Source organism: Gordonia sp. G4 (genome assembly GCF_057770005.1).
This window is the reverse complement of sequence record NZ_CM173442.1, coordinates 1,151,191-1,379,447: the sequence shown is the minus strand read 5'-3', so window position 1 is coordinate 1,379,447 and position 228,257 is coordinate 1,151,191. Positions and strand designations below refer to the sequence as shown.

Here is a 228,257-nt window from a genome sequence, read left to right as displayed (position 1 = left end):
ACCGATTCCGGCGGCTAGTCGAGGCGGTCGCGACAGGTATCCGCGCAGGTGAGCGGTCGAATCCGGCGTCACTGCCGCCGGAGTTCCTCGATCAGGTCATCGGCGGCGGGCCGGTTGAACGGTGAGGTGTCGGGAATACCCCGACCGACGGATCGACTTGAACCTGAACGCGGCCACAGCCGGGCGCCTCGACTTCGGGTGTCCCGATCGGCTCGTCCCGAGGACGGCGCCGCGGCCGGTGTCGCCAGACCCCAACAGAGAGGACAAGTTCGCATGACAGTCCCCACCATCACTCTCAACAACGGAATCACGATCCCGCAGTTGGGTTTCGGAGTTTTCCAGATCCCGCCGGACGACACGCGGGAGGCAACTCTCACCGCGCTCGAGGTCGGGTACCGGCACATCGACACCGCTGAGATGTACGGCAACGAGAAGGGTGTCGGCGAAGCGGTCCGGGACTCGGGGATTCCTCGCGACGACATCTTCATCACCAGCAAGCTGAACAACGGCTTCCACGACCACGACGATGCGCTGAAGGCACTCGACGGCACCCTGGCCGACCTGGGCATCGAGCAGATCGACCTCTTCCTGATCCACTGGCCACTGCCCGAGGTGGGCGACTACGTCCAGACCTGGAAGGCCCTGGAGAAGGCCTACGCCGACGGCAAGGCGCGCGCCATCGGCGTGTCGAACTTCCACCAGGCTCACCTGCAGCGTCTGTTCGACGAGGCCGACATCGTGCCCGCGGTGAACCAGATCGAGGTGCATCCGTACCTGTCGCAGAACCCGTTGCGCGCGTTCAATTCCGAGCACGGGATCGCCACCGAGGCGTGGTCGCCGATCGCGCAGGGCAAGGTGACCGACGACCCGGTCATCACCGAGATCGCCCAGGCCAAGGGCCGTTCCCCGGCGCAGGTCACCCTGCGGTGGCACATCCAGCGCGGTGACATCGTCTTCCCGAAGTCGGTCACCCGCGCACGGGTCGAGGAGAACTTCGCCCTGTTCGACTTCGAACTCTCCGACGCCGAGGTCGCCCAGATCGACCGTCTGAACAGCGACGACCGCATCGGCCCCGACCCGGACACGTTCAACTACGTACCGGAGTGACCTGACCCCCCGTCGACTGTGCACCGCTTTTCGTCGACTGTGCACTGTTTTTCATTGACTGTGCGCGAATCCGTGCGGCAACTCCCGCTCCCTGAAGTGTGAGCGGCGCCCCCTGCTCCCTGAGGTGCGAGCGGCGCCCCCCTGCTCCCTGAGGTGCGAGCGAAGCGAGCCTCGAAGGGTTCGGTGGCGTGACGTCGCCGCCCTTCGAGGCTCGTCGCTTTCGCTCCTTGCACCTCAGGGGGCGGGGAGGGTCGTCGCTTTCGCTCCTTGCACCTCAGGGGGCGGGGAGGCTCGTCGCCTTCGCTCCTCGCACCTCAGGGGGCGGGGAGGGTCGTCGCTTTCGCGCGCCTGGACCGCGGGACACGGAGGATCAGGGAAGTGCTTCGGGCCGAGCGGGTTTCGTCAGCGAGGCACGCAGCTGACTGAACCGGAACAGCGCAGGCTCACCGACGACATCGGCGTACCGATCGATGACGGCACCGACGAAGTCGTCGACCGCGCTGTCCGGCAGTCGGCTCGTCCAGTCCGATGCTCCGACCGCGAACCAGGCACGGAAATCGGCAACCGAGTCGAACTGCCAGCGCAGGTCTTTCACCGACAGATCGTCGACGACGAATCCGGCGTCGGTTGCCAGTTCCCCGAATCGGATCGATTCCACGTGAACGTACGGCGCGGTGAAACCGTCGAAGTAGCGCCGCCATTCCGGCTGCGCAGCGACCTCCATGGCCACCTCCTCGATGCTCGGTCGCTCTGTCGCACAAACCAACTGGAGTACCGCCCGGCCGCCGTCGACGAGACTCCGGACGATCCCGCGTAGCGCCGTGCCCTGCTCGTGCACCCAATGCAGTGCGTTGAACGACACCGCGATGTCGAAGTCGTCGTCGAAGGGCAGTGCCAGCACGTCGTCGACGTGGAACTGGACGCGCAGCAGATCCGGCGGGACCCGAAGCAGCGCGCGTTCGATCATCCGGCGCGAGGCGTCGACGCCCACAACCGAGCCCGACGGGAGCCGGTCGGCCAGCAGCATCGTGATGAACCCGTCGCCGCAACCGATGTCCAGCAGGCGTTCGGTTCCGGCGAGTTCCAGATCCCCGATCGATTCCTCGGCGACCATGCGCTGCAATGCGCTCACGTCCGCGTACCGCTCGCCGTCCCAATCGACCATCGCGCGCTCCTCGGTTGTCCTGACCTCCGGTCATTGTCCCCGGCGCCGGCAGTCGTCGCGTGGCTTCGGCGTTTCAGCCAGGCGAGTCCAGCCGTCCTGGCGCGCCCGGCGGCAGGCTCCGACCCTCCTCCACAGACCCAGCCTCAGGCCAGCAAGCGCCACAGGCCGATCAGCCCGACGAGGACGATCACCGCGCGAAGCGCGGGCGGCGAGAGGCGGCGTCCGTAGCGGGCACCGATGAAGCCGCCGACAAGCGATCCGACCGCGATGGCCGCGGCGGCCGACCAGTCGATCCGGTCGAACGCGACGAGCGTGTACGTGACGGCGGCGACGACGTTCACGACCAGGGCGAGGAGGTTCTTCGCCGCATTCATGCGTTGCAGATGATCGGGCACCACCACGCCGAGGATGCCCATCAGCAGGATGCCCTGAGCAGCCGTGAAGTAGCCACCGTAGACGCCCACGGCGAAGGTCCCGACGATCATCGCGGTCATCCGTACGGGACCGAGGTGTTGTGGGGTGAGGTCACCGCCGGTGGACGAGCGGCGGCCCACCCATTTCTGGATGTAGGGCTGGGCGACGACCAGGATCAGTGCGGCGACGAGCAGAACCGGGACGACCGTCTCGAACACGGTCTCCGGGAGGTGGAGCAGAAGCCAGCAGCCGACGATCGCGCCGACGAACGACGCAGGTATCTGCCAGCGGAGGCGCGGCCACTGGCCCTCGAGTTCGCGCCGATATCCCCATGTGCCGGACACCCCGCCGGCCACCAGGCCGATCGCGTTGGACATCGTCGCGGTCACGGGCGGAACGCCGAACGCGACCAGCGTCGGGAACGTGATGAGGGTCCCGCTGCCGACCAGGGCGTTGATGGCGCCCGCCCCGACGCCGGCGACGAGTACGGCGACTAGTTCCCACATGGTCACAGAGTTCGAGGGTGCCCTCCGGCGACAGCGGCGGAGTCACCGGGGGGGGGGGGTTCGACGGGGCTCAGTGCGCGGTCGCGTCCTTCTTCCGACGCGGGATGACGTGCAGGATCGCCACGATGATCGCACCGACCACCAGGCCGACGACGGCGGAGAGCACCGTGCCGGCGGTCCAGGAGAGCACGGCGCCGAAGCCGCCGTGAACCAGCTCGCCGAACCAGTGCTCGACGTCGTGGAGCCGGTCCGCCGGCCAGTGGAAACCGGCTTCGCCCACGTTCACGATCAGGATGTGGCCGCCCACCCAGAGCATGGCGGCGATACCGACGACGGTCAGCGTCGACATGATCTTGGGCATCGCGCGGACCAGACCGCGGCCGATCTTCTGCAGCGCTGTCGAGTCGCGCTGGGCCAACGACAGGCCGACGTCGTCCATCTTCACGATGATCGCGACGACGCCGTAGACGAGGGCGGTGATCAAGAAGGCCACGACCACGAGTACGGCCAGGCGCGTCCAGAAGGGTTCGGACTCCACCGAGGACAGCGAGATGACCATGATCTCCGCCGACAGGATCAGATCGGTGCGGATCGCGCCGCTGACCATCGTCTTCTCGAACTCGGGACCGGCCTGACCGGCGGTCTGTTCCTCCTCGTGGTGGCCGCCGCCGATCGCCTCCCACACCTTTTCGGCGCCTTCGAAGCACAGGAACAACCCGCCCGCGATCAGCAGGTAGGGCAGCGCGCCGGGAAGGAACTGACTCAGGATCATCGCAACCGGCAGGATGATGAGCAGCTTGTTGCGGATCGATCCGATGGCGATCTTCCGGACGATCGGGAGTTCACGGTCCGGACTGAACCCGTGGACGTAGCGCGGCGTGACCGCGGTGTCGTCGACCACCACGCCCGCCGCCTTGACGCTGGCCTTGCCGGCCGCGGCGCCGATGTCGTCGAGAGATGCGGCGGCAGCCCGGGTGAGGGTCACGATGTCATCGAGCAAGGCGACGAGACCACTGGCCACGGGAACCTCCGGTTTCGAAGTACTGAGTACTCGAACAGTATGCCGAAACGGACGCGAGCCAGAGAGTTCGGTGACCGACCGCGTCCGTTTCGCCGGGTTTCCCAGCACGCAGGGCGAGGTCCATGCCGCCTACGCGGCGGCTCAGGTTCGGCGCCACCGTCAATCTGAAGACGGGGGTTGTCAGACTTGGTAGCCTGTCGCCACGAGTTCGCCGTCCGGCTGACCCCGTAGGGGCCGGCGAACGGCGGCCGTGCGCGAGATGCGGTGAACAGTGCAGCGCGACAATCGTTTCGGGTGAAACGGACATCGACCGGCAGGGTCGGCAATATCCTGTGCACCTGTATCGCGACTGGTGACGAGGGTGACCAGAGGTGCGTCGAGCGCGCAGCCGGCCCGAACAGGATGACAACGCGGCTCAGCCGCGAAAGGTGGGGTGGACATGGTCTCGGTGACGGGTGCAGTCGGCACGGTGGTCGAATCGGCGCAGGACGCGTTCGGCGCGTTCAAGGTCCTGCGGCGGTCGGGCCTGGTGGATCCGACGCGGCCCAAGGAACTGCTGACCACGATCAAGCGCGCCAAGATCATCGGTCCGTGCGCAGCGGCGGTGGCGCACGGAGCCGACGAGTACCCCGAGGCCGGGGCGGTCGCCGACGAACACGGCGAGCTGACCTTCGGTGAACTGAACGCACACGCGAACGCACTCGCCAATTTCCTGCTGTCGTCCGGGATCAAGCCGGGGTCGGTCATCGGCGTGATCGCGCGGGATCATCGAGGTCTGCTGACCACCATGAGTGCCGCGGGCAAGGCCGGATTCCGCCTCGCGATGATGAACACCGGCTTCGGCAAGACGCAGTTCGCCGAGGTCGCCGAGCGCGAGAAGATCGTCGCGATGCTCTACGACGAGGAGTTCACCGACCTCGCCGACACCTTGCCCGTCGACACCCTGCGCATCGTCACGTGGGTCGACGGCAACCGCCCGACCGGCGACGGCGTCCGGACCCTCGACGACATCGTCGACAGCGGCGACTCGTCCACCCCGCCCGAGCCGGCGGAGTGGGGTGGGCTCGTCATCCTCACCAGCGGTACCACGGGGCTGCCCAAGGGCGCCCAGCGTTCCAAGATGTCTCCGTTCGCCAGTGCCCTTCTCCTGGACCGCATTCCGTTGCCCCAACGCAGTGCCATGGTGATCGTCTCACCGATCTTCCACTCGACCGGCTTCGCGCTCTGGGGTGTGGGGACCGCGCTGGGCAACAAGACCGTGGTGATGCGCCGGTTCGACGCCGAGAAGACGCTGGCAGCGATCTCCGAGCACAAGGCGGAGGTGTTGGTGGCGGTCCCGACCATGCTGCACCGCATGGTCGCTCTCGGACCCGAGGTCATCGGCAAATACGACGTGTCGTCGCTGAAGATCATCGTGCTTGCGGGTTCCGCACTGTCGCCGACCCTTTCGGAGGCGGTGCAGGACACCTTCGGTGACGTGCTCTACAACCTGTACGGTTCGACCGAGGTGGCGATCGCCACGGTCGCCCAGCCGAAAGAGCTGCGCCTGGCGCCGGGCACGGTGGGTCGTGCGCCGGTCACCAGCCGACTGGCGCTCTTCGACGACGACGGCAAGCGGATCTCCGGAACAAACGTGCGCGGAAGGCTCTTCGTGCGGAATGGCGCCCCGTTCGAGGGGTACACCGACGGCCGCAACAAGGAGGTCATCGACGGGTACATGTCCACCGGCGACATGGCCCGGTTCGACGAGCACGGACTCCTCCACATCGACGGCCGCGACGACGACATGATCGTCTCCGGCGGCGAGAACGTCTATCCGCTCGAGGTGGAGAACCTCCTCGGCCGACATCCCGACATCGACGACGTCGCGGTGATCGGCGTCGACGACGACGAATACGGAAAGCGGTTGCGCGCCTTCATCGTCACGGCCGAACACGCCAATCCGACGCCCGAGGACATCAAGGCGCACGTCAAGGGTCACCTGGCTCGCTACAAGGTGCCGCGCGACGTCGTCTTCGTCGACGAACTGCCACGCAACCCCACCGGCAAGCTGGTCCGCCGGCACCTGCCGACCGGGCCGCTCTGACCTACAACCGCGGGTCGACGGCCTCTGATTCCATCGCGAGGACGCCGAACACGCACTGGTGAACGCGCCACAGCGGCTCTCCGGCCACCGCTCGACGAAGGGCTTCGAGGCCCAGCGCGTACTCCCGAAGCGCCATCGACCGTTTCAGCCGGAGATTGCGGTTCTTGAGCCGAGCGAGCGTCGTCGGGTCGGTGTAGTCGGGGCCGTAGATGATCCGCAGGTACTCGCGCCCACGGACTTTGAGTCCGGGCTGTACGAGGCCCTTGGGGCCGCGCACGAGATTGGCTAGCGGCTTGACGACCATACCTTCACCGCCGTTCGCGGTCAGGTCCTCCCACCAGGTCACACCCGCCGCGCGAGAGGATTCTGCGGTGGTCTCCACGACGAGGCGGCGGGTGGGCCGGAACAGTTCCGGGTCGGCGACGGCCAGGCGGTCGGCGATGTCGAGATGCCATTGGTGATCACGGTTCTCGTACGTCGCGGCATCCCCGGCGAGGATCTGGAAAGGTGCAACCTGGATACCCAACGGGGAGGCGATCGGTTGGACGTGATGGCGATAGGAATCGACGAAGAGGCCGGCGTTGACGCCGCGCGTTCGGGTCCTGTCGAGTAGGTCGCCGACGTCAGCCCCTCGCGCGGCCGCGGCCGTCAGCACGTCGATCGTGGCCGGTATCGCGGTTGTCGCCGCGGCCCCGACCCGTGCGTATCGACTGCGAATCATCGGCTCCGCCTTCGCTGTCCACGGCAGCACCTCGGCGTCCACCAGTAGGCGGGTGGTGTCGAGCTCGGTCCACAAGCCCGCCTCGGTGACGGCGTCGGCAATCCGCGACAGCACCGCCGCCTGCCGTTCGTCGGAGAAGAACGCCCGCCCGGTGCGGGAATGGACGGAACCGGACCCGTCGCGCGCCACACTGACGACGGCGCGAGACCCCATGTGCTTCTCTTCGCAGACGACCCGACCGATCGAGTGCTTCGCGTAGTGGTCGAATGCCTCATCCGGGTGCTCCAGGAATTCGTCGCGCGACGAGCTGTCCACCGGCGACATCGTCGGCGGCAGGTAGAACAACCCGGCCGGCGGAGTCGCGAACCTGCTCATCACTTCCAGTGCGCCCGCGGCTGTCTCATCTCGTACGGAGATCCGTCCCATGTACTCGGTGGAGATGACGCGGTGCCCGAGGACATCGGTCAGCCTCAACACCTCCGGGCGGCGAGACGGCGGGACCAGGGGGCGGACGGGCTGGTAGTACGTCGCCCGCGCCGGTACCGACACGACCTCTCGCTCGGGATATCGCAGCGCGGTGAGGCTACCCCCGAAGACGCATCCCGTGTCCAGGCACATCGTGTTGTTGATCCACTCGGTCTCGGGTACCGGCGTGTGCCCGTACAAAACGGTTGCCGCACCGCGATACTCATCAGCCCACGGGTAGCGGATCGGTAGGCCGAACTCGTCGGTCTCACCGCTCGTGTCGCCGTACAGGGCGAACGCCCGCACCCGGCCGGAGGCCCGGCCGTGATACTTCTCGGCCAGGCCCGCATGGGCGACGACCAGTCTGCCGTCGTCGAACACGTAATGGGCGACGAGGCTGTCGCAGAACCGACGGACCTCGGCGACGAACGCATCGTCCTCGGTTGCCAGCTGATCCAAGGTCTCCTGCAGACCGTGGGTCGCCCTGACATCCTTCCGGCCCAGTGCGCGAACGAGTTTCGCCTCGTGGTTGCCCGATACACAGAGGGCGTTGCCACTCGCGACCATACCCATCACCAGACGGAGGGTGCCGGGAGAGTCCGGACCGCGATCGATCAGATCGCCGACGAAGACCGCTCGGCGACCATCTGGATGTGCGGCATCCACGGAGCGGCCCTCGTCGCCGACGATCGCGTAACCCAGTCGTCGGAGGAGGATCTCGAGCTCTTCGCGACAACCATGGACGTCGCCGATGACATCGAATGGACCGTGTTCGTCCCGACGGTCGTTGAGCAGGCGTGTCCGCACGACCGAGGCCGACGCGACGGCCTCGGGGGAGTCCAGGACATGGATCGTGCGGAATCCCTCGCGCTTGAGGCCGCGTAACGACCGCCGTAGCTGGTCGTGCTGACGCTTGACAACGTGCGCGCCGAAGTCGCGGTCCGACCGAGAAGCATTGCGCTCCAGCGCCAGTGCGACCGGAAGATCGAGGACGATCGCCACCGGGAGCACATCGTGATCCTTCGCCAGTGCCACCAGCGACTTGCGCGCGGAGGCCTGCACGTTGGTGGCGTCGACGACGGTCAGCCGGCCGCGATCGAGCCGCTTGCCGACGATGTATTCGAGCAGGTCGAACGCATCTGTGGTCGCCCCTTGGTCATTCGGGTCATCCGAGACCATCGCGCGGCAGTCGTCACTGGACACGACCTCCGTCGGCAGGAAGTGGGTGCCCGCGAACACCGACTTGCCGGAACCACTGGTCCCGACGAGGACGACCAGGGACAGTTCCGGGATGCTCAGTTCGGTCATGCTGATCCCCCTGTCGTGGTCGATTGGGCGAACACGGCCATCTGTGTCGGCGACCCGACCTCCTCGTCACATTCGCCGACGGGCCGCAGATCGACGTCGTATCCGTAGCGTTCGCCTACCTGGCCGGCCCACGTTCCGAACTCCCGGCGGGTCCACTCGAAACGGTGATCGGGGTGTCGGAAGCCGCCCTCGGCCAGAGCCGGATACCGCACGTTGTACTCGCTGTTGGGTGTCGTGACGACGACCCGGCGTGGCCGCATCGTCCCGAAGACGTTGTCGACGACCGCCGGAAGCCGTTCCGGGTCCATGTGTTCGATGACTTCCATGAGGATCGCCAGATCCAGGCCGTCGAGGCGATCGTCCTCGTACTGCAGCGACGACAGCAGCAACGTCAGGCGTCCGGACTGGCGCTCGGTCATCCGGTCGACATGCAACCGCTTGGCTGCCTTCGACAGGGACGAGTCGGACACGTCCGTTCCGATGACACGTGTCACCCCGTGCAGCTCGAGCAACGAACCGAGCAGCGCGCCCGGTCCACACCCGAGGTCGACGATCGTCGCCGGCCGGAACTCACGCACGACGTCGAGGACCGCGTCGTGCCTCCACCGCACCAGGGGGCGCGAGACATCGGGCTCGGCGTCGTCCGCCGCGTCGTCGAGCGGCCGGTCGTCCAGCTCGATCAGTCGCTGCGTGGCAGCGTCTTTCAGTCCGCGCTGATGGGCCAGATAGCGATGAGTGATCAGCTCCCTCTCCGGGTGGGCGGCCAGCCACCCCGATCCTGCGCGGACCAGCTTGTCGACCTCGTCGTCGCCGACCCAGTAGTGCTTCGCGTCGTCCAACACGGGCAGCAGGACGTAGAGGTGATTCAGCGCGTCGGCCAGACGAAGCGACCCGACGAGGGTCAGTGACACCAGCGGTGCAGCTCCCCATTCGGGTCTGGTGGCATCCAAGTCGATCGCGTCGGCTGTGACGTCCCACCCCATGGGTTCGAACAAGCGGCGCACCAGATCAGGATCACCCGGGACCGCGGGGAGGGCGATGGTCAGATCCAACTCCGACTCCGCGAGTCGATCCCGAGAGGCGCAGCGGCCCTGGAGCGCCGACCGGAACACCTTCCCCATCGCCACCGCGAGCAACGACGACGCGACGTAGGGACGGTCGTTGACGTACTGGCCAAGCGCGTACCCGTCGCGCGCACCAGAACGTCCCCGCACCAACGCAACCGGATCGACCTCGATCACCATCGCTGCCGTGCACCTGTCGTCGTCGACCTCGGGGTAGAAGACATGCGCCGTGCCTCCGTACACATCGAACGCCTGAACCCTCTCCGGATGCTTGTGCAGCAGGAAGCCCAGATCGCTCGGTGTTTCGAGGGTCGACGAACGTTCGGCGGAGATGGTCAACAGCATTCGGACAGTCTGACTGACCGACAGTGGCCGGGAAACAGGTTTCTCGGCTCGGCGGGCCCTTCGAGGCTCGTCGCTTTCGCTCCTCGCACCTCAGGGGGCAGGGGGCTGGTGCTGTCGCTCCTCGCACCTCAGGGGGCAGGGGGCTGGTTGCTTTCGCTCCTCGCACCTCAGGGGGCAGGGGGGGGCTGGTTGCTTTCGCTCCTCGCACCTCAGGGGGCGGAGCCCGCGGTGTCTTTGAGCGCACGCACGACGAGATGCAGTGCGGCGGTGGTGGTCAGCGACCGGACACGCTCGCGGTCTCCGGGAAACCTGCGGGTGACGGTGAGGGTGGGCCGGCCGCGGAGGGCCACGCCGAAACACACGGTCCCGACGGGCTTGGCCTCGGTGCCGCCACCGGGTCCGGCAACGCCGGTGGTCGACACGGCGACATCGGTGCCGAATCGCGTGAGAGCCCCTTCGGCCATCGCCGCCGCGACCTCCACGCTGACGGCGCCATGCGTGGCGATCAGCTCGGTCGGTACGTCGAGCAGGTCGGATTTGGCGTCGTTGGAGTACGAGACCACGCCGCCCATCACATAGGCAGAGGAGCCGGGCCGATCGGTCAGCCGGGCGGCGACGAGTCCGCCGGTGCAGGACTCCGCGGTCGAGATCAGCTTCCCGTCCAGCGCTGCCACCAGCTGGTCGTCGATCGTGGAACCGTCGGTCGAGAAGATCTGCCGCCCATGGTGTTCGGTGAGGAAACCCAGCAGGGCGTCGTAGACCGGGGTGTCCCCGGCGGCGAATCGGGTCACCATGTCGAGTTCGCCTCGTCGTAGGCAGGTGGTGATCTCGAGTCGATCGAACGAGGAGATCGAGGTCTCCGCCGATCGGAGCGTCTCGGCGAGTTCGGCTTCGAGGAGTCCGTAGGCGCGGATGGTCGCCTGACGGAGATCGTCGGCGCGGGACAGGACATCGGCGACGGCCGCGGAGGCGATCGCCGTCGGCCACATCGCCTGGAGCTCGCTGGGAGGACCGGGCAGGACGACGATCGTCGGCACACCGGCGGCAGCGGGGATGACGACACCCGGCGCGGTGCCGGTGGGTGGTACCGGAGCAGCCCCGACCGGTACCAGGGCCTGTTTGCGGATACCGGCGCGCGTCGGACCGGAATCGACGTCGAATCCGACCCCGCGCCAGCGCTGGATGATCGCGGCGATGTGTTCCTCGAGTCCGGGATCGAGGAGCAGTTCGCGACCGCAGAACGCGGCGACGGTGGCGACGGTCAGGTCGTCGGCGGTGGGACCGAGCCCGCCGCTGGTGACGATGAGGTCAACTTGTTGCTCGGCGAGAAAGCGCAACTGAGCGGTAAGGTCGTCGGGTCGGTCGCCGCAGATCGTGATGTGGGCGACGTCGACCCCGAGTTCGAGGAGTTCCGCGGACAGCCAGGGTCCGTTCTGGTCGGCGATCCGGCCGGTCAGGACCTCGGTTCCGGTCACCACGATGCCTGCGCGCACACTCACGGATTCGAGCCTAGTGGTGTGTCGGCCGCCGACGCAGAACGCGCCCTCGGCGAGAGGGCGCGTTCCACGGCGTTCGGAGAGGACAGGATGTGACGATCAGGCCTTCTCGGCCTTCGCCTTCTCCTGCATCGACGAGCGGGCCGGGTTGGCCTGGTCGTCCTTCTTGGGGTCGGATTCGTCCTGCTTCTCGGTCACCCCGGACTTGATGCGCGCGCCGATGTCGGGGTCGACGCGATGCCAGTACTCGAAGGCCCGCTGGAGGATCGGTTCGGAGACGCCGTTGAGGAGGTGTCCGACAACGTTGTCCACGAAGCGTTCACGCTGCTCGTCGTCGAAGACCTCGCGGACCAGCGTGCCCGCCTGACCCCAGTCGTCGTCCTCGGGGTGGTCGACGTAGGCGCTGCGGAGGATCTCACCGTTGGCCGCCCACTGCGGCTCGCCCTGTCCGGGATAGAGCGCGGACGGCCCGCCCTTCGAGTTCGGGGCGTACACCGGGTCCGTGACGTTGTGGATCCGCATGGCGCCGTCCTTGGAGTACGAGTGGACCTCGTTGGTCGGCGCGTTCACCGGGATCTGCTTGTAGTTGCCGCCGATCCGGTGGCGGTGGGCATCGGCGTAGGAGAACACGCGCGCCAGCAGCATGCGGTCGGGGCTGAAGCCGATACCCGGCACGACGTTGTTGGGCTCGAACGCCGCCTGCTCGATCTGTGTGTGGTGATCCACCGGATTCGTGTGGAGGGTCATCTTGCCGACCTCGACGAGCGGGTAGTCGCCGTGGGGCCAGACCTTGGTCAGGTCGAACGGGTTGAACCGGTAACTCACCGCGTCGTCGAACGGCATGAGCTGCACCTTGAGGGTCCAGCTCGGATGGTTGCCGGCGGCGATGTTCTCGAAGAGGTCCCGAGTGTGGAAATCGGTGTCGGCCGCGGCCATCTGGTCGGCTTCGTGCTGCGTGAGATGCTCGACGCCCTGATCGGACTTGAAATGGTACTTCACCCAGTGCTTCACGCCTTCGGCGTTCACCCACAGGTAGGTGTGGGAGGTGTAGCCGTTCATGTGGCGCCAGGTCTTGGGGATTCCCCGGTCACCCATCAGCCAGGTGACCTGATGTGCGGACTCCGGTGAGAGCGTCCAGAAGTCCCACTGCATGTCGTGGTCGCGAAGGTTGTTGTCCTGTCGGCGTTTCTGCGACCGGATGAAGTGCTGGAACTTCATCGGATCCTTGACGAAGAAGACCGGCGTGTTGTTGCCGACCATGTCGTAGATACCTTCGGACGTGTAGAACTTCAGCGCGAAACCGCGCGGGTCACGCCAGGTGTCCGGACTTCCGCGCTCGCCTGCGACCGTCGAGAATCGCGCCACCATCTCGGTTTTCACGCCCGGCTGGAACAAGGCGGCACACGTGTATGCCGAAATGTCCTGCGTGGTCTCGAATGTGCCGAAGGCGCCGCTGCCCTTGGCATGTGGCTGGCGCTCGGGGATCCGCTCGCGGTTGAACTGCGCCATCTGCTCGATCAGATAGTGATCGTGCAGGACGATCGGGCCGCCGGCGCCGACGGTCAAGGAGTGTTCGTCGCTCCCCGCCGGTGCTCCCGAATCCCGGGTGGTGAACAGTGAATCGTCGGACATATCGCCTCCGAGAGGTCGTCGTATCCGTGCATGAACAACGGGACCCGAGGGCTGCAGGTCCGTTCCGCCGATCCTACGCTGACGGGGAGTGCGGGACGTCGATCCCGAATTCCCGCAAGACCTCCTCGGTGTGCTGCCCGAGTGCCGGGACAGGGCCCATCGCCAGTTCCACGTCGTCGAAGGTCAGCGGCGGCAGGAGCGCCCGTACCGGGCCGACCTCGGTGTCCACCTCGCGCCAGCGGCCGCGCTCGCTCAGCTGCGGATGGTCGACGACACCCTCGAGGTCGCGGATCTCGGCGGCGGGTATGCCCGCCTCGGCGAGACGTCGGTCGAGTTCGTCGGTGGTGAACCGTTTGGTCTCCGCGCTGATCACCGCGTCCACCTCGGCTCGTCGCGAGACCCGGTCGATGTTGGTGCGGTAGCGGGGGTCGTCGGCGAGATCCGGGCGGTCGAGGGCGACGCGGGTCAATGCGTCCCAGCCACGGTCGTTCTGCACGCCGATCAGGATGTCGCCGTCCTGGGTCGGGTACTTGTCGTAGGGCACGATCGCCGCGTGTCCGAGACCGGCGCGGGCGATCTGCCTGCCGCCGTAGAGACGCAGGTACATCGGGTGGCCCATCCATTCGACCGTGGCGTCGAACATCGCCACCGAGACCCGGGCGCCGAGTCCGGTGGTGGCCCGTCGCAGCAGCGCCGACAGCACGGAGGTGAGGGCGTACATTCCGGCGGCGATGTCCGAGGACGGGATGCCGGTCTTCGCCATCTCCTCCGGTGTCCCGGTCACCGAGATGAGCCCGGCCTCGGCCTGGACCAGCATGTCGTAGGCCTTGCGGTCGCGATACGGTCCCGCGTCGCCGTACCCGGACATGTCGACGACGACGAGTTCGGGATGGTCCGCGCGCAGATCGTCGGCGCTCAGACCGAGCCGGCCGGCCGCGCCGGGGGCGAGATTCTGGACGAAGACGTCTGCGCCAGCGATCAGGGTTCGGATGGCGTCGCGTCCGGCCTCGGTCTTGAGGTCGAGTGCGACCGACTCCTTGCCGCGGTTGAGCCATACGAAGTGCGAACCGACTCCGCCGCGCACCGCCGCGTCGTAATGCCTGGCGAAGTCGCCGTCGCCGACCCGTTCCACCTTGATGACCCGGGCGCCGAGGTCGGCGAGATGCCGGGTGGCCAGCGGTGCGGCGACGGCCTGTTCGAGCGCCACCACGGTGATGCCCTCGAGGGGCAGCGGTCCTTCGTCCGGGGTCACCGGCCAAGGATCGCCGACGGTGTGACGCGCGTCAACGAGAACCCTCGCGGTCCTCGAGGTCGTTGGTGGCCTCGGTGAGACGGTGCAGCAGGTGGGTGAGCGTCCGGATGTCGTCGGGGTCCCACTGGGCGAGTCGCGCGCGCCAGTCGGTGACCGCGGAGGCGAGTACCGCGTCGATGCGCTCGCGACCGTGGTCGGTGAGGGTGACCACGCGGGCGCGCGCGTCGCGCGGGTCCGGGTGCCGCTCGGCCAGTCCGAGCCGCACGATCGCGTCGATCTGACGCGTGACCGTCGACTTCTCCATGCCGACGGCAGTGACCAGCTCCGACATCGGCATGGAATTGTGCCGGGCCAGCACGGTGATGAGGGGGTAGCACGACGGGTCGAGCCGCGGATCGATGGCGCGGGCGCGCAGGCGGGTGCGGACCCGGCCTCGCCGCCAGAAGTCGGCGAGTTCGGCCTCGAGACCGCTGATCGGATCCGGGCTGATGGGACCCGGACTGACGGGATCCGGACCGGCGGGGTCGTCGGCCGACGCGGTCATCTCCGAACCCATGCGGGTCAGATTACCCAGCGGATGTGGGGGAGGCGACGTCGGACGACGACCGCACGTGGTGCACGATCGAGAGGTGGCCACCTCACAGCGCACCAAGCCGAACCCCTGGGAGTACGTGAAGTACGCCTATTGGGCGCGTCTGCCGAAGTCGATGCTCGACTGGGTGGCCCACGATCTGGCCGGTCCCGGTGCCTCGGTCCGGATGGTGGTCCGCTGGGCGGTGCCCTGCATCGTCGTGCTGATCCCGATGCTCTTCGTCCCCGCCGACTGGGGTGTCCGGATCACGATGACCATGCCGATCCTGCTGGCCTACCTGTTCTTCTCGATCGCGCTGAACCGGGTGTACCGCCGTCACCGGCTGGTCCAGCACGGCCTCGATCCCGATCTGGTCAACAAGCTCGAGCGGGAGAAGAACTCCGACCTCTACGACGAGTACCACCGCAAGTACCGGGGCGAGCGCCGGCGACCCGGCCCGACAGGCTGACCGTCCCGCCCGGTTCCGGACTCAGTACAGGTAGTCCTCGCCACTGGCCCGCACCGTCACGTCCGACAGGCTGATCCCCCACGGCTGGTCGATGACGTGCACGACCGCCCGTGCGAGATCCTCGGGGGTGATGAGCCAGTACTTCACCGAGTCGACGTCGGTGAGTTCCGCGGGCAGCGTGCCCTGCATCAACTCGGTGATGTGCTCGCGATACGACGCGGCGCGCTGTCCGACGATTCCGCGGATCGCGCGGTCGTTGACGATCCAGCTCGCCAGGTTGGTGCCGGCGACGCCGGTGGGTTTGACCGTCGTGACCTTGATCTTGCCCTTCGCCTCGATGCGCAACGAGTCCGACAGCATCGTCACCGCCGCCTTGGTCGCGCTGTAGACCCCCGAGCCCTCGAAGCCGCCGTTGCCGTAGATCGACGCGATGTTCACCACCTGACCGCGACCCTGCGCGATCATCTGGTCGTACACGGCGGAGATGCCGTTCACGACGCCCTTGATGTTGATGTCGATGGCCTTGTGCCACTTCTCCCAGGCCCGTGCGTGGTCGGCGAAGAACGCCAGCGGCATGACGCCGGCATTGTTGACGAGCACGTCGATCGCGCCGAAGCGATCCACCGCCACCGCCGCGGCGCCCTTCATCTGGTCCATGTCGGTGACATCGGCGAGGTGTGCGACAGCCGATCCGCCCGCGGCAACGATGCCCTCGACGGCTCCGGTGAGTCCGGCATCGTCGATGTCGACACCGACGATGTTGGCGCCCTGCGCCGCGCACATCTCCGCGATGACCTTGCCGAAACCGCCTCCGGCGCCGGTGATGATGATGGTCTTGCCCTGCAGATGATCAGACATGGAGCTCCCCGGCCGCGACAAATGGTCGCGCCATCCTAACAACGCTGGTCCTCGCCGCCCGCTCGGCGAATACCCTGTTCCTCTCCCTTGCTCGTCGGTACCGTGCAAGCGGTCCTGACCCCGGTCCACGCGAGAAGTACTCCGCCGCAACCATGCCCGCGAATCATCTGCGACATCCGATCGCCGCTCCATCCACGCCCGGGGACGATTCAGTCACATGACTGATGGGGTTGTCAAGGGTTACGCCGGCCATGGCCCAGATCACTGCTGCTCACCGAAGTTGCGCTTGACACAGCGGACGGTCATGGCAAATCCTGTGTCCCGACGGCCACGCCCCGGCACGTCCTCCGTGGAGTCCCCGACCCGCAACCGGTCTCCCCGTCTCTCGAGATCAACGAAATGCCATGCGGCGAGGGCTTTCTCGCGCACCGACGACAGGAGAACCATGACCGGGGTGTCACCGACGAGACGTACCTTCCTTCGAGCGGCGGCGATGACCGCGGCGGGAGCGGCGACAACCGTCGTCGCCGGCGCCGGTCCGGCGTCGGCTGATCCGTCGCGGCGAATTCGGCGGACAGGCGAGGAGCATCGGGTGGTGATCGTCGGCTCGGGTTTCGGCGGTGGCGTCGCGGCGCTTCGCCTCGCGCAGGCCGGTGTGCCGGTCCTGCTGCTCGAGCGGGGCCGACGGTGGTCGACGGGTCCGAACTCGGAGACGTTCCCGCGTGCGTCCAGTCCGGACAAGCGGATGTTGTGGCACGAGTCGACCCCGAATCTCTTCGGCAAGCCGCTGAGCGTCGAACCCTATGTGGGACTGTTCGAGTCGGTCGCCGGCGCCAACATGACCGCACTGTGCCCGGCCGGACTCGGCGGCGGTTCGCTTGTCTACCAGGGCATGACCCTGCAACCGAGCGAAGCGGTGTTCAACGAGCACTTTCCCGACGCGCTCGACTGGCAACTGCTGAACCGGGTGCATTACCCGAGGGTCGCGCGGATGCTGAAGGTCGCGGTGGCGCCCGACTCGGTGGTCCGTTCTCCCCAATATCTGGCACCGCGACAGTTCGCCAAGAGGGTCAGGGCCGAGGGCCTTCCGCTGCAGAAGATCCCGATGCCGATCGACTGGGGTTATGCCGCAGCCGAACTGCGCGGCGAGATGAAGCCCGCGTACACCAACGGCGACGGCGCCATCGGCGTGAACAACGGTGGCAAGCACAGCGTCGACGTCACCTACATCCGTCAGGCCGAGGCGACCGGGCGCGTGCAGGTCCGCACCCTGCACACGGTTCGGCAGGTCTCCCGCCGACCCGACGGCCGGTGGTCCCTCGAGGTCGAACGCACCGACGAGTCCGGAAAAGTGGTGGAACACAAGGAATTGATCACACGGACCCTCATCATGTCCGCGGGAAGTGTGAACACCACCAAGTTGCTGGTGAAGGCACGCGCGACGGGCACCGTGCCGGACCTGCCGGATGGTCTGGGGCACGGGTGGGGCACCAACGCCGACCGGATCTACACCTGGACCAGCCCCAGCATCGACTTCGGGACGGTGCAGGGCGGTCCGGTCGTCTTCGGCAGTCCCAACTGGAGTGACCCGAAAAGTGCGTTCACCGTCATCCAGGCATCCCTTCCGCCGCTGCCCGTCTACACCGGCACGACGATGATGGTCGGCTTCGGAGTGAGCTCGGGTCGCGGTGTCATCTCCTACGACTCGACGATCGGGGATGCGTTGATCCGCTGGCCGCACGAGGGTGACTCGGAGATCCAGACCAAGCACATCGACCGAATGGTTCGGCGGATCGCCGGGCCGGACGCCATCCTCACCGACACCAACGCGGTGTTCCCGTCGACCTGGCACGCACTGGGCGGGGCCAACATGGGCACGGTCTGCGACCTCGAGGGACGGGTCGAGGGCCAGCGCGGGCTCTACGTGATCGACGGCGCACTGATGCCCGGCAACACCGCGGCGTGCAATCCCTCGATGACCATCGCCGCGGTGGCCGAGCGTGCACTCGACCGGATCGTCGCCGAGGACGTCGGCACGGTGATCTGAGCCGTGACGACGGGAGGGCGGACGAACCCGTCGATCACGGTGGGGTGACCGGCGCGAGCCACATGCCGGTGAGCGCGTCGACGACGAGATCGCGCTGATGTTGCCAGGTCTGGGGTGCCGCTCCCGCCGCCGGGTCTGTTCGGCCCGCTCGCTCCGCTCCCGGCGCCGGTATCTCAGCTGCCCGCTCGATGTCGGCCAGCGCGTTGACGATCATGTGGCGCGTCAGGTTGTTGCGTACCGCGAGCACGTCGTCGGGGAAGGTCGGCAAGCTGCCGTAGAAGCGGTCGAGAATCGTCAAGAGGGCTTCCGATCTCGCCGTCTCCTCGTAGAGCAGGACTGTCGCGGACGGGTCACTCGACACCTGGGCGAAGAACCGCGCGAAGTAACTGGGTGCACCGAGTTGCGCCAGATACTCGACCTCCGGCCCGACGAGGCAGCCGAGCCAGTCGCGGACCCCCGGGTCGGGTCCGACCTCCGCCAGACACTTGCGGCGGTGGCGTTCGATCGGGACGTTGTGCGAGGTGAGCGTGGCGCGGAGAAGATCGTCCTTGGAACCGAAGTGGTGGCCGACGGCATAGTTGTTGCCCTGACCGGCCGCCTTGCTGATCTGGCGGTTCGAGACGGCTGCCACGCCGTTGAGGGCGATCAGCTTCTCGGCCGAGCCGATCAGCAGCGCACGAGTGCGGGCAGACTGCTCGGTCTTGCCTTCGCCCATGACTAGATGATGCCCTACCGGAGCACGATGAAACGGCGGGAGGCCCGGCCGTCCGGTCGAGCGCGGGAAACAGGCATTGCGGACAGGCCGGCCGGATCGTGCCTCGGCTCGACGCGCGAACCGACCTCCGCCTACATGGGAAGCCCCTGCGCGAGTGGACACCCGGACCTAAGGTGAATCGACGAACGCCCGGATGATGATCCACCGTCCGAACGACCATCGGTCGCAGGACCCGACTGTTGGGAGGGACACGATGGCCACTGCGCCTCCGGCCACGGCGAACCTGAGGGAACTGACGCTTCGAGGAGCCGTCCTCGGCGGGATCATCACGCTGGTCTTCACCGCAGCCAACGTCTATCTCGGACTCAAGGTCGGCCTCACCTTCGCCACCGCGATCCCGGCGGCCGTCATCTCGATGAGCATCCTCCGGTACTTCGCGAACCACTCGGTGGTGGAGAACAACATCGTCCAGACCATCGCGTCCGCGGCGGGGACGCTGTCGGCGATCATCTTCGTCATCCCCGGTCTGGTCATCATCGGGTGGTGGACGGGCTTCCCGTACTGGATCACGATGGCGGTCTGCGCGATCGGCGGAATCCTGGGCGTCATGTACTCCATCCCGCTGCGTCGCGCGCTGGTCACCGGATCCGACCTGCCCTATCCCGAAGGTGTTGCGGCGGCCGAGGTCCTGAAGGTCGGCGACTCCGCGGGCGGTGCCACCGAGAACAAGGCGGGCCTGCGCACGATCGTTCTCGGCTCGGTCGCGTCGGCCGCCTTCGCGTTGCTCACCAAACTGAAGCTGCTCTCCGACTCGATCTCGACGACGATCAAGATCGGCACGGGCGGAACGCTGTTCAGTGCCGGTCTGTCGATGTCGCTGATCGGCATCGGCCACCTCGTCGGGGTGACCGTGGGCATCGCCATGCTCGTCGGGGTGGTGATCTCCTACGTCGTGCTGCTGCCAATCGAGACCCAGGGGCGCACGGCGGGAGAGGATCTCGGCGATGCGGTCGGCGAGATCTTCGCCAATGACGTGCGGCTCATCGGTGCCGGGGCGATCGCCATCGCGGCCATCTGGACCCTGATCAAGGTCATCGGTCCGATCGTGCGTGGGATCAGGGCGGCCATGGTCTCCTCCCGATCGCGCCGTGAGGGGGTGACGGTGGACATCACCGAGCGGGACATGCCGATCAACATCGTCGGCGGCAGCATCCTCGTGCTGCTCGTCCCGATCGGGTTCCTGCTGTGGGACTTCGTCCACGACACCGTCCTGGAGGGCAATGCGACCGGGATCATCGCGGTCAGCATCGTGTTCGTGTTCGTCATCGGACTTGCCGTCGCCTCGGTGTGCGGTTACATGGCGGGCCTCATCGGGTCGTCGAACAGCCCGATCTCCGGTGTCGGCATCCTGGTGGTCCTCATCGCCGCGCTGCTCGTCAAGCTGACCTTCGGGCCCGCGGACGCCTCGCAGACCGACGCGCTCATCGCCTACACGCTGTTCACCGCCGCGGTCGTCTTCGGTGTCGCGACCATCTCCAACGACAACCTGCAGGACCTCAAGACCGGTCAGCTCGTCGGGGCGACCCCGTGGAAACAGCAGGTGGCCCTGATCATCGGTGTGCTGTTCGGGTCCGCCGTGATCCCGCCGATCCTGCAGCTGATGTACGAGGCCTTCGGGTTCGTCGGTGCGCCGGGAGCGACCGAGGACGCGCTCGCGGCACCGCAGGCCGGCCTGCTGACGACCCTCGCGCAGGGCGTGCTGGGGGCGGACCTGAACTGGGGACTCATCGGTATCGGGGCGCTGATCGGCGCCGTGGTGATCGTGATCGACGAATTTCTCGGCCGCGCAGGGCGATTCCGCTTGCCGCCGCTGGCCGTCGGCATGGGCATGTACCTGCCGATGTCGGTGGTCCTGGTCATCCCGATCGGTGCGTTCATCGGCCACTTCTACAACCGGTGGGCCGAACGCAGCGGTGGCGCAGTCGAACACAAGAAGCGAATGGGCGTTCTGCTGGCCACCGGTCTGATCGTCGGCGAGGCGCTCTTCGGCGTGGTCTTCGCCGGGATCGTCGCGGCGACCGGCGACGACTCGGCACTGGCGATCGTCGGAGACGGGTTCGAGCGATGGGCACAGATCCTCGGCGTCATCGTCTTCGCCGCGACGATCGCCTTCCTGTACGACCGGGTCCGCAAGATCGCGATCGCGAGCGCAGCAGAGTCGCCGACGACCACCGGCACGAAGGACTGAGGGATGAGCGAGGGGGCACTGCCGCGCGCGATCGACGACTTCACGGCCGGCGCCGAGCATCTGACGCAAGTGGTCGACCTGATCGGCGACGACATGTGGGACGGTCCCGGACTCGGCGAGTGGTCGCTGCGATCGCTGGTGGGGCACGCGAGTCGATCGCTGACCACCGTCGTCAGCTACCTTGCCGAGCCGAGCTCGGATGTCGAGTTGCATTCCACCGCAGAGTATTTCGCTTCCATCCGCGGCTACGGCGACCCCGCCGAGGTCCGCCGGCGCGGAGTCGACGCCGGCCTGGCACTGGGAGGCGATCCGCGAACCAGGGTGCGGGAACGTCGGGCGCAGGCCGTCGAAGTCCTTGCGGGAGCGGATGATCGTCCGCTGACGACACCGTTCGGCGGGATCATGCTGTCGGACTATCTACCGACCCGGACCTTCGAACTCGCGGTGCACGGCCTCGACATCTCCCGCGCGATCGGAGCGGATATCCCGCTACCGGCGTCGGTGCTCGCCTCGGCCCTGTCGACCGCAGTGGCGACGGCAGCACTCACCGGCCAGGGGGAGCAGGTGCTGCTCACCCTGACCGGCCGGGAGTCGGCGCCGGTGTCCGTGGTCTGAGGCTCCTCCGCGCGGGAAGTCAGCTCGCCACGTTGCTGTGGGCGACTTCGGCGACGATCGCGGCGTTGAACGCTGCCAGGTCGTCGGGTTTGCGACTGGTGATCAGAACGTTGTCACCGTCTCGACACGTCACGACCTCCTCGTCGACCCAGGTGCCGCCGGCATTGATCACGTCGGTCCGCACGCTCGGGAAGGACGTGAGCGTCCGCCCGCGGACCACGTCGGCCTCGATGAGGGTCCAGGGCGCATGGCAGATGGCCGCGACCGGCTTGCCCGCGTCGAAGAAGCTGCGCACGAATCGCACGGCGGGTTCCGAAGTACGCAGGAAGTCGGGGTTCGCGACACCGCCGGGCAGGACCAGCGCGTCGAAATCCATCACCCGAGCGTCCTCGAGGGTGAGGTCGACCGGAAAGGTGTCGGCCTTGTCGAGGTGGTTGAACGCCTGGACGGTCCCCGAGTCGGTGGACACCAGGACGGGCTTTCCGCCGCACGCCTCGACCGATTTCCAGGGCTCGGTGAGTTCGACCTGCTCGGCGCCCTCCGAGGCGACCAGGAAGGCGATCGTGGTGCCGTTGAGTTCTTCGGCCATGCTCGTGTACCTCCTATGCGCACCGCCTAGGGCAGCGGTGCCTCGTCAGGTGCGATACCCGCAGGTGTGCCGCACCAAACGGTCGTACCCCGCCCGGACCCGGCCCGACCGGGGTGTGTTGAATGTCCCCGGGTGACGACTGGGAGGTAGTGGTGGGAGGCTTCGACGGCGTCGCGACGCTGGTTCATCTGGCGCGCGGCGGACAGATCGGTGAGTCGCACGAGACCCCGCACACGCTCATCGCCGACGGACCGCATCGCACACTGCGGCGGTACGGCAGCGACGACGAGGTGGTCGCGGCCGTCGGCACCGGACGCCGGCCGGTGCTGCTGATCCCGCCGCTCGCGGTGTCGACGGCGTGCTACGACCTCGCCGAGGGACTGTCCGTGGTGCAGTTCCTGCTGTCGACCGGCCGGGTCCCCTACGTGCTCGACTTCGGCGACATGACCCGCGCCGACCGTCACCTGGGGTTCGCCGACTTCTTCGACGACATCGTCCCCGGGGCCGTCGCCGCGACGGTCGCGGACTTCTACGGCACCGACGACCGGCGTGAGTCCGGCTCGAAGTCGGGTACCGCCGACGTCGACGTGCTGGCCTGGAGCATCGGCGGGACCATCGCCCTGCTGACCGCGGCCGCGAACCCGGATCTGCCGCTGGCCTCGGTGGTCGCGGTCGGGACTCCGCTCGATTACGCCAAGGTCCCGCCCTATTCGCTGGTGAAGAACGTGATGCGGCCCGTCGGCGCGACACCGGTGAAGCTGGTCCTGCGCGCACTCGGCGGGATTCCCGCGCCGCTGGTGCGCCTCGCCTACCGAGGCACGGCGTGGCAGCGCGAACTGAAGAAGCCCGGGTACATCCTGCGCAACGCCGACGACCCCGACGCCCTCGCGCGGATGAAGGCCATCGACCGGTTCCAGGAGACGATGCCCGGCTACCCGGGCAAGGTGTCCGAGCAGATGTGGGAGAACTTCATCATGCGCGGCGAGCTGGCCGAGGGCGTGCTCGACTTCGACGGCCGCGTCGTCGATCTCGCCGAGGTCGCGGTACCGGTCGCGCTGTTCGGCAGTCACCGGGACGCGATCGTCAGCTGGGCGGCGGCCCATCACGGGGTCGAACTTCTGGCGGGGTCGCCGCACGTGGACTTCACCACCGTCGAGACCAGTCATCTCGGGCTGATCGCCGGGTCCGCCGCGGTCGAGTACACCTGGCCGCGGATCGACGAGTTCCTGAACGGACTGGACCGCCGCGACCCGTAGATGAAAAAACCTTCATCTACGACTCATGGGCGGCTCACCGGAGTCCGACAGAGTCGTCGGCATGAAGATCTCACGAGTACTCGCCACCCTCGCTCTCGGTGCACTTGCGATCGCTGTCGTGACCGCCAGCTTCTTCCTCATCCGTTCGCCCGAGCCCGACCTGGCGTCCGACGCGGTGCCGGTCGATGTCGCGTCGCAGACGGCCCAGACCGCGGCGCCCAAGGCCCAGACCCCGCCGGCCCCGGCGCCGGTTCCGCAGATCCCGGCCGGTGCGCCGGTCCAGCGGGCAGTCCCGCCGAATCTGAACTCCGACGACGATGACTGGTGCGACGTCCGGGCGGTCGACCGCGACGACGACTGCGACGACGATCGCGGCGGCTGGGACGATCAGGACGACAACCGGGATGACCAGGGCGACGACTGGGACGATGGCATCGATGACGACCAGGACGACTGACGACGCCGACGGGCCGAGATCAGCCGAGAGCGTGGGTGTGCGACAGCGCCCCGCGCTCTCGGCGCGCTGGCGTATCACGGCCTGGATCATGCTCACCACGTTCCTGCTGCTGGCGGTGGTGTTCGTGGTGACCCGCAACCTGCTGCTCCGCGACGTCGACAGCCGGGCCAATCATGACGTCGCGCAGGAGGCCAGCGAGTTCCGGACGTTCGCGGCCGAGGGGGTCGACCCGACGACCACCGAACCGTTCACCTCGGTGTCACGGCTGCTCGAGGTGTTCCTGTCCCGGCAGTCTGCCGGGCAGGGCGAGGTCATGGCCGGTGTCGTCGGTGACACCGAGATCCTGGAACTGCCGGGTAATGCATGGCCCGCTGCGGGCGAGGGACCCCGGGTGCTCGACGAGCTGCGAGCTCAGACCGGTCCGGCCGGTGTGCTGATGACCGACCACGGTGAGATCCGCTGGGGGAAGGTCGATCTGGAGCCGGTCGGTGCGTCCCCGGCCGACCCGGCGGCGGCGCAGCCGGGGACGTTCATCGTCGGCATCTACACCGATCCCGGGAGGGAGTTGGTGGACCGCACGATGCGGGTCCTCGCGATCGTCGGCCTGGCCGGCATGATTGTCACCACGGGTGTCGCCTACCTGGTCGCCGGCCGGATTCTGGCGCCGGTGCGCAGCGTGCGGGTGGTCGCCGCGGAGATCAGTGAGAACGACCTCACCGCACGCGTGCCGGTCATCGGACGTGATGACGTGGCCGCGCTGGCGCAGACGTTCAACGCGATGCTCGACCGCATCGAGGACGCCTACACGACGCAGCGTCAGTTCGTCGACGACGCCGGCCACGAACTGCGCACACCCATCACGGTCGTGCGCGGTCATCTCGAGCTGTTGCCCGATGATCCGGAGGAACGACGCAAGACGCTCGACCTCGTCGACAGCGAGCTGGGTCGCATGGGGCGCATCGTCGGGGACCTGCTGCTGTTGGCGAAATCCGAGCAACCCGACTTCGTGGTGGCCAGGACGGCTGATGCGGCTCAGCTGATGCTCGACATCGAGTCGAAGGTGCAGCCGCTCGGTGATCGGCAGTGGTTGCTCATGGAGGTTGCCGAGGGGACGTGCACCGTCGATCACGAGCGGATCACCCAGGCGATGCTGCAGTACGCGTCGAACGCGGTCCGCCACACGCACGACGGCTCCGTGATCCAGCTGGGGTCACGGTTCGCCGGTGCGGGCACGCAACGCCACCTGTCGATCTGGATCACCGATGACGGTCCGGGCATCGAGCAGGAGGACGCGGCGCGGATCTTCGAACGTTTCCAGCGCGGCCGGAGCGCGTCGGCACCGGAGCACTCGGCCGGCGCCGGCCTGGGTCTGGCGATCGTGCGTGCCATCGCCGACGCCCATCATGGCGTTGCCTGGGTGCGAAGCATCCCGGGTCACGGTGCGACGTTCGGCATCGACGTCCCGGCCCCCGACAACTCGTACGCCGGCGCCGCGCAGTCGGCGCCAGGAGAAGGAGAACGGCGATGAGCCGTGTTCTGATCGCCGAGGACGACGCGAGGATCGCCTCGTTCATCGGCAACGGCTTGCGTGCGGCGGGGTACAGCACCGAGCACGTGTCCGACGGACTGTCGGCGCTCGAAGCCGTGCGCGGCGGCGGTTTCGACATGGTCGTCCTCGACATCGGTCTGCCGTCGATGGACGGGTTCGACGTGCTGTACTGCATGCGAGGCGAGGGGATCACGACGCCGGTGGTCGTGCTCACCGCCCGAGACAGCGTGAGCGACACGGTGAGTGGGCTCGAAGGCGGGGCCAACGACTACATGACCAAGCCCTTCCAGTTCGCCGAACTGCTCGCCCGCATCCGGCTCCGGCTCGTCGACGACTCGGCCGTCGCGTCGGAGAACCTGTTGGCCGCCGGTGATCTGCGGTTGGATCTGAAGTCGCGGCGGGCGCGGGTGGGCACGGACACGATCGATCTCACCGCGCGCGAATTCGCACTGCTGGAGGTGTTTCTCCGGCACCCCGATCAGGTGCTGTCCCGCGAGCAGATCCTCGGCCACGTCTGGGGTTACGACTTCGACCCGGCCTCGAACGTCGTCGACGTCTATGTGCGGGCGCTCCGGAACAAGATCGGCTCGCATCGACTGGAGACGGTTCGTGGCATGGGATATCGACTTCGCGCCACCACCGATCAAAGCCGGTAGTTGCCGGGAGGTCTGCGTTCTCGGTGTGCGGACTTCAGCGTGGCGTTCGTGCGCGGAACCTGAACGCAACGGGTGACGTGTCGACCCGCACGTCGACGAAGCCGGCGTGCACCAGTCGATCGTGAAGGGACGCCGGCGGAATGGGGTTGTAGGTGTCGTTGATGTGCATCAGGGCGAACGGCGTTGTCGGGCTTCCGTCTCCGCCCACGAACACCCCGCCCGGAGCTAGGAGGCGGCGGGCCTCGACGAACAAGGCGTCCTGCAAGTCCGCCGTCGGAACATGGTGGAGCATGGCCATGGAGACGACCGACGAGTAGTCGCCGGCATCCAGGTCGGTACCCGTAGCGTCACCCTCGACGATCAGGACTCGCTCGTGGGCGGCATAGCGCCGGCGCAGATGCTCGACCAACGCATGATCGATCTCCACCGCGGTCACCGTCTTCGCGTGTGAACCGAGATACGAGGTGTTGGCGCCGAAACCGGGACCCATTTCGAGCACCGAGTCCCCGAGGAGCGCGTCGTCGAGTGCGAAGGGCAGGAGAAAGCGTCGGCTGACGAGGGCCCATGGACGAGAACGACAGCCCCAACGGTGCAGCAGGTTCATCGCCATGCGAGTTAGGATACCCTAATTCAGGGTCCCGGCGCGACGCTGAGCCAGTCGGCGAATCCCGACGGGTCGTGCCGGCCCAGTGCCCCGTGTTCGAAGAGTCCCCATCCGGTGCGGGTGGTGCCGTCGGCCTCACGGCATTCGGCGCGTCCGACGTGGTCGATCACCCCGAACGCCATGCGCCCGACGATCTCGGCGCTGGTCATGTCGTAGGTGTGGCGTTCGGTGAAGTCCGCTCCACGCCAGACGCCGTGGGCCCAGTCGGGGTCGCCGCCGTATCCGCCGCCCACGTGGATCGGGACGGGGAGCAGCGAGTGGACCGTCAGCGTCACTTCTGAGCCGCCCGCGCCGGTTGTGGAGATCGTGGCGCCGGTGGGGACCCGGGTGCCGGGTGCGTAGTCGACCGAGACCCGGGGCCACCCGAGTTGCTCCACGCGCCCGTCCTTCCAGACGCGCGAACAGTCGTTGAGCGTGCGGTAACCGTCGGGGTCTTCCTGGATGATGACGACGAGCTGGAAGTCGTCGAAGGCCATCGGGACGTACAGCCACCACATGCCTTCGAACGGCGGGTCCGACGGCCGTCCGGCCGGTTCGGGCTCACCGACCGGCCGGATTCCCCACGAGCGGTCGCGGGTCCCGACCCAGGTCGACGGGTCCACGTCGATGTGTTCACCGTCGACGGTGATCGATCCGCGCCAGCTGCCGACCTGCGCGAACCGTTGCGCGTCGAGGGTGACCTTCGAGCCCTGCCGCATCACGTGCGGCTGCTCGAGCAGGGCGTCGAACAGGCCCTCCCAGTGCAGATCCAGGGCGATGCCCTCGGTCTCGGCGACCGTCAGGTGGAGGGTGCGCAGCGGATCGTCGACGGCCAATCGATAGTTGCCGACGCGCTGTTCGAGCCGGTTGTCGTCGATGGCGTCACCGAAGTGCACAGCGGTCTGGGTGTCGGTGCCGTCGGGCCTCCGCCGCCGGATCAGGACGAAGGCGTCCTTGACGCCGAGGTTGGGGTAGTACCCGATGCCGGTGATGAGGAAGATGGTGCCGCTGCGGTCGTGCGCGTTCAGATAGGCGCGGTCGTAGAAGTTCCGGTCGCTGTTGCCCGGCCACGCGATCGGCTGCGGTAGTTGATGAATGGGATATTCGTCCATCGGTCCCAGGCCGGATCGGCTCATGCGGTCAGTCCTCCTCGAGGAGTCGTTCGAGCAATGGTCGGTGGTAGAACAGGGTGCCGTCGACGTCGTCGGGGCGTTCGAGTTCGCCGAAGTGCACGCGGCGGGCGCCGGTGCGCATGAAGACGCAGCACCACTGCACCGCGCGTGCACGTAGAACCAGCGCAGGTCGCCCAGTTCGACGCCGGTCCGCTGCCGGTAGGTGTCGCGGACGTCGTTCTCACGCAGCAGGTCCGGCAGACCCGGGAGGCCCGCCATCGTCGCCAGTTCCTGAAAGACGCGATGCGCGAACACCACCCAGGCGATGTCGAGTTCGCGCGGACCGGTACGCGCCATCTCCCAGTCGAGGACCGCCGTGGGGGTGAAATCGACGAACATCACGTTCCCGATACGTGAATCACCCCAGGACAGAACAGGTTCGGTCCTCGAGACATCGTCGGGGAAGTTGTCGGCCAGCCAGGCGAGTGCCCGTTCGACCAGAGGCGACCGACCGATTCCGTCCACCGAGAAGTCGTACCAATCCCGAAGCCAGGCGAGCAGACGGGCGAGGAGGGTGTCGCCGGCGGGGAGGTCGTCGGCGAGGAAGCCGAAGTGCCGCGCCGCGTCGGGGATGGAGTGGAGGTCGGCGATCACCCCGACGACCGACTCCTGGGCGCGGCGGCGGTCGGACTCGGCGGCGTTCCCGAACCAGTTGTCGCCGAACGTGTACGGCATCACGTCGGGCGGGACCTCGCCCTCACATCGGTCCATCAGGAAGAACGGCGCACCCAGCAGTGAGCCGCTGGGCTCGAGGTGGTGGACCGCGGGGACCGGGACGTCGCTGAACCGTGCGATCAACCGCATCGTCTCGTACTGGTGATCCATCCGGTAGGAGCGGAAGACGGGGACGTCGGCGCTCGACGGGGCCATCCGCATCACCCAGTGCCGGGTGGGCTCCCCGGGCCAGGACACCGACACGGGGATGGTCTCCGACGACATGCCGTTGCTGTCGACGCCGGCGGCCACCGTGACCTCGGGCGCGGCGTCGGGAGTGTCGTCCTGCTCGGCCAGCCAGCGTGCGAGCGTGTCCGGGACCGAGGTGTTGTCCCGGCTGGAGCGTTGCAGGTGGTCGACCTGCTCGACGGCGGGTTCGGTGGCCATGGGCACCCCCAGAGATCATTAACGACAGATTCGCTACGGTGAGTAGCGTTATGACATCAGAACGGTCGCGCGGTTCGCAGCGACTTCGGGAAATCTCCGACGGGAAGGTGGGCGATGAGCGCTGAGACGACAGGAGCTGCCTCGGGGCGTCCGCGTGACCTCCGTATCGACTCGGCGGTGCTCGACGCCGCGGCGGAGCTACTCGTCGACGTCGGATACCGGAAGCTGACGATGGCCGCGATCGCTGATCGCGCGGGGACGACGAAGACCGCGCTCTACCGCCGCTGGTCGGGCAAGGCGGAGCTGGTGCACGATGTGGCGTTCTCCCGGATGGCGCGGCTACCGCCGTCCAGGGGTGCGGTCGAGGCCGATCTCCGGATCATGGTGGCGGCGGCGCGCGATCTGTTCGCCAGCCCGGTGACCCGCGCCGCACTGCCCGGGCTCATCTCGGACATGGCTGCCGAACCCGAGCTCGCGGCGCGCGTGCACGCCGGCTTCGCGGACGTGTTCGGCGCGTTGCGTGGCCGGCTGGTGGTCGCGGTGGAGCGCGGCGAGGTGCACCCGGATGTGGATCCGGACCGGCTCATCGAGGCCGTCGGCGGGGCGGCGATGTTGCACGCACTGTTGCTCGACGACCGCGAATTCGACACCGCGTGGGCCGATCAGCTCAGTGCACTGGTCGTGCACGGAGTTCTCCGATGAGAACTCCGAACCCACCTACACTCGTGGGATGACCACACCGAGCATCAACACCGACGATGTCGTCGAGCAGATCCTGTCCACCTACGACGCGATCACCGTGGTCGGCGCCAGCGCGAATCCGTCGAAAGCCGCCAACGAGGTCCCGGCCTACATGAAGAGCCGGGGCTGGCGGATCATCCCGGTGAACCCTGCGGCCGACGAGATCGTCGGCGAGAAGGTGTACCGAACTCTTGCCGACGTCCCCGAACAGGTCGGCCTCGTCGACGTCTTCCGCCCGGGTCCCGAGTGCGCCGATGTCGCACGGGCGGCCGTCGCGTCGGGTGCGACCGCCCTGTGGCTGCAACTCGGGATCCGTTCGGCGGAGGCGCGGGCGATCGCCGAGGAGGCCGGCCTCCTGTACGTAGAGGACCGCTGCCTGATCATCGAGCAGCGCCGCACCGGCATCGTCCCCGGCTGACGGCAGCGGTGGCCCGGTGAACTTCCTGGACGAGCTCACGCACCAACGACTTCCGCTGTTCCTGCTGTTCGCGTCGTTCGTCGTCACGTTCATCGTCACGCGGGTGATCACGCGACTCATCCGGGCGGGCAAAGGCCCCTTCCGCAACAACGTGTCGGACGGTGTCCACGTGCACCACATGGTGCCGGGCCTGATCCTGACGATCGTCGGCGCCTTCGTCTCGGTGGGTGTCAACGGGGCGTCACCGGGCGCGGAGATCAGTGCGGTGCTGATCGGCGTCGGCGCCTCTCTGGTCCTCGACGAGTTCGCGCTGATCCTCCGTCTGCAGGACGTGTATTGGTCACCGGAGGGCCAACTCTCGGTTCAGGTGGTCGCCTTGACGGTCGCCGCGCTGGGGATGGCGGTACTCGGATTCAACCCCCTCGACGACGCGGATGTGGAGCTCGGTCCCGTCGCTCTGGTGGCCACTGTCCCGATCAACGTCGCGTGCGCGTTCCTGTGCGTGTTGAAGGGCAAGTTCTCCACGGCCATCGTCGGTGTCTTCATCCCGGTGTTCGCCTGGGCCGGTGCGATCCGGCTCGCACGGCCGCACTCGGCCTGGGCCCGCCGTCGATACTCACCGGCCAAGACGGACAAGGCCCGGGCCCGCGCGAAGCGCTTCGACGACCGCTGGGGCCGTTGGGGACTGAGTATCGGCGACCTCATCGCCGGGAAGCCCACCGATCCCGTGAGCGTGGTGGTGAAGACGCCGGACGATGCGACGGCCGCCGATGCTCGTCCCTCACCCCCGGCCTCGTGATCCGACGGGAGGTGCGGTGACCTACGAGTACTCTTGCGAGATAGTGATGTTCGTCGTCTCGTCGAAGCATGCCTACTTCGGCCGGCCCAAGGACGGCCCGGCCGGCGAGGTCGAGACCCGCACACCAGAGATCGTGGAGGTCGTCGCCGACAAGGGGATTCGCGGAGACCGCTTCTTCGGGGTCCGCGCGCATACCGAGGCTGCGGTGACGTTTCTCGCGCTCGAAGCCTGGTCCGCTGCCGCCGGGGACGCCGACCCGGTTCTGGCTCGGCGCAACGTCGTGGTGCGCGGGGTCGAACTCGATCCGCTGCGTGGCCGGGAGTTCGAGCTGGACTCGGGGGCGGGCCCGATTCGATTCCGCGGTGGGCGTCCTGCGCATCCGTGTTCGTGGATGGACACCGTCGCCGGCGACGGCGTGCGCAAGGCCCTGATCGGCCGGGGTGGATTGCGGGCGCAGCCGCTGACGTCGGGAACCTTGAGTCTCGGTCGTGCGGTCTTGATCAGCGATGTCGAACTCGACGCCGCGCGCGCCGCCGACCAGGTGCGTCGGGCACAGCCGTTGTAGCGGGGCAGTAGGAACGGAGACTTGGGCCCTCACTCTGGAGTTGTCAAGGGACGGACGCGGTCCCGAGCTGGGCTCGGGTGCGGAAGGTGCTACACGAATGTGTGGGTGGGCCGAGTGTGGCTGGGCGGGTCTGGGTCAGGCGGCGTCGTTGAGTCGCATGGTTCGTCGGTTGTAGGCGGGTAGCGGTCGGCGTCGTGGGTCGATGCTGGCGGGAGGAACGAGCCAGGGATGTCGGTCGAAGCCGAGGATTACGTCCCAGCCGTGGTGATGGACCTGGGTGTGGCAGCGTTGGCAGAGCAGGCAACCGTTGTCGAGATCGGTGGGACCGCCGTCTGCCCAGTGCGCGACATGGTGAACCTGGGTATGTGACGGTGGGGCACCGCATTTGATGCAGCAGGTATCTCGCACGATGACCGCCCTGCGCAGATGTGCTGGGAACAGGCGGTGGGTGTGCCCCATCTGTAGCGGTACGCCTTCGCCGTCGAGGATGATCTCTGTCAGCGACCCGTCACAGGACACCTGTTTGGCGACGGCCTGACTGACCGGTCCGGTCCACGGCATGGTGGCGGGATCAGCGCCGGTGGCGGGGATGGTCAGCATGAGTTGGGTGCGGGGAGATCCGACACTGTCGAGTGTGGCGCCGAGTGCGGCTTGGTCGAGGATCAACTCGAACGCGTCGGCGCGGCGCTGCTCGGCAGTGCGCCGATCGTCGGCGCCGTCGGGTTCGGGTCGCGGGCAGGATCGTTCGTCGATCATGGACAGGAACTTCTCGCCGACCACCTGGGTGAGGTCGGCTCGGATGTCGACACGGCCGTCGTCGGTGGTGTGGGCATTGACCGTGTTCAGCGATGGATCGTCGGCGGCCGGGATACCGGTGTCGGTCGCGTCGGCAATCGTGTTACCGATCGCGCGGGCGTGTTGAAGCACTTGCGTCGGCGTCGCACCGGATAGTGCTTGGGCGATGAGTTCGATCTCGTACTGGGAGCGCTCATCGTCTGAAAGCGCTTCACGACAACGTTTCTCGATCTGGCTGATGCCGCGGACGATGGCATCGACGACTTCGGAGGAGAGTCGTCCGTCGGCGGCGTGACGGGCGAGGGTGGGCAGCGTCGGGAGAGCGTCGACGCTTCGCATGGCGCGTAGAGCCGCGGCGGGTGCGTAGCCCATCTCGATCAATACCTTCTTGGTGGTCCCACAGGCCTTTTGTGCGACTCCGAGTTCATCGAGTTCTGCTGCATGCGTGAGGATCTGGTGGTCAACGATGTTGCGGATCAGCCGGAGGGTGTCGAGCGCGTCGAAAGTCGCTCTGCCCGTGGGATCGTCGGTGGGCGTGGTGGTCTCGATGAGCTGGTCGAGCAGGGTGGCGAGCTCTGGCATGACTCCACTGTACGGGAACATGTGTGGCTCTTCTGACGTCGAAGTGGGTTCCTTTTCGCGAGCCTAACGCACGCAACGCCCAGTCTCGCTTAGGTTTTGATTTGCGAAGAACAAGACCAAAGGAGTGGGCGTTGCGCACTGTCAGAGTACTGCAGAAGTTGCTCGGAATCGAGCGTGCCCGTGTTGTGGGTGTCAGGTTCGATGAGGATGACCGCGGGCAGATGGTGGTCGTGTCGCTGGAACTGCACAAGAACGCACGATCACGGTGCCCGCAATGTAAGAAGCGCTGCCCTGGTTACGATCAACCTGCGGCGCCGCGACGGTGGCGACATCTCGACATGGGCGGTTGGCGGTGCTTCCTCGAGTTGCCCGCCAAGCGTGTGCAGTGTCCTCGCCATGATGTGAAGACTGAGTTGGTTCCGTGGGCACGTCCGGAAGCGAAGATGACCAGGGCGTTCGACGACACCGTCGCATGGCTGTGCGCGCACGCCCCGATGACCGCGGTCAGTGCCTATCTGCGGGTCTCCTGGCGGACGGTATCTCGTATCGTCGAGCGCGTGGTCGACGACCATGTCGGACTCACTAAACGCTTGAACGGGTTGCGGCGCATCGGTATCGATGAGATCGCCTATCGCAAGGGCCGCCGGTACCTGGTTGTCGTGGTCAATCATGACACAGGTCAGTTGGTATGGGCGGGTGAGGGCGCCAAAAAGGAGACGATCGAGCGGTTCTTTGATGAACTGGGTGATGTGCGCGCACGCAGGATCACCCATATCAGTGCTGATGGCGCCGAGTACATCGGTGCGGTCCTCGCCGAGCAGGCGCCGGGGGCGTACTGGTGTATGGACCCATTTCATGTGCTGCAGTGGGTCAATCAGGCGTTGGACCGGTGCCGGTCTCGGGTGATGAGTCGGATAGCCGGCTTGTCGAAGGTGGAACGTGGCCGGTTGAGGTGGGCGTTGTTGAAGAATCCTGACAGCCTCACCGAGAACCAGGAGCGGTTGCAGTCCATCGTGGTCAGCGATGCCAACAGTGTGCTGGCCCGTGCGTATCAGATGAAAGAAGAGATACGGCACATACTTTCAGGTGCCTACTTGTCATGTTGGGCGCCGTTGCGGCGGTGGTTGAAGAAGGCGGAGGCTTGTGACATACCAGAGATTCGCACCCTGGCGCCGAGTATCCGTAAACGTGAGGTCCAGATCTTTAACGCGGTCGAGTGTCAGATGAGCAATGCGCGAGTCGAAGCAACGAACTGCCATCTGCGGTCATTGACAAAGCGGTCGTACGGATTTCACACTCCCGACGCTTTGATCGCGATGGCGAACCTCACCAGGGGCGGCGCATGCCCAGAACTCCCACATCGAAACTGACCGAAAACCGCCCACTTTCAGATCAGGAGATCCACATGTGTTCGGTTACGAGGTTTCTCCACAACCTATCCGCGCGGAAACCAGTGCTGTGTAGCTATTTTCGGCGACGATTCGCTTCTTGGCAACAGCAGTGCACTGCAGTCACATCCGTATCACTTCTCCGCCGGAAAGCGGCGATCCTGTTGTCTGCCGGTCGCCCACGCCGGGGGTGGCATTGTTCCGCCCCCATCCTCATTCGGCTCCTCCGAACACATCCGTGGCCACCTCGACGAAACGCGCCGCAGCAGCGGACGGTTTCGAACCCCACAGCAAGCCGAGATGCGCGGTGCCGTCGACGTCGCGGATCGGAACCCCGGCCACACGTTCGTCATCCGCGACGATTGACTCACTGAGAATGCCGACTCCCATTCCGCTGCAGACCAACCCGATGATCGCTTCCGGTGAGGAAGCTTCAATGGCCGGCCGGATGGGTCCGCCCGCTGAAGCCGCCGCCGCGTCGAAGACACTTCGGATGCCCGCGCCGCGGGGCAAGCAGATGAGCGACCGGTCGCGAAGCAGTGCGAGATCCACCGGCCGGCGAGGGGAGCGACCGTCCGCGGGCATCACGGCAACGACGCGCTCGGCGATGATGGTCATGGAGGCGACTCCCGGCGGGAGTTCGCCGCCGTATCCGGCCAGTGCGACGTCGAGGCGACCGTCCTCTATCGATGCGATCAACTCGGTCGACGGCGACTCGCGGAGGCTCAGCTCGATCTGCGGGTGAGTCGTCCGGAAGGTGCCCAGGGCTGCGAACAGGGGGGCGATCGTGCACCCCTCGACCATCCCGACCGCCAGGCTCCCGCGGACCAGTCCGGCGACCTCGCTGACGGTTCGGGCGACGTCGTCGGCAGCGGCGAGCGCGCGCCGCGCTGCGGGGAGTGCTGCCCGCCCGGCGTCGGTCAGGCGGACCGTACGAGCGGACCGGTCGAAGAGGGCCGAACCGAGTTCCCGTTCGAGGGTGCGGATCTGCGCGCTGATGTTCGGCTGGGTGGTGTGCACGCGCGCCGCAGCCGCGGTGAAACTGCCTTCCGCGGCGATGGCCGCGAAGTACTCGAGCTGCCGGAGTTCCATAACTGTCAATGATAGTCGGCATCCGCAGCATCACTTGGACTTATTCGGGCGTTGGGGAGACGCTGGGTGGGAACACACCGAGAGGAGCTGTCATGACCGACTACGAGATCGCACGCACGCCCGAGGATCTGACCAGGCTGTTCGTCGAGTACTCCAATGCGGGGGACGCGGACGCCGTGGCCTCGCTCTACGACGACGATGCAGTGATGGCGTATCCGCCCGGAGAGGTCACGCGCGGGCGGGCCGCTATCCGCGACCTCTGGGCTTCGGTTCTCGCGCACCGGCCCACGTTCGTGCCGGAGCCACCGTTGCCGACGTTGATGTTCCGGGACGATCTCGCACTCACCTCGACGCCGCCGCGTGACGGCGCCGGTGCTCGCGCACAGGTGGTGGCGCGGCGATCCGACGGATCGTGGGTACGGATCATCGACCAGCCGGAGTTCCAGACGCCCGACCTCTGAGACTTCGGCACCGAATTTCTGAGGCCGGATTCAGATCTCGTGCTAGCTTCGCTGTGGTGGCGGTTACACCCGCCCAGGCGACGGCGAAGAAGGGACGGATCGGCGTGGCAGTACCGGAAGCAGGCGGTGTCGCCGCGAAGATCGCATCCCGACTCGCCGGCAAGCGCGGTACCCCGATCTCGGTCGAGTCCGCGAGGCTGCTGCCCGCGGGCGCGAGTCGCGCCACATACGCCGCCACCCTCGTCGAGAGTTCGGGACGGTCCGAGCCGATCATCATCCGCGCCGTCCCGGCAGCGACCGACGACGGCGGACTGCACGCCGAGGCGCAGGTCCTGCGCGCTGCAGCCGATGCCGGCGTCCCGGTGCCGGAGATCCTCGACGCGGGTTTCGACGAAGACGGCAATGTCCTGGGGTTTCCCTATCTGGCAATGAATTTCATCGAGGGAGAGTCCATCCCCCGTCGGATACTGCGGGACGACGCTCACGCCGGTGCGCGTGCCCGCTTCGTGGATCAGTGCGGCGGGATCCTCGCCCGGATCCACCGGGTCGACGTGGCCCAGACGCCCGGTCTCGCCGAACTCGCCGATCCCATAGACGGGTTGCGGGAACTGTTCCCACGCGAATTCGAGTCCATGCCCGCGGGATTGGTGCTGGCGACCCAGTGGCTCACCGACAACCGCCCCGAACCGTCACCGCGGCAATGCCTCGTGCACGGTGACTTTCGGCTGGGCAATCTCCTCGTCGGCGCCGAAGGTATTGCGGCAGTGCTCGATTGGGAACTCGTCCACCTCGGCGACCCGGTCGAGGACCTCGGCTGGCTGTGCGCGAAAGCGTGGCGCTTCGGAGGATCGTCGCCGGTGGCCGGGATGGGAAGCCGCGACGCGCTGCTCGACGCGTATGCGCGAGAGGCGGGCTGGCGTCCCACCGAAGCCGCGCTGCGCTGGTGGGAGCTCTACGCGACCGTGAAGTGGGGACTGATCTGCGCGGTGCAGGCCGCGCGACATCTCGACGGGGTCGAACGGTCGGTGGAACTGGCCGCCATCGGACGTCGAAGTGCGGAACAGGAATTCGACGCCCTGCTCGACCTGGGCCTCGTGACACCCGAGGTGGTGCCCGATCCGCTGATCGGGTCGTCGACGCCCGACCCGAACGACGGTGTCTACGGCTCGCCGAGCGCGGTCGAACTGCTCGAAGCGGTCGCCGAGTTCCTGCGGTCCGATGCGGTGCAGGCGGAGTTGTCACCGCAGGTCCGCTTCCACACGAGGGTGGCGGGGAACGTCGTCGACGTCGTGCGTCGGCAGACACTCCGAGCGGCAGAGGACGCGACCGCGAGTGCGCAACGCCTGAGCGCCCTCGGAATCGCCGACCAGCGCGCACTCTGTGACGCGCTGTGGTCCGGTGAACTCGACGGGACCGACGAGAAGGTCCGCGCCGCCGTCGTCGCCGACGTGCGGGCCCGACTCCTCGTCGCCAACCCCAAGTACTTCGCGGTCCCTCATCCGTGACCGCCGGACATCCGATCCCAACCGAGAAGGGTTCATCGTGGACTTCGCACTGCCCGAGTCGCTGAAAGACTACCTGGCCGAACTCGACGCCTTCATCGAAGCCGAGATCGTCCCCCTCGAGCAGGCCGACGACAACATCCGGTTCTTCGACCACCGGCGTGAGGACTCCCGAACAGACTGGGAGCGAGGCGGTCTGCCGAACAAGGAGTGGGAAGCGCTCCTCGGTGAGGCAAGGCGGCGGGCCGATGCCGCCGGTCATTTCCGCTACCCCTTCCCGGCCGAGTTCGGCGGCCGGGACGGATCGAACCTGGCGATGGCGATCATCCGCGAGCACTTGGCGTCGAAGGGGCTCGGGCTGCATTGCGATCTGCAGAACGAGCACGCCATCGTCGGCAACAACATCGGTCTGCTCCTCATGCTCGAATACGGCACGCCCGCGCAGCAGGAGGAATGGGTCGAAGGACTGGCCGCGGGGACGAAGTTCTTCGCCTTCGGCATCACCGAACCCGACCACGGCTCCGACGCCACCTACATGGAGACGACCGCCGTCCGCGACGGCGACGACTGGATCATCAACGGTGAGAAGACGTGGAACACCGGTATCCATGCCGCGCACCGCGACATCGTGTTCGCCCGCACCAGCGGAGAACCCGGCGATGCCCGCGGGATCACCGCTTTCCTCGTCGACCCGCAGGACCCCGGGTTCGCTGTCGAGGAGTACCTGTGGACGTTCAACATGCCGACCGACCATGCACACATCTCGCTGCGGGATGTCCGGGTGCCGGACTCCGCGGTGTTCGGCGCCGAGGGCGCCGGCCTGCAGGTCGTGCAGCACTTCTTCAACGAGAACCGCATCCGCCAGGCGGCGTCCAGTCTGGGTGCCGCACAGTACTGCGTCGACCGTGCGGTGGCATACGCCAACGAGCGTGCCCCCTTCGGAAAGAAGCTGTCGACGAATCAGGCGATCCAGTTCCCGCTCGTCGACCTGCACACCCGGTGCGCGATGATCCGGGCCCTGATCCGCGAAACCGCCTGGAAGATGGACACCCACGGGCCGTTCGCCGCGTCTGCGGAGGTCTCGATGTGCAACTACCAGGCGAATCGGCTGTGCTGCGACGCTGCCGACCAGGCGATGCAGGTGTTCGGCGGACGCGGCTACTCGCGGCACGAACCGTTCGAGCACATCTACCGGCACCATCGGCGCTACCGGATCACCGAGGGTGCCGACGAGATCCAGATGAGACGCGTCGCCGGATACCTGTTCGGTTTCATGTCGGGAAAGGCGCCCAAAGGAGTGCAGTCGTCCTGAGTAGGCTGACCACATGATCGCGGTCATCATCATCGTGGCCACCGTGGTGGTCGCACTGTTCATTCTCGGCGGCGCCGCCTGGTTCGCGTACGACTCGGACAAACGAGTGCGCACCTTCGCGCGATCCACCGACCTGATTCCCGGCCGACCGGGCCGCGCGCCCGATAGCTGGGCCACCGACAACACCCGAGAAGCGCTGCTGCATCGGCGGATTCGGTATGCCATCGCGGACGTGCACGCGAACCCGGCGATCCCGCACGACGACGAACTCGTCGCGGCGCGCAACCGGCTCGACGACGCGGTCTTTGAACTCGACGACCGGCTCATCGCGTCGGTGGACCTCGGCGAGGACGAGGCGACCGAAGCGCTCGATCACGCCGAGGCGGCTGTCAAGGATCTCGAGAAGCTGCCGAAGAAGCTGTGGGAGGCTCCGCGGGAGGAGCAGCTCGCCGATCTGGACCGCGTCGCGCGCGTTCTGACGCGCGGCTGACCGCTCAGATCACCGTGGGCCGTGGCGGCGGGTCCGGCTGCGGGGGTGCGGGCTGCGGGTCGGGAGCCGGCGGCGGAGTGGGTACGGGGATCGGCGGTTCCGGTGGCGGCTCCGGGATGGGCTCCGGCGCGGGTATGGGCTCGGGCGGTGGCGGTGGCGGCGGGACCGGTTGACTCATGTCCGGACTCCTCTCGACGCGAACGTCTGGTTCGTCTGGTTTGTCTCGTGATGCCTCCACCGACGCTACGCCCGTGCCGGGGCACGGGCCACCTGATCGGTGCTAGGAGCCGGCCAGCTCCAGCAGCTTCCGGACGGTCCGCAGATTACGTCCGGTTCCCTGCACACCCAGACCGCGAGCGATGACCGGCGCGGTCAACGTCGAGCGGCCCGCCCCGTCGGCGTAGCGGATGTGCAGATCGGACCCGATGACCCGGACGACGTCCTCGCCGAAGTCCTTGCGCTCGAAGGCGGTCACCTTGTCGGGCACCGGTTCGCCGGTCAGGAAGTAGACGTAGGAGTACTTGTCGTCGACGATGTCGAACGGATGCGCGTCCAGCGCGGCACGGACCTGGTCGGTCGTGCGGCTGATGACCTCGCGGAACCAACCGTAGCGCTCCTCCAGCGCGGTCTCGAGAGCGCGGTCGAACTCGTCCGGGTCGGGAGGTGGCGAACAGATCAGATTGCCCGACGCGATGTAGGTCGTGACCTCATCGGCACCGAGGTCGGTTGCGATCTGGCGCAATTCGGCCATCGGGAGTTTCGCCCCGCCGACGTTGACGGCGCGGATCAGTACGATGCGCCGGCTCACGGACGCACCTTCGACAGGTCGGTCCGCACCAGCATGACGTTGTAGTCGTCCCATCGCGAGACGACGAAGTAGAGGTCCTCTCCCGACGACCGAGGGTGGATGTAGGGCGTGTACAGGCCGCTGGACTGCTTCTGGGAGATGAGCACTCGCTCGCCGCTCCACGGTCCCACGGGTGACGGCGACGTGCGCATCATGATCGTCCCCGCGCGCTCGGTCAGCATGACGAACCGGCCGAGAAAGGCGTTGTAGGCCACCGAGAGCTCGCCCATCGGACCGGCGACGATCGGCGCGGCCTCGGCCGGATTCGGCGACCACGACGTGCCGCCCCGGAAGTACTGATACCGGTTGAGGTTCAGGATGTCGGCGGGACGGAACCGGGCCACGTGGGCCGAGCCGAAACGCCCATTCGGCGTGCCGTATTGGTAGATGTACTCACCGCTTCGGAGGAAGGCGCCCATCTGAAACCGGTTGTGGCCACTCGCGACCTGGGGAACGCCGGGAATCGTCAGGTCGGTGTTCCAGCGGAGGGTGTTGTTGTCGACGGTCCAGGTCTGACCATTGTTGTGCGACACGGCGATTCCCGAGTAATTCGTGCTCCACCGGCCGGGGCCGAGCCAACGATGGATCGACATGAAGCTGACGAACTGGGTGCCGTTGACCGAGATCCCGCCGGTGGGGATTCGACCGACCTCGATGTTGCGCACCCCGACCGCGTTGAACATGGGTTGTGCCCATCTCGGATGTGCCGATGACACCGAGGCACCTGACCGGACCGATCCCGGGACGGCGTTCGGGAATCGGATTCCCTTGGCCAGATCGGAGTTCGCGTCACTACGCAGCATCGTGTTGTGCTTCCAGGCCATCTGGCCCGCGCACTTGCCCCATGTGTCGCCGAAGGCCATCAGTATCTGGCCGGAGCCGTTGTCCCACGGCACGCCGACGTCGGTGGCGGTGATACCGAAACGGGTGTCGGTGCGAGCGGGACTTCGCGGACCGGTCACCCACGAGACGGCCCTGCTGGCACCGGTGAGTTTCGGGAGCGGCCCCTGTGGCTTCTTGCCGCCCGCCCGATAGCTGCCGAAGTCGAGACTGCCCCACCCGAGCTCGCTGGACCCCGAACTTCCGGTGCTCCCGACGTCTCCTCCGGTGATGCCGGTGACGTTGCAGACCGCGGCTCGCGCCGGTGCCGGCACAGCAGCGAGCACGCCGCCGGCCAGGCCGACGGCGGCAACGGTTGCAATGACGCGGCGTCGGACATGGTGGGCAGGGCGCAGACGAGTCCGGCTGCGTCGAGGCATGGACGTACCCCCCTGAGGAAACGACAGTGGCGTCAGTGTTGCAGAAGTGGCACCGGGCAGCGTCGCCGATGCCAAACCGATGCCGGTGCGTGACCCTTCGAGGCTCGCTCTGAATTGTCGTTCCCCGATTCCGATGAACGACGCGAGCGCTGTTCTCCGGAGGGGGGACGAGGACGCGAGGATCAGCGGCGAGTGGCCACGGCGAACGTGCGGCGGAAGGGCAGAACGGTACCCCATTCCCGTCGCGGATAGGCCTCGGCGAAGCGTTCCTTCAGGTCGGCGATGAAGCGCTTCCGGAGGTCGTCGGTGAGCGCCTGCAGGTAGGGACGCGCGCCCGTTCCGGACATCCAGTCGAACACCGGATCCTGGCCGTCGAGCACGTGGAAGTAGGTCGTCTCCCACGCGTTGACGTGGTAGCCGCGCTCGGCGAAGAAGTCCAGGTACACCTCGGCGTCGAGACGCGGCAGCCCGCGTAGGTCGCCGAACGCCCCGACATACGGTTCGGTCACGGCGAGCTCGGCGAGAGCCGCGTGGGTCGGCGAGTCGGTGTTGTTCGGGACCTGTAACGCGAACGCGCCGCCGTCGGTGAGATAACCGAGCAGCCGGTCGATCACCTCGAGGTGATCGGGGACCCACTGGAACATCGCGTTGGAGATCATCAGGTCGACCGGCCGGTGCGGCGCCCACTGCGAGACGTCGACGGCGTCGTAGTTGGCGCGCGGGTCGGTGTTGTCGCGGATGGCCCGGTCGACCATCTCCGCCGAGTCGTCGATGCCCAGGATCTCGGCCGCCGGCCAGAGTGCACGCAGGTGCTTGGTCAGATGGCCCGGTCCGCAACCCAGGTCGACCACCGACAGCGGGTTGGTCGGGATCTGCGCGATGAGGTCGAGAAACGGCCGCGCGCGATCGTCGGCGAATTGCAGATAGCGTGTCGGGTCCCACACAGCCATGGGTCCACCCTAGACACCACTGGTGCCCGGCGCCCGAGATGTCGGGAACGCCGTCGGTTTGCCCCCTCGACGAGGGTGCTGCCGGCCGTCGCGCCTGCCGTAGGCTTCCGTGCGTGACAGCTTCTGCGAACCCGACAGCCGACGGCTCCTCCGCAGACCCGGGAGCGGGGTCGGACGTCGTCGAGATCTCGACCGACGGTGCCTGCCTGGGCAACCCGGGCCCGGGCGGATGGGGTGCGGTGCTCCGCTACAAGGGCACCGAGAAGCGGATCTCCGGTTCCGAGCCCGATACGACGAACAACAAGATGGAACTCACGGCCGCCATCGAGGGTCTCGCGGCACTGACCAGACCGTCGAACGTCATCATCTACACCGACTCGACGTACGTCCGCAACGGGATCATGAAGTGGGTCAACGGCTGGCAGGCGAACGGCTGGAAGACCAAGGACCGCAAGCCGGTCAAGAACGCGGATCTGTGGCGCCGTCTGGTCGAGGAGGAGAAGCGGCATCAGGTGGAGTGGCGCTGGGTGAAGGGGCACGCCGGCGATCACTTCAACGAGATCGCCGACGAACTGGCGACGACCGCGGCCCGGTCGGTCGCCCGATGACCCCGGTGGCGGTGGCCCTCGAACCCGTGCGCGACGAGCACCTGGTCGAGGCGATCGAGGGTGCGGGCGGACGGATCGTCGGCCTCGACGACGCGCGGGTGCTGGTGTGGATCGGACCGCCGTCTGACTTTCCGGAGCTGCCCGACACTGTCGAGTGGGTGGCCCTCAAGACCGCGGGGATCGAGGACTTCGTGGCCGCCGACATCCTCGACGACCGCCGCACCTGGACCAACGCGTCGGGCTTCTATGCCGAGAACGTCGCCGAGCACGCGCTGGCGCTTCTCCTCGCGGGACTTCGGCAGATCAACACCGCCGTCCTCCGGCACTGGGACAAGGAGCGGATCGACACCGCGGTCCGGTCACTGCACGGTTCCACCGTGGCCATCGTCGGAGCCGGCGGGATCGGCGCATCTCTCGCTCCGCGCCTCCGGGCATGCGGTGCCCGCGTCGTCGCGGTGAACCGGTCGGGCCGAGCGGTCCCCGGCGCGCACGAGGTCCGCCGATCGGACGAGTTGGACGACCTGTGGGCGACGATCGACCACGTCGTGCTGGCCGCGCCGGCGACGCCCGAGACACGGCACATGATCAACGCCGACAGCCTGGCCGCGCTGCCCGCGCACGCATGGGTGGTGAACATCGCGCGCGGCCCCCTGGTCGACGAAGAAGCGCTGTACCGCGCGTTGGCCGACGGTCAGATCGCCGGGGCTGCTCTCGATGTGACCGATCCGGAACCGCCCGCCGAGGACCATCCGCTCTGGTCCCTGCCGAACGTGATCATCACCCCGCACGTCGCCAACCCGGCGTCGGGACTGACACGTGAACTCGCGCCGTGGGTCGCCGAGAATCTGCGCAGGTTCGCCGCGGACGAGGATCTCCTGTCCGTGGTCACCGTCGGACGGGATTACTGAGGTCTCGTCCGGCCGGTTGCGACCGATTTCTAGAACACGTTCTCGTTTTTGGGTTCGACGTGGCATGGTCGACGGGTGATTCTCGACAGATTCCGGATAGACGACCAGGTGGCCATCGTGACCGGCGCGAGCCGGGGCTCGGGGCGGCGATCGCGGTCGCCTTCGCCGAGGCCGGCGGCGATGTGGTGATCGCGGCCCGCAGCGAGTCCGACCTCGAACAGGTCGCCGAACGGGTCCGTGCCGCGGGCCGGCGCGCCCACACCGTCGCAGTGGACCTCGCCGACCCCGATGCGGCGGCCGCGCTCGCGCAGACCGCGGTCGATGAGTTCGGGCGACTCGACACCGTGGTCAACAATGTCGGCGGTGCGATGCCCCGGCCGCTGTTCGACACGAGTCCCAAGCACCTGCGGGATGCCTTCGACTTCAACGTCGGTAATGCACACGCGCTCGTCGTCGCCGGTGCCAAGCAGATCCTCGCGACCAGCGGTCAGGGTTCGATCATCAACATCACCTCCGCGGTCGGCCGCCTGCCCGGGCGTGCCTACGCGGCCTACGGCACCGCGAAAGCCGCTCTCGCGCACTACACCCGCATCGCGGCGATGGATCTGAATCCGAAGATCCGGGTGAACGGGATCGCGCCGGGCGCCATCCTGACGTCGGCGCTGGAGATCGTCGCGGGTGACGAGGGGATGCGCAGCGCCGTCGAGACTTCGACGCCGCTGCACCGTCTGGGCGATCCGGAGGACATCGCCGCGGCCGCGCTCTACCTGGCGTCACCGGCGGGCGCCTACGTCACCGGCAAGATCCTGGAGGTCGACGGCGGCATCATCGCGCCCAACCTCGACCTTCCGATCCCGGATCTCTGATCAGTCCGAGCCGCGCTCGAGCGCCCCGGCTATCTGCTGTTCGAGATGTGCGGCCGCCACCTGCGGGACGTCGATGATGCCGTCGAGCTCGGCGCGGACCTTCTTGTAGGCGGCCTGCCGCTCGGCCGGCGTGGCCCCGGCGTCGGCGGCGACGTTGATCAGTTTGCGCGCCCGGTCGAGTGCCTCGCGCTCGACCGGGGAGAAGCCGGACTGCTTGCGACGCCGGGCTTCTCGCTCGGCTGCGTCGAAGGCGGCGGCGTAGTCGCCGACCGCGTCGCGGTACTCGGCGAAATCCGCCGGCGACATCGATGTCGCGGCTGTGGAGAGGTCCGCGGCGGCGGGATCTGGTCGTAGGTCGTCCGCGCGCACCCGGGCCCGGTGGAAGGCGAGGGTCAGCGGCTCGCGCATGTCGGTCATCAGCGGGTACTCGATCAGGGTCGCGAGATCGAGTTCGTAGGCGAACCACTTCTCGTTGAGTGCGTCGTGCTGTCGGTGCACCCTGCGCAGCTGATCGGCCGAGGTCGTCGTGAGCTTGAGTTGCTCGGACTGTGCTGTGGCCTTGATCCGAGCGAGCTCGATCTTGTCCCTGCGCCGCTTCTCGTTGTACTTGCCGATCGAACCCGCCCACCCGCCGACGACCGCGCCGATCGGGAAGATCAGCCACCAGTTGTCCGTGGCAAAGTTGACGATCTCGTTCACGGCTCAACTGTACCGAGACCTGGACGTAGGTCATTAGGGTTGACGAATGGCCGATCCCGATGCCCCGAAGCTCACCGTCGAGACCGTCGATGCGTGGCGAGAGTGGTTGCGCGACAATCACGAGACGTCGCCCGGAGTGTGGCTTGTGTTCTGGCGCAAGGGCTCGGGCCGGGAGCCGATCGACTACGACGAGTGTGTTCGCGAGGCGCTGTGCTGGGGGTGGATCGACGGTCACACCCGTGTCATCGACGAACAACGCCGCGGCATGTGGTTCACCCGGCGCGGGCGCAACAGCGGGTGGTCGGCGTCCAACAAGGCGCGCGTCGCCGACCTCGCGGCCGCCGGCCGCATCCAGCCCGCCGGTCAGGCCGTCATCGACGACGCCCAGGCCCGCGGCCTCTGGACCCTGTTCGACGATGCCGAGGCACTGATCGAGTCCCCCGAACTGGCCGCCGCGCTCGACGCCGACCCCGCCGCCCGGGCCAACTGGGATGCGTTCCCGCCGAGCGCGCGCAAGTTCGGACTGTCGCAGATCGCCCTGGCGAAACGACCCGAGACCAAGACCAAACGCATCGCCGGCCTCGTCGAACGCGCGGCGCGCAACGAGCGACCTTCGTGACCCTTCGAGGCTCGTCGCTTACGCTCCTCGCACCTCAGGGATCGGGGGTGGGCTCGTCGCTTACGCTCCTCGCACCTCAGGGAGCGGAGGGGACGCCTTTACTGCTCCCTGAGGTGCGAGCGAAGCGAGCCACGACGGGCTCCGAAACCCGCGTCACCAGGCCCATCGTGGCTCGTCGCTAGCGCTCCTCGCGCCTCAGGGAGCAGAGGGGGTCGCTCAGGTCGCCTCGATGGCTCCGGTGAACTGACTCTCGTAGAGCCGGCAGTAAGCGCCGCGGGCGGCGAGCAGTTCGTCGTGGCTGCCCTGCTCGACGATGTGACCGTCCTCCATGACGACGATGACGTCGGCGTCGCGCACCGTGGACAACCGGTGCGCGATGACGAAACTCGTACGGTCCGACCGCAGATTCGCCATCGCCTTCTGGATGAGCAGCTCGGTGCGGGTGTCGACGGAGCTGGTCGCCTCGTCGAGGATCAAGATCGTGGGACGGGCGAGGAACGCCCGCGCGATCGTGATGAGCTGCCGCTCACCGGCACTCACCCCGCCGCCCTCGTCGTCGAGGACGGTGTCGTAACCGTCGGGAAGGGTCCGCACGAAGTGGTGGACGTGACTCATCCGGGCCGCGTCGAGCACTTCTTCCCGCGAGGCGGTGGGGTCGCCGTAGGCGATGTTGTCGTAGATGGTGCCGCCGAAGAGCCACGAGTCCTGCAACACCATGCCGGTGCGTTCGCGCAGGTCGTCGCGGGTCATCTGGGTCGAGTCGACTCCGTCCACGCAGATGACGCCCGAATCGACGTCGTAGAACCGCATGATCAGGTTGACCAGGGTGGTCTTGCCCGCGCCGGTCGGACCGACGATCGCGACCATGTGTCCGGGGCGGGCCACCAGGCTGAGGTTCTCGATGAGCGGTTTGTCCTCGACATAGCGGAAGGACACGTCGTCGAACTCGATGAGTCCCTTGTCGTCGGTGGGGGTCTTCGGGCTCGCGGCGTCCGGCGACTGTTCGTCGGCGTCGAGGATGTCGAAGATCCGCTCGGCGGATGCGACGCCGCTCTGCATGAGGTTGATCATCGAACCGATCTGCGTCAGCGGTTGGGTGAACTGGCGCGAGTACTGGATGAACGCCTGCACCTCACCGAGACTCAGCGATCCCGAGGCCACGCGCAGACCGCCGACAACCGCGACCGCGACGTAGTTCAGGTTCCCCAGGAACATGATCGTCGGCATGATGACGCCCGAGATGAACTGCGCCCGCCAACTGGACTCGTACAGCTTCTGGTTGCGTTCGTCGAAGGTCGACTGGATCTCGCGCTGGCGGCCGAAGGCGGTCACCAGCTCGTGGCCGGTGAAGGCCTCCTCGACCTGAGCGTTGAGGGCGCCGGTCGAGGACCACTGCGCCGAGAAGTGCGGCTTCGACCGTTTGGCGATCACGCCGGTCGCGATGATCGCCAGCGGAACCGTGGCCACGGCGATCAGGGCAAGCAGCGGCGAGATCCAGATCATCATGATCAGCAGCGCGATCACCGTCAGCACCGAGTTGGCGAACTGGGAGATGGTCTGCTGCATGCTCTGTGACAGATTGTCGAGGTCGTTGGTCACCCGACTCAGCAGCTCACCACGAGGCATGGTGTCGTAGTAGCGCAGCGGCAGGCGATGCACTTTGGCCTCGACGTCGTCGCGCAGCCGACGGATGGTGCCGACGACGACGATGTTCAGCAGGTAGCCGGCCAGCCACGCGAGCAGTGACGAGACGACGTAGAGCGCCAGGGTGATGAGCAGCACGCGGCCGACTTCGCCGAAATCCACTCCGACGCCGGGTGTCACGTCCATCGAGGAGACCATGTCGGCGAAGGTGTCGTCCCCGCTCTCGCGGAGACCGGCGACCGCCTGTTCCTTGGTGAGCCCCTCGGGCAGGGTGCGTCCGATGACGCCGTCGAAGACGAGGTCGGTGGCGTAACCGAGCACGCGGGGCGCGATCGCGATCAGCACGACCGAGCCCACCAGCGAGGCCAGCGTCACGGTCATCAGCATGCGATAAGAGGCCAGTTGTGCGACAACGCGTTTGACCGAAGGCCAGAACGAGCGGGGTTTGGATTCGGGTCCGGCCGCCATCGGCGAACCTGCGGGCCGGGTCATGCGCGCTCCTCCATCGCCATCTGTGATTCGACGATCTCGGCATAGGTGGGACACGACTGGCGCAGGTCGTCGTGCGTACCGAGACCGACGATCCGTCCGCGATCTAGGACGACGATCTGCTCGGCGTCGATGATGGTCGAGATACGTTGGGCCACCACGATCACTGCCGCTTCGCGTGTGGCCGGACGCAGTGCGGCGCGCAACCGTGCATCCGTGGTGAGGTCGAGCGCGGAGAACGAGTCGTCGAACAGGTAGATGGCCGGTCGGCGGATGAGTGCCCGAGCGATCGCCAGGCGCTGGCGCTGTCCGCCGGAGACGGTCGTGCCGCCCTGGGACACCTTGGTGTCGAGCCCGTCGGGCATCGCCGACACGAAGTCCTCGGCCTGCGCGATCCGCAGGGCCTCCCAGATCTCGTCGTCGGTCGCGTCGGCCTTGCCGTGCAGCAGGTTCGAGCGGACGGTTCCCGAGAAGAGGTACGGCCGCTGCGGAACCAGACCGACGACCGATCGCAGTTCATCGGGGTCGAGCCGCTTCACGTCCGTACCGCCGACCCGGACCGCGCCGGACGTCGTGTCGATCAGTCGCGGGACCAGCCCGACGAGTGTCGTCTTGCCCGAGCCGGTCGATCCGACGATCGCGGTCGTCGTGCCCGGCTCGACGCGGAAGTCGATGCCGCTCAACACCGGGTCGTCGGCGCCGGGGTAGCGGAACTCGGCGGCGTCGAACTCCACCATGCCCGGATGGGTGGCGAATCCGATCGGCTCACTGGGCGGATGGACCGAGGTGTCGGTGGCCAGGACCTCGGAGATGCGCTCGGCGCAGACCGCCGCGCGCGGTGCCATCATCGCCAGGAACGACGCCATCATCACCGACATCAGGATCTGCATGACGTAGCTCATCACGGCGGTCAGCGCGCCGATCTCGAGCGAACCGTCGGAGACCGCGTGACCGCCGAACCAGATGACCGCGACGATGGTGACATTGGTGATCACCATGACGACCGGGAACATCAAGGCCATCAGCCGTCCGACGTGCAGGGTCGCATCGGCGAGATCGTCGTTGGCGACGGCGAACCGCTTGCGCTCGTAGTCCTCCCGCACGAACGCCCGGACGACCCGGATGCCGGTGATCTGCTCGCGCAGGACGCGGTTGACGTTGTCGATCCGTTCCTGCATGGCGCGGAAGCCGGGGATCATCTTCGCGATGATGGCCCCCATCGAGACCCCGAGTACGGGTACCGCGATGGCGATGACCCACGACAACGCGGGCGCCTCGCGGACTCCCATGATGATGCCGCCGATGCACATGATCGGAGCCATCACCAGGATCGCGCTGCTCATGACGATGAGCATCTGCACCTGCTGGACGTCGTTGGTGGTGCGGGTGATCAGCGACGGAGCACCGAAGGTGCCGACCTCGCGTGCGGAGAAGGAGTTCACCCGGTGCAGCAGGTCGCCGCGGATGTCGCGCCCGACCCCCAGCGCGGCGCGGGACCCGAAGAACTGGGCGGCGACCGTGACGATGATCTGCGCGACGCTCACCAGCAGCATCCATCCGCCGATGCGCAGGATGTAGCCGGTGTCACCGCGGGCCACGCCGTTGTCGATGATGTCGGCGTTCAGGCTCGGCAGGAACAGCATCGCGGTGGTCGCGAGCAGCTGCAGCACGATGACGAGTACGACGTTGATCCGGTACCGCGCCAGGTACGTGCGGATGAGGCGGGTCAGCATCTGACCGCCGGGAGCGAGAGCGGGCCGTGTTCTACTGCGATCACCTGCGCAAGACTAGTTGCCGCTCGCAACGGACGCCTCTGAGTATCGCCCGGGCGGTGTGCGGGGCCGGCGAGGGCGACGGTCTGCCGCTCAGACGGTCGGCGGTTCGGTCAGCGCGACGGCCGCCTCCGCGGTGTGGGTGAGGAAGGTGAACGACTCCTGGAAGTAGAGGTTCACCACATCGCCGTCGTGTGAGTCGTAACCGATCGACACGTCCTGGCCGATGGTCAGCTCGAAGTCGCCGCCGCGGGTGCTCATGACGAACGCGCCGCTGATCGCCGGCGCCCACACGATGTCGCCGGTGAACAGCCGCTGGATGTGTTCGAGGATCGGGTAGCCGTGGTTCGACGTCTCGTTGACCTGGGTGTAGGCCTCGGCCGACAGGGCCACCGCGTACGGACCGTCGACCGACGCGAGTCGTAGTGTGCTCAGCGCCTGACTGACCGCCTCCGGGTAGTCGCGGACGTCGGTGGGCAGCGGGATCGGGGAGGCGGAGGCCTCGGCGCGGATCCCGCTGATCGACGCCGCGGTGTAGCCCTCGAAGATGGCCCGGTCCTCGGCGAGCGCGAGTTCGCGCGCGGCGTCCACGACCGGATCCCAGTCGGAGTCCTTCGCGCCGCGATCGACGTCGTCGATGGCCTCCCGGGACACGGTGAACGGGACTTTGAGTTCGACCAGCGACTGGGTGCGACGCTGGAACGCGGTGATGCCCTGGGCGGGCGAGTCGATCTTGGTGCGATGTCCCAGGGTCACCGACGCGGTGTCGGAGCCGAGCGGCCCGGTGACGTCGACGAGGCGCCGGCCCGCGACGTTGCGCTTGAACGAGCGGGTGGCCTCCTCCTCGATCTCCGCCCACGCCGCGTCGGAGATCGGCGCGAGTTCGCGATGCAGGTTGTTCATGGTGTCCTCCTGGTGCGGCCGGGATGGGGTTTCCGGGTGCGGTGGTCGGGTGTCGTGTCGTCAGTGCAGTGACCCGATGCCCAGCGAACCGTCGGAACGGGTCGTCGGGGACGGGGGAGCGGCGGGTGCGGCGTCGGGCGCGGGCGGCAGCTCTTCGAGGAAGTCGAGGGTCGGGGTGAAGAACTGCGACCCGGTCACCGCGGTGGTGAAGTCGAGGAGGCGGTCGTAGGTGCCGGGCGGGTCGCCGATGAACATCTTGCGCAGCATCTCCTCGGTGACGTCGGGCGCTGCCGAGTAGGCGATGTAGAAGGTGCCGTTCACGCCCGTGCCGGAGACGTCGCCGTAGGGCATGTTGTCGCGGACCACGTCGATCTCCTCGCCGTTCTCGTCCTCGACGACGTTCAGCGCGATGTGGGAGTTCGGTGGCTTCACCTCGTCGGACATCTCCACGTTGTCGAGCTTGGTGCGTCCGATCGCGGCTTCTTGCTCCTCGGTGCTCAGGCCGTTCCACGACGACAGGTCGTGCACGTACCGCTGGATCGCGACGTAGCTGCCGCCCGCGAAGTCCGGGTCCTCCGCACCGACCGTGATGGCGTCGATCGCGGCCTGTCCGGTCGGGTTCTCGGTGCCGTCGACGAACCCGATGAGGTCGCGTAGGTCGAAGTAGCGGAAGCCGTGCACCTCGTCGACCACGGTGACCGCGTCCCCGAAGGACTCGGTGATCTTGGCGCCGAGTTCGTAGCACAGGCCCATGTCGTCGGACTTGATGTGCACGAGCAGGTCCCCGGGCGTCGCCGGGGCGGTGTGGACCTCGCCCTCGTAGGGAACGAACGGACGCAACGAACGGGGCCGCGGGCCGGCGAACAGGCGGTCCCACGCCGCAGACCCGATCGACACGATGCCGGCCAGTGCGGCCTCCGGTGCCCGCGAGGACACCGCGTTGTTCAGCCCGGGAATTTCCTCCAGCGCATCGCGAACCGCGTCTTCACCGCCGTCGTCGATGGTGAAGACGAGGAAGATCGCCGACTTCGTCTTCCGGGTCAGGATCGTCTGGGGCACCGGCACGCCCAACACCCTAGCCGATCGTCACCCGGCGTGGGGTGGCAGATCATGCTGCGAATGTATAGGGCAGGCAACCCTTTTCGACGACGAGGTGCGGACGAGTCCGCGTCAGCTGCGCGGTGTGGCCCGCGCCACCGCCCGGCCGGCGGCGCGCCCGGAGAAGATGCATCCGCCGAGGAACGTCCCCTCCAGGGCGTTGTACCCGTGTACGCCGCCACCGCCGAAGCCCGCGACCTCACCGGCGGCGAACAGGCCGTCGAAGGCGCTGCCGTCCGGCCGCAGCACCTGGGAGTCGAGGTTGGTCTCGAGACCGCCCAGGGTCTTGCGGGTGAGGACGTTGAGCCGGACCGCGATCAGCGGGCCGTGCTCCGGGTCGAGCAGCCGGTGGGGCTTGGCGACGCGAACGATCTTGTCGCCGAGATACTGTCGCGCATTGGTGATCGCCATCAGCTGGGCGTCCTTGGAGAACTTGTTGCCGATCTCGGCGTCGCGCGCGGAGATGATGCGCTCGATCTCCGCGAGGTCGAGTTCGGGGCCGCGAGCGATCTTGTTCATCCCGGCCACCAGCTCGGGCAGGTTGTCGGCGACCACGAAGTCGACGCCGTTGCGCACGAAGGCGTCCACCGGTCCCGAGGCACCCTTCGCCAGCCGGCTCTTCGCGGTGAGCTTGAGGTCCTTCTCGGTGATGTCGGGGTTCTGCTCCGACCCCGACAGCATGAACTCCTTCTCCACGATCGTCTGCGTGAGGATGAACCACGAGTAGTCGTGGCCCGCCGACAGGATCGCCTTCATCGTCGAATTGGTGTCGAAGCCGGGGAAGTTCGGCGGTGCGAGACGATTGCCGTTGGCGTCGAGCCAGAGTGACGACGGGCCGGGGATGATCCGGATCGCGTGATCGGGCCAGATCGGGTCCCAGTTGTGGATGCCCTCGGTGTAGTGCCACATCCGGTCGCGGTTGACGATGTTGGCGCCGGCGCTCTCGGTGATCTCCAGCATCCGGCCGTCGACGTGCGCGGGGACGCCGGAGATCATCGTCTGCGGAGCGGGGCCGAGACGATCGACCGGCCAGTTCTTGCGAATCAGATCGTGGTTGTGCCCGATGCCACCGGAGGTGACGATGACCGATCCGGCACGGATCTCGAAGTCGCCCACGACATCCCGGTTCGACGCCCGGCCGCGTTCGGCGTCGGTCGGGGCGAGTGTCACACCCCGCACGCCCACGGCGGTGCCGTCGTCGACGACGAGTTCGTCGACGCGATGCCGGAACCGGAACTCGACGAGCCCGCGCTTCTCCGCATCCAGGACCGGCTCGGCGAAGACCCGGACCACCTCCGGTCCGGTTCCCCACGTGAGGTGGAAGCGGGGCACGGAGTTGCCGTGGCCGTCGGCGAATCCGCCGCCGCGTTCGGCCCAGCCGACGATCGGGGTGATACGCAGACCGAGGTCGTGCAGATACTGCCGCTTCTCGGTGGCGGCGAAGTCCACATAGGCGCGAGCCCACTGGCGTGGCCAGTAGTCCTCGTCCTCACGATCGAAACCCGCCGAGCCCATCCAGTCCTGCAGCGCGAGGTCGGCGGAGTCGGAGATGCCGAGGCGGCGCTGCTCGGGTGTGTCCACCATGAACAACCCGCCCAGGGACCAGAATGCCTGCGCACCAAGGTTGTTGCGGTTCTCCTGATCGACCACGACGACGCGACGCCCGGCCTTGGTGAGCTCGTATGTCGCGACGAGTCCCGCCAGGCCCGCACCGACGACCACCGCGTCGGCCTCGTTCTCCGCCACCGCATCTCCTCCCGCCGCAGCCATGCCGGGTTGCTCCGGAGCATGTGCACTCGCAGAAGAGACTAGCCCCGCACTAGAGCACGATGTCGGCGTACCGGTGGAACCACGGTGCGGCCGCCTCGAGGCCGGCCGCGAGCGCGAGGAGATCGCCGTCGGCACCGAGACGGCCGACGAACTGCACGCCGAGGGGGAGGCCGGCCGCAGTCCAGTGCAGCGGCACGCTCATGGCCGGCCGCCCGGTGAGGTTGGCGAGCTGGGTGTACGGCACCCAGCCGAGGCTCTCGTAGACGAGTTTGTCGATGATCCCGAGACGGGAGATCGCGCGGCCTGACCGTGCGCGCGAGGCGAGCCGCGCCGCCCGCTGGAGGGCAGGCGGCGTGGTCATCGAACCGACCCGCGGTGGTGGCACGGCGAGCGTGGGCGTGAGCAGCAGGTCGTGGGTCTGATGGAACCGGTCGAGGGCCAGGACGTGGTCGTTGATCCGGTCGAGCGCGCTGAACAACGGGACGACCCCGGCTGCTCGGCCAAGCTCGGCGAGGGTCAGGGTGTCGGCTTCGAAATGCGAGTCGGGAGCTCCGGTGAGGCGTCGGACCTCGTCGACCTGCGCGGCGCACTTGGCGAACCAGATGTCGAGGAAGTCGCGTGCGAGGGCGGCGTCGTCGTGCGGCGGGTCCACCTCCTCGACGGCGTGGCCGAGGTCGGTCAGCACCGACGCGGCGTGTTCGACCGCGGCCACGGCTTCCGGGTGCGGGTTCGCGTTGATCGCCGACGTCGTGGTGTAGCCGATCCGCAGCAGCCGGGGCGGGGTGGCGATCCGGGCGGTGTAGCTCTCGGTGTGCAGGGGCGTCGGGTAGGTCGACGACGGCGTCGGCCCGATGAGCACGTCGTAGAGAGCCGCGGCGTCGCGGACGGTCCGGGTCACCACGCCCTCGACGCCCATCCCGAAGAGCGGCTCGCCGGTCTGCGGACCGAACGGCATCAGGCCACGAGAACTCTTGAGCCCGAACAATCCGGTGCATGCGGCGGGGATGCGGATGGAACCGCCGCCGTCGCTGGCCCCGGCCGCCGGCACGATCCCGGCAGCCACCGCGGCGGCGCTGCCGCCCGACGACCCGCCCGGGGTCACCTCCAGGTCCCAGGGATTGCGCGTCGGACCCCAGAACGTGGGCTCGGTGATCCCCTTCGCGCCGAATTCCGGAGTGTTCGTCTTGCCGAAGATCACCAGGCCGGCGTCGAGAAAACGCCTGACGCCGAAGGAGTGTTCGCGGGCGATGTGCGAGGCGAGGGCGCGAGAGCCGCGCGTCGTCGGGTACCCGCGGTAGTCCTGCGCGAGGTCTTTGATGAGGAACGGGACGCCGGCGAACGGCCCGGTGAGGTCTCCCCGGACGCGGGCATCGGCTTCGGCGTCCATGCGGATCACGATGGCGTTGAGGGAGGGATCGACGGCGTCCGCACGTGTTCGCGCGAGGTCGAAGAGTTCGGCTGCCGTCACCTCGCCGGAGGCGACGAGACCCGCCAGGGTGGTCGCGTCGCAGGACAGGTATTCGCCCATGTGCACGTCCCGACACTAGTGGTTCCGGTGGCGGGTCGAGCGGACTTGGCGGTGATCGTCGGACAGGCGGGCGGCCGGGCCCGCTGTCCAGAAAACCACGGTCACCGTTGCCCACCCAAACCGGTAACGGCCGCATCGCGGGCATGTGGACCGAACAGACGAAGATATCGGCCGACGCGTCGTCTATGTACCAAATGGGCTGTTCAGCCGCGGAGGGTGTGACATGAACCACCACCGATGGGCATCACAAGACCCGCTCTCACCTTTGCCGTGGCGTTATCGTGCCGTTACACTTCAGCGGGACGGGTACCACTGCCCGGGGGGACCAATACAATCCCTCCTCGTACGACTTCGTACACAAGCCCGCAGCAGTACCCGGTAGGCAAGACCCGCAAGCGGCCGGTTCCGGCCGTGGTGATCCAAAGGAAAACTGACGAATGCTGACACGCGCCCGTAAGCGCCTCGTCGCCGGACTCGTGGCTCTCGTGGCCGTGTCGGGTGCGACGCTGGTCGCAGCTCCGCCGGAGGCCTCCGCGGCCAACGGCTGCAATGTCGAGTACGTCCGCTCGAACGCCATGAACCGGACCGTGCCCGTGTGCATCGTCTCGGCCGGCGGTGGCGGACCGAAGCCGACGCTGTACCTGCTCGACGGCCTCCGTGCCCCCAACAACAACAGCGGTTGGCTGATCAACACCGACGTCGCGCGCTACATGGCCGGCAAGGGCACCAACGTCGCCATCCCGTTCGGCGGTGCAGGCAGTTTCTACACCGACTGGCAGACCCGCGATCCCAAGCTGGGCGTCAACAAGTGGGAGACGTTCCTGACCCGCGAACTGCCGGGCTACATGGCAGCGCGTCACGGCAGCGACAACCGTCGCAACGGGATCGCCGGACTGTCCATGTCGGGCACCTCGGCGCTGAACCTCGCGTCGCGTCACCCGACCTTCTACAAGGCCGTCGCCTCGTACAGCGGCTACCCGACGGTCACCCTGCCGGGCTTCACCCAGGGCATCATGGCCTCGGTCGCGGAGGTCGGTGGCAACCCGTTCAACATGTGGGGCTTCTTCCCCGCCGGGACCTGGTTCCAGAACGACCCGTTCCTGAGCGCGGGCAACCTCGCCGGCAAGAACGTCTACGTCTCGTCCGGTAGCGGTGTCGGTAGCAAGTACGACTCGTCGGTCAACCCGGCCAGCAGCAACTTCGACCCCGTCAAGTTCGCGCAGATGATCCCGCTCGAGGTCGCCGCGTCGACCAGCAGCCAGCTCTACATCGGTCGCCTCGCGCTCGTGCCGGGCGTCAAGCTCACCACCCGGATCACCCCGGACGGTGCGCACTGGTGGGACTACTGGCAGAGCACCTTCAAGGAGTCGTGGGCCAAGACCTTCCGCCCCGCCTTCTTCTGAGGGCCGCGGTGGTCTCGCGCACGTAAGACAGTCGGCAAGGGCCGGTGACCTTCGGGTCACCGGCCCTTGTTGTATCTGCTGGGTGAGCAGCTCGTGCACGACTGCTGGGTGAGCAGCTCGTACACGCGTAGCGTGCCCGCGCGCCCCTGCTGGCCGAGCAGCTCGAGCACGCGTAGCGTGCCCGCGCGTCCGTCGAGGTCACTTGTGGGGGCTGGTTGCGGAGGGGGCTTCGACTCGGCGCCTCGCTCCGCTCGGGGCCGGCTCAACCCGCGGGGGTGTGGCCCGGCTCAGCGCGCGGGGGTGCGGCTCAGCGCGCGGGGTGCGGCTCAACCCGCGGGGTGCGGCTCAACCCGCAGAAGTGCCGGACCGAAAAACACCGCGGGCGCATCCGGTGGATACCGGATGCGCCCGCGGTGTGTGCTCTGCCGCTCGCTACTCGGGCGGGGGCTGCTTGCGGAAGGTGCGCGTGGCCGAGTCGTCGGCCGGCGGTGTGTCGCCGACCTTGGGGATCTGCTCGGTCGGTCGCTCCCACGGATTCGCGCCCGCCGGAGCTGCTCCGGCCGGCGGGGCGTCGCGCTTGATCAGCGTGGTGTCGCGCTCGTCGGCGGGGGGAGTCGTGGGCGGCGGGGTGTCGTCGACCCGGGTGTCGTCACGGCGTCCGCGGAAGAACAGGAGCAGGGCGGCGATCAACAGGATCGCTCCCACGATGCCGAGGATGATCGGCACCCACACTCCGCCGACCTTCAGCTGGTCGACGTAACCGCTGGCCTTGCCCGCCTGGTTGGAGACGGTGTCGTCGGTCCACTTGAACGTGCCCTTCAGGGCGTCCATGCGGAACTCGCGCACCGCTTCCGGCGTGGCGTCGCTCTGGTCGGGGGACTTGAAGTACTGGTGCTGGTCCTCACGACCGTCGACGATGGTCCCGGTCTCCGGCTCCACCCAGACGTGGCGGGTCGCGGCGGCGTACCGGTGCATGGTGATGGGATCGTTCGCCCGCACCCCGCGCCCGGTGATGCCCCACCAGCGGGCGGGCATCGTCAGCATCGTGCCGAGTGCCGCCTCGCCCTGCGCGTTCGGGAGGTTGGAGAGGTCGGTCTCCGGGACGTCACACACGAAGTGGTACGTGTTCACCCCGTCGATGGTCTCCTCGCCCTCGAACTTCGCCGCGCAGTCCTGGCGGGTGTTGAGGTCGTAGTACGGGTAGTCGCGCTGCTGCACGTCGAAACCGAACTTGTACTGGTAGCCGGTGCGGTTGTCGATGGCGACCGACACGTCGTTGACGTTGCCGCCCTCGGGAACCGCCTCGAGTTGCAGCGAGCTGACCGCGCCGTTGGGTGCCGAGGTCTTGCGATTCACCGACACCCGGTCGATGGTCGCCGTCAGCAGACCGTCCTCGCACGTACGGGTCTCACCCTCGGCGGCGACGGTGGGTTCGGTCTCGGTTCCCTCGGCATCGCGCAGGCGGTCGATGCGCACGGTCTGCGCCGACTGCAGGCTGGCCTGGCGGCTGTCCGACGGTTCGATGATGATCGAACGTCGCTGCTGCGTGAGATGTGCCTCCAGAGTGCGGGCACGATTCTCCGACACCGAGCAACGATCGAAGATCACCGCTGGAAAGCGTTCTCCGGTCGAACCGTCCGCGGCGACAGTGGTGGCGTCGGACGTGATGTCCAGATCGAGCGGAACCACCTTCAACTGCGGCACGAGATAAAGCGGTATGGCGATGGCCGCCGCGATGCACGCAGCGCCGAAGAAGGCCAGCACTGCCGGCACAAAACGTCTCATGTGTGACTCCTGGAATCAGCTGATCGCTCCCACCCTAACTGTCGCGTTTGCCACAGAAGGGCACAGTGGGTCCGACATGCCGGGATACGCGGCGCCCGGTCAGCGCCGGTCGGCTCGCCGGTCGCGTTCGGCCTCCTTCAGGATGCCGGCCATGTAGCCGTAGATCTCCTTGTCGGACATGGCCTTCCATCGGGGTGCGAGAAGCTTGGTGTACTTCTCGACGTACAGCAGCTGCTTTCCGACGAGGACGAGTTCCCGGGGCAGTCGCGCATCGTGGGCCTTGGCGACCGCGGCGAGTTGCCGCCCGAGGTCGGTGTAGGACATCGAACCGAGATCGGTGGTCGACAGCGGAGTCGTCACCTTCTTGATGTCCTCGGCACCCTGGGACGTCGACCCCGGCTTGTGCACGGCACCGAGAAGGAAGATGGCACGGCCCGCGGACTCGTAGTCCCCGCGCACCACGAGATCGACGACGAGCTGGCGGAGGATGCGCCGGGTGCGGGGGGTGAACCGTCCGACGATGCCGAAGTCGAGGAGGACCAGCTTGCCCGCGTCGTCGACGAGGACGTTCCCGGCGTGCAGGTCGCCGTGGAACAACCCGCCGTGGAACGCCGATTCGAGAAGGGACAGCAGCAGGTTGCGGCAGAGCGCGACACCGTCGTGGCCTGCGGCACGTACGGCCGCGGCGTCGTCGATGCGGGTCGCGTGGATTCGCTCCATCGTCAGCACGCGCTGGGTCGTGTAGTCGTCGTAGACGTGCGGGACGCGGACGCGGTCGCCGAACGGCCCGGGCTGGAGACAGGCGAACCATTCGCGCATGGTGTCGGCTTCGATGCGGAAGTCCAGTTCGGCGTCGAGGCCGGCCGCGAAGTCCTCGACCACGTGTCGTGCGCTGAGCATCCGCCCGTACTCGGAGATCTCGGCGAGGCCGGCGAGGCGTTCGAGGATGGCGACATCGGGGGCCAGGCGGTCGGCGATGCCCGGGCGCTGGATCTTGACCACCACCTCCTCGCCACCGGGGAGGGTGGCGGTGTGCACCTGGGCGATCGACGCCGACGCGATCGGCACCGGATCAAAGGTCGCGAACACCTCTTCGGGAGCCCGACCCAGTTCGGCGATGAACTGTTCGCGCATGAGTGCCGGGTCGGCCGGCTTCACCCGGTCGAGCAGCGATTCGAACTCGGCGGACATGGACTCGGAGAACACGCCGGGACTCGAGGCGATGAGCTGACCGAGTTTCACATAAGTCGGTCCGAGGTGTTCGAAGGTCGTGCGGATCTCGTGGGCGACCCTCGCCGAACCCGGCGCGCGGCCCCGGAGGGCGTCGCCTGCCGTGTGGAGGACGAAGCGTCCGACGCCCGCGGCCGCATGGGCGGTGGTCGTCCCGAATCGGCTGAGCTCGGCGATGGGGGACACCGGGTGCAACTGCGTGCGCTGACCGTCGTCGACTGAGCTGTTGATCGTCACCGTCGGTCATTGTAACGATCATCGACGGCGAATCCAGTGTCGGAGCGCATCGACGGAAGGTGACTGCGACGCCGCGACGTGCCGTTATGGCAACGAAGCCGACCTCGGGGCACACTGGCAGCGTCGGACACATGCACCAGCTCGCATCTGTTCGCGTCGTCGGTGCGTCGCGCACCACCACATCTGCCACCCTCCGAAATGTGCACCGAGGAGTCCGCATGCCCACCACGGTCAACGCCTACACCGCCCCGGCAGCCGATCGTCCGCTCGAACCCACCACCATCGAACGACGTGACCTCGGCCCGAACGACGTGTCGATCGACATCGCGTTCGCCGGGATCTGTCATTCCGACATCCACACCGCACGCGACGAATGGGGTGGGACGAGGTTCCCGGTGGTGCCCGGCCACGAGATCGCCGGGACGGTCGCCGCCGTCGGCGACGAGGTCACCCGATACGCCGTGGGAGATCGGGTGGGCGTGGGCTGCTTCGTCGACTCGTGCCGTGAGTGCGAGCCGTGCCGACTCGGCGAGGAGCAGTACTGCGAGCGGGGCAACGTGGGCACCTACAACGCCGTCGGACGCGATGGGACACCCACACAGGGCGGATACAGCACGTCGATCGTCGTCGACGAGAACTACGTACTCCGGATTCCCGACGGCATCGCACTCGACGAGGCGGCCCCGCTGCTGTGCGCCGGGATCACGCTCTATTCACCGCTGCGGCACTGGGGTGCCGGGCCCGGGAAGAAGGTCGCGATCGTCGGCCTCGGCGGTCTCGGGCACGTCGGGGTGAAGATCGCGCACGCGCTCGGTGCGGAGGTGACGGTGCTGTCGCAGTCGCTGAAGAAGATGGAGGACGGTCTGCGCCTCGGAGCCGACCACTACCACGCGACCAGCGACCCGCAGACGTTCCGGGAGCTGCGCAACACCTTCGACCTCATCCTGAACACCGTGTCGGCCAATCTCCCGATCGCCAAGTACCTCGGCATGCTCGCCCTCGACGGCACGATGGTGGAACTCGGGCTCCCCGAACATCCGATCGACGTCCCCGCGGGCGCGCTGGTCGGAAAACGTCGCAGCTTCGCCGGTTCGATGATCGGCGGTATCGCGCAGACCCAGGAGATGCTCGACTTCTGCGCGGAGCACGGCATCGGCGCCGAGATCGAGGTGATCTCCGCAGATCGGATCAACGAGGCCTACGACCGCGTCGTGGCCTCGGATGTGCGCTACCGCTTCGTGATCGACACGTCGACCCTCTAGTGGTGGGTCGGCATGTTTGCCGCCTGAATTCGGTGGGCACCCTCGTGAGAGTCGACTGCTCCGACATCAGGCAAGGAGGCCGCGCATGAATTCGACCCGATTCCGCGAGCTGGCGACCGCCACCGGTCCGTTCGCGACCATCTACATCGACGACTCCCACAACACCGAAGACGCCGCCCACACGGTGGAACTCCGCTGGCGGGCTCTCCGTGCGGAACTGGAGTCGGCGGGTGCCGATCCCGCCGTGGTGGAGTCGATCGGCACCACCCTGCTGGACGGGACTCCGGCGGTCGGGCCCAGCGGTCGTGCTCTGATCGCGGGTCCCGGCGGCGTGCTGCTCGACGAACACCTCAGCCGTCCGCCGGTCACACCCGTGGCACGGTATTCGCCGGTGCCGTACCTGGTTCCGCTGATCGAACACGGTACGAGCGCCCCGCGGCATGTGATCGCCGCGGTCGACCACGCCGGCGCCGACATCGAGCTCTTCGAGGCCGGCGGGTCGACGATGAGGCGCGAAACCGTTGAGGGAGAGGGCTATCCGATCCATCACGCGGCTGGCGCCGAGTCGTCGGGGTACGGTGATCCGCAGCAGCGCAGCGACGAACAGAACCGCAAGAACATCCGGCAGATCGCCGATCGCCTCACCGCGATCGTCGACGCGGACACACCCGAGATCGTCTTCGTCATCGGCGAGCTCTCGTCGTTGTCGGACCTGCGGGCGGCGGCTCCCGAGCGGCTCGCCGAACGGTTGGTCGATCTCCAACTGGGAGCCCGGGACAGCGGCATCGCCGACGAGGACATCCGCAAGGCGGTGACCTCCGAACTCGAACTCCGCCAGAACCGCACGATGGCCGACGCGGCGGAGAGCCTGCAGGCGGGGCTCGGACACGACCCGGCGCTCGCCGTCGAGGGGCTGACGGCGGTGTGTGGAGCCCTGCGCAACGGCGAGGTCGAGACGCTCGTCATCGGCGACGTCGAGGACGCGGTCGTGTTCGACGGCGGAGACGCCGCGGGAGGCCTCGCCTCGGTCGCACCGACACCGGAGAACCTGTCCGAGTTGGGCGTCCCGCCGGAGCGCACGCTGCGCGCCGACGAAGCGCTGCCGATGGCAGCGGTCCTGACCGGTGCAGACCTGGTGCGGATCGACGAGCGCATCTCACCGCGCGACGGCATCGGCGCCGTCCTGCGGTATGCACCGAGAACGTCGGCCGACGACTGAGGTACCGCTCGGCCTGGTTCACCCACCCATCTGACAGAGGCACCATCGAGACACACCGACGGAAGGTCGACGCACACGATGACCGAAGAACTTCCCATGGAGCCCGCCGAGACCGGGACCCCCGACGCGACGCCGGATGATGCCCGCCGCAAGGTCGACGAACTCGAGGAGCGGACAGTCCACGAACCCGACACCGATGAGCAGGTGGACCCCTCCGCCGCCACCGCCCGCGACGACGAGGACAACCCGGCCTCCCCGGCCGCCGGGGAGTCCGAACCGCCGGACTGAGACCGCTTGGGCGACACGACGGCACGGCTCATGAACAGCCAGGAAAGTGACGACCGACGCGCCGGCGCCTTGCGCATCGTTGCCGAACACGGACTCCCCGCCACCCTGATCGAGGGTGGCGAGGACCGTTTCGCGCGGATTGCCGAGGACCTGTCACTGGAGTACCGCGGCCACACCGTCACGAGGGACACCACGCTGCAGATGACTCCGCGTGGTGACCTCGAGACGGTGTGGGGCACAGATGATTCGGCCGACGAGGTGATCGTGTTCGTCACCGAGATGCCGCGGCTGTACAAGCCGCGGGACAGTGACGAAAACGACCGCAGTCCCCGGAATCTGGTGGTGCTGGCCGAACTCGACCGCGAGCGCCACGCCGCCGTCGTCTCGCTCCCCGCGCTCGGCCCGGTGCCCCGGCGGGCACTGCGCACTCTGATCGCGACCATCGCCGGGACGATGACCGGTGAGGATTCGATACGCGGGTTCGAGCAGCAACGCGGCATCCTCGTCATATCCGACGGCGACACCGAATACGTGTGCGCCGAAGGCTATTCGCGCCGGCTCAAGCTGATGGCCGGAATGGTCCGGGGGAATCGGCCGTGGCGGTTGATCCCGACCCTGACGGGTATGACGGCCGCAGCTGCGGCGGCGGCGTCGTTCGGCATCTTCTTCTCCACGATCTGGTCCATGGCGAACGCGCTGAGCGCCTGGCGTCTGGCCGCGATCACGCTGCTGTCACTGGTACTGGCCTCGGTATGGCTCATCACCAACAACAGGTTGTGGGAACGCGCGACGGTCACCGCGAGACCGCGCGCCCGCCTCTACAACATGGCCACCGTCTGTACGGTCGTGTTCAGCGCGGTGGTGCTCTACGCCGGACTGTTCGCGGCCACCCTGGCCGCCGCGCTCATCGTCATCGACGAGAGCTTTCTCGCCTCACAGCTCGGACATGCGGTGGGACTACGCAATTACGTGTACCTGTCGTGGCTCGCGACCTCGATGGGGATCTTCGCCGGAGCCCTCGGGTCGAGTGCCGACAGCTACGACGATGTCCTGCGCGCCACCTACGGATACCGAGAGCGCCTGCGTCGACAGGCATCAGAAGCCGCCGCTGATCGTTCCGAGAGCGAGATGCACTGATCGGTGAAAGCCGACCTCCTGCCGTGGTGCAGTTTTCATCGCGCGGCCACGTTTACGTCCCGCTCATCGGATCCCATCAGCGTGACGTAGACAGGACCGCGGGAGTGGAACCCACTGTCGCAGAGACTATTCGTACGGCGGAAAGCTGTTCTGCGACAGCAATCGCGCGAGATGTACCGCGTTACGGGCGGCGGCGCTGGTGGCCGAGGCGACGGGGTCGGGCACCGCGTCGAGATCCTTGTAGTCGCGGCCGCCCATCGCCTCGTCGTTCCAGTAGGTGTTGCCCTGCCCGGGGATCGTGAACCCGATGTCGTCGAGCGCCCCGAAGACGTCGGCGATGATCTTGTGCGCACCGTCCTCGTTGCCGACGACACCGCACAGGGCGACCTTCCCGAGCATGGTCGGGCGGCCGGCGTCGTCGGTCTCGGAGATCTCGGCGTCGAGTCGCTCGAGGACACGCTGGGCCACGCTCGACATGTGGCCCAGCCACGTCGGGGTCGTGATCACCAGGATGTCGGCCGCGGCCACCCGCTCGAAGATGGCAGGCCACTCGTCTCCGTCACCCATGTCCCGTTCGACTCCGGGCCGGATGTCGTGGTCCACCGCCCGGATGATGTCGCCGGACACGCCGTGTTGGGCGAGTGCGTCGAGGATGTGCCGGGCCATGAGGTCGCTGCTCGATTCAGCGGGCGACGGTTTGAGGGTGCAGGTGATCGCGAGTGCTGTGGTCATGTCGGATCGCGTACCCGAACCGACCCGATTGCAACCAGGCGTCAGCCGGCGTGGTTCTCGGCGAGCATCGCCAGTCGTCTCAGGCATTCGTTCAGACGCGGAGACATGACCGCCTCCTGGACGACCGGCGGAATCCACTTCAGCGGCGCGGTCTCGACGAACTCCTCCATGCCGATCAGGGAACCGTTTCCGTCCTTCTCGACGGTCATGCGGATGCGCGCGCGGCCGAAGGGCCAGCCGGCAGCCGACAATTCGAGGAGGCCGGCCTTCGACTCCACGGATTCCGTCTCGTCGTCGAGCAGGGCGGGCCACACGCCCGCCGAATGATGGATCTTCGATCCTGCCTGCGGCCACGACTGATCGACGTCGCGGATGCGGGAGGCCCCGACGACCCAGGAGGCGTAGAGCCAGCCGTTGGACAGCACCGACCAGACCTGCGCCGGTGTTGCGCTCGTGTGACGTTCGACTCGGTTCATGCTCGGGTCTCCGTTCAGTGCTCGTTGTCGGTTGTCGTCGGACGCCGGATGACGTTGCGGTCGAACAGTCTTCGGGGTAAACCGCGGACGCCGTCCGACGCGAGGGCGGCGCGGGCGGCGTTGTTGCCGCACGCGCCGTGTACACCGCCACCCGGGTGGGCGCCCGATCCGGCGAGGTAGAGCCGGTCCACCGGCGTCGACGCACCACCGAGGTTGGGCGTAGGGCGGAAGATCAACTGCTGGAACAGCTGTGCGGTGCCGCCGTTGACCGTGCCGTGGACGAGGTTGGCGTCGGAGGTCTGGAGGTCGCGGGGTGTCTGGACGTGCCGTCCGACGATGAGGTCGGAGACGCCGGGTGCATGCGCCTCGAGTACCGCGTCCATCCGCCGAGCCAGCAGCTGGGCCGCTTCGTCGTCGGTCACCCCGCGCGGGAGATGGCTGTAGGACCAGGCGCTCTCCGTGCCGGCGGGAGATCGCCCGGGGTCGGCGGTGGTCATCTGGCCGAAGAGCAGGAACGGGTGTTCGGGGACACGGCCGGTTTCGATGTCGGCGGTCGAGTAGGCGATGTTGCGTGCGTCCGCGCCGAGATGTACCGTGCCTGCCCCGCCGAGATTCGCACTGCGCCATGGGATCTTCTCGCCGAACGCATAGTTCACCTTGACCACGGGGGTGTCCCAGGTGAAGGTTCGGAGATCGTCGAGGACGCGCGCCGGCACGTCGTCGGCGGAGAGCAGTTCGGTGTACAACGCGGGCGCCGAGACGTCGGCGAGAACGGCCCGTCTCGCCGGCCACCGCCGACCCGTGCTGTCCACGACCCCGGTGGCGCGTCCGCCCTGGACGTCGATGCGGGTTACCCGTGTGTCGCACACGACGGTCACCCCGGCGCTCTCGGCGCGGCGCCGCAGCGCCGCCGACAGTTCCCCCGCACCGCCGACGGGTACCGGATACCCGGTGTCCTGGCCGAGCATGGTCAGCAGGTACCCCATGAGGCCGCTGCCGGGCGCGTGCAGGGGGATGTCGGCGTGCAAGGCGTTGCCGAGGATCAGCAGACCGGCCTTCTCGCTGTGAAAGAGCTCCCGCACCATCTGATCGGCGGGCAGGATCAGGAATCGGGCGAGGCGCAGGGCGTCGGCCGTGCCGAGCGAACGCAACACCGACAGCAGCGCGCGGACGGGTGGAAACGGGCCGAACAGGGTGTTGAGGATCGCCGGGCGCAGCTGCTGCCACTGCTCGACCAGGTCGAGCCAGGCGCGCCGGTCACGCTCGTCGAAGCCGGCCAGGTGCGCCGCGGTGTCGGCGGCATCGGGGAACACGACGGGCGCGTCGACGTCGTCGGGACCGGCGGGATGGCCGAAAGCCAGAGGTGCGCGGCTCCACTGCAGGCCGTGGCCGGCGAGGTCGAGGTCGGCGAACACCGGTGACGCCACCGCGAGCGGATAGAAGGCGCTGAACAGGTCGGTCACATACCCGGGGGTGAGTTCTGCGCTGCGGACCGCGCCACCGACCTCGGGCTGCGATTCGAGGAGCGTCACATCCCACCCGGCATCGGCGAGGCGTATCGCGGCGATGAGGCCGTTGTGACCGGCTCCGATGACGACTGCGTCCGACACACTCACCGATCGACTCCTCTCCGCCGTGGCCACGTCCGTCCGGTGCGCGGGGTACCCGCGGCCCCACACGGTAAACGCGTGCGGGCGACGCCGTGACCGCGTCAGGTGATCATGGGCGATGTGTAGTGGCCCGGCAAGGGGGTAGTCCGCTCGGGTGACGAACTCGTCTGAACCCCGGTCGCGACGGCCGGGCCTGCCATTTCCTCTCGAACGCCTGTGGCACCCGCGGGTCTCCGACCGTCGGCTACGTCGACGATGTGCCGGACGGCCGGTGGTGATCACCGGCGCCGGGGCAGGCATGGGCCGGGCGCTGGCGCGACGATTCGATGGCGTGGGTGTCGAGCTGTATCTGGTCGACGTCGACGTCGCGGCGGTCCGGGAGACGGTACGGCTGTGCGACGCGGGGGCCCGCGTCCACGTCGACCAGACAGATGTGTCCGACGCGGACGCGATGACCGCCTATGCGGACGCTGTCGTCGACGAATCCGGGCCGCCGGCAATGGTGTTCAACAACGCCGGGATCACGATGGTGGCCGGGGTCCTCGAGGAGGACGACGATTACGCGCGGCGGATCATGTCCGTGAACCTGGGCGGGGTGGTGAACGGCACGGTGGCCTTCCTTCCGCATCTGGAGGCGGCAGGGAGCGGTTCCATCGTGAACACCTCGAGCGCGTTCGGTTTCCTCGGTTCGCCTGCGCAGTCCGCGTATTCGGCGTCGAAGTTCGCCACGCGAGGGTATTCCGAGACCATCCAGCACCAGCTGCGCGCCGCCGGTTCCGGTGTCCGGGTACACGTCGTGCACCCCGGCGTCGTGCACACCGAGATCGCCGCCCGTGCCCGCTATGTGACTCCGGGGGTGCGGGACTTCGTGACCCGCGGATTCGATCATCGACTGCCCGGGACCAGACCCGCCGCGGCGGCCGCGGCCATCCTCGACGGAGTGCTGGCGGGCCGGGACCGCATCCCCGTCGGACTCGATGCGCGCGCACTCGATGTCGGCGTCCGGCTGTTCGCCGGCGCGCTGCAGCGCCCGGTGGCGACGCTGACCAGCCCTGTGTTCCGGCGGATCCTGGGGCAGGCCACGTTCGCGGGGACCCTCCGCCATCCCGATCCGGGGTTGTCCCGGTCGCTGTGACCGGTATGTGCGAGCCTCAGTCGTTGTGCGAAGCCAGGTTTCGTGTCGCCGGCCCTTCGAGGACCTCGCCGGTGTGGCTGAACCGCGAGCCGTGCAACGGGCAATCCCAGGACTGCTCGGCGTCGTTCCACCGCAACACCCCGTAAAGGTGCGTGCACAGCGGCGCGACCGACCGCGTCTGACCCTGCACCGTGCACACGCCCTCGGGCTTGACGCCGGAACGTCCGACATTGCCGTCGCCCTCTTTCGGTGCGCCGTCGGTCGGCTTCAGCAGCGAGAGATAGCCCGCCGCCATGTATCCGGCGACCTGGGCATTCGCCGACACCGCCGAGGCCAGTGACCCCGGACGACTGATCTCCGTGGTGCGCCACGGGCGCAGGGTCGCCGACCACGGCGGCTCGGACCCGAGGATGCGACCGGTCATCGCCAGCGCCGCCGCGACGCCGTTGGTGAGACCCCACTTGGCGAAGCCGGTCGCCACCTGCACGGACTCGACGCCGGGGAGAATCGGTCCCACATAGGGCAATTCGTCGATGGTCGTGTAGTCCTGGGCCGACCAGCGGGCCACCATCCGGGCACTGGGGAAGTGTTTCTCGGTCCAGCTGAGCATGTCCAGGACGTGCTGTCGCTCGGACTTCGTCCGGCCCACCTCGTGCCCGAATCCGCCGACCATCAGCAGTTCCCGGTCGTAACCGGGTCGCCTGACCGTCCGTAGCGAGACCGACGGGTTGTCGGAGCCGAGGTACATCTCGCGCGGGATGTCCCCGTCGACGATGAACGCGGCCGCGTAGGACCGCTGGGGATGGACCCGGGCGAAGAATCCGCCGCGGTCGAGGAAGGGCTGTCCGGTCGCGATGACCACCGAGTCGGCGCGCACGTCGCCCGCGTCGGTCGAGAGGACGTTCGGTGAGCCGTGGCGCAGGCCCTGCACGCGGACGCCCTCGTAGAAGTGGCCGCCGTGCGCGCGCAGGTCGTCGGCGAGGGCACGCAGCACGACCATCGGGTCGATCTGCGCCTGTCCGTCGAGGCGGATCGCGGTGCGGACGTCGAAGGGCAACTCGGGACAGTCGACGTGTTCGACCGGGAGGTCGTGGGCGCGGCAGGCCTCGAACTCCTTCTCGACCGACTTCGCGCCGGACGAGGTGGCCGCGAAGGTGAGGGCGGCCCGCTCGTCGACGGGCAGCCCGCGATGATCGAGGTAGTGCCGCAACCAGGCCTGGCCCTCCCGATTGGCGTCGACATAGTCCTGGACGGCCGCGTGCCCGTGGCGGCCCGCTATCGACGACAGTCGGGTGCCCTGCAGCAGTGAGAGTTTGCCGGTGGTGTGGCCGGTCGCGGCGGCGCCCATGTGGCGCGCCTCGAGGACCGCGACCGACTGACCGGCGCGGGCCAGGAGCAGGCCGGTGGTCAGGCCGGTGATCCCGCCGCCGACGACGACCTGGTCGAAGGTGTCGACGACGTCGATGGGCATCGTCTCCGGACGGACATCGGGCAGGGCGTCGGGGGCTGCCTCGCCCGCGGGGTCGAACCAGAGGGTTTTCATGCTGCCCGGGGTTGCCCCGAGTGGACGTGGTGAAACATCACCACGGCGGCCGCCGTCGAGCATGTCGTCCCGCGCAGCTGCAGGGTAGGGTTTTCGACTGGGAATCGAAAACAGTTCGGGGCTGTTCTCCCGGATGCCGGCCACCGGGTGTGGCGGGACTTCGGATGCCGCGGCGAGAGGCGAGTGACATGAGCGGGTCCATACGCATGGGAGCCGGGACGGATCAGACGGTCCGCGCCGACCTGGTGGTGGTGGGTGCCGGCATCGCCGGCCTGACCGCGGCGCTGTGGGCCGCCCAGGACGGACTCCGGGTCGTCGTCCTCAACAAGGGCCCGCACTGGGACGCCGAGAGCGGGGATCAGCCCACCTCGACGTTCTACGCCCAGGGCGGTGTCGCGGTGGTGATACCGGGAACGGAGCCGGGGGGTCGGAGCAGCGACGACTCGGTGGACCGCCACCTCGCCGACACGGTCGCCGCCGGCGGCGGACTCACCGAACCGACGGCCTCGGGTCTCATCCTCGCCGATGGCTGGGCCTCGGTGTCGGCCCTCATCTGCTGGGGCGCCGAATTCGACCGCGACGCCGACGGTTCGCTGCTGCGGACCCGCGAGGGTGGTCACACCCGGCGGCGCATCATCCACGCCGGCGGTGACGCGACCGGGGCGGCCATCCAGCGGGCGCTCCACGAGGCCGTCCGACGCGCCGGCGGGGACGTGCCGCCGATCCGATTCCTCGACGACACGATCGCGACCTCGGTCCGCCTCGAGGACGGTCGAGCCGTCGGCGTCGACTGCCTGCGGGCCGGACGTACCGAGTCCGTCCTGGCGCCGACCGTGCTGCTCGCCACCGGCGGAACCGGGCACCTCTACGCCGCGACCACCAATCCGGCCGGGTCGACCGGCGACGGCATCGCGCTCGCGTTGCGAGCCGGGGCGGAGGTGGCAGATCTCGAGTTCATCCAGTTCCACCCGACGATGCTGTACACCGAGGGCGCGCGGGGACGACGGACGCTCATCAGCGAGGCCGTGCGCGGGGAGGGCGGCCGACTCGTCGACGTCGACGGCCGGTCGGTCACCGCGGGCGTCCACCCGATGGGTGATCTCGCGCCCCGCGATGTGGTGGCCGACGCCGTGCAGACCGCGATCGAGCTCACCGGACACCCGTGCGTCTACCTCGACGTGAGCGGCGTCGTCGGCTTCGAGATCCGCTTTCCGACGGTGGCCGCGGGGGTCCGGGCCGCCGGGCTCGACCCCGCGTCCGGCCGCATCCCGGTCGTGCCGGGAGCCCACTATCTGTGCGGCGGCGTCGTCACCGACGAGTCGTCGCGCACCGCGGTGGACGGGTTGCTAGCGGCGGGCGAGGTCGCGCGCACCGGGTTGCACGGCGCCAACCGACTGGCGTCGAACAGTCTCCTCGAAGGTCTGGTGATGGGCCGTCGCGCGGCAGCGGTGGCGACCGCGCGGCGCGGCCTCCCGGTTCCGGAGAGCGGTTGCCGGCGGTGTGAGTCACCCGTCCCGATCCTGGACCGCGATCAGCTGCAGGACACGATGACGCGCCGAGTGGCCCTGCGACGGTCGGCTTCGGGGCTCGCCGCGGCGGCCGACACGCTCGCCGCCGCACCCCAGCGGGTGGCGGAAACGGTGCGTGACGTCGAAGACGCGGCGCTCACGCTCACCGCGACGGCGGTCGTCGCCGCAGCAGCCGCGCGCACCGAGTCGCGGGGCGCGCATGTCCGCACGGATTTCCCGTTGACCGCCGACGTGGCGGAGTCGCGCGTGTTCCGGATCGTCGACGGCGAACTGCGGGAAGCGCGCCACGCGGGCGTACCCGGCTGACGCGACCGGCCAACTCGATGCGCCCGGTGGGCCGTCGGCGTTAGATTGGCCCCGATGACCCAGATCTCAGCAGACGACTCGGGGCACGAGCGCACCCCCGATCACGATGGCCCGGTCGCCGCGACGCCGGAACGGATCACCCTCGAGCTCGGACACATCACCCTGCACGCGCTGGCGTGGGGTCCCGTGGCGGGGCCCGTCGTCGTGTGTCTGCACGGATTCCCCGACTCGGCGTGGACGTGGCGGCACCTCGGACCCGAACTCGCCGCCGCCGGGCATCGCGTGATCGCTCCCTTCACACGCGGCTACGCACCGTCGGAAATACCGGCGGACAACGACTTTCACGTTGCAGCACTCGCCTACGACGCGCGAGCGATCCACGGCGCCGTCGGCGCGGGCGACGACGCGGTGCTGATCGGGCACGACTGGGGTGCGATGACGGCGAACGCGGTGGCGCACCGCGACGACAATCCGTACGCACGGGTGGTCTCGATGTCGGTGCCACCGGTCCCGGCGGTACGGCGCTCGGTCGCCGGCGGGATCGACGGTGCCAGGATCCTCGCGCGGCAGGCGCTGATGAGCTGGTACATCGCGTTCAACCAGTTGCCGTGGCTGCCCGAACGGGCGCTCGACCGACTGATCCCGCTGCTGTGGCGCCGCTGGCGACTGGACACGGGCACGGCGGCCACGCGACCCGACCACCGGCTCGACGTCGACCACGCCCTGGCGGCGTTGCCCACGCGCGCACACCGGACGGCCGCCCTCGGGTACTACCGCGCGCTGCGCCGCCCGCGGACGCATCCCCGCTACGCCTCGCTGCGAGACGACTGGCTGGGCGAACCGCGTTGTCCCACGCTGTATCTGCACGGAGCCGATGACGGGTGCATGCAGTCGCGCCTCACCGACCACGTCCGCGAGGTGTTACCCGCCGACAGCGCGGCCGCGGTCGTCGCCGGGGCGGGTCATTTCCTGCACCTCGACCGGCCGGACGAGGTGAACGAGAGGATCCTCGCGTTCGTCACTTCAAACGCGCGGGGCCGAGAGGGTGGCACCGGACCGGCCCGCTTCGTAGACTGACCCGCGGGATCTTCACCAACCGTGGCCACCGGGGGCGGCCTGTAGACGTGCACGCCGGGGGGCTTGCGATCGGGGCGGCCAGACGCCCGACGGGCACGAGAAGACCACAATGCGCATCACAGCGGTGTGGTCGCGCGAAGATCTGCGGCGATGCAAGGCATGAAGGGGAGTCCGTATGAACGGCGAGGGCTGTTGGTCGACGGTGGTGTGCCGGCCGGCCGAACGCGCGGCGCTGGGACTGTCGGGTGACTCCGATTGGTTGCTCCAGTGCCGGCTGGCGATCGGCCACCGGGGCAACCACGCCACCGACGCGAGCACGCACCCGCGGCACGATCGGCGTCTCTGGCTCGAGTGGAACGACTTCGACGATCGCGCCCAGTCGCTCATCGAACGCAACCCCTGCCCGGTCCCGTCGCCCGAAGGCGCGGGATGTGTGTTCTTCGCCGGACACGGCGGTCCGCACTTCTACGCGCGCAGCAACGGGCACGCCCCATCGGTGATGACCGGTGCGGGCGCGCCCAATCCGCAGTCCGGCACGCCCGATCGCGCCGTCGATCCGCATCGGCAGTCACCCCCGCGGATGGGCTCGCACCGCCTGCCCGACTCGCACCCGGCCGCGTCGCTCTCCTCGCAGCCACCGGTGCCTGCCGATCCCGAGCCGCACACGTCGTATCGCGGTGGACGGCGCTCGACCAACGTGGAGCCACTGACCGCCGACGATTACCACGGCCGACGCCATCGCACCGATGGCTACGACGTCGCCTACTCGCCGTCGACGGACCCCGCCGATCCACTCGACGGCCCGGGTGCCGGCAGTCCGGGTGCCAGCGGCCCGGTCGTCGGCGGTCCGGGTATCAGCGGCCCGACCGCCGTCCGTCCGGGTTCGGGGCCGACGGGGATTGCGCCGGGGAACCTTCCGGCCGTCCCGGGGCCGGACCCAGGCGCTCCGGGTTTCGACGCCGCCCGGGTCGCCGCCATCGGAGCCGCGCTCGACGAGGTGGCCACCGCCCTGGCAAAGCTGGCTGCCGCGCTGCGGTCGTAGGGGAGGGCACGGCCTGACCACCCCCCGGGGCCCTCGGCCCGGGTTATGGGCCGGCGCGCTTGTCCGTGAGCAGACGACCTCCTCCGCAGGGGCCGACGCCCGCGCGCAGGCGGTGACGTGCCCGGATTCTCCGATACGGTAGGGGGGTACCGTTATCGGCCCGCTGGTGGTATACCTGGTCGAGCATACCCTTGAGGGGTATTCGGACGGGAGAATCATGGACGAGCATCAGCACGGCTACATCGGCCGGAAGGACGACTACCTCCGCCGACTGAAGCGCATCGAGGGCCAGGCGCGCGGACTGCAGCGCATGGTCGAGGAGGACACCTACTGCATCGACATCCTGACCCAGGTGTCGGCGATGACGAAGGCGTTGCAGGCGGTCAGCCTCGGTCTGCTCGAAGAGCACATGGCGCATTGCGTGGTGCATGCCGCGCAGGAGAGCGACGAAGCCGGCAAGGCGAAGGTCGACGAGGCCATGGCCGCGATCACGCGCCTGGTCAAGTCCTGATCGTTCCCGCCTTATCCATCCCCGCAACACGACGATTCGAGGAGTACCGACATGAGCACCACCAGCACCTACACCGTCACCGGCATGACCTGCGGCCATTGCGCCGCGTCGGTCCGCGAGGAGATCGAGGCGCTGCCCGGCGTGACGAGCGTCGAGGTCACCGTCGACGACGGCTCGGTGCGGGTCGCGGCCGACCGTGAACTCGGACGAGACGAGGTCGCGGCAGCCGTCACCGAAGCCGGTTACGCGCTGGTCTGACGATGAGATCCGCTGTCACCGGGCCCCTGACGTATGTCGTCGCGCTGATCGCGGTCTTCGCGATCGCCTTCGGTGTCGGGCGCGCCTGGGGACCCGACGTCGAGCCCGCGCCGCATGATGCGCCCTCGCATGGCGTCGTGGTCACCGACGACCCGTCATCCGACCCGCACGGAGGTGATCACCCATGACCGCGAGCACCGGGCAACTGGTCGACCTGGACATCTCCGGGATGACCTGCGCGTCCTGCGCCAACCGCATCGAGCGCAAGCTCAACAAGCTCGACGGCGTGACCGCATCGGTGAACTACGCGACCGAGCGCGCCCACGTCGAAGTGCCCGCCGGCCTGGCGGCCGGGGACCTCGTCGAGGTGGTCCGGGCCGCCGGTTACGATGCCTCGCCGATCCTGCCCGGCCCGCCGGCAGACGCCACGGAACACGCCCCGGCGGGGTCCGGCGATACCGAGCTGGACGGCCTCCGGCAGCGCCTGATCGTGTCGGCGATCCTGTCGGTGCCGGTGATCGCGCTCGCGATGGTCCCGGCGTTGCAGTTCACCTACTGGCAGTGGCTGTCCCTGACCCTCGCCGCGCCGGTCGTCGTGTGGGGTGCCTACCCGTTCCACCGGGCGGCGTGGATCAACCTGCGCCACGGCGCGACGACGATGGACACCGTCGTGTCGGTCGGTACCGTCGCGGCGTTCGGATGGTCGTTGTACGCACTGTTCCTCGGGACCGCGGGCACTCCCGGACTCACCCACGGCTTCGATCTCCTGCCACAGCGGACCGACGGGTCGTCGCACATCTACCTCGAGGCCGCGGCCGGCGTCACGACCTTCCTGCTGGCCGGACGCTACTTCGAGAAGCGCGCCAAACGGCGCGCCGGTGACGCGCTCGCCGCGCTGATGGATCTCGGGGCCAAGGACGTGGTCGTTCGGCGGCCCGGCGGCGACGAGAACCGAATCCCCATCGCGCAGTTGGCAGTCGGCGACGAGTTCGTCGTACGACCCGGTGAGAAGATCGCCACCGACGGCGTTGTCGTCGACGGTGCGTCGGCCGTCGACGCGTCGATGGTCTCCGGAGAATCGGTGCCGGTCGAGGTCACCGCCGGTGACTCGGTGGTCGGCGCGACCGTCAACACCAGCGGTCTGCTCGTCGTCCGCGCGACCGCCGTGGGTTCGGACACCGCGCTCGCCCAGATGGCCCGCATGGTGACGGCGGCACAGGAGGGCAAGGCCGACGTCCAGCGGCTGGCCGATCGGATCTCCTCGGTGTTCGTCCCGATCGTGATCGCGATCGCGCTTGCCACGCTCGGCTTCTGGCTCGGGGTGGCGTCCACGACCGACTTCGCCGGTGGCGATGTCACCTTCGCGTTCACCGCCGCCGTCGCAGTCCTCATCATCGCGTGCCCGTGCGCGCTCGGGCTCGCCACGCCGACCGCGCTGATGGTCGGTACCGGACGGGGTGCGCAACTGGGCATCCTGCTGAAGGGTCCGGAGGTGCTCGAGTCGACGCGGCGGGTGGACACCATCGTGCTGGACAAGACGGGCACGGTGACGACAGGAGAGATGTCGCTGTCCGGGATCACCGTCGTCGACGGCTACGAGACCGAGCAGGTCCTGGGATGGGCGGCGTCGGTGGAATCGGGGTCGGAACATCCGATCGCGGCGGCCGTCGTCGACGCCGGGCGCGACCACATCGACTCGCACGTACGCGATTTCGTTTCGACGCAGGGCGCCGGTGTGGCCGGGATGGTCGGCGACCGGCTGGTCGAGGTCGTGTCACCGAGCAAGGTCGATGTCCCCCTGCCACGCACACTCGACGACGCGGTCGCCGCCGCCGAATCCGCCGGCGCGACCGCGGTCGTGGTGCTGGCCTCCGACGGTGCATCCGAAACCGCAGCTGCGCAACCGGTTCCCGTTGCCGTGCTCGCGGTGGCCGACCGGGTCAAACCGTCGTCCGCCGCGGCCGTCGCGGAGTTCCGGCGGCTGGGACTGACGCCGAAGCTGCTCACCGGCGACAACGAGGGTGCCGCCCGGGCGGTGGCGTCGAGCGTCGGCATCGACGACGTCACCGCAGGCGTCAGTCCACGCCGCAAGCTCGAGGTGATCGCCGAACTACAGGAGCAGGGTCATGTGGTGGCGATGGTCGGCGACGGGATCAACGACGCCGCCGCGCTCGCCCAGGCCGATCTGGGGCTCGCGATGGGGACGGGCACCGACGTCGCGATGGCTGCCAGCGATCTGACCGTCGTGAGTGGCGACCTGCGTGCGGTCGCCGACGCGATCCGGCTCGCGCGTCGCACCCTTGGCACCATCAAGGGAAACCTGTTCTGGGCCTTCGGATACAACGTCGCGGCCATTCCACTCGCCGCCGCGGGCATGCTGAACCCGATGATCGCCGGCGCGGCGATGGCCCTCTCGTCGGTCTTCGTCGTCGGCAACAGCCTGCGACTCCGCGGGTTCACGCCGGGGCGGTGACCGAAAACCGCCCTCGCCGGCAGCGCCGACGACGCTCCCGGGCTGTTGCGTAAACGGGTCGGCGGGCGGGTTGGGCGTGATGGCCGGTCGCGGAGCGTCCGGTCTCAGGCGGTGGTGGGGGTCAAAGCGGCGGTTCCGATGGCTTTGAACAGGTTGTGGACGAGGGCGTGGAAGCTGAATTCTGCTGTGGCTCTGTCGAGTCCGCGGCTGGTGAAGCGACGGAAGCCGAGGTTGTGTTTAGCGTGGGCGAACGGGGTTTCAGCGATGTGGGCGCGTTGACGGTAGAGCGCATGTCCCTCGGGTGTGGCCAGCCGGTGGGTCATGGCCTGGATCGGGGAGGCTTCTGATGGTGGCGGCCCGTGTGTGGGTGCGTGCTGCGCGGCGTGGGCCACGGCCCGGTGCTTGCCGGTCGCGATGAGCCGGTCTGGTCCGGGTGCGGTGAGGTTGTGTTCGGAGAGGTAGCCGGCATCAGCCAACACGACCCCAATTCCTGGTGAGACCGGCGGTTCGGGGCGGTGGGTGTCGATGAGTGCGGCGGCGGTGACGGCTTTGTCGAGCATGGTGGTGAAGGTGGTGACATCGGCAGGGTTGTTGCCCACGCCGGTCGCGATGATCAGCCCGTCATCGCTGGTCACAGCCTGGCAGTTGAAGCCTTGGAGCCAGCCGCCGCCGCGCAATCCCATCATCCGTGATTGCGGGTCGGTGATGTTACGGCAGGGTTCCCGTGACGGTGCAGCCGCGGTCGCGGTGGTCGGCGGGGTGCAGACCGCAGCGGGCCGAGCCGCTGCCGCGGCGTCACGTTGCTGCTGCCGCTGCTGTGCCCGCTCGAGTGCTCGTTGGGCGCGCCTGACGTAGTAGTTCGTCTCGACCGGCCCGGGTTTGCGGCCTCGCTGACCAGGTCGATAGTGGTCGATCTTTGCTTGGTGGGTCGCGATGGCCCGCGCCAACGATTCGGTCAGCACCTCGACCTCGATCTCGATCGGCAACGATCCCTTGCCTGTGGCGGGCCCGCCCGCAGCGCGGCGTTCCCGCGCCCGCTCGATCTTCTCCTCGCGGGCCTGCTGGGACTTCTCGGCGGCCTGGTCACGTTCGTTCCTACGCTGCGCGGCCACCGCTTCGGCGTTGGTGAGTAGTTCAGTGTGGGCAGCCAGATCAGCCAGCGCCGCGGCGATCCGGGCCTGCCGCGACCCCGGATCGTGCAACCCGCGGGGTAACAGGTCACCGCGGTCATCACCATGAACATCATCGTCGGCGGTGTCAGCGGCTGCGTGTTCGGCCGCGGCGCGCGCAGCCTCACTGGCCAACGCTTCCCGCAAGCCTTGCTCGGTGCGATTGGCGCTGAGCGAGGCGTTCGAGGCGATCTTCACTCCGTCGAGGGCCACCACCCCCAGTCGGCCCATCCCGACCCGCGAGCACAGCATCAACACCTGGGTGAACAGGTCCTCGATCGCGGGTGCGCAGTCCGCGCGGAACCGGGCGATCGTGACGTGATCAGGGACCTCACCACCGCAAATGATGCGGTAGGCGACGTCGCGGTGACACAACCGTTCCAGCTGCCGCGAGGACCGTTGGCCTTGGGCCCACCCCCAGATCAACAAGGTCAACAACATATCCGGGTGATAGGCGGCGCGACCGGCTCCACCGGTCTTGCGTACCGCCCGTATCGCCGCGGTATCCAGCGAGGCGACCGATTCGATGACCAGCCACACCGGATCATCGGCCGGAAGCCATTCCCGCATACTCGGCGGCATCAGAAACTGCTGATCACGCTGCACCGGACGATAACCCTTGGCCACCAACACATCATCGCCGATACCCACCACACACCGCTCCCGACAAGCCGTCGGCTGACACCGGAATTTTGCAACAGCCCGCTCCGCCGTCTGTGGTCCGCTGGAGGGCGGTTTTCGACCGGGGTCGCCGACCCTCACGCGCTGGCGGTGACCCGTGCGGCGGCGTGCCGCCCGGCACGGCGTCCGAAGTAGGAGCCCTCGCCCAATTGCGTTCCGCTGCAGTATCCCTTGCAGTCCTGTGCGATGTTGGTGGCGCTGGCACCGGCCGCGTACAGGCCGGTGATCACGGCCCCCGATTCGTCGAGCACCTCGCCGTCGATCGAGGTCGCCATGCCGCCCATCGTGAATCCCGCATACATGGCCTTGCCGAGTGACAGGTCGTAGGCCGCCCACGGCCCGGTGCCCTGCGGCTCGAGGAACTCGGCGGCCTTGTGGAAGTCGGGGTCCTCTTTCTTCGCGGCGTTCTCGTTGTAGCGGGCCATGGTCGCCTGCAACCTGCCTTCGGGGATGCCGAGGTCCCGCTCCATCTCCTCGATGGTCTCCCAGCCGTCGATCAGCGGGACGAGGTAGTTCTGCTTCTCGTTCATGTGCGACTCGTTGACGATGAGGTAGGCGACCGAATCCGGCTGCTCGAGAACGAATCCCGATGTCCTCGCGTGGTAGGAGTCCTCGGTGACGAACCGGTCACCGAACTTGTTCACGATGACACCCATGACCATGCTCGCGGGCGGGTAGATGGGGGCGGTGATGAATGCCTTGTCCATGTATTTCAGTGCGGCGCCGACGGATCGGCCCATGCGCAGGCCGAGACCGTCGTCGTAGGTGTTGCCGAGCACGAACGGTTTCTCGGCGAGATGCGGGGTGTGTTCGGCGACCATGTCGGGGTTCATGACGAAGCCGCCGGCGGCGATGATCACCGAGTCGGCGCGGATGACGCCCTCCGCATCGGGGGTCTTCCACGTCACGCCGACAACCGCTCCGTTTTCGTCGACGACCAGTTGCCGGGCGCCGGTCTCATACCGGACCTCCGCACCCAGCTCGTCGAGCCGGGAGACGAGCAGGTCGATCACCAGCTTCGCGCCGCCGGTCTCGCCGGGCACCGGCACCTTGTGTCCGCGGGGTGCGGGAACGGCCTGGTCCTTGAACGGCCAGACCTTCTCGTTGCCGGTGAACATCAGTCCTTCGGTGCCGGGCTGGATGACGGCCTTCTCGGGGTAGAAGCTGCGCTCGAAGGTGAAGCCCAGGCCTTCGAGCCAGTTGAAGTGGTCGACACTGTCGGCGCAGTAGGCATGGATCTTGTCTGCCTCGGGATCCAGCGACACCGCGGTGAGGTACTTCTCCATCTCCTCGACTGAGTCGTCCTGGCCGGTGGCCTTCTGAACGGCGGTGCCACCGCCGAGGTAGAAGAACCCGCCGGACAGCGACGTGGTGCCGCCGGGTGCCGCGGCGCGTTCGAGCAGCAGTACGCGCGCGCCGTTGGCGGCGGCCTCGGCTGCCGCACATCCGCCGGCGATGCCGAATCCGATCACGACGACGTCGACCTCGTCGGAGAACTCGCTCACCGAATCGAGTGCGACGGTCTCCGGGATCTCGGTGCTGGTAGCCATGCGGATCAGATTAGCCGACAAACTAGAACCTGTTCTAGTCTCTGGTAACGATTGGTGCTGCGGTGTGCCCGGATGGTCACCGCCCGGTCTCGGAACCGATCGCACACGGCGTATTCACAGGTTCCTCCGCTATCAAGAAATATGCCCTCGATCACGACGCGTCATGCAACCTCGCCGGCTCCCGCGCTGGCGGGTGTGGTCGCCGTCGGTGCGGCGCTGGCCGCGGGCGAACTGGCCGCCGTTCCCGTGTCGCCGGACGCGTCCCCCTACTTTGCCGTGGGATCCACGGTCGTCGACCAATCGCCCGAGGCGGTCCGCAAGTGGGCGATCGAGACGTTCGGGGTCGCCGACAAGCTGGCGCTCTTCATCGGCATGGGCATCCTCATCGCAGTGCTCGCGGCGGCGTGCGGATACCTCGAACGGCGACGACCCCCGCTCGGCTCCCTGGTGATCGCGGCCTTCGGGCTGGTCGGGGTGCTCGCCGCGATGAACCGGCCGGATGCGACCTGGACCCACGCGCTGCCGTCGATCGTCGCCGGCGTGGTCGGGGTGGTCGTGCTGAGGGTCCTGATCGCCCAATTGGGTTCCGACGAGCCACCGGCCGCCGAGACTGATACCGACTCCGCGGATGACACGCCGAAACCGGCTGCGCGGTCGGCATTCACGCGCCGCTTCGTGCTCACCGCGGGTGGCGTGGCGGCTGCCGCGGTCGTGGTCGGTGTCGTGGCCCGACGGGTACTCGCCGACACGGCGGGCGTCGTCGCCGACCGCGCCCGGGTTCTGTTGCCGCGCGCGGCCCAGAAGGCGCCGCCCATCCCGGCAGGTGCGCAGCTCGAGGTCTCGGGCGCAACACCTTTCATGACCGACAACGCCGATTTCTATCGAATCGACACGGCGCTGCAGGTCCCCACGCTGACCACCGGTGAGTGGCGACTGCGGATTCACGGAGACGTGGACCGCGAGGTGACACTGTCCTGGGATGACCTGCTCGCCATGCCGATGACCGAGCGGATCGTGACCCTCGCCTGCGTGTCGAACGAGGTCGGCGGCGATCTCGTCGGCAACGCCAAGTGGCTGGGGGTGCCGATGCGCGAGGTCCTCGACCTCGCGGGTGTGCGGCCCGGCGCCGACATGCTGCTGTCCACCAGCGTCGACGGTTGGACTTGCGGCACACCGATTTCGGCGGTCACCGACGGACGTGACGCCCTTCTCGCCGTGGGGATGAACGACTCGCCGCTTCCGCTCGAGCACGGATATCCGGTCCGGCAGGTGGTGCCTGGGCTGTACGGATATGTCTCGGCGACGAAGTGGGTCGTCGACTGGGAGATCACTCGCTTCTCCGAGGCCAACGCCTACTGGACCACCCGGGGGTGGTCGGCGCTCGGACCGATCAAGATGGCCTCGCGGTTCGACCGTCCGGCCGACGGAACCGAGCACCCGGCAGGCGAGGTAGTCGTCGCCGGCACCGCATGGGCCCAGCACACCGGTGTCGAGCGCGTCGAGGTGCGCGTCGACCAGGGGCCATGGCAGCCCGCCGAGCTGACCACGGAATACAGCATCGACACCTGGCGGCAATGGAAGTTCGTCTGGCAGGCGACGAAGGGCAACCACACCCTTGAATGCCGGGCGATCGATCAGCAGGGGAAACCGCAGATCGAGCGCTACCAGGCGCCGGCGCCCGACGGTGCAAGCGGGCTGGACGACCGCACGTACACCATCGTCTGACGGGCGACATGCACGACCGGTGACCGATCTCGGCCCGGGAGATCGCGAGCGTGTCACGCGGGCGGAGCGAAGAATTCGAGGGCGATGTTGTCGGGATCGCGGAACGACAGACCGGAACCGTAGTGCGCGTGACGGATCTCGCTATGTGGGATACCCGCGGCGTCGAGACGACTCTGCCAGGTTTTCGCGCTGTGGACGGGCCCCGTTGTGTCTGCCGGTCATGCGGTGCTTGTAGTACTTCAATGATGCGCCGCGAGCGGGCCGGAGACTACGGAACACCGAGGTTGGTGCAACTGGGCATCGGCATCAGGACGACATCTGTCCAGACATGTGTCCAGAAATGAGCGAAACCGCAGCGTCAAGGGTTGAGTGAGGTATCTGACTCACCTGAGTTCCCGCTGAGAACGCATGTTATGTTCAACGCACATTTATGTGAGCCGGGTGACAGTCATCCCTAGTCCCACCCGTGCACTCGTGACCTGCGTCAGGTCGTCCGTTTCGCCGACACACATGGCGGACCTGCACGATCTGGGAGCAGGTCACCTCGTTGACAAGACGCGCCGAGCACAGGCGCCAACCAGCGGCGCCGCGGTGAGCGGCGCCGGATCAGACAGGTGAGACAGATGACAGTGGGTGTCGTGCGCGAGACGGCCGAGGGGGAGCGCCGGGTGGCGCTGGTCCCGAAGGTCGTTGCCGCGCTGGTGGGCAAGGGTGTGCCCGTCGTGGTGGAGTCGGGGGCCGGTCTCGGCGCTCTGATCCCCGACGAGGCGTACACCGAAGCCGGAGCGACGATCGGCGATCCGTACGGCGCCGATGTGGTTCTGCGGGTGTCGCCGCCGTCGGATTCCGAGATCGCGAAACTGCGCAGTGGGCAGAAGCTGATCGGTTTCCTCGCGCCGCGTAACGCCGACAATCAGATCGGCACGCTACGCGCGGCCGGTGTGGAGGCGTATGCGGTGGAGGCCATCCCGCGTATCTCCCGGGCGCAGGTGATGGATGCGCTGAGCTCGCAGGCCAACGTCGCGGGCTACAAGTCGGTCGTGGTGGCGGCGGATGTGTCGACGCGGTTCTTCCCGATGCTGACAACCGCCGCCGGAACGGTGAAGCCGGCGACGGTGCTGGTACTCGGCGTCGGCGTGGCGGGTCTGCAGGCATTGGCGACGGCCAAGCGCCTGGGTGCGCGGACCACCGGGTACGACGTGCGTCCCGAGGTCGCCGAGCAGGTCCGTTCGGTCGGCGCCCAGTGGCTCGACCTGGGAATCGACGCGGCCGGTGAGGGCGGGTACGCCCGTGAGCTCACCGAGGACGAGCGCGCACAGCAGCAGCAAGCGCTCGAAGACGCCATCAAGGGGTTCGACGTGGTGATCACCACCGCGCTGGTGCCGGGTCGTCCGGCCCCGCGCCTGGTGACCGCGGCCGCGGTCGAGGGCATGAAGCCGGGCAGCGTGGTCGTCGACCTCGCGGGCGAGACCGGCGGCAACTGCGAGCTGACCGAACCGGGGCAGACCGTCGTGAAGCACGACGTGACGATCGCGGCACCGCTGAACCTGCCGGCGACCATGCCCGAGCACGCCAGTGAGCTGTACTCGAAGAACCTGCTGGCGTTGATCGAGCTGATGCTCGACGACAACGGCTCCATCACACCGGATTTCGACGACGAGGTCGTTGCGGCCGCGTGTGTCACACGCGAGGCACAGGAGGTGTCTGCCTGATGTATGCCGGACTTCTCGCGAATCTCGCGATCCTGGTGCTCGCCGGGTTCGTCGGCTTCGCCGTCATCTCCAAGGTCCCCAACACCCTGCACACACCGCTCATGTCGGGCACCAACGCCATTCACGGCATCGTCGTGCTCGGCGCGCTGGTCGTCCTGGGCAAGTTGCCCGCCGACGCCGGGTGGGGTGTGCGCATCATCGCCTTCGTCGCGCTGGTTTTCGGCACGCTCAACGTGATCGGTGGCTTCGCGGTCACCGACCGGATGCTGGGCATGTTCAAGGGTAAGAAGGAGGCGGCCAAGTGAACGGCTCCCCAGAAACATCTATGTCACAGCTGGTGCTCGCGGCAGGCGCGCACACCCCGAGCGAAGGCATCGCCTATCTGGTGACGGCGCTCTACATCGTGTCGTTCTCCCTGTTCATCTACGGTCTGATGGGTCTGACCGGGCCCAAGACCGCGGTGCGCGGCAACTGGATCGCCGCGGTGGGGATGGGTCTGGCCGTCGCCGCGACGCTGCTCTACGTCTGGAATGAGGGTGCGGTCGGTTCCGACGGGCACTCGACCGAGGGCGTACCGACGATCAACTGGGTGCTGATCGCGGTGGGTCTGATCCTCGGTGTCGCACTGGGTATCCCGCCGGCACTGAAGACCAAGATGACGGCCATGCCGCAGCTGGTCGCACTGTTCAACGGCGTCGGCGGTGGCACCGTCGCGCTCATCGCGTGGGCCGAGTTCATCGAGACCTCCGGGTTCTCGACGTTCCACAACATCGAACCGGCGTCGCCGCTGGTGATCGGTTCGCTGATCGCCGCGATCATCGGTTCGATCTCGTTCTGGGGATCGTTGGTGGCCTTCGCCAAGCTGCAGGAGATCATGCCCAAGGGGCTGGAGAAGACGTTCGTCTCCAACGCCAAGCTGTTCCAGGCCGCCAACATAGTGCTGCTCATCGTCGCACTCGGTGTGGCGATCTACCTCGGAGTCGACGCCTCGAACGGTGGGGGCGCGAGCATCTGGTGGATGGTGGGTCTACTGGTCGCCGCGGGCGTGATGGGTCTGTTCGTGGTGTTTCCCATCGGCGGCGCGGACATGCCGGTGGTGATCTCGTTGCTGAACGCGATGACGGGTCTGTCGGCTGCGGCCGCGGGTATCGCTCTGGACAACACGGCGTTGATCGTGGCCGGCATGATCGTCGGCGCCTCGGGTTCGATCCTGACCAACCTCATGGCCAAGGCCATGAACCGGTCGATCCCGGCCATCGTGTTCGGCTCCTTCGGTGGCGGCGATGCCGCTGCCGCAGGCGGCCCCGGCGCCGAGGGCGGCACCGTCAAGGCGACCTCGGCCGCCGACGCCGCGATCCAGATGGCCTACGCCAACCAGGTCATCGTCGTTCCCGGTTACGGTCTCGCCGTGGCGCAGGCCCAGCACGCGGTCAAGGAGATGGCAAAGCTGCTCGAGGCCAAGGGTGTCGAGGTCAAGTACGCGATCCACCCGGTCGCCGGCCGCATGCCCGGTCACATGAACGTGCTGCTCGCCGAAGCCGACGTCGAGTACGACTCGATGAAAGAGATGGACGACATCAACGGTGAGTTCAGCCGGACCGACGTCGCCATCGTCATCGGCGCCAACGACGTCACCAACCCCGCGGCGCGCAACGATCCGAGTTCGCCGATCCACGGCATGCCGATCCTCAACGTCGACGAGGCGCGGTCCACCATCGTGCTGAAGCGGTCGATGAGTTCCGGTTACGCCGGCATCGAGAACCCGCTGTTCTTCGCCGACGGAACCAGCATGCTCTTCGGCGACGCCAAGAAGAGCGTCGACAGCGTCATCGAGGAACTCAAGGCGCTCTAGCGTTTTCGCGTACCTCTCGGGACCCCGGCTACCGTTCTGGTTGCCGGGGTCTCGCAGTTCATTGCTCCCTTCAGGTGTGAGCGAGGCGAGCCACCCCTGCTCTCTTCGGGTGTGAGCGAGGCGGGCCACCCCTGCTCTCTTCGGGTGTGAGCGAGGCGGGCCACCCATGCTCCCTGAGGTGCGAGGAGCGATAGCGACGAGCCACGAAGGGTTTGGCGAGTGGGCCTGCCAGACCCTTCGTGACGCGCCCTCGCAAGCTCCGGACGCTCCTCAGGGAGCATGGGGGTCGCATCTTTCGGATCAGGGAGCAGGGCGGGCCAGTGGGTTCTGCGGGTTCTTTCGGATCAAGGACCAGTGGTCGCGGTGTCCAGTCGTGATCGAGCAGGAATCGAGAAGCGACCCCCGCGCGTCGGGCCGTAGTGTCGACGCCAATCGCCCGATCGGCCACGGAGGAAGAAGAGATGTCCCTGTCACCACGATCCCTGTCGCTCTGGTATCAGCGAAAGATGAACGAGCGCACCGTCACCCGCATCCGGAACAAGTCCGGATCGATGTGGGGTATGGAGATGCTCATCCTGCGCACGACCGGTCGGCGGTCCGGCCTGGTGCGCGAGACGCCGCTGAGCTGGTTCGCCGACGGCGACCACTGGCTGGTCGTCGCATCGGGTGGTGGCGACAGGAACCCGGACTGGTTCGCCAATCTGACAGCGAATCCCGGAGGCGTGTCAGTCGAGCGCCACGGGGAGGTGCCGGTGGCCGTGCGGCCGGTCGTACTCGACGCGGATGAGCGCGCGACGGCGTGGAATCGGGTGGTCGAGGCGCAACCGAGATACGCCAAGTACCAGAAGAAGTCATCGCGAGAGTATCCGCTCGTCAAGCTGGTTGCCTCTCAGTAGTGATCTCCGGGCCGGGATCGAGGCCGCCCGGAGCATCGAGAATATGACGAGGGTGAATAGCGATGATCCACAGTTCGTGTTCCGCGGAACACTCGTGACCTCGGGTTTGTGGCCCGGAGAATTGTCGGTGGTGCCCGATATCTTGTTCTCGTACCTTTCGTTCGGTTCAGGGGGTTGCGGTGGGGGTCAGTGCTTTTCGTTCGGTCGGGGACGTTGCGTCGATGTTCGACGGTGCGGATCCCGGGTCGTTGTCTGATGAGGTTCTCGAGGCGAGGGTGCTCGGGTATGCCGCGCAGATCACGGCGCTGACAGCGGGTTTCCTTGACCTGGTGGGGGAACTGGACGAGCGGGAGTCGTGGCGGGGGCCGGGGATTCATTCACTGGCGCACTGGTTGTCGTGGAAGGCCGGCATTGCACCGCGAACGGCGCACGAGCACCTGAGAGTCGCAAAGGCGATACGAGAATTGCCGGTGATCCGCAAGGCGTTTGGCGAAGGTCGCCTGACGTATTCGAAGGTGCGCGCGTTGACGCGGGTGGCCACGCCGGAGCGCGAGCAGGAGTTGGTGAATGTGGCGCTGTCGTGCACGGCGAGTCAGTTGGATCGGGCGGTGCGGGCGATGGGCCAGATCGACCGCACCCGCGGGGTCGCCGAGGGCCGAGGGCGGTGCTCCGCCGGTGGAGTCGTCGGGACGGTGGAAATGGAATGCTGACGGGTCGTTGTCGGTGTCGTTGAGGTTGAGTCCGTTGGATGGGGCGCGGTTTCTAGCGGGTGCGGTGCGCGCGGAGTATGAACGCGCCCGGACCTGCGAGGATGCGGATCTGCCTGCCGCTGCGAGTGTTCCGCGGAACACCGAATCGGACTCGGTTGTGAATGGTGTGGAGGTGGTTGCGTCGCGGCGTCGGGATCTGTGGCGGCAGGTGCCGTCGGATGTGGCGCCGGCGGTGGTGGTGATGGCCGGCATGGTGCATGACGGGATCGCGATGCCTGATGTCGCGCCGGGTGCGGAGATCCTCATTCATGCCGGTGAGGGTGTGGAGTCCGCTCATCTCGATGATGGTCCGGCGTTGTCTGAGGTCGAGGTGGCCGAGGCTCGGTGCGGTGCGTCGATTCGAGATGTGGTGAGTCGCAGGGTTCCGGGGCAGCCGGGGAAGCTGGCGTTGTTGGGTGTGGGGCGTCGTCGGCGGGCGCCGAACAAGGCGTTGGTGCGGGCGTTGTTTGTGCGGGATCGGTGTTGTCAGATGCCGGGGTGTGGTCGGACGCGTCATCTGCATGCTCATCATGTGCGGTGGTGGTCGGTGGGTGGGCGGACGGATCCGGACAATTTGATCTTGTTGTGCGGGTCGTGTCATCGGTCGTTGCATCGGGGTGAGTTCTCGATTGCCGCGCACGGTCAGCAGCGGTTTACGTTTCACCGGCCTGACGGTGCCGAGATCGAGGTGGCTCCGCCGACGGTGAGACCTGCTGGGTGGCGGCCTGATCCGCGGGTGGGTGTGGAGGCGACGGTCCCGATCGGTGGGGGTCGGATGGACCTGGGGTACACCACCGAGGTGCTCTACGCCGTGTGGGAATGGAAGGAACGCAACTCGTCTCGCGCAAATTTCGCAAGGTCGGCAGCGTAGTCGTCGATCGTCGAAGGCCAGTGATCACCGCGGTGCCCGGACAACGACGCCAGTCCGTCCCCGAGGGTGCAGGCCGATCCGGCGATGAGTTCTGGCGAGCAGGCGTGTCTATCCCTGCACAACCCACTCGCACCATTCGCCAGGAGGCCATCATGACTCGCAACAGCACCGCCGGAGACACCGCCAGCCCGGCGGTCACGACCACCACAACCGCCTCCGATGAGGCGCGCCCGGTGCGTCGGAACTGGCGTCGTACAACGGGAGTCGTCATCAGCGTGCTCGTCGGCGCCTTCCTCGCGTTCGACGTCGCGGGCAAGCTGGCGCGTCCGCAAGCGGTGGTCGACGGCATGCAGGAGCTGGGCTTCCCGGCCGACCAGGCCGTCGTGATGGGGGTCGTGTTGCTCGTGTGCCTGGTCGTCTATGCCATCCCGCGCACCGCCGTGCTCGGCGCGGTGGGGATCACGGCCTACCTCGGCGGCGCGGTCACGGCGAACATGCGGATCGAGGCCCCGCTGTTCGACACGGTCCTGTTCGCGGTCTACCTCGGTGTACTGATGTGGATCGGGCTCGTCCTGCGCCGTCCGGAGCTGCTGAAGGTGGCCGGCCTGAAGCGCTGAGCTTCGCCCGCCGCATCCACCCCGCACCCGTTACCGATCTGGGATCGGACGGGTGCGGGGCCGTTGTGCAACTCTCGTACTGTAACGCGAGTGACTGGTGTGACCAGAGTGAAGCGTAGGAAGATCGCGGCCGCAGCGACGATCGCGGTTGCCGCGCTCGGCGGCGTGGCGGTCGGGACATTGCCGGCGCAGGACGCCTCGGTGGTGACGACTGCGTCCGCGATCGACCCGGCCGGTCTCTACAACAACGCGCAGTCGAAGTTCGCCGGGGGCGACGTCGCGGGCGGCCTCGAATTCCTGCAGCAGGTCCTCGCGGTGGCGCCTGCCGATTCTGATGCACTTGCACTCCAGGCGATCTGGTCGGACCAGCTCGATGACGTCGTGGTCGGCCGGTCCGCACTCAACCGACTGTCGATGATCAACCCGGCGTTGGCGACGACGGCGCGCAACATCATCTCGGGTGTCGCGACCGCCGCGCAGATCGTGCCGGCGACCACACCTCAACCGGTGTCCGGGCGAGTGGCCATCGTCGTGCTCGGGTACGGACTGAATGCGAACGGGAAGATGGCGCCGGAACTCGTCAACCGGGTGTCGGCCGGCAAGGCGCAGTCGGAGGTGACGCCCGGGGCTCCCCTCGTGGTGACCGGAGGCGTGCCGAAGAAGGGCATCACCGAGGCGGCCGCGATGCGGACGTGGCTCCTGGACAACGGTGTCAGCGCGAGCCGCATCCTCGTCGAGGACAAGTCCGGGTCGACGGTGGGCAACGCGCAGAACACCGCCGAGATCCTGCGGGCGCAGGGTATCCGGGACATCGTGCTCGTCACGTCGCCCAATCACATCCGACGCGGTGCCGCGGACTTCGGAGCCATGGGTCTGCGGGTCGTCGGGTCCCTCACCACCGCAACGGACCTCGAGAAGTACCGAACCCCGCTCACCAAGGCCCAGCAGACCGGTATCAGGCTGGAAGCCACCCGGACAGCACGCATCCCGGCCACCCATGAACCCGGTCTGCTTCCGCAGAATCTCCCTGAGACCGGCCCCGGTCTCATCCCGGAGATCGGCGGGAAGATCCTCCAGGAACTCCTGAAGGCGGGATCGTCGGCCTGACACCCGGATCCGACCGGCCCCGTGGCCGATCGGCGTGAAGTGAATCACAGTGCCGCCCTGCTGCGCTCCGGTTTCACAGCAATACGCCGCGGGAGTTCATCTGATGTCAACAAACCGTCGGTAGCGTCGGACATATGCGAAAAATGGGGAGTCGGGGCCCCGGAGTTCGCGAGGTGGTGCGGTACGACCTACCCGCATCTCTCGTTGTTTTCCTTGTGGCCCTTCCGTTGTCATTGGGTATCGCGATCGCGTCGGATGCCCCTGTACTGGCCGGGCTCATCGCCGCGGTCGTCGGTGGGATCGTTGCCGGGCTGATAGGTGGGAGCGCACTACAGGTTTCGGGACCGGCCGCTGGTCTGACCGTGGTCGTCGCCGACATGGTCGCCAACTTCGGTTGGCGCGTCACATGTTTCATCACGGTCGGTGCGGGCGTCTTGCAGATCCTCTTCGGTCTGAGCCGGATCGCGGGCGCCGCGCTGGCCATCGCGCCGGTGGTCGTCCACGCGATGCTCGCCGGTATCGGCATCACCATCGCGTTGCAGCAGATCCATGTGCTGCTCGGCGGGAGTTCGGCGAGCAGTGCGTGGGAGAACGTGACCTCGCTGCCCGCGGGGCTGGCGGACATCGAGACTTCGGACGCGCTCGTGGGTGGCACGGTGATCGCCGTCCTGCTCATCTGGCCGCTGATGCCGGCCGCGGTGCGCAAGGTGCCCGGCCCGCTCGTGGCGATCGTCGGTGCGACGGCGTTGACGATCGTCTTCGGCCTCGACGTCGAACGGATCAGCATCGACGGCAACTTCTTCGAAGCCATCACTCTTCCCGAACTCCCCGACAGCAGTTGGGCTGCAGTACTTCTCGGGGTGCTGACGGTCGCGCTGATCGCCAGCGTCGAGTCGCTGCTGTCCGCGGTCGCGGTGGACAAGATGCACACCGGTCCGCGCAGCGACCTCAATCGCGAACTGCTCGGACAGGGCAGTGCGAACATCACCTCGGGGATGCTCGGCGGACTGCCGGTCACCGGCGTGATCGTGCGCAGCACCACCAACGTCAACTCCGGCGCGCGGACCTCGGCGTCGGCGGTCATGCACGGCGTGTGGGTGCTGGTCTTCGCCGCGCTGCTCACCGGGCTGGTCGAGCAGATCCCGATGGCCGCTCTGGCTGGCCTGCTGGTGGTCATCGGCATCCAGCTGGTGAAGCTGGCACACATGCGGATCGCGCTGCGCACCGGAGATCTGTGGGTCTATGTCATCACGGTGGTCGCGGTGGTCTTCCTCAATCTGCTCGAGGGCGTGGGCATCGGCCTGGCAGTGGCGATCGGACTCGTTGTGTGGCGGGTGGTCCGCGCCGAGATCACCTCGGAGGCAAGCGGTACCGACGATGGTGCGCAGCAATGGACAGTACGCGTGCGCGGCTCGCTGAGCTTCCTGTCATTGCCGAAGCTGAACAAGGCGTTGTCGCAGGTGCCGGACGGGGCGCACCTGACGCTCGAACTCGACACCGACTTCCTCGACAACGCGGCGTCGGAGATGCTCGAGGACTTCCGCTGGGCGCACGAGGCCGGCGGCGGCACGGTGCTGGTCGTCGAGAAGGGGCGTGCCCGGCTCGTCGACGCCCCTCGACGTCCACCGCGGCGCCACACCTCCGGTTTCGCCGGACTGACACCGTGGCGCAATCGAACCGAGTCGGAGACGTCGGTGGACCCGGACCGTCCGGCCGCGCTCCGGTCGGTCCTCGGCGGCGTCGACGAGTACGAGAACGAGCATGCCGACGCCCTGCGCGCGATGCTGGCCGATGTCACCGAGGCGCAGGACCCCGATTCGTTCTTCGTGACCTGTGCCGACTCGCGGCTGCTGCCCAACATCATCACCGCCAGCGGTCCGGGCGACCTGTTCACGGTGCGCAACGTGGGTAATCTGATACCGACCGACAGTGACGACGTATCAGTCGAGGCCGCACTGGAGTTCGCGATCGGGGAGCTGGGGGTGTCGTCCATCGTCGTCTGCGGTCACTCGTCGTGGCGGGCGATGCACGCGCTGCTCGACAGCGAACGGTCAGACAATCACGCCGGATCGGCGACGCCGTCGGAGCAGACGCCGATCCAGCGGTGGCTCAAGCACGCGGTCCCGAGCCTAGTGGCCTTCCGCCACGGGCACCCGGCCGGACGCGCCGCGGCCGAGTTGGGAATGGCCGAGGTCGACCAGTTGGCCGTGGTGAACGTCGCGAAGCAGATCGAGACGCTCGCGCGGCACCCGCTCGTCGGACGCGCCGCGGCAGACGCGCGACTGCGCATCGTCGGACTGTACTTCGACATCGCGACCGCACGTGTCTACGAGGTCACCCCGCAGAGCATCGCGCCGGTCACCGGTGACGATTCGCTCCGCTCCCGGCGCCGCGATCCCGAAACGACATCTGCGCGTTGACGATGCTGCTGCGGACACGCGTCAGAACATCACCGATCGGAAGTGGGTGACGAACCGCTCGTCCTCGTAGAGGTGGAACGCGATCCCCGGCGGCTGACCGCGATTGACGACCTCCCGGCCCTCGAATGGGAGGTTGAGCGTCGACGACACACCCGGCGCGACGCACAGCGGGCGTTCGGCGAAGGTGGTCACCGCCGGGGTGTGCGCGTGTCCGCAGAGGAACGCGACGATGTTCGGATGTTGTCCGACCAGGGCGGCGAGGCGGTCCTCGTCGTACTGGCGGATCGAGTCCATGAACGGCATGTGCAACTCGACCGGCGGATGGTGAAAAGCGATGAACACCGGGGTGTCCGAGGGTGTCGCGCTGAGCCGGTCCGACAGCCAGGCGATCGTCGCATCATCGAGGCGGCCGTCGTTGCGGCCGGGTATGGAGCTGTCACACATCAAGAAGAGAACATCGGAACCGTCGCGTCCGCGCACCGTCCGGGCGTGATTGATCGGACCGGAGGTCTCGGTGCCGATGAGGGCGGCGCTGAACGGTTCGCGGACGTCGTGGTTGCCGGCCGTGATCAGCATCGGCAGCGGACTGTCGAGCACCCCGTGGGCCTCGCGGTACTCGCTGGCCGCACCCTCGTCGGCGATGTCGCCGGTCACCAGCAGGACGTCGATGCCCGCGGCACGAGCATTGATGTAGCTCAGTGCGGCCTGGATGCGGGCCCGATTGAACCGCGTCCCGTTGAAATGCAGGTCGCTGATGTGGGCGACAACGAACACGAAGAGCTCCTGTCACGGTTCCTGACTCCCACGAGGCTAACCGCAGGCAGGGTCCGGCGATGCATCGCCCACTGCGCCACGAGGCGCAACGCACTTCCGCGCCGCCGATGTGGCTCAGCCCGCTTCTCCGATCGACGCCGGTAACGTCGGACGGCCCGCGAGCGACATGTGGGTGAGTCGCCGACCTGCCAACCCCCGACCTGGCAGGTCGGCGGCTGTCTTCGGGTGCGTCCCCGGGCGACCACCCGACCCCCGGCATCGAACTGTTTGCATTCTCTCCCGTGTGCGTGCACACTTGCGTTCGGCAACTAGTTGCACACCGCAACTAATTGCAAAGTGAAAGTAAAGACGTCGCCCGGAGGTGAGTGCTGTGCCGGCTCTCGATCACCAGGCGTTCGACGACCTGTTCGAGACGCTGCAGCGGTTCGTGCGGATCCGCGAGCGGGCGGTCCACACCACGTTCCGGACGCGCGAGGGTGAGTTCGAGGCGGCAGCGTTCAAGGCACTGTTCCCGCTGTCCCGACGATCGATGCGATCCCGTGAGCTCGCCGAGGCGATGAGTGCCGATCCGTCGACGGTGAGTCGTCACGTGGCACAGCTCGTGGACCACGGACTGATCCGCCGTGAGGCGGACCCCGACGACGGCCGCGCCACCCTGCTCGTCATCACCGACGCGGGCCGGGACCGCGTCCTGGGTATGCGCGAGATCCGGCGATCAGCGATGGCCGGCGTGATGGCGGATTGGTCGGACGACGAACTGCACACCCTGGTCAGGCTTCTCGGACGATTCGTCGACGCTGCCGATGCGGCCCTCAACCCGGCGTGCCCAGCCCGCACGCCGGACGCGGATGCACGAAACCCGTGAAAGGACGACAATGACAGACTCCCCGTCGGGCGCCGACACAGTGGCCCACGACGATGAGGTCGCCGGTGCCGGACTGACCCATCGCCAGATCCTGACCATCCTGGCCGGACTCATGATGGGCATGTTCCTCGCCGCGCTCGACCAGACCATCGTGTCGACTGCGATCCGGACCATCGCCGACGACCTGCAGGGCTACGACATGCAGGCCTGGGTGACCACGGCCTACCTCGTCACCGCGACGATCGTGACACCCCTGTACGGCAAACTGTCCGACCTCTACGGCCGCAAACCGTTCTTCCTGCTGGCGATCTCGATCTTCATCGTCGGTTCGTTGCTGTGCACGATCGCCACGTCGATGTACGAGCTGGCCGCGTTCCGCGCTTTCCAGGGACTCGGCGCGGGCGGGCTGATGACCCTCGCCTTGACCACCATCGGCGACATCGTGCCGCCGCGCGAACGTGCCAAGTACCAGGGCTACTTCCTCGCCGTGTTCGGTACCTCCAGTGTTCTCGGCCCGGTCCTCGGTGGCCTGTTCGCCGGCCAGACGACGATTCTGTGGGTGGCCGGCTGGCGCTGGGTGTTCCTCGTGAACGTGCCGATCGGCCTCGTCGCACTCTTCGTGGTCTACAAGGTGCTCAACTACGACCAGCAGAAGGGTGTCGGCGGGCGAACCGACTACTGGGGCGCGACAGCGCTCGCCGTCGCGGTGGCGCCGCTGCTCATCGTCGCCGAACAAGGGCGCCAATGGGGTTGGAGCTCCGGGCTCTCGATTCTCTGCTACGTGATCGGCGTGCTCGGTATCGCCGCGTTCATCTGGATCGAGCACAAGATGGGCGACGACGCGCTTATTCCGTTGCGCGTCTTCCAGAACCGGGTGTTCAGCCAGGGCATCATCATCTCGGTCGTCATCGGTGCCGTCATGTTCGGCGGAATCTCGATGCTGCCGCAGTACTTTCAGGTCCTCCGCGGATCGAGCCCGATGGTCGCCGGGCTGCAGATGCTACCGATGGTGCTCGGTCTCATGACCGGCTCGATCCTGTCGGGCCAGCTGATCTCCCGTACCGGCCGCTACAAGATCTTCACGATCGTCGGTGCGGTGCTGATCACCGCCGCCACCTTTCTGCTGCACCTGGTCGGCACCGACACCCCGGTCTACCTGGTCATGCTGATGGCGGCGCTGCTCGGTTTCGGTCTCGGCAACCTGATGCAGCCGATCACCCTTGCCATGCAGAACATCCTGCCGCCCACGGACATGGGCCTGTCCACCGGTACCGCCACCTTCTTCCGCCAGATCGGCGGGACACTCGGCGTCGCGGTCTTCTTCTCGATGCTGTTCTCGTTCATGGGGCCGAGCATCCAGGACGAGATGGTCGCCGCGGCAGCCGAGCCCGAGTACCGGGCCGCGGTCGTGGAGGCCTCCCAGAGCAGCGACCCGCAAGTCAGCGCGTTCGGACAGTCGCTCATCGCGGCCGCGCAGAACCCCGGCGCCGCGGCCGGATCGTCGGACAGCGTCATGAGTGACACCTCCGTCATCGAGAAGCTGCCCACCGAGGTGGCACAGCCGATCAAGGAGGGCTTCGCCGACTCGATGGACCGCGTGTTCCTGGCGGTGTCGATCATCTCGCTGCTGGCCATCATCGGCACGATCACGTGGAAGGAACTCCCGCTGCGCCAAGGGCGCCCGATCGGTGCACCGGAGTCGACGCCCGCCTCGTGAGGAGGCCTGCTCCCAGAGGTGGGTCCGTGATCCTCAGGAGGCGCGGGCGGTGGGGAGATCGGTGGCGTAGCGGATCACGGAATCGACTCGGCCGAAGCGCCGTTCGATGATCACGATCGCCTCGGCGAGCTGCTCGGGATCGTCGACATCGGCGACGAGTGCCGCCGTGTACCCGTTGTTTCCCACCATGAACGGCAAGACGGCGGAGTACTCGCTGCTGACGACGGCCACCGGGATGTCGAGGCGGAACAGGGCGTGGGCGTAATCGATGGCGGCGGGATCTTCGAGGACCACGAGCGGGACGGAGACGGTGTTCTTGCTTCTTCTCATGTGTCGAGAGTGGACTCGTAGTGTGGGGTCGGGTTCGGAATCCTCTGTGGATTGGCTGTGAACGTCGCAGCGACAGCGCATCTCATTGTCGGTTGTCCGGCCACGTGCCGCGACCGACTCACTCGGACAAGGTCCTGCCGAACAGGGCCTCGAGTTCGGTGAAGTGATGTTCGCAGGCCTCGTGGTGGTAGGCCTCCAGGTCGGACATCGTATAGCCATGCGGTGCACCGGGGTAGACGGTCGCCGAATGCGCCACGCCCCCGCCGATCAGGGCGTGTTCGAACTGGGCCACTGCCATGGCGGGTAGCGACCGGTCCCTGTCGGCGTGGATCGCGAGGACGAATGCGTTGATGCCGACCAGATGCAGGTGCGGACTGTCGTGGTCGTCGGTGACGAGTTCGCCGGTGTGGAACATGCCGACCGCGGCCACATCGTCGGGCCGGGCGGCTGCGATGTTCAGCGCGAGCCGACCGCCCATGCAGTAGCCGGTGACACCGATCGGGCCGGGCGCGACGCCCGGCAGGGAGCGCAGCGCGTCGAGGTAGGCGACGAGGTCGGGGCGCACCGCGTCGGGGGTGAGGGTCCGCGCCCGAGGCATCGCGGATCCGAAGAACGCGGCCCGAGCCTCGGGCAGCAGGAGATCCTCGGTGGGTGCCCAGTCGGCGGGGGACCCGAACCGGTGGAACAGGTGCGGTACCAGCACGACATGACCCCACGACGCGATGCGGTCGGCCATGGCCTCGATCCGAGGTCGTAGTCCGATCACGTCGGTGAGGAACAGCACGCCGGGTAGAAGGGCGCCGGGTGACGACGAGTCAGGCCGGGCCACATAGGCATCGGTGTCATCGTCGGCCGCGGCGATGGTGATCGTCTCGCCGGTCATGTCCACGCTCCTGTTCTCGTCCGGTCGCAGTGCCGTCGCAGCTCAGAGGTCGCCGGGCAGTTTGTCCCGGCGGATTCCCCGCCAGCTGGGGTGACGCAGGTGTCCGGCCGTCGTCCAGTCCATGAAACGGACCTCGCCGACGATCTTGGGGAGCACCCACACCGCACTCGACTCGACCGGGCGGTCGAGTTTGTCCAGGAACGGCGACCGCGAGATCTCCAACGGGCCGAGTTCCTCGGCGAGCGAACGCAGCTGGGCGTCGGTGAAACCGGTGCCGACCCGACCGACGTAGCGCAGTCCCGTCTCCTCGGGCAGACCGATCAGCAGGGAGCCGATGGTGTGCGCGCGGTTGCCGCGCCCCGGTCGATATCCGCCGACGACGACCTCGATGTCGCTCCAGTTCTTGTGCTTCAGCCAGGTCGTCGACCGGCGCCCCTGCTGGTACACCGAGTTGCGGCGTTTGGCGACAACGCCTTCGAGATTGTGTTCGCGGCTGTACTCGACAGCGGCCGATCCCGGGCCGGGGAGCAGCGGCGGAACTTCGACGAAGGCGGAGTTGCGGAACGCAGGTGCGAGTTCCTCGAGGAGCTCGCGCCGGACCGACCACGGCTTGCGCAGCAGCGACGAGCCGTTGAGGAACAGGATGTCGAACAGGTGTAACCGCAGCGAGTACGGCTCGTCGGTGTGCCGGCGCGAGGTCAGGAGGGTGAAGTTGGTGCGTCCGGAGGAGTCGATGGCGACGACCTCGCCGTCGAGTACCACGTCCATGAGCCCGAGATCGTCTGCGAGACCGGCGAGTTCGGGGAAGTCGGCGGTCATGTCGATGCCTGATCGGGAGGTGAGCCGGAAGTCGCCGCCGACCGAGCGGATGAGCAACCGGTACCCGTCCCACTTCCCCTCGAACGCCCAGTCGCGGCCGTTGAGACCGTCGATCGACTCATCGGTCGCGAGCATCGGGCGTGGATCGGTGAGGCTGTCGGGGACGATCGGCCGCGGCTCGTCGCTCATGAGGTGGGCGAGCCAGTTCTTCTCCCCGGTTCGGATCAGCGCGTACCGCCCCTGGACGCGTTCGCCGTGCAGGCGGACGATGACCTCCTTGTCCCGCCACTTCTCGAGCTCGAATGTGCCCTTGTCCCAGATGGACACGTGCCCGCCGCCGTATTCGCCCGCCGGGATGTCGCCTTCGAAGTCGGCGTAGTCCATGGGGTGGTCCTCGGTCTGCACCGCGAGCCGGTTCTGATCGGGATCGGTGGGCAGGTTCTTCGGCACCGCCCACGACACCAGGACGCCGTCGTGCTCGAGGCGGAAGTCGTAGTGCAGGCGTCGGGCGTGGTGTTCCTGGATCACGAAGATCGGTGCCCGGTCCGTCGGGGAGTCCGTGGAATCGGGCTCATCGGAGGGACTCTCGGACTCCACGCGCTGCCGGTACGCCTCGTCGCCGAAAGGCTCGGGCGTCTTCGACTGGTCGCGCTTGCGCCGGTACTCTTTCAGATTGATGACCTGGCCCGCCGCGGGCTCGACAACGGGTTCCGGCCCGCCGTCATCGGCGTCGCGGTAGGGGTCGTCGAGACCGTCGAGGAGATCGCCGAACTCGTCGACCCGGTCGAGCACCTCGGTGTAGAGCAGCTGGGAGAGCTTCGGGTCCTCCATCTCCTCCCAGGTGCGAGGCGCCGCCACCCACGGTTGCTCGCGACCACGCAGCGAGTAGGGGGCGAGGGTGGTCTTGGCGGCGTTGTTCTGGCTCCAGTCGATGAAGACCTTGTCGTCGCGCAGCGACTTGGACATCTTGGCGGTGATGAAATCGCTGTGCTGGCGCGCGAACTCGTTGGCGACCTCTTGTGCCACCTTGCGCGCCGCGTCGGACGTCACGGGTTTGGGAAGCCGTGCGTATAGGTGGATGCCCTTGCCGCCGCTGGTCACCGGGTAGGTGGTCGCCCCGCCGAGCCAGTTGCGTATCTCGCACGCGACCTCCGCGGTCCGGTGCAGCGGCACCCGTGGACCGGGATCGAGGTCGAAGACGATGCGGTTGGCCATGGGCGCTCCGTCGGGCCCCATGGGGAGCCGCCACTGCGGTGTGTGGATCTCGAGCACGGCCATCTGGGCGAGCCAGACCAGCGTGGCACGGTCGTCGGCCATCGCATAGGAGATGACCCGTTCACTGTGCTGGATGCCGTGGCGTCGAATCCATTCGGGCGCGCTCTCGGGGACGTTCTTCTCGAAGAACGGGGTCGATTCGACGCCGTTGGGCCACCGCTTGCGGGTGATCAGGCGATTGCGTACATGGGGGAGGAGGACGTCGGCGATGCGCGAGTAGTAGTCGATGACCTCGAACTTGCGGGTCCCGGTCGCCGGATAGAGCACCTTCGAGAGGTTGGTGATCGAGATCCGGCGGCCGTCGACCTCCAGAATCTCGCCGCCTGCCATGTCCCCCATTGTCCACAATGTCGGCTGGATGGGTCACCGGCCGGCGGATTCAGCTGTCTCGCCACAAGCGGCGCCGGCGGACCCGCCGATTATGTCGGCGGGTTGAGGAGCGTCGAAGCGCTTCCGGTGCTGTGCTTGTCGGTGGCTCGCGTCATGATCTCGCGCGCGGTCCGTGCATCGGTGTCCGGGGGGATCACCGCGAGTGTGAGCGTATTCGCGGCGCCCGTGAATCTGACGGTTGCCGGTGTCCAGACCGTGAACCCTTCCAGACTGATCCGTTTTCCGTCGATCGCGATCTTGGTGGTGTCGGAGGATTCCCAATCGCGGACGGCGTAGCCGACGCGTTCGAGTCGCTTCAGGTGTTCTTCGATCGCGGGTGCGATTGCGCGCGTCTCGTCGGCGAGGTCTCGGGTGTGGGGCCACCACGCTCCGTCGACCGAGCCGCGGTCTGATCCGGCGGGTTTGAACTGTATCCGTGACGAGGGTGAGGCATCTGGAGTCATGAGGTGCTTTCCTGGGGTTGATGTCCGTTCCGGCCATTCGCCGGGATCGCGGAGGCGGAGGGGGCGGCGGGGGAGGGGGAGGAAGTTGCGGCCTTGGCGATGATGAGGTCGTTCTCCAATTCCGCCACGGCGCTGAGTATGTGGGCGCCGAGGTCCTTGATCACAGCCGCAGTCTCGGGGTCGAGCGAGCTGCCGGCGGCGAGGCCGAGGAGCTGGGAGTTGAGCTTGCGGGTGATGGGCGGGAGATCGGTTCGTGTCGTCATCGGCGTGCCGAGTCCGCTTCGATCAGCACATCCGAGAGAGTCCCGCCGCGTTCTGCCGCCAGGATCACGTGCTGCCAGATCTCTTCGGCGAACGACCGGTGGACGTCGGTCGCCAAGAGGATGACCGGGTGGGAGTCGTCGTCGACAGTCGCTGTGCGTGAATGGCGGGAGCGTCTCACGTTGCGCCGGGCGAGCACATCACCGACGGGTCGTCCCGGGGTCGCGGCGGTGGCGGGGGCGAACCAGACGTCCCATTCGGCCAGCGTGTCACCGGGTACGCGCCGAGAATCCTCCTCCTGGATACCGGAGACGACGATGTCCGGATGGTGAGAATGCCCGGGACGCGCCCGGTGATAGTCCCCTGTGTGTCCGTACAGACGGCTGCGTGGGGCGGTGTCGAGAATTCGCGAGGTGGTGATCATTGGGCGACCGCCCTGCCTGACCGCCAACGTCGAGCGGCCGTACGGCACCGGGGCGCTGGCAGAATGCCGCCAGATATGAGATCCGGTGTATCGCCAAGCCTACACCCGGAAATCCACTCCGAAGCGGTGCTCACCCACCGGATTGCCGTTCCCTACCGCCATCGGAGCCCAAGTCCTGGCAGAATGGCATCCATGCGCTCGATCTGGAAGGGCGACCTCAGCTTTGGTCTGGTCAATGTGCCGGTCAAGGTCTATTCGGCGACCGAGAGCCACGACCGCAAGTCCTACCAGGTCGACTCGTCGGACGGCACCCGCATCCGCTATCGCCGCGTGCGCGAGGGCACCGACACCGAGGTCGACTACGGCGACATCGCCAACGCCTACGAAGCCGAGTCCGGCGAGACGGTGATCCTCACCAAGGAAGACCTCGCGTCGCTGCCGGTGCAGAAGAGCCCCGAGATCTCGATCCTGGAGTTCGTGCCCGCCGAGCAGGTGGACCCGATCTACTTCGACAAGCCCTACTATCTCGAGCCGTCGTCGAAGTCGCCGAAGGCCTACGTCCTGCTGGCGAAAGCGCTGGAGGAGACGGACCGGCTGGCGATCGCCTCGTTCACCCTGCGCAACCGCACCCGCGTGGCCGCGCTGCGTGTCGTCGACGGCGTGATGACGCTCCAAACCCTGTTGTGGCCCGACGAGGTCCGTAAACCCGACTTCGGCTTCCTCGACGACGACACCGAGATCCGCGATCAGGAACTACAGATGGCGGCGTCCCTGATCGAGTCGATGGCGTCGGACTACGACCCCTCGGAGTTCGAGGACACCTATCAGAACGAGTTGACCAAGCTCATCGAGGCGAAGTCCGAGGGGGGCGAGGCGTTCCCCGAATCCGACGACGAGGACAAGGACACCGACGACTCCGACGTCGCCGATCTCCTCGCCGCACTGCGTGCCTCGGTGAAGGACCGCGGGGGTTCGGACGCCGACTCGAAGGACACCGACTCGAAGGACACCGGCACGGAGGGCACCGGGGCCGAGAAGGCGCCGGCCAAGAAGGCTGCGGCGAAGACCGCCGCGAAGAAGGCCCCGGCCAAGAAGGCGGCCGCCAAGTCGACCGCGAAGAAGACGTCCTCGGGCGGTTCGGCAGGCAAGACGACGGCCAAGAAGTCCCCGGCCAAGAAGTCCTCGCGGAAGGCGAGCTGACCGCTCCACCGGAGAACCGGCGTTTGCGAAAATCGGCTGGCACTCCGCCCGGCGGTTCGGGCAAGCTCGAAGGGTGAAATCCGCCGTCGACTCCCGTCTGCCCCGCGCGCTGTTGCCGTTCGCGCGCCGGCAGTACCGGCTGCTCGCGTCCGGACTGATCCTCGCGATGTTCGCCGACGGTGTGTGGACGATCGCGGTGATCTGGCAGGTCATCGCGCTCGGTGGCGGCCCGGGCCAGGTGTCGCTGGCCACCGGCGTGGCCGCGGTGGGGATGCTGTTCTCCACACTGGCCGGCGGTGTGCTTGCCGACCGTATCTCGCAGCGCCACATCATGATCGGGCTCGAGGCCGCGAAGATGGTCGCGTTCGGTGCGATCGGTCTGGCGTCGATCACGGGTGTGCTGCAACTCTGGCATGTGGTGCTGGCGTCGCTGCTGGGCGGTATCACCACCGGGATGTACTACCCCGCCTACTCGGCGCTCCTGCCCGGCATCGTCGCGCCTTCGGAACTGCAGGCGGCCAACGGGATCGAGGGATTCTTCCGTCCCGTCGTCTTCCAGGCGGTCGGCCCGATGGTCGCCGGTGCCGTCATCGGTGCCTGGGCGCCGGGACCCGCGGTGCTGATGGCGGCGATCGCGGCGATCGCCTCCGGTGCTTGTTATCTCGCGATGTCGCCGGTCACCGCACGGCGCTTCGGAGAGGCGGCGCAGGACCAGCCGGAAGTGGCGGTCGAGGGCGCCGGCGTCCGCCGGATCGTGACCGACCTGGCCGAGGGATTCGTCTACATGGCGTGGACTCCGTGGCTGTGGGGGACGCTGCTCTTCGCGTGCGTGCTGGTGCTGGCGACGCTCGGTCCGATCGAGGTCCTCGTCCCGTTCGCGCTGCGCGAGCGCATCGACGGAGGTGCGACCCAGCACGCCTGGGTTCTGGCCGGATTCGGGCTCGGTGCGGCCGCGGCGTCGCTGGTCTTCGCCTCGATCCCGATGCCGCGCCGGTACCTGACCGTCATGTTCTCGCTGTGGGCGTTCTCGAGCCTGCCGCTGGTGTTGATGGGTCTCGCCGATTCGACCTGGATGTTCATCGCCGCCGGGGTGACCATGGGCATCTTGTTCGACGGCCCGATGGTCCTGTGGGGGACGCTGTTACAGCGTCGGGTCCCGCCCGCGCTGCTGGGTCGCATCGCCAGCCTCGACTTCTTCGTGTCGGTCGCGCTGATGCCGGTGTCGATGGCGATCGCCGCCCCCGTCTCCTCGGCCATCGGACTGACCGCCACGTTCGTGCTGGGCGGGTTGTTACCGGTGCCGATCGCGTGGGCCTTCTACGTCGCCGCGCGCATGTGGCGCGACGAGATCGAGAACCCCCTCGTCGACGACGCGCACCCGAAGCTGGTCGATCCCGCCGTCCTATAGTCCGAAATCGCGCGAACCGCGGCTTCGGGCTATGGAATCGGCTCTAGAGAACACGGGCGGCGCCTTCGACGACACTTGCCGTGAGTGCTTGTAGCAGAGGTGAACTCAGCTTCCAGTACTGCCAGTACAGCGGGACGTCGATGTGGTGGTCGGCGATGAGGCGGACGCGACCCGCGTCGAGAGCCTCGGCGATCTGGACGACGGGAACCGCGCCCCAGCCGATCCCGAGCGTGACGGCGCGGTGGTATTCGGTCGACGCCGGGATGTAGACCGCCGGCGGGTCGACGGGCCGGCCCGCGAGGGCCGCCGAGATGTTCCGCTGGATGTGATCGTTGCGGTCGAACTGCACCATCGGGGCGCGGGTCAGGGAATCGGCGTCGGGTCCGTCGGGCAGCCAGGTCTCGATGAATTCCGTTGTGGCAACGGGCAGATAGCGCATCGTGCCGAGCGACTGGAGTGTACACCCGCGAATCGCCAGAGGCTCCGAGGTCACCGCGGCGAGCACGTCGCCGGTGCGGAGCAGGGTGCTGCTGCGTGTCTCGTCGTCGCGGAAGATCTCGACGGCCACCGCGTGTTCCCGGTGGAACTGTGCCAGTACCGGCAGCAACCAGGTCGCGAGGGAATCGGCGTTGGTGGCGATCGGGAGGTGGATGCGTGGACGCTCGACCAGTGGCAGCCCGTCGTCGTCGGGGGCGCCGACGAACTCGGCTCGTGTCTCGGCGAGCAAGAGTTCCCATTGTTTGGCCAGGCGGACCAGCACCTCGCCGTCAGGGGTGGCGGTCGCGGGCTTGGTCCGCCGCAACAGGACCCGGCCGGCAGCGGACTCGAGCGCCTTGATCCGCTGGCTCACCGCCGACGGGGTGATGTGCAGGGCGGTGGCCGCGGCGTCGAACGTTCCCTCGCGCAGCACCGCGGCCAGCGTGCGCAGGCCTTCCTGGCTGATGTCCACGAGCCGAGGCTAGACGACCCGGATCAGGCCGGGACGGAACTCGGCTGGGCGGCCCGGCGCCCGCGCATCACCCCGAGTGCGAGCAGTCCGGCGCCGATCGCCACCCAGCCGACGAGCACGGCTGCTTCTCCGGTGATGCTCGCGGCCGGGAAGTACGCGACCGAGCGGAGCAGCGTGCCGCCTGCGCCGGGTGCCAGCCACTGTCCGATCGCTCCCCACGGGGCGGGGAGCAGGTACGGGGACGACGCCAGACCCGACAACGGGTTGGAGATCAGCACCATCACCAGCGCGGACACCCCGACACCCGCGGTACCAAGCAGACTTCCCGCGCCGACCGTGAACCAGGTGATCGCACCGATCATCAGGGCCGAGGCGAGACCGACGGCGCCGACTCCACCGTCGATGACGCCCAGCCATGACCATGTCGCCGCGAAGCCGAAGCCGGCCATCAGCGGACCCAGGACCGCCAACGTCACCTGCATCGCGACGCGCCCGCGCAGCGCGACCGCCGCTGCTCCGCCCAGTGCCATGCCGGCGATCAGCAACGGCAACAATCCGGCGGCGAAACCGGTTCCGCGGGCGTCGGTTTCGGGGGTGGGGACGACTGCTTCGATGGCGACGGGTACGCGTTGAGCGGTGGCGATGCCACTGCCCACCCCGGAGACGACCTGCGCCAGCACGGGGGATCCCGCCTCGGCGGTCAGGACCGTGACCCCGCCGGGTCCGACCGCGATCGCGCCCACCAGATCGCGCCGTTCGATCGCGGCGCGGGCGTCGTCGACGTCGGTGAATCGTTCGACGACGAAGGCGTCGGGGCCCGCCCGCTCGGCGAGGGCCGACTCGATCGTCTGCGCAGCGGCCGGAGGTGCGACGAGACCCAGTGGGGCCTCGTGTGGTTCGGGATCGACGGCCAGCGACACGAACATCGCGGCGATCGCGACCACGAGCGTCGGGATTCCGACGATCATCGCCGCCACCTGCCGCCAGCTCGGTGCATGGCCTGACGCGGGTCCCGCGGTCGCGCCGGGGCCATCTGGTCGGGTATCCGTCGGGTGCAGCTCGGTGGTCATGGCATCTCCTAAAAAGAACGAGCCTTCGTTTTGGAGAGTATGCGCCGACCGTAGGCTGGAATCAAGAACGAATATTCGTTTTAGACTGTCCGCATGCCGAAGATCAGCGACGAACGCAAGCTCGAACGAAGTCAGCAGATTCTCGACGCCGCTCGCCGCTGCTTCATCGACAAGGGGTTCCACCGCGCGTCGATGTCCGACGTGATCCGGGAATCCGGGCTCAGTGCGGGAGCCGTCTACTCGTACTACTCCTCGAAGGAGGAGCTGATCGCCGCGGTCGCGCGGTCGATCTTCGTCGCATACGAGACGGGCATCAATGGCTTCGACGACCCGGGGGCCCGACCCGCCTCACCCGAGGCCGCGGTGCGTTCGCTCGCGGAACGGATCCTGCTCGAGATCGCCCCGTTGACCGACGGTTTCCGGATGGTTCTGACGGTGTGGGGTGAGGCCTCGAACAATCCCGCCCTTCGGGAGACCGTGGGCGACATCGTCCGTGGATTGCGCGGGGTCTTCGAGCGCGTCCTGACGGACTGGCGGGCGGCGGGTCACGAATTGCCCGCGGAACCCACGATCCTCGCCCAGGTGATGGTGTCGGTCATGCAGGGAGCGGTCGTGCAGCAGGGACTGGTCGGCGACGTGGAGATCGACGACTACATCGACGCGTTCTGCGCGGTCCTGCGCGTCGCGGGACTGGGCGACGACGCGGCCTAATCTGAAGCTCAGCTGATGATTCGTGAGAAACTTTCGCTGTACTGAGGCAGGTGGGCGCTCCTAACGTCGTCCCGGTGACCGTCTATCTCGTTCCCGCGCTCGCCGGACTCCTGACCGGAGCCGGCCTGATCATCGCCATCGGACCCCAGAACGTCTTCGTGCTGCGCCAGGGTGTCGCGCGCCGACACACCGCGTCGATCGTGGCGGTCTGTGCGGTCTCCGACATCGTCCTCATCGTGGCGGGTGTCGCCGGACTCGGCGCCCTCGTCGGCGCGCATCCGGAGGTGGTGACGTTCGCCAAGGTGGCCGGCGGACTCTACGTGGGGGCGCTGGGGGTGCTGGCCGTCAGACGCTGCCTGCGCAGCAACGAGGTGATCGAGGCCGAGGCCACCGGGGTCGACGACAGGGGAGCCGAGTCCACCGGACGCTGGATCGCGGTGGGCACGGCGCTGGCCCTGACCTGGCTGAACCCCCACGTCTACCTCGACACCGTCATCACCATGGGCGCCATCGCGAACGGACACGGAAACGGCAAGTGGGCGTTCGCTTTCGGTGCGTGCATCGCGAGCGTTCTGTGGTTCACCGCCCTCGGTGGCGGGGCGCGCAGGCTGTCCGGGTTCTTCGCCAGTCCGCGTGCGTGGAAGGTGCTCGACGCGGTCGTCGCCCTCATCATGCTGGGTGTGGCGGTGGCTCTGTTCGCCTCGATCTGACGCCGGATCGGAGTCGTCCGGAGATCGCCCGACACGACCGGCGGCAAGCCACTGCGGCGTAGGCGTGGAGTTTTCGGGTATCCCGGAGGGGTGACACCGCGCCGATCGGCCCCCACGGTGACTCGCGAGACCTCGTTCCGCGAGCACGCGAAGACGCTCGACGTCCGTGCGCTGGTGGCGGATGTCCGCACCACCCTCGGCCGCGGGGACCTCGCGGCTGCCGCCGCCACGCTGACCTACTTCGCCGCGATCGCCGTCGTCCCGTGGGCGCTCCTCGGGATCTGGTCGACGACGTGGCTGCGCGGCCCGTCGGCCGCCGAGTCCCTGTCGGAGCTTCGCGTGCTCATCCCGCCGGCGATGGGCGGCCGCGGTGTCTTCGACGAGGCAGTCGTGATCGGCACCGGGCTGTCGCTGATGAGCGCTGTCGTGCTGCTGTTCCCGGCGTCGTTCTACGGCGAGGGACTTCGCCGTGCGTGCATGACGCTGTATCCGCGGGACGACCGGTTCACCGGCTGGCGGTCGCGGATCTGGGTGCTGGGGCTGGTCGTCGTCGTGCCGCCGCTGGCCTTCGTCGTCGTCGGCGTCGCGGGCACACTCACCACGCTCGCGCCCGACGGCGGCGGGACGGGCGGTCTCGGGGATCTCGTGGTGCGGATCGTGGTCGAGTTCATCGTCGTCTGGCTGACGGTGGCCATCGCGCTGACGTGGGTGTACTGGCGGGTGACGCCCGGCGAGCCGACGCTGGGAGTCGCGGCGGTCACGGCTCTCGGGACCGCGTCGTTCATCGCCGGGTTCTTCCAGGGCTTCCTGCTGTTCCTGTCCCTGCCGATCGACGTCGGTATCCCGTACGGGGGGCTCCGGGTGATCGGCGGCGTGGTGGCGGTCGGGCTGTGGCTCTACGTCGCGCATGTCATCGTGATCGTCGGATGGGCGGTTGGGCAGGCGATCTCGAAGCAGAGGAGGGACCGTGTCCGCGGAACCTGAGCACCTGGCGCCGGGAGCGAAGCGAGCGGGCCGAGAAAACACGGCGCCGGGAGCGAAGCGAGCGGGCCGAGAAAACACGGCGCCGGGAGCGAAGCGAGCGGGCCGAGACGTCGCGGCCGGCCGGATGAAGCCCGCCCGGGACGAGGCACTCGACGCCTGGTCGGAACTCCACGGCGGTATCGATCCGCGGCAGAACCCGTGGGTGCGCGGCTGGGTGCTGATCAGTCATTGGTGCGCGCGCCCGCTCGCACGGCTCGGTGTGTCCGCCAACACCGTCACGGTGCTCGGCGTGGTCGCCACCGCGACGGCACTGTGTCTGACGATCCTCGGGGGCTGGTGGCCGTTGCTCGCCGCACTGGTCATCCTGGTGGCGGCGCTGCTCGACGGCGTCGACGGCGCGATCGCGGCCCAGACGCGAACGGCGTCGCGGTGGGGCCGGCTCAACGACGCCGTCGCCGACCGGTGCTCCGACGTCATGCTGATCGGCATCGTCGTGGTCGTGGGAGCGCCGTCGTGGCTGGGCGTCTCGATCGTGGTGCTGACCCTCATCCTCGAGACGACCCGTGCCACGGCGCAGGCGGTCGGGATGACCGGGCCGGGCGCGGTCACCGTGTGGGAACGACCGTCGCGGGTGATACTGGCGATCATCGCGGCGCTGTGTTCGACCTGGTGGTGGGCTACCGGCCTGGCCTCCGGCACCGTCACGGTTCTGGCCGCCGCGATCGCCGTGATCGGAGCCGTACTCGCGGTGGTGGGCACGGTCCAGCTCGGGGTCGCGGTGCGGAAGCAGACCCGACGGCTCGGATGACCCCGGGTGACGGACAGCTCCCCATCCGGATCGGGCGTCGGCGACGAAGTGCCCCCTGAACGACAATGCCCCGTGACGAACAATGGGGAACGGCGGGTGCCCGCTTCCACGATCTCGACGCGATGAGGAAATCTTCGATGACCAACGACTCGGTGGTTCTCGCCGACGCCGACGGCCGCCCATGCGGCACCGCCGACCGCGAGGCGGTGCACGGGTTCGACACCCCGCTGCACTTCGCCTTCTCGTGCCACCTCGTCGCCGACGGCCGCATCCTCATGACGCGTCGGGCGTTGTCCAAGCGGAGCTGGCCCGGTGTGTGGACCAACTCGTTCTGCGGGCACCCGCGTCCGGGTGAGGACGTTGTCGACGCCGTGCACCGGTACGCCGTGCGCGAGCTCGGTATCGAGGTCGCCGACGTCCGCTGCGTCCTGCCCGACTTCCGGTACCGGGCGGTCGACGCGAGCGGGATCGTGGAGAACGAGATCTGCCCGGTGTTCGTCGCGCGCCCGCTGGCAACGCCCCGACCCGCGCCCGACGAGGTCGCCGAACACGTCTGGGCCGATGTCGCCGACGTGTGGTCGCTCGTCGAACGCACCCCGTGGTCGGTCAGCCCGTGGTTCGTCGAACAGGTGCGCCAGCTGCCGAATGGTCACGACGGTTCGGTCCACGAGACCCATCCGGCGATGTCCCGGGCATCGAATGCATGACGTCAGGCAACCCGCGAAGTCACCAGGTCGAGGAGCGGTCGGATGATGCACATTCCCGGTCACACTGAGGTGGTCCCACCTCACCGGCGGTACGACGAGGTCGCCGAGGCCAGCGCGGCGCTCGTCATCAAGTCGTATTCGAGTTCGTTCGGGCTCGCCTCGCGGCTGCTGCCCCCGCGGATCCGTCGCGACATCCAGAACATCTACGCACTCGTCCGGGTCGCCGACGAGATCGTCGACGCCCCGCGCCCCGAACAGGGACTCGTCGACCGCAGCAACGAGCTCGACCAGCTCGAAGAGCAGACCAGCGTCGCGCTGGTCACCGGCTCGAGCAGCAACCTCGTCGTGCACGCTTTTGCCCAGACCGCCCGCCGGGTCGGCATCGACCTCGATCTGGTGGGGCCGTTCTTCGATTCGATGCGCAGCGACCTGACCCAGGTCCAGCACGACTTCGACTCACTGGCCACCTACATCTACGGCTCGGCCGAGGTGATCGGTCTGATGTGCCTGCGCGCGTTTGTCGCCGACGAAGCCAAATCGGCGGCCCGGTACGACCACCTCGCACCGGGTGCCCAGCGGCTGGGCGCAGCGTTCCAGAAGATCAACTTCCTGCGCGACTTCGGCGAGGACAGCGACGGGCTGGGGCGACGCTATCTGGTCGGCCTCGATCCCGACGATCCGGCGGAGTCCGCCTGGGCGCTCTGGCTGGACGACATCGATCTCGACCTCAGCGCCGCCGCGGCCGCCATCCCGCACCTCCCGGTCGGAAGCCGGGTCGCGGTGTGCACCGCGCACGATCTGTTCGCCGAACTGACCGCTCGTCTGCGCGAGTCGTCGGCCGCGGAGGCCCGCCGCAGCCGCGTCCGCATCCCGAACCCCGGGAAGGCCCGGATCGCGGCGGCCGCCGTCGCCCGGCGCGGCATGCCGCGAACCGCTTCCCGCGCCGAGGCCGTCGACGTCCGCAGAAGGAAGATCAACGCATGAGCGACCCCAGACGTGTTGTCGTCATCGGTGGCGGTGTCGCCGGACTGGCCACCGCCGCCCTCCTCGCCCACGACGGGCATGACGTCGAACTCGTCGAGAAGAACGATGATCTCGGCGGTCGTGCCGGTTCCTGGGACCGCGACGGTTTCCGCTTCGACACCGGCCCGTCGTGGTGGTTGATGCCCGAGGTCTTCGACCACTTCTTCGAGATGCTCGGGACGTCGACCGCCGAACAGCTCGATCTCGTCCGACTCGATCCCGGGTATCGGGTGTTCTTCGGCGACAGCGAGGACGCCGATGAGAAACCGATCGACGTCTTCGGCGACCGCGAGCGCAATCGCGCCCTCTTCGAGCAGATCGAACCGGGCGCCGGAGCTGCGCTCGACGACTACCTGCGCACCGGCCGGCAGGCCTACGACCTTGCCGTGGAACGCTTTCTGTACACCAGTTTCGACTCGCCGCGCGCTTTCCTGGGTCTGCCCGTGTTGCGGCACGCGAAGACCCTCGTCACCCTGCTGACGACGTCGTTGCAGTCCTATGTGGCGGCCCGCTTCACCGACCGCAGACTCCGGCAGGTCCTCGGGTATCCGGCGGTGTTCCTGGGTTCATCGCCCGAGCGCACCCCCGCGATGTATCACCTGATGAGCTGGCTCGACCTCGCCGACGGGGTGCGATATCCCAACGGCGGCTTCACCACCTTCGTCGACGCGCTGGAACGGGTGGCCCGCGAGCGGGGTGTGCGGATCCACACGGGGACCGCAGCGACCACCGTCCTCACGCGGGAGCGTGCGGGAACGACGCGGGTACCGTGGCGCCGTCGTGCCGAGGTGGCCGGGGTACGCGTCGAAGGGCCCGACGGCACCTCGCGAGACCTGCTGGCGGACATCGTGATCGGTGCCACCGATCTCCATCACCTCGAGACGCGTCTGCTGCCCCGGGAACTCCAGACTTTCCCTGAGCGCTACTGGGACCGCGCCACTTCCGGTCCCGGCGCGGTGCTCGCCCTCCTCGGAGTGCGCGGTGAGGTGCCCGAACTGGCGCACCACTCGCTGTTCTTCACCGAGGACTGGAAGACCAACTTCGACGCCATCTTCGAAAGCCCCACGCGGGTGCCGGACCCGGCCTCCCTCTACGTGTGCAAACCGTCGGCCACCGACGCCTCGGTGGCGCCGTCGGACTCGGAGAACCTCTTCATCCTGGTGCCGGTTCCGCCCGATCCGGGTCTCGGTCACGGCGGTGTGGACGGCAGCGGTGACCCCGACATCGAGAAGGTGACCGACCGCGCCATTTCGATGATCGGACAGTGGGCGGGTGTACCCGACCTCGCCGATCGCGTGGTCGTCCGGCGCACCATCGGCCCCGCCGACTTCGTCGACTCGGTCAACTCCTGGTGCGGCGGAGCCCTCGGCCCGGCGCACACCCTGCGTCAGAGCGCGTTTCTGCGCTCGACGAACCGGTCACGCAAGGTCGACGGGCTCTACTACTCGGGGTCGAGCACACGTCCCGGCATCGGGCTCCCTATGTGTCTGATCAGTGCCGAACTCATCCGCAAGAAGCTCCGCGGTGACCGATCGGTGGGCCCGATGCCAGTCGCGAACCGCTGACCTGCGCACAAGGAATCGCCGGTCGAGGTTTGGAATCCGTGTCACCCGGGTACGGGCGCGTGACAGTGCTCACAGTGAGAGGTGCGGGTGACATGCAGGGAACCAGTTGGAGCTCACGATTGCGCGCCCCGCGATGGATGCGGACCCGCCGGGACCGGGACCTCACCCCCGAGGAGCGCCGGAACCTGCAGGCCTCGCGCGTCCCGGTGGCGGTTGTGACCGCGTCCCTGGGCGGGCACGCGTACAACTACCGCGACCGGGTCTGACCGGTCGAGACGGCGGGAATGGTCCGGCGCACCTAGGGCCGCGGTGCCGAGACGGGTACACCGAGCCGGGTGGCCAGGAACTAACACCCAGGGTGGTGGCGAGGCCGGCCTTTCGCCGACGCGACACTCGCGCGGGGAATGCGATGTTCCGGCGGACGGAGCCGCCTGCCGCACAGCTGGCTCGCGGACGGCCGGTGTCTGTTCGACGTGCTCGGACCGGGTTTCACCAGCGTCTACGTCGACGACGCAGCCGGGGCCGTGGCGACCCTGCTGACCGCCGCGCGCGACCGGGGCATCCCGACAACCGCCGTGCGTGTGGACCGGCTCGACCCGAACACCAGAATCGCTCTCGTCCGTCCCGATCATGTCGTCGCGTGGCGGTCGTCCGACGCCTGCGGGGACCCGCAGCACGTGGTCGCCGCCGTCGTGGGGGCCGCGGTACCGGTTGATCCGGCGAGCGCAACGCTGCGCTGAAGTTTGAGTAGGACCTCGACAGGGTGGCGTCTCACGAGGAGCAGGTAGTAGCGATTGTGTCCATGGCCCCTGGACATTCGCGTCAGACTTCACGAATTACATTGCTGCACGGTCAGAGTCGACCACTCCTACACATGTCGATCGTCCCGTCCTGCCTTGCGAGGATGGTCCTATGATGCGTTGGACCCTCGACCACGGGAACTCGTTGCCGCCAGGATGGAGCTATCTGCCGCGAGACGAGGAGGATAGGGCGTGGGAGCTGTTCATCGAGAGGTTCGAGTCATTCCGGCCGAGCACCCACCCCACAGCCTGGCCCGCCGTTGTCGATCCGACTCCATCGGTGACCTTCGATCTATCTGTCCCTAAGGGCTCGCCCGGAATGTGGAGCGCCCAGTTTGACGCAATCAACGCTGAGGCCCAACGGTGTTTCGTGAGCTCGTTCGACGATCCCGACTGGATCGTGCTCGATTGGCAGCATCCCGGATATCGGTTCAATGCAGCGGTGCACGCTGAAACATTTGACACCGAATGGCCGGTCACGGTCTACCCGAACGGCGACTACTACATCTTCGCCCGCCCTGACTTCAGCACCGGTACGTTCGGGCACCCATGGGAGCAGACTCTGTGCGTCTTCGGTACAGAGTTGGTAGGGACGTTGGGACGGACACTGTCTACATGGTTGGCGCATAAGCGTGTGAACGGTGATCAGGTGCCCACAGAAGCACGGTGATCGTGGTGACGCACGTCCCCGGATCAATCGTGCAGGGCAGAGCATCCGCGAATTCGGCTCGTCCTCTCTGACATTCCTCTCCCGCCCCGAACACGCTGACTCACGTGGACACTGTGAGTCAGGACCCGGGTCAGTCGAGGTGACACAAGGAGCAGCGCAGATGAGTTCACAGGTGGAATCAGGCAGTTGGTCCGAGGGGTTCCGCGTGCGGGCTGTGCAACGGTCCGAGGGTGCCGATCCGCCTTGGGCAGTCCGGAGTCGGCTCGAGCCGGCGATCGTTCGGAGTCTGCAGAAGTTCCAGGTGGGCGAGAGCGGCGACGGGGCTCATCTGATCGCCAATGCCGCCGCTACGGGCGACCGCGACTACGAGGCCGCCGTGCGGCTCTTCGTCGCCGAGGAACAAAACCACGCGCGAATGCTGGCGCTGTTGCTACACGCGGGTGGGGCACAGACCAAACGCTGGCACTGGTCCGACAGCGTCTTCGTCCATCTTCGGCGACTGCTGGGGCTGCGGCTGGAATTGATGATCCTGACCATCGCCGAGGTCGTCGCGTTGCGCTACTACCGTGCGCTGGCCGAAGGCGGGAGCGATCGGCTTCTGGTCGAGGTGTCCGAACGCATCCTCGCCGACGAAGATCATCACGTCCCGTTCCAGATCCGACGTCTGCGGCTCGGCTTCCGTGACACCCCCGCGGCGGCTCGGATCGCGATCAAGCAGACCTGGCGGGCCATCGCGGCGGTGGTGATCGTTGTCGTCGCGCTCGACCACGGTCGGGCCCTACGCGTGTGCGGGGTCTCGCGCCGAGAGTTTGTCACCGCCACCATGCGGATCTTCGACGACACCGCGACATCGGTGTTCTCTCGGGACGAGAGCCTCGGATCGTGAACTCCGATGCTGACTGATGCGTCGCCGGGGCCGGCTCGGCGGGACACCGTGATCAACACATCAACGGCGCGACCAAGCCGCCCGTCTTCGAACGGCCTCCTCCGCCGGCTCTTTCCGCGAGTCGTTGGTCTCGCAGTGTGCGGGCTTGTGGTCGCCGCAGCAGCGTCGATGGGCGCCGCCGGCACTGCGTGTGCGTGCAGTTGTGTTGGCTACACAACCGAGGAAGCTGCTTCACGGGCTGACGGTGTCTTCGTCGCGCGAGTCACCGACAAGGTGTCGGCCGGTTCGCATGACATCTACGAGTTCGAAGTGCTCGAGGTCTTCAAAGGGAACGTCGGAACCGTCACCACCGTCGAAACACCTTCGCAGGGGCCGTCCTGCGGCATCAGCTACGCCGCGGGCGTTGAGTATTTACTTTTCGCATCCGAAGGCGGTGGGGCCGGCCACTCATGGAAAAGCAGCTTGTGCCACGGACCGTCCACCCCCTCGGCGGTTGATGTACGGTCGGCACTCGAGCGAAAGTACGGGCCGCCGCATCCTCCGCGCAGCGCCGGACCGGCCAGCGAGATCAGTTGGTGGACCAGGACCACGGCTGTCGTGCCGTTGCCGCTGATGGCCATCGCGGGCGTCGTCCTCACCATGGTTCTATGGCGGGCGTGGATCTCAATGCGGGGACGCAAGTCGTCTCAGAGTTGACGCCGATACCTGCAACTGGAGCGGATGACTTGCGTCGTTTGTCGGGTGCCTCGCCTACAGTTTTGGTTGGACCCTCAGTTCCTGGCTAGACCTTCGACCATAGGGGTGGCATCAGAATGGGCAACGATAACTGTCGCCCCGTCGTTCCGAACGACAAAGGCGGCTGGGACGTAAAGAAGCCGGGCAGCGAACGCTCCAGCGTGCACGCAGATACGCAGAAGGCCGCCATCACGCGGGCCAAGGAGATCGTGGGCAACGCAGGTGGCGCCGAGGTCCGAATCCATGGACGTGACGGTCGAATACGCAACTCAGATACCGTAGCGCCGGGCAACGATCCCGTTCCCCCGCGGGACAAGAAGTAGGTTCAGGCGTGCAGCACCTGTACTACGACTTAGGTCAACAGGACAAGGGCGCGACTGCCGTCGTCACGTTGGACAAGCAAGCGAACGTTCAACTGATGACGTCCTCGGACTACCGCTCGTACAAGGCCAACCGTCGCTACCGGTACATTGGTGGCCTGGCAAAGAAGTCTCCGGCGCGAATCAGCATCCCGCGCAGCGGGAGATGGGTCGTTGTCGTGGACTTGGGCGGTAACCCTGGGAAAGTCCGCGCGGGCGTTCACGTCGAGCCTCCGCCACGGGGAAATCTGCCCACCCTACGACAACCAGACAGTCCGGTCAGCAACGTTCAGGTCCGAGAACCGCTGGAACCAAAGGGAGACGCCCTCGGCGGGCAAACATGGGACGTCTTCCTTTCGCACGCAACCGAAGACAAAGCCGATGTGGCGGTTCCGTTGCGCGACGCACTGACCCAACGCGGTGTTGCGGTATGGCTGGACAAGACTGAGATTAAGATCGGAGATAGCCTGCGCCGCAAGATCGACGAAGGCATCCGATCGAGCCGCTTCGGCGTCGTTGTCCTGTCACCGGCATTCTTTGCCAAGGGGTGGACAAATCACGAGCTGGACGGCCTTGTCACTCGCACCGTTGCTGGCGAGCAGACCATGTTACTGATCTGGCACGACGTGACCGCAGACGAGGTGCGCCAGTACAGTCCCTCGCTGGCCGACAAACGGGCGTTAAGCACTGGCGAGTTCAGTACGAACGAGATTGCCGATCAGATAGCGGACGCTGTAGTCCAGCACTAGGCCACCTATCTGCCATTGGATTGTTCAAAAAACGACTCGCGGGCCTCGGTCGCCGCAGCAGGCGACGACCGAGGCCCACAACGGGCGAGTGGCTGGCGCTCGCGACCTGTCTACTTGGCCGCTGAGGTGTTCATTCTCGGACACTGGCGAACCCGATTTTCGATTGCACGGCTCAGATGGTGAGGAGGAGGAGCACAAGGGCTGCGACGGCGACGAGCGCAAGGGCGGCCGCCGGTGCACTGCCTTTGACATCCTTGACGCGTAGGTGGGAGATGACCGCGCCCAGGAAGTACAAGATCACGCCGATGGCTGCCGCGACTCCGATGGGCCACCAGAACAGACCGGCGACCAGGCCGAGCGCTCCCGCGATCTCGAGGTAGCCAAGGAGGGGAATCTTGTCGGCGGGTACGCCCACGGCGGTGATCTGCTCGATGACCGCGGGCTTCCTCGTCAGTTTTCCTGAGGCGGAGGACAGCAAGGCCAGGGCCAGGAGGATCGAGACGATCAGCGTTGCGATGAACATGATGTGTGAGAGTCCTATCAGTTTGTGCGGGGTGGTTGGGGTCGGCGTGCAGTTCCGACGTCTCGCGAGATGGCAGTACGGGTCAGAGCCAGGTGCGCATGGTGTCTGCGAGTGGCTGGGTGGGGTGGCCGATGAGGGTGGCGAGGTCGCCGGTGGTGTCGGCGAGGGTGCCGTCGGCGATGTTGGCGTTGAGGAGGCTCATGAACCCGATGGTGGCGTCGTCGAGTCCGGCGGCGCGCAGTTGTTCTTGCTCGTCGGCGGAGCTGAGGGCGTCGTAGCGCACGGGGCTGCCGAGGATGTCGGAGGCAGTGGCGGCGAACTCGGTGAAGTTCCAGGCGGTGTCGCCGGACAGTTCGTAGGCCTTGCCCTGGTGGCCGGGCGTGGTGAGCACGACCGCGGCGGCCTCGGCGTAGTCGGCGCGGGTCGCGGTGGCGATGCGTCCGGCGCCGATGCTGTTGGCGATGACCCCGCGTTGTTGGGCGGCGCGGAAGTCGGCTTCGTGGTTCTCGGTGTACCACCCGTTGCGTAGGAAGGTGGCCGGGATCCCTGAGGCGGTGATGACTTCTTCGGTTGCTTTGTGCTCGGCGGCGAGAACCAAGGTGGTGGTCGATGCGCGCAGAGCAGAGGTGTAGACGAGATGCTGCACGCCGGCTGTCTGGGCGGCGGTCACGGTGTTGCGGCGGGGTTCGAGACCTTGTCCCGGGCCGCCGACGGAGATCAGCAACAGTGATTCGATCCCGGTGAGTGTGGCCGCGGTGGCGGCGATGTCGTCGAGGTCGACGGTCGCGGTGCGCAGGCCTCGGCCGGCGAGTTCGGCCAGACGGTCGGAGTTGCGGCCCAGAGCGAGGATGTCGGCGGGTGCGACGTCACGAGCGAGGAGGGCGTTGATGGCGTGGCCGCCGAGTTGGCCGGTGGCACCGATGATGGCGATGGTCATGGAAGAGAGGGCCTTTCGTGTGTGTGTGGGTTAGTTGCTGATCGCGGGTGCTGCGTTGATATAGGTGGTGTCGTCGACTTGGGCGGCGGTGAACGCGGCGATGTCGGCGCGGCTGACAGCAAAGCCGATGCGGTCGGTGCCGTAGAACCCGACGCGCAGTTTCCCGGTCTTGGGGGTGTCCTTGGGTGCGGAGAACCGGACGATGGTCCAGGCGACACCTGATGTGAGGACACGGTCGGTCATTCCGAGTAGTTCCTGGTAGGCGCGGGAGAGAAACGTGCGGCCCATGAAGCTGATGACTCGGGTCTGCAGGGTGGGCTTTTCGCGCGGGTCGAGAATGCTGGGTGTGCCGTGGCCGATGTAGCGGTTGACCCCGTGGTGTTTCATCGCGGCGAGGATGTGTTCGGTGCCCTCGACCAGGGGAAGGCCGGTGGCCTTGCGGTCCATGCTTGGGCCCAGGGCGCTGATGACCGCGTCGGTCCCGGCCACGGCGGTGTCGATGGCGGCGGTATCGGACATCTCTCCGATCACCACGCGGACCCGATCGCCCCACCGTTCGGGGACTTTTGCGGGGTTACGCGCGTAAGCGGTCACGCTGTGACCGCGGTCGAGGAGCTCATCGATGGTGAGGGAGCCGATGGCTCCGGTGGCGCCGAAGACGGTGACATTCATGAGATCTGGCCTTTCGTGGTGGTTGCGTTGTGATTGGTGAGTGCGGGTGCGACGAGGTCACCGAAGCGTCGGATCGAATCGCGGACCATCTGTGCGGGCATGCCGCCGAGGTCGACTTGCCCCAGGAAGCGATCGACACCGAGTTCGTCGCGCAACTCGGCGATCTTGGCGGCGACATGGTCGGGGCCGCCGACCATCAGCGCGCCACCGCGGCCGGCGAGTGCGGCCATGGTGGGCCGATCGACGTGCCAGCCACGCCCGCCGTTGGTCTCCGGTGACAGGTACCTCGCGTAGTAGGGGTAGAAGTCGTCGAGGGCTTGCTGGTCGGTGTCGCCGATGTAGAAGTGGCTGGTGACGCCGACGGTGAGCTGATCGTCGGGGTGTCCGGCGGCGCGGCCGGCGGCCCGATAGATCTCGACGAGTCGCCGTGCGTGGTCGATGGTGCCGCCGATCAGTCCGAGCGCCATCGGGAGTCCGAGGGTGCCGGCCCGGTGGGCGCTGGTCGGGGTGCCGCCTACTGCCACCCACACCGGCAGCGGCCCTTGCGGTTGCGGGTTGGGTGCTGCATCGCGCAAGGGATGCCGATGCCGTCCGCGCCAGGTGACCGTCTCCTCATCGCGCAGACGTAGCAGCAGGTCGAGTTTCTCGGCGAACAGCTCGTCGAGGTCGGCGATGTTCTCGCCGAACAGAGCGAACGGTTCGGCGAATGCGCTACGGCCGGCGATGATCTCAGCGCGGCCCCCGCTGACGAGGTCGAGAGTGGCGAAGTCCTGGTAGACCCGCACGGGGTCGAGGACGCTGAGCACGGTGGCGGTAGTGGTCAGGGTGATACGTTCAGTCGCCTGGGCGATCGCCGCGTGCACGACTGCGGGCGAGGAGACGGCGAAGCCTCGGGTGTGATGCTCCCCGATGCCGAAGACGTCGAGGCCGTGGTGCTCGGTGAGGAGCCCGAACTCGATGATGTCGCGGGTCCGACTGGCTGCGGTGTCGGCACCGCCGGGGTAGATGTCACTCAGGGAGAAGACTCCGAGCTCCATGATGGGATCACTCCTTGTGGTGGCCACCGGTCGAGGACGCGGCGTGCGTGCCTGTCGACCGGTGGCGCAAGTGGGTGGGTCAGCTGAGGGAGATGACGATCTTGCCGAGGGTTCCCTGGCCGAACTCGGCGAAAGCGGCGGCAGCGTCATCGAGAGGATGCACGCTCTGCACACTGACGGTGGTGTGCTGTTCGGCCTGGTTGCGCGCCAACCGCTGCAGCGTTTCCGGCGACGGGTGAGCGTAGATCGATTCGACTCGAACATCCTCTGCGGCAACATCATCGGGACCACGCAGCATCGTCGAGACGAACACCCCACCGACTGCGGCGGCGTCGATCGCCGCCTGCGGGTCACCGGCGAAGTGCAGCACCACCTCGACACCGCCCGGGGCCAGTGCCCGAACCTGATCGACGACATCGGCGGTGTAATCGACGGTCTCCGACGATCCCAGCGCGGTGACCTTGGCGATCTCGGCGTCGGATGCCGCGGTCGCGATCACCCGGGCTCCGGCCCGCGCGGCCAGCTGCACTGCCTGCTGTCCGACTCCGCCCGTCGCGCCGACGACCAGCACCGTGGCGCCGTCGCTGATGTTCGCGGCATCCACGGCCATCAGTGCCGCGGTCCCGGCAAGTCCGAGGCCGGCGGCCTCGGTGAAGTCCACCGAGGACGGCAGCTTCGCGATGCCGACCGATGTCGGCACCGTGACGAACTCGGCCAGCGAGCCGTCACCGAGGAAGTCCTTGGTGACCACACCGAAGACCCGATCGCCGACTGCGTAGTCGTCGACACCATCGCCGACCGCGTCGACGGTGCCGGCGAAGTCTTTGCCGAGCACTACCGGGAAGCGGTGCTCCATCGCGCCGTTGAGCATGCCCTTGGCCACCGACAGATCGAACCCGTTGACCGACGCCGCGGCCACACGCACACGAACCTCACCGGGTCCCGGCGTCGGCTCATCGACCTCGGCCACCGTCGGTGCTGCGTCGAATGCGGTCAGTACAAATGCCTTCATCGTGGTGTCCTTTGCCATCGAAGTAAGTGGAGCAGTTTCTCCACATCATTGAACCACACATGCGGAAGAACTATTCCACTTGCTACTGTGGTGTCTATGAGCAGCGAGAACAGACCTCTGCGCGCCGACGCCGAACGCAATCGGCAGGCGATCATCTGCACCGCCGGGAGGGTGTTCGCCGAGCACGGGACCGGCGTCACACTCGAGCGCATCGCCGAGGAAGCCGGTGTGGGTGTGGGCACGATCTACCGTCGGTTCTCGTCGGTGCAGGACCTCGTCGGGGTGGTCCTCGAGGCGAAGATGAGTCGCTACGCCGACCGCAGTGAGGTCGCGGCCGACCAGGCGTTGACCCATCCGTGGGAGGCGTTTCGCGACTACGTGCTGTACATCCTGGAACAACAAGCCGAAGACCTGGGGTTCAATGATGTTCTGATGGCACCGGATTCGGGAACCGAACTGTTCCGCACGGAGATGGACCGCGCGTTTCACGCCTCGGTGGCACTCGTCGACCGCGCCCGGGCCGCCGGCGCGGTCCGGCCGGACTTCGACCACAGCGACCTCTACCTGCTGACCCGCGCCAACAGTGGTCTGCTGCGCACCACCGACCGGTCCTCATCGCAGCCGTGGCGACGCCTGGCCGGCTACATGCTGCAGGCCTTCCGCGCACCGGGACCTGAACCCCTCACTCCACCCTCGCCGGCGTGGACATCCGGTGCGGCGAACGAGAACGGGCAGCGATGATGGCGCACGCGTCCCAGGGCGGGGCCTCTCGCTCGCGCCCGTGGACCCGCGTCGGAGCGGCCTCCATCGGTGCCCATGTGTTCTACGAGCTGGCGTGCGGGGTGGCTATGCCGTTCTCGTCGATCCGCGGGCCGGCTGTCGCCGCTGCCGGCTGGCTGGCCGGAACGACGGCGAGTTACACCGTGGCATCTCGAGCTCCTCGGACATACGATCCCGCGATGGGCATGATGAACGGCCTGTTCCTCTCAGCAGTGGTGGCGCACTTCATCTACTGGCCCACACGCAGAACCGTCGGTGTCCCGTGGCTCACCGAATGCGAGGGCCTACGAGGGCCGGTGATGGTGCCGTACAACGCCATCCTGTACACCTCGGGCGTGGCCGCGATTGCCGGTCTGGTCGAAAACGGCCGAGGCCGACGGTGGGGTACGACGGTTCCATTCCTGGTCGTCCCTGTATTACTCGTCGTCCAAGACATTGAGTTCCATCGACTTGAGCGTCAAGCGCGACACCGACCTGCCTGGTGGAATAGGCGACTGCGGCGGACACAGACGGAGCTGTTGACCAGTTCATCACCGGGCTCGGCGAACTAGTCGCCCGGCCGACTTCACGCAGCCACCGACCTAGGCGCTGCCGTACCCGGAGGGGGACTTGCAGGTACCCACTCGAGGCCGTCGCGAACGAGTGCCCACACGACGTCTACAGACGCCTCGCCAGCGCGATAAGTGCGTGGACGTGCGAGCGTTTCTCGTTTCGCTTGCGCTGATAGAACTCCCGGGATGGCCCGGCGCGTTGCGAGCTGTTGAGTGCTGCCATATAGAACACCTTGCGTAATCCGCGGTGGTAGCGCTGGGGTCTGCGCAAGCTGCCGTGGCGGTTGCCTGAATCGTGTGGCACCGGAGCAAGACCGGCGTAAGCGGCGAGCTTGACGGCCGAGCCGAACGAGGTGAGGTCACCAGCGGTGATCGCGACGAGCTCAGCTCCACTTCGGGCGCCGATGCCGGGCACGGATTCAAGAATCCGTGCGTGCCGGTGTCGGCGGAATACCTCGGTGATCTGTTATCCAGCTCAGCGATTTGGCGAGTGAGTGCCATCAGGGAGGCCGTCGACTGCTGCACCCAGCAGCGCTTTAGTCGGCTCGCCAGGAAGCGTCACGGTCTGCGCCTGCGCGGCCGCACGCGCCTTGCTGATCATCTCCGGAATGGTCGGTCGGCGGACACCATGACCGCGGAGGTGGTCGTAAATCTGCTCGTCGGAGACCGCAGCGATCGCCGACGGCGTGGCAAAGCGGGTGACGAATGCCAGACCGGTCAGCGTCGAGTAGTCGAATCACCGCTCCAGACCGGGGAAGATGCGGGTCAGCAGGCCGCGCAGACGATTGATACCTCACGTTCGTTCGGTGACCAAGTCGCAGCGGTGACCGGTCAACAAGTCGAGTTCGACCGCGACATCATCAGGGACCGCAACTGTTGCGAGATCGCCCCGGAGACGAGCGGTCTGGGCGATCACCACCGCGTCGCGAGCATCGGTTTCGCCTTCGCCGGCGAAAGCGCCGGCCATGCTGTGCACAACGCGACCTGGCACATAGCGAACGTGCTGGCCGCGGCGGGACAACACCCCTCGGAGCAGGGCCGATTCCGGTGCGGTCATGTCGATCGCCCACACCACCGATTCGATCCCGGACACTCCTTCGATGATCGCCTCAATGGCCCCCTGATCGTTGTGTAACCGTCGTGACCCACAGCACCGTCCCCGCGTCGTCGACCGCGGCGGCATGGTGTGCATGACGACCGACATCGATTCCTACCCAAACCGTTTCGTCCATATAAACCTCTCTGCTCGGACCTGTTCACCTCGTCAGGTTTGTTTTCGCCGGCGCACCTTTACACAGCGACAAGTTCGCGAACACATCTCAATCAGCGGCCGAAACGACCCGTCACGGCCCGGGGTGGCCTTCCACGCCGAGCCACCGAGGGCAACAGGTGATTGTCGAGCCACGCCCCGAACCGCGGACGAGCATCCGAGGCGACCGCCCCGGACGCACTCCAACGTAAAGGTGATTGTGCGCCGACGACGTCAAACGGGACACCAGGCCGGCAATGGCCGTGAGAGATAGCTGCAAGAGCCGCACCGGCTCTCAGATCAGTTGCCATCAGTTGTCATCGCCGATGTCCACCAGACGATCTCATGTCCGATCGTCGCCCGACACGACGACTACGGTCGAAGACATGCCACATGTCATCGTCACCGCCGAGTCGATTTAGCCCGGCCACGGCCCACATCCAGCCACAAGCCCCTACGACCGCCGCATCAGCGAAGCACTCAACGTCACGGCTTTCGAGATCTATCAGGTCGAGCTGCCGGCCGATGCCGAGACGGTTCCGCATGACCACCTCGACGACCACACCGACGACGTCTACGCAATCCTCTCCGGCACCGGATGGATTGTCATCGACGGAACCGCGGAACCCGTCGCGCCAGGGCAATACATCTCGGTCGACATGCACCACCGCCGGCATCTACGCGCCGGACCCCACGGACTCACCTTCATCGCCGTGTGCGCAGAAGCAAAGCCAGAGCTCGCCGGTGGTGGCGACTGAACCGGCGGCGCCGGGCGATCACGTTCCCGAAATGGCTGTCCGGCACCGTCGGTCAATGACGCTCGGGCGCGGGTCCGATCAGGTCGGCGACGATCTTCGCCGACATGACCACCAGCGGCAGACCGCCACCGGGATGCGACGATCCGCCGACGAGGTAGAGACCCGGTACCGGTGAGGTGTTCGACGGCCGCAGGAATGCCGAGCGGGGTGCGTTCGACGACGAACCGTAGATCGAGCCGCCCGGTGTCCTGGTCCGGCGCTCGAGGTCGGCGGGCGAGACGATCAGACGGTGCCGCACGTGGCCGGCCAGGTCGAGTCCGCGGTCGGCCATCACCTCGAGGATCTGGTCGGCATAGGAGTCGGCCAAACCCTGTGTGTCCCAGTCGACGCCGTGGTCGGGATCGTGTCGGGGTGCGTTCACCAGCACGAACCACGCACCGGTTCGCGGGCCGGGGACGATCGCGGGATCGGCTGGCGCCGAGATGTACACGGTAGGTCGCGCGACGGGACGTGGTGGGCCGCGGAAGCCGAAGACCGCGTCGAACTCCTCGTCGTAGTCCTCGGCGAACAGCACCTGGTGGTGTGGCTGAGGGGGAGGGTCGTCCAGGGCGAGGAGCAGCACGAACCCGGACAGCGACGGCGTGGTCCGTCGCAACAGTGCAGCAGGCCGGCGGGCGGCGCGACGCGGCACGAGGCGGTTGTAGACCTGCCGCGCATCGGCGTTCGCGACGACCAGATCGGCCGAGCGTCGGCTTCCGTCGGTCAGCACCACACCATCGGCTCGGCCGTTGGGGCCCAGCGAGATCCGGTCGACCTCGACACCCAGTTCGACCCGCCCGCCGAGTTCGCCGAGCCGGTCGCGCATGGCGCTCGCGATGCGGCCCAATCCGCCTCGGACGTACCAGGATCCGAATGCCTGCTCGGACCAGGGCACGGAGGCCAGTGCCGCTGGTGCGCGACGCGGGTCGGAGCCGGTGTAGGTCGCGTAGCGGTCCAGCAGCATACGCAGGCGCGGGTCGTCGAGATAACGCTCGCCGAGACCGCGCAACGATTGCCATGGCGCGACGGCGCGCACGTCCGACGGGGTGGCTATTCCGCCGATCATCGTGCGGATGCTCATCGGCGATTCGAGGAAGGGCTCATGTGTGACGTCCCAGACGCGTTCAGCGCGTTGGAGAAACGTCGACCATTCGGTGCCCCGCCCGGGTCCGAGCGCGGCGTCGAGGGCGGCCGGGATGTCGTCGAGGTGTCCCGGCATGTCCAGGCAGGTGCCGTCGGGGAATCGGTAGCGGGCGGCGACCGGGAGTCGCTCGAGGGTCAGGTGGTCATGGATCGACGAGCCCGTCGCCGCGAAGAGTTCTTCGAACACGTGCGGCATGGTGACGAGTGAGGGTCCGGTGTCGAAGACGAAACCGTCGCGCTCGATGACCCCGAGCTTGCCGCCTATGTCGTCGAACTGTTCGAGGACGGTGACGTCGTGACCGGTCGCGGCGAGACGCATGGCGACGGAGAGCCCGCCGACGCCCGCGCCGATCACGAGAACCCGGGTCATCGACGGACCTCGATGGGGCGTCCCTTCCATTCCAGGACTCCGCGTTGTCGGGCCAGCGTCGAATCGACTGCCAGGCCGGTGAACACGAGTATCGACAGCGGGTGGACGAAGGCGTCGGGCCACACACGGCCGCCGGTGCGCTGGGCCGACACCGCCCGAGACGCCACGCCGGCCGCGTACCCGACCAACCCCACCCGTGAGCCGAACAGCGCTGCGGCCGCGGGCAACACGTACATCAGGCACAGCAAACCGGTGACGCCCAGTGTCCCGCCCGGTGACCCGAACGCGGACCACAGCGATTTCCGATAGCCGGCGCGGATCTCTCGCCAGCCGTGGTACATCCGGCACGTGGCGACGTCGCTTCCCTCCGCGACCACGCCGCGGCCGCCGGCCGCCTTGATCGCCCGCAGCAGTGCGATGTCCTCGAGGACGACGTCGTGCACCGCCGCGTGACCGCCGGCGCGCCGATACGTCGCGGCATCGACCACCAGGAACTGTCCGTTTGCGGCCGAGAGGGATTCGCGCGGCGACCGCTCGGCGAGCCCGAGTGGGAGGGTGCTCAGCCACGACCATTGCAGGAGTGGTTGCACCAGTCGTTCGCCCGCCCCGACGGCGAGCTGTCGTGGATATGGGCTCACCAGGTCGAGGCCTGCGTCGCGGAGAAGGGCCGACGACGAGGTGAAGGCATGGTGCTCGACAACGACGTCCGCATCGAGGAACACGTGGATCCCGTCGGGAAACGCCTTGTCCGCCAGTTGGGCGCAGGCCCAGTTCTTCCCGAGCCAGCCGGGAGGTGGGGCAGTGCCGCGGTGGACGTGAATCCGGTCGTCCGATGTGGCGAGGCGGGCGAGCACGGCATCGGTCCCGTCCACCGATCCGTCGTCGAGCACGAGAATCCGGACCGGTCCGGGCCATCGGTCCGCCGCCTCGACGACGGCCAGCAGGCACCTTTCGGCGGACTCCACCTCGTCGCGCATCGGGACGAGCACCGAGAGCGGTTCCGACGCAGGAACGTCGGCCGGACCGGGCCGGCGTACCCGGCGCGCGTTGTCGAGGGTCAGAGCCAACGACGTCAGCGACAGCGCGGTGCCCGCCGCGACCAGCGGCCGCGCCAGGTCACACGCCCGCATGGCGCCCCCTGATCTCGACGACCAGCAGCGGGATGGCGACGACACCCATGAGGAGGCCACCGGTGAGGGCGACCGTCGGGCGCCCGAAGAAGACCGCGTGGGCCATCACCGACGAGAAGTAGGTCCACAGGTACGCCGTGACGGGCACGGCATCCATTCCGGCGCCGTCGGTCTCGGCATTCTCGTCGCGACGGATCAGCAGATCCAGCGTCGCGACGATGAGGAACGAGACCAGCAGCCAGCCGGCGAAGTTCGTCAAGGGGATGTCGGCGACCCCGGGTAGGGAGGGTGTCGGGTACCGCCACACCCAGTTTCCCTGATCGACCATCTGCGGGTCGAGGAACACGTCCCAGGCCGTGAGTGCGTATGCACCGACCACGGCGGTGGCCGGCCGTGCCCATCGCCGGGCCACACCCGACGCCCGGACCAGACGTCGGGTCACGACCAGCGCGGGCCACGACATCATGATCCAGGCCAGCGGGACCAGGACCGGCACGCCGAGGGCCTTCAGTCCCAGTCCGTCGGTGTACTCGTAGGTCCCGAACGGGAATCCGGTGCTCACGCCGACGGATTCGGCGATCAGCCCGCCGCCACCTGCGACCACCGCGAGGGCGACCGCGGCGGCGGCGCCCCGGGTCGCGGCGACATGGACGAGTGACGCCGACGCCAGCAGCAGCACGCTTGCGACGGTCAGCGGAAGGGTTCCGCCACCGGTCAGCGGAAACGCGATCTGGACGCCGATCGTCGCGGCCAGCAAGATCCATGCCAGGGTGATAAGACCCCGATTCCAGGACACGGTGCCGCCCATCCGCCGCGATCGCGACGGCGGGGTTCGGTGGGAAGCGGTGCCGTGCAGCAGACTCACGCCGACCTCCCCTCATATGTGCCGACCACCTCGGTGACGGCGAGACGGGCGAACAGTTCCTCGGCGTACCAGCGTGACGGTGCGGTCCGCCGGACCGCCGACAGATGTGCGGGGGAGTGATAGGCGAAGTCGGTCAGGTCCTGTGCGGAGTCCCAGATCGAGAAGGTGCCCTGCACCCCGACCGGGAGCTCGCCGACGCCGAGTGCCAGCCGATTGCCCTGTGCCCCAGCGAGTTCGGCTGCCACCGGCGGGACGGCGCGCCAGAACGATGCCATTTTGGTCGGCCTCAACCGCGCCCGCGTCAACGCGGCGACGGGGCCTGTCCACCCCTGCCCGGGTGCACGGTGGGCGTCGGACGACTGTGCCGTCTCGAAGGGGTCGACGCGCGACCATCGTCCTTTCGACCGGAGCGGTCGCATCGTGACCCGGAGCTCCTCGGTGCTGGAATCCTGCCAGCGGTCGAAGATCGGGGAATCTCGTGCCGCCGAGGCGGCTTCGTCGTCGCGCCAGACCGTGAGGGCGGCCCAGTGCTTCAGGTCGGCGCTCTCCAGGGTGAATGTGCGGGCGGTGCCGGTGCCGAGGAGTTTGACGAAACGCAGACCGGGTGCGCGGCGAAACGCCCGGCGACTCGACGACATCCGTCCGAGCGCTGGTAGGACCCGATCGACACCCCAGACGCGGAGTTCGACCGTCGGTCCGGAAGGAGCGGTCATGCGCGCCGCCACACGCAGCGTTCGATCAGGGAGGTCAGGGCCCGTCGGCTCTGCGAATCCATCGGGGCATCTTCGACGATGCCGAGCGCGTCCTCCGCGAGATCGACGATGCGTTGTTCCACGTGTTCGACGGCGCCGGTGGAGTGCAGGACCTCGCGCATCCGTGCGGCGCCCTCCGCATCGAGATCCGGGTTGCCGAGGCAATCGGCCATCACGCGGCGCTCCATCCGGCCCGCCGATGCCTCGGCCACCGCGATGAGCATCGTGCGCTTGCCCTCCCGTAGATCGTCGATGGCGGGCTTACCGGTGATCTTCTCATCGCCGAAGACACCCAGGATGTCGTCGCGGAGCTGGAAGGCCTCGCCTGCGGTGAGGCCGATTCGATCGTAGGCGTCGAGGAGCGCCGCGGGAGCGCCGGCGAGCGTGCCGCCGAGTCGCAACGGTTGGCCGATCGTGTAGCGCGCGCTCTTGTAGCGCAGGATGCGCGCCGTGCGGTCTGCGTCGGTGGTGTCCTCGGTCTGACTCAGCATGTCCAGGTACTGGCCGGCGTACGCCTCGTCGCGCATCGCCGACCACGTGTCTCGAACGGCCCGGCGGACGTCGGCGGTCGCGTCGTCGGCCGCAGCGGCGGCGAGGTCGTCGGACCAGGACAGGCACATGTCACCGACGAGGATCGCGACGGCGGTGCCGTGTCGCTCGGCGTCCCCCCGACGCCGCGCGCGGCGATGATCGTCGGCGAAGTGCCGGTGCACCGTGGGCAGGCCACGACGGACGTCGCTGTCGTCCATCACGTCGTCGTGCACCAGAGCGGCGAGATGGAACAACTCGATCGCGGCGGCCATCTCGACGATGCCGGGAACGGTCCGACCCTCGGCCGCGCCACGCGCGCCCCACAGGCAGAACGACGCGCGCAGGCGCTTGCCACCGCCGATCCGGGCCGACACGACGTCGATCGCGGGCGTCAGTTCCGTACCGACCTGCCGCAGGGTCGAGGCGTGGCTGCGGAAGTGAGCGGCCAGCACTTCCTCGACGAGCTCGAGATCGGTCGTCGAGGAGTCGATGGTGTGCAGGTCGCAGGCCGGGGAGACCGACTGTGCAGGCGGTGCTGACGAGTCGGTCATCTCGGCGGTCGGTGTCATGACGGGGCCCTTCGGAGTCCGGGGGTGAGGCTCGGTTACCCCGTCTTCGGAGCAGTAACCGTCGACGGATGGGTGTCGGCGCGGTCGCGGTAGCGTGGGTCGCATGGCTGTGGATGCAACGGTGCCCGTGGTGGCGGTCGGTCTCGTCGGTGGTTTCGCTGTCGCCCGGTACAGCGGTCGCCGCGAACTCGGAGGTGTGGTGCTCGGCTCGGCCGGCGCCTGGTGCACCCGCCGGTGGGCGCTGACGCAGGGCCCTGCGGTCGCGGGCGGTCTGCTCGCCGGTTACCTGGCGGCGTTCGGCGGTTCGCATCCCCTGGCGAAGAAGATCGGTGCGTGGCCGTCGGTGGCGGTCGTGACCGTCGCCGTGGCGGGCGCCACCGCCGTCGCCACCCGCTGAGCGGCGCGCTCCGGCAATACCGGCCGGACACCCGACGCCGGCGTTACCATCACCACCCATGACCGCGGGATACGGGCGTGCACGGCAGAACGACATCTACACCGCCGGGGTTCATCGGCGAAAGCCGCGCGTACCAACGGATTTCGCCGAACTGGAGCGCCGCGCCAAGCGCGCGATGTCCGCCCGCGCCTGGGCGTACATCGCGGGCGGCGCCGGGGAGGGCCGCACGATGGCGGCCAACCGAGCGGCACTCGACCGCTGGGCGATCGTGCCGCGGATCCTGCGGGATGTCTCCCAGCGGAACCTGAGCACCGACCTGTTCGGCAGGAGGCTGCCTGCGCCGGTGCTGTTCGCGCCGATCGGGGCCGGTTCGCTCGCCGCACCCGGAGCCGACGCGCTCATCGGGCGCGCCGCCGCCGAACTCGGTGTCCCCTACATCTTCTCGAATCAGGCCAGCGTCTCCATGGAGGACGTCGCCGCGGCGATGGACGAGGTGGACAGCGGTGCGCCGCGCTGGTTCCAGCTGTACTGGTCCACCGACGACGACCTCGTCGACAGTCTTCTGGAGCGCGCGGCGGCGATCCGCGCCGAGGCGGTGGTCGTCACCCTGGACACGACGATGCTGGGGTGGCGGCCCCAGGACCTGAACCTCGGCTCGCTCCCGTTCGCGCGTGGTGAGGGCATCGCCCAGTACACGTCCGACCGCAGGTTCGTCGACATCGTCGCCCAACGGTTGCGCGCCGCGACCGACGAACGGCCGGAGATCTCACTCGGCGCGATCGCGACCCTCATCTCCATCACCCGCAACGCACCGGGCAGGTTCTTGCAGAACGTGAGGTCGCCGCAGCCGCGTGCCGCGGTGCAGACGTTCCTCGACATCTACTCGCGACCATCGCTGAACTGGGACGACCTCGCCGGTCTGCGCGCACGCACCTCACTCCCGATCGTGCTGAAGGGTGTCCTGCATCCCGACGACGCGCGTCGTGCCGTCGACGCCGGGGTGGACGGCATCGTCGTCTCCAATCACGGCGGTCGGCAGGTCGACGGCGCGATCAGTTCGATCGACGCCCTCGACGCCATCGCGCCGGTCGTCGGCGGCCGCATCAAGGTTCTGATCGATTCGGGGATCTACACCGGTTCCGACGTGTTCAAGGCGCTCGCCCTGGGTGCCGACGCCGCGTGTATCGGCCGGCCGCACATGTATGGTCTGGCGCTCGCCGGCGCCGACGGGGCCCGAGACGCGGTCGCCGACATCATCGCCGAACTCGACCTCACCCTCGGCCTCTCCGGACACACCGACGTCGCCGACCTCGATCGCGAGGCCCTGCGGCGGTTGTAGTCCCCCTGCTCCCTGACGTGCGAGGAGCGCAAGCGACGAGCCTCCTGCCGCTCCCTGAGGTGCGAGGAGCGCAAGCGACGAGCCTCGAAGGGTCAGACCAGCGGGCGACCGGTACGCATGCGCCACCGCACGTCGGCGAGCAGGACGTTGAACGGGAAGGCGCGTACCGGCCGCGGGGCCCGCGTGACGATCGCCCGCAGGACCGCGTTGTGCTTGTCGAAGTAGAACTCCTGCCACGGCGAGAGCTGGACGCGCATCTTGCGGCGGAAGTTCTCGGGCAGGAAACCGATGGCCATGATCTGGAAATGCCAGCCGAACAGTCGCGAGATCACGGGACCGAGGAATTCGGCGCGGGCGATCGACATCAGGTACTCGCGGATGGTGTCGTCGATCTCGAGGGTCTCGACCGTGTCGTTCCAGTAGGTCTCGAAGTCCTCGCGCGTGGCGGGCCACATCTCGCGGGGGACCTGGAGTGTCGTGCCGAGGACCGCGCCGGCCTGGTAGCGCTCGTCGGTCACCTCGGTGATCCCGCCGAAGATGCGATGGACGTCCTCGGTGCCGCGATAGAGACAGGCCGCGACCCACAGCTGCAGCTTCGGGTCGAAGGCGTTGTACTTCACCGGGCTGTCGGCGGTCGAACGGACCTGCGCGTGAGCCTTGCCGACCGCCTTGCGATAGGCCTTGCGGTCGTTGGCGCTTCCGAGCCCGGCGACGGCGAGGTAGCTCAGCGTGGTGCGGCCGCGCTTCATCGGGTGTTTGAACAAGTTCCCCGAGTCCACGCGGCTCTCGTACACGCCATAGCCGACCGCGGGGAGACTGAGCTGCATGATCACGTTCGCGGCGCCGGCGAGCACGCCGATGCCGAGCGGGTCGAGATGGCTGGTGGGGAGAGCGTCGAGCTCCGCTCGGGACGTCCGGGCGGTGGAGGGGAGGAACTCGGTGTCCGGTCGCTCCGCGGCGAGGAACTCTTCGACCTCGACGGTCACGTCCGTTGACGCCTGTGGTGACAGGGCCGAACTTCCACTGGTGATAGGCTCCGTTGCCATCGAGCACCCCTCCCAAATCTGGAAACGTCTGTTTCCCGTTTTATGACACACCTAACTTACCGGGGTGTCAAGATAGGAATCATGGGACGAGCACCATCGACTCCGGACAGCCGATCCGCTGCGGCGTCGGACTCGACCGGAACGCTGCGGGCCTACGGCGGTGAAGGCGGCGACACCCGGGTCGCGCGGCGTCGGTCGGCGCTGATCGACGCCGGTCTCGACCTGCTCGGAGCCGATGACGTCGGGGCGGTGACGGTGCGCGGCGTATGCCGGCGTGCCGGACTCACCGCCCGCTATTTCTACGAGAGCTTCGAGTCGGTCGATCAGCTCGTCGGCGTCATGTACGACGAGGTCATCGAGGAGATCGCGCAGGCCAGTCTCGCCGCGTTCTCCGAGGGTGCGAGCATGCGAGCGAAGGTCGCCGGCGCGGTGACGGCGATCGTCGACGTCATCGACGCGGACCGCCGCAAGGGCCGGCTACTCTTCTCGCAGGCATTGCTGAGCCCCGTCATCGCCGCCAAGCGGATGGAGTCGACCGCGCTGTTCGCGGGCCTCACCCTGCAGAGCACATCGGCCATCCTCGACGTCCACGTGGGACCCGCGGCGGCGGTCGGCGTCGCGCACTATCAGGTCGGCGGACTCAGCCGGCTGCTCGCGGCGTGGCTCGAGGGTGACGTCGACCTGGACAAGGCCGAGGTGGTGGATCTGAGCATCTCGTTGCTGGTCTCACCCGCCGAGATGCTGGAGAAGAGTCTGTCGCGCCGCACCGGCGATGCGGAGTAGTTCTGCGCGGCGGGATATGTTTGATGCCATGAGTGGCGGACCCGGCGAAGCAGACATCCGTCCGGCAACGCAACAACTGGACGGCTGGCGCGACTACGGCGAGCCCGAACTCCCGGTTCCGTTGGCGGCGGCGCTGGCCGCTTTCGCCGAGCAGGGCTACCACGGCACCTCGGTTCGGGAGATCGCCGCGCGCGCCAATCTGTCGGTGCCGGGCCTCTACCACCACTACCCGTCGAAGCAGTCGTTGCTGCAGGGCCTGCTCGAGCGGACCATGACCGATCTGCTGGCGCGCTCGGAAGCCGCGATCCTCGAGGCCGGACCCGAACCGATCCGGCAGTTCGACGCCGTCGTCGAGTCGCTCCTCCGATTCCACATGTATCGACGGGAACAGGCGTTCGTCGGTTCCACCGAGATCCGCAGCCTCGACGACACCTACCGGCCCACCTACATCGGGCATCGGGACCGGCAGCAGCGGATGGTCGACGAGATCGTGTTCGCCGGCGTCGAGGCGGGCGAATTCACCACCGAGTACCCGAAAGACGCGGCGCGGGCCGTGGCCACCATGTGCGTCGGGGTGTCCACCTGGTTCAAGCTCGACGGCCTGCTGGGCCCGGATGAGCTCATCGCGCGCAATCTGCAGCTGGCCCGCGCGCTGGTCGGCTACCGGGTGGACTGAGGGCCTGGGCCGACTCCATCGTCGGTTGAGCTTGACCAGGCGGGTGTGGCCTGGCAAGGTATGGGACGCCGAGCGAGCGATCGGTCGGCGATCGGGGAACTCACCAGCGCCGGGAGCGAAGCGAGCGGGCTGAACCGATACCGGCCCATGCGTTAAGGAGTCACCATGCCCATAGATCTTCGTCACGACGACGATGTGCTCGATGTGGTCGCGAAGACCGAGACCTTTGTCCGCGACTACGTCCTGCCGATCGAGGACGAGGCGGTGGGCGACATCACGGCCGCTGGTGGTGACGACATCCGCCGCGAGATGAATGCGAAGGCCAAGGAGGCCGGGATCTTCGGACCCCACGCACCGGTCGAGTTCGGCGGACTGGGTCTCAACATGTGCGACCGCGCTCCGGTGTTCGAGGCGGCGGGCTACTCGACGTTCGGTCCGATCGCGCTGCACATCGGCGCTCCCGACGAGGGCAACGTGCACATGCTCGCCCACATCGCGAGCGAGGAGCAGCGGCAGAAGTACCTCGCTCCGCTCGCGGCGGGTGACGTCCGTTCGGCCTTCGCGATGACCGAACCCGCACCCGGTGCCGGCTCGGATCCCAGCGCACTGCGCACGGAGGCTGTTCGGGTCGACGGTGGCTGGAAGATCAACGGCGACAAGCACTTCATCACCGGAGCCGATGGTGCCGGGTTCTTCATCATCATGGCGCGGACCTCGGGGGCGCCCGGTGACCGCGGCGGGGCCACGATGTTCCTCGCGCCCGCCGACACCCCCGGGTTGTCCGTCGGTCGTCACATCAACACCATCGACAAGGCGATGATCGGTGGTCACTGTGAGGTGGCCTTCACCGATGTCTTCGTTCCCGACGAGGACATCCTCGGCGAGGTGAACGAGGGCTACCGCTACGCGCAGGTCCGGCTCGGACCCGCCCGCATGACCCATGTGATGCGATGGCTCGGTTCGGCAAAGCGCTGCCAGGACGTCGCCGTCGACTATGTCTCGCGCCGTGAGGGATTCGGCGGACGCCTCGGAGACCTGGGCATGATCCAGCAGCTCGTCGCCGACAACGAGATCGATCTGGCGGCCACCCGTGCGTTGCTGCTGAAGGCCTGTCACGAGCTCGATCTGGGCAACCACGCCTCCGACGAGACGTCCATCGCCAAGACCTTTGCGGCCGAGGCGTATTCGCGTATCGCCGACCGGAGCATCCAGATGTGCGGAGGCCTCGGCGTATCCGCCGATCTGCCGCTGGCCCGCCTGTCGCAGGAACTCCGGCCGTTCCGTATCTACGACGGCCCGTCCGAGGTCCACCGGTGGGCGATCGCCCGTCGCGCCGTGGGGCGCGCGAAGAAGGCCCAGCAGGCGCTCGAGGCCAAGGCATCGGCGGGTGCCCGATGACCGCCGTGGATGCCGCGCTGGACCGGGACCGCCTGCGCCGGTTGCTGATCGACAACGGTGTCGAACCCGCCGGTGAACTCGCGATCGATCTCATCAGCGGCGGCAAGTCCAATCTCACCTACACCGTCACCGACGGGGTCACCACCTGGGTGGCGCGCCGGCCGCCGACCGGTGGACTCACCCCGTCCGCTCACGACATGGGCCGCGAGTGGGCGGTCACCAGCGCGCTGCAGTCGACGTCGGTCCCGGTCGCGCGAACCGTCGCCTTCGATGCCGACGGTTCGACCATCGGCGCACCGTGCACCGTCGTGGAATTCGTGGACGGCCGAGTCGTCCGGACCGCCGCCGATCTGGACGCGTACTCCGATGACGAGGTCGCACGCAATCTCGACGCCCTCGTGCAGACCCTCGCCGACCTGCACGCCGTGGATTATCGCGAGGTCGGACTCGGCGAATTCGGTCGCCCAGCCGGCTTCGCCGCGCGTCAGGTGAAACTGTGGGCGCGACAGTGGGGGCACGTGAAGACGCGCGAGCTACCCGATGTCGAGCGGCTCGTCGACGCGCTGGCCGCACGCGTCCCGGCGCAGGCGCGAGAGTCGGTGGTGCACGGTGACTTCCGCGTCGACAACACCATCATCGACGCCGACGATCCGGCGCGGATCGCGGCGGTCGTCGACTGGGAGATGTCCACCCTCGGTGACCCGCTGACCGACGTCGCACTGATGTGTGTGTACCGCACCGGCGCCTTCGATCAGGTCCTCGGGTTCTCCGCGGCCTGGACCAGCGATCGGTACGCATCGGTCGACGAGATCGCGCAGAAGTACTCCACCGCAACGGGGTCCGATCTCGGCGACTGGGACTTCTATCTCGGGCTGGCCAACCTGAAACTGGGCGTGATCGCCGAGGGGATCACCTACCGCGCGCTCTCGGGCGCGTCGTCGGGCGACGGTGCCGAGAAGGCGGCCGAGGCCACGGCGACGTTCATCGCCGAGGGATTGCGCCACATCGGCTGATCGAAGCCGTGATGTCAGAACACACCGCGCGGGTTCGCGCGCAGTCGAGGGAGTAATTGCATGAGTGAGACGAGCAAGAACCGTTCCGCGTTGGTGACCGGCGCGTCACGGGGGATCGGTGCGGCCATCGCCGACCGGTTCGCCGCCGACGGCTGGGACCTCACCATCAGTGCCCGCGGGCGAGAGGCGCTGGAGAAGAAGGCCGCCGAGCTTCTCGAGCGGGGTGCCGGGCGGGTGGAGGTCGTGCCCGCGGACATGACCGATGCCGATGCGATCAGCGCGCTCGGTACCGCGCATGCGGAGGCGTTCGGACGGTTCGACGCGTTGATCATCAACGCCGGCATGGGCTCGAAGGGCATGATCGCCGACCTCCCGGTCAAGCGCTTCGACCGCCTCTACCAGGTCAACGTTCGTGCCCCCTATGTTCTGCTGCAGTCGGCGTTGCCGGCACTGCGGGCGACCGCAGAGGCGCATGGATCAGCGAAAGTGATTGCCGTGGCGTCGATCACGGGTGTGTACCCGGAGCCGGAGCTGTCCGCCTACGGTGCCACCAAGGCCGCACTCATCTCGCTGTGCGAGACCTTCAACCTCGAGGAATCACGCAGCGGGGTCAGCGCCACGACGATCGCACCCGGGTATGTCAACACCGACATGACCGACTGGCTGAAGGATCGCATTCCCGCCGACGAGATGATCACGGCCGACGACATCGCGGTGGTCGCTCACTCGATCACGCAACTGTCGCGGTTCGCGGTGCTCCCGAACGTCGTCATCACCCGGCCGGGGGAGAACCTGCACCGGGCGTAGGGTTCTGGCTCTGCTCTCGTACCTGCCTCAGCGGAAGGTGGCGATTCCGCCTTCGCGGTCCGACAGGTGACCGTGCTCGTTGAACGAGACCACCGAGACGCCGCTCCGGCCGACGATGAGCTTGCTGATCGAAGCGTTGACCATGGTGCGAGCCATCGCGGGCCAGGTGTCGTCCGGGATGCCCCACAACTGGGCGATCCACTGGGTGATGGTGCCGGCCGAGGAGACGACGAGCACGGTCTGACCCGAGCCGGCGAGTTCGGTCGCGCGGGCGGCCGCGTCGGAGACGCGTGCCTTGAACTGGGGGTAGCTCTCGGCCGGGCCGCCGTCGAGGCCGGGGGCCGCGTCATGCTCGCCGGCCGCGATCCAGGCCGCGAGTCCCTTGTCGAGTTGTTCCTGATAGCTGCGGCCGTCGCGGTACATCTCCGGCGTCGCCTCGCCGACGAGCGCGGGCAACGAGTACTCGTTCCAGCCCGGGTCGACGTGGGGGCGGGGCCGGTCGGTGGCGAACGCTCCGAGCACTCCGTCCAGCGTCTGCTGCTGACGGGGCAGGTCGCCACTGGCCGCGGCGGTGAAGGTGTCGATCTGCCCGGCGAGGAAGCCCCCGGACAGGGCGGCCTGCGTCGCCCCGGCGGTGGTGAGACCGCCGGGCCCGTTGCTCAGGTCGTCAGTGGCGTCGGCGATGCCGTAGGCCAATGCGTTCGCCTGACCATGACGAACCAGATAGATCACACCCATGCCTGCACCCTATGTCGGCTTCGATGAGTTCGGGGCGCCGGGCCGGTCAGTACCACTGACCCCCGACATGTCTGGAGTGCGCCCGTGACGCCGATGCTGTTCGTCAACCTGCCCGTCGTGGACGTCGCGCGGTCGCGTCGGTTCTTCGGCACACTCGGGTTCCGTTTCGATGAGATCTTCTGCGACGCCGGCAGTGCCTGCATGATGATCAACGACTCCGCGATGGTCGTGCTCATGCAGCACCGACGATTCGCGGGATACGCGGCCGGAACGGTCGCCGATCCGTCGCGCGGTCGCGAATCATTGCTCGCGATCTCCGCGAACAGCCGCGCACATGCGGACCGACTCGCCGACGCCGCGCTCGGGTGCGGCGGCAGTGAACTCCGCGCGGCGGAGGATCTCGGGTTCATGTACTGCCGCAGCTTCTGCGACCCGGATGGTCATGCCTGGGAGATCGTCTGGATGGACCCGTCGCAGATCCCGCAGACCCCCGACGACTGACCGGGGGACCGGGGAGGAGCGGGGGATCAGTGCCAGGGACTCGCCGCGGAGCGCGCCGGTGCGTCGTACGGGGTCGCCGGAAGCCCGAAGCGTGCGAACTCCGCCTCCAGGTCGTCGCTGAAGAAGGCGACGACATGGCTGACCTTCCCGGCCGTTGCGTCGATCTCGAGCACCTGTAGCTGGAACGGTCGGTGGACACCGTCGGGTTCGCGCATGTACAGCCCGTATGCAGGCTGTCCGTTTGCGGTGGTGGGCAGCATGATCTGATCGCCTGGCTTCTCGGCCGGGCAATTGTGGCGGATGAGGGTTCCGATGTTCTCGGCGCCCTGGTACCAACCGGTGAACGGCGGCATCTCCCAGATGGCTTTGTCGGTGAACAACTCGACCATGGCGTCGACGTCGTAGCGTTCGAAGGCCGACACGTAGCGGGCCAGCAGCTCACGTTTCGCGTTGTCGTCGAGCGTCGTCGCGGCTGCCTCGCCGACCGAGTCCTGTTGCGGCCGAGCGGTCTTGACCTGCTCGCGGGCCCGCTGCAGGAGACTGTTCACGGTGGCGGTGGTGACGCCGATGGTGTCGGCGACCTCGGCGGCGCGCCACTGCAGCACGTCGCGCAGGATGAGGACCGCGCGCTGCCTCTCGGGCAGATGCTGCAGAGCGGCGATGAACGCCAACCGAACCGATTCGCGGGCGCCGACCACGTATGCGGGGTCCGCATCGTCGCCGGGCGCGATCTCGTCGGCGGTGCCGGAATACGGCTCGAGCCAGGGCACCTCGTGGTTCTGCAACAGGTCGTCGGTCGGGTCGAAGGCGTCGCCACCGAGACCGGAGGGGAGGGGTCTGCGCTGGGAACTCTGCAGCGCCGTCAGACAGGTGTTGGTCGCGATCTTGTGCAGCCAGGTACGCACGGATGCCCGGTGGTCGAACTTCGCGTAGCCACGCCATGCCCGCAGGAAGGTCTCCTGGGCGAGATCCTCGGCGTCGTGATGGGACCCCGTCATCCGGTAGCAGTGCGCGATGATCTCACGGCGGAAAGGCTCGCTGACGTCGAGGAACTCGGCGTCGGTCACGGCGCTGGACTCAGCCGCTGGGCTCGTTGTGGTCATGCTCACAATCTACCGGGGTGCACCGACAGCCTCGACTCGAGTGGCCAAGCCGACCACGGTCCGCTTCGCCCTCGGTCCGCAGGTCGGGACGCCGGCCGCCGGGCGAGTTCGGATCAGGGTGAGTGCAACCCCTGTCTGCGGGTGGCCGCGAGCCTATTCTCGCCGGTGGACGCGTGTGCCGCCGGTCCCCGACGCCGTCGAACGGGGGCCACACGGGCTTGCCGGTGCGGGGTCGCGTTGCTAGCTTGATCCGCATGACAAGTGCCGACCACAAGCTCACGGAGGTCACCTATGTGACCACCGCACTGGGCTGTCGTCTGCCGCTTGCACGCGTTCTCTGTTGTTGTCGTCGAATGCGCTGACCGACCCCCGCCGAGTCAATCTCCTCCCCGGGGCGTCGTTTCTCGAGTCTCTTCTCAGAGCACCAGCTTCCGGCTTCCGCCCCGCGATCCGCGGGGTCTTTCGACGAGGACGATCATGACCACCACACTGCCCGAACTCTCCACCCGTACCCTGCGCAACGCCCCCGCCTCTCCTGTCCGGCGTCAACCGGTCACCCGCACGGTGCGTCGTGCTCCGCAGGGCACTCGCCAGCCCGTACCGTTGACTTCCGTACCGTCGACTCGGACCCCGGGTCCGGTCGTCGACCGTCGCGGACCAGTGAAGGGGGACCAGCGGGTGCACGTCGCAACGCCGCGCCTGGAGTTGTCGACCAAACCCGCGGCACTCGTCCTGAGGGCTGCTCGACTGTCAGGACCGCTGTTCCGCGACGACGCGGCCGAGCGCACCGGGCTCAGCATCTCCACGGTCAACCGCCAGGTCAGCGCGCTGCTGAAGGCGGGACTGATCCGTGAGCGGGCCGACCTCGCGCCCTCGGGCGCCATCGGACGTCCGCGGCTGCCGTTCGAGGTCAACATCTCCGAGTTCCTGACCCTCGGCATCCACATCGGTTACAAGGTCACCGCGATCACCACGCACGACCTGCTGCATCGCGTCGTGGGCGCCATCCAGATCCCGACTCCGCACGCGGACACACCGGAAGAAGCGCTCACCGCGATCGGTGTCAGCGCACGGCGTTTCGCCGAGCGGTGGACGGGCCGGCGGGTGCTGTGGGTGGGCGTCGCGCTCGGTGGGCGCGTGACCGACGGCGGTGTCGTCGACCATCCCCGGCTCGGCTGGGAGGGTGCGTCGGTCGGCCGGACGATCGCCGAGGCCGTCGGACTGCCGGTGTCGGTGGCATCCCACGTCGAGGCCATGGCGGCCGCCGAACTCGTGCTCAACCCCGACGACCAGCAGTCGAGCTTCCTCTACTTCTACGCGCGCGAGATGCTCGGCATCGCGTTCAGTGTCGGCGGGACGGTGCACACGCCGACCGCGGGCCCGCCGGTGATCGGGCACTTCCCGACGGGTTCGACCACTCTTCTGGACCCGAACCGGACCGGTCGCCTCGAACCCGCGGTGAGCGACACCGGCGTCGTGGAAGCGGCTCGGGCGCTTGGCCTCTCGGTGACCGATGTCGAGGATGTCCATGCTCTCGCCCGCAGCGGTGACGTGACGGCCCGCCGTCTGCTCGAAGAGCGGGCGGAGGTGCTCGGACGCACGGTCGGGCTCATCGCCGACATCTTCAATCCGGACCACATCATCCTGGGCGGTCAGGCCTTCACCGACTATGCGGCCGGCCTGCCCACGGTGGCTCGCGCCGTGCGGGACACCTCGATCGTGCCCAAACGCGATGTGCGCGTCTCCCATTCGGGTGCAACCGTGCAGCAGCAGGCAGCGGGCGCCGTCTCACTCGACGCCATATACAGCGACCCGCTGCAGGCGATCACATTGACTGCCTGAGCGGGTCGCGTCGACGAACCTCGGTCGGGTGGTGGTCTAGTCCGAGGTTCGCTTGTTGTAGGCGCGCAGCGCGAACGGGGCGAAGACGAGCGTCAGCGCGACCGTCCAGATCAAGGTGGCGAGGACCGGATACTGCATGGGCAGAGCCGCATCCGATCCGAAAGCCGGTCCGTTGCCCCACAGCACACGCAACGCCTGCACCAGAGACGACATCGGATTCCATTCGGCGATCGTCTGCAGCCAGGTGGGCATCGGTTCGGTCGGGACGAACGCGTTGGACAGGAACGTGATCGGGAACAGGACCGAGAACATGAAGCCGTTGACGGCCTCGACCGTCCGCAGCCACGAACCGATCAGGATGCCGAACCAGATCATCGCGAAGCCGAAGAGCAGGAGCAGCGCGAAGGCGAGGACCGCCTCACCGAACGAACCCCGGATCCGCCAGCCGATGGCCAGGCCGGTCACCGCCATCACGACGATGCCGATCGAACTGTGGAGCAGACTGGCGATACTGCGTCCGATCAACACCGACGACCGCTGGATGGGCAGCGACCGGAATCGGTCGATGATGCCTTTCTCGAGATCGGCCGTGATGCCGGTGGAGACGATGAACGCGGTGAACACGATCGTCTGGCCCATGATGCCCGGGAGCAGGAACTCCTTGTAGGAGGCCGAGTCGGTCTGGATCGACGCGCCGAACACGTACGCGAACAGCAGCACGAACATGATCGGCTGAATGGTGACGTCGGAGAGCATCTCCGGCATCCGCTTGGTGTGGATCATGTTCCGCTTGACCATGATCCAGGCCTGTTGCCAGATCGTGGTCGGGTGGACCCGCGGCTTGTCCGCGACCACCGCGTGGGTGTGTGCCGTGGTGGTCATCAGGAACGCTCCTCGTCGGTGGTGTTGTCGGTGTCCTCGGCATTGCTGGACTCCTCGGCGCGGTGGCCGGTGAGGGAGAGGAAGACGTCGTCGAGGCTCGGACGGGAGAGCCCGAAGTCGTCGACGGCGATGCCGCTCTCGTCGAACCAGGCGGCGACCCGCGGAAGGTCGCCCAGGCCGCCGGCGGCGGTCGTCAGCCGGCGGGCCGCCACGTCGACGAACACCTCCGCACCGTTCTTGCGGAGCAGGGCCTCCGCGGCGGGCAGGTCGGCTGCGTGCGAGACGGTCAGCACCAGGCTGGCCGAACCGGCCTGTTCCTTGAGCTGCAGTGAGGTGCCGTGCGCGATGATCCTGCCCTTGTCGATGACGACGATGTCGTCGGCGAGCTGGTCGGCCTCCTCGAGATACTGCGTGGTGAGCAGCAACGTGGTCCCGTCGGCGACGAGCTCGCGCAGGACCTCCCAGAGTTCGGAACGGCTGCGCGGGTCGAGGCCGGTGGTCGGCTCATCGAGGAACAGCACCGGGGGCGTGGCCAGCAGACTGACCGCGAGGTCGAGTCGGCGACGCATGCCGCCGGAGTACGACTTGACCTGTTTGTCACCGGCCTCGGCGAGGGAGAACTGTTCGAGGAGTTCTTCCGATCGGCGAGTCAGGGTCTTGCGTCCGATGCCGTAGAGGCCACCGATCATTCGCAGGTTCTCGCGGCCGGTCAGGATCTCGTCGACCGTGGCCGCCTGTCCGGTGAGGCCCATGTTCTGGCGGACCATCCCGGGTTGCTCGCGGACGTCGTAGCCGGCGATGCGCGCGGTTCCGCTCGTGGGTGGTGAGAGGGTGGTCATCATGCGGACGGTGGTGGTCTTGCCCGCGCCGTTGGGGCCGAGCAGTCCGAGTACCGAGCCCCGCGGCACGGTGAAACTGACGCCGTCGACCGCGGTGAAATCGCCGAAGCGTTTCACGAGGTCGATGGCCTCGATGGCGACGTCGGACGTCGCGACTTCTCCCGGCGCGGTGGCGGGAACTGTGATTGAGCTCATGATTCTCCACGGTATCTATGGGGTGTGACAGCCGCGACTGAATTTCGTGGCGTCCGGGTGACGTCGGGGAACAATTCAGGGCACCTTCGGGGTGTGGTGATCTTCTTCGAGAGGTCAGACCGTCCGCCCGCAGCGAATTCATCGGTTCTTCGACGACGAATCCGACGGCCGGATCGCATTCGAGCGTAGAACCTCAAGTTCACTTGAGGTCAGCACTTCCAGAGTCCGATGATGCGGAGATACTGAGCGTTTATCGCCGCGTATGCGGGTAGGGTGTCGCGGTGACTGCTATTCGAATCAAAGACGCCGCCGTGCTGCTCGGCGTCAGTGACGACACGGTTCGGCGGTGGGTCGCCACCGGCGTCCTCGAACCCTCCGATGACGGACCGGTCGCCTCCGTCGACGGGGCACGACTCGCCGCCCTCGCCCGCGAGCGTGCGGTGGCACCGGACGACGGCGCGTCGGTGGGGCGTTCGGCGCGCAATCGGTTCACCGGTCTCGTCACCGACGTCCGCACGGATGCGGTCATGGCTCAGGTGACCCTGCAGTGCGGGCCCTTCGAGGTGACGTCGCTGATGAGTGCGGACGCGGTCCGTGAACTCGACCTGCGACCGGGCGTCGTGGCCACTGCCGTCGTCAAGGCGACGACCGTGATCGTCGAGACCAACCGGGAGAACGGATGAGGAGGTGTGCCGTCGCGGTCGCTGCCGCCGGGTTGCTGCTCACGGCTGGTTGTTCCGCCTCCGGCGGGGTGGGTGCCGGCTCCGGCGACTCCGCTGCAACGACTCTCGACGTCTCGGCCGCGGCGTCGCTGAAGAAGACGTTCACCGCGATCGCCGACGAGTTCGAGGAGCAGCACGACGGTGTCACGGTGCGGCTGTCGTTCGACGGCTCGTCGACCCTGGCCAACCAGATCCGGCAAGGTGCGCCCGCCGACGTGTTCGCCAGTGCCGACGAGAAGAACATGGACAAACTCGGTGACCTCGCCATCGCCCCCGAGGTCTTCGCCACGAACACACTCGTGATCGTCACGGCGCCCGGCAATCCCCGCGGCATCAGATCCTTCGCCGATCTGAACAAACCCGACGTGACGACCGTCGTCTGCCAGTCGGCCCAGCCGTGCGGGGCGGCAACCGAGACCGTCGAACGCAACACCGGGATCACCGTCGACGCCGCCTCGGAGGAACAGTCGGTGAGTGCCGTGCTGACGAAGGTGACGACCGGGCAGGCGGACGCGGGCGTGGTGTACGTGACCGATGCGCGCGGCGCCGGTGACAAGGTGGCCACCGTGACCGACCCCGCCTTCGCGGCAGTGGTCAACTCGTATCCGATCGCGACTCTCACCGGCGCCGGGGACGTCGAACTCGGCACGCGGTTCGTCGAGCTCGTCCTGGGCGTGGACGGTCAGCGCATTCTGCGCGATGACGGTTTCGGCGCGCCGTGACCGTCCGTTCGTCGCTCCGGTCACGACGAGACCCCGCGGGTCTGCCCGGTTGGATGTACGGTCCGGCACTGATCGGCGTCGGGCTGATCGTCCTGCCTCCTGTGGCGCTGGTCCTCCGGGCGCCGTGGGGCACCTTCGTCGAGCAGATCTCGTCGTCCTCGTCGCTCGATGCGTTGCGACTGTCGCTGATCACCGCCACGTGCAGCACCGTCATCTGCCTGGTGGTCGGGGTGCCGATGGCGCTGATCTTCGCGCGACACGACGGTCCGCTCATCCGGGTGCTCCGCGCGCTCGTGCTGCTGCCCTTGGTGTTACCGCCGGTGGTCGGCGGGCTCGCACTGCTGTACACCTTCGGCCGGCTCGGGATCGTCGGCGGCCATCTGCACGCGGCCGGTGTCGACATCGCCTTCACGACAACGGCGGTCGTGCTCGCGCAGAGCTTCGTGGCGCTGCCGTTCCTCGTGATCAGCGTGGAAGGTGCGGTGCGTGTCGTCGGCACGCGATATGAGGAGGTCGCCGCGACCCTGGGTGCCGGCCCGACCCGCACGCTGTGGCGGGTGACGCTGCCGTTGGTCATGCCCTCGCTCGTCGCGGGCCTGGTGCTCTCTTTCGCGCGGGCGCTGGGGGAGTTCGGTGCGACGATCACGTTCGCCGGGAACGCGCCCGGGGTGACCCAGACCGCGCCGCTGGCGATCTACGTGTCGGCCATCGACGACCCGCAGGCGGCGATCCCGTTGTCGCTCATCCTCGTCGCCGTGTCGCTGGTCGTCGTCGTGGGAGTGCACAGTCGCCGGCGTCGTGGTTGGGCGGGTGCGGTGTGAACGACGATCTGCTGGTGTCCATCGACAACGCGGTGCCGTTCCTGCAGATCGCGCATCGGTTCGCCGCCGGTGGCACGACTGCCGTCGTCGGGCCCAACGGTGCCGGCAAATCGACGATGCTGCGAACGATCTCCGGATTGCTGCGTCCGGACGAGCCCAGTCGGATCATGCTCGGCGAGACAGTGTTCCGTGATCGTCGACGATCGGTGCCGCCGCATCGTCGCGGGGTCGCACTGCTCTCGCAGGACGCGCGTCTGTTCCCGCACCTGACCGTTGCGGAGAACGTCGCCTTCGCGCCGTCGGCGCAGCGGTTGTCGAGGGAGGAGGTCGGTGCGCGTGTGGATCGATGGCTCGGTGCCGCCGAGGTCGCCGATCTGGCCGACCGTGAACCACACCAGCTCTCCGGCGGACAGGCCCAGCGGGTCGCGATCGCCCGTGCGCTCGCCGCAGAGCCGCGAATCCTGTTGTTGGACGAACCCTTCCGCGCCTTGGACGTCGACGTCGCGAGCCGGTTGCGGACCTTGTTGCGGAACCTGCTGGCCGACCGGGGTCGGATCACCGTGATGGTGACCCACGATCCGGTGGACGCTCTCGGGCTCGCCGACGAGATCATCGTCCTCGACTCCGGTCGCATCGTCGAAACCGGCGCCACACGTGACGTTCTCACCCGTCCGTCCAGTCGGTTCGCGGCGTCGCTGTCAGGCCTCAATCTCTTCGTCGGCAGCATGGCCGGTCCCGACACCGTCGTCGACGCCGACGGCCACCGAGTGGTCGGCTCGGTGGGGGACGGTCCTGCGGATGTGCCCGCTCCCGGCGCACCCGTCGCGGCCACGTTCTCGCCGCGGGCTGTCGCGGTCTACCTCGACGCCCCGCACGGCAGTCCACGCACCGTCCTGCCCGCGACGGTCCGAGACGTCGTGCCCCGCGGGGATCACGCCGTCATCAGTACCGACGTCGGCGGCCAGATCGTCGCCGCCGAGGTCACCTGGGCGGCGATAGCGGACCTCGGTCTCGCCGCCGGTCTCGCCGTGCACCTCGTCATCAAGGCGAGCGAGGTGCGGATCAGCGCGGTCGGTCCGGGCTCGAGTTGATGGCGGTGGGTCAGTCGTTGAGCGGGCCGTCGCGGTGCGGCTCGAGAACGCGTGCCTTGAGGTGCTTGTATCCGCGAACACGGAGCGTCGGAATCGATTTGAGGAAGAATCGGTCGTCGTCTCGCAGTGCATCGGCGATCGTGTCGTCGACGAGGGTGGTTCCCGGCCTTGCCGAACTGGTGAGACGGGAGGCGATGTTGACCGGTTCCCCGAAGACGTCGCCGAGTCGGGTGAGCACCGCGCCGCGTGCCATGCCCAGACGTAGCGGAGGGAGGTTGTCGTGGTCGGACAACTGATGGATCACGAGGGCGGCGCTTGCTGCCGCCCCCGCATCGTCGAAGGTGAACATCACGGCATCACCGAGCGTTTTCACCACGCGGCCACCGTGATCGACGACCACATCGAAGGTGTCGTCCTCGAACGAGCCGAGGAGGGTTTCCAGGTCGTTCAGGTCGATACGACGGGAAAGGCTTGTGTAACCGACGATGTCGGCGAAACCGACGATGAGGTCGATCTCCTCGTCGGCGGAGTGGTCGGCGTGCCGCTCGATGGCCTGGGCCATGTGCCGACGCCAGATGAGCTGCTGGATCTGACCGAGGGCGACGCTCATCTGCTCCATGTCCCACGGGACAGCCGGATCGTCGGCGATGTCGCGGAGAAGGTCGGCCTGCCACTCGGCCAACCGCGCCATGGTCTGGCCGATGGCCCGTGCCATCGCGATCTGCGTGGTCTCCGGCATCGCCGACGACGAGCTGGCGAAGACCTTCAGAGCTGTGACGTCGCGGTCGGAGAAGACCTTGTCCGACGAGGGGCGTCGGACGAATCCGAAGGCATTCCAGGCTTTCTCGGCGAACTCCGGTGACAATCCGAGTTCGGCGACCAATTCGTCGCGTGTGTGACGAGGTTGATCCCGATCAACCGACTCTTCGTGCATTCGACTTGCGTCCCCTCACCGGCGTCGGCTCAGCATACCGGCATCCGGACGTGGTCGGTGCCACTCAGAGAAGCGCAACGGGCGGCGACATGTCAGGGTGACGGCGCGGTCACCATCCGGAGTGCCGTGTCGGACACGGGGCGGATGAGGTCGTCGAGTGTCAGCGCGCCGCCGGGGCGATACCAACGCCACACGCTCGCGAGGGCACCGAGTAGGAGACGGGAATGGACACCTGGGTCTCCTTGCACGAAGTACCCCTCGTCCATTCCGCGTCGGAGCAGTTCGGTCCACTCGTTCTCGATCTCGGCGACCAGTTCTCGCGATCGGAGGCGCTCGGCCTCCTCCTTGTCCGACTGGCGCGGCGCGCTCAGGATGTGCATGTGACTCTGCAGAATTCGACGTTGTAAAGCGTCAGTCGGTCCACCGCGGAGGTGGGCATCGATCGCCGAGCGGGCGGCCTCGGCGGGATTCGGTATCCCGGTGACACCCGTGTGGAAACGCTCGAGCGAGTCGGTGAGCTCGAGGCGCATGATCGTCAGCAGACAGTGTGCCTTGGACTCGAAGTAGTGGTACAGCGCCGTCTGGCCTATGCCGACCTCGCTTGCGACAGAAGCCCACTTGGTGGTCTCGTAGCCGTCGCGTCCGAATCGTTCGATCGCGACGGTGAGGATTCGCGTGCGCTTGGAACGGGGGCCGTCCTCGTGTACTTCTGCAACCACCGGCACGTCTCCCCTCGTTTCGACGGAGGATATACGTCGACCGAGCTGAGTTCGAGTGCCCCTTCGCTGCACAGTCCCCGGTCTGCGCGGATCAGAGCGCGAGTACGCCTTTCATGAGATAGGCCATTCGGGCGGCGAACTGCGGACTGTCCGAGCCGCGCCGCATGCGCACGGCGTCGTTGACGATCGAGAGCGCGGCGTGCACGGCGACCGCGCCCTGATCGCGCTTGATCTCCGGGTCGACCTGCATGAGCAGATCCACCCAGCGCGCCACGTAGCGTCGCTGGACATCGACGAGGTCGGTGGCGCTGGCCTGGCCGGCGAGTGCGGGGGAGTTGTTGAAGCTCACCGACAGATCCGGAGTGCTGGTGATGGTCTCGACGTAGGAATCGACCAGACCGGCAAGGAGTTTCGCGGGATCAGAGGTCGCGCCGTACACGGCCATCACCCCGGCCTCCAGTCGTGCCCCGCTGCGCTGACCGATGGCGACGAGGATGGCGAGCTTCGACGGGAAGTGTTTGTAGACACTGGGGCCGGCGATGCCGACGGCGCCGCCGATCTCGTCGACGCCGACGTCGGTGTACCCGCGGTCGGCGAAGAGCTCGGCCGCCGCGTCGAGGATCTCGTCGCGACGCGAGCCCGGCACCGAGGTGACCGTCGGCGAGGTCGCGAACGGTGGAGCCGCAGCGGGGCTCAGGGCGAGGATCCGACGGATGAGCTTCTCGATCTCGTCACGCGCACGCGCCCCGGACATGCGCGTGTGGTGCACGGTGAGGCTGCCGCTGACGCTCAGGATCGCCCACGCCAGCTGCACGGCCTCGCGCTCGGAAAGATCCGTGCGCCGGGCGGCGAGCGCGGTCGCCCAGTGACCGATCACCTCGCGGGTGCGGATCGCCACCTGCTTGTTCTGCTCGGTGGTCAGGTAGTTGCTGGTCCACCGCCACAGCGACGCCGCCTGCGGGCGCTGCACGGCCAGGTCGCAGACCGTCGAGATCAGCGAGCTCGTGTCCCCGCTGCCGGTGAGGGCCCGATCCGTACAGGACTCGAGGTCGTCGACGCCGGCCAGGACCGCGGCGGCGAGCAGGGACTGCTTGTCATCGAAGTGCCGATACACCGACGGCGCGGTGACGCCTGCCGAGCGCGCGATGTCGGCGAGCGACACCTGCGCGTACCCACGCTGCAGGAAGAGCGCGGCCGCGGAGTCGACGAGTTGTCGCTTGCGGTCGGCGCCCCGGGTGCGAGAGGTGGGTTTGCGGTCAGGCATGGTGAACAGACCATAGCGCACATTCGACAGAACACCAGACCTCTTGACCACCGGGTATAGCCAAATAAGTTATTCCGCGTTAGCCTCGGTGGGTAACCAACCAGTGGTTCGTGTGAAAGGAACACTTTCGTGCCTGATCAAGCATTCATCTACGAGGCGATCCGTACGCCTCGTGGCAAGCAGCGCGGCGGCTCGCTGCACAGCGTGAAGCCGGTCGACCTGGTCTCCGGTCTCATCAACGAGGTCCTGTCGCGTCACGGCGGCCTCGATCCGGCAGACGTCAACGACGTCATCCTCGGTGTCGTCTCCCCGGTCGGCGAGCAGGGTGCGGTCATCTCGCGCACCGCCGCCCTCAACAGCGGCCTCCCGGAGACCGTCCCCGGCACCCAGATCAACCGCTTCTGCGCCTCCGGCCTGGAAGCCACCAACCTCGCCGCGGCCAAGGTCGCGTCCGGCTTCGACGACCTGGTTCTCGCCGGTGGCGTCGAGTCGATGTCGCGCGTCCCGATGGGCAGCGACGGCGGTGCACTCTTCACCGACCCGGCCACCGCATACGACCACTACATCGTCCCGCAGGGCATCGGTGCCGACCTGATCGCCACCATCGAGGGCTTCTCGCGCGAGGACGTCGACGCCTACGCCGCCGAGTCGCAGGCTCGCGCCGAAAAGGCATGGAACAGCGGCTACTTCACCAAGTCCGTGGTTCCGGTCAAGGACATCAACGGCGTCACGATCCTCGATCACGACGAGCACCGTCGCCCGGGTTCGACCGTCGAGAGCCTCGGCAAGCTGAAGGCCGCCTTCGCCGCCCTCGCCGACATGGCCGGCTTCGACGACGTCGCCCTGCAGAAGTACCCGAGCGTCGAGAAGATCAACCACGTCCACACCGGTGGCAACAGCTCCGGCATCGTCGACGGTTCGGGCCTCGTGCTCATCGGCAGCGAAGAGGCAGGCAAGCGCAACGGCCTCACCCCGCGTGCCCGCGTCGTCTCCTTCGCCGAGATCGGCAGCGAGCCCACCATCATGCTCACCGGCCCCACCCCGGCCACCGAGCTGGCCCTGAAGAAGGCCGGCCTGACCGTCGACGACATCGACGTGTTCGAGCTGAACGAGGCCTTCGCCTCGGTCGTCATGAAGTGGATGAAGGATCTGAAGATCCCGCACGAGAAGGTCAACGTGAACGGCGGCGCGATCGCCATGGGTCACCCGCTCGGTGCCACCGGCGCCATGATCTACGGCACCTGCCTCGACGAGCTCGAGCGCACCGGCGGCCGCTACGGCCTGATCACCCTCTGTATCGGTGGCGGCATGGGCGTCGCGACCATCATCGAGCGTCTCTGACTCTCCCGGCCCTGCCACTTCACGAGAAAGAACTCTGCGAATCACCATGAGTGACAACATGATCAACTGGGAGAAAGACGCCGACGGCGTCGTCATCCTGACCATGGACGACCCCAACCAGGGCGCCAACACGATGAACGCGCTCTATCAGGAGTCGATGGCGGCGACGGTCGATCGCCTGGAGGCCGAGAAGGACGACATCACCGGTGTCGTGCTCACCTCGGCGAAGAAGACCTTCTTCGCCGGCGGCGACCTCAAGGACATGACCAGCGATCGCAGCGGTGTCTCCAAGGAGGAGCTCGCCACGCAGATCACCGAGTCGACCAACGGCATGAAGAAGGTGCTGCGTCGTCTCGAGACCCTGGGCAAGCCGGTCGTCGCCGCCATCAACGGTGCCGCCCTCGGCGGTGGCCTGGAGATCGCGCTGCACACCCACTACCGCATCGCCGCGGACGTCAAGGGTGTCCAGATCGGTCTGCCCGAGGCCACCCTCGGCCTGCTGCCCGGTGGCGGTGGCGTCGTCCGTACCGTCCGTTTGCTCGGTATCCAGAACGCCCTCATGGGTGTCCTGCTCCAGGGTCAGCGCTTCAACCCGACCAAGGCCAAGGAGACCGGCCTGGTCAACGAGGTCGTCGGCTCCATCGAGGAACTGATCCCCGCCGCCAAGGCATGGATCAAGGAGAACCCCGAGGCCCAGCAGCCGTTCGACGTCAAGGGCTACAAGATCCCGGGCGGTGCCCCCACCAACCCGGCGTTCGCCGCCAACCTCCCGGCCCTGCCGGCGCTGCTGCGCAAGCAGATCAAGGGCGCCAACATGCCGGCTCCGCGTGCCATCCTGGCCGCTGCCGTCGAGGGCGCGTACGTCGACGTCGACACCGCCGACATCATCGAGACCCGCTACTTCGTCTCGCTGGTCACCGGCCAGGTCGCGCAGAACATGATCAAGGCGTTCTTCTTCGACCTGCAGCACATCAACGGCGGCGGCTCGCGCCCCGAGGGTTACGACAAGTTCACCGCCAAGAAGGTCGGCGTCATCGGCGCCGGAATGATGGGCGCGGCAATCGCTTACGTGTCGGCGAAGGCCGGCATCGAGGTGGTCCTCAAGGACATCGACCTCGATGCTGCCAAGCGCGGTAAGGGCTACTCGGAGAAGCTCGAGGAGAAGGCTCTCGCCAAGGGCAAGACCACGCAGGAGAAGAGCGACGCTCTGCTCGCCCGCATCCACCCGACCGTCGACGCCGCCGACTTCAAGGGCGTCGACCTCGTCATCGAGGCCGCCTTCGAGTCGGTCGAGGTCAAGCACAAGGTGTTCCAGGAGATCGAGGACATCGTCGAGCCCGACGCCGTCCTGGGCTCCAACACCTCGACCCTGCCGATCACCATCCTCGCCGAGGGCGTGAAGCGGTCCGAGGACTTCATCGGAATCCACTTCTTCTCGCCGGTCGACAAGATGCCGCTGGTGGAGATCATCAAGGGTGAGAAGACCTCGGATGCGGTGCTGGCCAAGGTCATCGACTACACGCTGCAGATCCGCAAGACGCCGATCGTGGTCAACGACAGCCGCGGCTTCTTCACCAGCCGTGTCATCGGCACCTTCATCAACGAGGCCGTCGCCGCCGTCGGCGAGGGCGTCGAACCGGCGTTCATCGAGCATGCGGGCACCCAGGCCGGTTACCCGGCCGCGCCGCTGCAGCTCATGGACGAGCTGACCCTGACCCTGCCGCAGAAGATCCGCAAGGAGACCGAGGCAGCGCTCAAGGCCGAGGGCAAGGAAGTTCCGCAGCACGGCTCGAACGCCGTCGTCGACTGGATGGTCGAGAACGGCCGCACCGCCCGCAAGGACGGCAAGGGCTTCTACGACTACGACGAGAACGGCAAGCGCACTCAGCTCTGGCCGGGCCTGCGCGACCACTTCAAGTCGGGCACCACGGAGATCCCGCTCGAGGACATGAAGGAGCGCATGCTCTTCGCCGAGGCCCTCGAGACCGTCAAGTGCTTCGACGAAGGTGTCCTGACCTCCGTGCCGGACGCCAACATCGGTTCGATCTTCGGTATCGGCTTCCCCGCGTGGACCGGTGGTGTCATCCAGTACATCAACGGTTACGAGGGTGGCGTGCCCGGCTTCGTCGCGCGTGCCAAGGACCTCGCCGGCAAGTACGGCAAGCACTTCGAGCCGCCCGCCTCGCTGGTCGAGAAGGCCGAGCAGGGTGTCACCAAGCTGACCGACGAGAACCTCGCTGCGAAGTAGGGTTTTCGCCGGGTGACCGGCAGACAACAAGGGCCCCGGCCGGATTCGTTCCGGCCGGGGCTCCTGTCTGCGCTCACCGATTCCGTTCTCGCGTCGCGGTTTCCGTCCCGCTTATCGGATCCGAAAAGCGGGACGGAAATGCGACCGCGGGAACTCAGTCGTCCGACGGGACCTCGGCACCGCCGACGCTGAGGACGACGCGCGCGCCGTAGGGCACCGCCTCGACGAGGCGCAGCTGCGCCAGCGCCGGGTGGGCGTCGAGCAACCGGCCGGCGTTTGCCAGCGCGCGCAGGGCGGCGGTCTCCGCCCGAGCCGCCTCCAGCTTTGCCAGACCGCGGGTCTTGGCGGTGATCACATCGAGGGCCGCGCTGCGTACCTCGGCCGGGATGATGACGTCGCGGATGACGACCTCGAGCACTTCCATGCCCACGGCGCCTGCGGCCTCGGCCGCCGAGGCGCGGATCGGTGCGACGTCGACGGTGTCGCCGCGGCGGATGAGGTCGTCCGCGGCCACGCCGGCACAGAACTCACGCAACGCGATCTGAGCGGTCAGGTACACCGTGCCGATCGGGTCGGAGGACCGCTCGACGAAGGCGACGGCGTCGATCACGCGGGCGCGCAACGTCATCGAGATCCGGACCGCCATGGAGTCGGCGGTGAGCACCTCCTGCGGTGCGACCTGGACCAGGCGCTCGCGCATGTCGACGCTCAGCGTCGCGTCGGGCTTGCGCACACGATGACGACCGGTGGGGAGCGTCTGGACCTCGGCGCCCCGGTAGGCCAGCACGGTGTGGCCCGGTGGGACGGTCATTCGATTGTGGAACAGCATGGCGATCCTCCTTTCCGTTGCGTCGCAATGCTTGTCGGGGCGGGTGAGTTCGGATGGCGACACCGCTCGCGGGCGGGCCGGTCGGTGGGGAACGACGCGGAGCCGCGAACGACCCGGACGACGCCCGCAGAACCAACCGGGCCCGTGCTCCCGGGAGCGGTGCCGCGTCAGGACTCGAACCTGCTCGGGTGGTATCCCTTGCCATCTGAAGGCGGACGAGGATTCCGACGCGCAGAAACACATCGCGGTACCCCGCTCCGGCCTGCTGGTCCTCGTGCCGATCGGGAACTATGCCAGCGTCGAGCGCTGCGGCGCAACGGATTATCGGTTGCGGGTGGGCGGACCCTTCGAGGCTCGTCGCTTGCGCTCCTCGCACCTCAGGGGGCAGGGGGTTCGGCGCTATCGCTCCTCGCACCTCAGGGTGCAGAGGGCTCGGCGCTATCGCTCCTCGCGCCTCAGCCTGGATCCGTGGATGGGTGCGGGGTGTCGATAACGTGAAAATGCCCTCTGAGCTGGAATGATTGGTGGTGTTGAGACACAAAACATTCCAGCTCAGAAGGCACTTTCAGTGAAAGTATCGCACAAGTTCACCGCCACATCCGCTGTCTTCGACGACGACAACCTGGTGTCGCACGCCGGGCTGGTACCGGTCATGGCGGTGGCCGAGTCGACCGGGTTGGCGTCTCTGCTGGACGACCGGGTCGATCTCGGCACCACCCAGGTCGCCTCGGCCGGGGCCAACCTCAAGGCGAAACTGTTGACCGTGATCGCCGGATTCTGTTGCGGTGCTGACAGTATCGACGACCTCGGGATGGTTCGCAGTGGTGGGCACACCCGCCTGTTCGACCACGTGTACGCCCCAGCCACGATCGGACAAACGCTGCGCGAGTTCACCCCCGGCCATGCCCGACAACTCAACGCGGTGATGACCCGGGCACTACCAGCGATGTGCGCCACCGCTGACCTGCTACCCACCGACGGGTCCCGGGTGTTTGTCGACATCGACTCGCTGCTGCGCCCGGTCTACGGCTACCACAAGGCCGGAGCCTCCTACGGGCACGCCAAGATCGCTGGACGTGAACTCCTGCGCAAAGGTCTGTCCCCGCTGATCACCACTCTGTCCGCACCCGATCATCCACCGGTGATCGCCAACGCCTGGCTGCGCGCCGGCCGCTGCGCCTCCGGTAGCGGGGCCGCGAAGATGATCGCTGAAACCCTCACTACTGCACGGCAGTGTGGGGCAAGCGAGGAGATCACCGTACGCGGCGACTCCGCTTATGGCACCGCCGCGGTGATGCGCACCTGCCAACGCCTCGCAGCGACGTTCTCGCTGGTCCTGCGCACCAACACCGCGATCACCCGCGCCATCACCGCGATCGGAGACGACGCCTGGACCCCGGTGCACTACCCCGGCGCGGTCACCGACCCCGACACCGGCGAACTGATCTCCGAGGCCGAAGTCGCCGAAACCCTGCACACCGTGCAACCCCAGTCATCACAGCCGGTCACCGCCCGACTCATCGTGCGCCGGGTCAAAGCCCACCACCCCGCCAACACCGACACCCTGATGCCCGCCTGGCGATACCACTCGTTTTTCACCAACACCACCGACGACACCGTCACCGCCGACATCACCCACCGCCGCCACGCCATCATCGAAACCGTGTTCGCCGACCTCATCGACGGACCGCTGGCACACCTACCCTCCGGGATGTTCGGCGCCAACGCCGCCTGGCTGGCGTTGACCGCCATCAGCCACAACCTGATGCGCACCCTCGCCGCACTCACCGCCACCCCCAGACTCCGCGCCGCCCGCGGCGCAACGCTGCGCCGCACACTCATCGCGATACCCGCCCGACTAGCCCGACCAGCACGAACACCCGTCCTGCACCTACCCCGCCACTGGCCCACCCAACACGCCTTCACCGCCCTGTGGGCCGCAGTGCACACCACCTGACCCCTCAACCCTCACATGCCCACCCACGACCAGGAACCCCAGTGAAAAAGCTGACACAAGGTCAGCGAATACCACACGCCCACAACACAATCAGACACTCAAACACCGCGACCTCACCCGACCAGACCTCATCCACGGATTCAGGCTCAGGGAGCAGGGGGCCTGGCGCGCGCCTCCCACTCTCGTGACCGACAGACCTCAACTCGACTCCCAGACCTCGATCGAAGTCCATCGGTCGAGTTGAAGTCTGCCGGTCGCGGGCCCTTCGAGGCTCGTCGCTATCGCTCCTCGCACCTCAGGGGGCAGGGGGCGGCGCTATCGCTCCTCGCACCTCAGGGGGCGGAGGGCGGCGCCATCGCTCCTCGCGGAGGGCGGCGCTATCGCTCCTCGCACCTCTGGGAGTGGGGATGGAACCGAGGGGCGCCGACCTGCGTCCAAGTGCCGTGATCCCGATACCCACTAATCGTTCCGGCCTCATCCTGCGCGAGCACGCGGTGCGCGCCGGGCTCTCCGACGCCGACCTCGACGAGGCGGTGACCCGCGACCATCTGGTGTGTCTGGGTCCCGGCGTGTTCGCGCTCGCGGTCGGGTACCTGTTGTGGTCGCGGCGGTGACGGCCGGCGTCGAGACGCCGTTCGGCTGAGGCTCGATGCGCGTCAGGCCGGTCAGCCGACCGCCTGTCCGCCGACCGCCTGCCCCCGAAGGGGCGCAGATCCGGTCGACTCGCTACCGGCCGTATCGTCGGGCACCGTCGGTTCCGCGCGACGGAGCAGCAGGATGAGTCCCAGTGCGACCGCGACCGGGCCGCAGGCGATGAGCACGATCGCACTCGTGGACAGTCCCAGTCCGATCAGGGCGCCGCCGACGATCGGGCCGACCACCGATCCGAGCCGACCCATCGAGGACGCCCAGCCGACTCCGGTCGCGGCGGTCGCCTGCGGGTAGATCGACACCGCCACCGCGGCCTGTCCGATCATGCCGGCCTGCAGCCCGAGCCCGACCCCGCCGAACACCAGCAGCAGCAGCGCCTTGTCGGCACCGAGGAAGGCCGACAGGATCAGGAAGACGATGGCGGCCACCGTGGTCCCCGCGAGCACGGAGCTCATGCGGAAGCGGGTCGCGCCGATGATCAGGATGCCCGCGCCGACGATGCTCCCGATGCCCAGGGCAGCCGAGCCGAGCGGGGCGAGTCCGGTGCTGAACCCGTAACTCGTGAGCAGGGTGGGCAACCACGACGAGAAGATGTAATAGACCGAGAACACCATGAAGGCGAAACCCCAGAGCAGGAGGGTACGTCCGCGGACGGCCGGGTCGAAGAGCCGGGCGACCGCGGCATGGTGACGGGCGTCGGATCCGTCGACCACGCCGGTGACGGCGCGCTCATCGGGCAGCCACAGCCAGAGGAAGGGCAGGAGCAGCGCGGAGGCGATCGCGCCGACGACGAACACCGACGGCCAGCCGTACGAGGTCACCAGCCGTGACCCGAGGACACCGGCGATCAGCGCGCCGAGCGAGATGCCCATCGTGACGAACACCGCGATGGACTGCCGGTGCCGGGCGGGGTTGAGCGCCGTCGCCTGCGCCACGGCCGCCGGCATGACTGCGCCGAGACCGAATCCGGTGATCAGGCGGAGCGCGCTCAGTTCGACGATGTTGCCGGCCCAGGCCGTGAGCATGCTGCCGATGGTGAAGACGACGACCGCGGCCAGGATGACCTTGCGGCAGCCGAAGCGCGCGGTGAGCCGTCCGACCGCGATGTAGCCGAGTGCCACTCCGAGACTCGTCAGCGAGAGCGCCGGGGTGAAGTGAGATGCCGGGACACCCCAGTCCTCCTTGAGCGCCGGCACCGAGAGGCCCAGGGCGATGGTGTCGTAGCCGTCGAGGACGACCGCGACGAAGGCGAGGATCAGCACCGGCCAGTTGGGTGTGGTGATGGCCGCTGAGGGATTGGGTGCTGCGGGATTGTTGGGGCTGTTGGAAAGAGTTGGTCCGCTCACGATGGCGTCCTCGGTGTGTAGTCGGCGTGGCTGACGCCGGTTCGAGTGATTCTAGTCGGCCGCGGGTGCGGCCTTCGGGAGGAATCCCTGTGCCTCGACCTCGACGCTGAGGCCCGGCTCGACCAGTGCCGACACCTCGACGAGGGTCGAACACGGGAAGTCTCCGGAGAACATCGCGCTCCGGGCGCGTCCGACGGCCGCCTTGTCGGCGATGTCGGTGACGTAGATGCGCAACGCGACGATGTCGTCGACCGTGGCGCCGCACGCCTCGGTCAGTGCGCGAACACGCCGAAAGGTCTCGACGGCCTGGGCATGGGTGTCGTCGCCCCCGACCGGGCCGTCTGGGCCGCCGGCGTGCATCCCCGACAGGAAGAACTGGTCGCCGACGACACGGGCGTTGCTGAACATGTCCCGACGCGGCGGTTCCGCGACGTCGGGATGTCCGACCCGGCTCATGGCGTCACCGCTCGTCGGGCGTCGGATTCGCGGGTCAGTCGTTCGCGCACCGGCACGAAGTCGTACGTCGGGTAGAAGTCGGTGGCGAACGCACCCCAAGCCCGGCGTTCGAGTTCGACGTTCACCGCGGGAAGGCGGTCGGCCGGGAGTCGGAGGGTGACGACCTGTCCGAGCCCCATGGCGACGACCCAGGAGACGATCTCGCAGCCGGCAGGCGGAAAGCCATGCCACCAGTCGTGGTCGTCGAGCCGCCCCTGCAGCTGCTCGAGGTCCTGACTCTGATCGTGGCGTAACACCACGGTCAGCAGCATCGTCTCGTCGGCGCTCATGCGTTCGCGCTCGCGAGTCGTTCGGCCTGGGCGACGGCGTCGGCGCGATAGATGCGGCGAATCCGGGAGACCCCGAGATCGTGCTGGTAGAGGTGCTCCTCCCGGTCGGCGTCACCGGCGAGCGCCTCCAGGACGAGCCGGTCCTGTTCGAGGACCTCCCAGTGCTTGGCCTCCAGCGTCGTGCGGTACAGGAACCGCCAGGTCTCGCGCTCCCATCCGCTCACGCGGCGCGTGCGCCAATGGAAGATCGCCGACGTCGACCGGTCGATCGGCGTGCTCATCCCGACGATCCCGAACACTCCGCCCGGACCGGCGCCGGGACCGTACGGGATCTCGAGGTCGACGTAGTCCATCGATCCGCGGACGAATTCCACCCAGTCGAAGTTGACGCCGCGCTGGTCGGTCTTCTCGAAGAAGAAACCGCGGTCGGTCTCCCGGATGCGGAACCGCGCGGAGGTGTCGCCGCCGAACATCGAATGCGAGTTGCGGTGCAAGAACGCGCCGTGCATGGGGTCGAGGACGTTGTCCATGTAGAACCGCCACGGGCCCGCCCACTCGGCGAAGTTGCCGAACCAGGACACCTCGGGATCGGACAGACGGTCCGGCAAGACGAACGGGGTCGGCACCGAATCCGCGGTCAGCGGCAGGAAGGCGAAGATCGTGTCGGCCGCCTCGACCACCTCCAGCGACACCGTCGCCCGCCGGCCCTCGAGTGCGCAGCCCGGCATCCCCGGAACCGACACGACGGTGCCCTCGCCGTCCACCTGTACGCCGTGATAGGCGCAGGCGATGCGGTCGCCGAGATGCTGACCCACCGACAGCGGCGCGCTGCGGTGCGGGCAGCGGTCCTCGAGCATGCGGACCCGTCCCTGCGCGTCGCGGAACAGGACCCAATCGACCTCGAGCCGGCGGACCGGGACCATGGCCCCGGGTTCGAGCATCCGTGAGGGGAGGATCGGGTACCAGCGGTCCCGGAGGCCGGTCGCCGCGATCTCGTCGGCGTCGAGGTGACGGCGGGTGCCCACGGCGTAGGTATGAGTACGGCGGGCGGAGGGCCGACTGCGGCCCGCGGACCGCTGGTCGGACGTGGGCTGTGTGGTGGTCATGTCATTTCCCCAATCTGCGCATCTCGGCGCGGAAGGTCTCGGCGGTCCACGGGCCACCGTCGGGTCCGTGGAGGCCGAGGGCGTTCAGGCCGTCGGTGACCTCGTCGAGAGTCGTGGCCCCCGCGGTGAAGATCTCGGTGACCGAACCGGCGAGCTTGAGCTCGTAAGGTGTCAGCGGCTCCGGATGGGTTTGGTGTGTCTCGAGGTACGGCTCGCGGGCCGGGCGGGTCATCATCGGAGAACTCCTTCGTCGATGAGTGGTGTGGGCTGGGCGAGGAGACGGCCGTCGCGGGCGGCGAGGCCCTCGGCGATCGCGACGAACGAGACGGTCCACTCCTCGAAGGACTCCCGGCATTCGGTGTGCGCGGGGACGGGCGCGCCGTCGAGGACGACGAAGACGCCGTTGTCGATGTCACCCGCAAGCGTCTGTGCCGCACCGAGATCGGTGTCGGCATCCGGCGCGGATGCGAGGACCAGGGTCGGAACCCGGACGGAGGGAAGCATCTTCGTCGTCTCCTCGGTGAGGGGTGCGGGCTCGGCCAGGATCAGGCTCAGCACCAGATCCGGGTTCTCGACGGCCAGCGCGACCGCATCGGCGACATCGGTCCCGGAGGCGAAGACGTGGGCCTGGTCACCGGAACGCACCCGCGTTGCGAGCTCGTCGTCCCACCAGAGGGTCGGAGCGGTCATGACTGGGTCCCGGAGGGCTCGGGCTCAGACGGAACGTGCACGGGCGGGACGAACGGGCCGGGAGTGGGCTCGATGGCTTCGACATCCACCTCGATGAACGACGGTCCGCCTCGGTTCACCGCGTCCGCCAGGGCCTCGGCGATGACGCCCGGACCCCGCACGAGCCGGTAGGGGATGTCCATCGATGCGGCGAGCAGGTCGAACCGCGGAGTGTGCAGGTCGACACCGGAACGTCGGAAGCCGTTCTTCTGCTGCATGTTCCGCAACACTCCGTACCCGCCGTCGTTGACGACGAGCACGATGACCGGGGCGCCGGACCCGGCCAGGGAGGCGAGTTCGCCCAGGTGTACGGCGAGTCCGCCGTCACCGGCCAGCACGAGGGTGGGGACGTCGGGTCGGGCATGGGCAGCACCGATCCCCATGGCGAGTCCTTGACCGATTCCGCCGCCGAGCGGGAAGATGTTGGTCCCGCGCTCGTAGATCGGGAGCAGCCGGTTGCCCCACTGGCTCGATGGGATCGTCACGTCGCGGGCGATCACCGAACGGCGCGGCAGCGCATCACGGATCGCGGCGCAGATCTCGGCGTAGCCACCGATGTAGGTCGCGAGATCTGTCCGGACCTCCTCACGGACGGAGGTCACGCGCGCCGGCCACTCGTCGGTGGTCGCGACCGCGTCGAGCTGCTCGAGGATGGCCGTGATCGTCTGTGCGGCGTCGCCGACGAGTCCGACCGCGGCGGGGTAGACGCGTCCGATCGTCGTCGGTTCGACGTCGATCTGGATCAGATTCTCCGGCAACGACAGTGAATAGGACGCTGTCTCGTTCGACCGGAAATGGGTGCCCACGGCGAGCAGTACGTCGGCGTCGTCGAGCAGTGCCCGCACCGCTGGGGTGGTGGCGAAGTTGCCGATGACCAGAGGGACGTCCTCGGAGACGATCCCGCGTCCGGAGTTGCTGGTGAGGATGCCCGCACCGAGACTCCGCGCGAGCTCGGCCACCTGGTCACCCGCTCCGGCCGCGCCGCCACCCAGCCAGAGCAGTGGCCGTTCGGCGGTGCGCAGAAGGTCGGCGGCGCGGGCGATGGCGTCGGGGTCGGCGGAAGGCGTCGACACCGTGACCGACGGCGCCGGCCGCTGGGCATCCGGGGCGGCGAGATACTGCAGATCCGTGGGCCATTCGACGCTCGCCGGACCCGACGGTGCGGTGAGTATCCGCGCGATCGCGGTCTCGAGTTCGGCCTCGACGTCCTTGGCCTCGGTGATGGTGGTGGCGTACGCCGAGATCGCGTCGAGCATCTGCGGCTGGCCCGGGAACTCGTGGATGACACCGCGACTGGCGGCCGGCCGGTCGGGTGCGAGGAATTCGCTCTCGATCTGTCCGGTGATGTGCAGGACGCGGCTGCCCGCGGTGAGTGCCTCCACCATCGAGCCTGCGGCATTGCCTGCTCCGGTACCGGTACTGGTCAGTGCGACGCCGAGACCGCCGGACGCGCGGGCGAATCCGTCGGCGGCGTTCACCGCGGCCGCCTCGTGACGCATCTCGACGAAGTCGAGCTCGCGGTCGACGGCCTCCACCAGCGGGAGGTTGTGGATGCTGATCACCCCGAAGACGGTGGTGACGCCGTGCCGGCGTAGCACGTCGACGAGGACGTCGCCGCCGGTCGGGCGGCGGTTCCCGGTGTGTTCGGTCATCGGATGGGTCTCCTGTTGCTGGGCTGGTCCGGGGTGGACGGGACTGGGATCGGACACGACTGGGTCAGACATAGCGGTGGACCCCGCCGCCGACCTCGAGCGTTGCGCCGGTCGTGTAGCTGTTCCGCGGCGAGAGCAGGGTGGCGATGGGGAAGGCGAGTTCGTCGGCGGAACCGAAGCGGCCCAGCGCGATTCCGCGGTCGTCGGCGATCTCCGCGCTCCAGGCCGCGAAGTCCTCGGCGCCGCTCGCGGCGAACCTGCGCTGCCACTGCCCGGTGTCGATGAGGCCGAGCAGTACCGAGTTGACCCGCGTCCCGTCGCTCGCGAGCTCCTCGGCGAGCGAGCTCGACAGGTTCAGCAGGCCCGCCCGGGCTGCCGAGGTGACCGCCAGGCGGGTTTCGGGCTGTCGGGACAGGATGGCGTTGACGATCACCACGGAGCCGCCGTCCGACGCCGCGAGCGCGGCACGCGTGGCACGGATGACGTGCAGCGCGCCGAAGATCTTGAGGTCGAACTCGTCGCGGATCTCCTCGTCGGTGGTCTCGTCGAGTGTGCGCATGAGCGACCGCCCGGCGTTGCAGACCACGCCGTCGAGACCACCGAGGCGGTCCACGGCGGTGGCGACGAAGGCGTCGACGGACGCGCGGTTGGTGACGTCGCACGAGGCGGTGACCACATCGGTGATGGCGGCGAGATCGGCTGTCGCGGAACGGAGACGGTCCTCGTCCCGGGCGCAGAGAGCCAGCCGCGCACCTTCCTCGGCGAGCAGCCGGGCGGTGGCGAGACCGATCCCGGAGCTCGCGCCGGTGATCAGCAGCCGGCGACCGGCGAGCTGCAGGTCCATGGGTACTCCTCGGGCTGGGTTGGGGCTGGGGCGGATTGGGGGCCGGGGTTGATTGGGGGCCGGGGCGAAGGGTGGCTGGGCGCGGGGGACCGCGTCTCAGCGGAAGATGAATCCGCCGTCGACGACGATGGTCTGACCGGTGACGAAGGCGGCGTCCTCGGACAGCAGGAAGCGGACCACCCCGGCGACGTCCTGCGGGGTCTGTTCGCGGTCGAGTGCGCGTCCGGCGGCGTAGGTGCGGTAGCGGTCTTCGGGGACGCCTTCGGTCGCCTCGACCCGGATCAGGCCGGGCGCAACGGCATTGACGCGGACGCCGTGGGGTCCGGCGTCGCGGGCCATCGATCGCGTCATGCCGATGACCGCCGCCTTGGACGACACATAGTGCACCAGGCGAGGCGACCCGTACATCGCGACGTCGGAGGCGATGTTGACCACCGCGCCGCGCGAGCGGGACAGCAACGGCCACAGGTACTTCGTGACCGACCAGGTGCCCCGGACATTGACGTCGGTCAACCGGCCGAACTCGTCGTCGGCGAGGTCGAAGAACGTCGCGCCGCCCACGCCGTCGGCGATCGCCGCGTTGTTGACGAGGCCGGTCACGTGGTCGCCGTCGGTCTCGAGGCGATCGGCGAGCGCGCGGACGGCGTCGACGTCGGCGATGTCGGTGACGACCGCGCGGGCGTCATGACCGGCGTCGCGCAAGGCGGCCTCGGCCGCGAACGCGGTGCCCGGGTCGCGTTCGGCGATCACAAGCCGGTGCCCGTCGGCGCCGAGACGTTCGGCGATGGCACGGCCGAGTCCGCGTCCGCCGCCGGTCACCACCACGGTCCCGGCGCTCACGGCAGCGTCCCGACGAAGCTCAGGACGTGATCGGCGATGACGTCGGGTTGCTCCTGGATCGCGGCGTGGCCCGCATCGGGGACGATCCGCAGCTCGGCGCCGGGGATCTCGTCGGCGAGGAGGCGTGATTCGTCGACGCCGGTGGCGGTGTCGTGCGCACCGACGAGAACGAGGGCCGGGCGGGCGAGCCGGACGAGGTCGGGTCCGAGATCGGTCGCGGCCATGTACCGGGCCGCGGCGGCGAATCCGGGCTCGCGTATCCCCGCCATGGTGGCGCGGACCTCGGCGGTGACCGCCGGATCGCAATCCGGTGCGGTGAGCGCGTCGGCGCGGTCGGCCGCCACGTCAGCGGCGCCGCGGTCGACGAGATCGGGTATGCGCGCGAGCATTCCGGCGGCCCGCTCGGTGGTGACGCCGGAACCGCGGGTGCTGTCGGCGATGACGAGTGCGGTGACGAGATCGGGTCGGCGCAGCGCCAGATCCATGGCGATCACGCCACCCCACGACGTGCCGAGGAGTACGACCGGCTGTCCGGGGACGAGCACCTCGATGAGTTCGGCCATCTCCTCGACGGGGCCGATGCCCGGCCGCGGATCAGCCGAACGTCCGTATCCGGGTGCGTCGGGGCACCAGCAGTCGAGACCGGCGGCGGCCAGCCGCGCGGCAAGCGGGCCGCACGACGTGGCGCTGCCGCCGATCCCGTGGAGCAGCACCACGCTGTGCCTGCTCCGGATCTCGCGGCTCGACGGGTGCGCGACGACGTGGACGCGGTCGAGCACGGTGACGGTGGTGGTCATGCCACGCCCACCGTCTCGGGCAGATGGATGAAGTAGTCCGGATCGCGCGGGGTCACCAGGGAGCTCGCGCCGTGGTCGGGGATGCCGGCCATGGCCGAGCGGACCGCGGTCGTCGGCGGGCCCGCGGTGCCCCACTGATCGGAGAGTTCCGGTGTGCGGCGCCAGGTCCGGCACAGCCAGGCGTCCTCGTCGATCTGCGCGACCTCGGACGTGTATTCGCAGACCAATCCTGCCGGGTCGGTGAAATAGGAGAACGTGTTGTCGCCGGGACCGTGCCGACCCGGTCCCCACTGCGGGGCGATCCCGTGGGAGCGCAGGTTGCCGATGCCGCGCATGAAGTGGTCGATCGAGGTCATCTCGTAGGCGACGTGGTTGAGCGCCGGCCAGGCCGCCTGGTTCAGCGCGATGACGTGATGCTCGGAATTGCACCGGAGGAACGACATCTGGCGCTCCGACCAGTCCGACACCCGCATTCCGAGGACCTGGGTGTAGAACGCCGTGATCCGTTCGATGTCGGTGGTGTTCAGCACGACGTGGGCGATCTTGCGCGGGATGGCACGACGACCCGCCGGCTCCTGCGATGACACGGCATGGACGTCCGCCGACAGCTCGACGGTGCGTCCCTCCGGATCGACCAGTGCGAGACCGTAACCGCCGCCGGCGTCGTCGAGCGGACCGGGCTCGCGGAGCAGCGGTACACCGATCCGGTCGAGTGCGCGGGCGGCGTCGTCGACCTCACGGGGTGTCCCGAGTGCGAAGCTGAAGCCGCCCAGGGCGTTCGCGTCGCCCCGGCGGAGGTTCAGGACGTGGTGCTCGGTGCCGGTGGCGCGGAGCCAGAACCGGTCGCCGTCCTCCTCGACGGTGCTCAGTCCCCACACCTCGTGATAGAAATCGCGCGAGGCCAGGGGATCGGGGACGCTCAGGGTGACCGACCGCAGGCTGCGCAGACGGCACACCGGCCGGTCGGTGAGAACGGGAAGCTGGGAGTAGAGCACGGGATTCCTCTAGATGTCGAGTACGAGTTCGGCTGAGCGGCAACGTGAGACGCAGGGAAGCATCAGCTGACCGCTCGCGTGTTCGGTGTCGGTGAGTACGAAGTCGCGGTGGTCGAGGTCGCCCTTGACGACCGCGACCTCGCAGGTGCCGCAGATGCCTTCCGTGCAGGAGCTGGGGACATCGACGCCCGCGTCGGCGAGTGCGTCGAGCACGGATTTGTCGGCCGGTACCGGGATACGCTGCCCGGTCCGGTCGAGAACGACGTCGAACGCGGTGTCCCCGCTGGTGTCCACCTCGACGACGGGCGCGGCGAAACGTTCGCTGCGCAGGGAGATGTCCGATGGCACGACGGTGGCGACCGCGTCGAGCAGTGCGCCGGGCCCGCAGCAGTACGCCACCGATCCGGGCGGGACGTCCTCGAACAGCGCTCTCAGGTCGGGCAATCCGCCGCGCTCGTCGTCGGCATGAACGGTCGACGCCGAGTGCGCGGCCACCTCGTCGACGAAGGCCATCGACCGTCGTGACCGGCCCGCGTACAGCATCTGCCAGGACCTGCCCTCGGACTCCAGCCGGCGCATCATCGCGACGATCGGGGTGATTCCGACCCCGCCGGCGATCAGGATGTGGTGTGCGGCATCGGTATCGATCGAGAAGGCGTTGCGCGGGCCGTCGACCTCGATCTCGGCGCCGACGGGCAGCCGGTCGTGCACGTAGGTGCTTCCGCCCCGGGAGTTCTCGGCCCGGAGGACGGCCACGGTCCATCGTGACGTGTCCTCCGGCGCCGAGCACAGCGAGTACTCCCGAACGAGTCCGTCCGACAGACGAAGTGCAACGTGGGCTCCGGGTTCCCACGCGGGGAGCGCGGCCCCGGACGGATCGACGAGCGTCACGCTCGTGACGCCGTCGGCCTCCCAGGTCTTCTGGTGCACCCGAAGAACTCTCGTGGTGTCTGTGGACATCGCGGATACCTCTCGTGGTCAGGTTCGGTGGCGAACGCCGGCGTTCAGCGCGTGACGCCGAACATCTCCGAGCTCGGCGGGTAGGTGGGCAGCTGCGGCTTCTCGGCGCCGATGATCACGCAGAACAGCGCGTCGGTGTCGCCGACGTTGGCGAGGCTGCGGGGGACGCCGGCGGGGACGCGGATCAGGTCGCGGTATCCGAGGCGACGAACGGCCTTCTTGGTCCCGTCCTCCACGTCGTGGACGGCGACCTCGAGCTCGCCTTCGAGGACGAAGAACACCTCTTCGACGTCGTGGTGGGTGTGCTCGGGTCCGACGGCGCCTGCGGGCAGGCGCATGTTGGAGAAGGTGAAGTGGTCCGACGGCAGTGTCCGGCTGTCGTTCTCGTGGTTGCCGGTGGCACCTGAGCCGATGTAGCGGATCTGGGCGCGCTTGAAGCGGTCACCGCCGGCGGCGGCCTGGAATCCGAGGGTGTCCCAGTCCTCGTGGCGGGTCTCTCGGCTGGCGATGCAGGAGTCGATCTGCTGCTCGAGGTCGGCGACGGTCTTCTCTGGTGCGGTCATGGGATGGTTCCTCTCGGTTCTGGGGTGGGGTCGTGGGCTGTGGTCAGGACGCGTGGGCGATCGCTTCGATCTCGACGGTCGCGCCGTAGGGCAGCGCGGCCACCTCGACGAAGGACCGGGCCGGGCGCGGTGCGTCGAAGACGCTCTCGTAGTGGCGGTTCGCGGCATCGCGCAGGGAGACGTCGGTGACGAAATAGGTGGTCTTGACGACGTCGGACAGGGTCATGTCGATGGTGGCCAGGCGTTCGCCGAGACGGGCCATCGCCGCGTCGAGGGCGGCTTCGACACCCGGTACGGCAACGCCGTTCTCGTCCACCGACAGTGCGCCCGACACGAATCCGAAACCGGCGACGGCGAATGCGGGACTGTACGGGTGCGCGGTGGCCTGTTCGGTTGCGGCGGTGTCGATCGGGGCGGAGTCGATCGGGGCGGTGTCGATCGAGGCAGGGGCGGTCATGGGCGTGGGTCCTTTCATCGGGGTGGGCGGTTCGTCGGGGTGCACGGTCCGAGCGGTCACGGGTGGCGACCCCACGCGATCGGCTCGTCGCTGCGGTCGAGGTAGATGCTCTTCTGGTCGGAGTACTGCCGGATCGCCTCGCGTCCCTTCTCGGTGCCGAGCCCGCTGTCGCGGAGACCGGTGAACGGCGTCGAGATCGAGAACTGCTTGTAGGTGTTGACCCAGACGGTTCCGGCGTCGACGGCGTCGCCGAGCCGCAGGGCGCGCCGATAGTCCTCGGTCCACACGCCGCAGGCGAGTCCGTAGACGGTGTCGTTGGCCTGGGCCACGACGTCGGCCTCGTCGTCGAACGGGATGATCACCGCGACCGGCCCGAAGATCTCCTCCTGGCTGATCCGGTCGGTGTTCGACACCCCGGTCAGGATCGTGGGTGGGTAGTACCAGCCGTCCGCCAGCGGACCGTCGACGGGAACGACTCCACCGCAGCGTAATTCGGCGCCGTCGGCCACGGCTTGGCTGACCTGCGCGGCGACCGAATCGCGGTGTGCAGCCGAGATCATCGGCGCGACGTCGGTGGCGGGGTCGGTACCCGGACCGATGCGCAGTCGCTGGGTGCGACGCACCAGATCGTCGGTGAAGGCCTCGAAGATGCTGCGCTGGACGAACACTCGCGAGCCGGCGATACAACTCTGCCCGCTGGAGGAGAAGATGCCGTACAGCACTCCCTGCGTGGCGCGCTCGACGTCGGCGTCGGCGAAGACGATGGTCGGGGACTTGCCGCCCAGCTCGAGGGTGATCGGCATGAGCTTGTCGGCCGCGATCCGGCCGAGGTGCCGCCCGGTGCTCGTCCCGCCGGTGAAACTGACCTTCGCGACGTCGGGGTGGCGGACCAGTGTTTCGCCGACGGTCCGGCCCGGTCCGGGAAGGACGGACAGGACACCGCGCGGCAGGCCGGCCCCCTCGCAGATGCGGGCCAGCAGCAGGGTCACCCAGGGCGCCCAGACCGGCGGCTTGCTGACCACCGCGTTGCCCGCGGCCAGCGCGGGTGCCAGCTTCTGGGCGTCGGAGGCGATCGGCGAGTTCCACGGCGTGATGGCGCCGACGACGCCCATGGGGCGGTGCGTCGACATCGTGAGCCACGGGCCGCGCGGGGTCGTGAGCACTCCGTCGGAGGTCTCCGCCGCGGCGGCCATGTACCGGAAGGTGTTGGCCGCACTCGCGGCAAGAGCCGACGTCTCGGCAAGGGTCTTGCCGGTGTCGAGGGTCTGCAGGCGTGCAATGCGATCCCGGGCGGCGTCGATCCCGTCGCCGATCCGGTGCAGCACCGCCGCGCGTTCGTGGGGAAGTGCACTCGCCCAACCGCTTTCGTGGGCCGCGCGGAGGCCGGCGCGGACCGCGGTGTCGACGTCGGCTGGCGTGGCCCCGTGCAGCGTCGCGAAGACCCGGCCCGTCGCGGGGTCCACGGACTCGATCAGGTCGCCGGCGCCGACCTCCCAGTGCCCGCCGACGTAGATGCGGTCGTCGAGATCGCGGGCGTCGATCCCGGGATGGGTGGAGGTACTCGTCACGAGGGGCATGTGAATCCGTTCAGAGGAGGTGGCCGAAAGCCGAACCAAATATCTTTGCGCTAAGACAGTTGTAAAGCCTTAGCGCTAAGAGGTCAACCTCGAAGAAGCCCACTACAGGGGCTTGTTACACGGGATTTACGCGTCCGAAACGGAAGAGATGCAGGTCACACCGCATGTGTCGGCCATCACGGGCGGCCCGAAAAAGTTTTGAGCGCGTCGCTCAGACGGCTGCGATCGGGTCCGCTTCGCCGGGATCGAGCCCGTCACCGAGAACCGCGAATCGTGCCGAGTGCTCGAGCGCGCCCAGGAGGCGGGCGAGGTCGGCGGCCTCGTCCTCGGAGAGTTCGGCGAGCATGGTGCGGAGCTTCGCGAAGTGCTCGTCGGCGATCTGGTCGACGAGAGCCGCGCCCTCGGGAGTCAGTTCGACGTAGACCACACGCGCGTCCGAACGGTCTCGAGTGCGCGTCACGAACCCCGCGTCCTCGAGTCGTTTGACGCGCAACGACAGACCGCCCGTGGTGACGAGGGTCTGCTCGGCGAGTTCGCCCGCGGTCAGACGGTGGTCGGGAACGGCTCGGCGCAGGCACGCGAGGACGTCGAAGCCGGAGTCGGTGATGTTGTGCTCGTCGAAGGTGGACGCGATGCGCGCCTTGTAGACGAGAAAGCTGCGGTGGAGCCGGCCGAACACCTTGAGCGCCGAGACATCGAGCTCGGGCCGGGCGACGGCCCAATGGGACACGATGACGTCGACACCATCCATGCAGGCGAGGTTAGTGGATCACCGTGCGAGGAAGGCCCCCACGGTCGCCTCGAAGGCGGCCTTGGCCTCGATCATCACCCAGTGCCCGCACTTCGGGAAGATGTGCAGCTCGGCGTCGGGGATCAGTCGCATCGGGATCATCGCCATGTCCGGCGGGCTGACGCGGTCGTCGCGGCCCCAGGTCAGCAGTGTGGGACAGGCGACCTTGTGCATCGATGCCCAGTACGGCGGTGTGTCGGAGGCGGCCATGAACTGCTGCTGCATCTCGAATGCCGCTGAGCCGTACATCATCTGCGCCGTCTTCTGCGCGTCGGGATTGATGGCGGCCTCCCAGCGCTCGGCGATGAGTTCCTCGGTGACCAGCGAGCGATCGAAGACCATCGACGTGAGCCAGCGGACGAGCTTGTCCCGGTCCGGGGCGTCGGTGAACTCCTGCAGCAGGCGCAGGCCTTCACTGGGGCTGGGGCTGAACACATTCGGGCCGACGCCGCCGATGGTGACGAGCTTCTCGACACGCTCGGGCTTCTTGATCGCCAGGTTGACGCCGACGACGCCGCCCATGGAGTTCCCGATCATCGCGGCCTTGTCGATGTCGAGTGCGTCCATGAACCGGATGACCGAACTGCCGGCGGTCAGCACCGGGTGGCCCTCAACGGCATCGCTGACCCCGAACCCGGGGAACTCGATCACGAAACAGCGGTGTGTCTGTGCGAACTGCCCGAGATTTCCGCGGTAGTTGCGCCAGCCGGTCACACCGGGCCCGGATCCGTGCAACAGGATCAATGGCGGCGCGTCGGCGTCGCCGGCCTCGTGATAGCGCAGCGTGCCCTGATCGGTCGTCAGTTCCCGTTTGGTCGCTTCGAAGGTGACATCCACGTCGACCAGACTAGAACGTGTTCTAATCCGTTGTCACCGGGTGGGCGTGATCCGACCGGTCTGCGGCGGTGAGGTGCCCGACCCCGATGATGTCGTGCAGGATGCGATGCACGATCGCGTCGCCGACGACCTCGTAGTGGACCATCCGTCCGGCTTTCTCCGAGCGGACCCATCCCTGGTCGCGCAGTTTGCGGATCGACTGGGACGCGGCGTTCTCCGTGATGCCGATACGGGTGGCCAGTTCGGCGACCGTCGAACCGGGCCGAGCGTGCATCTCCGCGACGAGTCGTAGGCGGTTCGGATCGCTGAGCAGCATGAACCGCGCAGCCCAGGAGTCGGCGTCGAATGAGTCCGGGTCGAATGAGTCTGCGTCGAATGAGTCTGGGTCGAATGAGTCTGGGTCGAAGTCGGTCACCGGCTCCTCCTCGTCGCTCGCGTCAGTGGTGTGCCCATCGTTCACCACCGCCTCAGGTGGCGGCAAATGCGTGTCTGGGAGAACATGTGTCTGTGTACACAGGTGTTGGTGGATCGTCATCCACCGTCCGTCGCCTCGTCGCGGCGGGAGTGGCGGTGCTGATCGCGACGGTCGCACTGGCGGGATGCTCGACCCCGGGCCGCACGCCCGTGACCGACCAGATCGTGCTCGCAGAGGGCCAGGGACTCGGCGACTTCAACCCGATGCTGGGTTACGCGCAACTCGGCGTCTCGCCCGTCTTCGACGGTCTGCTCATCCCGGCCGCGGACGATGACGACCGCGTTCCCGAGCTCGTCCCGGCCCTTGCCCGGTCGCGGCCCGAGCGCGTCGCCCCGCGTACCTGGCGGGTGCCCCTCAAGACCGGTGTCACCTTCTCCGACGGCACCGCTTTCGACGCCGCCGACGTCGTCGCGACCTACCGGGCGGTCGTCGATCCACGGGTTGCGTCCGAGATCGCGACCGACTTCGCGCCGATCGTCGCGGTCGAGGCCGATGGGCCCGGGGCGGTCACGGTGCGGATGAACACCGACGCCGATCCGTCGCCGTACCTGCTCATGGGCGTCGTGCCCTCGGAGCGGGTGGAGGACGCGCCGGCCGCGGAGTGGGCGCTGAACACCGAGCCGGTGGGCACCGGGGCGTACCGGCTCGAGTCGCTCGACCCCGATCAGGCCGTTCTCGTTGCCCGCGAGGACTACTGGGGCAAGCGGCCGACGGTCCAACGCATCGTCTACACCCACGTTCCCGACGACAACACGCGCGCACAACGGATCTCGGCCGGCGAGATCGACGGTGCCAACCTGCCGCCGAGGCTCGCCGCGAGCCTCGAGGGACGTGACGGGATCGACGTGGTCACGGTGAAATCCGCTGACTGGCGCGGTATCTCGCTGCCGAGCACGAACCCGTTCACCGCTGACCCGGCCGCCCGCCTCGCCATGAACCTGGGCGTCGACCGGCAGGCCGTCGTCGACGACGTGCTCACCGGCGACGGCGAACCCGCCAGCACGCCGATCGCCTCGGTGTACGGGCCGGACGTCTACGACGAGGAAGCGCAGTTCGACTTCGACCCCGAGGGTGCGGAGGACGCACTCGACGCGGCCGGGTGGCGACCGGGTGCCGACGGGATCCGGGTCCGCGGTGCCGACCGGGCATCGTTCCCCCTCCTGTACAACGCCCAGGACACCCTGCGCCGCGACCTCGCGGTGGCCTTCGCCGCGTCGATGAAACGGATCGGCGTCGAGGTGCTGACCCGCGGCACGAGCTGGGACGACATCGACTCCGAATTGAGCACGGCCGCAGTTCTTCTGGGCGGGGGAGCGACGCCCTATGCCATCGACTCCCAGGTCCACGACACCCTGCACACGCGAGTCGCGAACTCGTCGCGGTACGCGAACCCCGGCGACCTCACCGCTCCGGGACTCGACGCGCTGCTCGACGAGGCGCGTGCGAGCGCACCCGGACCGGAGAACGACCAGCGGTACCAACGCATCCAGCAGGTCTACGCGGCCGCGCCGTCCTACGTCTTCCTGGCCTTCCTGCACCACACCTACGCCTCCCGCGGCGACGGCTGGCGGCACGACGCACCCATCCTGGAGCCGCACTCACACGGCGTCACCTGGGGCCCCTGGTGGAACGTGCCGTCATGGCAACCGGTCTCATGACCTCACTCGCCCCGGAAGTCCGGTCGGCACCCGGCGTCGACCCAGCGAACCGGTCACGCCAGCAGCGGCCGCGGCACGAACGGTCGCGGCGGGGGAACTCGCGCGCACGGCGAGCCGGACGGCTTCTGATCCGGCGCATCCTCGTGATGATCCCCACGACGATCCTGGTGTCGCTGGGGATCTTCGCCGTCGCCGCGGCGTCGCCGTTCGATCCGCTCACCGCCCATCTCGGCGACAACTACCAGTCGGCGACCCCCGCGCAGCGGGAGGCGATCGCGGCCGCCTACGACCTGGACCAGCACTGGCTGAGCGCGTGGTGGAACTGGTGGGGTGCACTGCTGCACGGTGACCTGGGCTGGTCCGCGACCCAGGGCCGGGCGGTGGGAGACGTGCTCGTGCAACGGCTTCCGTTCACCGTCGGGATCTCGACGGCCGCACTGGTCTCCGCGGCCCTGATCGCCGTGGTCGGCGGCGCCGTCATCGGCATGCGGCGCGGCGGGCTGATCGACCGGGCGTGTACCGCGCTGGCGGCCATGCTCGCCGCGACCCCGCCGTTCGTGGTGTCCCTGGTGCTGGTCAGCACCTTCGCGGTCACGCTCGGGTGGTTTCCGACCTCCGGTGCCCGACGCCCCGGCGACGACTACTCGGTCGAGGGACTGCTCACCCACGCCGTGTTGCCGTACCTGGCGCTGACCGTGTCGATGGTTCCGTGGTTGCTGCTGACCATGCGGGCGGCCGTCGTCGATGCCGCCGCCTCGGACGCGGTCCGGGCCGCACGCGCTCGGGGAGTCGACGGCTGGGCGCTGCTCAGGGGGCACGTTGTACCGGTGTCGGTGTTGCCCACGCTCGCGCTCCTGGGCACCCGCCTGCCCGAGCTGATCGCCGGCGCCGCGATCGTCGAGACCGTCTTCGGTTGGCCGGGTCTCGCCGAGGCGCTCGTGGATTCCGCGGTGGCGCTCGACTTCTCGTTGCTGGCCGCGCTCGCCGTCGGATCGGCCGTACTCGTCCTGCTCGGGTCGGCGCTGTCCGATGCGGCGGCGGTGTGGATCGATCCGCGGATCGGGCTGACCGCATGACGGCCCTCGGTGGGGCGACGGGTGTGCCGGTCGAGCGCCGTCGGGCCGCGATCGGTCACCGCGCCGCCGTGGTCGCACCGTGGGTGGTGCTGGCGGTCCTGGCCGTCACCGCGGTCGGGTGGCCTGTGGTCGCAGGCGAACAGACCGCCGACTTCGCTCGTTCGTTGCTGCCGCCAGGGGCGCAGGCCGCGCTGGGGACCGATCACTCGGGATACGACCTCGGTGTCAGAACCGCCGAGGGTGTGCGGATATCGCTGCTGATCGCCGCCGCGTGCGCCGTCCTGGCGACGGCTCTCGGCGTCCTTGTCGGGCTCGGTGCGGTGACGGTCGGCGGGTGGTTCGACGCGGTGGTCATGCGCGTCGTCGACGGCGTCAACGCCTTGCCACACCTGGTCGTCGGAGTCGTCATCGCCGCGATGTGGCGCGGTGAGCCGGTCGCGATCATCGCGTCGATCGCGCTGACCCACTGGCCGTCCGTGGCGCGCGTGGTGCGAGCCGAACTGCTCGAGGCGAGGTCGTCGGGGTGGGTCGAATCGGCTCGGCTCGCCGGCGCCTCCCGCACCTTCATCGCCGTGCGTCATCTGTTGCCCGCGGTGAGCGGCCAGGTGCTGGTGGCGATGACCGTGTTGCTGCCGCATGCGGTCTGGCACGAGACGACGCTGTCGTTCCTGGGCGTCGGACTCTCCCCGGACGCCGCGAGTCTCGGAACGCTGCTCGGGCAGGCGCGGGGTGACATCCTCACCGGTGCGTGGTGGACGTTGGTGGTGCCCGGCGTCGCCCTGATGCTCACGGCCCTCGCGTGTGCGGCCGCGGCGTCGTCGCTGCGACGCGCCACGTCGCCACCTGTCGGTGAGGTGTGGCGATGAGCGCCGGGCTCGACGGGGTGACGGTCGATATCGTGGCGCGGAATCGGTGGAACCGGTCGGTGGTCCGCGTCCTCGACGACGTCACGCTGCCCCTACCCGCCGGATCGATGACCGCGCTCGTGGGCGAGTCCGGCTGCGGCAAGTCGATGGTCGCGGCCGTACTGTCCGGTCTGCTCCCGCCGGGTTCGGTGCCGACCGGACGGCTTCGGGTCGGCGACGAGGTCTTCACCGATCGCGAACTCGCCGGCGCCGACCACCGCTGGCGAGGTCTTCGCGGGCATCGCGTCGGCCACGTTCCCCAGTCGGCGTCGACCTCGTTCACGCCCGTGCGCAGCGTCGGCGCCCAGCTCGACGAGGTGATCGGCATCCTCGGCAGGTCGCAGGATGCCGTCGAGCTGTGCCGGCGCGTGCACCTCGACCCCGATGCACTACGGCTGTATCCGCACGAGCTGTCCGGCGGCATGGCGCAGCGCGCCGCGATCGCCGCGGCACTGGCCGGTGACCCGGACACGATCGTCGCCGACGAGCCCACCTCGGCCTTGGACGCCGAACTCGCCGCCGACATCTGGCAACTCCTCACCGACACGGCGCGGGCCGGCGCGGCGGTCCTCGTCATCACCCATGACGTGGAGACGATGCGGCGCGGGTGCGATTCGGTGGCCGTCATGCGGGCGGGACGGATCGTCGACCATCGCCGGCTCGATCAGATCGCGGCGTCCGACGACGCCTATGTTGCGGGCTTCTTCGAGCGGGTGCCGTGATCGCCGGCGACCTCCTCGTCGGCGCGGGCCTGACGGCCCGGTTCGGAGACACAGTCGTCTTCGAGAGCCTCGACGTCGGCGTCGGGCCCGGCTCGGTGACCGGGGTGGTCGGGCGATCGGGGAGTGGCAAGACGACGCTGCTGCGCATCCTCGCGGGGCTCGCGGACCCGGCGGCGGGGACGGTCGAGTGGCGGGACGGCCGGCGCCCCGGTGACCTCGGTCTGATCGCCCAGCATCCACGGCTGGTCACCAACCCGCGATGGACGTTGCGCCGGATCGTTGCCGAACCCGCGGCGATCGCGAGACGCGACTGTGACGTCGAACGTGCCGCGACCCGCGTCGGGCTCGACCCCGCTCTACTCGACCGCTACCCGTCACAGGTGAGCGACGGTCAACTCCAGCGGGCATGTCTCGGCAGGCTCGTGGTGCAGCAGCCGCGGGTCGTGCTGTGCGACGAACCGACCGCGATGCTGGACCCGGTCGCCGCGCGCGCCGTGGCCTCGCTGCTCGACGACCTCGTCGCCGACGGCGCGGGACTGCTCCTGGTGAGCCACGACCGGCGGTTCGTGGGTTCGCGAAGCCGGGACGTCATCGACCTCGACGCGCGGTGAGGGACCGTCACATCTGCAGGCGGACGGCGTCGTCCTCGCCGAACTCGTCTTCGAGCACCTCGGGGGAGTAGTCGAGGTCGATCTCGGCGACCGGACGTCCCCGGGCGGACTCGATCGCCGAGAGGCGGCGCTGGGCGCGGTCGGCGGCGTAGGCGAGGAACTCGTCGTTGTCGAGCCCGAAGGGCTGGACCTCGAACTGCTGGTTGACCCACTCGATCATGCCCAGTGCGAGTGGCAGCAGTTCGTTCATGCGTTCGCCGACGGCATCCCACAGTGTGTCGTCGGCCGCGACGTGCCGGCGACACGTGAACGTTCCCCACGCCATGTGCCGGCGCTCGTCGTCGCCGATGAATCGGATGAGCTTCTGCATCCCGGGGAAGATCCCGTACCTCGTGCACACCTTCTGCCAGGCGTGGTAACCGGTGAGCGCCAGGCTGCCCTCGATCACGTGGTTGTAGGTGACGCTGGCGCGGATCTGGTTGCGCGGCGACGGGTCGTGGTCGAGGACGCGCAGCGACGCCGGCAACTCCTCGTAGAACAGCTGGTGATAGTAGGGATTCGCGCTGACGAAGCCCTGGAGGTCGCCGGTGAGGCCGACGGCGTCCATCCATCGCCGGAACACCTGGGTGTGTTTGGCCTCCTCGAAGCAGAACTGCGACAGGTACATCTCGTCGCCGAAGCGGCCCTCGGTCGCCATCGCCTTCATGAACGGCTGGATGTCCTGGGTGACCGCTTCCTCGCCCGCGATGAACTGACTCACCAGGTAGGTGGCGCTCCGGCGCTGTTCGTCGGTGAGCTCGACCCAGTCCTGTGCGTCCTGGGAGAAGTCGATGGCGGCCGGGTCCCAGAACCGGGCGTTGCCTTTCACGAAGAGCCGCAACGGAAACGAGTCCCAGTTGAGACCGCCCTGTCGCAACGAGGAGAAGTCCTGCCGGCCCTCCGCCTTGTGTTCGATGAGAGTCATGAGATCACCAGCCAGACACTTCGGAATCGGAATACCCCGACGCTAACCCCTTCCTCGATCCGGAGACGCGAAATCGGTCAACTCTGTTGCCCCTGAGGGGGTTTCCGGTGTGCGCGGGTCGACCGTCGGTGCCGGTGCCGCCGAACCCCGCGTCGTCGACCGTGCGGCCTTTCTCGTCGACTGGGCGGCTTTTCTCGTCGACTGTGCGGCCCACATCGTCGACTGTGCGCCTTTTGTCGTCGACCGTGCGGCCGTACCCGAGGTCGCCGGTGACCTGTGGCGCCCCGCCGGATCGAGAGGCTGGAACGTCACCCCCAATCCTGTGCCATGGATCGAGTGAAACGCCTGCGAGAGTGTCGGCAGTGGACCACCATGTGATCTACGTCGCATAAGCAGACGGCGATATCTGACGCCCCGAGTCGGGGTAGCACGAGCAAGGAGCACGAATGAAGACCAAAGGTGCAGTTCTGCGCAATCCGGGCGAAGAGTGGAAGATCGAGGAGTTCGAGCTCGGCGATCCGGTCGCGGGTGAAGTCCAGGTCAAACTCGTCAGCTCGGGTCTGTGCCACTCGGATCACCATCTGCGCACCGGCGACAGCCCGGCGCCCATGCCGGTACTCGGAGGTCACGAGGGTGCCGGTGTCGTGACCAAGGTGGGGCCGGGCGTCACCCGCCTCAAAGAAGGCGATCACGTCGTCACCGCGTTCATCCCCGCCTGCGGCACGTGTGAGCCGTGCTCGCGCGGCCAGCAGAACATCTGCGACGAGGGTGCGCGCCTGCTGACCGGTTTGTCCATCGCCGACGACACCAACCGCGCGTACACGCACGACGGGGTGCCCCTGGTGCAGATGTGCATGCTCGGTACGTTCGCGCCCTACATCACCGTCAACCAGGCGTCCCTGGTCAAGATCGAAGACGACATCCCCCTCCAGGCAGCGGCGCTGCTCGGCTGTGGTGTCGCCACCGGATGGGGGTCGGCTGTCGAGATCGGCGGAACCCACGCCGGCGACACCGTCGTCATCGTGGGCATCGGTGGCGTGGGCATCAACTCGGTGCAGGGAGCGGCCGCGGCCGGCGCACGTAACGTCATCGCCGTCGACCCTGTGCCGTTCAAGCTGCAGATGGCCGAGAAGCTCGGTGCCACACACACCTTCTCGTCGATGGAGGAGGCGCTCGAGGCGATCGGCGACATCACCTGGGGCAAGATGGCCAACACCACCATCCTGACGGTCGGTGAGATCGACGGCTCGATGATCGCCCCGGCCCTCGCACTGACAGGCAAGGCGGGACAGGTCGTCGTGGTGGGCATGGGCAACTTCGCCTCTATGGACGCCCAGATGAACCTCTTCGATCTCACTCTCATGCAGAAGCGCGTGCAGGGCGCGATCTTCGGTGGCGCGAGTCCCCGGACGCAGGTCCCGGCGCTGCTCAACGAGTACCGGGCGGGCAAGCTCAACCTCGACGACCTGGTGACCCAGACCTACCGTCTCGATCAGATCAACGAGGCCTACGACGACATGCTGGCGGGCAACAACATCCGCGGCATGATCGTCTACAGCGACGACGACTACTGAGCCGACCGGCCAGGGTCCACGGAATCGCCGCGGGCGAGCAAGCGACGCCAGATCACCGCACGGTGATCTGGCGTCGCTCGTTGACCAGCAGGTTGAGGAACCGCAGTCCCAGTCCGAGCAGCACCAGCGTGCTGGCCATCTGGATCGACACCGCGACCCGGGCGCCCTGCGAGTCCGGTGCGATGTCGCCGAACCCCGTCGTGGTGAAGACCGTCAGACAGAAGTACAGCGCATCGACGCGTGTCAGTGACTCGTTGAAACTCCCGTTGTCGTACTCGGAGAACAGGAAATAGGTCGTGGCGAACACGACGATGTAGAAGCTCGCCAGTGCCACGAGCATCTCCATCGCGGTCGCGACCGGCCGGTCCGAGTGGCTGAACCGGCGGACCTCCCAGACGCAGAACCAGATCAACGCCACGGCACCGATGATCAGACCCAGGTAGTTGACGTCACTGGCCTTGTTGATGGGCAGCAGGAAGTAACCCGTCAGCAGGAGGACCGCCGCGCCGATCGGCCGCAGCAGCGCGATCGTGAGATCGCGCCCCCGCACCAGACCCAGTGATGCGGCCGTGCCCGGCGCAGGCGTGTCTCGCGGACCCGTGCCGCCGGGAACGTCGTTCACCAGATCCGCACGCGCTCGGCCGGGTCGAGATACAGCGCGTCCCCCGGCTCGACGTCGAAGGCGTCGTAGAACGCATCCATGTTGCGGACGACGCCGTTGCAGCGGAACTCCGGCGGTGAGTGCGGGTCGATCGAGAGGCGCCGGATGGCTTCGGCGTCACGGGTCTTGGTCCGCCAGATCTGCGCCCAGCTGTAGAACACGCGCTGCGTCCCGGTCAGGCCGTCGATGACCGGTGGCTCGGAGCCGGCGCCCTCGGTCGCGATCTGGTACGCGACGAGAGCGATCGACAACCCGCCGAGGTCGCCGATGTTCTCGCCGATGGTGAAGTCGCCGTTGACCTTGTGCTCGGGATCGAGCCCGGTCGGCGTGAACTCCCCGTACTGGTCGATGAGTTTGCGTGTCCGCGAGGAGAACTCGGTGCGGTCGGTGTCGGTCCACCAGTCGACGAGGTTGCCGTCGCCGTCGTACTTGGCGCCCTGGTCGTCGAAGCCGTGCCCGATCTCGTGCCCGATGACCGCGCCGATGCCGCCGTAGTTGACCGCGTCGTCGGCGTCGGGGTCGAAGAAGGGCGGCTGCAGGATCGCGGCCGGGAACACGATCTCGTTCATGCCGGGGTTGTAGTAGGCGTTGACCGTCTGCGGGGTCATGAACCACTCGTCACGGTCGACGGGCGCACCGATCTTGGCGAACTCGCGATCCTGCTCGAACGACGAGGCGCGTGCCACGTTCCCGATGAGGTCGCCACGGTCGACGGTCAACGAACTGTAGTCTCGCCACTTGGCCGGATAGCCGATCTTCGGGTTGAACTTGCCGAGTTTGACGAGGGCCCGCTCCCGGGTTTCCGGCGTCATCCACGGCAGGTCGGAGATGTTGCGGCGGTAGGCCTCCACCAAGTTGGCGATCAGCTCGTCCATCCGCGCCTTGGCCTCGGGTGGGAAGTGCTTGGCCACATAGAGTTTGCCGACCGCGAAGCCCATCGCGCCCTCGACGAACCCGACGCCCCGCTTCCACCGGTCACGGTTCGTCTCCGCGCCGGTCAGGGTGCGGCCGTAGAAGTCGAAGTTCTCGTCGACGAACGGCGAGGACAGATACGGTGCCGCGGAGCGCAGCAGGCGCCAGGTCAGCCAGGTCTTCCATTCGTCCAGCGGGCGCTCGGCGACGAGTTCGCCGACGCCCGACACGAAGGACGGCTGCGCGACGACGACCTCGGCGAAGGTGGCGTCGCCGCTGGTGCCCAGGCCGCCGAACCACTCCGCGAACGGGAATCCCGCTGCCGTGGCGGTCAACTCGTCCAACGACATGAGGTTGTAGGTGAGCTCGGCATCGCGTCGCCGAACCACGTCCCAGTGCCGGCCGGCGATCGCTGTCTCGAGGTCGAGGATCGCCGCTGCCCGAGCGGCGGCGTCGTCGAACCCGGCCAGCGCGAACATGCGCTCGACGTGTGCGACGTATGCCGTCCTGGTGTCGGCGTGCTTGTCCTCTCGGTAGTAGGACTCGTCGGGCAGTCCGAGGCCAGACTGCGTCAGGTGCACGAGGTAACGGTCGGACTGCTTGGCGTCGGTGTCCACGTAGTAGCCGAACAGGCCACCCGTGCCGTGCCGCTGGAGCCGGCCGATCCGCCGGGCGAGCGCCTCGACCGAGTCGATGGCGGCGATCTTCTCCAGTTCGCCGGTGATCGGGCCGATCCCGAGGGCCTCGATGTGGTCGGTGTCCATGAACGAGGCGTACAGGTCGCCGATCTTCTGCTCGTCGGAGCCGCTCTCCGGGTTCGACGCCGCGCATTCGGTGATGATGTCGCGCACGTTCTCCTCGGAATTGTCGCGGAGCACGTGGAACGCGCCGTCGACCGAGCGGTCTTCCGGGATGGCATGCGACTCGAGCCACTTACCGTTCACGTGGGCGAACAGATCGTCCTGGATGCGGACAGAATCGTCGACCCACTCGAGGTCGAGTCCGGAGTTGAGGTCAGTATTCGATGCGGTCACGCGCTCCATCCTGTCATCGGATCAGATATTCGTCAGCCGCATCTGCCGTGGGCGAAACTCGAGACGTGGTGTCCGCATACTCGCCGACCGCGGGCACGAATCCCACCTACCCTGAACCGATGGAGTCAACCTTCGACGTCGTCGTGATCGGCGGCGGTCCGGTGGGCGAGAACGTCGCCGATTACGCGATCCGGGGCAGTGATCGAACCGCTGTCGTCATCGAGCACGAGCTCATGGGCGGTGAATGCTCGTACTGGGCGTGTATGCCGAGCAAGGCGTTGCTGGGTCCCGGGTCCGCGCTGGCGGAAGCACGTGCGCTGGCGGGCGCGCGTGAACGCGTGAGCGGGGACCTGCCCGACGCCCCCGGAGTCCTCGGCTGGCGCGACACCGTGACCGGGCGCCGCGACGGGCCCGGTGCCACCCATGACGATGCGGGGCAGGTCAGGTGGGCCGAGGGTGCGGGGATCGAGGTGATCCGCGGACACGGCCGCATCACGGGTGAGCGGCAGGTGACCGTGGGCGACACGGTGCTGACGGCGCGCGAGGCGGTGGTCGTCGCGACCGGGAGCACGGCATCGATCCCGCCGACACCTGGTCTGGCCGACGCACTCCCGTGGACCTCCCGCGACGCGACCAACCTCGTCGAGGTACCGGATCGTGTCCTCGTCCTGGGCGGCGGAGTGGTGGCCTGCGAGGCGGTGACCTGGTTGCTCGACCTGGGGGTGCGTCAGGTCGTGATGGCCATCCGGGGTGACCGGTTGCTGCCCAAGATGGAGCCGTTCGTCGCGCGTCGGGCCGCGGACTCGTCCACCGATCGCGGCGTCGACATCCGGTTCGGTACGACGATCGAGTCCGTCGACCGGCCCGGCGTCGCCGACACCGGCTACGGACGCGTCCACGGCGGACCCGCGACCGTCGAGCTCGCCGGGGACGGCGCCGGCCGATTGGTCGTCGACGAGATCCTGGTCGCCGCGGGACGATCGCCCGCGACGCGGGATCTCGGTCTGGAATCGGTGGGCCTCGAGGCTGGCGGCCCGCTGCGAGTCGACGACCACCTGACGGTGACAGGTCGTCCGTGGCTGTACGCGGTGGGCGACGTCAACGGCCGGAATGCGTTGACACACATGGGTAAGTATCAGGCGCGGGTGGCCGGGGACGTGATCGCCGCGCGCGCACAGGGCCGCGACCTCGACGGCCCGCGATACCTCGCCACGTCGGATCACGGTGCCGTACCGCAGGTGGTGTTCATCCGGCCGGAGGTCGCATCGGTCGGGCTGACCGAGAAGCAGGCGAAAGACGCCGGCATCGACGTGCGGATCGCCGACGGGGACATCTCGGTGGCGGGGTCGTATCTGACCGATCCCGAGTACTCGGGCCACGCCTGTCTCGTCGTCGACGCGAGCCGCGATGTCCTCGTCGGTGCCACGTTCGTGGGGTCGCAGACCGCGGAACTCGTGCATTCGGCGACGGTCGCGATCGTCGGTGAGGTCCCGCTGCCGCGGCTGTGGCACGCGGTTCCGTCGTATCCGACCATCAGCGAGGTGTGGCTGCGGCTGCTCGATCAGCTGCGATGAGCAGCGGCTCGTCGGCCTGGGAGTCGGGCCCTACCGCCGTCAGAAGCTGAGTCGCCGGATCTTCTCCGGCCGGATGACGATCCGCACCCAGTCGTCGGCGAGGATCTCGGCGAGATCCTGTGCGCGGGTGGGGTCGTCGAGGTCCCAGTAGCGGTCGGCGAGTCGGGCCGCGAGTTCACGTGCGGCCGTACCGTCGGTCTCGACGCGGGCGGGACCGGACAGGGAGATCCAGCGCTCGCGTTCCTCGACCGGGGACGCGACCACGATCGACGCGCGCGGGTCGTCGGCGAGGCGGCGGACCTTGATCGAATCGGGGCCGGTGAAGATCTGGATCTCACCGTCCGGGGTCGCTTCGAACCAGACCGGCCGCGGTTGCGGGGGCGTCGGGCCGCTCGCGGTCGAGAAGAAGCCGAGGAGGGGGCGGGCCAGGAATTCGAGGTCGTCGGCGGTCAGCGGGGCGGCAGAGGTTGCGGTGGCGTCGCTCATGCTGAGTACAACGACGAATGTCGCGGTTGATTCCGCCGGGAATATTGGTAAGACCACTTGACCACCAGGCCGCCCGCATCTACGGTTCGAGCATGCCTTTCGAACCGGTGACGCAGCAGAGCGCACCCGAGATCGTCTTCGGTCAGATCGTCGAAGGCGTGTTGTCCGGTGATCTGCCGGCCGGGGAGGCCCTGCCCAGCGAACGTGAGCTCGCGCGCATCCTCGGCGTCTCGCGACCCACCGTGCGGGAGGCCCTCAAACGGGTGGCGGCGGCGGGACTGGTCTCGATCCGCCAGGGCGACTGTGCACGGGTCCAGGACATAGCCCGGACCGGTGGCCTCGATCTGCTGCCGCGATTGCTGATCCGGGGCGGTGCACTGGTGCCGAGCGTCGCGCGCTCGATCGTCGAGGCGCGCGCCGCGATCGGCCCGGACGTCGCGGGCCTCGCGGCGAGGCGGGCGACCGACGATCACATCGCACGACTGACGGCGGTCCTCGCCGATCTGGCCGCCGAGCCGGACCCGGTCGGACAGCAGGTCGCGGCTCTCGAGTTCTGGAGCACGGTCGTCGACGCGGCCGACTCCATCGCCTTCCGGCTCATGTACAACTCGCTCCGCGCCGCCTATGAGCCGGCGGTTCCCGCGCTCGCGTCGATGTTGGAGCCCGAGGTCGGGAACATCGACGGTTATCGCGCGGTCGTCGACGCGGTCGCGACCCATGATCCCGAACGCGCCGAGGCCGCGGCCCGTGAACTCCTCACGCCCGCGACCGCGGCCCTGCTCGACCTCTGTCGAGCACTCGAGGACGCCGAGTCCGACGCCGGACAGGAGAGCTGATGTCTGCCCACGAGATGCGCAACGACGACCCACACCGCGGCGACCCACCCGGCGATGACATCGACGCCAGGGCACGCAAGCAGGTGGCGGCCGAGGAACGGCGGATGCGGTCACGGCGGACGACGAGTCTGCGCGACGCATTCGTCGAGTTCCTCCGGCATCCGTCACCGTGGATGATCGCCGCCTTCCTCGCGACCTCGCTCACGGCGCGAACATGGTTGGGCGGATGGGGGATTGCCGATCTGCTGATTCCCGTGGTGATGATCGCGAGCTTCCCGCTGGCGGAATGGCTGATTCACGTCTTCGTCCTGCATTGGCGGCCGAAGCGGGTTGGTCCGATCACCATCGACCCGCTGGTGGCGCGCAAGCATCGGGAACACCATTCGGATCCCAGGAACATCCCGCTGGTGTTCATCCCGTGGCAGGTCCTGGTCCCGGTCGTCCTGGCAGCTGTCGCGGTGGGTCTCGTCGTATTCACTTCTGCCGAACGCGGTCTCACGTTCATGGCGACGCTCGCCGCGATCGGCCTGGTCTACGAGTGGACGCACTATCTGATCCACTCCGACTACCGGCCGCGCCACGCATACTATCGCCGGTTGTGGCGGAATCACCGCTTTCACCACTATCGCAACGAGCACTACTGGTTCGCGGTCACGACGGCCGGGACCGCCGACCGGTTGTTGCACACCTACCCCGACCCAGAGACGGTCGAGAAGTCGCCCACGGCAAAGGATCTGCACGCGCTCTCGCGGACAGCGGACTGACCGGAGAAGTCCATCACGTTGCGCTTTGTCCCGGTAACCGGGACAAAGCGCACCCTGATCCGGGATACTCTCGACGCATGCGGGTATTCGTGACCGGCGGCACGGGGGCCATCGGGGGATACGCGGTGCCCGCACTGGTCGCCGCGGGACACGAAGTCAGCGCCCTGGCACGATCGGATGCGGCCGCTTCCGCGCTGCGTACTCACGGCGCCACACCGGTCCACGTCTCGTTGTTCGATCGGGACGGCCTCGCCGAGAACTTCGACGGTTGCGCTGCGGTCGTCAATCTCGCGTCGGCCTTGCCGGGAACGACGTCGTCCATCCGGAAGTCGGCGTGGGCGGAGTGTCACCGGATCCGGCGGCACGGTTCCGCGGCGGTGGTCGATGCGGCCATCGCCGCCGGCGTACCGCGGGTACTGCAGGAGTCGGTCGCCATGATCTACGCCGATGCCGGTGATCGGTGGATCGACGAGGAGTCCCCGGTCGACAACTACCCGATCGCGGTGGGCAATCACGCCGCGGAGGCGTCGGCCCGTCGGTTCACCGGTTCCGGCGGTGTCGGTGTGGTGCTGCGGTTCGGGCTGTTCTACGGCATCGGCGCCGCCCACAGCGAGCAACTCGTGGCGCTCGCGCGGCGTCGGATCGGGTTCCGGGCGGGCCGGCCCGGCGCCTACGTCTCCTCGATCCATCTCGCCGACGCCGCCGACGCCGTGGTGTCCGCACTCCGGACCGATTCCGGCACATACAACATCGTCGACGATCTGCCGGTCACCAAGCGGGATCACACCGCGGCCCTGGCCGGTGCGGTCGGCAGGCATCCGGTCGTGACCGGCCCGGGTCGTGCCGCGCTCCTGCTCGGCGAACGCACCACGTCGCTGACGCGCTCGCTCCGGGTGTCCAACAAGCGGTTTCGGTCGGCCGCCGGCTGGCGGCCGCACTACGCCTCGGTGTGGGAGGGCTACGCGCACATGGTGCGTCGGCCCGCCTGATCACCCGGTGATGGCGGCGGCAGGCCTGTTGGGTTCGACGGCGCCGGTGCGGGCCGGTGTGTCGCGTCCGAGGTAGCGTAACCAGCCACGGTACTCCGTGATGTCCGCCGCGGACTCGAGAGCGGATGCAGCGCAACCGAATCCGGTCATCGTCCGGCCGTCGGACAACGCGACCGGTTCCAGCGCCATCGGCGACGGGAGGCTACGAGCGAACGACGCGAACCCCGCGGCCGGGACGCGCCAGATGCCGCCGGCGATCTCGACGCCGCCGGCATGCGCATGGACGAGACCCGGTTTGGGCGGGGTGGTGTCCAGCGCGTACAGCCGATACGACGGGGCGGTACGGGCCGGACCCAGATATCGCACCGCGCGAGTACATCTCGTGTTCGAGGGGCTGGCCGGGAAGATGCGCCCCGACGACGAAGAGATCGACGAAGGACGCGCCGGCCGCCTCGATCCAGGGACCGGCGGGATTCAGCGGGCCGGCAGCTCCCGGTACGGCAACGGCGTCGGGTGCGATGAACACGCGCCGGGCCAGGTCGAGCGCCACGGCATCACCGAATGCCCGGCACAGCACCGTGACCCCGAACTGGGCGTCGCCCGCCATCCCGGCAGGTGTCGCGACGCCGCACAGGTCGAAGAGATTGGCGAAGTTCGTGTAGGTGCCGAGCCACGAGTTGACGCCGATCGGATCGGATCGAACGGCCTCGATCGTCGGATGGCCGGGGGCCGTGGGGACCAGCAGTGCGTCGAACCCCTCGAGCGACGCCAGGGCGTGCGCGCGCAAGGTGTCGAGCCGGGCGAGGTCCCGGACCATCCGCGACCCGGGGACGCGGCCGGCCGCGGAGATGATGTCGCCGACGGTCGGGTCGATGCGCGCCGGGCCGGACGAGGCGTCGCGATGCGCATCGACGAACTCGCCGACCGCGGCATGTCGCTCGGCGACGAGACCGCCGTCGTACAGCAACCGGGCGGCGTCGAGGAACGGGGTGAACGGAACCGTCTCTACCGCAACGCCATCGGCGCGGAGCCGGTCGATGACGGCGGAGAACGCCGCCGTCCACGACGCGGACATCCCGGGCAGCTCCGCGGGTACCGCGACCCGTGGTGCCGGGGGCGCGGCGAGCGGCGCGTCATGCGGCACCGGACGTGCATTCGCTCCGCCGGCCATCTGGGCCATGGCGCTGTTCGCGGTGTCGAGATCACGAGCCATGATCGTCACGGCGTCCCACGAGCGGCACGCCGGCACCAGCCCGCGGGTGGACACCAGGCCGAGCGTGGGCTTGATCCCCACGATGCCCTGGAACGCCGCGGGCACACGGCCGGAACCTGCCGTGTCGGTGCCGATCGCGATGTCGGCGAGGCCGAGGGCGACGGCGACCGCCGAGCCCGAGCTCGACCCACCCGAGATGTGGTCCGGGCGTCGCGCGTCGCGCACACCGCCGTATGGGCTGCGCTGCCCGACGAGGCCGGTCGCGAACTGGTCGAGATTGGTCGAGCCGACCACGGTCGCCCCAGCCGCTCGTAGACGCGCGACCGCCTCGGCATCGGCGTCGGCAGGCCCACCCGCGAACCCCGGGCAGGCGGCGGTGGTCGGCAGGCCCGCGACGTCGACGTTGTTCTTGACGGCCAGCATCAGGCCTGCCAGCGGGCCGTCGGCCGCCGACGCCTCCCGCGTCACGCTCGTGCGGTCGCGGATGTCGATCCACACCTCGGGGCGTCCGACGGCGTCGACACCGTCGAAGAATGCGGTGACTCGTGGGGTCATGGTGGTCGTCCTCATCCCTGTGCCGGGTGGTGCTGGTCAGATCTGTGCCGCAGGTCGCTGATCAGCGAACCGAACGCGTTGTCGAGGTGGGCCGCGTGTGCGGTCCCGGGCAGGACGCGCCGATCGAAGCCGCAGAGCGCGGCGACGGCGTCGACCGACGCGTACCGGGCAGCCGGGGATCGCTCGCCCACGGTCAGTGTCACCGGCGACACCTCGGCGACCGGCGGTCGCGGTTCGAACGACCGGAACATCGCCAGTTCGCGTGCGACAGAGGCCTCGTCGGCCCTCGTCATCGCCGCGCGCCAGCCCGGTCCGTAGAGTGTCTGGCCGAAACCCTGCACACCTCGTTCCCGGAAGGCCTCCACCACGGGGTCGAGCAACCCCGGGGCCAGGGACCCCGCGGCCGGTTCGTGCAGGAACGCCGCGGCCATCTCGACGCCGCGCGCGGCGAGTTCCACGCCGAGGGTGGCGCCGCCGCTCACCCCGAACACCACCGCGCCGTCGCACAGCGGTGCGAGGAACTCGACTTCGGTGTCCAGGCAGCCGGATCGGGGACGCAGTGGAACGATGACGTCATAGCCGAGCGCGGTGAGCGCGTCGGCCGTCGAGGCCCACACCGGAGGATCGACGGCGACGCCGCACACCAGGACCGCGCGGTGGCGGGACGTCACGATCCGCCGGCCGAGGTGACCGAACCGAGCGTCGTCAACAGTTGTTCCGACGTCGCCGTGGCCCCGAAGACGCCGCCCTGCATGGCGATCATGCTCAGCGCGGCGAGGTGGTGACCGTGGTCGGTCGCGCCGGTGCAGTCCGACAGCACCAGACATTCGAAACCGCGGTCGTTGGCCTCGCGCATCGTGGTGTGGACGCAGACGTCGGTGGTGATCCCGGTGAGGATCAGGTGGGTGATGCCCGCGGACCGCAGGACGAGATCGAGATCGGTGGCGTAGAACGCGCCCTTGCCGGGCTTGTCGATGATCGGTTCCCCGGGCCGGGGCGCGACTTCGGGCACGATCTCCCACCCCGGTTCCCCGCGGACGAGGATCCGGCCGCACGGGCCCGACGAGCCGATCTCGGCGCCCGCCCGCGCCGACCGCCACCGTTTGTTCGCGGGCAGGTCGCTGAGGTCGGGCCGATGGCCTTCTCGGGTGTGGATCACCAGCATCCCTGCCGCACGGCAGGATTCGAGGACCGACGCCGTGGGAGCCAGGCCGGCCCGGGTCAGGGACAGGTCGTATCCCATCGAGTCGACGTAGCCTCCGGGACCACAGAAGTCGACCTGCCAGTCGATCAGCAGCAGGGCTGTCCGCGAGACATCGAGCGTGCCGTCGTAAGGCCACGGGTACGGGGTCGCGTCGACGGTCGACGTCACTGGTCTGCTCCTCGGTTCGACGGGGCGGTGGGTCCGGGATCGACCTCGTAGACGACGGCGACGCTGCCCCCGCCCGGCCGGCCCTGGTGCTCGGCGCCGCCGGACACGTACACCGCTCCGTCGCCCTTGACCGCGGCGGTCAGTGCGCCGACCGCGGCGCGGGCGTGACGAGTGGCGTTGATGTCGGAGTCGGTCAGCATCGTGTGTCGCAGCCCGCGGATGGTGCCGGAGGGATCGGACTCGGCCTTCACGAACAGCTGGCGGATTCGGCCCCCGTCCTGCGCGACGACGGCCGCGGCCTTCTGCAAGGCTGCGAGGTCGTAGGCGTCGGTCATCTCGGTGTGCAGGGCCCGCAACGGGTTCGACGCCTCGGTGCTCACCCCGAGCACCAGCACGTGGCAGGTGTTCAGCTCGGCTCCGGAGCTCGCCGACGCGCGGTTGGACCACGCGGTCCGCTGCCCCGCGAGTGCGGCCCGGGCGGTGTCCTCGTCGATCTCCCCGAGGGACAGGGCGATGCCCAACGAGCTGGCCGCACGGGAGCGAGCCATCGACTCGTAGGTGTCGCCGCTGGCCGGCTCGATTCCGCGGTCACGCAATCCGGTGATGTCGGTCGACGTGAGGAGCGGGCACTTGACCAGCACCAGATGCACATCGTCCGCGCTGATTCCGAGGTCCACGACGAGCTTGGCGACGGTGTCGCGCACCGCCTCCATCTGCCCCACTCGTCCCAGGTCCTCCGGTGGGATGACAGGTGTCTCACCGACCGCGGCCACCAGCCCGCGATCGTGCCGAGGGTCGTGCGTGTCGTCGGCTATCAGGAGGTTGACGTGGGGCGCGAGAACACCTTCGGTGCCGCCGGAGAAGACGGTGACCGCATCGGGCCCGATCCGCGGTTCCCAGGCGGCGGCGGCCAGTGTCCGGCTGAAGTCGTTGACGCAGCCGTTGCCCTCGGTCTTGCCGACCACGGCCAGCACGTCGTCGGTCGAGAATCCGTTGCCGGAGAGTGTGCCCAGTGCATCGGTGTCGTCGGGCCCGGTGGTCGGGACGGTGAGCAGTCGTACGCCGGTCATGCCACGGCCTCCTTGTCTGCGATGGGGTCGGTGGTGGGTGGGTCGGTGCGGCGCCGGCGGGGGAGGTGATGGAAGAAGAGGTTCAGCACGAAGGCGGTGATCACCGCGCTGCTGATCGCATTGCCGAAGATGATCTGCACTTCCGCCGGGAAGTTGCTGTAGATGTCCTTCGACACGATCGGGATCATTCCGGCGCCCAGGGCGAGGGACACGATCAGGAGGTTGTCGTTGTTGCGGTAGTCGACCTTCGACAGCGTGCTGATGCCGGTTCCGGCGACGGTTGCGAACATCACCAGGCTCACCGAGCCGATCACTGCGCCGGGGAGACTCGCGATGGTCTCACCGAGCTTCGGGATCACGGCGAGCACGATGAGGATGGCACCGGCGACCACGACCACGGTCCGGCTGGTCACCCTGGTGAGCCGGACGAGGCTCACGTTCTGCGCGAAGATGGTGTCCGGGAACGATGTCCACGCGCCGGCCAGGACCGCCGAGACACCGTCCGCGGCGAGCCCGCGGGCGATGCGCGGCGGGTCGGCGTCGATGCCGGTGGTCTCCGAGATCGCCATCATGTATGCGGTCGACTCGATGAAGATCACGATCATCACGATGCTCATCGAGATGATGCCGGCGAGGGGGAACGTGGGAGCGCCGAAGAAGAACGGCTCGGCGATGCCGAACCAGGCGGCGTCGCCGACTCCGGTGAAATCGGTCAGCGACATGAACGCGGCCGCGACGGTGCCCAGGACCAGAGCGATGAGAACTGCTGCCTGGCGCAGGAATCCGTTGCCGTAGCGCATCAGCGCCACCACGACGACGACGATGCCGAGGGCGAGCGAGAGGCGGGCGCCGTCCGCCGGCTCGTCGTCGAAGATCATGGACACGGCCTTGCCGATGAGCGAGAGGCCGATCATCGTGACGGCGGCGCCGCGTACCGCGGGCGGGAAGAACCGCAACAGTTTCGAGAACGGCACCGCCATCAGGATGGCGAAGACGCCGGCCCCGATCATCGAACCGTAGACGGCATTGAGGCCGTACTCCTGCCCGATGAGGATCATCGGGGTGACGGCGGTGAACGAGGCGCCGGCCACCACCGGCATCCGTGCGCCGAGGAACTTGCCGACGCCCGCGGCCTGGATGATGGTGACGATGCCGGCGATCAGGAGATCGGCGTTGACGAGCAGTCCGATGGTCTGTTTGTCGAGGCCGAGGGCGGCGCCGAAGACCAGGGGGACGGTCACGCAGCCCGTGTACATGACGATGACGTGCTGGGCGCCGAACACACCCGTACGCCACCATCCCGCGAGGCCGGACCCGGCCGGTGATGTGAGGAGTTTGTGCATACGAAGATTCGTATACGTTCCTCATGTCTTGGACGTTAGCCAGCGTTACCAGGCGGTAAAATGGACCGATTTCGTATACGAAACTGGTCAGTGGAGCAGTGTCCGGACCAAGTCTTCGTCTTTCCGGACATGCTCGTCCATCAGGTATCCGGCCTGGACCGGCGAGCCGTCGAGGATGGCCCCGGCGATCGCGGTGTGATCGCGCCAGCACCCGTCGGCACGAGTGGCGACCTCGCGATCGAAGACCCACGCGATGCGGCGCAGGGTCCGGTCCAGTGTTCTGGCCAGCTCGCGATTGCCCGATGCCTCGGCGACGAGCGCGTGGAACTGCATCACCAGCGGCGGCACCGCGTCGTGCTGCTGCATCTGTTTCGCGGCGGTGCCCGACTCGGTGACCATCCGCAGCTGCTCGGCGAACTCGCCTCCCCGGCGTTCGGCCGCGAGTTGGGCGCCGAAGACCTCGAGGCCACGACGGACCTGCATCACCTCGAGTGCGTCGGTCCGTGACGCCCCGGACACCGTCGCCCCCTTGTACCGCTCGAGGTGGACGAACCCCTCACTCTGCAACTGCGACAACGCCTCGCGCACGGGCACGCGCGACACCCCGAACCGTTCCGCGAGCATCGGCTCGGGAAGCCGATCGCCCGGCGAGAGCCGGCCGTCGAGCACGTCGTCGCGGATGGCGGTGGCGATCGCATCCCTCGTCGCCGGTCGCGCCGGTCCACCGTCGGCGATCGTCGGCTCGTCGATCGTCAGGACGGGGGTGGGGTCGGTCGTGTCTGCTTCGGGCCTCACGCGACTCAGGATAGGCCGAGATGGTGGGGCTCACCCGGCCTGACCGCCGCCCAGCCCGGCGGCCATGGACCACACCAGCACCTCGGCGTCGCCGTCGGTGCTCGCGCGGATCGACAACGGCGCCGAATCGACCGCGCGCACGGCATCGCCCGGACCGAGAACACCGATCTCCCCGACCCCGATCTGTCCGTCGACGACGAAAAGGTGAGTGAACCGGGAGCCGGGCACCTCGACGCCCTCGCCGGGCCGCAGGCGCGCCGCGTACAGGGTCGCGGCCGAGTTGGCGACGGAGATCGCGGCGTCGCCGTCCGCGTCACCCGACGCGATCGGGACGAGTCCCCCGGCTGCGAGACGCTCGCGGACGTCGGCCTGCGCGTAGGAGGGCGCGAGGCCATGGCGGTCGGGCATCAGCCACATCTGGATGTACCGGACGGGCTCGGTGCCGGAGCCGGCGAGACCGGGCCAGGCGTCGTTGCGCTCGGAGTGCTCCACCCCGGTGCCCGCGCTCATCCGCTGAACCAGGCCGGGGTAGAGGACACCGGAGTGCCCGGCCGAATCACGGTGGACCAGCGTTCCCGAGACCACCCACGTCACGATCTCGCTCTCCTGATGGGTGTGCAGATCGAAGCCCGCGCCGGGCGCGACGACCTCGTCGTTGACGGCCAGCAGCGCGCCGAAGTGGGTGTTCGACGGGTCGTAGTTGTCGCCGAAGGAGAAGCAGTGCCGAGAGGTCAGCCAGTCGGTGGTGGTGACCGCGCGATCGTCACTCCGGAAGACGGTGAAAACCATGTATTCATTCTCGCAGTCCGGCAAGCTGAGGGCGGTCGGGGATGGGCGGGTCCGGCGGCGTGGATGTGGTTGCCGGACGGCGATCTCGTATGTCGCGGTGTGTCATAGGTCCCTATGGCGAGATGAGTTCGTGACCGGCTTGATCCCCGAATGGAAGCTCACGACGTCGAATTCGGGTGTTACACGAGTGAAAATTGATGTCATGAAGATCTGGGTCAAGCGCGCGACGACAGCCGCTTGCGCCGCGGTCACGTGCGCGGTCATGGTGAGCTCCTGCGGGTTCGCCGGTTCGTCGGACACGGGTGCCGCAGCCGCCATCGACGCATTCGCCGCCGCACTGAGCCGCCAGGACGCCGGCGGGGCCGCGGCGTTCACCACCGCGCCGGGACAGGCCGGTGACAGTCTCACCACCACTCTGAAACAGATGTCCGCGCAACGTGTCGATGTCGACGTCGAGAACCCCGTCGAATACAGCGACGGGACGGCGACGTTCTCGGTCACCACCACCTGGAACTGGGACAAGGGTCGCGAGTACGAGTCGACGAGCGGCGGCACTGCCCGCAAGCTGTCGTCGGGCTGGAGGGTGACCTGGGACCCCGCGATCCTGCACGCCGGCCTCACCGCCGGTGGCACTCTCCGTGAGATCCGCACCGACGCGAAGCCGGCACCGACCGTCCGCAGCCGCACCGGCCGGGTCTTCATGTACGCCCAGCCGGTCAACGAGATCGTGCTCGACCCCACCCGCACCGCCGACCTGAACGCCTCCGTGCGGGCCCTGGCCGGCGTGATCGCGCCCATCGCACCCATGATCACCGGCCCGGTGATCCGCGAGAAGCTCGACGCGACCCCGGGCAAGGCCGTCACCGCGGTCGGTCTGCGTGACTCCGACATGGAAGTCCTCGCGGGCGACCCGCGGCGGGTACCCGGTGTCACGGTCAACCGGTCCGACCAGCTCGTGATGGCCGACCGGCGGCTCTCCTCACCCCTCGAAGACGGACTCACCAACTACTGGCAGGCCATCCGCGACGCCACCGCCGGCTGGCAGGTCGAGATGCTCGGGCCGGGCGCGGCGCCCCGCAAACTGGCGGGCGAACAGGGTCCTCCCGGACCGGACGTGCCGACGACCGTCGACCAGGGTGTCCAGCTGAGCCTGGGTGACGCGGCTGTCGAGGTGGGCCAACCCGCGACCATCATGACCCTGGATGCGCAGACCGGGGCGATTTTCGGGATGGCCCAGAATTCGTACGCGGTCGAGAGCGGCGTCGACATCGACCGGCCCTACCCGGTCGGCACGACGCTCAACCCCGTCTTCGACGCGATCGGACGAGCTGCCGGGCCGCAGCACGAGCGCGGTGACGAACTCCTCGACCGGTTCGGGCTCGGCGTCCAGTTCACGGTGCCGGGCGCGAGTGTCGCCGCCCCGGATCGTCCCGGTATCGCGACCATCGATTTCCGTCCCGGTCAGAGCATGATGTCGATGACGAACATGGCTGCCTTCGGTGTCGCGATGGCCCGCAGCGCGTCCGGCCAGACGTCGTCGGTGCCGCCGTTCGTGATCAAGAACGTGCCCACGAAGATCTCGGGCGGAGACCTCGGCGGTCTCGACCCTGCTGTCGTCCGGCCGGTTCTGCAGGCGATGACCGCGACTGCGGCCACCGGCGACGCCAGCGACCTCACCCGGGCGCCGGGACTGCGGGCCCTCGTGGGCACCAACGGTCCCGAGGGACCGGGGTGGTTCGTGGGTCTGCAGGGCGGTCAGGTCATCGTGGTCTACACCGAGGGACCGAAGTCGGGAACCGCTGCCCTCCAGGTCGCGCAGAAGTACTTCACGATCAAGTAGGTCCGCCGACAGGTCGCGGTAGCGGGGTCGGTCAGGCGGGGTCTTTCAGGCGGAGGCGCGACGGCCGAGCACGGCGAAGACGGCTCGCCAGCCCAGCATGAAGGCGGCGAGCACGAGGGCCGCGACGATCACGAAACTCACCGCCACTCCCTGGCTGAGGATGAACCGCAGGATCATCGCGACGGTCACCGTGCAGAACCAGACGACGAGGCCGACCGGGACGACCCGGTCCGGACGATAGTCGTGGCCGAAGAAGTCGCTCGACCGCACGTGGGCGTAGACGTAGGTGATCGACCAACCGGCGGCGCAGCCGGCCAGGAAGGGCCACAGCGTGTGCAGCACCGACGCCAGCGCATATCCCTCTTCGTGGCTGGCCCGGCCGATGAGCACGAAGACCGTGATCGCCACGGCGTCGAACAGGGCTGCGACGGGAGCAGTCGCGGTCCCGCGCGCCGGCGAGGTCCCCGTCTCCGCCGTGTCGGAGCCCCGGTCCGTCTTCGAGCTCAGCATGGTGGACTACCGTACCGGGTCCGAGGGCGGATCGGTGTCGGACGTTCGGCCGGAGTCCGAGCGGAAACCGTCTCCGGGCGGCCCGCCCGAGGCCGGTCCGTCGACCGACGGACCGGTGGGCCGGCCCTCCGGTGGGCTCCGGTCACCGGACGTCACGTCGCCGCCCGCGGGGTCGGCGGGCCCGGAGTCGGCCGTCGCCGGGGTCTCGTCGGCCGCGCGTTCGAGGACCTCGGCGTCTCGCTCCACCTCGTCGATGAATGTGTCGTCGCGCTTGATCCGGTTGCGGAACATGAGGCCGATGACCACCCAGCCGATGGCCGAGACGATCACGTAACTGATCAGGCGGTAGATCAGGACCGCGGTGATCGCGTCGGCCGCGGGCATCCCGGCGCTGGTGAGCGCCGGCACCAGCACCGCGTCGACGACGCCGATACCGCCCGGCAGCAAGGGGATGGCCGAGCCGACGGCCTTGCCCGCCGCGTAGGCCACCATCAGGCCGGAGATGCTCGGGTGCGCGTCGACCGCCCAGCAGGCGAACATCAGGCATCCCACGTCGGCGACCCAGTTGAACAGGCTCCAGCCGAATGCGACCGAGGTGTCGCGCTTGCCGAGCTGGACCGCCCGGAGTTGTTCGAGCGTCTCGAAGAGCCGTTCGGTGCCCTGGTCCTCCGGCTTGTTGCGGAGTTGGTTCCACCAGCCGAGGACACGAATCCCGGTGCTCTTCAAGGATTCCGGGTGACTGGCCAGGTACTGCAGCACCACCGCGACCGCGAGGAACCCGGCGACCGAGAAGACCACCGAGAACGGACTGGTCTTCGCGCCGGCCAGGAGGGCGCCGCCGAATCCCAGTACGGCGAGACCGATGCCGGCGAGCAGACCCGACATCACCACCTGCCAGGACGCGATGACCGGCGTCGCGCCCCACTTCCGGGTCTCCCGATAGGTGAACGCCGGGGCGAGGACCTGCCCACCCGGCATCGTCTGGCTCAGGGAGTTGGCCGCCAGGATGACCGACAGGGACTTCCACTGCGTGACTCGCAGGCCCGCTGAACGCAACAGTGCACGCTGGACCTGGGCGAAGCTGTCCATCGACAGCATCGCGGCGACCAGACAGGCCGCGACCCAGTGCCACTCGATCTCACCGATACGGAGCCAGGCACCCTTGAGCTCGGGCCAGATGAGGACGACTTCGACGGCGAGGATGATCAGGACGACGGTGAGCAGGACCCAGCGCACCCACCAGAACCGAGGACGGATCGCCGGGGATGCCGCGCCCCCCGGCGAGCCAACATCCTCCGACGACATACGTGCCACCATAAGGTAGGGGCCCGGTGTCGGTGACGACCCCCGTGGGCCACCCGCACCACTAGTGTTGCTTGCGTGACCGAAGCCGAACGCGCCCAGCGGCCGCGCGATGCCCGCGACCTCGCGTCCATCGATCGGGCCAAGGTACACCCGCAGGTGCGGGCTGCGGCGGAATGGGCGTGGCGGCTGCTGCTCCTCGTCGCCGCCGGCTACGTCGCCACCCAGTTGTTCCGGGAGTTCGAGGAAGTCCTCGTGCCGATCGCCCTCGCCATTCTGATCTCGGCGATGCTGGTCCCCGGCGTCGACGCCCTCGACCGGCGCGGACTACCGCGGTCGCTGGCGGTCATCGTCAACCTCGTCGTCGCGATCGGACTGCTCTCGGCCGTCATGACGTTCGTCGTCCGCGAGTTCATCGACGGCGTCCCCGAACTCGCCGAACAGGTCCGGGTGACCGTCGAGAAGACCAGGGAGTGGCTCATCAACGGGCCCCTGGGCCTCGATCGTGATCAGGTGCGGAACTTCGGCACCGACACCCTCGACTTCATCCAGCACAACCAGGACCGGGTCACCAGCGGTGCACTGGCCACGGCCACCACGGCCACGGAGATCATCACCGGCGCTCTGCTGACTCTCTTCCTGCTGATCTTCTTTCTCTACGGCGGGGGCCAGATCTGGCGGTTCTCGGTCAACGTGATCCCGCAAGCCAACCGGAATCGGGTGTGGGAGGCGGGCATCGCCGGTTTCGGCACGCTCGTCGGGTACGTCCGGGCGACCGTCGCGGTGGCCTTCGTCGACGCGTGTGGGATCGGCATCGGTCTCGCCATCCTGCAAGTGCCCCTGGCTCTTCCGCTGGCGTCGCTGGTCTTCCTGGGCGCGTTCATCCCGATCGTCGGCGCCCTGGTCACCGGCACGCTGGCGGTGCTCGTCGCCCTGGTGACCCAGGGCTGGATCGCGGCGGTCGTCGCACTCGCCATCGTCGTCGGCGTCATGCAGCTCGAAAGCCATGTGCTGCAGCCGTTCCTGCTCGGCCGGTCGGTTCGTCTGCACCCGGTCGCGGTGGTCCTCGGGATCGCGGCCGGCCTGGTGTCGGCCGGCATCATCGGCGGTCTGCTCGCCGTGCCCCTGATCGCGTTCTTCAACACCGCGGTTCGCCGCCTGAAAGGGACCGTTGCCGACGGTCACGACGCCGCTGACGACGGCCGGCGCCCGGGAGTCGTCGCCGAGCCGGACCCGCCGGTCTGGGACACCGACGATCCCGACGCCGCGGCCGAGACGCTCTCGCGACAGGCGCCGGGCGCGGACTCTCGCGCCGGGGACGTGGCACCGGAGGGACAGGGCCAGGAGATCTCGGACCCGGACCCGGCCGGAAGCGATCGGGACGGGCGCGGCACGACATGACGCGCCAGCGGCCGCCGGTCGTCGGCAACCCGCCGGATCGGGAGCCCGTCCCGGACCGTCTGGCCCGGGTCGTCGACAACGACCCGGTCGGTCCTTTGTGGCGAGGTGCGCAGATCTTTCGGCTGCTGTCGTACCTCTACGCGCTCGGCTTCCAGATCGCCGTGAACCCCGACCTCGACCGTGGCGGCGTCGCCTGGGTGCTGTTCGGGCTGCTCTCGGCGTGGACCCTGGTGAGCGGGATCGGCTACTTCGTCGGATTCGCACGCAACCTCGTCTGGGTCGGCGTCGAGGTGGTCGTCGTGTGCGCGCTGATGCTGTCGACGTCGTATGTCGCCGACGCGGAGTGGGCGTGGAACAACCAGACCTGGCCCACCACGTTGTGGGCCACCAACGCGGTCATCTCGGTCGCGATCCTCACCGGGCCGGTCGGCGGGATCGTGGCGGGCCTGATCGTCGGCGGCACCAGTACTTTCGTCAAAGGCGAACTCAACCTCGACTTCGGCCGGAACGCGACGATCATCGTGATCGTGGCGACCGGCATGGCGGTCGGCCTCGCGGCCGCGAACGCGAGGCGCGTGCAGGAGCAACTGTCCCTGGCGGCGCGTATCGCCGCAGCCGCCGAGGAACGCGAGCGGCTCTCCCGGGAGGTCCACGACGGCGTGCTGCAGGTCTTGGCGCTGATCGCTCGACGCGGACGCGAGATCGGCGGCCCGACAGACGAACTCGCCACCCTGGCCGCAGAGCAGGAGCGCACTTTGCGCCGACTGATCTCCGACACCGACGAACCGGTCCCCGCTTCCCCCGATGCGCTCTCCTCCGCTCTGCAACGCAGCGTCGACCTCGCCGCGGTCCTCCGCGCCTTCGCCGACGATCGGATCTCGGTCAGTGCGCCCGCCGATGCGGTGATGGTCCCGGCGCACACCGGTTCCGAGATCCGAGCGGCGGTCGGCAACGCGCTCGACAACGTGGCGAACCACGCCGGCCCCGGTGCGCGCGCGTACATCCTGGTGGAGGATCTGGGGCGGGACTTGGTGGTGAGTGTGCGGGACGACGGGATCGGCATCCCCGACGGCAGGCTGGCCGAGGCGGTCACGCAGGGTCGCGTCGGGGTGTCGAAGTCGATCGTCGGGCGGATCGAATCCCTCGGCGGGACCGCGCAACTCGACACCGAACCGGGTGCGGGCACGGAGTGGGAGTTCACCGTCCCGCGGGACGACAGCTGACAGTCGAGGGGAGCAACGGGTATGGGTGCAGGCCGGAGTGACGAGGAACGGGCGCCACTGCGGATCATGGTCGTCGACGACCATCCGATCTGGCGTGAGGCGGTGGCCCGTGATCTCGCCGACGAGGGATTCGACGTGGTCGCCACCGCGGACGGCGTGGGCAGCGCGGGCCGGCGCGCGGCCGCCGTCACGCCGGACGTCGTCCTGATGGACATGCAGTTGCCCGACGGTACCGGCACCGAGGCGACGGCCGCGGTCCTCGAGGTCTCCCCGCGAACACGCATCCTCGTGCTGTCGGCGTCGGGCGAGCGCGACGACGTGCTGGAAGCGGTGAAGGCCGGGGCCAGTGGCTATCTCGTGAAGTCGTCGTCGCGCGAAGAGCTGGTCGAGGCGGTGCGGGCGACCGCCGACGGGCAGGCGGTCTTCACGCCGGGACTCGCCGGCCTGGTGCTGGGCGAGTACCGGCGCATGTCCCGGCAACCCGACGCCGCGCCTGCTGCACCCGTACTCACCGAACGTGAGACCGAGGTGTTGCGCCTGGTGGCAAAAGGACTGAGCGCCAAGCAGATCGCGCGGCGCCTCGACCTGAGTCACCGGACCGTCGAGAACCATGTCCAGGCCACTCTCCGCAAGCTCCAGCTCGGCAACCGGGTGGAGCTGACCCGTTACGTCATCGAACACGGCCTCGAGGAGGAGTGAGCTCCTCGAGGCCGTGGTCGATCTGTTCCTTACCGTACCAACGCTATTCGGAGGTCGCGAACCCCGGCGCGGACAGCGGGACGTTGGGTCCGGCCGCCGGTTTCGGGGTGACGACCAGCATGGTGGCGGCCGCGCCGATGAGCGCGATCCCGGCGAACAGATAGAAGGCGGTGACCGAGGAGATCCCGGCACCGATCAGCAGGCCCCCGATCACCGGTCCGATGATGCCGCCGAGCCGTCCGAACCCTGCGCACCAGGCGACACCTGCCGCGCGAGCCTCGGTGGGGTAGAAGTTCGACACGAAGCCGTAGATAAGGACCTGGGTGCCGATGGTGCCCGTACCGGCGACGGCGACGGCGGCGAGCAGAACCGGCAGCGGCAGTGCGAAGGTCAGCCCGATCAGCGCGAAGGTGGCCAGGCAGAACGACGTCGCCACGACCTGTTGCGGACCCCGACGGTCGGCGAACCGTGCGGCGATGAGGCCGCCGACGATGGCACCGCCGTTGAGCACCAACAGAAACGACAGCGAGCCCTTGGCGTCGAAACCACTCGCCTTCATGATCTGCGGAAGCCAGGTGTTGAGGCCGTAGGTGAGCAGCAGACCCACGAAACTCATGCTGCCCAGCAGCAGCGTCGGCACCGCGAAGCGTCGGGAGGCCACTACCGCGAACCCGACCTTGCCCGCCTGCTCGGTTCCGGTGGGAACCGCGGTTGTCCCGACGGGAATGCCGGTGCGACCGGAGATCTCCCGCGCCGCATCGATCCGACCGCGTGCGGCCAGCCACTGCGGTGACTCGGGCATGCGCAGCCACGCGACCGGGAACAGCGTGACGAGGGGGAGCGCGCCGACCCAGAACAGGCCGCGCCAGCCGATATGGTCGGCGAGCAGCATCGCGAGGATCGCGGCGACCACACCGCCCGCGGGGACGCCGCTGTAGACGATCGCATTGAAGAGGTTTCGCTTCGACGACGGTGCGAACTCGGCGACCATCGCACCCGCGGTCGCGACCAGGCCTCCGATCCCGATACCGGTCAGGAACCGCAAGATGCCGAAGGTGGCGAGGTCGGCGGCGAGGGCGGTGGCACCCATGCCGATGGAGAACCAGACTATGTTGGCCAGCATCATCCGGCGTCGACCGACACGGTCGCCGACCGCGCCGGCCAGCAAGGCGCCGATCATCACACCGATGAGCGCGTAGGAACCAAGCGCCCCGGCGGTGGCGGGGGTGAGCTGACCGAGTTGGGACGGGTCGTCGAGCAGGGTGGGCAGGACCGTGCCGTAGACCACGAGGTCGTACCCGTCGAAGACGATCGCGATGGTGGCAAGGGCGACGACCCAGAGCACGCTTCTGCGATGCTCCGGGGACGTCCAGGTGGTGGATGAAGTCATGCGGGCTGTCCCTCCAGCGTTGGTGTGCTGGCAGACATCCTGCGCGGGATGTGCGGTCGGTCACATCAGGGCATTGCCCAGTGCCGACCCATCCCGGATTGAGCGTGACCCGCGATCAATCGGCGCACGGAAACCATGGCCGCGAACGGGGGTCCGGCCGGCTACTTCTGCGAGCGACTCCGCTTCAGCAGTTCCTGGACGCTGATCTGGCCGTCGTCACCGGTGTCGTCGGACCGGGCGTGCCGGTCCGTGCGCGGGCGACGGCGACGAGTCGAGTCGTCCGCCGGACGATCCTGCTCACCCGAGGCGGGCCCGCCGTCGGGTCGTGAGGCGGCTGCCGGTGTCGCGTCGGCGCTCAGGCCGCGCTCCATCGGTGAGGGACCGGCGCTGCGCCGTCCACGAGACGACGGGGTCGACGCCTCCGGGCTGACCGAGGCCGCGAGGGGTCGGCGGCCGGTCTCGTCGAGGGCGGGCCGTCGCCCGAGCGGTGAACGCTGGCCGGTCGGCTCCGGAGTCGGCCGAACTGGGCCCGGCGTCGGATTCGGGCGCCCGCCGGACTCCGGCACGCGGGGCGGGCCGGACGGGGAGTGACCGTCGGACGGTCGCCGTTCGCCGACCGAGGTGCGGCGTCGCCGAGCCGGATGCCGCCTTCGCCGAGGCTCCAGCCACCGGTGTCGGGACGATCACTCTTCGACAGTGCGGAGCGACGGTACGGCGCCACCGGGCGGCGTTCGGCCGGCTCGGGGTTCGGAGCACCGGGTGCGGGTGACGGTCCGACGCGCGCCGGCGGGGTGCGCGGCGGGGTCGGCCCGGTGTTCGGACGTCCCGTGGTCGTCGGGGGACCTGCCGGCGGACCCGCCGGAGCCGGTGTCGGTCCGGCACCGGTGCGCTGGTCGGGTGTCTGGCCGGCCGGTGCGCCCGGGCGGGCGGTGCCGTGCGGGCGGTCCGGAGCCGGCCGGCCCGGTGCGGCGGACCGCGCGGTGCCGACCGGTACCCGACCCCGGCCGGGGACTGAGCCCGCCGGGACCGGTTGCCTGCGTGCCGCGGCCATCACCGACGTCGGGGCCTCGGCCACCACGGTGCCCGCGCTCACCGGACGGGCGCCGGCACCGGCATCGCGCTGCTCGTCGGGCTCGTCGTCGAGCACGGTCTCGCCGAGCCCGATCTTGCGCTGGACCACTCGCATCCACCGCGGCGCCCACCAGCAGTCGTCGCCGAGCAGCTTCATCACCGACGGGACGAGCAGCATGCGGATGACCGTGGCGTCGAGGATCAGCGCGGCGATCATGCCGAACGCGATGTACTTCATCATCACGATCTCGGACAGACTGAACGCGCCGGTGACCACGACGAGGATGGCGGCGGCCGCGGTGATGATGCCGCCGGTGTGCGCGGTGCCGCTGCGGATCGCCTCGGTCGTGCTCGCACCCTTCTGTCTGGCCTCGACCATGCGGGAGAGCAGGAACACCTCGTAGTCGGTCGAGAGGCCGAACACGATCGCGATGATGAGCACCAGCACGGCCGCGAACAGCGGGCCCGGGGTGAAGTTGGCCAGCTCGGCGCCGTGGCCGTCGACGAAGATCCAGGTGAGGATGCCGAGCGTGGCACCGAGACCGAGGGCCGTCATGAGCGCGGCCTTGATGGGCAGGACGAGCGAGCCGAACTGCAGGAACATCAGCAGGCCGGTGATGAGCACGAGCATGACCGCCATCAGCGGGAGCCGCTGCATCAGCGCGTCGATCGAATCCTGCGTCAGTGCCGGGGTGCCGGCCACGTACATCGTGAGGCCCTCGGTGTCGATCGCGCGCAACTGCTCGATCGCCTGGGCGGCGGTGTTCCGGTCCTGGAGGCCCGCCGACACCTGATAGACGCCCACGTTCGGGTACCGCTCGGCGTCGAAGGAGCCGAAGTCGGACTTGTCGGGGTCGCTGAACTTGTTCGTGAAGCCGGGGACCTCGTCGGCGCGCTTGGCGATCGCGTCGAGCTTGTTCTGGTCGGTCTGACTGGACTCGTCGTAGATGATGACGAGCTTGATGGCCTCGGTCCGCTCGCTCGGGAAGTACTCGTCGAACTTCTCCTGCGCGACACGGTTGGGATTGTCCGGGGGCAGGAACTTCTCGCTGATACCGCCGAACTGGATGCTGCCGAACGGGATGATCAGCGCGAGCAGCAGGAGCACGGTCGGGACCGCGGTCCGGACCGGGTGCTTCATCACCCAGGTCGCGAGCCGGCCCCAGAAGCCGTTCTCGACCTCCTGGCTGGTCTTCATGCGACCGCTGAACCGGTTCTCGATCGCCACGGCGCGTTCCTCGCCGGAGAAGCGGCGGGCCAGCGGCACCGCGGTGTACTTCATGATCGTGCTGATCGACAGCATGTTCACGCGGGGGCCGAGGATGCCCAGGATCGCCGGCAGGACCGTGATCGACAGGATCGCGGCCAGGGACACCGATGCGATCGCGCCGTAGGCGACGGACTTGAGGAATCCCTGCGGCATGATCAGCAGACACGCCAGCGCGGCGACGATGATCGTCGCGGAGAAGACCACCGTCTGGCCGGCGGTCATCACGGTTCTTCGGACCGCGGCCTTTGTCGAATAACCCTCACCGAGTTCCTCGCGGAACCGCGACACGATGAACAGGCCGTAGTCGATCGCGATGCCGAGACCGATCAGCGTGACCACCGACTGCGCGAAGATGTTCAGCTCGGTGGTGAGCGCCAGGATCTTCATGATGCCCAGCGACCCGGCGATGGTCAGACCGCCTATCAGGACGGGCAGACAGGCGGCGACGACGCCGCCGAACACGAAGAACAGCATGATCGCCACGAGCGGCAGTGCAAGCACCTCGGCCCGGTGGATGTCCTTGTCCATGCCCTCGGCCATGGAACCGGCCACCGGCTGCAGGCCTGCCAGTTCGAAGGTCGTACCGGGTAGATCGAACCGTTCGGGGATGTCGTCGAAGAACGGTTCGATGGTCTTGTAGTTGGCGAGGACCGTCGTGTCGTCGTCTCCGGCGACACCGATGCTGATGAAGGCGTGTCTGCCGTCCTCGGTGAACAACCGGTCCTGCAGCGTGCTCTGTGCGGGCTGGACGAGGAACGGGTCGTACAGGCCGGGATCGGCGCGTCCGACGATGTCGGGATGGGTCGCGATCAGATCCTCGACGAACGTCTCCACCTTGGCCCCGAAGGCCTTGTCGTCGACGCGGGTGCCCTCGGGCGGGGTGATCATCAGGATGACGTCGGAGGTGTGGTCGCGCCCCAGCGCCTGGTCGGCGTACCGCGCACCGGTGTCGGACTCCGATGTCGGATCGAACCAGCCGCTCTGGCTGAGGTGCTTGCCGAGATCGAGACCGTACAGTCCGAGTCCGGCCATCATCGCGATCAGCACCGCGATGACGAGGAAGCGCATTCGGTAGACGAATGTGCCGATGAACCGGAACACGCTGATGTCCTTTCGTGTACGACGACGAGACGGGCACTCCGGTCGCCCGCCTTCGCGGAGCGCCGGGGGCGATTCTGTCAGTTTCCCGAAAGATCCTGACAGTGTTGCCTGAGTGATCCCTGAGGCGTCGGCCTCGGATCACCCGCGAGCACACCTGGGCCGACGCCGACGGCGGGTCGCCGACAACCGGCCGACGACCCCCGGGCGGCCACGACGCCGCAGGTCAGCGTAGCAATGCGCTGAGCGGACGGAAGGGCGTGAGCCACGCACCCTCGTCGGGCAGGGAGTCCAGCCCGATGCGCGGAAGCGGCTCGCGGAACACGCCGGCGATGTCCTCGAGATCGATGAACTCGATTTCTTCGGTGCTCAGTGCCCAGCTGGCGTGTTCCCGGAATCCGATGACGGTGACGGGCACGCCGTCCCCGACCACCTCGAGCAGCGGTTCGCGGAATGCCTGGCCGTCGGCGGATGCCACGATCACGCCCGCTAGTCCAACAGTGTGCCTGCGAAGCTCGATGTGGTCGAGCATGTCGGAGTCGACGTCGCTGTCGTCGGACAGTTTCGGCTTGGCGAACACGGCGAAACCGACGTTTCGGAGGGCGTCGACCCACGGCCGGACGACGTCGGCGCTACCAGGGGCGATGTTGGTGAAGACGGTGGCCTCCGGCTCGACCGCGCCGCCCCCGTCGGTGAGAGCGGACACATCTGCGGTCCGCTGCAGCAACCAGCGGCCGAGAGCGTCGAATCGGGGGCGGTGCGCCGCGGTCGGTCGCCCGCCGAGCAGGGCGCCGAGACCCATGTCCATGTTGGGTGCGTCCCACACCAGCAGCATGCGGCGCGTACCCGTCTGACCGGCGATGGTGTCGGCGAAGCCGGTGGGGCTGTGATCAGTCATGGCGGGCTCCCGTCGGGGTGTCGCCGGTCGCGGTGACCGGCGGGATGGGCCGCGTGTACACGAACTCGCTGACGTAGCGGCCGTCGCGCTCGGCTCGTCCCTCGAACTTCGTCGTCGGCCGCTCCAGCAGGATCGGCGACTCGCGGGTCAGCTGGACGACATGCGGGCGATCGGCGTCCTGGGTGGCGAGCGCCTCCGCGATCCATTCGGCGTACCCCGCGTGATCGGTCGCGATGTGGAGCACTCCCCCGGGGATCAGACGGTCGGCGATCAGCTCCAGTGTGCCGGTCTGCACGAAGCGCCGCTTGTGGTGCCGCGATTTGGGCCACGGATCGGGAAAGAACAGTCGGATCCCGGTGAGGCTCGACGACGGGATGAGCTCGGTGAGGACGATGGCCGCGTCGCCGCGGATCAGACGCACATTGGTGAGCCCGTTGCGGTCGATGAGACCGAGGAGCTGGGCCAGGCCCGGCTTGTAGACCTCGACGGCGACGACGTCGACGTCGGGCTCGGCCTCGGCCATCGCCGCGGTCGAGATGCCGGTTCCGCTGCCGATCTCGAGGACCTTCGGGGCGTCGCGCCCGAACAGCTCGGTGAGGTCGAGTTGCGGCTCGGGCACCCGCTCCGGGCCGATCTCGAGGTCGCGGCCGAGAACCGGCCACAGCGTCTCCCAGTTGCGCTGCTGGCCGGTCGTCAAGGTGCCGCGGCGGAAGCGGAAGCTCGTCACGCGGGGGTACAACCGGGACCTGTCGGGGCTGTTGTTCACGCGTCCATCGTTGCGCATCGAGCCGTCTCGACGAAGTCGCGGGCGAGTCGGCTGCCGCAGTCGTGGGTGGTCGCGGCGGCCCGGATGTGCGCCGAACCGGCCTCCGGGCGGCATGTGGAGGTAGCTCCGCCGTTCGCGCCGATCCCGATTAGTCTCGGCCCTGCCGCGGTTCACGTGCGCTGATGTCCGGGGGGTCGTCGGCGTGCCGGGGCCGGGTCGCGAGATGCGCGGGGGGTCGGATGACGAGGAGGCTGCGGTGGGGGCACCGGTGAACGGCGGCCGGCGCGGTGGGCCCGCCGGGAGCGAGTTGTCGGTCGCTGCCGAGCAGGGCCGTCTCGCCGATCTCGTCGACCCGGGGTCGCCGCTGGTGCCCGTCCTGACCGCCGCGGGCCGGCGGTTTCTCCGTCCGTTGCACGTCCAGGTCGTCGGCCGGCCCGGGACCGGCCGGGACACGATGGCCCGCGCTCTCCGAGAACGTCTGTCGCTCACCGTGATCGGACCCGGCGAGGGCGAGCAGGGTGCTGCCGACGCCGATCTGTGGCTCCTCGTCCTGGCCGGGTTGCCCCGCCGCGCGGACCGCGAACTCCTCGCGTCCCTGCCGTCCGATCGTGTCCTCGTGGTGCTCGGCAAGGCCGACACCCACGGCGACTGGGACTCCGCGGTCGCGGTCGCGTCGACGTGTGCCACCCGTCTGGGCACACCGGTGTATCCGGTGTCGCAGTTGCTGGCGTGCGCCGACCTCGACGCCGCCGAGTTCGCGGCACTGACGACGATGGCGGCCGCGGGTGTCGGGATGCCGTCCATGGCGGGCCGGTTCCTCGTCGGACGCCCGGGTTCCGACGAACGTCTCCTGCGCCAGGGGCTGCTGCGCCGGATCGACGCCTATGGCATCGACACCGCGCTCGCCCTCATCGAGTCCCGGTCACCCGTCGCCGCCACCGCACGGGAGCTGAGCAGGGCACTCCGGGACGCGTCCGGGGTGCCCGATCTCGCGGGACCCCTCGGGGCTCGCGTCGGCCACATCCGGTACTGGCGGGAGGTCGAGCTCCGCAGCCGGCTGGAGGAGGCGGCCGCGGCCGGCCTCGACCGTCCCGGGGCCGAACGACTGCTGGCCGGGGCGGGGGTTGCCGGATGACCGACACGGCACTCGACGACGCACGGGAGCTGACCGGGTTCGACGCCGATCGCGTCGGCACCGGCAGCGGCGTGCTGGTCGTCGGCACCGACGGGGTGGGCGTACGCACCCTGGTCGAGGCCTGCCGTGCGCTCGCCCCGGATCTCGACATCGCCGCCCGCACCCGGGGAGGCGGAGCACCGGCTGCTGCGGCGCTCGTGGTCGTGGATCCGTCGTCGTCGGTCGGGGACGAGGAACGACTCCTCGTCGAGCAGATGCGCGCGCAGGTCGGGACCGTGGCGATCGTGTGCACCAAGATCGATGCGTTCTGGGAGTGGCCGCGGACCGTGCGTGCGCACCGATCCGGCCTCGACCCGTTCGGGTCGCTGCCCCTGTTCGGGGTGTCCGCGGTCGCGGCCCTGGGGGGTGCCGTGGACGAGTCGGGGGTCGAGGCCCTCGCGGAATGGCTTCGCGAGGCGACCGGCGCGCCGGCTGCACTCCGCGACGAGCGCGCCCGCCTGGGGGCGGGCATCGGCGCGGTCGAGCATCTACTCGCCTCCGCGGGGACCGGCGCCGACGACGAGGTGTCCGCGCGTGCCGACGCCGACGAGCTCCTGACCGTTCGCCGCCGTCTGCTCGCCACCCGCGAACGTGGGCGCTCGGACCGTCTGGCGGCCGTCCGCGCCGGGCTGTCCCGTGTCCGGTCCCAGTCGTCGGCGGAAGTGCATGCCGGGGTGCGCGATCTGGCGGCGGCCGCCGCCGACCGTGCCCCGGTCGCCGACAAGGAGTACGGCGCCTGGGTCCGGACCGGGTGGTCCGAACTCGCCGACCGCATTCGTCACCGTGTCGACGAGCGCGTCGACGCCGTGCGGGCGACCGCCCTGGTCGGCCTGGACGCCGAGCCGACGACGGACGAGCCCTGGCCCGCGGTGGATCTCCACACCGAACGACCGAGCAGCCGGGCGCGGCGCGCGGGCGCCGAAGACGCGCTGCTCGTGGTCATCGGCGCCTCGACCGGTCTGGGTGTCGGACGGCTGGTCGTCGCGCCGATGGCCTCGGTCCAGACGCTCCAGTGGATCAGCATGCCGCTCGCCCTGCTCCTGGGCGTGGCGGTCGCGGCGTGGGTGATCCGCGTCCGGCGGAGTGCGGTGGATCGTTCCGAGCGGGCGGCGCGTACGGCCGAGCTGCTCGCCGAGGCGCGGACCACACTCGATCATCAGCTCGCGCTGCGCGTCTCGGCTGCCGAGACCCGGATCGCCGGGCAGATCGCCCGCGCTCACGAACGCCGCAACCGGGAGGTGTCGACGGAGATCGCGCGGCTCGACGAGGAGATCCGACGCGTGCGCAGCGGGATCGATGTCCGTGACGCCCGGGTCCGGCGCGAGCGGGCCGAGGCCGTCCGCCGCGATCTCACCGCGCGGTCGGAACGGCTGTGGGCGCATCCCGCCCGAGGCGACGATCCGGGACGAGAATCCGACGACCCCGCCGGGCGTCGAGACGATCGACGGCATGACGAACCGGCCGCGGGCACCCGCGCCGGCCACGACGACGGGAAGCAGTGATTCCGATGGACCCGATGTTCTCCGACGACACCCCGGACCCGGACCGCGCGGACGAGTCCTCGCTGTTCGGTGAGGTGGGGGGCTCCGACGACCCGCGGTCGTTCGAGTCGGTGGCCGCGCTGCACGAGACGCCGGCGTCCGACGAGCTCGACGATCACCTGTGGATGCACGAGGACGGCCGGATCTGGGATCTGGGACCCGCCGAGGTCGACACCGACAACGACGGGATCAACGACTCCCTCACCCGGAACGGCCCCGACGGGTTTACCGTGTACACGGACAGCGATCGGGACGGACAGGTCGACAAGATCACCGAGATCGGCGCGGACGGCGAGTTCCGTTCGGCGGTGCTCGACCCGGACACCGGCGAGTGGATCTCCGGCGGTTCGGGACGCATCGGCTGACATGTGACCGGACGTCCGAACCGGTACGCTTCGCGCGGAGACCAGGCCGCGCGCGACTACCAGGGACTTTGGTCATCTGTCCGCTGGGTGTGGGATAGACCGCACCTGGTGAACCCCGTGACCTAGCGCCCGTTCGGTGTACGTATCCTGGACGACGAGACGACCTGACAGGTGGCCATTCCAAGCGGCCACCACCTCGGAGGAGGCCCCAACGATGACCGCAGCCACCATTCCCGGACTGGACCCGAGCAGCGCTCCGACAAAGCACGCGGGACTGCTGGCCTGGGTGGCCGAGGTCGCCGAGCTGACCCAACCCGACCGGGTGGTGTGGTCGGACGGCAGCGACGAGGAGTGGGAGCGCCTCACCGCCGACCTCGTGAAGGCCGGCACCTTGGTCAAGCTGAACGAGGAGAAGAAGCCGAACTCCTTCCTGGCGAACTCCGATCCGGCCGACGTCGCACGCGTGGAGTCGCGGACCTACATCTGCTCGGAGTCCGAGGACGACGCCGGCCCGACCAACAACTGGGTCGACCCCGCCGAGATGCGTTCGACGATGACCGAGCTCTACCGCGGCAGCATGCGCGGTCGCACCATGTTCGTCATCCCGTTCTGCATGGGCCCCCTGGACTCCGACGATCCCAAGCTCGGTGTCGAGCTGACCGACTCCGAGTACGTCGTGCTGTCCATGAAGATCATGACCCGCGTCGGTCCCCGCGTTCTGGAGATCCTGGGCGAGGACGGCTTCTTCGTGAAGGCGCTGCACTCCGTCGGCGCGCCGCTCGAGCCCGGCCAGGCCGACGTGCCGTGGCCGTGCAACACCGAGAAGTACATCACCCACTTCCCGGAGACCCGCGAGATCTGGTCGTTCGGCTCGGGTTACGGCGGCAACGCCCTGCTCGGCAAGAAGTGCTACGCCCTGCGCATCGCCTCGGTCATCGCCCGTGACGAGGGCTGGATGGCCGAGCACATGCTGATCCTGAAACTGACCAGCCCGGCGAACAAGGTCTACTACATCGCCGCGGCCTTCCCGAGTGCCTGCGGCAAGACCAATCTCGCGATGCTCCAGCCGACCATCCCCGGGTGGAAGGCCGAGACCGTGGGCGACGACATCGCCTGGATGCGTTTCGGCGCGGACGGTCGTCTCTACGCGATCAACCCGGAGTTCGGCTTCTTCGGTGTCGCCCCCGGCACCAGCTACGACTCGAATCCGAACGCGATGAAGACCATCGAGGCCGGAAACACCCTCTACACCAACGTCGCTCGCACCGATGACGGCGACATCTGGTGGGAGGACATCGACGGCCCGGCGCCCGCGCACCTCACCGACTGGCTCGGCAACGACTGGACTCCGGAGTCCGATCACAAGGCCGCACATCCGAATTCGCGCTACTGCACCCCCATCTCGCAGTGCCCGTCGCTGGCCGACGAGTGGGATGACCCGCAGGGCGTGCCGATCTCGGCGATCCTCTTCGGCGGCCGTCGCAAGACCACGGTTCCGCTGGTGACCGAGGCCCGCGACTGGCAGACCGGTGTCTTCATGGGCGCCACCGTCGGCTCCGAGCAGACGGCCGCCGCCGAGGGCAAGGTCGGCACCGTGCGTCGCGACCCGATGGCGATGCTGCCGTTCATGGGCTACCACGTCGGTGACTACCTGCAGCACTGGGTGAACATCGGCAAGAACGCCGACGAGTCGAAGCTGCCGAAGGTCTTCTACGTCAACTGGTTCCGTCGTGGCGACGACAAGCGCTTCCTGTGGCCCGGATTCGGCGAGAACAGCCGCGTGCTGAAGTGGATCATCGAGCGCATCGAGGGTGAGGCCGAGGGCATCGAGACGCCCATCGGCATCGTCGCCAAGCCGGAGTCGATCGATGTCAGCGGCCTCGACGTGCCCGCCGAGGACGTCGCGGAGGCGCTTGCCTTCAAGCCCGAGGAATGGCGCGAGGAGATCCCGTCGATCGAGGAGCTCTTCGACTTCGTGGGCGAGAAGCTGCCGAGTTCGCTGCGTGACGAGCTGGACGGCCTGAAGCAGCGCCTGGCCTGACGCGGGGTGCTGCGGGGCGTCGGGGCTGAATGTACGGATGGGTCAGAAGTGACGGTTGAGGTATCGTGCCCCTCATGAAACTACGTGTGTGGGGCGCCTCGATCGTCGGTGCCTGCGTACTCGGTCTGGCCTCTCCGATCGCGGGTCAACCGGCCTCCGCGACACCGCCTTCCGGGGCGGGCGTGTCGGCGTTCTTCACCGATTCGACGACGATCGGGGACGGACTCCCGACGGTCAACCGGATCTCCGGAATCGACCGGACCGGCAACGGCAGCTACGTGCTGATCGCCGAAGACGTGCTGCCGGCACGCTTCTTCACCGCCTCGATCGGATACACCTCGGTGACCGCGGCATTCGCCGGGCAGCCGCGGATCAACGGGGGCGGCACGGTCCTCGGTCCGTGGTTCCTCCCGTTGCTGCCCGGCCAGGCGCAGTTCGAGGGCATCCGCCGGTCCGCGGGCGGCTACACCGTCGTCAGCGGTGGCAACAACCAGTTCGTCCGTCAGATCGGGCCCATCGGACAGGTCATCCGCGACCTGCCGATCCCCTCGGCGTGGCGGCCGTCGCCGAAGTCGGGTCTGGCGGGTCAGCGCGGACTCACGGGTGCGGCGGTCGGACCGCAGGGTCAGGTCAGCGTTTTGACGGCCGGTGGACTCCGGCAGGACGCCGCGCGTTCGGCCCGCCTGCTGACCTTCGGCAAGAGCAATCGCGAGTTCGTCTACCGCACCGACGCGAACAAGGTGGCCGCCGACGTTCTCGCCGTCAACTCGACCGACTTCCTGGTCCTCGAGCGTGGGCCGGGCCGGCTCGCGAACATCTTCTGGACGACCACCCGCGGTGCCACGTCGGTGACGAACAAGAAGAAGCTGAGCGGACGCGAGAAGGCGATGGCCAAGCGGCGGATCTTCTCCACCACCGCGACGCCGCATCTGCTCACCGGCAACATGTCGGGTCTCGCCTGGGGTAACTGGCACCCGGACAACCCGTTCGCCAAGACCCGCACCCGCACCCTCCTCGTGGTCTCGGACAACGTCGGATCGCCCAACCGGTTGCACTCGTTCGAGGTCCAGATCCCGAAGTAGAGTGCCGAACGTCACCCCTGTCAGGGTGGGGTCAGGGTGATACCTGATGGCCAACCGGCGCAGGATTTGGCACGGTTGAGGGCATGACGACGACTGATGTGGCCGCTCGAGACGACGGTGGCGATGATTTCGGGGCGCCCAAGCATGCGGTGGCTGCCGGAGCCGACAACCTTTCCAAGCGGTACGGCGTCGGCGACACCGCCGTCGAAGCCCTGAAGAGCGTCTCGATCTCGTTCCGGGAGGGCGAGTTCACCGCCATCATGGGTCCGTCGGGGTCGGGCAAATCGACCCTGATGCACTGTCTGGCCGGTCTCGACGTCGCGAGCGACGGCAAGGTCTTCATCGGCGACACCGATCTGACGGCGTTGTCGGACAAGGCGATGACGATGCTGCGCCGCGACCGTATCGGCTTCGTCTTCCAGGCGTTCAACCTCGTGCCGACGCTGACGGCCAAGGAGAACATCACCTTGCCGGTCGACATCGCCGGCCGCACCGTGGACACCGAATGGTTCGACGCCGTGGTGGCCCGGCTGGGTATCACCGACCGGCTCGGACATCTCCCGAGTGAGTTGTCGGGTGGTCAGCAGCAGCGCGTCGCGTGTGCCCGCGCGCTGATCGGGAAGCCGTCGATCATCTTCGGCGACGAGCCGACGGGCAACCTGGATTCCCGTTCCTCCGGCGAGGTGCTGTCGATCCTGCGGGCCGCGACCGACGAGTTCAAACAGACCGTCGTCATCGTGACGCACGATCCGAGGGCCGCGTCGTATGCCGATCGCGTGGTGTTCCTCGCCGACGGCCAGATCGTGCAGGAGCTCTCCCGGCCCTCCGCCGACGATGTCTTCGAGGTCATGAAGAACCTGGACAACGTCCCTGCGCCCGACGCCGCCAAAGCGCACTGAGTCGTGGCCTCCTCCTCGGTGATGCGCAGGGTTTCGCTGCGAAACCTCCGCGCGCACAAGCTCCGTCTCTTCCTGACCCTCTTCTCGATCATCCTGGGCACCTCGTTCGTGGCCGGTTCGATGGTGTTCACCGGATCCATCTCGAAGGCGTTCAACGACATCTTCGACAGCGCCGCGCCGGGCGTCGCGGTCGAGGTGACCCCGGCCGACCGGCAGTCGCCGGGGGTGCCGAACTCGATCGTCGACCAGCTCCGGGATCAGCGCGCGCAGTTCGGCATCGACAAGCTCGTCGTCAACAACAACGGACTGGTCACGGTCGCCGACTCCGACGGCAAGGCCATCCAGACCGGTGGTGCCCCGAGCGTGGGCAGCACCTACATCCCGCCCGACGAGGCGCTCTCGCCGGAGGAGTCGACGATCCTGCCGGGCGGCCGCGGGCCCGAGAACGCCGGTGAGATCGCGCTGAACACCTCGGCCGCCGAGGCCGCCGGCCTGAAGGTGGGGTCGAAGACCAAGGTCGTCGTGGGCCAGGGCAATGCCACGCCGCTCGATGTGACCGTCGTGGGTCTCGTCGACGCGCCGAGCTCGACGGGTGGGTATGTGAACGTCCAGTTCGACGCCGCGACGTCGTCCCGGTTGTTCACCGACGGCGAGCATGTCGGTGTCGTCGACATGTCGGCCGCCGCCGGGGTCACCCCCGAGGAGCTGCAGGACCGGATCGTCGCCGGGCTCGGCGCCGACGCCGACCTCTACGACGTCCGCACCGGCGATCAGGTCCGCGAGGACCAGAAGGCCCAGGTCAACGAGTTCCTGCAGATCTTCCAGTACATCCTGCTGGCGTTCGCCGCGATCGGTCTCGTCGTCGGCACGTTCATCATCTACAACACGTTCTCGATGATCGTCGCGCAACGGAACCGCGAATTCGCGCTCCTCCGGGCGGTCGGCGCGAGCCAACGCCAGGTGTCGAGGTCGGTGCTGTTCGAGGCCTTCGTGGTCGGCGTCCTCGGCGGCGCCCTCGGTCTGGCCATCGGCATCGCACTGGCCGCCGGCCTGAAGGCGATCACCAGCGCGACGTCGGGCCTACCGGACGGTGAGTTGGCCGTCGGCCCGGATGCGATCCTGGCCGGCGTCCTGGTCGGCGTCGTGGTGACGATGATCAGTGCGTGGGTACCCGCGGCGAGAGCAGCACGTGTGCCGCCGGTCGAGGCGATGCGCGCATCGGCCGCCGAGGGGTCGGCCTCGTTGCGCAACCGCACCATCCTCGGCGCGATCATCGGCGTCGCCTCGATCGCGGCGATCGTCATCGGTGCGATGGGTGAAGGGACCGGCCCCGCGGTCACGGTGGGTGCCGGCGCCGCGGGTGCGGTCCTGTCGGCCGTCCTCGTCGGCCCGGCGCTCGCCCGCCCGTTCGTCAGCGTGCTCGGTCGGGTCATCGGGGCACCGTTCGGCATGATCGGACGCCTCGCCCGGACCAACGCGGTCCGCAACCCGCGGCGTTCTGCCGCGACGGCGTTCGCGCTCACCCTCGGACTGATGCTGGTCGCGATCATCGGCACCCTCGGACAGTCGTTCAAGGGCACGGTCGACGACGCGGTCGACGCGGGTATCACCGCCGACTACATCGTGGCGGGCACCAATCAGTCGCCGCTGCCTCCGGCGGTGACCGACGCGATCGACGGTGTGCCCGGCGTCGGCGAGGTGGTGTCGTTCGGCATCGTCCAGGCCAAGGTCGACGACAAGTCGGAGACCGGGTTCTCCGCGCTCGGCGGACCGCTCAACAGCGTGACCGTGATGGACATGCAGGACGGCGCGTCGTCGGATCTGCCCGCCGACGGGATGCTGATCAGCGAGCGCACCGGCAAGTCCAACGGCTGGAAGCGCGGCGACGTGGTCACGTTCACCTCCGCGACGGGCGCGCAGGTCCAGGTCCCGATCGCCGGCGTGTATGCCGACAACGAGGCGCTGCAACCGTGGGTGGTCGGTCCGGACGTCTACGAGAAACTCGTCCCGCCTTTCGCACGGGTCAACGTCACGCTCTTCGTGAACGCTGCCCCGGGTACCGACCTCGAGACCCTGCGCACCGATCTCGAGGACGCGACGGCCGCGTATCTCACGGTCCAGATCCAGGATCGGGATCAGTTCAAGGGGCAGATCTCGTCGCAGATCGACCAGATGCTCGGCACGCTGTACGCGATGCTCGGGCTGGCGCTGCTGATCGCGGTACTCGGCATCATCAACACGCTCGCGCTGTCGGTGGTCGAACGTAAACGTGAGATCGGGATGCTGCGCGCGATCGGCATGGTCCGGGCCCAGGTCCGGCGTTCGATCTACCTCGAGTCGGTGCTGATCTCGATCTTCGGTGCCGTGCTGGGTGTGCTCCTCGGGACCGTCATCGGCGTCGCGCTGGTACGGACGCTCGCCGAATGGGGCCTGGGCGCCCCGGTGGTCCCGTGGTCGCTGATCGTGATCACTCTCGTCGCGTCGGCGGTTGTCGGAGTGCTGGCCGCGTTGTGGCCCGCGGTCCGCGCGGCGCGAACCGGGCCGCTGGAAGCGATCGCCGACATCTGACGCAGTTCACGGTGGTCGGGTCGAGCCCGATCCTCAGATGACAGAATCGAGCGCATGACCCGACCACCAGAGGGCGATCCCAACGATCCGCGGAACGATCCGCCGGAGACCCGGCAGTTCGATCCCGACTTCGACCCGTCGGCGCCGTCGTCGCAGGCCTACACCGAACAGCAGCCCGGACAGCCGTACCCGGGTCCGTACACCGAGCCGCACCAGGGCGGGCAGCCGTATCCGGGTCCGTACACCGAGCCCCAGTACGCCGATCCCCACTACACAGGCGGCTCGCCGTACGCGTCCTCGCCCTACGACGCACCGGCCGGTGGTGAACCGCCTCGCGGCTCCGGATCGAAGGGGCGGACGATCGGGCTGGCGCTGGCTGCGCTGATCGCGCTCGTGGTGCTCGGCCTGGTCGTCGTCCTGGTCACCCGGTCGGGCGACGGCGATTCCACCAGTGCGGCCTCCTCGTCGACCACCGAGTCGACCGGCCCGGCGACGACCAGCGAGACGACATCGTCGAGCACCACGACCACCGAGGAGACGACGTCGACCACCACGACGACGCAGCGCTCCGGAACCGTCACCTACCAGCTGACGGGCAACGGCGACGTCGTCGCGCTCACGTTCCGTCGTGGCCCGGGGTCGCCGACCGTGATCCCGGCGACGGGGTCGCCGTGGTCCCAGCGGGTGCAGCTCGAGGGGACCCGGGCGAGCCTGTCGGCCATCGTGGTCCGCGGCCCGGTGTCGTGCGCGATCCTCGCCGACGGCGAGCAACTGGCTGCCGCGACCAGCCAGGGCGGCACGCTCAACTGCACCGCGGACCTCGCCGCGGAGTAGTCCGGGCAAACCCCGGCCTTCCCGTTGCGTTTTGTCCCGGGAACCGGGACAAAACGCAACGGGATCCGGCGAGCGAACGGCTCAGAGCGTTGTGCACCGCAGTGACCACGTGATAGCCACGTTCGACGACATCGGCCCAGGTGAAGTTGAGGACGGTCCAGCCGGCGGCGGTCAGGGCGTTGCGTTTGGTCCGGTCCCTCTGAAACGTCGGGACATCGCGGTGATGCGCGAAGCCGTCGATTTGGACGGCCAGCTTCCCGTGGGTGAAGGCCACGTCGATGAAATACCCTTCGGCGGGCAGGTTCGGTGTCCAGCCCTTCTGGCCCGAGCGGTGGAACAGGGTGGCGACGATTCGCTCGGCCTCCGATCGGGCGCCGTCGTCGAGGAGTCGCAGGTACTGGGCAATGGCCGGGGAGCCGTGCCGTCTGGGGTACCGCGAGTGTGCGGCCTGTAGGTCGGTGAGTTTCACCGTGCCGGCCAGGAGAGTCGAATCGAGGACGGCGATCCCGAGCTCGGTGGCTGCGTCGAGGACGGTGAGTGCCGTTGCGGTGACCCGGAGGTCTGCGTGCGTGGTGACGTCGACGTCCGCGAGGCGTCGGTGCCGGACCACGGCAGTCGCCGACGACCGCGCATGCGCTCCGCGAGCGCCGGTGAGCACGAGATGTTTTCGAGGTTCTGCGGGATGCAGACCCAGCCACCACGCGGCGGCGACTCCGCCGAGTGCAGCGTCGGAGGCGACGGAGAGCACCGCGATGCGGGCTTGTGCGCGCGCCGACCGATGGTGGCCGGCCACGAGCTAAACCGCTCGGGCGACTGCCACCCATTCACCGGAGGCACGTCGCCGAAGGAGAAAGCAAGACGCCCCGAAGTTCCGGTTGCGGTTTGTCCCGGGAACCGGGACAAACCGCAACCGGATACTCACAGTCGACGCAGGACGAGCACGAGGTTGGTGCCGAGAACGTCGCGGAGCACCGGTAGGCGCATCACCCACCACATCCAGCGCGGGATGTAGCGGGGAAACGCCGCGACGAGTTCGGCATGCCCGCTGCCGGTCGCCGACCGGGCCCAGCGCAGCCCGTCGGCGGCGGAGACCGCGAACAGCGACGTCCCGTAGAGGTTCTTGGGTGGGTGACCGTTGCGTCTGGTGTACATCCGGGCCGCGCGGTGGCCGCCGAGGTAATGGGTCAGGCCCATCTCGTGGCCGCCGAACGGTCCCCACCAGAGTGTGTAGCTGATGATGACGATGCCGCCGGGACGCGTCACCCGCAGCATCTCGTCGGCCATCTGCCACGGCGTCGGGGTGTGCTCGACGACGTTCGACGACAGACAGACGTCGACGCAGCCGTCGGCGAAGGGGAGGGCCTGGCCGGAGCCGCGGACCGAGCCACGATGCTCGAGCCCGCCGGCGTGCATCTCCTCGGGATCGGGTTCGACGGACACGTAGTGGGCGCCCCGGGCACGGAAGGCGTCGGCGAAGTACCCGGGGCCGCCGCCCACGTCGAGGATCACCGCCCCGTCGGGACCGGTCCCGGCGAGGTCCGGTACGAACGCCTCGACCATGTTCGCGGTGTCGGCGGCGAGCGCGCCGTAGAAGCGTGCGGGGTCGGACTGCTCGTAGCGGAAGTCGTTCAGCAGTCCGGCGGCACGGCGCAGGGTGGCGAGCCGGGCCATCCGCGCACCGCCGGGGAGTGGAGTCGTCATCGTCGGGTCACTCTAGTGGCGCGCCCGTGCGGTGGGTACCGGCGCTCCGGCCGCGGTGGGTAGGCTGACGGACGATGCGCGCACCGTCTGACGTCCTGCTCCTGTGCTGGCGGGACACCCGCCACCCCCAGGGCGGCGGCAGTGAGACCTACCTGGAACGCGTGGGGGCCGAACTGGCCCGCCGCGGCGCGCGGGTCACCTTCCTCACCTCCGCCTACCCCGGGTCCGTCCGCGAGGAGACGCGGGACGGCATGCGGTTCATCCGCGCCGGCGGACGCATCAGTGTGTATCCGCGCATGCTCGCGACGATCCTCGGCGGCCGGCTCGGTCTCGGGCCGCTGGCCGGGTGCCGGCCCGATGTCGTCGTCGACACCCAGAACGGTGTCCCGTTCTTCTCGGCGCTGGTCTCGCCGGCCCCGACGGTGGTCCTCGTCCACCACTGTCACCGCGAACAGTGGCCGGTCGCCGGTCGTCTCCTCGGTCACGTGGGATGGTTTCTCGAGTCGCGGGTCTCGCCTCGGGTCCATCGTCGCAACCGATACGTGACGGTCTCGGCGCCGTCGAAATCCGAACTCGTCGCACTCGGGGTGGACGCCGAGCGGATCGCGGTCGTGCGCAACGGGATCGATCCGCTGCCCGAGGGCATCGGGGCGACCGGTCCCGATCGGGACGCGGTTCCCGGTGGGCCGGACGGCCCGGTGCGGCTCTGCGTGTTGTCGCGGCTGGTGCCGCACAAGCAGGTCGAGGATGCGCTGACGGTGCTCGCGCGGCTGCGCCACGACGGCGTCGACGCCCACCTCGACGTCATCGGCGGCGGCTGGTGGGCGGACGAACTGCACCGCGCCGCAAACGATCTCGCGGTGACCGACGCGGTCACCTTCCACGGCCACGTCGACGAACACCGCAAACACGAACTCCTCGCCCGGGCCCGGGTCCACCTCATGCCGTCGCGGAAGGAAGGGTGGGGACTCGCCGTCGTCGAAGCCGCCCAGCACGGTGTCCCGACGATCGGCTACCGCGGTGCCGCCGGACTCGCCGACACCATCGACGACGGGAACACCGGATTGCTCGTCGACGGGGTGGACGAACTGGCCAGCGCGACAGGAAAACTCATCGACAATCCGGATGAGGCACGCCGTCTCGGACGGAACGCGCGGGTCAAGGCGAGCCGCTACTCGTGGTCGGCGACCTGCGACGGATTCATGGCGACGTTCGACGCCGTGCTGTCCGCGCCCGGCCGCTGACCACACCGATGCCGACGCCGATCAGCCCGGCGACCAGGAGCGCGGCCCAGACCAGGTGTGCGGCGGTGGCGATCACCCGGTCGGTGGCGCCCGCGGAGCGATCCGCCGGATCGCCCACCTGATAGAGCTGCAGCGACGGACCGTCGAAGGCGAGGTGCCCGGAATCGGCGAGTTGTGCTGGCGGGGAACCGTTCTCGACCAGTACCCACCCGACGCCGAGTTCAGCGAGAGCAGTCGGTGACCCACCGGACTCCAGTACCCGCATCACCGCTGCGGCGTGCGCGCCGGGCGGGTCGATCACCTCTCCGTCGACGCGGAGCTCGCCGGACTCGACGACCGGCGCCCGCATCATCCGTGCTGCGGGGTCGAGCGAAGGGTCATGGGCGAAGGGGTACTCGCGGACCGTGCCGGGAGGCCACAGGGCGACCGAACCCCGATCCGGCGGCACGATCTCCGCGACCTGTCGCCACTCGTCCGGATAGTCGATCGCGCGTACCGCGCCACCGACGCCCCACGCGAGGTCGGGGAGCGGCGCCACCACCAGCAGTACGACCGCGGTGAGCGCGAAACCCGCCGGTACACGACGCCGCGCCGCCGCCACGGCCGCCGCCACGCAGACCGCGACCGCCGGGAGGAGGAGCGCCGAGAACTTCTGGGTGTCGCGCAGGAGTCCGCCGCCGCCGAGGTGCTCGACGACGAAGCCCAGGACGGTACGGGCCGGTCCGAACGTGCTCAGCAGCAACACGATCGCGGTGACCGACGCCAGGACCGCGATGGCGGGGACCGACGGATCCAGCTCCCCGCGACGACGCCACAGATACCGCGCGCCGACGGCGACGACGAGGAGCAGACAGAGGGTGGCCACCGCGGCCCACCCGATGGTCCGGCTGGCGGGCACCGCGTCGGCGTTCCAGATCCCGCCCAGGGAACCGACCGTGCCCACGGGCCCGAGCCAGGGCTCGGAGCGCAGACCGAACGCCTCCACCCCGGCCGCCGCGGAGGTGGTCGGGGCGTCGGTGATCAGTGACGTCAGCAACCACGGCAGCGTGCTGAGAACCCAGAGGGCGAGGGCGGCCACCGTGGGTCGCGACCCGATCGGGCGCGCCAGAAGCGCCACCACCAGCACGATTCCGGCGAGGACGGACCCGGTGGGCGTCAGTCCGGCGACGGCGAACAGCCCACCCAGTTGCAGCAGCCGGACGGCGTCCGCTTGTACTCGCAGATCCATGACCGCGACGAGAATCCACCCCAGTGCCGCATACCCGGCCAGCAGGCTCCAGTGGCCCTGCAGGAGCCGTTCGGCGACATAGGGATTCCACACCGCGACGAGCGCGGCCGCCGAGGCACCGGCCCGCCCGGCGCCCGGGACCAGTCGGGCCGCCAGGCGTCCGTAGCCGACTCCGGCGCACACCAGCGCCGCGGCGAGGACCGCCAGCACGACGATCCCGCCGTCGAGGACGGTGCTCACCATCGCGAGGAACCAGTCCTGCGGCACGGCGCGCGGCGGCAGGTCGCCGATCCCGATCGTGGTGTCCGTGACGTGGGTACGCGGTGTGGAGACCGCATCTCGGTACAGCAGGTACCGGTCGCCGACCCCGATCAGGCCCGGCAGCAGCGGCGCCAGGATCACCGCGGTCGCGCCGATACCGGTGCCGTACAGGGCCGGCAGCAGTCGTCGGGGGGTCACCGCGGTGATGCCGATCAGAAGTGGTGGGTGTCCGAGGGCGCGGGAGCGTGCACCGGATCGTCGTCGTAGTCCGATTCGGTGATGCCGTATGACCGGGCCAGGTCGAGGATCTTGGTCGCCCGCGCGATCCGTGGCAGGTCGGAGCCGTTGCGGATCTCACCGCCGTCGCGCTCGAATTCGGCGAAGAACTCACGCGCCCAGGTGATCTCGTCCTGGGAGGGGGAGAGGCCCTCGTTGACCTGCGCGCACTGGCCGGGGGTGAGGCAGATCTTGCCGGTCATGCCGAACTCGGCGCTGACCGCGGTCGCCTCACTGAGTTTGAGTGCGCTCGAACCGACTGTCGGGCCGTCGATGGCGCTGGGCAGGTGGGCGGCCTTGGCGGCGATGGTGAAACGCGAACGGGCGTAGGCGAGGGTCTGCGGGTTGTCGCCGAAACCGGTGTCGCGGCGGAAGTCCCCGATGCCGAACGCGAGCCGGAAGGTGCCCTTGGCGGCCGCGATCTCACTGATGCGCTCGAGCCCCCGCGCGGTCTCGACGAGCGCCACGATGGGCAGACCGGGCAGGCGCTTGGCGGTCTCGGTGACGTGGTCGACCGACTCGACCATCGCCAGCATCACCCCGCCGACCGCGGTCTGCGAGAGGGCCTCGAGGTCGTCGGCCCACCACGGGGTGCCGAATCCGTTGACGCGGAACCAGTCTCCGGCGCCGGGGCCGGCGGTCCCGTCCTTCGGCCCGAGCCAGCGGACGACGTTGTCGCGCGCTTCGACCTTGTCCTTGGGAGCCACGGCGTCCTCGATGTCCAACACGACGATGTCGGCGCGCGAACGGGACGCCGGCTCGAACTTCGCGTAGTGGGAACCGTTGACCAGCAGCCAGCTCCGGGCCAGCACCGGGTCGATGCGCGAACCGATGTCTGTCGACTCGGCGTCGTAGGTGGGGTTGTCGTCGTACATCAGGGTCTCTCGGTCTGTGGAGCTCGGGCTGGGTGGACAGCAGCCTTCCCATCGTTGCCTACGGACGACAGCCGGTGCAAAGCGCCTCGCGGCCGATCGGCACACTTGGTCCATGCAGCAGACGCGCCGGACGACGGGCACCGTCGGCGCCGTCGGGTCGGTGGCGGTCGGTTCGATGGTGGCCAACGTCTGCATGTACGTGGTTCACCTCGCCGCGAGTGCCCGCTTCCTCGATGTCAGCGAATACGGCGAGTTCGCGGTGCTGCTGTCGGCCATGCTCGTGCTCGGCGTGCCGGCCATGGCCCTGCAGAACGTCATCGCCCGGGAGGTCGTGCTCGGCGGCGACGAGGGACGCCTCCGCGCGCTCGGGGTGGTGACGACGTCCTGGGTTGTCGTGCTCACCGTGGTCGCCACCCCGCTCGTCGCGCTGCTGTTGCGCACCGATGTCGCGACGACCGCGGCAGCACTCGCCTCCGCGCCGCTACTCGCCCTCATCGCCGCAGGTCAGGGGATTCTGCAGGGGCGCGGCGAGTTCCGGGTGCTGTCCTGGGTGCTGGCCGTGGTCGGTGTCGCCCGGTCGATGCCGATCATCGGGGCGTTCGCCGCCGGCGCCGGGCCGGCGGGTGGTCTCCTGGCCGGGACGCTGGGGGCCGCGGCCTCGGCGGTCGTCGTATGGCTCGTGGTGTGGTCGGTGGCGCGGGCCGACCGGCCTCGAGGTGGGGCGTCGGGTTCCGCGGGAGTGCTCAGCGTGGTGCGCGCGTCCCAGGTCCAGCTGGTGCTGATCGTCGCCTCGTCAATCGACCTGTTGCTCTCACCCCGGGTCCTCGACGCGGAGGAGGTCGGGGTGTACGCACTCGGCGCGATCGCGACCAAGGTGGCCTTCTGGCTCCCGCAGGCGATCGGCGTGGTCTTCTATCCCCGCCTGGCCGATCCCGCGCGGTCGCGGGCCTCGCTGCGTCAGGCGGTGACGGTTGTCGCCGGGATCGGGGTCGTACTCACCGTGCTGGCCGGTGCGGCCGGGCCGGTCGTCCCGCTCGTCTTCGGGGACGGCTACGACACGCTCGTGCCGATCCTGTGGTTGTTCGCCTACATCGGCGCCGCGCTCGCCGTCCTGCAGGTCGTCCTGCTGTCGGCGATCGCCCGCGACCGGACGCGCGTCGCGCTCGGTACCTGGCTGGTGGTGGCCGCCGAGGTGCTGATCATCCTCACGGTCGCCGGGTCGGTGATCGGAGTCGCCGGAACCGCCGCGGTGGCCGCCACGATCGCCGCGCTGGGGACGTGGGCGGTCGCGCGCTGATTCGCCCCGCCATCATGGTCAACGAATCCGCTCCCTGAGGAGCGCGCTCGCGCCCTCCACGCCCGCTCCCTGAGGAGCGAGCTTGCGCCCTCCACGCCCGCTCCCTGAGGAGCGAGCTTGCGAGCGTCACGAAGGGTCTCGCAACCTCGGTCACCGGACCCTTCGTGACGCGCCCTCCGCAGGCTCCGGGCGCTCCTCAGGGAGCACAGGGTGGTGACCGGACGTTGCCGAGTACCCGAACTTTCGGCAGTGTTGTGTCATGAGCGACAACGAGAGCACACAGGTCACTGTCCAACGCACGATCGAGGCGCCCGTCGACGCGGTGTTCGACGTTCTCTCCAATCCCGAACGGCATCAGGCGCTCGACGGTTCGGGGTTCATCCGCGGTGTGGACCACGCCGACCGCATCCAGCAGGTGGGTGACGTGTTCACCATGAACATGGCGGGCGACCACATGGGCGGCGAGTACAAGACGGACAACCATGTCACGGGCTACGCCAAGGACAAGCTCCTGGCATGGCAGACCGCGCCCGCCGGCACCCAGCCGCCCGGATGGGAGTGGCTGTGGGAGCTGGAATCCCAGGGTCCCAACGAGACGCTGGTTCGCCACACCTACGACTGGTCGAAGGTCACCGACAAGAAGCTGCTCGAGAAGGTCAAATTCCCGCTCGTGACCGAGGATCAGCTCAACGACACCCTCGGCCGGCTCGCCGCCGAGTCGGCATCCTGACGCCGATCCCGATCACTCCGGCTGCCCGCCAACGGTTTTCGCGTCACGCCGACGCCGAAGCCGGGCGGGCAGCCAGGCGGGATTGATCAGTATCAGCCCAGCCAGCAGGGCCGCGACGCCGAGGATTCCGGTGCCGATCGGCACCAGACGGCCCCAGATCAGGATCGGGGACGCGAGGTCGGCGGCCAGGTCGGTCATCCGCGCCTGGGTGTTGTCGTCGTAGGTGAATGTCGCTCGTAGGTGCGGCAATTCGAAGTCGGCCGGGACGCCGGGGGTGCCGTCGGGGAAGCGGTACACCTCGTCGACGGTGATCGTGGCGTCGACGATCGTGCCGGTCCGCGGGTCGACGGCGAGATCCCATGAACTCCGGTGGTGCAGGTCCGCGGTCAACGGTCGGCTCGTGTCGCCGACGCCGAACCACGACGCCGGCCGCGTGATCGAGACGTTGGTGCCCACGGGCCGGCCCAGCGCCTCGCGAGCGAGGTCGGTGTCGGGGACCTCGGCGCGGAACCGGGCGACGTCGCGGCCGCGGACCTCGGTGTCGCCGTCGTACACCAGCGGGACGGCGGTACGGGTGACGGCGTCGAAGAACTCCCGGTCGGCCGTTTCGGTGTCGAAGGGCAACAGATAGGTGACGCCGCGGCGGTCCGGGACGAGGACGGCCGCATGTCCGCTGTCGTATTGGATCTCCGACGCCCCGCGCGCGGCGAGTCGTGGTAGCGCGTTCTTCCGGTCGAGTGTCACCCGATCCTTGACGGCGTTGACGGTCGCGTCGTTGCACGGTTGCGACGCGTCGCCGGGGTCGGCGCCGGGGCGCGGATCGCCGGGGTCGACCTCGCGGTCGTCGATGCGCAGCGTCTCGGCCTGGATGGACGTGCCGGCCTGTAGGGTCACCCGGTGTTCGTCGGACGGTTGCACCGCCACGACGCGTTGCTGGCGGACGAGGTCGGCGCCGACGGTGCGTGCCGAACGGGTTTCGAGCGAGCACCGGTCGAAGATCGTCGCGTCGTCGGCGGTGGCGACGGTGGTGAAGTCGGTGCTGAGCGGGATCGTCCGGAAACCTCCGACGAGCAACGTCGGGAGGGCGATGGTCACCGCGAGCAGGAAGCCGCCGACGAAGATCAGGGTCGGGCCGGCGAGGTCTGCCGTCGACCAGCGATGAGGCTGCGGATGGGTCTCGGAGTCCGGCGACGACGTCTCGGGGTCTGGGGACGACTGGGACGGCGAGGACATGGAGGCGAGGGTACGCAACGCCTCCCGGTTACCCTGTCAGCAGCATGACCAGCACCGACCCCGATTCCGTCGCCCCCGCCGCCGTCGAGACCGTCGCAGGCTCCGCCAGACGGTTCTATCCGCAGCTCGAGGGCATGCGGGCGATCGCCGCGATCGGGGTCCTGGTCACCCACGTGGCGTTCCAGACGCGGGCGGTCGAGATCCCCGTGCTCGGACCGGTACTCGGACGCCTCGACCTCGCGGTCGCCCTGTTCTTCGCGCTCTCCGGTTTCCTGCTGTGGCGACCGTGGGTCGACGCCGCGCATCGCGGAACCCGTCATCCGTCGGTGCCGAGGTATTTCCGCCACCGGATCGTGCGGATCTGGCCCGCCTACCTGGTCGTGGTCACCCTGGTCATCCTGCTGCTTCCCGAGGCGCAGGGCGCCGACGCCCAGGTCTGGCTGGCGAATCTGACGCTCACCCAGGTGTTCGTGCCGCTCACACTCACCGCGGGTCTGACCCAGATGTGGAGCCTGTCGGTCGAGATCGCCTTCTACGCCCTGCTCCCGCTCATCGGCTTCGCGCTCCTGCGGCTGCGCGGGAGTCGCCTGCGTGCGCGCATCCCGGTGTTGTTGCTCCTGGCCGCGGTGAGCCTGGGCTGGGCCTGGGTCGGCACCTCCCTGCCCGTGGCCGCCGGAGTGGAGACCAAGAACTGGGTGTTCGGTCACCTGGCGTGGTTCGTCGCGGGTCTGGTCCTGGCCGAGGTCGCCGGGGTCCTCGACTCCGGTTCGGGTGCCGGGGCGTCGGCGTCCGGGCAGACCCGTCCGGGACGCTGGCTGGGTGGTGCGATCCGCCTCAGCGCGAACCGTCCGCTGATGCTGGGCGTGCTCGTCGTCGCCTATGCGCTGGCGTGCACCCGGCTCGCCGGTCCGACGGGTCTCGGCGCTGTCACCGAGATCGAGTTCGCCACCAAGATGGTTCTCGGCGGCCTCTGCGGTTACGCACTGCTCGCACCGCTCGTCTGCAACGACGGACCGTTCCGCATCCTCACCTCGCGGGTGATGCTGGCGCTCGGGAGGTGGTCGTACGGGATCTTCATCTGGCACGTCGCGATCCTGGCGGTGGTCTTCCCGCTGTTCGGCATCGTGCCGTTCAGCGGCGACACCCTCCTGGTGCTGGTGATCACCCTCGGTCTGTCGATCGGTGTCGCCGCGGCCAGTTACGCCTTCATCGAGGAGCCGACGCGGAACTGGTTGCGCAACCGCGAAAATCGTCGTCGCAACCGCGCGCGCCACGTCTCGTCCGACGCCTCGACTGTCCCGGCCTCGTCTGCGCCGGCCTCGATCGGCACCGCACCCGACGACCGGCCGTCGACGGCCGACCAGAACACCAGCCACGCGGTCATCGACACCGCCACCAGCGCCGGCAGCTGAACCCACCACTGCGACCCGTGGTAGCCCCCGGAGGCGTGCCACGGCCCGGCCGCCAGCCCGATCGTCGCGGTCATCATCGCGACGAATGCCGTGGTGACGCCGGCCTTCGGCGGTACCGCAGCGGCGACGGCGCCGACCACGACCGCGGCCGCGAGTCCCCACCAGCCCGACACCAGCCACGCCGCGGCGAGCACTGCGCCCCCGGCGACGAGCACCGTCCCCCGCCCGGCCGGGGCCACGATCGGCACTCCGGCCGGTGGGCGACGCGTCGACGGCCACCACGCGGCGACGAGGAGCAGCACCATGAGCGCGAGGCCGATCACCAGGGCCCAGCGGTACAGCGAGTCGAATCGGTAGGTGAGTTCGATGGTGCCGGCCGTCCCGGCCGGCACCACCCAGCCCTGTTGCCAGCCGTCGACGACGACTGGCCGCAGTGGCGTCCCGCCGAGCCGCGCCTGCCACCCGGGGTTGGTGCTCTCGGGCACGACCAGCAGTCGCTCCGGGCCGCTCTCGACGGTCACCGCACGCCGTACCGCCGACCATTCGGTGACCACGGGGGCAACCGACGCCGGTGCCGACACCGCGTCTCCGTTCACCAGAGAGAGGGCGTCGACGGTGAAGGCGTCGCCGGGATTGACCGACACCTCCTGCTGACCGGCGGGCAGGGCGAGCCGGCCGTCGCCGCACGGCCGCCCGATCACCGGTTGCCCGTTGCGGAGGTCGGCCGCGGTGGCGCGCACGGACATTCGGACGACCTGACCCGCGGCGGTGAGGCCGATCCCGGCGTCGCAACCGATTTCGACGACCCGCCCTTCGTCCGCGCCGGCCGGTGGCGACGGTGACACCCGGACCTCGGCGATCCCCGGTGGTGCGGGACTGGCGAATCCGAGGCTGTTGAAGTCGATGAGGTCGGATTGGGCGCGGATGGTGATCTCCACGCGGTCGGTCACCGCGGGGTCGAGCCGCACGATGCCGCTCTCGTCGACCTCGCGGATCTGCTCCCCGGTACCGAGGTCGACGGCGACCTCGGTGGGCGCGGCGGGATAGCCCCGCGGGGCGTCGATGGTCAGCGAATCCACCCGCTGCGCGCGCGGGAGATCCAGCACCAGGGTGGGACTGTTCTCGTCCGCTGCCGGGTCGGTCTCCGCGCCATCCGCTGCTGCCCCGCGTTCCTGGGACGCCCGCTCGTCGGGGATCTCCGGTGCGGTCCACGACGTTCCCGGATCGCCGTCGACGGCGGCCGCGGGCCCGCCGCGCGGATCGGTCACCGGACGGGCCCCGCGCGCCGTGACCCGATCATCCTCGGCGAGCCGATCGAGAGCATCGCCGGGCCGGGGCCGCAGGATCGCGGTGGGGGATACGGTGACATCCGACGGGACCGAGAGTGCGCGTCCGAACACCGCGGACGTCTCCGGGGAGAGGCCGAGTCCCGGTGCACATCTGGTCATCTGCCGCTCCGGGTCGGCGACGCAGGACGCCCGGCCGGACAACTCCTGGTACAGCAGCCACTGGGCCACCTCGGTGCCGGCCTCGAGTTCGGGCAGGACCACGCGATGGCGGATTCGCAACGGCGTCGCGGTCCGCAGATCGGACACCGTCACCTCGCCGAGCGCGAATTGGTTGCCGGTCGTGCCGTCGTCGGTGCGCAGTGCACGGATCTGCACCCAGCGGGTGGCCCCGCTGGGCGCGGTCACCGTCATCGGTTCGCCCGGTTCGAGCCCCGAGACCACCGTGCTACCCGCCTCGGTGGTGACCAACGCACTGGTGACATCGGGTCCGAGTGCCTTCGCGGTCGTCAGGGTGAGTGCGAGGTCGGTCCGCGGGGTTGTGAAACCGATGCGCATCC

208 protein-coding genes and 9 pseudogenes (2 of these 217 only partly in view) are annotated in these 228,257 nt (G+C 68.3%); 110 read left to right on the top strand and 107 right to left on the bottom strand.

Annotated elements, in window-relative coordinates; genetic code table 11:
* Positions 1–125, top strand: partial view of a serine/threonine-protein kinase gene (locus AC3B5T_RS06080; RefSeq protein WP_055475954.1) — the end only. The gene continues 3,307 nt to the left of window position 1, outside the view; the window shows 125 of its 3,432 coding nt (coding positions 3,308–3,432); its start codon lies beyond the left edge, outside the window; its stop codon occupies positions 123–125.
* A gap of 148 nt (positions 126–273) precedes the next feature.
* Positions 274–1,107 carry an aldo/keto reductase gene (locus tag AC3B5T_RS06075; RefSeq protein WP_055475955.1) on the top strand — a complete coding sequence of 278 codons (834 nt, stop codon included), beginning with the start codon at positions 274–276 and terminating at the stop codon, positions 1,105–1,107.
* A gap of 370 nt (positions 1,108–1,477) precedes the next feature.
* On the opposite strand, the gene AC3B5T_RS06070 is transcribed toward AC3B5T_RS06075, so the two are convergent.
* From AC3B5T_RS06070 to AC3B5T_RS06060, 3 genes are all read right to left on the bottom strand, one after another.
* On the bottom strand, positions 1,478–2,272 hold the full coding sequence (locus AC3B5T_RS06070) for a class I SAM-dependent methyltransferase (RefSeq protein ID WP_055475956.1): 795 nt from the start codon (positions 2,270–2,272) through the stop codon (positions 1,478–1,480).
* A 143-nt stretch (positions 2,273–2,415) separates the two neighbouring features.
* Positions 2,416–3,198 (bottom strand): sulfite exporter TauE/SafE family protein, encoded by a 783-nt coding sequence (locus tag AC3B5T_RS06065; protein WP_010844926.1) that lies wholly within the window; start codon positions 3,196–3,198, stop codon positions 2,416–2,418.
* Between the two features lie 64 nt (positions 3,199–3,262).
* Complete coding sequence (locus AC3B5T_RS06060; RefSeq protein WP_010844927.1) at positions 3,263–4,213, bottom strand: DUF808 domain-containing protein; 951 nt, start codon at positions 4,211–4,213, stop codon at positions 3,263–3,265.
* A gap of 439 nt (positions 4,214–4,652) precedes the next feature.
* Here AC3B5T_RS06060 and AC3B5T_RS06055 point away from each other — a divergent pair, with 439 nt between their 5' ends.
* Positions 4,653–6,299 carry an acyl-CoA synthetase gene (locus AC3B5T_RS06055; protein WP_010844928.1) on the top strand — a complete coding sequence of 549 codons (1,647 nt, stop codon included), beginning with the start codon at positions 4,653–4,655 and terminating at the stop codon, positions 6,297–6,299.
* A 1-nt stretch (position 6,300) separates the two neighbouring features.
* Here the strand turns inward: AC3B5T_RS06055 and AC3B5T_RS06050 are convergent, their stop codons facing one another.
* The 6 genes from AC3B5T_RS06050 to AC3B5T_RS06025 all read right to left on the bottom strand — a co-directional run bounded on the left by AC3B5T_RS06050 (position 6,301) and on the right by AC3B5T_RS06025 (position 15,138).
* Positions 6,301–8,793 carry a polynucleotide kinase-phosphatase gene (locus AC3B5T_RS06050; RefSeq protein WP_010844929.1) on the bottom strand — a complete coding sequence of 831 codons (2,493 nt, stop codon included), beginning with the start codon at positions 8,791–8,793 and terminating at the stop codon, positions 6,301–6,303.
* Complete coding sequence (locus tag AC3B5T_RS06045; protein WP_010844930.1) at positions 8,790–10,202, bottom strand: 3' terminal RNA ribose 2'-O-methyltransferase Hen1; 1,413 nt, start codon at positions 10,200–10,202, stop codon at positions 8,790–8,792. Before AC3B5T_RS06045 ends, AC3B5T_RS06050 begins: the two co-directional genes overlap by 4 nt.
* A 209-nt stretch (positions 10,203–10,411) precedes the next feature.
* Positions 10,412–11,701, bottom strand: coding sequence for a competence/damage-inducible protein A (locus AC3B5T_RS06040; protein WP_010844486.1), 1,290 nt, complete (start codon positions 11,699–11,701; stop codon positions 10,412–10,414).
* 96 nt (positions 11,702–11,797) lie between these two features.
* Positions 11,798–13,330 (bottom strand): catalase, encoded by a 1,533-nt coding sequence (locus AC3B5T_RS06035; RefSeq protein ID WP_010844485.1) that lies wholly within the window; start codon positions 13,328–13,330, stop codon positions 11,798–11,800.
* 73 nt (positions 13,331–13,403) lie between these two features.
* Entirely contained in the window at positions 13,404–14,582 is a 1,179-nt protein-coding gene (locus AC3B5T_RS06030; protein WP_010844484.1) for a CaiB/BaiF CoA transferase family protein, read from the bottom strand.
* A gap of 31 nt (positions 14,583–14,613) precedes the next feature.
* Positions 14,614–15,138: a MarR family winged helix-turn-helix transcriptional regulator gene (locus AC3B5T_RS06025; RefSeq protein ID WP_010844483.1), complete on the bottom strand. Its 525-nt coding sequence runs from the start codon at positions 15,136–15,138 to the stop codon at positions 14,614–14,616.
* Positions 15,139–15,193: 55 nt separating this feature from the next.
* Between AC3B5T_RS06025 and AC3B5T_RS06020 the strand changes: the two genes are divergently transcribed.
* Entirely contained in the window at positions 15,194–15,622 is a 429-nt protein-coding gene (locus tag AC3B5T_RS06020) for a DUF5313 domain-containing protein (RefSeq protein ID WP_010844482.1), read from the top strand.
* A gap of 21 nt (positions 15,623–15,643) precedes the next feature.
* On the opposite strand, the gene AC3B5T_RS06015 is transcribed toward AC3B5T_RS06020, so the two are convergent.
* A complete protein-coding gene (locus tag AC3B5T_RS06015) occupies positions 15,644–16,480 on the bottom strand; it encodes an SDR family oxidoreductase (RefSeq protein WP_010844481.1) in 837 nt (278 codons plus the stop codon).
* Between the two features lie 445 nt (positions 16,481–16,925).
* Between AC3B5T_RS06015 and AC3B5T_RS06010 the strand changes: the two genes are divergently transcribed.
* On the top strand, positions 16,926–18,527 hold the full coding sequence (locus AC3B5T_RS06010) for a GMC oxidoreductase (RefSeq protein WP_055475961.1): 1,602 nt from the start codon (positions 16,926–16,928) through the stop codon (positions 18,525–18,527).
* Between the two features lie 34 nt (positions 18,528–18,561).
* Here the strand turns inward: AC3B5T_RS06010 and AC3B5T_RS06005 are convergent, their stop codons facing one another.
* Complete coding sequence (locus AC3B5T_RS06005; protein WP_010844478.1) at positions 18,562–19,242, bottom strand: TetR/AcrR family transcriptional regulator; 681 nt, start codon at positions 19,240–19,242, stop codon at positions 18,562–18,564.
* 253 nt (positions 19,243–19,495) lie between these two features.
* Between AC3B5T_RS06005 and AC3B5T_RS06000 the strand changes: the two genes are divergently transcribed.
* Both AC3B5T_RS06000 and AC3B5T_RS05995 read left to right on the top strand, forming a co-directional pair.
* Positions 19,496–21,490, top strand: a complete 1,995-nt coding sequence (locus AC3B5T_RS06000) for an OPT family oligopeptide transporter (RefSeq protein ID WP_035718162.1) — start codon at positions 19,496–19,498, stop codon at positions 21,488–21,490.
* Positions 21,491–21,493: 3 nt separating this feature from the next.
* Positions 21,494–22,105, top strand: a complete 612-nt coding sequence (locus AC3B5T_RS05995; protein ID WP_010844476.1) for a maleylpyruvate isomerase family mycothiol-dependent enzyme — start codon at positions 21,494–21,496, stop codon at positions 22,103–22,105.
* A gap of 19 nt (positions 22,106–22,124) precedes the next feature.
* Here AC3B5T_RS05995 and AC3B5T_RS05990 read toward each other — a convergent pair whose 3' ends face one another.
* Complete coding sequence (locus tag AC3B5T_RS05990; protein ID WP_010844475.1) at positions 22,125–22,694, bottom strand: type 1 glutamine amidotransferase domain-containing protein; 570 nt, start codon at positions 22,692–22,694, stop codon at positions 22,125–22,127.
* Between the two features lie 152 nt (positions 22,695–22,846).
* Here AC3B5T_RS05990 and AC3B5T_RS05985 point away from each other — a divergent pair, with 152 nt between their 5' ends.
* The 4 genes from AC3B5T_RS05985 (at position 22,847) to AC3B5T_RS05970 (ending at position 26,612) form a co-directional block, all read left to right on the top strand.
* Entirely contained in the window at positions 22,847–23,950 is a 1,104-nt protein-coding gene (locus AC3B5T_RS05985) for an alpha/beta hydrolase (protein ID WP_010844474.1), read from the top strand.
* Between the two features lie 61 nt (positions 23,951–24,011).
* Positions 24,012–24,407, top strand: a complete 396-nt coding sequence (locus AC3B5T_RS05980; protein ID WP_488358428.1) for a hypothetical protein — start codon at positions 24,012–24,014, stop codon at positions 24,405–24,407.
* Positions 24,388–25,935, top strand: coding sequence for a sensor histidine kinase (locus AC3B5T_RS05975; protein WP_488358427.1), 1,548 nt, complete (start codon positions 24,388–24,390; stop codon positions 25,933–25,935). The genes AC3B5T_RS05980 and AC3B5T_RS05975 overlap by 20 nt, the downstream gene beginning before the upstream one ends.
* On the top strand, positions 25,932–26,612 hold the full coding sequence (locus AC3B5T_RS05970) for a response regulator transcription factor (RefSeq protein WP_010844471.1): 681 nt from the start codon (positions 25,932–25,934) through the stop codon (positions 26,610–26,612). Before AC3B5T_RS05975 ends, AC3B5T_RS05970 begins: the two co-directional genes overlap by 4 nt.
* Before the next feature lie 34 nt (positions 26,613–26,646).
* Here the strand turns inward: AC3B5T_RS05970 and AC3B5T_RS05965 are convergent, their stop codons facing one another.
* From AC3B5T_RS05965 to AC3B5T_RS05955, 3 genes and pseudogenes are all read right to left on the bottom strand, one after another.
* Entirely contained in the window at positions 26,647–27,222 is a 576-nt protein-coding gene (locus tag AC3B5T_RS05965; RefSeq protein WP_010844470.1) for a class I SAM-dependent methyltransferase, read from the bottom strand.
* A 20-nt stretch (positions 27,223–27,242) separates the two neighbouring features.
* Positions 27,243–28,391 carry an Rv3169 family protein gene (locus AC3B5T_RS05960; RefSeq protein WP_010844469.1) on the bottom strand — a complete coding sequence of 383 codons (1,149 nt, stop codon included), beginning with the start codon at positions 28,389–28,391 and terminating at the stop codon, positions 27,243–27,245.
* A 4-nt stretch (positions 28,392–28,395) separates the two neighbouring features.
* Positions 28,396–29,528: pseudogene (locus AC3B5T_RS05955) on the bottom strand (phosphotransferase family protein).
* A 114-nt stretch (positions 29,529–29,642) separates the two neighbouring features.
* Between AC3B5T_RS05955 and AC3B5T_RS05950 the strand changes: the two are divergent.
* The 4 genes from AC3B5T_RS05950 to AC3B5T_RS05935 are packed head-to-tail and all read left to right on the top strand — an operon-like array spanning position 29,643 to position 32,051.
* A complete protein-coding gene (locus AC3B5T_RS05950) occupies positions 29,643–30,230 on the top strand; it encodes a TetR/AcrR family transcriptional regulator (protein WP_488358426.1) in 588 nt (195 codons plus the stop codon).
* A 28-nt stretch (positions 30,231–30,258) separates the two neighbouring features.
* Positions 30,259–30,687, top strand: coding sequence for a CoA-binding protein (locus tag AC3B5T_RS05945; RefSeq protein ID WP_193748629.1), 429 nt, complete (start codon positions 30,259–30,261; stop codon positions 30,685–30,687).
* Positions 30,688–30,703: 16 nt separating this feature from the next.
* The gene (locus tag AC3B5T_RS05940) at positions 30,704–31,486 is read left to right on the top strand and encodes a hypothetical protein (RefSeq protein WP_010844465.1); all 783 of its coding nucleotides are present in this window, start codon (positions 30,704–30,706) and stop codon (positions 31,484–31,486) included.
* 16 nt (positions 31,487–31,502) lie between these two features.
* On the top strand, positions 31,503–32,051 hold the full coding sequence (locus AC3B5T_RS05935) for a molybdenum cofactor biosysynthesis protein (RefSeq protein WP_081637239.1): 549 nt from the start codon (positions 31,503–31,505) through the stop codon (positions 32,049–32,051).
* A 135-nt stretch (positions 32,052–32,186) separates the two neighbouring features.
* Here AC3B5T_RS05935 and AC3B5T_RS05930 read toward each other — a convergent pair whose 3' ends face one another.
* Entirely contained in the window at positions 32,187–33,449 is a 1,263-nt protein-coding gene (locus tag AC3B5T_RS05930; RefSeq protein WP_010844463.1) for an HNH endonuclease, read from the bottom strand.
* A 110-nt stretch (positions 33,450–33,559) separates the two neighbouring features.
* On the opposite strand from AC3B5T_RS05930, the gene AC3B5T_RS05925 reads away from it, so the two are divergent.
* On the top strand, positions 33,560–34,798 hold the full coding sequence (locus AC3B5T_RS05925) for an ISL3 family transposase (RefSeq protein WP_165629364.1): 1,239 nt from the start codon (positions 33,560–33,562) through the stop codon (positions 34,796–34,798).
* Between the two features lie 231 nt (positions 34,799–35,029).
* Here the strand turns inward: AC3B5T_RS05925 and AC3B5T_RS05920 are convergent, their stop codons facing one another.
* The gene (locus tag AC3B5T_RS05920; RefSeq protein ID WP_488358424.1) at positions 35,030–35,908 is read right to left on the bottom strand and encodes a LysR family transcriptional regulator; all 879 of its coding nucleotides are present in this window, start codon (positions 35,906–35,908) and stop codon (positions 35,030–35,032) included.
* Positions 35,909–36,000: 92 nt separating this feature from the next.
* Here AC3B5T_RS05920 and AC3B5T_RS05915 point away from each other — a divergent pair, with 92 nt between their 5' ends.
* The 4 genes from AC3B5T_RS05915 to AC3B5T_RS05900 all read left to right on the top strand — a co-directional run bounded on the left by AC3B5T_RS05915 (position 36,001) and on the right by AC3B5T_RS05900 (position 39,673).
* Positions 36,001–36,369 (top strand): YybH family protein, encoded by a 369-nt coding sequence (locus AC3B5T_RS05915; RefSeq protein WP_488358423.1) that lies wholly within the window; start codon positions 36,001–36,003, stop codon positions 36,367–36,369.
* A gap of 104 nt (positions 36,370–36,473) precedes the next feature.
* The gene (locus AC3B5T_RS05910) at positions 36,474–37,874 is read left to right on the top strand and encodes a phosphotransferase family protein (RefSeq protein ID WP_488358753.1); all 1,401 of its coding nucleotides are present in this window, start codon (positions 36,474–36,476) and stop codon (positions 37,872–37,874) included.
* A gap of 37 nt (positions 37,875–37,911) precedes the next feature.
* Complete coding sequence (locus AC3B5T_RS05905; RefSeq protein WP_010844460.1) at positions 37,912–39,183, top strand: acyl-CoA dehydrogenase family protein; 1,272 nt, start codon at positions 37,912–37,914, stop codon at positions 39,181–39,183.
* A 13-nt stretch (positions 39,184–39,196) separates the two neighbouring features.
* Positions 39,197–39,673, top strand: a complete 477-nt coding sequence (locus AC3B5T_RS05900; RefSeq protein ID WP_010844459.1) for a hypothetical protein — start codon at positions 39,197–39,199, stop codon at positions 39,671–39,673.
* Positions 39,674–39,677: 4 nt separating this feature from the next.
* Here AC3B5T_RS05900 and AC3B5T_RS05895 read toward each other — a convergent pair whose 3' ends face one another.
* The 4 genes from AC3B5T_RS05895 to AC3B5T_RS05880 form a co-directional block, all read right to left on the bottom strand.
* Positions 39,678–39,851: a hypothetical protein gene (locus AC3B5T_RS05895; RefSeq protein WP_488358422.1), complete on the bottom strand. Its 174-nt coding sequence runs from the start codon at positions 39,849–39,851 to the stop codon at positions 39,678–39,680.
* A gap of 102 nt (positions 39,852–39,953) precedes the next feature.
* Positions 39,954–40,481 (bottom strand): DUF1697 domain-containing protein, encoded by a 528-nt coding sequence (locus AC3B5T_RS05890; protein WP_488358421.1) that lies wholly within the window; start codon positions 40,479–40,481, stop codon positions 39,954–39,956.
* Complete coding sequence (locus tag AC3B5T_RS05885) at positions 40,478–41,779, bottom strand: glycoside hydrolase family 183 protein (protein WP_488358419.1); 1,302 nt, start codon at positions 41,777–41,779, stop codon at positions 40,478–40,480. Before AC3B5T_RS05885 ends, AC3B5T_RS05890 begins: the two co-directional genes overlap by 4 nt.
* 182 nt (positions 41,780–41,961) lie before the next feature.
* A complete protein-coding gene (locus AC3B5T_RS05880; RefSeq protein ID WP_488358418.1) occupies positions 41,962–42,729 on the bottom strand; it encodes a methyltransferase domain-containing protein in 768 nt (255 codons plus the stop codon).
* Positions 42,730–42,842: 113 nt separating this feature from the next.
* On the opposite strand from AC3B5T_RS05880, the gene rnhA reads away from it, so the two are divergent.
* The 3 genes and pseudogenes from rnhA to AC3B5T_RS05865 all read left to right on the top strand — a co-directional run bounded on the left by rnhA (position 42,843) and on the right by AC3B5T_RS05865 (position 45,111).
* Positions 42,843–43,337, top strand: a complete 495-nt coding sequence (gene rnhA / locus AC3B5T_RS05875) for a ribonuclease HI (RefSeq protein WP_488358416.1) — start codon at positions 42,843–42,845, stop codon at positions 43,335–43,337.
* Positions 43,334–44,245, top strand: a complete 912-nt coding sequence (locus AC3B5T_RS05870) for a D-isomer specific 2-hydroxyacid dehydrogenase family protein (RefSeq protein ID WP_488358415.1) — start codon at positions 43,334–43,336, stop codon at positions 44,243–44,245. The genes rnhA and AC3B5T_RS05870 overlap by 4 nt, the downstream gene beginning before the upstream one ends.
* Before the next feature lie 75 nt (positions 44,246–44,320).
* Positions 44,321–45,111: pseudogene (locus AC3B5T_RS05865) on the top strand (SDR family oxidoreductase).
* On the opposite strand, the gene AC3B5T_RS05860 reads toward AC3B5T_RS05865, so the two are convergent.
* Positions 45,112–45,810 carry a hypothetical protein gene (locus AC3B5T_RS05860; protein ID WP_035718154.1) on the bottom strand — a complete coding sequence of 233 codons (699 nt, stop codon included), beginning with the start codon at positions 45,808–45,810 and terminating at the stop codon, positions 45,112–45,114. It lies immediately after the preceding pseudogene.
* 46 nt (positions 45,811–45,856) lie between these two features.
* On the opposite strand from AC3B5T_RS05860, the gene AC3B5T_RS05855 reads away from it, so the two are divergent.
* Positions 45,857–46,429, top strand: coding sequence for a YdeI/OmpD-associated family protein (locus tag AC3B5T_RS05855; protein WP_014928548.1), 573 nt, complete (start codon positions 45,857–45,859; stop codon positions 46,427–46,429).
* 216 nt (positions 46,430–46,645) lie between these two features.
* Here the strand turns inward: AC3B5T_RS05855 and AC3B5T_RS05850 are convergent, their stop codons facing one another.
* From AC3B5T_RS05850 to AC3B5T_RS05825, 6 genes are all read right to left on the bottom strand, one after another.
* On the bottom strand, positions 46,646–48,565 hold the full coding sequence (locus tag AC3B5T_RS05850) for an ABC transporter ATP-binding protein (protein WP_010843187.1): 1,920 nt from the start codon (positions 48,563–48,565) through the stop codon (positions 46,646–46,648).
* The gene (locus AC3B5T_RS05845; protein WP_010843186.1) at positions 48,562–50,295 is read right to left on the bottom strand and encodes an ABC transporter ATP-binding protein; all 1,734 of its coding nucleotides are present in this window, start codon (positions 50,293–50,295) and stop codon (positions 48,562–48,564) included. Before AC3B5T_RS05845 ends, AC3B5T_RS05850 begins: the two co-directional genes overlap by 4 nt.
* A 132-nt stretch (positions 50,296–50,427) precedes the next feature.
* On the bottom strand, positions 50,428–51,237 hold the full coding sequence (locus AC3B5T_RS05840; protein ID WP_010843185.1) for a family 1 encapsulin nanocompartment shell protein: 810 nt from the start codon (positions 51,235–51,237) through the stop codon (positions 50,428–50,430).
* A 60-nt stretch (positions 51,238–51,297) separates the two neighbouring features.
* On the bottom strand, positions 51,298–52,302 hold the full coding sequence (locus tag AC3B5T_RS05835) for a Dyp-type peroxidase (protein WP_010843184.1): 1,005 nt from the start codon (positions 52,300–52,302) through the stop codon (positions 51,298–51,300).
* 105 nt (positions 52,303–52,407) lie between these two features.
* The gene (locus AC3B5T_RS05830) at positions 52,408–54,081 is read right to left on the bottom strand and encodes an FAD-binding dehydrogenase (RefSeq protein WP_488358413.1); all 1,674 of its coding nucleotides are present in this window, start codon (positions 54,079–54,081) and stop codon (positions 52,408–52,410) included.
* A 73-nt stretch (positions 54,082–54,154) separates the two neighbouring features.
* Positions 54,155–55,633, bottom strand: a complete 1,479-nt coding sequence (locus tag AC3B5T_RS05825; RefSeq protein WP_488358752.1) for an amidase — start codon at positions 55,631–55,633, stop codon at positions 54,155–54,157.
* Between the two features lie 437 nt (positions 55,634–56,070).
* Between AC3B5T_RS05825 and AC3B5T_RS05820 the strand changes: the two genes are divergently transcribed.
* Positions 56,071–57,036: an alpha/beta hydrolase gene (locus tag AC3B5T_RS05820; RefSeq protein ID WP_488358411.1), complete on the top strand. Its 966-nt coding sequence runs from the start codon at positions 56,071–56,073 to the stop codon at positions 57,034–57,036.
* 432 nt (positions 57,037–57,468) lie between these two features.
* On the opposite strand, the gene pgfA (AC3B5T_RS05815) is transcribed toward AC3B5T_RS05820, so the two are convergent.
* Both pgfA (AC3B5T_RS05815) and AC3B5T_RS05810 read right to left on the bottom strand, forming a co-directional pair.
* A complete protein-coding gene (pgfA, locus tag AC3B5T_RS05815) occupies positions 57,469–58,821 on the bottom strand; it encodes a cell envelope lipid trafficking protein PgfA (RefSeq protein WP_035717572.1) in 1,353 nt (450 codons plus the stop codon).
* A 99-nt stretch (positions 58,822–58,920) separates the two neighbouring features.
* On the bottom strand, positions 58,921–60,288 hold the full coding sequence (locus tag AC3B5T_RS05810) for an ABC1 kinase family protein (RefSeq protein ID WP_014928539.1): 1,368 nt from the start codon (positions 60,286–60,288) through the stop codon (positions 58,921–58,923).
* Between the two features lie 218 nt (positions 60,289–60,506).
* Between AC3B5T_RS05810 and AC3B5T_RS05805 the strand changes: the two genes are divergently transcribed.
* From AC3B5T_RS05805 to AC3B5T_RS05790, 4 genes are all read left to right on the top strand, one after another.
* On the top strand, positions 60,507–61,550 hold the full coding sequence (locus AC3B5T_RS05805) for an NAD(P)-dependent alcohol dehydrogenase (protein ID WP_010843178.1): 1,044 nt from the start codon (positions 60,507–60,509) through the stop codon (positions 61,548–61,550).
* A gap of 85 nt (positions 61,551–61,635) precedes the next feature.
* Entirely contained in the window at positions 61,636–62,769 is a 1,134-nt protein-coding gene (locus AC3B5T_RS05800; protein WP_488358410.1) for an Rv2629 family ribosome hibernation factor, read from the top strand.
* Between the two features lie 78 nt (positions 62,770–62,847).
* Positions 62,848–63,057, top strand: a complete 210-nt coding sequence (locus tag AC3B5T_RS05795) for a hypothetical protein (RefSeq protein ID WP_010843176.1) — start codon at positions 62,848–62,850, stop codon at positions 63,055–63,057.
* 30 nt (positions 63,058–63,087) lie between these two features.
* Positions 63,088–64,194, top strand: coding sequence for a hypothetical protein (locus AC3B5T_RS05790; RefSeq protein WP_488358409.1), 1,107 nt, complete (start codon positions 63,088–63,090; stop codon positions 64,192–64,194).
* Between the two features lie 126 nt (positions 64,195–64,320).
* Here the strand turns inward: AC3B5T_RS05790 and AC3B5T_RS05785 are convergent, their stop codons facing one another.
* From AC3B5T_RS05785 to AC3B5T_RS05775, 3 genes are read right to left on the bottom strand one after another with little or no spacing between them, the layout of a single operon-like run.
* The gene (locus AC3B5T_RS05785) at positions 64,321–64,926 is read right to left on the bottom strand and encodes a flavodoxin family protein (RefSeq protein ID WP_010843174.1); all 606 of its coding nucleotides are present in this window, start codon (positions 64,924–64,926) and stop codon (positions 64,321–64,323) included.
* 41 nt (positions 64,927–64,967) lie between these two features.
* Positions 64,968–65,402: an SRPBCC family protein gene (locus tag AC3B5T_RS05780; RefSeq protein ID WP_010843173.1), complete on the bottom strand. Its 435-nt coding sequence runs from the start codon at positions 65,400–65,402 to the stop codon at positions 64,968–64,970.
* 14 nt (positions 65,403–65,416) lie between these two features.
* Entirely contained in the window at positions 65,417–67,018 is a 1,602-nt protein-coding gene (locus tag AC3B5T_RS05775) for a phytoene desaturase family protein (RefSeq protein ID WP_488358408.1), read from the bottom strand.
* 265 nt (positions 67,019–67,283) lie between these two features.
* On the opposite strand from AC3B5T_RS05775, the gene AC3B5T_RS05770 reads away from it, so the two are divergent.
* Positions 67,284–68,147, top strand: coding sequence for an SDR family NAD(P)-dependent oxidoreductase (locus tag AC3B5T_RS05770; protein ID WP_488358407.1), 864 nt, complete (start codon positions 67,284–67,286; stop codon positions 68,145–68,147).
* Between the two features lie 16 nt (positions 68,148–68,163).
* Here the strand turns inward: AC3B5T_RS05770 and AC3B5T_RS05765 are convergent, their stop codons facing one another.
* On the bottom strand, positions 68,164–69,690 hold the full coding sequence (locus tag AC3B5T_RS05765; RefSeq protein ID WP_488358406.1) for an FAD-dependent oxidoreductase: 1,527 nt from the start codon (positions 69,688–69,690) through the stop codon (positions 68,164–68,166).
* Positions 69,691–69,878: 188 nt separating this feature from the next.
* Between AC3B5T_RS05765 and nadB the strand changes: the two genes are divergently transcribed.
* The 7 genes from nadB to AC3B5T_RS05730 all read left to right on the top strand — a co-directional run bounded on the left by nadB (position 69,879) and on the right by AC3B5T_RS05730 (position 76,886).
* On the top strand, positions 69,879–71,525 hold the full coding sequence (gene nadB / locus AC3B5T_RS05760; RefSeq protein ID WP_488358405.1) for an L-aspartate oxidase: 1,647 nt from the start codon (positions 69,879–69,881) through the stop codon (positions 71,523–71,525).
* Positions 71,526–71,579: 54 nt separating this feature from the next.
* Entirely contained in the window at positions 71,580–72,602 is a 1,023-nt protein-coding gene (locus AC3B5T_RS05755; RefSeq protein WP_488358403.1) for an alpha/beta hydrolase, read from the top strand.
* A gap of 175 nt (positions 72,603–72,777) precedes the next feature.
* Positions 72,778–73,644 (top strand): hypothetical protein, encoded by an 867-nt coding sequence (locus AC3B5T_RS05750; RefSeq protein WP_488358401.1) that lies wholly within the window; start codon positions 72,778–72,780, stop codon positions 73,642–73,644.
* A gap of 217 nt (positions 73,645–73,861) precedes the next feature.
* On the top strand, positions 73,862–74,155 hold the full coding sequence (locus AC3B5T_RS05745; protein WP_004020389.1) for a metal-sensitive transcriptional regulator: 294 nt from the start codon (positions 73,862–73,864) through the stop codon (positions 74,153–74,155).
* A 51-nt stretch (positions 74,156–74,206) separates the two neighbouring features.
* Positions 74,207–74,413, top strand: a complete 207-nt coding sequence (locus AC3B5T_RS05740) for a heavy-metal-associated domain-containing protein (RefSeq protein ID WP_010843166.1) — start codon at positions 74,207–74,209, stop codon at positions 74,411–74,413.
* Positions 74,414–74,415: 2 nt separating this feature from the next.
* Complete coding sequence (locus tag AC3B5T_RS05735; RefSeq protein ID WP_488358400.1) at positions 74,416–74,601, top strand: hypothetical protein; 186 nt, start codon at positions 74,416–74,418, stop codon at positions 74,599–74,601.
* A complete protein-coding gene (locus AC3B5T_RS05730; protein WP_488358398.1) occupies positions 74,598–76,886 on the top strand; it encodes a heavy metal translocating P-type ATPase in 2,289 nt (762 codons plus the stop codon). The genes AC3B5T_RS05735 and AC3B5T_RS05730 overlap by 4 nt, the downstream gene beginning before the upstream one ends.
* 104 nt (positions 76,887–76,990) lie before the next feature.
* Here AC3B5T_RS05730 and AC3B5T_RS05725 read toward each other — a convergent pair whose 3' ends face one another.
* Entirely contained in the window at positions 76,991–78,682 is a 1,692-nt protein-coding gene (locus tag AC3B5T_RS05725; RefSeq protein WP_488358751.1) for a transposase, read from the bottom strand.
* 131 nt (positions 78,683–78,813) lie between these two features.
* Positions 78,814–80,286, bottom strand: coding sequence for an FAD-binding protein (locus tag AC3B5T_RS05720; protein WP_055477318.1), 1,473 nt, complete (start codon positions 80,284–80,286; stop codon positions 78,814–78,816).
* 141 nt (positions 80,287–80,427) lie between these two features.
* On the opposite strand from AC3B5T_RS05720, the gene AC3B5T_RS05715 reads away from it, so the two are divergent.
* Positions 80,428–82,011: a molybdopterin-dependent oxidoreductase gene (locus tag AC3B5T_RS05715; RefSeq protein WP_055477317.1), complete on the top strand. Its 1,584-nt coding sequence runs from the start codon at positions 80,428–80,430 to the stop codon at positions 82,009–82,011.
* Between the two features lie 53 nt (positions 82,012–82,064).
* On the opposite strand, the pseudogene AC3B5T_RS05710 reads toward AC3B5T_RS05715, so the two are convergent.
* A pseudogene (locus AC3B5T_RS05710) lies at positions 82,065–82,190 on the bottom strand (VOC family protein); the annotation flags it as partial.
* 444 nt (positions 82,191–82,634) lie between these two features.
* Between AC3B5T_RS05710 and AC3B5T_RS05705 the strand changes: the two are divergent.
* The 8 genes and pseudogenes from AC3B5T_RS05705 to AC3B5T_RS05670 all read left to right on the top strand — a co-directional run bounded on the left by AC3B5T_RS05705 (position 82,635) and on the right by AC3B5T_RS05670 (position 92,235).
* Positions 82,635–83,723, top strand: a complete 1,089-nt coding sequence (locus tag AC3B5T_RS05705) for a Re/Si-specific NAD(P)(+) transhydrogenase subunit alpha (RefSeq protein ID WP_014928521.1) — start codon at positions 82,635–82,637, stop codon at positions 83,721–83,723.
* Positions 83,723–84,028 (top strand): NAD(P) transhydrogenase subunit alpha part 2, encoded by a 306-nt coding sequence (locus AC3B5T_RS05700; RefSeq protein ID WP_004020381.1) that lies wholly within the window; start codon positions 83,723–83,725, stop codon positions 84,026–84,028. The genes AC3B5T_RS05705 and AC3B5T_RS05700 overlap by 1 nt, the downstream gene beginning before the upstream one ends.
* Positions 84,029–84,048: 20 nt before the next feature.
* Positions 84,049–85,575, top strand: a complete 1,527-nt coding sequence (locus AC3B5T_RS05695) for an NAD(P)(+) transhydrogenase (Re/Si-specific) subunit beta (protein ID WP_488358397.1) — start codon at positions 84,049–84,051, stop codon at positions 85,573–85,575.
* Between the two features lie 461 nt (positions 85,576–86,036).
* Positions 86,037–86,471: a nitroreductase family deazaflavin-dependent oxidoreductase gene (locus AC3B5T_RS05690; protein ID WP_055477316.1), complete on the top strand. Its 435-nt coding sequence runs from the start codon at positions 86,037–86,039 to the stop codon at positions 86,469–86,471.
* 221 nt (positions 86,472–86,692) lie between these two features.
* Positions 86,693–88,091, top strand: a pseudogene (locus AC3B5T_RS05685) (HNH endonuclease).
* A gap of 152 nt (positions 88,092–88,243) precedes the next feature.
* The gene (locus AC3B5T_RS05680; protein WP_055476433.1) at positions 88,244–88,708 is read left to right on the top strand and encodes a DoxX family protein; all 465 of its coding nucleotides are present in this window, start codon (positions 88,244–88,246) and stop codon (positions 88,706–88,708) included.
* Between the two features lie 99 nt (positions 88,709–88,807).
* Positions 88,808–89,815 carry a YdcF family protein gene (locus AC3B5T_RS05675; RefSeq protein ID WP_055476427.1) on the top strand — a complete coding sequence of 336 codons (1,008 nt, stop codon included), beginning with the start codon at positions 88,808–88,810 and terminating at the stop codon, positions 89,813–89,815.
* A gap of 143 nt (positions 89,816–89,958) precedes the next feature.
* On the top strand, positions 89,959–92,235 hold the full coding sequence (locus AC3B5T_RS05670) for a SulP family inorganic anion transporter (RefSeq protein ID WP_055476426.1): 2,277 nt from the start codon (positions 89,959–89,961) through the stop codon (positions 92,233–92,235).
* A 21-nt stretch (positions 92,236–92,256) separates the two neighbouring features.
* Here the strand turns inward: AC3B5T_RS05670 and AC3B5T_RS05665 are convergent, their stop codons facing one another.
* Complete coding sequence (locus AC3B5T_RS05665; protein WP_010843152.1) at positions 92,257–93,009, bottom strand: metallophosphoesterase; 753 nt, start codon at positions 93,007–93,009, stop codon at positions 92,257–92,259.
* Between the two features lie 370 nt (positions 93,010–93,379).
* Here AC3B5T_RS05665 and AC3B5T_RS05660 point away from each other — a divergent pair, with 370 nt between their 5' ends.
* Together AC3B5T_RS05660 and AC3B5T_RS05655 are read left to right on the top strand one after the other, a co-directional pair.
* Entirely contained in the window at positions 93,380–93,874 is a 495-nt protein-coding gene (locus AC3B5T_RS05660) for a MarR family winged helix-turn-helix transcriptional regulator (RefSeq protein ID WP_055476425.1), read from the top strand.
* A gap of 10 nt (positions 93,875–93,884) precedes the next feature.
* Positions 93,885–95,591, top strand: coding sequence for an MDR family MFS transporter (locus AC3B5T_RS05655; RefSeq protein ID WP_055476424.1), 1,707 nt, complete (start codon positions 93,885–93,887; stop codon positions 95,589–95,591).
* Between the two features lie 33 nt (positions 95,592–95,624).
* Here the strand turns inward: AC3B5T_RS05655 and AC3B5T_RS05650 are convergent, their stop codons facing one another.
* From AC3B5T_RS05650 to AC3B5T_RS05625, 6 genes are all read right to left on the bottom strand, one after another.
* Positions 95,625–95,921: a hypothetical protein gene (locus tag AC3B5T_RS05650; protein WP_010843147.1), complete on the bottom strand. Its 297-nt coding sequence runs from the start codon at positions 95,919–95,921 to the stop codon at positions 95,625–95,627.
* A gap of 118 nt (positions 95,922–96,039) precedes the next feature.
* Positions 96,040–96,804: a dienelactone hydrolase family protein gene (locus AC3B5T_RS05645; RefSeq protein ID WP_488358396.1), complete on the bottom strand. Its 765-nt coding sequence runs from the start codon at positions 96,802–96,804 to the stop codon at positions 96,040–96,042.
* A gap of 42 nt (positions 96,805–96,846) precedes the next feature.
* Positions 96,847–99,228, bottom strand: coding sequence for an ATP-dependent DNA ligase (locus AC3B5T_RS05640; protein WP_055476423.1), 2,382 nt, complete (start codon positions 99,226–99,228; stop codon positions 96,847–96,849).
* 89 nt (positions 99,229–99,317) lie between these two features.
* Positions 99,318–99,731 (bottom strand): DUF5994 family protein, encoded by a 414-nt coding sequence (locus tag AC3B5T_RS05635; RefSeq protein WP_010843144.1) that lies wholly within the window; start codon positions 99,729–99,731, stop codon positions 99,318–99,320.
* Positions 99,728–99,994, bottom strand: a complete 267-nt coding sequence (locus tag AC3B5T_RS05630; RefSeq protein WP_055476422.1) for a hypothetical protein — start codon at positions 99,992–99,994, stop codon at positions 99,728–99,730. The genes AC3B5T_RS05635 and AC3B5T_RS05630 overlap by 4 nt, the downstream gene beginning before the upstream one ends.
* Positions 99,991–100,416 carry a hypothetical protein gene (locus AC3B5T_RS05625; RefSeq protein ID WP_055476421.1) on the bottom strand — a complete coding sequence of 142 codons (426 nt, stop codon included), beginning with the start codon at positions 100,414–100,416 and terminating at the stop codon, positions 99,991–99,993. Before AC3B5T_RS05625 ends, AC3B5T_RS05630 begins: the two co-directional genes overlap by 4 nt.
* A 192-nt stretch (positions 100,417–100,608) precedes the next feature.
* Here AC3B5T_RS05625 and ku point away from each other — a divergent pair, with 192 nt between their 5' ends.
* Together ku and AC3B5T_RS05615 are read left to right on the top strand one after the other, a co-directional pair.
* On the top strand, positions 100,609–101,616 hold the full coding sequence (gene ku / locus AC3B5T_RS05620) for a non-homologous end joining protein Ku (protein WP_010843141.1): 1,008 nt from the start codon (positions 100,609–100,611) through the stop codon (positions 101,614–101,616).
* A gap of 73 nt (positions 101,617–101,689) precedes the next feature.
* A complete protein-coding gene (locus tag AC3B5T_RS05615; RefSeq protein WP_055476420.1) occupies positions 101,690–103,024 on the top strand; it encodes an MFS transporter in 1,335 nt (444 codons plus the stop codon).
* Between the two features lie 43 nt (positions 103,025–103,067).
* On the opposite strand, the gene AC3B5T_RS05610 is transcribed toward AC3B5T_RS05615, so the two are convergent.
* Complete coding sequence (locus AC3B5T_RS05610; RefSeq protein ID WP_055476419.1) at positions 103,068–103,973, bottom strand: LysR family transcriptional regulator ArgP; 906 nt, start codon at positions 103,971–103,973, stop codon at positions 103,068–103,070.
* Between the two features lie 23 nt (positions 103,974–103,996).
* Positions 103,997–105,043, bottom strand: a complete 1,047-nt coding sequence (locus AC3B5T_RS05605) for an ABC transporter permease (protein ID WP_488358394.1) — start codon at positions 105,041–105,043, stop codon at positions 103,997–103,999.
* A 93-nt stretch (positions 105,044–105,136) separates the two neighbouring features.
* Here AC3B5T_RS05605 and AC3B5T_RS05600 point away from each other — a divergent pair, with 93 nt between their 5' ends.
* The 14 genes from AC3B5T_RS05600 (at position 105,137) to AC3B5T_RS05535 (ending at position 115,750) form a co-directional block, all read left to right on the top strand.
* Entirely contained in the window at positions 105,137–105,754 is a 618-nt protein-coding gene (locus AC3B5T_RS05600; RefSeq protein ID WP_055476417.1) for a TetR/AcrR family transcriptional regulator, read from the top strand.
* 74 nt (positions 105,755–105,828) lie between these two features.
* Positions 105,829–106,464 carry a LysE/ArgO family amino acid transporter gene (locus AC3B5T_RS05595; RefSeq protein WP_055476416.1) on the top strand — a complete coding sequence of 212 codons (636 nt, stop codon included), beginning with the start codon at positions 105,829–105,831 and terminating at the stop codon, positions 106,462–106,464.
* 117 nt (positions 106,465–106,581) lie between these two features.
* Positions 106,582–107,448 (top strand): YhjD/YihY/BrkB family envelope integrity protein, encoded by an 867-nt coding sequence (locus AC3B5T_RS05590; protein ID WP_055476415.1) that lies wholly within the window; start codon positions 106,582–106,584, stop codon positions 107,446–107,448.
* 124 nt (positions 107,449–107,572) lie between these two features.
* Entirely contained in the window at positions 107,573–108,256 is a 684-nt protein-coding gene (locus tag AC3B5T_RS05585) for a CDP-alcohol phosphatidyltransferase family protein (RefSeq protein ID WP_055476414.1), read from the top strand.
* 137 nt (positions 108,257–108,393) lie between these two features.
* Positions 108,394–108,963: an isopentenyl-diphosphate Delta-isomerase gene (gene idi, locus AC3B5T_RS05580; protein WP_055476432.1), complete on the top strand. Its 570-nt coding sequence runs from the start codon at positions 108,394–108,396 to the stop codon at positions 108,961–108,963.
* A gap of 42 nt (positions 108,964–109,005) precedes the next feature.
* Entirely contained in the window at positions 109,006–109,947 is a 942-nt protein-coding gene (locus AC3B5T_RS05575; RefSeq protein WP_014928501.1) for a phytoene/squalene synthase family protein, read from the top strand.
* Positions 109,944–111,551: a phytoene desaturase family protein gene (crtI, locus tag AC3B5T_RS05570; protein WP_488358393.1), complete on the top strand. Its 1,608-nt coding sequence runs from the start codon at positions 109,944–109,946 to the stop codon at positions 111,549–111,551. Before AC3B5T_RS05575 ends, crtI begins: the two co-directional genes overlap by 4 nt.
* Before the next feature lie 92 nt (positions 111,552–111,643).
* Positions 111,644–111,817, top strand: coding sequence for a hypothetical protein (locus AC3B5T_RS05565; protein WP_156354306.1), 174 nt, complete (start codon positions 111,644–111,646; stop codon positions 111,815–111,817).
* A 138-nt stretch (positions 111,818–111,955) separates the two neighbouring features.
* Positions 111,956–112,291: an aromatic-ring hydroxylase C-terminal domain-containing protein gene (locus AC3B5T_RS05560; protein ID WP_055476412.1), complete on the top strand. Its 336-nt coding sequence runs from the start codon at positions 111,956–111,958 to the stop codon at positions 112,289–112,291.
* 172 nt (positions 112,292–112,463) lie between these two features.
* Positions 112,464–113,021: a DUF2716 domain-containing protein gene (locus tag AC3B5T_RS05555; protein WP_055476411.1), complete on the top strand. Its 558-nt coding sequence runs from the start codon at positions 112,464–112,466 to the stop codon at positions 113,019–113,021.
* 160 nt (positions 113,022–113,181) lie between these two features.
* Positions 113,182–113,907, top strand: coding sequence for a ferritin-like domain-containing protein (locus tag AC3B5T_RS05550; protein WP_488358392.1), 726 nt, complete (start codon positions 113,182–113,184; stop codon positions 113,905–113,907).
* Positions 113,908–114,075: 168 nt separating this feature from the next.
* The gene (locus AC3B5T_RS05545; RefSeq protein WP_156354304.1) at positions 114,076–114,603 is read left to right on the top strand and encodes a hypothetical protein; all 528 of its coding nucleotides are present in this window, start codon (positions 114,076–114,078) and stop codon (positions 114,601–114,603) included.
* 116 nt (positions 114,604–114,719) lie between these two features.
* Entirely contained in the window at positions 114,720–114,965 is a 246-nt protein-coding gene (locus tag AC3B5T_RS05540) for a DUF2188 domain-containing protein (RefSeq protein ID WP_488358391.1), read from the top strand.
* 8 nt (positions 114,966–114,973) lie between these two features.
* The gene (locus AC3B5T_RS05535) at positions 114,974–115,750 is read left to right on the top strand and encodes a DUF1883 domain-containing protein (protein ID WP_055476408.1); all 777 of its coding nucleotides are present in this window, start codon (positions 114,974–114,976) and stop codon (positions 115,748–115,750) included.
* A gap of 172 nt (positions 115,751–115,922) precedes the next feature.
* On the opposite strand, the gene AC3B5T_RS05530 is transcribed toward AC3B5T_RS05535, so the two are convergent.
* From AC3B5T_RS05530 to AC3B5T_RS05510, 5 genes are all read right to left on the bottom strand, one after another.
* Positions 115,923–116,273, bottom strand: coding sequence for a DoxX family protein (locus tag AC3B5T_RS05530; protein WP_055476407.1), 351 nt, complete (start codon positions 116,271–116,273; stop codon positions 115,923–115,925).
* A gap of 82 nt (positions 116,274–116,355) precedes the next feature.
* Positions 116,356–117,210: an NAD(P)H-binding protein gene (locus AC3B5T_RS05525; RefSeq protein ID WP_055476406.1), complete on the bottom strand. Its 855-nt coding sequence runs from the start codon at positions 117,208–117,210 to the stop codon at positions 116,356–116,358.
* A 30-nt stretch (positions 117,211–117,240) separates the two neighbouring features.
* A complete protein-coding gene (locus tag AC3B5T_RS05520) occupies positions 117,241–117,882 on the bottom strand; it encodes an NAD(P)-dependent oxidoreductase (RefSeq protein WP_055476405.1) in 642 nt (213 codons plus the stop codon).
* Positions 117,879–118,919 (bottom strand): LLM class flavin-dependent oxidoreductase, encoded by a 1,041-nt coding sequence (locus tag AC3B5T_RS05515; RefSeq protein ID WP_055476404.1) that lies wholly within the window; start codon positions 118,917–118,919, stop codon positions 117,879–117,881. The genes AC3B5T_RS05520 and AC3B5T_RS05515 overlap by 4 nt, the downstream gene beginning before the upstream one ends.
* A gap of 79 nt (positions 118,920–118,998) precedes the next feature.
* A complete protein-coding gene (locus tag AC3B5T_RS05510) occupies positions 118,999–119,949 on the bottom strand; it encodes an NADP-dependent oxidoreductase (RefSeq protein WP_055476403.1) in 951 nt (316 codons plus the stop codon).
* A gap of 78 nt (positions 119,950–120,027) precedes the next feature.
* On the opposite strand from AC3B5T_RS05510, the gene AC3B5T_RS05505 reads away from it, so the two are divergent.
* Together AC3B5T_RS05505 and AC3B5T_RS05500 are read left to right on the top strand one after the other, a co-directional pair.
* On the top strand, positions 120,028–120,672 hold the full coding sequence (locus AC3B5T_RS05505) for a TetR/AcrR family transcriptional regulator (protein ID WP_055476402.1): 645 nt from the start codon (positions 120,028–120,030) through the stop codon (positions 120,670–120,672).
* 218 nt (positions 120,673–120,890) lie between these two features.
* Positions 120,891–121,262, top strand: a complete 372-nt coding sequence (locus tag AC3B5T_RS05500; protein ID WP_488358390.1) for a hypothetical protein — start codon at positions 120,891–120,893, stop codon at positions 121,260–121,262.
* Between the two features lie 14 nt (positions 121,263–121,276).
* On the opposite strand, the pseudogene AC3B5T_RS05495 reads toward AC3B5T_RS05500, so the two are convergent.
* From AC3B5T_RS05495 to AC3B5T_RS05470, 6 genes and pseudogenes are all read right to left on the bottom strand, one after another.
* Positions 121,277–122,494, bottom strand: a pseudogene (locus tag AC3B5T_RS05495) (IS110 family RNA-guided transposase).
* A gap of 827 nt (positions 122,495–123,321) precedes the next feature.
* On the bottom strand, positions 123,322–124,821 hold the full coding sequence (locus AC3B5T_RS05490; protein WP_488358389.1) for a phytoene desaturase family protein: 1,500 nt from the start codon (positions 124,819–124,821) through the stop codon (positions 123,322–123,324).
* The gene (locus AC3B5T_RS05485; protein WP_010843124.1) at positions 124,818–125,951 is read right to left on the bottom strand and encodes a glycosyltransferase family 2 protein; all 1,134 of its coding nucleotides are present in this window, start codon (positions 125,949–125,951) and stop codon (positions 124,818–124,820) included. Before AC3B5T_RS05485 ends, AC3B5T_RS05490 begins: the two co-directional genes overlap by 4 nt.
* Complete coding sequence (locus tag AC3B5T_RS05480; protein WP_010843123.1) at positions 125,938–126,816, bottom strand: carotenoid biosynthesis protein; 879 nt, start codon at positions 126,814–126,816, stop codon at positions 125,938–125,940. The genes AC3B5T_RS05485 and AC3B5T_RS05480 overlap by 14 nt, the downstream gene beginning before the upstream one ends.
* Positions 126,813–127,529, bottom strand: a complete 717-nt coding sequence (locus AC3B5T_RS05475; RefSeq protein ID WP_488358387.1) for a monooxygenase — start codon at positions 127,527–127,529, stop codon at positions 126,813–126,815. Before AC3B5T_RS05475 ends, AC3B5T_RS05480 begins: the two co-directional genes overlap by 4 nt.
* The gene (locus tag AC3B5T_RS05470) at positions 127,526–128,668 is read right to left on the bottom strand and encodes a polyprenyl synthetase family protein (RefSeq protein WP_055476396.1); all 1,143 of its coding nucleotides are present in this window, start codon (positions 128,666–128,668) and stop codon (positions 127,526–127,528) included. The genes AC3B5T_RS05475 and AC3B5T_RS05470 overlap by 4 nt, the downstream gene beginning before the upstream one ends.
* Positions 128,669–128,771: 103 nt before the next feature.
* On the opposite strand from AC3B5T_RS05470, the gene AC3B5T_RS05465 reads away from it, so the two are divergent.
* Together AC3B5T_RS05465 and AC3B5T_RS05460 are read left to right on the top strand one after the other, a co-directional pair.
* Positions 128,772–129,065 (top strand): hypothetical protein, encoded by a 294-nt coding sequence (locus tag AC3B5T_RS05465; RefSeq protein ID WP_197282799.1) that lies wholly within the window; start codon positions 128,772–128,774, stop codon positions 129,063–129,065.
* Between the two features lie 58 nt (positions 129,066–129,123).
* Positions 129,124–130,404: an alpha-hydroxy-acid oxidizing protein gene (locus AC3B5T_RS05460; RefSeq protein ID WP_055476395.1), complete on the top strand. Its 1,281-nt coding sequence runs from the start codon at positions 129,124–129,126 to the stop codon at positions 130,402–130,404.
* A gap of 92 nt (positions 130,405–130,496) precedes the next feature.
* On the opposite strand, the gene AC3B5T_RS05455 is transcribed toward AC3B5T_RS05460, so the two are convergent.
* Positions 130,497–131,450, bottom strand: coding sequence for an oxygenase MpaB family protein (locus AC3B5T_RS05455; protein ID WP_488358386.1), 954 nt, complete (start codon positions 131,448–131,450; stop codon positions 130,497–130,499).
* 81 nt (positions 131,451–131,531) lie between these two features.
* Between AC3B5T_RS05455 and AC3B5T_RS05450 the strand changes: the two genes are divergently transcribed.
* The 5 genes from AC3B5T_RS05450 (at position 131,532) to AC3B5T_RS05430 (ending at position 136,127) form a co-directional block, all read left to right on the top strand.
* Positions 131,532–132,233: a TetR/AcrR family transcriptional regulator gene (locus AC3B5T_RS05450; RefSeq protein ID WP_488358385.1), complete on the top strand. Its 702-nt coding sequence runs from the start codon at positions 131,532–131,534 to the stop codon at positions 132,231–132,233.
* 28 nt (positions 132,234–132,261) lie between these two features.
* Positions 132,262–132,909: a TetR/AcrR family transcriptional regulator gene (locus tag AC3B5T_RS05445; RefSeq protein ID WP_010843115.1), complete on the top strand. Its 648-nt coding sequence runs from the start codon at positions 132,262–132,264 to the stop codon at positions 132,907–132,909.
* A 165-nt stretch (positions 132,910–133,074) separates the two neighbouring features.
* Positions 133,075–134,307, top strand: coding sequence for an acyl-CoA dehydrogenase family protein (locus AC3B5T_RS05440; protein WP_488358384.1), 1,233 nt, complete (start codon positions 133,075–133,077; stop codon positions 134,305–134,307).
* Positions 134,304–135,320, top strand: coding sequence for a phosphotransferase family protein (locus tag AC3B5T_RS05435; RefSeq protein WP_488358383.1), 1,017 nt, complete (start codon positions 134,304–134,306; stop codon positions 135,318–135,320). Before AC3B5T_RS05440 ends, AC3B5T_RS05435 begins: the two co-directional genes overlap by 4 nt.
* 60 nt (positions 135,321–135,380) lie before the next feature.
* Complete coding sequence (locus tag AC3B5T_RS05430) at positions 135,381–136,127, top strand: SDR family NAD(P)-dependent oxidoreductase (protein WP_014928466.1); 747 nt, start codon at positions 135,381–135,383, stop codon at positions 136,125–136,127.
* A 27-nt stretch (positions 136,128–136,154) separates the two neighbouring features.
* Here AC3B5T_RS05430 and AC3B5T_RS05425 read toward each other — a convergent pair whose 3' ends face one another.
* Positions 136,155–136,865 carry a histidine phosphatase family protein gene (locus AC3B5T_RS05425; RefSeq protein WP_014928465.1) on the bottom strand — a complete coding sequence of 237 codons (711 nt, stop codon included), beginning with the start codon at positions 136,863–136,865 and terminating at the stop codon, positions 136,155–136,157.
* 84 nt (positions 136,866–136,949) lie between these two features.
* On the opposite strand from AC3B5T_RS05425, the gene AC3B5T_RS05420 reads away from it, so the two are divergent.
* Positions 136,950–137,366: a VOC family protein gene (locus AC3B5T_RS05420; protein WP_014928464.1), complete on the top strand. Its 417-nt coding sequence runs from the start codon at positions 136,950–136,952 to the stop codon at positions 137,364–137,366.
* 26 nt (positions 137,367–137,392) lie between these two features.
* On the opposite strand, the gene AC3B5T_RS05415 is transcribed toward AC3B5T_RS05420, so the two are convergent.
* On the bottom strand, positions 137,393–138,469 hold the full coding sequence (locus AC3B5T_RS05415; RefSeq protein WP_014928463.1) for a sigma-70 family RNA polymerase sigma factor: 1,077 nt from the start codon (positions 138,467–138,469) through the stop codon (positions 137,393–137,395).
* Between the two features lie 678 nt (positions 138,470–139,147).
* Here AC3B5T_RS05415 and AC3B5T_RS05410 point away from each other — a divergent pair.
* Positions 139,148–140,311, top strand: coding sequence for an ROK family transcriptional regulator (locus AC3B5T_RS05410; RefSeq protein WP_488358750.1), 1,164 nt, complete (start codon positions 139,148–139,150; stop codon positions 140,309–140,311).
* Between the two features lie 36 nt (positions 140,312–140,347).
* Here the strand turns inward: AC3B5T_RS05410 and AC3B5T_RS05405 are convergent, their stop codons facing one another.
* Together AC3B5T_RS05405 and AC3B5T_RS05400 are read right to left on the bottom strand one after the other, a co-directional pair.
* The gene (locus tag AC3B5T_RS05405) at positions 140,348–141,193 is read right to left on the bottom strand and encodes an ABC transporter permease (protein WP_055476393.1); all 846 of its coding nucleotides are present in this window, start codon (positions 141,191–141,193) and stop codon (positions 140,348–140,350) included.
* The gene (locus tag AC3B5T_RS05400; protein WP_010843106.1) at positions 141,193–142,227 is read right to left on the bottom strand and encodes an ATP-binding cassette domain-containing protein; all 1,035 of its coding nucleotides are present in this window, start codon (positions 142,225–142,227) and stop codon (positions 141,193–141,195) included. Before AC3B5T_RS05400 ends, AC3B5T_RS05405 begins: the two co-directional genes overlap by 1 nt.
* Positions 142,228–142,508: 281 nt before the next feature.
* Between AC3B5T_RS05400 and AC3B5T_RS05395 the strand changes: the two genes are divergently transcribed.
* Genes AC3B5T_RS05395 through AC3B5T_RS05380 form a run of 4 tightly spaced genes read left to right on the top strand, consistent with a single transcriptional unit; the run spans position 142,509 to position 145,583 of the window.
* Positions 142,509–142,910, top strand: coding sequence for a TOBE domain-containing protein (locus AC3B5T_RS05395; protein WP_055476392.1), 402 nt, complete (start codon positions 142,509–142,511; stop codon positions 142,908–142,910).
* Positions 142,907–143,671, top strand: coding sequence for a molybdate ABC transporter substrate-binding protein (gene modA / locus AC3B5T_RS05390; RefSeq protein WP_488358382.1), 765 nt, complete (start codon positions 142,907–142,909; stop codon positions 143,669–143,671). Before AC3B5T_RS05395 ends, modA begins: the two co-directional genes overlap by 4 nt.
* A gap of 53 nt (positions 143,672–143,724) precedes the next feature.
* Positions 143,725–144,492 (top strand): ABC transporter permease, encoded by a 768-nt coding sequence (locus AC3B5T_RS05385; protein WP_055476429.1) that lies wholly within the window; start codon positions 143,725–143,727, stop codon positions 144,490–144,492.
* A complete protein-coding gene (locus AC3B5T_RS05380; RefSeq protein WP_055476390.1) occupies positions 144,489–145,583 on the top strand; it encodes a sulfate/molybdate ABC transporter ATP-binding protein in 1,095 nt (364 codons plus the stop codon). The genes AC3B5T_RS05385 and AC3B5T_RS05380 overlap by 4 nt, the downstream gene beginning before the upstream one ends.
* Before the next feature lie 10 nt (positions 145,584–145,593).
* On the opposite strand, the gene AC3B5T_RS05375 is transcribed toward AC3B5T_RS05380, so the two are convergent.
* The 3 genes from AC3B5T_RS05375 to AC3B5T_RS05365 all read right to left on the bottom strand — a co-directional run bounded on the left by AC3B5T_RS05375 (position 145,594) and on the right by AC3B5T_RS05365 (position 148,500).
* A complete protein-coding gene (locus tag AC3B5T_RS05375; protein WP_055476389.1) occupies positions 145,594–146,517 on the bottom strand; it encodes an adenylate/guanylate cyclase domain-containing protein in 924 nt (307 codons plus the stop codon).
* A 92-nt stretch (positions 146,518–146,609) separates the two neighbouring features.
* Positions 146,610–147,242, bottom strand: a complete 633-nt coding sequence (locus tag AC3B5T_RS05370; protein WP_055476388.1) for a TetR/AcrR family transcriptional regulator — start codon at positions 147,240–147,242, stop codon at positions 146,610–146,612.
* Positions 147,243–147,327: 85 nt separating this feature from the next.
* Positions 147,328–148,500 (bottom strand): TetR/AcrR family transcriptional regulator, encoded by a 1,173-nt coding sequence (locus AC3B5T_RS05365; protein ID WP_055476428.1) that lies wholly within the window; start codon positions 148,498–148,500, stop codon positions 147,328–147,330.
* Positions 148,501–148,629: 129 nt separating this feature from the next.
* Between AC3B5T_RS05365 and AC3B5T_RS05360 the strand changes: the two genes are divergently transcribed.
* Together AC3B5T_RS05360 and AC3B5T_RS05355 are read left to right on the top strand one after the other, a co-directional pair.
* Positions 148,630–149,841 carry an acetyl-CoA C-acetyltransferase gene (locus tag AC3B5T_RS05360; RefSeq protein WP_004018964.1) on the top strand — a complete coding sequence of 404 codons (1,212 nt, stop codon included), beginning with the start codon at positions 148,630–148,632 and terminating at the stop codon, positions 149,839–149,841.
* A 46-nt stretch (positions 149,842–149,887) separates the two neighbouring features.
* Positions 149,888–152,089, top strand: coding sequence for a 3-hydroxyacyl-CoA dehydrogenase NAD-binding domain-containing protein (locus tag AC3B5T_RS05355; protein ID WP_055476387.1), 2,202 nt, complete (start codon positions 149,888–149,890; stop codon positions 152,087–152,089).
* Between the two features lie 154 nt (positions 152,090–152,243).
* On the opposite strand, the gene AC3B5T_RS05350 is transcribed toward AC3B5T_RS05355, so the two are convergent.
* Positions 152,244–152,918 carry a slipin family protein gene (locus AC3B5T_RS05350; protein ID WP_055476386.1) on the bottom strand — a complete coding sequence of 225 codons (675 nt, stop codon included), beginning with the start codon at positions 152,916–152,918 and terminating at the stop codon, positions 152,244–152,246.
* 568 nt (positions 152,919–153,486) lie between these two features.
* On the opposite strand from AC3B5T_RS05350, the gene AC3B5T_RS05345 reads away from it, so the two are divergent.
* Together AC3B5T_RS05345 and AC3B5T_RS05340 are read left to right on the top strand one after the other, a co-directional pair.
* Complete coding sequence (locus tag AC3B5T_RS05345) at positions 153,487–154,875, top strand: IS1380 family transposase (RefSeq protein WP_488358381.1); 1,389 nt, start codon at positions 153,487–153,489, stop codon at positions 154,873–154,875.
* A 407-nt stretch (positions 154,876–155,282) separates the two neighbouring features.
* Positions 155,283–155,489: a hypothetical protein gene (locus tag AC3B5T_RS05340; protein ID WP_055475618.1), complete on the top strand. Its 207-nt coding sequence runs from the start codon at positions 155,283–155,285 to the stop codon at positions 155,487–155,489.
* Positions 155,490–155,540: 51 nt separating this feature from the next.
* Here AC3B5T_RS05340 and AC3B5T_RS05335 read toward each other — a convergent pair whose 3' ends face one another.
* The 18 genes from AC3B5T_RS05335 to AC3B5T_RS05250 form a co-directional block, all read right to left on the bottom strand.
* Positions 155,541–156,872, bottom strand: a complete 1,332-nt coding sequence (locus AC3B5T_RS05335; protein WP_156354219.1) for an MFS transporter — start codon at positions 156,870–156,872, stop codon at positions 155,541–155,543.
* Between the two features lie 51 nt (positions 156,873–156,923).
* Positions 156,924–157,328 (bottom strand): RidA family protein, encoded by a 405-nt coding sequence (locus tag AC3B5T_RS05330; RefSeq protein ID WP_010843277.1) that lies wholly within the window; start codon positions 157,326–157,328, stop codon positions 156,924–156,926.
* The gene (locus tag AC3B5T_RS05325) at positions 157,325–157,657 is read right to left on the bottom strand and encodes a hypothetical protein (protein WP_010843278.1); all 333 of its coding nucleotides are present in this window, start codon (positions 157,655–157,657) and stop codon (positions 157,325–157,327) included. The genes AC3B5T_RS05330 and AC3B5T_RS05325 overlap by 4 nt, the downstream gene beginning before the upstream one ends.
* Positions 157,654–158,763, bottom strand: a complete 1,110-nt coding sequence (locus AC3B5T_RS05320; RefSeq protein WP_055475619.1) for a Rieske 2Fe-2S domain-containing protein — start codon at positions 158,761–158,763, stop codon at positions 157,654–157,656. Before AC3B5T_RS05320 ends, AC3B5T_RS05325 begins: the two co-directional genes overlap by 4 nt.
* Before the next feature lies 1 nt (position 158,764).
* Positions 158,765–158,998 carry a recombinase-like helix-turn-helix domain-containing protein gene (locus tag AC3B5T_RS05315; protein WP_004018951.1) on the bottom strand — a complete coding sequence of 78 codons (234 nt, stop codon included), beginning with the start codon at positions 158,996–158,998 and terminating at the stop codon, positions 158,765–158,767.
* Positions 158,995–159,453, bottom strand: a complete 459-nt coding sequence (locus AC3B5T_RS05310; RefSeq protein ID WP_010843281.1) for an alpha/beta fold hydrolase — start codon at positions 159,451–159,453, stop codon at positions 158,995–158,997. The genes AC3B5T_RS05315 and AC3B5T_RS05310 overlap by 4 nt, the downstream gene beginning before the upstream one ends.
* Complete coding sequence (locus AC3B5T_RS05305; protein ID WP_055475686.1) at positions 159,450–161,144, bottom strand: thiamine pyrophosphate-binding protein; 1,695 nt, start codon at positions 161,142–161,144, stop codon at positions 159,450–159,452. The genes AC3B5T_RS05310 and AC3B5T_RS05305 overlap by 4 nt, the downstream gene beginning before the upstream one ends.
* Before the next feature lie 64 nt (positions 161,145–161,208).
* Positions 161,209–161,988 (bottom strand): SDR family oxidoreductase, encoded by a 780-nt coding sequence (locus AC3B5T_RS05300; RefSeq protein ID WP_055475620.1) that lies wholly within the window; start codon positions 161,986–161,988, stop codon positions 161,209–161,211.
* A gap of 96 nt (positions 161,989–162,084) precedes the next feature.
* Positions 162,085–162,828, bottom strand: a complete 744-nt coding sequence (locus AC3B5T_RS05295; RefSeq protein ID WP_055475621.1) for an SDR family oxidoreductase — start codon at positions 162,826–162,828, stop codon at positions 162,085–162,087.
* On the bottom strand, positions 162,825–163,625 hold the full coding sequence (locus AC3B5T_RS05290; protein ID WP_055475622.1) for an alpha/beta fold hydrolase: 801 nt from the start codon (positions 163,623–163,625) through the stop codon (positions 162,825–162,827). The genes AC3B5T_RS05295 and AC3B5T_RS05290 overlap by 4 nt, the downstream gene beginning before the upstream one ends.
* Positions 163,622–164,620, bottom strand: a complete 999-nt coding sequence (locus tag AC3B5T_RS05285; RefSeq protein ID WP_010843286.1) for a VOC family protein — start codon at positions 164,618–164,620, stop codon at positions 163,622–163,624. The genes AC3B5T_RS05290 and AC3B5T_RS05285 overlap by 4 nt, the downstream gene beginning before the upstream one ends.
* 9 nt (positions 164,621–164,629) lie before the next feature.
* Positions 164,630–165,580: a PDR/VanB family oxidoreductase gene (locus tag AC3B5T_RS05280; RefSeq protein WP_488358380.1), complete on the bottom strand. Its 951-nt coding sequence runs from the start codon at positions 165,578–165,580 to the stop codon at positions 164,630–164,632.
* Between the two features lie 44 nt (positions 165,581–165,624).
* Positions 165,625–166,143 (bottom strand): cupin domain-containing protein, encoded by a 519-nt coding sequence (locus AC3B5T_RS05275; protein ID WP_010843288.1) that lies wholly within the window; start codon positions 166,141–166,143, stop codon positions 165,625–165,627.
* 43 nt (positions 166,144–166,186) lie between these two features.
* A complete protein-coding gene (locus AC3B5T_RS05270; protein ID WP_055475687.1) occupies positions 166,187–166,600 on the bottom strand; it encodes a RidA family protein in 414 nt (137 codons plus the stop codon).
* 56 nt (positions 166,601–166,656) lie between these two features.
* Positions 166,657–168,177 (bottom strand): aldehyde dehydrogenase, encoded by a 1,521-nt coding sequence (locus tag AC3B5T_RS05265; RefSeq protein ID WP_055475624.1) that lies wholly within the window; start codon positions 168,175–168,177, stop codon positions 166,657–166,659.
* Between the two features lie 211 nt (positions 168,178–168,388).
* A complete protein-coding gene (locus AC3B5T_RS05260) occupies positions 168,389–168,928 on the bottom strand; it encodes a MarR family winged helix-turn-helix transcriptional regulator (RefSeq protein WP_488358379.1) in 540 nt (179 codons plus the stop codon).
* An 18-nt stretch (positions 168,929–168,946) separates the two neighbouring features.
* Positions 168,947–169,804 (bottom strand): alpha/beta fold hydrolase, encoded by an 858-nt coding sequence (locus tag AC3B5T_RS05255; protein ID WP_014928770.1) that lies wholly within the window; start codon positions 169,802–169,804, stop codon positions 168,947–168,949.
* Positions 169,805–169,826: 22 nt separating this feature from the next.
* Positions 169,827–170,120, bottom strand: a complete 294-nt coding sequence (locus tag AC3B5T_RS05250) for a helix-turn-helix domain-containing protein (RefSeq protein ID WP_044508236.1) — start codon at positions 170,118–170,120, stop codon at positions 169,827–169,829.
* 254 nt (positions 170,121–170,374) lie between these two features.
* On the opposite strand from AC3B5T_RS05250, the gene AC3B5T_RS05245 reads away from it, so the two are divergent.
* The 5 genes from AC3B5T_RS05245 to AC3B5T_RS05225 are packed head-to-tail and all read left to right on the top strand — an operon-like array spanning position 170,375 to position 175,251.
* A complete protein-coding gene (locus tag AC3B5T_RS05245) occupies positions 170,375–171,937 on the top strand; it encodes an ABC transporter substrate-binding protein (RefSeq protein WP_488358749.1) in 1,563 nt (520 codons plus the stop codon).
* Positions 171,919–173,013: an ABC transporter permease gene (locus AC3B5T_RS05240; protein ID WP_488358378.1), complete on the top strand. Its 1,095-nt coding sequence runs from the start codon at positions 171,919–171,921 to the stop codon at positions 173,011–173,013. Before AC3B5T_RS05245 ends, AC3B5T_RS05240 begins: the two co-directional genes overlap by 19 nt.
* Positions 173,010–173,879 (top strand): ABC transporter permease, encoded by an 870-nt coding sequence (locus tag AC3B5T_RS05235; protein WP_488358377.1) that lies wholly within the window; start codon positions 173,010–173,012, stop codon positions 173,877–173,879. The genes AC3B5T_RS05240 and AC3B5T_RS05235 overlap by 4 nt, the downstream gene beginning before the upstream one ends.
* Positions 173,876–174,640, top strand: a complete 765-nt coding sequence (locus tag AC3B5T_RS05230) for an ATP-binding cassette domain-containing protein (protein ID WP_488358376.1) — start codon at positions 173,876–173,878, stop codon at positions 174,638–174,640. The genes AC3B5T_RS05235 and AC3B5T_RS05230 overlap by 4 nt, the downstream gene beginning before the upstream one ends.
* Positions 174,637–175,251: an ABC transporter ATP-binding protein gene (locus tag AC3B5T_RS05225; protein WP_010843298.1), complete on the top strand. Its 615-nt coding sequence runs from the start codon at positions 174,637–174,639 to the stop codon at positions 175,249–175,251. Before AC3B5T_RS05230 ends, AC3B5T_RS05225 begins: the two co-directional genes overlap by 4 nt.
* A 7-nt stretch (positions 175,252–175,258) precedes the next feature.
* On the opposite strand, the gene AC3B5T_RS05220 is transcribed toward AC3B5T_RS05225, so the two are convergent.
* Entirely contained in the window at positions 175,259–176,215 is a 957-nt protein-coding gene (locus AC3B5T_RS05220; protein ID WP_010843299.1) for a R2-like ligand-binding oxidase, read from the bottom strand.
* A gap of 109 nt (positions 176,216–176,324) precedes the next feature.
* On the opposite strand from AC3B5T_RS05220, the gene AC3B5T_RS05215 reads away from it, so the two are divergent.
* Together AC3B5T_RS05215 and AC3B5T_RS05210 are read left to right on the top strand one after the other, a co-directional pair.
* Entirely contained in the window at positions 176,325–176,555 is a 231-nt protein-coding gene (locus AC3B5T_RS05215; RefSeq protein ID WP_488358374.1) for a hypothetical protein, read from the top strand.
* A 106-nt stretch (positions 176,556–176,661) separates the two neighbouring features.
* Positions 176,662–177,789, top strand: a complete 1,128-nt coding sequence (locus AC3B5T_RS05210) for an NDMA-dependent alcohol dehydrogenase (RefSeq protein WP_010843300.1) — start codon at positions 176,662–176,664, stop codon at positions 177,787–177,789.
* 52 nt (positions 177,790–177,841) lie between these two features.
* Here the strand turns inward: AC3B5T_RS05210 and AC3B5T_RS05205 are convergent, their stop codons facing one another.
* Positions 177,842–178,411, bottom strand: a complete 570-nt coding sequence (locus tag AC3B5T_RS05205; RefSeq protein ID WP_055475625.1) for a potassium channel family protein — start codon at positions 178,409–178,411, stop codon at positions 177,842–177,844.
* Positions 178,408–180,405 carry a M13 family metallopeptidase gene (locus AC3B5T_RS05200; RefSeq protein WP_044507357.1) on the bottom strand — a complete coding sequence of 666 codons (1,998 nt, stop codon included), beginning with the start codon at positions 180,403–180,405 and terminating at the stop codon, positions 178,408–178,410. The genes AC3B5T_RS05205 and AC3B5T_RS05200 overlap by 4 nt, the downstream gene beginning before the upstream one ends.
* Before the next feature lie 110 nt (positions 180,406–180,515).
* Between AC3B5T_RS05200 and AC3B5T_RS05195 the strand changes: the two genes are divergently transcribed.
* Complete coding sequence (locus tag AC3B5T_RS05195) at positions 180,516–181,970, top strand: dihydrolipoyl dehydrogenase family protein (protein ID WP_488358372.1); 1,455 nt, start codon at positions 180,516–180,518, stop codon at positions 181,968–181,970.
* Between the two features lie 39 nt (positions 181,971–182,009).
* Here the strand turns inward: AC3B5T_RS05195 and AC3B5T_RS05190 are convergent, their stop codons facing one another.
* Entirely contained in the window at positions 182,010–182,456 is a 447-nt protein-coding gene (locus tag AC3B5T_RS05190; RefSeq protein WP_488358371.1) for a pyridoxamine 5'-phosphate oxidase family protein, read from the bottom strand.
* 92 nt (positions 182,457–182,548) lie between these two features.
* On the opposite strand from AC3B5T_RS05190, the gene AC3B5T_RS05185 reads away from it, so the two are divergent.
* The 3 genes from AC3B5T_RS05185 to AC3B5T_RS05175 all read left to right on the top strand — a co-directional run bounded on the left by AC3B5T_RS05185 (position 182,549) and on the right by AC3B5T_RS05175 (position 185,045).
* Positions 182,549–183,292 (top strand): FadR/GntR family transcriptional regulator, encoded by a 744-nt coding sequence (locus AC3B5T_RS05185; protein WP_488358370.1) that lies wholly within the window; start codon positions 182,549–182,551, stop codon positions 183,290–183,292.
* Positions 183,292–184,056, top strand: a complete 765-nt coding sequence (locus tag AC3B5T_RS05180) for a sterol desaturase family protein (protein WP_488358368.1) — start codon at positions 183,292–183,294, stop codon at positions 184,054–184,056. Before AC3B5T_RS05185 ends, AC3B5T_RS05180 begins: the two co-directional genes overlap by 1 nt.
* A 77-nt stretch (positions 184,057–184,133) precedes the next feature.
* Complete coding sequence (locus AC3B5T_RS05175; RefSeq protein ID WP_488358366.1) at positions 184,134–185,045, top strand: NAD-dependent epimerase/dehydratase family protein; 912 nt, start codon at positions 184,134–184,136, stop codon at positions 185,043–185,045.
* On the opposite strand, the pseudogene atzF reads toward AC3B5T_RS05175, so the two are convergent.
* From atzF to AC3B5T_RS05140, 7 genes and pseudogenes are all read right to left on the bottom strand, one after another.
* A pseudogene (gene atzF, locus AC3B5T_RS05170) lies at positions 185,046–186,813 on the bottom strand (allophanate hydrolase).
* An 11-nt stretch (positions 186,814–186,824) separates the two neighbouring features.
* Positions 186,825–187,484 carry an alpha/beta fold hydrolase gene (locus AC3B5T_RS05165; protein ID WP_488358364.1) on the bottom strand — a complete coding sequence of 220 codons (660 nt, stop codon included), beginning with the start codon at positions 187,482–187,484 and terminating at the stop codon, positions 186,825–186,827.
* The gene (biuH, locus tag AC3B5T_RS05160) at positions 187,481–188,185 is read right to left on the bottom strand and encodes a biuret amidohydrolase (RefSeq protein ID WP_014928401.1); all 705 of its coding nucleotides are present in this window, start codon (positions 188,183–188,185) and stop codon (positions 187,481–187,483) included. The genes AC3B5T_RS05165 and biuH overlap by 4 nt, the downstream gene beginning before the upstream one ends.
* Positions 188,182–189,255: a cyanuric acid amidohydrolase gene (gene atzD, locus AC3B5T_RS05155; RefSeq protein WP_488358362.1), complete on the bottom strand. Its 1,074-nt coding sequence runs from the start codon at positions 189,253–189,255 to the stop codon at positions 188,182–188,184. The genes biuH and atzD overlap by 4 nt, the downstream gene beginning before the upstream one ends.
* Entirely contained in the window at positions 189,252–190,598 is a 1,347-nt protein-coding gene (locus tag AC3B5T_RS05150) for a nucleobase:cation symporter-2 family protein (protein ID WP_488358360.1), read from the bottom strand. The genes atzD and AC3B5T_RS05150 overlap by 4 nt, the downstream gene beginning before the upstream one ends.
* 87 nt (positions 190,599–190,685) lie before the next feature.
* Positions 190,686–191,393 carry a GntR family transcriptional regulator gene (locus tag AC3B5T_RS05145; protein WP_014928398.1) on the bottom strand — a complete coding sequence of 236 codons (708 nt, stop codon included), beginning with the start codon at positions 191,391–191,393 and terminating at the stop codon, positions 190,686–190,688.
* A gap of 30 nt (positions 191,394–191,423) precedes the next feature.
* Entirely contained in the window at positions 191,424–192,182 is a 759-nt protein-coding gene (locus AC3B5T_RS05140) for a pirin family protein (protein WP_055475638.1), read from the bottom strand.
* Positions 192,183–192,384: 202 nt separating this feature from the next.
* Here AC3B5T_RS05140 and AC3B5T_RS05135 point away from each other — a divergent pair, with 202 nt between their 5' ends.
* A complete protein-coding gene (locus AC3B5T_RS05135; RefSeq protein ID WP_488358357.1) occupies positions 192,385–194,022 on the top strand; it encodes an NTF2-like N-terminal transpeptidase domain-containing protein in 1,638 nt (545 codons plus the stop codon).
* A 45-nt stretch (positions 194,023–194,067) separates the two neighbouring features.
* Here the strand turns inward: AC3B5T_RS05135 and AC3B5T_RS05130 are convergent, their stop codons facing one another.
* Both AC3B5T_RS05130 and AC3B5T_RS05125 read right to left on the bottom strand, forming a co-directional pair.
* Complete coding sequence (locus AC3B5T_RS05130) at positions 194,068–194,532, bottom strand: DUF3054 domain-containing protein (protein ID WP_010843316.1); 465 nt, start codon at positions 194,530–194,532, stop codon at positions 194,068–194,070.
* Between the two features lie 6 nt (positions 194,533–194,538).
* Positions 194,539–195,837 (bottom strand): flippase-like domain-containing protein, encoded by a 1,299-nt coding sequence (locus AC3B5T_RS05125; RefSeq protein WP_152467779.1) that lies wholly within the window; start codon positions 195,835–195,837, stop codon positions 194,539–194,541.
* Positions 195,838–195,912: 75 nt separating this feature from the next.
* Here AC3B5T_RS05125 and AC3B5T_RS05120 point away from each other — a divergent pair, with 75 nt between their 5' ends.
* From AC3B5T_RS05120 to AC3B5T_RS05110, 3 genes are read left to right on the top strand one after another with little or no spacing between them, the layout of a single operon-like run.
* The gene (locus AC3B5T_RS05120) at positions 195,913–197,235 is read left to right on the top strand and encodes an AI-2E family transporter (RefSeq protein WP_488358355.1); all 1,323 of its coding nucleotides are present in this window, start codon (positions 195,913–195,915) and stop codon (positions 197,233–197,235) included.
* A complete protein-coding gene (gene macS / locus AC3B5T_RS05115) occupies positions 197,232–198,458 on the top strand; it encodes a MacS family sensor histidine kinase (protein WP_488358353.1) in 1,227 nt (408 codons plus the stop codon). The genes AC3B5T_RS05120 and macS overlap by 4 nt, the downstream gene beginning before the upstream one ends.
* Positions 198,459–198,479: 21 nt before the next feature.
* Entirely contained in the window at positions 198,480–199,157 is a 678-nt protein-coding gene (locus AC3B5T_RS05110; RefSeq protein WP_014928391.1) for a response regulator, read from the top strand.
* 43 nt (positions 199,158–199,200) lie between these two features.
* Here the strand turns inward: AC3B5T_RS05110 and AC3B5T_RS05105 are convergent, their stop codons facing one another.
* The 4 genes and pseudogenes from AC3B5T_RS05105 to trmB all read right to left on the bottom strand — a co-directional run bounded on the left by AC3B5T_RS05105 (position 199,201) and on the right by trmB (position 205,668).
* A complete protein-coding gene (locus tag AC3B5T_RS05105; RefSeq protein WP_488358351.1) occupies positions 199,201–200,547 on the bottom strand; it encodes an MFS transporter in 1,347 nt (448 codons plus the stop codon).
* A gap of 161 nt (positions 200,548–200,708) precedes the next feature.
* A pseudogene (locus AC3B5T_RS05100) lies at positions 200,709–203,989 on the bottom strand (MMPL family transporter).
* Positions 203,990–204,212: 223 nt separating this feature from the next.
* Positions 204,213–204,884 carry an NYN domain-containing protein gene (locus tag AC3B5T_RS05095; RefSeq protein WP_010843322.1) on the bottom strand — a complete coding sequence of 224 codons (672 nt, stop codon included), beginning with the start codon at positions 204,882–204,884 and terminating at the stop codon, positions 204,213–204,215.
* Positions 204,877–205,668, bottom strand: coding sequence for a tRNA (guanosine(46)-N7)-methyltransferase TrmB (gene trmB / locus AC3B5T_RS05090; protein ID WP_010843323.1), 792 nt, complete (start codon positions 205,666–205,668; stop codon positions 204,877–204,879). Before trmB ends, AC3B5T_RS05095 begins: the two co-directional genes overlap by 8 nt.
* A 238-nt stretch (positions 205,669–205,906) precedes the next feature.
* Between trmB and AC3B5T_RS05085 the strand changes: the two genes are divergently transcribed.
* The 8 genes from AC3B5T_RS05085 to AC3B5T_RS05050 all read left to right on the top strand — a co-directional run bounded on the left by AC3B5T_RS05085 (position 205,907) and on the right by AC3B5T_RS05050 (position 216,154).
* Complete coding sequence (locus AC3B5T_RS05085) at positions 205,907–206,785, top strand: hypothetical protein (protein ID WP_488358349.1); 879 nt, start codon at positions 205,907–205,909, stop codon at positions 206,783–206,785.
* Positions 206,782–208,326, top strand: a complete 1,545-nt coding sequence (locus AC3B5T_RS05080; protein ID WP_488358348.1) for a hypothetical protein — start codon at positions 206,782–206,784, stop codon at positions 208,324–208,326. The genes AC3B5T_RS05085 and AC3B5T_RS05080 overlap by 4 nt, the downstream gene beginning before the upstream one ends.
* The gene (locus AC3B5T_RS05075) at positions 208,323–208,730 is read left to right on the top strand and encodes a DUF6802 family protein (protein WP_442902691.1); all 408 of its coding nucleotides are present in this window, start codon (positions 208,323–208,325) and stop codon (positions 208,728–208,730) included. The genes AC3B5T_RS05080 and AC3B5T_RS05075 overlap by 4 nt, the downstream gene beginning before the upstream one ends.
* Before the next feature lie 214 nt (positions 208,731–208,944).
* The gene (locus AC3B5T_RS05070; protein ID WP_055475647.1) at positions 208,945–210,771 is read left to right on the top strand and encodes a phosphoenolpyruvate carboxykinase (GTP); all 1,827 of its coding nucleotides are present in this window, start codon (positions 208,945–208,947) and stop codon (positions 210,769–210,771) included.
* Between the two features lie 74 nt (positions 210,772–210,845).
* Entirely contained in the window at positions 210,846–211,853 is a 1,008-nt protein-coding gene (locus tag AC3B5T_RS05065; RefSeq protein WP_488358346.1) for an esterase-like activity of phytase family protein, read from the top strand.
* Between the two features lie 83 nt (positions 211,854–211,936).
* On the top strand, positions 211,937–212,752 hold the full coding sequence (locus AC3B5T_RS05060) for an ABC transporter ATP-binding protein (protein ID WP_035717671.1): 816 nt from the start codon (positions 211,937–211,939) through the stop codon (positions 212,750–212,752).
* A 21-nt stretch (positions 212,753–212,773) separates the two neighbouring features.
* Positions 212,774–215,320: an ABC transporter permease gene (locus tag AC3B5T_RS05055; RefSeq protein ID WP_488358345.1), complete on the top strand. Its 2,547-nt coding sequence runs from the start codon at positions 212,774–212,776 to the stop codon at positions 215,318–215,320.
* A gap of 54 nt (positions 215,321–215,374) precedes the next feature.
* On the top strand, positions 215,375–216,154 hold the full coding sequence (locus AC3B5T_RS05050; protein ID WP_488358343.1) for a hypothetical protein: 780 nt from the start codon (positions 215,375–215,377) through the stop codon (positions 216,152–216,154).
* Here the strand turns inward: AC3B5T_RS05050 and AC3B5T_RS05045 are convergent.
* Both AC3B5T_RS05045 and AC3B5T_RS05040 read right to left on the bottom strand, forming a co-directional pair.
* Positions 216,123–217,076: pseudogene (locus tag AC3B5T_RS05045) on the bottom strand (endonuclease domain-containing protein). The gene AC3B5T_RS05050 and the pseudogene AC3B5T_RS05045 sit on opposite strands and share 32 nt — an antisense overlap.
* Positions 217,073–217,855, bottom strand: a complete 783-nt coding sequence (locus AC3B5T_RS05040) for a class I SAM-dependent methyltransferase (RefSeq protein ID WP_488358342.1) — start codon at positions 217,853–217,855, stop codon at positions 217,073–217,075. Before AC3B5T_RS05040 ends, AC3B5T_RS05045 begins: the two are co-directional and overlap by 4 nt.
* A 74-nt stretch (positions 217,856–217,929) precedes the next feature.
* Here AC3B5T_RS05040 and AC3B5T_RS05035 point away from each other — a divergent pair, with 74 nt between their 5' ends.
* Positions 217,930–219,099 (top strand): glycosyltransferase family 4 protein, encoded by a 1,170-nt coding sequence (locus tag AC3B5T_RS05035; protein ID WP_488358340.1) that lies wholly within the window; start codon positions 217,930–217,932, stop codon positions 219,097–219,099.
* Here the strand turns inward: AC3B5T_RS05035 and AC3B5T_RS05030 are convergent.
* Positions 219,056–220,786, bottom strand: coding sequence for an MmpA family trehalose lipid delivery protein (locus AC3B5T_RS05030; RefSeq protein ID WP_488358339.1), 1,731 nt, complete (start codon positions 220,784–220,786; stop codon positions 219,056–219,058). The two genes, AC3B5T_RS05035 and AC3B5T_RS05030, sit on opposite strands and share 44 nt — an antisense overlap.
* A gap of 14 nt (positions 220,787–220,800) precedes the next feature.
* Entirely contained in the window at positions 220,801–221,739 is a 939-nt protein-coding gene (locus tag AC3B5T_RS05025) for an HpcH/HpaI aldolase/citrate lyase family protein (RefSeq protein ID WP_488358337.1), read from the bottom strand.
* Between the two features lie 112 nt (positions 221,740–221,851).
* Between AC3B5T_RS05025 and AC3B5T_RS05020 the strand changes: the two genes are divergently transcribed.
* Both AC3B5T_RS05020 and AC3B5T_RS05015 read left to right on the top strand, forming a co-directional pair.
* Positions 221,852–223,036, top strand: coding sequence for an MATE family efflux transporter (locus AC3B5T_RS05020; protein WP_010843337.1), 1,185 nt, complete (start codon positions 221,852–221,854; stop codon positions 223,034–223,036).
* 259 nt (positions 223,037–223,295) lie between these two features.
* Positions 223,296–223,766 carry an SRPBCC family protein gene (locus tag AC3B5T_RS05015; protein WP_010843338.1) on the top strand — a complete coding sequence of 157 codons (471 nt, stop codon included), beginning with the start codon at positions 223,296–223,298 and terminating at the stop codon, positions 223,764–223,766.
* Positions 223,767–223,778: 12 nt separating this feature from the next.
* Here the strand turns inward: AC3B5T_RS05015 and pgfA (AC3B5T_RS05010) are convergent, their stop codons facing one another.
* On the bottom strand, positions 223,779–224,999 hold the full coding sequence (pgfA, locus tag AC3B5T_RS05010; RefSeq protein WP_488358336.1) for a cell envelope lipid trafficking protein PgfA: 1,221 nt from the start codon (positions 224,997–224,999) through the stop codon (positions 223,779–223,781).
* Positions 225,000–225,043: 44 nt separating this feature from the next.
* On the opposite strand from pgfA (AC3B5T_RS05010), the gene AC3B5T_RS05005 reads away from it, so the two are divergent.
* Positions 225,044–226,411 carry an acyltransferase family protein gene (locus tag AC3B5T_RS05005; protein ID WP_084817242.1) on the top strand — a complete coding sequence of 456 codons (1,368 nt, stop codon included), beginning with the start codon at positions 225,044–225,046 and terminating at the stop codon, positions 226,409–226,411.
* Between the two features lie 896 nt (positions 226,412–227,307).
* Here AC3B5T_RS05005 and AC3B5T_RS05000 read toward each other — a convergent pair.
* Positions 227,308–228,257, bottom strand: a pseudogene (locus tag AC3B5T_RS05000) (alpha-(1->3)-arabinofuranosyltransferase domain-containing protein) (its annotated part continues 2,233 nt past the right edge of the window); the annotation flags it as partial.

Excerpts from the sequence above, each read along its gene's own strand:
- AC3B5T_RS06075 (WP_055475955.1), top strand. The coding sequence starts at position 274 with ATGACAGTCCCCACCATCACTCTCAACAACGGAATCACGATCCCGCAG.
- AC3B5T_RS06070 (WP_055475956.1), bottom strand. The coding sequence starts at position 2,272 with ATGGTCGATTGGGACGGCGAGCGGTACGCGGACGTGAGCGCATTGCAG.
- AC3B5T_RS06055 (WP_010844928.1), top strand. The coding sequence starts at position 4,653 with ATGGTCTCGGTGACGGGTGCAGTCGGCACGGTGGTCGAATCGGCGCAG.
- AC3B5T_RS06050 (WP_010844929.1), bottom strand. The coding sequence starts at position 8,793 with ATGACCGAACTGAGCATCCCGGAACTGTCCCTGGTCGTCCTCGTCGGG.
- AC3B5T_RS06045 (WP_010844930.1), bottom strand. The coding sequence starts at position 10,202 with ATGCTGTTGACCATCTCCGCCGAACGTTCGTCGACCCTCGAAACACCG.
- AC3B5T_RS06035 (WP_010844485.1), bottom strand. The coding sequence starts at position 13,330 with ATGTCCGACGATTCACTGTTCACCACCCGGGATTCGGGAGCACCGGCG.
- AC3B5T_RS06025 (WP_010844483.1), bottom strand. The coding sequence starts at position 15,138 with ATGGGTTCGGAGATGACCGCGTCGGCCGACGACCCCGCCGGTCCGGAT.
- AC3B5T_RS06015 (WP_010844481.1), bottom strand. The coding sequence starts at position 16,480 with ATGTCTGATCATCTGCAGGGCAAGACCATCATCATCACCGGCGCCGGA.
- AC3B5T_RS06010 (WP_055475961.1), top strand. The coding sequence starts at position 16,926 with ATGACCGGGGTGTCACCGACGAGACGTACCTTCCTTCGAGCGGCGGCG.
- AC3B5T_RS06005 (WP_010844478.1), bottom strand. The coding sequence starts at position 19,242 with ATGGGCGAAGGCAAGACCGAGCAGTCTGCCCGCACTCGTGCGCTGCTG.
- AC3B5T_RS06000 (WP_035718162.1), top strand. The coding sequence starts at position 19,496 with ATGGCCACTGCGCCTCCGGCCACGGCGAACCTGAGGGAACTGACGCTT.
- AC3B5T_RS05995 (WP_010844476.1), top strand. The coding sequence starts at position 21,494 with ATGAGCGAGGGGGCACTGCCGCGCGCGATCGACGACTTCACGGCCGGC.
- AC3B5T_RS05990 (WP_010844475.1), bottom strand. The coding sequence starts at position 22,694 with ATGGCCGAAGAACTCAACGGCACCACGATCGCCTTCCTGGTCGCCTCG.
- AC3B5T_RS05980 (WP_488358428.1), top strand. The coding sequence starts at position 24,012 with ATGAAGATCTCACGAGTACTCGCCACCCTCGCTCTCGGTGCACTTGCG.
- AC3B5T_RS05975 (WP_488358427.1), top strand. The coding sequence starts at position 24,388 with ATGACGACCAGGACGACTGACGACGCCGACGGGCCGAGATCAGCCGAG.
- AC3B5T_RS05970 (WP_010844471.1), top strand. The coding sequence starts at position 25,932 with ATGAGCCGTGTTCTGATCGCCGAGGACGACGCGAGGATCGCCTCGTTC.
- AC3B5T_RS05965 (WP_010844470.1), bottom strand. The coding sequence starts at position 27,222 with ATGGCGATGAACCTGCTGCACCGTTGGGGCTGTCGTTCTCGTCCATGG.
- AC3B5T_RS05960 (WP_010844469.1), bottom strand. The coding sequence starts at position 28,391 with ATGAGCCGATCCGGCCTGGGACCGATGGACGAATATCCCATTCATCAA.
- AC3B5T_RS05950 (WP_488358426.1), top strand. The coding sequence starts at position 29,643 with ATGAGCGCTGAGACGACAGGAGCTGCCTCGGGGCGTCCGCGTGACCTC.
- AC3B5T_RS05945 (WP_193748629.1), top strand. The coding sequence starts at position 30,259 with ATGACCACACCGAGCATCAACACCGACGATGTCGTCGAGCAGATCCTG.
- AC3B5T_RS05930 (WP_010844463.1), bottom strand. The coding sequence starts at position 33,449 with ATGTTCCCGTACAGTGGAGTCATGCCAGAGCTCGCCACCCTGCTCGAC.
- AC3B5T_RS05920 (WP_488358424.1), bottom strand. The coding sequence starts at position 35,908 with ATGGAACTCCGGCAGCTCGAGTACTTCGCGGCCATCGCCGCGGAAGGC.
- AC3B5T_RS05915 (WP_488358423.1), top strand. The coding sequence starts at position 36,001 with ATGACCGACTACGAGATCGCACGCACGCCCGAGGATCTGACCAGGCTG.
- AC3B5T_RS05900 (WP_010844459.1), top strand. The coding sequence starts at position 39,197 with ATGATCGCGGTCATCATCATCGTGGCCACCGTGGTGGTCGCACTGTTC.
- AC3B5T_RS05895 (WP_488358422.1), bottom strand. The coding sequence starts at position 39,851 with ATGAGTCAACCGGTCCCGCCGCCACCGCCACCGCCCGAGCCCATACCC.
- AC3B5T_RS05885 (WP_488358419.1), bottom strand. The coding sequence starts at position 41,779 with ATGCCTCGACGCAGCCGGACTCGTCTGCGCCCTGCCCACCATGTCCGA.
- AC3B5T_RS05880 (WP_488358418.1), bottom strand. The coding sequence starts at position 42,729 with ATGGCTGTGTGGGACCCGACACGCTATCTGCAATTCGCCGACGATCGC.
- AC3B5T_RS05870 (WP_488358415.1), top strand. The coding sequence starts at position 43,334 with ATGACCCCGGTGGCGGTGGCCCTCGAACCCGTGCGCGACGAGCACCTG.
- AC3B5T_RS05855 (WP_014928548.1), top strand. The coding sequence starts at position 45,857 with ATGGCCGATCCCGATGCCCCGAAGCTCACCGTCGAGACCGTCGATGCG.
- AC3B5T_RS05850 (WP_010843187.1), bottom strand. The coding sequence starts at position 48,565 with ATGACCCGGCCCGCAGGTTCGCCGATGGCGGCCGGACCCGAATCCAAA.
- AC3B5T_RS05845 (WP_010843186.1), bottom strand. The coding sequence starts at position 50,295 with ATGCTGACCCGCCTCATCCGCACGTACCTGGCGCGGTACCGGATCAAC.
- AC3B5T_RS05840 (WP_010843185.1), bottom strand. The coding sequence starts at position 51,237 with ATGAACAACCTGCATCGCGAACTCGCGCCGATCTCCGACGCGGCGTGG.
- AC3B5T_RS05825 (WP_488358752.1), bottom strand. The coding sequence starts at position 55,633 with ATGGGCGAATACCTGTCCTGCGACGCGACCACCCTGGCGGGTCTCGTC.
- AC3B5T_RS05820 (WP_488358411.1), top strand. The coding sequence starts at position 56,071 with ATGCTGACACGCGCCCGTAAGCGCCTCGTCGCCGGACTCGTGGCTCTC.
- pgfA (WP_035717572.1), bottom strand. The coding sequence starts at position 58,821 with ATGAGACGTTTTGTGCCGGCAGTGCTGGCCTTCTTCGGCGCTGCGTGC.
- AC3B5T_RS05805 (WP_010843178.1), top strand. The coding sequence starts at position 60,507 with ATGCCCACCACGGTCAACGCCTACACCGCCCCGGCAGCCGATCGTCCG.
- AC3B5T_RS05800 (WP_488358410.1), top strand. The coding sequence starts at position 61,636 with ATGAATTCGACCCGATTCCGCGAGCTGGCGACCGCCACCGGTCCGTTC.
- AC3B5T_RS05795 (WP_010843176.1), top strand. The coding sequence starts at position 62,848 with ATGACCGAAGAACTTCCCATGGAGCCCGCCGAGACCGGGACCCCCGAC.
- AC3B5T_RS05790 (WP_488358409.1), top strand. The coding sequence starts at position 63,088 with ATGAACAGCCAGGAAAGTGACGACCGACGCGCCGGCGCCTTGCGCATC.
- AC3B5T_RS05785 (WP_010843174.1), bottom strand. The coding sequence starts at position 64,926 with ATGACCACAGCACTCGCGATCACCTGCACCCTCAAACCGTCGCCCGCT.
- AC3B5T_RS05780 (WP_010843173.1), bottom strand. The coding sequence starts at position 65,402 with ATGAACCGAGTCGAACGTCACACGAGCGCAACACCGGCGCAGGTCTGG.
- AC3B5T_RS05765 (WP_488358406.1), bottom strand. The coding sequence starts at position 69,690 with ATGAAAACCCTCTGGTTCGACCCCGCGGGCGAGGCAGCCCCCGACGCC.
- nadB (WP_488358405.1), top strand. The coding sequence starts at position 69,879 with ATGAGCGGGTCCATACGCATGGGAGCCGGGACGGATCAGACGGTCCGC.
- AC3B5T_RS05755 (WP_488358403.1), top strand. The coding sequence starts at position 71,580 with ATGACCCAGATCTCAGCAGACGACTCGGGGCACGAGCGCACCCCCGAT.
- AC3B5T_RS05750 (WP_488358401.1), top strand. The coding sequence starts at position 72,778 with ATGAACGGCGAGGGCTGTTGGTCGACGGTGGTGTGCCGGCCGGCCGAA.
- AC3B5T_RS05745 (WP_004020389.1), top strand. The coding sequence starts at position 73,862 with ATGGACGAGCATCAGCACGGCTACATCGGCCGGAAGGACGACTACCTC.
- AC3B5T_RS05740 (WP_010843166.1), top strand. The coding sequence starts at position 74,207 with ATGAGCACCACCAGCACCTACACCGTCACCGGCATGACCTGCGGCCAT.
- AC3B5T_RS05735 (WP_488358400.1), top strand. The coding sequence starts at position 74,416 with ATGAGATCCGCTGTCACCGGGCCCCTGACGTATGTCGTCGCGCTGATC.
- AC3B5T_RS05730 (WP_488358398.1), top strand. The coding sequence starts at position 74,598 with ATGACCGCGAGCACCGGGCAACTGGTCGACCTGGACATCTCCGGGATG.
- AC3B5T_RS05720 (WP_055477318.1), bottom strand. The coding sequence starts at position 80,286 with ATGGCTACCAGCACCGAGATCCCGGAGACCGTCGCACTCGATTCGGTG.
- AC3B5T_RS05715 (WP_055477317.1), top strand. The coding sequence starts at position 80,428 with ATGCCCTCGATCACGACGCGTCATGCAACCTCGCCGGCTCCCGCGCTG.
- AC3B5T_RS05705 (WP_014928521.1), top strand. The coding sequence starts at position 82,635 with ATGACAGTGGGTGTCGTGCGCGAGACGGCCGAGGGGGAGCGCCGGGTG.
- AC3B5T_RS05700 (WP_004020381.1), top strand. The coding sequence starts at position 83,723 with ATGTATGCCGGACTTCTCGCGAATCTCGCGATCCTGGTGCTCGCCGGG.
- AC3B5T_RS05695 (WP_488358397.1), top strand. The coding sequence starts at position 84,049 with ATGTCACAGCTGGTGCTCGCGGCAGGCGCGCACACCCCGAGCGAAGGC.
- AC3B5T_RS05690 (WP_055477316.1), top strand. The coding sequence starts at position 86,037 with ATGTCCCTGTCACCACGATCCCTGTCGCTCTGGTATCAGCGAAAGATG.
- AC3B5T_RS05680 (WP_055476433.1), top strand. The coding sequence starts at position 88,244 with ATGACTCGCAACAGCACCGCCGGAGACACCGCCAGCCCGGCGGTCACG.
- AC3B5T_RS05670 (WP_055476426.1), top strand. The coding sequence starts at position 89,959 with ATGGGGAGTCGGGGCCCCGGAGTTCGCGAGGTGGTGCGGTACGACCTA.
- AC3B5T_RS05655 (WP_055476424.1), top strand. The coding sequence starts at position 93,885 with ATGACAGACTCCCCGTCGGGCGCCGACACAGTGGCCCACGACGATGAG.
- AC3B5T_RS05650 (WP_010843147.1), bottom strand. The coding sequence starts at position 95,921 with ATGAGAAGAAGCAAGAACACCGTCTCCGTCCCGCTCGTGGTCCTCGAA.
- AC3B5T_RS05645 (WP_488358396.1), bottom strand. The coding sequence starts at position 96,804 with ATGACCGGCGAGACGATCACCATCGCCGCGGCCGACGATGACACCGAT.
- AC3B5T_RS05640 (WP_055476423.1), bottom strand. The coding sequence starts at position 99,228 with ATGGCAGGCGGCGAGATTCTGGAGGTCGACGGCCGCCGGATCTCGATC.
- AC3B5T_RS05635 (WP_010843144.1), bottom strand. The coding sequence starts at position 99,731 with ATGACTCCAGATGCCTCACCCTCGTCACGGATACAGTTCAAACCCGCC.
- AC3B5T_RS05630 (WP_055476422.1), bottom strand. The coding sequence starts at position 99,994 with ATGACGACACGAACCGATCTCCCGCCCATCACCCGCAAGCTCAACTCC.
- AC3B5T_RS05625 (WP_055476421.1), bottom strand. The coding sequence starts at position 100,416 with ATGATCACCACCTCGCGAATTCTCGACACCGCCCCACGCAGCCGTCTG.
- ku (WP_010843141.1), top strand. The coding sequence starts at position 100,609 with ATGCGCTCGATCTGGAAGGGCGACCTCAGCTTTGGTCTGGTCAATGTG.
- AC3B5T_RS05605 (WP_488358394.1), bottom strand. The coding sequence starts at position 105,043 with ATGACCACCGAGCTGCACCCGACGGATACCCGACCAGATGGCCCCGGC.
- AC3B5T_RS05600 (WP_055476417.1), top strand. The coding sequence starts at position 105,137 with ATGCCGAAGATCAGCGACGAACGCAAGCTCGAACGAAGTCAGCAGATT.
- AC3B5T_RS05585 (WP_055476414.1), top strand. The coding sequence starts at position 107,573 with ATGAAGCCCGCCCGGGACGAGGCACTCGACGCCTGGTCGGAACTCCAC.
- idi (WP_055476432.1), top strand. The coding sequence starts at position 108,394 with ATGACCAACGACTCGGTGGTTCTCGCCGACGCCGACGGCCGCCCATGC.
- AC3B5T_RS05575 (WP_014928501.1), top strand. The coding sequence starts at position 109,006 with ATGATGCACATTCCCGGTCACACTGAGGTGGTCCCACCTCACCGGCGG.
- crtI (WP_488358393.1), top strand. The coding sequence starts at position 109,944 with ATGAGCGACCCCAGACGTGTTGTCGTCATCGGTGGCGGTGTCGCCGGA.
- AC3B5T_RS05565 (WP_156354306.1), top strand. The coding sequence starts at position 111,644 with ATGCAGGGAACCAGTTGGAGCTCACGATTGCGCGCCCCGCGATGGATG.
- AC3B5T_RS05560 (WP_055476412.1), top strand. The coding sequence starts at position 111,956 with ATGCGATGTTCCGGCGGACGGAGCCGCCTGCCGCACAGCTGGCTCGCG.
- AC3B5T_RS05555 (WP_055476411.1), top strand. The coding sequence starts at position 112,464 with ATGATGCGTTGGACCCTCGACCACGGGAACTCGTTGCCGCCAGGATGG.
- AC3B5T_RS05550 (WP_488358392.1), top strand. The coding sequence starts at position 113,182 with ATGAGTTCACAGGTGGAATCAGGCAGTTGGTCCGAGGGGTTCCGCGTG.
- AC3B5T_RS05545 (WP_156354304.1), top strand. The coding sequence starts at position 114,076 with ATGGGCGCCGCCGGCACTGCGTGTGCGTGCAGTTGTGTTGGCTACACA.
- AC3B5T_RS05540 (WP_488358391.1), top strand. The coding sequence starts at position 114,720 with ATGGGCAACGATAACTGTCGCCCCGTCGTTCCGAACGACAAAGGCGGC.
- AC3B5T_RS05530 (WP_055476407.1), bottom strand. The coding sequence starts at position 116,273 with ATGTTCATCGCAACGCTGATCGTCTCGATCCTCCTGGCCCTGGCCTTG.
- AC3B5T_RS05525 (WP_055476406.1), bottom strand. The coding sequence starts at position 117,210 with ATGACCATCGCCATCATCGGTGCCACCGGCCAACTCGGCGGCCACGCC.
- AC3B5T_RS05520 (WP_055476405.1), bottom strand. The coding sequence starts at position 117,882 with ATGAATGTCACCGTCTTCGGCGCCACCGGAGCCATCGGCTCCCTCACC.
- AC3B5T_RS05515 (WP_055476404.1), bottom strand. The coding sequence starts at position 118,919 with ATGGAGCTCGGAGTCTTCTCCCTGAGTGACATCTACCCCGGCGGTGCC.
- AC3B5T_RS05510 (WP_055476403.1), bottom strand. The coding sequence starts at position 119,949 with ATGGCAAAGGACACCACGATGAAGGCATTTGTACTGACCGCATTCGAC.
- AC3B5T_RS05505 (WP_055476402.1), top strand. The coding sequence starts at position 120,028 with ATGAGCAGCGAGAACAGACCTCTGCGCGCCGACGCCGAACGCAATCGG.
- AC3B5T_RS05500 (WP_488358390.1), top strand. The coding sequence starts at position 120,891 with ATGGGCATGATGAACGGCCTGTTCCTCTCAGCAGTGGTGGCGCACTTC.
- AC3B5T_RS05490 (WP_488358389.1), bottom strand. The coding sequence starts at position 124,821 with ATGACCCGGGTTCTCGTGATCGGCGCGGGCGTCGGCGGGCTCTCCGTC.
- AC3B5T_RS05485 (WP_010843124.1), bottom strand. The coding sequence starts at position 125,951 with ATGCGGGCGTGTGACCTGGCGCGGCCGCTGGTCGCGGCGGGCACCGCG.
- AC3B5T_RS05475 (WP_488358387.1), bottom strand. The coding sequence starts at position 127,529 with ATGACCGCTCCTTCCGGACCGACGGTCGAACTCCGCGTCTGGGGTGTC.
- AC3B5T_RS05470 (WP_055476396.1), bottom strand. The coding sequence starts at position 128,668 with ATGACACCGACCGCCGAGATGACCGACTCGTCAGCACCGCCTGCACAG.
- AC3B5T_RS05465 (WP_197282799.1), top strand. The coding sequence starts at position 128,772 with ATGGCTGTGGATGCAACGGTGCCCGTGGTGGCGGTCGGTCTCGTCGGT.
- AC3B5T_RS05460 (WP_055476395.1), top strand. The coding sequence starts at position 129,124 with ATGACCGCGGGATACGGGCGTGCACGGCAGAACGACATCTACACCGCC.
- AC3B5T_RS05455 (WP_488358386.1), bottom strand. The coding sequence starts at position 131,450 with ATGGCAACGGAGCCTATCACCAGTGGAAGTTCGGCCCTGTCACCACAG.
- AC3B5T_RS05450 (WP_488358385.1), top strand. The coding sequence starts at position 131,532 with ATGGGACGAGCACCATCGACTCCGGACAGCCGATCCGCTGCGGCGTCG.
- AC3B5T_RS05445 (WP_010843115.1), top strand. The coding sequence starts at position 132,262 with ATGAGTGGCGGACCCGGCGAAGCAGACATCCGTCCGGCAACGCAACAA.
- AC3B5T_RS05440 (WP_488358384.1), top strand. The coding sequence starts at position 133,075 with ATGCCCATAGATCTTCGTCACGACGACGATGTGCTCGATGTGGTCGCG.
- AC3B5T_RS05435 (WP_488358383.1), top strand. The coding sequence starts at position 134,304 with ATGACCGCCGTGGATGCCGCGCTGGACCGGGACCGCCTGCGCCGGTTG.
- AC3B5T_RS05430 (WP_014928466.1), top strand. The coding sequence starts at position 135,381 with ATGAGTGAGACGAGCAAGAACCGTTCCGCGTTGGTGACCGGCGCGTCA.
- AC3B5T_RS05425 (WP_014928465.1), bottom strand. The coding sequence starts at position 136,865 with ATGGGTGTGATCTATCTGGTTCGTCATGGTCAGGCGAACGCATTGGCC.
- AC3B5T_RS05415 (WP_014928463.1), bottom strand. The coding sequence starts at position 138,469 with ATGACCACAACGAGCCCAGCGGCTGAGTCCAGCGCCGTGACCGACGCC.
- AC3B5T_RS05405 (WP_055476393.1), bottom strand. The coding sequence starts at position 141,193 with ATGACCACCACGGCACACACCCACGCGGTGGTCGCGGACAAGCCGCGG.
- AC3B5T_RS05400 (WP_010843106.1), bottom strand. The coding sequence starts at position 142,227 with ATGAGCTCAATCACAGTTCCCGCCACCGCGCCGGGAGAAGTCGCGACG.
- modA (WP_488358382.1), top strand. The coding sequence starts at position 142,907 with ATGAGGAGGTGTGCCGTCGCGGTCGCTGCCGCCGGGTTGCTGCTCACG.
- AC3B5T_RS05385 (WP_055476429.1), top strand. The coding sequence starts at position 143,725 with ATGTACGGTCCGGCACTGATCGGCGTCGGGCTGATCGTCCTGCCTCCT.
- AC3B5T_RS05375 (WP_055476389.1), bottom strand. The coding sequence starts at position 146,517 with ATGCACGAAGAGTCGGTTGATCGGGATCAACCTCGTCACACACGCGAC.
- AC3B5T_RS05365 (WP_055476428.1), bottom strand. The coding sequence starts at position 148,500 with ATGCCTGACCGCAAACCCACCTCTCGCACCCGGGGCGCCGACCGCAAG.
- AC3B5T_RS05355 (WP_055476387.1), top strand. The coding sequence starts at position 149,888 with ATGAGTGACAACATGATCAACTGGGAGAAAGACGCCGACGGCGTCGTC.
- AC3B5T_RS05350 (WP_055476386.1), bottom strand. The coding sequence starts at position 152,918 with ATGCTGTTCCACAATCGAATGACCGTCCCACCGGGCCACACCGTGCTG.
- AC3B5T_RS05340 (WP_055475618.1), top strand. The coding sequence starts at position 155,283 with ATGGAACCGAGGGGCGCCGACCTGCGTCCAAGTGCCGTGATCCCGATA.
- AC3B5T_RS05330 (WP_010843277.1), bottom strand. The coding sequence starts at position 157,328 with ATGAGCCGGGTCGGACATCCCGACGTCGCGGAACCGCCGCGTCGGGAC.
- AC3B5T_RS05325 (WP_010843278.1), bottom strand. The coding sequence starts at position 157,657 with ATGAGCGCCGACGAGACGATGCTGCTGACCGTGGTGTTACGCCACGAT.
- AC3B5T_RS05320 (WP_055475619.1), bottom strand. The coding sequence starts at position 158,763 with ATGACCACCACACAGCCCACGTCCGACCAGCGGTCCGCGGGCCGCAGT.
- AC3B5T_RS05315 (WP_004018951.1), bottom strand. The coding sequence starts at position 158,998 with ATGATGACCCGCCCGGCCCGCGAGCCGTACCTCGAGACACACCAAACC.
- AC3B5T_RS05310 (WP_010843281.1), bottom strand. The coding sequence starts at position 159,453 with ATGACCGCTCCGACCCTCTGGTGGGACGACGAGCTCGCAACGCGGGTG.
- AC3B5T_RS05305 (WP_055475686.1), bottom strand. The coding sequence starts at position 161,144 with ATGACCGAACACACCGGGAACCGCCGCCCGACCGGCGGCGACGTCCTC.
- AC3B5T_RS05300 (WP_055475620.1), bottom strand. The coding sequence starts at position 161,988 with ATGGACCTGCAGCTCGCCGGTCGCCGGCTGCTGATCACCGGCGCGAGC.
- AC3B5T_RS05290 (WP_055475622.1), bottom strand. The coding sequence starts at position 163,625 with ATGACCACCACCGTCACCGTGCTCGACCGCGTCCACGTCGTCGCGCAC.
- AC3B5T_RS05280 (WP_488358380.1), bottom strand. The coding sequence starts at position 165,580 with ATGTCCACAGACACCACGAGAGTTCTTCGGGTGCACCAGAAGACCTGG.
- AC3B5T_RS05275 (WP_010843288.1), bottom strand. The coding sequence starts at position 166,143 with ATGACCGCACCAGAGAAGACCGTCGCCGACCTCGAGCAGCAGATCGAC.
- AC3B5T_RS05270 (WP_055475687.1), bottom strand. The coding sequence starts at position 166,600 with ATGACCGCCCCTGCCTCGATCGACACCGCCCCGATCGACTCCGCCCCG.
- AC3B5T_RS05265 (WP_055475624.1), bottom strand. The coding sequence starts at position 168,177 with ATGCCCCTCGTGACGAGTACCTCCACCCATCCCGGGATCGACGCCCGC.
- AC3B5T_RS05260 (WP_488358379.1), bottom strand. The coding sequence starts at position 168,928 with ATGGATGGTGTCGACGTCATCGTGTCCCATTGGGCCGTCGCCCGGCCC.
- AC3B5T_RS05250 (WP_044508236.1), bottom strand. The coding sequence starts at position 170,120 with ATGCTGCTCAGCGATCCGAACCGCCTACGACTCGTCGCGGAGATGCAC.
- AC3B5T_RS05240 (WP_488358378.1), top strand. The coding sequence starts at position 171,919 with ATGGCAACCGGTCTCATGACCTCACTCGCCCCGGAAGTCCGGTCGGCA.
- AC3B5T_RS05235 (WP_488358377.1), top strand. The coding sequence starts at position 173,010 with ATGACGGCCCTCGGTGGGGCGACGGGTGTGCCGGTCGAGCGCCGTCGG.
- AC3B5T_RS05230 (WP_488358376.1), top strand. The coding sequence starts at position 173,876 with ATGAGCGCCGGGCTCGACGGGGTGACGGTCGATATCGTGGCGCGGAAT.
- AC3B5T_RS05220 (WP_010843299.1), bottom strand. The coding sequence starts at position 176,215 with ATGACTCTCATCGAACACAAGGCGGAGGGCCGGCAGGACTTCTCCTCG.
- AC3B5T_RS05210 (WP_010843300.1), top strand. The coding sequence starts at position 176,662 with ATGAAGACCAAAGGTGCAGTTCTGCGCAATCCGGGCGAAGAGTGGAAG.
- AC3B5T_RS05200 (WP_044507357.1), bottom strand. The coding sequence starts at position 180,405 with ATGGAGCGCGTGACCGCATCGAATACTGACCTCAACTCCGGACTCGAC.
- AC3B5T_RS05195 (WP_488358372.1), top strand. The coding sequence starts at position 180,516 with ATGGAGTCAACCTTCGACGTCGTCGTGATCGGCGGCGGTCCGGTGGGC.
- AC3B5T_RS05190 (WP_488358371.1), bottom strand. The coding sequence starts at position 182,456 with ATGAGCGACGCCACCGCAACCTCTGCCGCCCCGCTGACCGCCGACGAC.
- AC3B5T_RS05185 (WP_488358370.1), top strand. The coding sequence starts at position 182,549 with ATGCCTTTCGAACCGGTGACGCAGCAGAGCGCACCCGAGATCGTCTTC.
- AC3B5T_RS05180 (WP_488358368.1), top strand. The coding sequence starts at position 183,292 with ATGTCTGCCCACGAGATGCGCAACGACGACCCACACCGCGGCGACCCA.
- AC3B5T_RS05175 (WP_488358366.1), top strand. The coding sequence starts at position 184,134 with ATGCGGGTATTCGTGACCGGCGGCACGGGGGCCATCGGGGGATACGCG.
- atzD (WP_488358362.1), bottom strand. The coding sequence starts at position 189,255 with ATGACCGGCGTACGACTGCTCACCGTCCCGACCACCGGGCCCGACGAC.
- AC3B5T_RS05150 (WP_488358360.1), bottom strand. The coding sequence starts at position 190,598 with ATGCACAAACTCCTCACATCACCGGCCGGGTCCGGCCTCGCGGGATGG.
- AC3B5T_RS05140 (WP_055475638.1), bottom strand. The coding sequence starts at position 192,182 with ATGGTTTTCACCGTCTTCCGGAGTGACGATCGCGCGGTCACCACCACC.
- AC3B5T_RS05135 (WP_488358357.1), top strand. The coding sequence starts at position 192,385 with ATGAAGATCTGGGTCAAGCGCGCGACGACAGCCGCTTGCGCCGCGGTC.
- AC3B5T_RS05130 (WP_010843316.1), bottom strand. The coding sequence starts at position 194,532 with ATGCTGAGCTCGAAGACGGACCGGGGCTCCGACACGGCGGAGACGGGG.
- AC3B5T_RS05125 (WP_152467779.1), bottom strand. The coding sequence starts at position 195,837 with ATGTCGTCGGAGGATGTTGGCTCGCCGGGGGGCGCGGCATCCCCGGCG.
- macS (WP_488358353.1), top strand. The coding sequence starts at position 197,232 with ATGACGCGCCAGCGGCCGCCGGTCGTCGGCAACCCGCCGGATCGGGAG.
- AC3B5T_RS05110 (WP_014928391.1), top strand. The coding sequence starts at position 198,480 with ATGGGTGCAGGCCGGAGTGACGAGGAACGGGCGCCACTGCGGATCATG.
- AC3B5T_RS05105 (WP_488358351.1), bottom strand. The coding sequence starts at position 200,547 with ATGACTTCATCCACCACCTGGACGTCCCCGGAGCATCGCAGAAGCGTG.
- AC3B5T_RS05095 (WP_010843322.1), bottom strand. The coding sequence starts at position 204,884 with ATGACTGATCACAGCCCCACCGGCTTCGCCGACACCATCGCCGGTCAG.
- trmB (WP_010843323.1), bottom strand. The coding sequence starts at position 205,668 with ATGCGCAACGATGGACGCGTGAACAACAGCCCCGACAGGTCCCGGTTG.
- AC3B5T_RS05080 (WP_488358348.1), top strand. The coding sequence starts at position 206,782 with ATGACCGACACGGCACTCGACGACGCACGGGAGCTGACCGGGTTCGAC.
- AC3B5T_RS05070 (WP_055475647.1), top strand. The coding sequence starts at position 208,945 with ATGACCGCAGCCACCATTCCCGGACTGGACCCGAGCAGCGCTCCGACA.
- AC3B5T_RS05065 (WP_488358346.1), top strand. The coding sequence starts at position 210,846 with ATGAAACTACGTGTGTGGGGCGCCTCGATCGTCGGTGCCTGCGTACTC.
- AC3B5T_RS05060 (WP_035717671.1), top strand. The coding sequence starts at position 211,937 with ATGACGACGACTGATGTGGCCGCTCGAGACGACGGTGGCGATGATTTC.
- AC3B5T_RS05055 (WP_488358345.1), top strand. The coding sequence starts at position 212,774 with ATGCGCAGGGTTTCGCTGCGAAACCTCCGCGCGCACAAGCTCCGTCTC.
- AC3B5T_RS05050 (WP_488358343.1), top strand. The coding sequence starts at position 215,375 with ATGACCCGACCACCAGAGGGCGATCCCAACGATCCGCGGAACGATCCG.
- AC3B5T_RS05040 (WP_488358342.1), bottom strand. The coding sequence starts at position 217,855 with ATGACGACTCCACTCCCCGGCGGTGCGCGGATGGCCCGGCTCGCCACC.
- AC3B5T_RS05035 (WP_488358340.1), top strand. The coding sequence starts at position 217,930 with ATGCGCGCACCGTCTGACGTCCTGCTCCTGTGCTGGCGGGACACCCGC.
- AC3B5T_RS05025 (WP_488358337.1), bottom strand. The coding sequence starts at position 221,739 with ATGTACGACGACAACCCCACCTACGACGCCGAGTCGACAGACATCGGT.
- AC3B5T_RS05020 (WP_010843337.1), top strand. The coding sequence starts at position 221,852 with ATGCAGCAGACGCGCCGGACGACGGGCACCGTCGGCGCCGTCGGGTCG.
- AC3B5T_RS05015 (WP_010843338.1), top strand. The coding sequence starts at position 223,296 with ATGAGCGACAACGAGAGCACACAGGTCACTGTCCAACGCACGATCGAG.
- pgfA (WP_488358336.1), bottom strand. The coding sequence starts at position 224,999 with ATGTCCTCGCCGTCCCAGTCGTCCCCAGACCCCGAGACGTCGTCGCCG.
- AC3B5T_RS05005 (WP_084817242.1), top strand. The coding sequence starts at position 225,044 with ATGACCAGCACCGACCCCGATTCCGTCGCCCCCGCCGCCGTCGAGACC.